Source organism: Primorskyibacter flagellatus (genome assembly GCF_048268605.1).
In the GTDB taxonomy this organism is placed as follows: Bacteria; Pseudomonadota; Alphaproteobacteria; order Rhodobacterales; family Rhodobacteraceae; genus Primorskyibacter; species Primorskyibacter flagellatus.
The window spans coordinates 1-223,208 of record NZ_JBLWVF010000004.1; the positions used below are offsets into that span (position 1 = coordinate 1).

The 223,208-nt window shown below is 61.4% G+C and carries 214 protein-coding genes, 2 tRNA genes, 4 pseudogenes and 3 riboswitches (1 of these 223 running past the window's edge); of the genes and pseudogenes, 119 read left to right on the forward strand and 101 right to left on the reverse strand.

Annotated features, from left to right (window positions below; all coding sequences use genetic code 11):
* Nucleotides 1-162: 162 nt before the first annotated feature.
* The 3 genes from ACN0WV_RS06335 to ACN0WV_RS06345 are packed head-to-tail and all read right to left on the reverse strand — an operon-like array spanning nt 163 to nt 3,457.
* Entirely contained in the window at nt 163-1,215 is a 1,053-nt protein-coding gene (locus tag ACN0WV_RS06335; protein ID WP_417604419.1) for a response regulator, read from the reverse strand.
* Nucleotides 1,212-2,984: a sensor histidine kinase gene (locus ACN0WV_RS06340; protein ID WP_417604421.1), complete on the reverse strand. Its 1,773-nt coding sequence runs from the start codon at nt 2,982-2,984 to the stop codon at nt 1,212-1,214. The genes ACN0WV_RS06335 and ACN0WV_RS06340 overlap by 4 nt, the downstream gene beginning before the upstream one ends.
* A complete protein-coding gene (locus ACN0WV_RS06345) occupies nt 2,981-3,457 on the reverse strand; it encodes a putative pterin-binding protein (protein WP_417604423.1) in 477 nt (158 codons plus the stop codon). Before ACN0WV_RS06345 ends, ACN0WV_RS06340 begins: the two co-directional genes overlap by 4 nt.
* Nucleotides 3,458-3,641: 184 nt before the next feature.
* On the opposite strand from ACN0WV_RS06345, the gene ACN0WV_RS06350 reads away from it, so the two are divergent.
* The 5 genes from ACN0WV_RS06350 to ACN0WV_RS06370 all read left to right on the forward strand — a co-directional run bounded on the left by ACN0WV_RS06350 (nt 3,642) and on the right by ACN0WV_RS06370 (nt 8,524).
* Nucleotides 3,642-4,010 carry a hypothetical protein gene (locus ACN0WV_RS06350; protein WP_417604425.1) on the forward strand — a complete coding sequence of 123 codons (369 nt, stop codon included), beginning with the start codon at nt 3,642-3,644 and terminating at the stop codon, nt 4,008-4,010.
* 59 nt (nt 4,011-4,069) lie between these two features.
* Complete coding sequence (locus tag ACN0WV_RS06355) at nt 4,070-5,026, forward strand: hypothetical protein (RefSeq protein WP_417604427.1); 957 nt, start codon at nt 4,070-4,072, stop codon at nt 5,024-5,026.
* A gap of 49 nt (nt 5,027-5,075) precedes the next feature.
* A complete protein-coding gene (locus ACN0WV_RS06360) occupies nt 5,076-6,182 on the forward strand; it encodes a hypothetical protein (RefSeq protein WP_417604429.1) in 1,107 nt (368 codons plus the stop codon).
* A 75-nt stretch (nt 6,183-6,257) separates the two neighbouring features.
* A complete protein-coding gene (locus ACN0WV_RS06365) occupies nt 6,258-7,751 on the forward strand; it encodes a VWA domain-containing protein (RefSeq protein WP_417604431.1) in 1,494 nt (497 codons plus the stop codon).
* Complete coding sequence (locus tag ACN0WV_RS06370; RefSeq protein WP_417604433.1) at nt 7,751-8,524, forward strand: SH3 domain-containing protein; 774 nt, start codon at nt 7,751-7,753, stop codon at nt 8,522-8,524. The genes ACN0WV_RS06365 and ACN0WV_RS06370 overlap by 1 nt, the downstream gene beginning before the upstream one ends.
* A 207-nt stretch (nt 8,525-8,731) precedes the next feature.
* Here the strand turns inward: ACN0WV_RS06370 and ACN0WV_RS06375 are convergent, their stop codons facing one another.
* Both ACN0WV_RS06375 and ACN0WV_RS06380 read right to left on the reverse strand, forming a co-directional pair.
* Nucleotides 8,732-9,457: an SH3 domain-containing protein gene (locus ACN0WV_RS06375; protein WP_417604435.1), complete on the reverse strand. Its 726-nt coding sequence runs from the start codon at nt 9,455-9,457 to the stop codon at nt 8,732-8,734.
* A gap of 91 nt (nt 9,458-9,548) precedes the next feature.
* The gene (locus ACN0WV_RS06380; RefSeq protein WP_417604437.1) at nt 9,549-10,529 is read right to left on the reverse strand and encodes a hypothetical protein; all 981 of its coding nucleotides are present in this window, start codon (nt 10,527-10,529) and stop codon (nt 9,549-9,551) included.
* A gap of 414 nt (nt 10,530-10,943) precedes the next feature.
* A riboswitch (TPP riboswitch) is annotated at nt 10,944-11,044 on the forward strand.
* A gap of 45 nt (nt 11,045-11,089) precedes the next feature.
* Between ACN0WV_RS06380 and ACN0WV_RS06385 the strand changes: the two genes are divergently transcribed.
* Genes ACN0WV_RS06385 through ACN0WV_RS06430 form a run of 10 tightly spaced genes read left to right on the forward strand, consistent with a single transcriptional unit; the run spans nt 11,090 to nt 17,696 of the window.
* On the forward strand, nt 11,090-11,473 hold the full coding sequence (locus ACN0WV_RS06385; protein WP_268876746.1) for a bifunctional hydroxymethylpyrimidine kinase/phosphomethylpyrimidine kinase: 384 nt from the start codon (nt 11,090-11,092) through the stop codon (nt 11,471-11,473).
* Complete coding sequence (locus ACN0WV_RS06390) at nt 11,470-12,447, forward strand: FAD-dependent oxidoreductase (protein ID WP_417604439.1); 978 nt, start codon at nt 11,470-11,472, stop codon at nt 12,445-12,447. Before ACN0WV_RS06385 ends, ACN0WV_RS06390 begins: the two co-directional genes overlap by 4 nt.
* Complete coding sequence (thiS, locus tag ACN0WV_RS06395) at nt 12,431-12,625, forward strand: sulfur carrier protein ThiS (protein WP_417604441.1); 195 nt, start codon at nt 12,431-12,433, stop codon at nt 12,623-12,625. Before ACN0WV_RS06390 ends, thiS begins: the two co-directional genes overlap by 17 nt.
* A gap of 1 nt (nt 12,626) precedes the next feature.
* Nucleotides 12,627-13,397, forward strand: coding sequence for a thiazole synthase (locus ACN0WV_RS06400; RefSeq protein ID WP_417604443.1), 771 nt, complete (start codon nt 12,627-12,629; stop codon nt 13,395-13,397).
* On the forward strand, nt 13,394-13,990 hold the full coding sequence (locus tag ACN0WV_RS06405; RefSeq protein WP_417604445.1) for a thiamine phosphate synthase: 597 nt from the start codon (nt 13,394-13,396) through the stop codon (nt 13,988-13,990). The genes ACN0WV_RS06400 and ACN0WV_RS06405 overlap by 4 nt, the downstream gene beginning before the upstream one ends.
* A complete protein-coding gene (locus tag ACN0WV_RS06410; RefSeq protein WP_417604447.1) occupies nt 13,987-14,970 on the forward strand; it encodes a HesA/MoeB/ThiF family protein in 984 nt (327 codons plus the stop codon). The genes ACN0WV_RS06405 and ACN0WV_RS06410 overlap by 4 nt, the downstream gene beginning before the upstream one ends.
* Nucleotides 14,967-15,902, forward strand: coding sequence for an ABC transporter substrate-binding protein (locus tag ACN0WV_RS06415; RefSeq protein WP_417604449.1), 936 nt, complete (start codon nt 14,967-14,969; stop codon nt 15,900-15,902). The genes ACN0WV_RS06410 and ACN0WV_RS06415 overlap by 4 nt, the downstream gene beginning before the upstream one ends.
* Entirely contained in the window at nt 15,899-16,246 is a 348-nt protein-coding gene (locus ACN0WV_RS06420; RefSeq protein ID WP_417604451.1) for a hypothetical protein, read from the forward strand. The genes ACN0WV_RS06415 and ACN0WV_RS06420 overlap by 4 nt, the downstream gene beginning before the upstream one ends.
* Nucleotides 16,243-16,968 (forward strand): ABC transporter ATP-binding protein, encoded by a 726-nt coding sequence (locus tag ACN0WV_RS06425; protein WP_417604453.1) that lies wholly within the window; start codon nt 16,243-16,245, stop codon nt 16,966-16,968. Before ACN0WV_RS06420 ends, ACN0WV_RS06425 begins: the two co-directional genes overlap by 4 nt.
* Nucleotides 16,965-17,696, forward strand: a complete 732-nt coding sequence (locus ACN0WV_RS06430; protein WP_417604455.1) for an ABC transporter permease — start codon at nt 16,965-16,967, stop codon at nt 17,694-17,696. Before ACN0WV_RS06425 ends, ACN0WV_RS06430 begins: the two co-directional genes overlap by 4 nt.
* Before the next feature lie 15 nt (nt 17,697-17,711).
* Here the strand turns inward: ACN0WV_RS06430 and ACN0WV_RS06435 are convergent.
* From ACN0WV_RS06435 to ACN0WV_RS06455, 5 genes and pseudogenes are all read right to left on the reverse strand, one after another.
* Nucleotides 17,712-17,831, reverse strand: a pseudogene (locus ACN0WV_RS06435) (pantoate--beta-alanine ligase); the annotation flags it as partial.
* 100 nt (nt 17,832-17,931) lie between these two features.
* A complete protein-coding gene (gene nadC, locus ACN0WV_RS06440; protein WP_417604456.1) occupies nt 17,932-18,780 on the reverse strand; it encodes a carboxylating nicotinate-nucleotide diphosphorylase in 849 nt (282 codons plus the stop codon).
* The gene (locus ACN0WV_RS06445; protein WP_417604458.1) at nt 18,777-20,342 is read right to left on the reverse strand and encodes an L-aspartate oxidase; all 1,566 of its coding nucleotides are present in this window, start codon (nt 20,340-20,342) and stop codon (nt 18,777-18,779) included. The genes nadC and ACN0WV_RS06445 overlap by 4 nt, the downstream gene beginning before the upstream one ends.
* A 4-nt stretch (nt 20,343-20,346) precedes the next feature.
* The gene (nadA, locus tag ACN0WV_RS06450) at nt 20,347-21,399 is read right to left on the reverse strand and encodes a quinolinate synthase NadA (RefSeq protein WP_417604460.1); all 1,053 of its coding nucleotides are present in this window, start codon (nt 21,397-21,399) and stop codon (nt 20,347-20,349) included.
* Between the two features lie 323 nt (nt 21,400-21,722).
* Nucleotides 21,723-26,234 (reverse strand): TIR domain-containing protein, encoded by a 4,512-nt coding sequence (locus ACN0WV_RS06455; RefSeq protein ID WP_417604461.1) that lies wholly within the window; start codon nt 26,232-26,234, stop codon nt 21,723-21,725.
* Nucleotides 26,235-26,575: 341 nt separating this feature from the next.
* On the opposite strand from ACN0WV_RS06455, the gene ACN0WV_RS06460 reads away from it, so the two are divergent.
* The 6 genes from ACN0WV_RS06460 (at nt 26,576) to ACN0WV_RS06485 (ending at nt 33,517) form a co-directional block, all read left to right on the forward strand.
* On the forward strand, nt 26,576-27,466 hold the full coding sequence (locus tag ACN0WV_RS06460) for a LysR family transcriptional regulator (RefSeq protein WP_417604463.1): 891 nt from the start codon (nt 26,576-26,578) through the stop codon (nt 27,464-27,466).
* 87 nt (nt 27,467-27,553) lie between these two features.
* A complete protein-coding gene (locus ACN0WV_RS06465; RefSeq protein ID WP_417604465.1) occupies nt 27,554-28,030 on the forward strand; it encodes a formate dehydrogenase subunit gamma in 477 nt (158 codons plus the stop codon).
* A complete protein-coding gene (locus ACN0WV_RS06470; protein WP_417604467.1) occupies nt 28,027-29,544 on the forward strand; it encodes a formate dehydrogenase beta subunit in 1,518 nt (505 codons plus the stop codon). Before ACN0WV_RS06465 ends, ACN0WV_RS06470 begins: the two co-directional genes overlap by 4 nt.
* On the forward strand, nt 29,541-32,480 hold the full coding sequence (fdhF, locus tag ACN0WV_RS06475; RefSeq protein WP_417604469.1) for a formate dehydrogenase subunit alpha: 2,940 nt from the start codon (nt 29,541-29,543) through the stop codon (nt 32,478-32,480). The genes ACN0WV_RS06470 and fdhF overlap by 4 nt, the downstream gene beginning before the upstream one ends.
* A gap of 4 nt (nt 32,481-32,484) precedes the next feature.
* Nucleotides 32,485-33,309, forward strand: a complete 825-nt coding sequence (fdhD, locus tag ACN0WV_RS06480; RefSeq protein WP_417604470.1) for a formate dehydrogenase accessory sulfurtransferase FdhD — start codon at nt 32,485-32,487, stop codon at nt 33,307-33,309.
* Complete coding sequence (locus ACN0WV_RS06485; protein WP_417604472.1) at nt 33,299-33,517, forward strand: formate dehydrogenase subunit delta; 219 nt, start codon at nt 33,299-33,301, stop codon at nt 33,515-33,517. The genes fdhD and ACN0WV_RS06485 overlap by 11 nt, the downstream gene beginning before the upstream one ends.
* Before the next feature lie 442 nt (nt 33,518-33,959).
* Here the strand turns inward: ACN0WV_RS06485 and ACN0WV_RS06490 are convergent, their stop codons facing one another.
* The 3 genes from ACN0WV_RS06490 to yghX all read right to left on the reverse strand — a co-directional run bounded on the left by ACN0WV_RS06490 (nt 33,960) and on the right by yghX (nt 36,081).
* The gene (locus ACN0WV_RS06490; protein WP_417604474.1) at nt 33,960-34,544 is read right to left on the reverse strand and encodes a ferric reductase-like transmembrane domain-containing protein; all 585 of its coding nucleotides are present in this window, start codon (nt 34,542-34,544) and stop codon (nt 33,960-33,962) included.
* The gene (locus tag ACN0WV_RS06495) at nt 34,544-35,044 is read right to left on the reverse strand and encodes a twin-arginine translocation pathway signal (protein ID WP_417604476.1); all 501 of its coding nucleotides are present in this window, start codon (nt 35,042-35,044) and stop codon (nt 34,544-34,546) included. The genes ACN0WV_RS06490 and ACN0WV_RS06495 overlap by 1 nt, the downstream gene beginning before the upstream one ends.
* A gap of 122 nt (nt 35,045-35,166) precedes the next feature.
* Entirely contained in the window at nt 35,167-36,081 is a 915-nt protein-coding gene (gene yghX / locus ACN0WV_RS06500) for a YghX family hydrolase (RefSeq protein WP_417604478.1), read from the reverse strand.
* A gap of 315 nt (nt 36,082-36,396) precedes the next feature.
* Here yghX and ACN0WV_RS06505 point away from each other — a divergent pair.
* From ACN0WV_RS06505 to ACN0WV_RS06545, 9 genes and pseudogenes are all read left to right on the forward strand, one after another.
* Nucleotides 36,397-36,564, forward strand: a pseudogene (locus ACN0WV_RS06505) (integrase); the annotation flags it as partial.
* Between the two features lie 46 nt (nt 36,565-36,610).
* Complete coding sequence (locus ACN0WV_RS06510) at nt 36,611-36,784, forward strand: hypothetical protein (RefSeq protein WP_417604480.1); 174 nt, start codon at nt 36,611-36,613, stop codon at nt 36,782-36,784.
* Between the two features lie 32 nt (nt 36,785-36,816).
* On the forward strand, nt 36,817-37,146 hold the full coding sequence (locus tag ACN0WV_RS06515) for an ArsR/SmtB family transcription factor (protein WP_417604481.1): 330 nt from the start codon (nt 36,817-36,819) through the stop codon (nt 37,144-37,146).
* 128 nt (nt 37,147-37,274) lie between these two features.
* Nucleotides 37,275-38,342 carry an ACR3 family arsenite efflux transporter gene (gene arsB, locus ACN0WV_RS06520; protein WP_417604483.1) on the forward strand — a complete coding sequence of 356 codons (1,068 nt, stop codon included), beginning with the start codon at nt 37,275-37,277 and terminating at the stop codon, nt 38,340-38,342.
* The gene (gene arsC / locus ACN0WV_RS06525) at nt 38,339-38,761 is read left to right on the forward strand and encodes an arsenate reductase (glutaredoxin) (RefSeq protein ID WP_084353881.1); all 423 of its coding nucleotides are present in this window, start codon (nt 38,339-38,341) and stop codon (nt 38,759-38,761) included. Before arsB ends, arsC begins: the two co-directional genes overlap by 4 nt.
* Nucleotides 38,754-39,464 (forward strand): arsenical resistance protein ArsH, encoded by a 711-nt coding sequence (gene arsH, locus ACN0WV_RS06530; RefSeq protein WP_084353882.1) that lies wholly within the window; start codon nt 38,754-38,756, stop codon nt 39,462-39,464. Before arsC ends, arsH begins: the two co-directional genes overlap by 8 nt.
* A 594-nt stretch (nt 39,465-40,058) precedes the next feature.
* The gene (locus ACN0WV_RS06535; RefSeq protein ID WP_417604486.1) at nt 40,059-40,433 is read left to right on the forward strand and encodes a hypothetical protein; all 375 of its coding nucleotides are present in this window, start codon (nt 40,059-40,061) and stop codon (nt 40,431-40,433) included.
* Nucleotides 40,430-41,287, forward strand: coding sequence for an alpha/beta fold hydrolase (locus ACN0WV_RS06540; protein WP_417604487.1), 858 nt, complete (start codon nt 40,430-40,432; stop codon nt 41,285-41,287). Before ACN0WV_RS06535 ends, ACN0WV_RS06540 begins: the two co-directional genes overlap by 4 nt.
* On the forward strand, nt 41,284-42,126 hold the full coding sequence (locus tag ACN0WV_RS06545; protein WP_417604489.1) for a 3-oxoadipate:acetyl-CoA acetyltransferase: 843 nt from the start codon (nt 41,284-41,286) through the stop codon (nt 42,124-42,126). Before ACN0WV_RS06540 ends, ACN0WV_RS06545 begins: the two co-directional genes overlap by 4 nt.
* A 49-nt stretch (nt 42,127-42,175) precedes the next feature.
* Here ACN0WV_RS06545 and ACN0WV_RS06550 read toward each other — a convergent pair whose 3' ends face one another.
* The 5 genes from ACN0WV_RS06550 to ACN0WV_RS06570 form a co-directional block, all read right to left on the reverse strand.
* The gene (locus ACN0WV_RS06550) at nt 42,176-43,078 is read right to left on the reverse strand and encodes a LysR family transcriptional regulator (protein WP_417604491.1); all 903 of its coding nucleotides are present in this window, start codon (nt 43,076-43,078) and stop codon (nt 42,176-42,178) included.
* A gap of 51 nt (nt 43,079-43,129) precedes the next feature.
* The gene (locus tag ACN0WV_RS06555) at nt 43,130-44,308 is read right to left on the reverse strand and encodes a muconate/chloromuconate family cycloisomerase (RefSeq protein WP_417604492.1); all 1,179 of its coding nucleotides are present in this window, start codon (nt 44,306-44,308) and stop codon (nt 43,130-43,132) included.
* Between the two features lie 63 nt (nt 44,309-44,371).
* Nucleotides 44,372-45,241, reverse strand: a complete 870-nt coding sequence (locus ACN0WV_RS06560; RefSeq protein ID WP_417604494.1) for a dioxygenase family protein — start codon at nt 45,239-45,241, stop codon at nt 44,372-44,374.
* Between the two features lie 32 nt (nt 45,242-45,273).
* On the reverse strand, nt 45,274-45,795 hold the full coding sequence (locus ACN0WV_RS06565; RefSeq protein ID WP_116599575.1) for a flavin reductase family protein: 522 nt from the start codon (nt 45,793-45,795) through the stop codon (nt 45,274-45,276).
* On the reverse strand, nt 45,792-46,358 hold the full coding sequence (locus ACN0WV_RS06570) for an FAD synthetase (protein ID WP_417604495.1): 567 nt from the start codon (nt 46,356-46,358) through the stop codon (nt 45,792-45,794). The genes ACN0WV_RS06565 and ACN0WV_RS06570 overlap by 4 nt, the downstream gene beginning before the upstream one ends.
* A 172-nt stretch (nt 46,359-46,530) precedes the next feature.
* On the opposite strand from ACN0WV_RS06570, the gene ACN0WV_RS06575 reads away from it, so the two are divergent.
* Complete coding sequence (locus ACN0WV_RS06575; RefSeq protein ID WP_417604497.1) at nt 46,531-48,099, forward strand: 4-hydroxyphenylacetate 3-hydroxylase N-terminal domain-containing protein; 1,569 nt, start codon at nt 46,531-46,533, stop codon at nt 48,097-48,099.
* A gap of 33 nt (nt 48,100-48,132) precedes the next feature.
* The gene (locus tag ACN0WV_RS06580; protein ID WP_417604499.1) at nt 48,133-48,333 is read left to right on the forward strand and encodes a hypothetical protein; all 201 of its coding nucleotides are present in this window, start codon (nt 48,133-48,135) and stop codon (nt 48,331-48,333) included.
* A gap of 343 nt (nt 48,334-48,676) precedes the next feature.
* Here ACN0WV_RS06580 and ACN0WV_RS06585 read toward each other — a convergent pair whose 3' ends face one another.
* Nucleotides 48,677-49,363, reverse strand: coding sequence for a winged helix-turn-helix transcriptional regulator (locus ACN0WV_RS06585; protein ID WP_417604501.1), 687 nt, complete (start codon nt 49,361-49,363; stop codon nt 48,677-48,679).
* A gap of 192 nt (nt 49,364-49,555) precedes the next feature.
* On the opposite strand from ACN0WV_RS06585, the gene ACN0WV_RS06590 reads away from it, so the two are divergent.
* From ACN0WV_RS06590 to ACN0WV_RS06605, 4 genes are read left to right on the forward strand one after another with little or no spacing between them, the layout of a single operon-like run.
* A complete protein-coding gene (locus tag ACN0WV_RS06590) occupies nt 49,556-49,909 on the forward strand; it encodes a DUF1428 domain-containing protein (RefSeq protein ID WP_417604503.1) in 354 nt (117 codons plus the stop codon).
* Between the two features lie 3 nt (nt 49,910-49,912).
* The gene (locus tag ACN0WV_RS06595; protein WP_417604504.1) at nt 49,913-50,572 is read left to right on the forward strand and encodes a glutathione S-transferase family protein; all 660 of its coding nucleotides are present in this window, start codon (nt 49,913-49,915) and stop codon (nt 50,570-50,572) included.
* A gap of 18 nt (nt 50,573-50,590) precedes the next feature.
* Nucleotides 50,591-50,758 carry an alpha/beta fold hydrolase gene (locus ACN0WV_RS06600; RefSeq protein WP_417604506.1) on the forward strand — a complete coding sequence of 56 codons (168 nt, stop codon included), beginning with the start codon at nt 50,591-50,593 and terminating at the stop codon, nt 50,756-50,758.
* A gap of 28 nt (nt 50,759-50,786) precedes the next feature.
* On the forward strand, nt 50,787-51,077 hold the full coding sequence (locus ACN0WV_RS06605) for a VOC family protein (protein WP_417604507.1): 291 nt from the start codon (nt 50,787-50,789) through the stop codon (nt 51,075-51,077).
* Between the two features lie 70 nt (nt 51,078-51,147).
* Here the strand turns inward: ACN0WV_RS06605 and ACN0WV_RS06610 are convergent, their stop codons facing one another.
* Together ACN0WV_RS06610 and ACN0WV_RS06615 are read right to left on the reverse strand one after the other, a co-directional pair.
* Nucleotides 51,148-51,486, reverse strand: a complete 339-nt coding sequence (locus ACN0WV_RS06610) for a hypothetical protein (RefSeq protein WP_116599582.1) — start codon at nt 51,484-51,486, stop codon at nt 51,148-51,150.
* Nucleotides 51,487-51,514: 28 nt separating this feature from the next.
* Nucleotides 51,515-51,961 (reverse strand): SRPBCC family protein, encoded by a 447-nt coding sequence (locus ACN0WV_RS06615; protein ID WP_417604509.1) that lies wholly within the window; start codon nt 51,959-51,961, stop codon nt 51,515-51,517.
* Nucleotides 51,962-52,009: 48 nt separating this feature from the next.
* Here ACN0WV_RS06615 and ACN0WV_RS06620 point away from each other — a divergent pair, with 48 nt between their 5' ends.
* Nucleotides 52,010-52,372: an ArsR/SmtB family transcription factor gene (locus ACN0WV_RS06620; RefSeq protein ID WP_084353898.1), complete on the forward strand. Its 363-nt coding sequence runs from the start codon at nt 52,010-52,012 to the stop codon at nt 52,370-52,372.
* A gap of 29 nt (nt 52,373-52,401) precedes the next feature.
* Here the strand turns inward: ACN0WV_RS06620 and ACN0WV_RS06625 are convergent, their stop codons facing one another.
* Nucleotides 52,402-52,554 (reverse strand): hypothetical protein, encoded by a 153-nt coding sequence (locus tag ACN0WV_RS06625; RefSeq protein WP_417604782.1) that lies wholly within the window; start codon nt 52,552-52,554, stop codon nt 52,402-52,404.
* A gap of 151 nt (nt 52,555-52,705) precedes the next feature.
* Here ACN0WV_RS06625 and ACN0WV_RS06630 point away from each other — a divergent pair.
* Together ACN0WV_RS06630 and ACN0WV_RS06635 are read left to right on the forward strand one after the other, a co-directional pair.
* Nucleotides 52,706-52,924 (forward strand): annotated as a pseudogene (locus tag ACN0WV_RS06630) (hypothetical protein); the annotation flags it as partial.
* 157 nt (nt 52,925-53,081) lie between these two features.
* Nucleotides 53,082-53,158, forward strand: a tRNA-Ile gene (locus tag ACN0WV_RS06635).
* Between the two features lie 184 nt (nt 53,159-53,342).
* Here ACN0WV_RS06635 and ACN0WV_RS06640 read toward each other — a convergent pair.
* Nucleotides 53,343-54,794, reverse strand: a complete 1,452-nt coding sequence (locus ACN0WV_RS06640; RefSeq protein WP_417604511.1) for a cobyric acid synthase — start codon at nt 54,792-54,794, stop codon at nt 53,343-53,345.
* Nucleotides 54,795-54,796: 2 nt separating this feature from the next.
* Nucleotides 54,797-55,408, reverse strand: coding sequence for a cob(I)yrinic acid a,c-diamide adenosyltransferase (gene cobO, locus ACN0WV_RS06645; protein ID WP_417604513.1), 612 nt, complete (start codon nt 55,406-55,408; stop codon nt 54,797-54,799).
* 37 nt (nt 55,409-55,445) lie between these two features.
* Nucleotides 55,446-55,654: riboswitch (cobalamin riboswitch) on the forward strand.
* Nucleotides 55,655-55,748: 94 nt separating this feature from the next.
* On the opposite strand from cobO, the gene ACN0WV_RS06650 reads away from it, so the two are divergent.
* The 7 genes from ACN0WV_RS06650 to cobJ are packed head-to-tail and all read left to right on the forward strand — an operon-like array spanning nt 55,749 to nt 63,774.
* On the forward strand, nt 55,749-56,168 hold the full coding sequence (locus tag ACN0WV_RS06650) for a DUF1636 family protein (protein WP_417604515.1): 420 nt from the start codon (nt 55,749-55,751) through the stop codon (nt 56,166-56,168).
* A complete protein-coding gene (gene cobW / locus ACN0WV_RS06655; RefSeq protein ID WP_417604517.1) occupies nt 56,161-57,219 on the forward strand; it encodes a cobalamin biosynthesis protein CobW in 1,059 nt (352 codons plus the stop codon). The genes ACN0WV_RS06650 and cobW overlap by 8 nt, the downstream gene beginning before the upstream one ends.
* Before the next feature lie 6 nt (nt 57,220-57,225).
* A complete protein-coding gene (gene cobN / locus ACN0WV_RS06660) occupies nt 57,226-60,543 on the forward strand; it encodes a cobaltochelatase subunit CobN (RefSeq protein WP_417604518.1) in 3,318 nt (1,105 codons plus the stop codon).
* A complete protein-coding gene (locus tag ACN0WV_RS06665; RefSeq protein ID WP_417604520.1) occupies nt 60,540-61,664 on the forward strand; it encodes a cobalamin biosynthesis protein CobG in 1,125 nt (374 codons plus the stop codon). The genes cobN and ACN0WV_RS06665 overlap by 4 nt, the downstream gene beginning before the upstream one ends.
* Before the next feature lie 6 nt (nt 61,665-61,670).
* A complete protein-coding gene (locus ACN0WV_RS06670) occupies nt 61,671-62,300 on the forward strand; it encodes a precorrin-8X methylmutase (RefSeq protein WP_417604521.1) in 630 nt (209 codons plus the stop codon).
* On the forward strand, nt 62,297-63,025 hold the full coding sequence (gene cobI, locus ACN0WV_RS06675) for a precorrin-2 C(20)-methyltransferase (protein ID WP_417604523.1): 729 nt from the start codon (nt 62,297-62,299) through the stop codon (nt 63,023-63,025). Before ACN0WV_RS06670 ends, cobI begins: the two co-directional genes overlap by 4 nt.
* Nucleotides 63,022-63,774 carry a precorrin-3B C(17)-methyltransferase gene (gene cobJ / locus ACN0WV_RS06680; protein WP_417604525.1) on the forward strand — a complete coding sequence of 251 codons (753 nt, stop codon included), beginning with the start codon at nt 63,022-63,024 and terminating at the stop codon, nt 63,772-63,774. Before cobI ends, cobJ begins: the two co-directional genes overlap by 4 nt.
* Here cobJ and ACN0WV_RS06685 read toward each other — a convergent pair.
* Complete coding sequence (locus ACN0WV_RS06685; protein ID WP_417604527.1) at nt 63,747-64,502, reverse strand: cobalt-precorrin-6A reductase; 756 nt, start codon at nt 64,500-64,502, stop codon at nt 63,747-63,749. The two genes, cobJ and ACN0WV_RS06685, sit on opposite strands and share 28 nt — an antisense overlap.
* Here ACN0WV_RS06685 and cbiT point away from each other — a divergent pair.
* The 11 genes from cbiT to ACN0WV_RS06740 all read left to right on the forward strand — a co-directional run bounded on the left by cbiT (nt 64,501) and on the right by ACN0WV_RS06740 (nt 73,492).
* On the forward strand, nt 64,501-65,700 hold the full coding sequence (gene cbiT, locus ACN0WV_RS06690) for a precorrin-6Y C5,15-methyltransferase (decarboxylating) subunit CbiT (RefSeq protein WP_417604529.1): 1,200 nt from the start codon (nt 64,501-64,503) through the stop codon (nt 65,698-65,700). The genes ACN0WV_RS06685 and cbiT overlap by 2 nt on opposite strands.
* The gene (locus ACN0WV_RS06695; protein ID WP_417604531.1) at nt 65,682-66,059 is read left to right on the forward strand and encodes a cobalamin biosynthesis protein; all 378 of its coding nucleotides are present in this window, start codon (nt 65,682-65,684) and stop codon (nt 66,057-66,059) included. Before cbiT ends, ACN0WV_RS06695 begins: the two co-directional genes overlap by 19 nt.
* Complete coding sequence (cobM, locus tag ACN0WV_RS06700) at nt 66,056-66,850, forward strand: precorrin-4 C(11)-methyltransferase (protein ID WP_417604533.1); 795 nt, start codon at nt 66,056-66,058, stop codon at nt 66,848-66,850. The genes ACN0WV_RS06695 and cobM overlap by 4 nt, the downstream gene beginning before the upstream one ends.
* Nucleotides 66,843-68,177, forward strand: a complete 1,335-nt coding sequence (locus tag ACN0WV_RS06705; protein WP_417604535.1) for a cobyrinate a,c-diamide synthase — start codon at nt 66,843-66,845, stop codon at nt 68,175-68,177. The genes cobM and ACN0WV_RS06705 overlap by 8 nt, the downstream gene beginning before the upstream one ends.
* The gene (cobA, locus tag ACN0WV_RS06710; RefSeq protein WP_417604537.1) at nt 68,174-68,899 is read left to right on the forward strand and encodes a uroporphyrinogen-III C-methyltransferase; all 726 of its coding nucleotides are present in this window, start codon (nt 68,174-68,176) and stop codon (nt 68,897-68,899) included. Before ACN0WV_RS06705 ends, cobA begins: the two co-directional genes overlap by 4 nt.
* Complete coding sequence (gene cobF, locus ACN0WV_RS06715) at nt 68,896-69,651, forward strand: precorrin-6A synthase (deacetylating) (protein WP_417604538.1); 756 nt, start codon at nt 68,896-68,898, stop codon at nt 69,649-69,651. The genes cobA and cobF overlap by 4 nt, the downstream gene beginning before the upstream one ends.
* 66 nt (nt 69,652-69,717) lie before the next feature.
* Nucleotides 69,718-69,917, forward strand: a riboswitch (cobalamin riboswitch).
* Nucleotides 69,918-70,064: 147 nt separating this feature from the next.
* A complete protein-coding gene (locus tag ACN0WV_RS06720) occupies nt 70,065-70,850 on the forward strand; it encodes a DUF4198 domain-containing protein (protein WP_417604539.1) in 786 nt (261 codons plus the stop codon).
* A gap of 7 nt (nt 70,851-70,857) precedes the next feature.
* A complete protein-coding gene (gene cbiM / locus ACN0WV_RS06725) occupies nt 70,858-71,469 on the forward strand; it encodes a cobalt transporter CbiM (protein WP_417604541.1) in 612 nt (203 codons plus the stop codon).
* Nucleotides 71,466-72,053, forward strand: a complete 588-nt coding sequence (locus ACN0WV_RS06730) for a cobalt ABC transporter permease (protein ID WP_417604543.1) — start codon at nt 71,466-71,468, stop codon at nt 72,051-72,053. The genes cbiM and ACN0WV_RS06730 overlap by 4 nt, the downstream gene beginning before the upstream one ends.
* Nucleotides 72,054-72,056: 3 nt before the next feature.
* The gene (cbiQ, locus tag ACN0WV_RS06735; RefSeq protein ID WP_084353917.1) at nt 72,057-72,845 is read left to right on the forward strand and encodes a cobalt ECF transporter T component CbiQ; all 789 of its coding nucleotides are present in this window, start codon (nt 72,057-72,059) and stop codon (nt 72,843-72,845) included.
* Nucleotides 72,836-73,492, forward strand: coding sequence for an energy-coupling factor ABC transporter ATP-binding protein (locus tag ACN0WV_RS06740; RefSeq protein ID WP_417604545.1), 657 nt, complete (start codon nt 72,836-72,838; stop codon nt 73,490-73,492). The genes cbiQ and ACN0WV_RS06740 overlap by 10 nt, the downstream gene beginning before the upstream one ends.
* Here the strand turns inward: ACN0WV_RS06740 and cobS are convergent.
* From cobS to cobU, 3 genes are read right to left on the reverse strand one after another with little or no spacing between them, the layout of a single operon-like run.
* Nucleotides 73,489-74,241 (reverse strand): adenosylcobinamide-GDP ribazoletransferase, encoded by a 753-nt coding sequence (gene cobS, locus ACN0WV_RS06745; RefSeq protein WP_084353919.1) that lies wholly within the window; start codon nt 74,239-74,241, stop codon nt 73,489-73,491. The genes ACN0WV_RS06740 and cobS overlap by 4 nt on opposite strands.
* A complete protein-coding gene (gene cobT / locus ACN0WV_RS06750) occupies nt 74,238-75,248 on the reverse strand; it encodes a nicotinate-nucleotide--dimethylbenzimidazole phosphoribosyltransferase (protein WP_417604547.1) in 1,011 nt (336 codons plus the stop codon). The genes cobS and cobT overlap by 4 nt, the downstream gene beginning before the upstream one ends.
* Nucleotides 75,232-75,756 (reverse strand): bifunctional adenosylcobinamide kinase/adenosylcobinamide-phosphate guanylyltransferase, encoded by a 525-nt coding sequence (gene cobU, locus ACN0WV_RS06755; RefSeq protein ID WP_417604549.1) that lies wholly within the window; start codon nt 75,754-75,756, stop codon nt 75,232-75,234. The genes cobT and cobU overlap by 17 nt, the downstream gene beginning before the upstream one ends.
* 52 nt (nt 75,757-75,808) lie before the next feature.
* Here cobU and ACN0WV_RS06760 point away from each other — a divergent pair, with 52 nt between their 5' ends.
* From ACN0WV_RS06760 to cobD, 4 genes are read left to right on the forward strand one after another with little or no spacing between them, the layout of a single operon-like run.
* Nucleotides 75,809-76,405, forward strand: coding sequence for a histidine phosphatase family protein (locus tag ACN0WV_RS06760; protein WP_417604551.1), 597 nt, complete (start codon nt 75,809-75,811; stop codon nt 76,403-76,405).
* Entirely contained in the window at nt 76,402-77,202 is an 801-nt protein-coding gene (locus ACN0WV_RS06765) for a hypothetical protein (protein ID WP_417604552.1), read from the forward strand. The genes ACN0WV_RS06760 and ACN0WV_RS06765 overlap by 4 nt, the downstream gene beginning before the upstream one ends.
* A complete protein-coding gene (gene cbiB, locus ACN0WV_RS06770; RefSeq protein ID WP_417604554.1) occupies nt 77,199-78,137 on the forward strand; it encodes an adenosylcobinamide-phosphate synthase CbiB in 939 nt (312 codons plus the stop codon). Before ACN0WV_RS06765 ends, cbiB begins: the two co-directional genes overlap by 4 nt.
* Before the next feature lie 7 nt (nt 78,138-78,144).
* A complete protein-coding gene (gene cobD / locus ACN0WV_RS06775) occupies nt 78,145-79,137 on the forward strand; it encodes a threonine-phosphate decarboxylase CobD (RefSeq protein ID WP_417604556.1) in 993 nt (330 codons plus the stop codon).
* Nucleotides 79,138-79,514: 377 nt separating this feature from the next.
* Here the strand turns inward: cobD and ACN0WV_RS06780 are convergent, their stop codons facing one another.
* The 6 genes from ACN0WV_RS06780 to ACN0WV_RS06805 all read right to left on the reverse strand — a co-directional run bounded on the left by ACN0WV_RS06780 (nt 79,515) and on the right by ACN0WV_RS06805 (nt 90,042).
* Complete coding sequence (locus ACN0WV_RS06780; RefSeq protein ID WP_417604557.1) at nt 79,515-80,855, reverse strand: Hint domain-containing protein; 1,341 nt, start codon at nt 80,853-80,855, stop codon at nt 79,515-79,517.
* A gap of 414 nt (nt 80,856-81,269) precedes the next feature.
* Entirely contained in the window at nt 81,270-82,103 is an 834-nt protein-coding gene (locus ACN0WV_RS06785; protein WP_084351186.1) for a DUF481 domain-containing protein, read from the reverse strand.
* A gap of 349 nt (nt 82,104-82,452) precedes the next feature.
* The gene (gene mtgA, locus ACN0WV_RS06790; protein ID WP_417604559.1) at nt 82,453-83,190 is read right to left on the reverse strand and encodes a monofunctional biosynthetic peptidoglycan transglycosylase; all 738 of its coding nucleotides are present in this window, start codon (nt 83,188-83,190) and stop codon (nt 82,453-82,455) included.
* 147 nt (nt 83,191-83,337) lie between these two features.
* Nucleotides 83,338-87,876, reverse strand: a complete 4,539-nt coding sequence (gene gltB, locus ACN0WV_RS06795) for a glutamate synthase large subunit (protein ID WP_417604561.1) — start codon at nt 87,874-87,876, stop codon at nt 83,338-83,340.
* Between the two features lie 151 nt (nt 87,877-88,027).
* Complete coding sequence (locus tag ACN0WV_RS06800; RefSeq protein ID WP_417604563.1) at nt 88,028-88,468, reverse strand: GFA family protein; 441 nt, start codon at nt 88,466-88,468, stop codon at nt 88,028-88,030.
* A gap of 140 nt (nt 88,469-88,608) precedes the next feature.
* Nucleotides 88,609-90,042, reverse strand: a complete 1,434-nt coding sequence (locus ACN0WV_RS06805) for an NAD(P)-dependent oxidoreductase (RefSeq protein WP_417604565.1) — start codon at nt 90,040-90,042, stop codon at nt 88,609-88,611.
* Nucleotides 90,043-90,256: 214 nt separating this feature from the next.
* Between ACN0WV_RS06805 and ACN0WV_RS06810 the strand changes: the two genes are divergently transcribed.
* Nucleotides 90,257-91,060, forward strand: a complete 804-nt coding sequence (locus tag ACN0WV_RS06810) for an undecaprenyl-diphosphate phosphatase (RefSeq protein WP_417604567.1) — start codon at nt 90,257-90,259, stop codon at nt 91,058-91,060.
* 117 nt (nt 91,061-91,177) lie between these two features.
* Here ACN0WV_RS06810 and rlmH read toward each other — a convergent pair whose 3' ends face one another.
* The 3 genes from rlmH to ACN0WV_RS06825 form a co-directional block, all read right to left on the reverse strand.
* Nucleotides 91,178-91,648: a 23S rRNA (pseudouridine(1915)-N(3))-methyltransferase RlmH gene (gene rlmH, locus ACN0WV_RS06815; RefSeq protein WP_417604569.1), complete on the reverse strand. Its 471-nt coding sequence runs from the start codon at nt 91,646-91,648 to the stop codon at nt 91,178-91,180.
* A 3-nt stretch (nt 91,649-91,651) separates the two neighbouring features.
* On the reverse strand, nt 91,652-91,999 hold the full coding sequence (gene rsfS / locus ACN0WV_RS06820) for a ribosome silencing factor (RefSeq protein ID WP_412780484.1): 348 nt from the start codon (nt 91,997-91,999) through the stop codon (nt 91,652-91,654).
* Nucleotides 92,000-92,323: 324 nt separating this feature from the next.
* The gene (locus tag ACN0WV_RS06825; RefSeq protein ID WP_417604773.1) at nt 92,324-93,685 is read right to left on the reverse strand and encodes a mechanosensitive ion channel family protein; all 1,362 of its coding nucleotides are present in this window, start codon (nt 93,683-93,685) and stop codon (nt 92,324-92,326) included.
* A 289-nt stretch (nt 93,686-93,974) separates the two neighbouring features.
* Between ACN0WV_RS06825 and leuC the strand changes: the two genes are divergently transcribed.
* From leuC to ACN0WV_RS06855, 6 genes are all read left to right on the forward strand, one after another.
* Entirely contained in the window at nt 93,975-95,393 is a 1,419-nt protein-coding gene (leuC, locus tag ACN0WV_RS06830) for a 3-isopropylmalate dehydratase large subunit (RefSeq protein ID WP_417604571.1), read from the forward strand.
* A 12-nt stretch (nt 95,394-95,405) separates the two neighbouring features.
* Nucleotides 95,406-96,011, forward strand: a complete 606-nt coding sequence (gene leuD / locus ACN0WV_RS06835; protein ID WP_417604573.1) for a 3-isopropylmalate dehydratase small subunit — start codon at nt 95,406-95,408, stop codon at nt 96,009-96,011.
* Nucleotides 96,012-96,423: 412 nt separating this feature from the next.
* Nucleotides 96,424-97,422, forward strand: coding sequence for an endonuclease/exonuclease/phosphatase family protein (locus tag ACN0WV_RS06840; protein ID WP_417604575.1), 999 nt, complete (start codon nt 96,424-96,426; stop codon nt 97,420-97,422).
* Nucleotides 97,423-97,616: 194 nt separating this feature from the next.
* Nucleotides 97,617-98,723: a 3-isopropylmalate dehydrogenase gene (leuB, locus tag ACN0WV_RS06845; RefSeq protein ID WP_084351204.1), complete on the forward strand. Its 1,107-nt coding sequence runs from the start codon at nt 97,617-97,619 to the stop codon at nt 98,721-98,723.
* A 94-nt stretch (nt 98,724-98,817) separates the two neighbouring features.
* On the forward strand, nt 98,818-99,765 hold the full coding sequence (locus tag ACN0WV_RS06850; protein ID WP_417604576.1) for a DMT family transporter: 948 nt from the start codon (nt 98,818-98,820) through the stop codon (nt 99,763-99,765).
* A 45-nt stretch (nt 99,766-99,810) separates the two neighbouring features.
* Nucleotides 99,811-99,887 (forward strand) — tRNA-Pro (locus ACN0WV_RS06855).
* A gap of 195 nt (nt 99,888-100,082) precedes the next feature.
* Here the strand turns inward: ACN0WV_RS06855 and ACN0WV_RS06860 are convergent.
* Entirely contained in the window at nt 100,083-101,021 is a 939-nt protein-coding gene (locus ACN0WV_RS06860) for a LysR substrate-binding domain-containing protein (RefSeq protein WP_417604578.1), read from the reverse strand.
* A 142-nt stretch (nt 101,022-101,163) separates the two neighbouring features.
* Between ACN0WV_RS06860 and ACN0WV_RS06865 the strand changes: the two genes are divergently transcribed.
* Entirely contained in the window at nt 101,164-102,345 is a 1,182-nt protein-coding gene (locus ACN0WV_RS06865; protein ID WP_417604580.1) for an MFS transporter, read from the forward strand.
* A 250-nt stretch (nt 102,346-102,595) separates the two neighbouring features.
* Here ACN0WV_RS06865 and ACN0WV_RS06870 read toward each other — a convergent pair whose 3' ends face one another.
* From ACN0WV_RS06870 to ACN0WV_RS06900, 7 genes are all read right to left on the reverse strand, one after another.
* Nucleotides 102,596-103,192 carry an ABC transporter ATP-binding protein gene (locus tag ACN0WV_RS06870; protein ID WP_417604582.1) on the reverse strand — a complete coding sequence of 199 codons (597 nt, stop codon included), beginning with the start codon at nt 103,190-103,192 and terminating at the stop codon, nt 102,596-102,598.
* Nucleotides 103,189-103,941 (reverse strand): ABC transporter permease, encoded by a 753-nt coding sequence (locus tag ACN0WV_RS06875; protein ID WP_084351212.1) that lies wholly within the window; start codon nt 103,939-103,941, stop codon nt 103,189-103,191. Before ACN0WV_RS06875 ends, ACN0WV_RS06870 begins: the two co-directional genes overlap by 4 nt.
* A 14-nt stretch (nt 103,942-103,955) precedes the next feature.
* Nucleotides 103,956-104,933 carry an ABC transporter substrate-binding protein gene (locus ACN0WV_RS06880; protein WP_417604584.1) on the reverse strand — a complete coding sequence of 326 codons (978 nt, stop codon included), beginning with the start codon at nt 104,931-104,933 and terminating at the stop codon, nt 103,956-103,958.
* Between the two features lie 98 nt (nt 104,934-105,031).
* Nucleotides 105,032-105,286 carry a PepSY domain-containing protein gene (locus tag ACN0WV_RS06885; RefSeq protein WP_417604586.1) on the reverse strand — a complete coding sequence of 85 codons (255 nt, stop codon included), beginning with the start codon at nt 105,284-105,286 and terminating at the stop codon, nt 105,032-105,034.
* Between the two features lie 20 nt (nt 105,287-105,306).
* Nucleotides 105,307-105,744, reverse strand: coding sequence for a cupredoxin domain-containing protein (locus ACN0WV_RS06890; RefSeq protein ID WP_116599618.1), 438 nt, complete (start codon nt 105,742-105,744; stop codon nt 105,307-105,309).
* An 11-nt stretch (nt 105,745-105,755) separates the two neighbouring features.
* Complete coding sequence (locus ACN0WV_RS06895; RefSeq protein ID WP_417604588.1) at nt 105,756-106,730, reverse strand: YVTN family beta-propeller repeat protein; 975 nt, start codon at nt 106,728-106,730, stop codon at nt 105,756-105,758.
* Between the two features lie 13 nt (nt 106,731-106,743).
* Complete coding sequence (locus ACN0WV_RS06900) at nt 106,744-107,931, reverse strand: ABC transporter substrate-binding protein (RefSeq protein ID WP_417604590.1); 1,188 nt, start codon at nt 107,929-107,931, stop codon at nt 106,744-106,746.
* Between the two features lie 156 nt (nt 107,932-108,087).
* On the opposite strand from ACN0WV_RS06900, the gene ACN0WV_RS06905 reads away from it, so the two are divergent.
* The 4 genes from ACN0WV_RS06905 to ACN0WV_RS06920 are packed head-to-tail and all read left to right on the forward strand — an operon-like array spanning nt 108,088 to nt 110,843.
* A complete protein-coding gene (locus tag ACN0WV_RS06905) occupies nt 108,088-108,579 on the forward strand; it encodes a DUF3280 domain-containing protein (protein ID WP_417604592.1) in 492 nt (163 codons plus the stop codon).
* A complete protein-coding gene (locus tag ACN0WV_RS06910) occupies nt 108,576-109,121 on the forward strand; it encodes an SRPBCC family protein (protein ID WP_084351226.1) in 546 nt (181 codons plus the stop codon). Before ACN0WV_RS06905 ends, ACN0WV_RS06910 begins: the two co-directional genes overlap by 4 nt.
* Complete coding sequence (locus ACN0WV_RS06915) at nt 109,084-110,043, forward strand: YVTN family beta-propeller repeat protein (RefSeq protein ID WP_417604594.1); 960 nt, start codon at nt 109,084-109,086, stop codon at nt 110,041-110,043. Before ACN0WV_RS06910 ends, ACN0WV_RS06915 begins: the two co-directional genes overlap by 38 nt.
* Nucleotides 110,040-110,843: a quinoprotein dehydrogenase-associated SoxYZ-like carrier gene (locus ACN0WV_RS06920; RefSeq protein ID WP_417604596.1), complete on the forward strand. Its 804-nt coding sequence runs from the start codon at nt 110,040-110,042 to the stop codon at nt 110,841-110,843. The genes ACN0WV_RS06915 and ACN0WV_RS06920 overlap by 4 nt, the downstream gene beginning before the upstream one ends.
* A 10-nt stretch (nt 110,844-110,853) precedes the next feature.
* On the opposite strand, the pseudogene ACN0WV_RS06925 reads toward ACN0WV_RS06920, so the two are convergent.
* A pseudogene (locus ACN0WV_RS06925) lies at nt 110,854-111,035 on the reverse strand (transposase); the annotation flags it as partial.
* Nucleotides 111,036-111,333: 298 nt separating this feature from the next.
* On the opposite strand from ACN0WV_RS06925, the gene fzlA reads away from it, so the two are divergent.
* From fzlA to msrA, 4 genes are all read left to right on the forward strand, one after another.
* The gene (fzlA, locus tag ACN0WV_RS06930) at nt 111,334-112,029 is read left to right on the forward strand and encodes an FtsZ-binding protein FzlA (RefSeq protein WP_417604598.1); all 696 of its coding nucleotides are present in this window, start codon (nt 111,334-111,336) and stop codon (nt 112,027-112,029) included.
* Nucleotides 112,030-112,107: 78 nt separating this feature from the next.
* Nucleotides 112,108-113,154: a tRNA epoxyqueuosine(34) reductase QueG gene (gene queG, locus ACN0WV_RS06935; protein WP_417604600.1), complete on the forward strand. Its 1,047-nt coding sequence runs from the start codon at nt 112,108-112,110 to the stop codon at nt 113,152-113,154.
* A 225-nt stretch (nt 113,155-113,379) separates the two neighbouring features.
* A complete protein-coding gene (msrB, locus tag ACN0WV_RS06940) occupies nt 113,380-113,829 on the forward strand; it encodes a peptide-methionine (R)-S-oxide reductase MsrB (protein WP_084351234.1) in 450 nt (149 codons plus the stop codon).
* A complete protein-coding gene (gene msrA, locus ACN0WV_RS06945) occupies nt 113,826-114,332 on the forward strand; it encodes a peptide-methionine (S)-S-oxide reductase MsrA (RefSeq protein ID WP_417604602.1) in 507 nt (168 codons plus the stop codon). The genes msrB and msrA overlap by 4 nt, the downstream gene beginning before the upstream one ends.
* A gap of 161 nt (nt 114,333-114,493) precedes the next feature.
* On the opposite strand, the gene ACN0WV_RS06950 is transcribed toward msrA, so the two are convergent.
* Nucleotides 114,494-116,515: an FAD-dependent oxidoreductase gene (locus tag ACN0WV_RS06950; protein WP_417604604.1), complete on the reverse strand. Its 2,022-nt coding sequence runs from the start codon at nt 116,513-116,515 to the stop codon at nt 114,494-114,496.
* Between the two features lie 191 nt (nt 116,516-116,706).
* Here ACN0WV_RS06950 and ACN0WV_RS06955 point away from each other — a divergent pair, with 191 nt between their 5' ends.
* Entirely contained in the window at nt 116,707-117,612 is a 906-nt protein-coding gene (locus ACN0WV_RS06955) for a LysR family transcriptional regulator (protein WP_417604606.1), read from the forward strand.
* A 192-nt stretch (nt 117,613-117,804) separates the two neighbouring features.
* On the opposite strand, the gene ACN0WV_RS06960 is transcribed toward ACN0WV_RS06955, so the two are convergent.
* Genes ACN0WV_RS06960 through ACN0WV_RS06975 form a run of 4 tightly spaced genes read right to left on the reverse strand, consistent with a single transcriptional unit; the run spans nt 117,805 to nt 120,786 of the window.
* Nucleotides 117,805-118,785 (reverse strand): OmpA family protein, encoded by a 981-nt coding sequence (locus ACN0WV_RS06960; protein WP_417604608.1) that lies wholly within the window; start codon nt 118,783-118,785, stop codon nt 117,805-117,807.
* Nucleotides 118,757-119,329, reverse strand: a complete 573-nt coding sequence (locus ACN0WV_RS06965) for a peroxidase-related enzyme (RefSeq protein WP_417604610.1) — start codon at nt 119,327-119,329, stop codon at nt 118,757-118,759. Before ACN0WV_RS06965 ends, ACN0WV_RS06960 begins: the two co-directional genes overlap by 29 nt.
* Nucleotides 119,330-119,332: 3 nt before the next feature.
* Nucleotides 119,333-120,067 carry a GNAT family N-acetyltransferase gene (locus ACN0WV_RS06970; RefSeq protein WP_417604612.1) on the reverse strand — a complete coding sequence of 245 codons (735 nt, stop codon included), beginning with the start codon at nt 120,065-120,067 and terminating at the stop codon, nt 119,333-119,335.
* Nucleotides 120,064-120,786 carry a competence/damage-inducible protein A gene (locus tag ACN0WV_RS06975; protein WP_084352146.1) on the reverse strand — a complete coding sequence of 241 codons (723 nt, stop codon included), beginning with the start codon at nt 120,784-120,786 and terminating at the stop codon, nt 120,064-120,066. Before ACN0WV_RS06975 ends, ACN0WV_RS06970 begins: the two co-directional genes overlap by 4 nt.
* A 306-nt stretch (nt 120,787-121,092) precedes the next feature.
* Here ACN0WV_RS06975 and ACN0WV_RS06980 point away from each other — a divergent pair, with 306 nt between their 5' ends.
* Both ACN0WV_RS06980 and map read left to right on the forward strand, forming a co-directional pair.
* Nucleotides 121,093-121,776, forward strand: a complete 684-nt coding sequence (locus ACN0WV_RS06980) for a GntR family transcriptional regulator (protein WP_084351248.1) — start codon at nt 121,093-121,095, stop codon at nt 121,774-121,776.
* 138 nt (nt 121,777-121,914) lie between these two features.
* On the forward strand, nt 121,915-122,727 hold the full coding sequence (map, locus tag ACN0WV_RS06985) for a type I methionyl aminopeptidase (protein WP_084351250.1): 813 nt from the start codon (nt 121,915-121,917) through the stop codon (nt 122,725-122,727).
* 17 nt (nt 122,728-122,744) lie between these two features.
* On the opposite strand, the gene ACN0WV_RS06990 is transcribed toward map, so the two are convergent.
* The 4 genes from ACN0WV_RS06990 to ACN0WV_RS07005 all read right to left on the reverse strand — a co-directional run bounded on the left by ACN0WV_RS06990 (nt 122,745) and on the right by ACN0WV_RS07005 (nt 126,722).
* A complete protein-coding gene (locus ACN0WV_RS06990) occupies nt 122,745-123,611 on the reverse strand; it encodes a DUF2189 domain-containing protein (protein ID WP_417604614.1) in 867 nt (288 codons plus the stop codon).
* 190 nt (nt 123,612-123,801) lie between these two features.
* Nucleotides 123,802-124,776 carry an MBL fold metallo-hydrolase gene (locus ACN0WV_RS06995; RefSeq protein ID WP_417604616.1) on the reverse strand — a complete coding sequence of 325 codons (975 nt, stop codon included), beginning with the start codon at nt 124,774-124,776 and terminating at the stop codon, nt 123,802-123,804.
* A 180-nt stretch (nt 124,777-124,956) separates the two neighbouring features.
* Nucleotides 124,957-125,517: a 16S rRNA (guanine(966)-N(2))-methyltransferase RsmD gene (gene rsmD, locus ACN0WV_RS07000; protein ID WP_417604618.1), complete on the reverse strand. Its 561-nt coding sequence runs from the start codon at nt 125,515-125,517 to the stop codon at nt 124,957-124,959.
* Complete coding sequence (locus ACN0WV_RS07005; RefSeq protein WP_417604620.1) at nt 125,514-126,722, reverse strand: NAD(P)/FAD-dependent oxidoreductase; 1,209 nt, start codon at nt 126,720-126,722, stop codon at nt 125,514-125,516. Before ACN0WV_RS07005 ends, rsmD begins: the two co-directional genes overlap by 4 nt.
* A gap of 89 nt (nt 126,723-126,811) precedes the next feature.
* On the opposite strand from ACN0WV_RS07005, the gene ACN0WV_RS07010 reads away from it, so the two are divergent.
* Nucleotides 126,812-127,300 (forward strand): peroxiredoxin, encoded by a 489-nt coding sequence (locus ACN0WV_RS07010; protein WP_417604622.1) that lies wholly within the window; start codon nt 126,812-126,814, stop codon nt 127,298-127,300.
* Between the two features lie 140 nt (nt 127,301-127,440).
* On the opposite strand, the gene ACN0WV_RS07015 is transcribed toward ACN0WV_RS07010, so the two are convergent.
* The 7 genes from ACN0WV_RS07015 to ACN0WV_RS07045 form a co-directional block, all read right to left on the reverse strand.
* Entirely contained in the window at nt 127,441-128,295 is an 855-nt protein-coding gene (locus ACN0WV_RS07015) for a mechanosensitive ion channel family protein (protein WP_084351262.1), read from the reverse strand.
* A 3-nt stretch (nt 128,296-128,298) separates the two neighbouring features.
* Nucleotides 128,299-128,595, reverse strand: coding sequence for a 4a-hydroxytetrahydrobiopterin dehydratase (locus tag ACN0WV_RS07020; RefSeq protein WP_084351265.1), 297 nt, complete (start codon nt 128,593-128,595; stop codon nt 128,299-128,301).
* Nucleotides 128,592-129,776, reverse strand: a complete 1,185-nt coding sequence (locus ACN0WV_RS07025; protein WP_417604624.1) for a GNAT family N-acetyltransferase — start codon at nt 129,774-129,776, stop codon at nt 128,592-128,594. Before ACN0WV_RS07025 ends, ACN0WV_RS07020 begins: the two co-directional genes overlap by 4 nt.
* A 45-nt stretch (nt 129,777-129,821) precedes the next feature.
* The gene (locus tag ACN0WV_RS07030; protein WP_417604775.1) at nt 129,822-130,583 is read right to left on the reverse strand and encodes a glycerophosphodiester phosphodiesterase family protein; all 762 of its coding nucleotides are present in this window, start codon (nt 130,581-130,583) and stop codon (nt 129,822-129,824) included.
* On the reverse strand, nt 130,580-131,044 hold the full coding sequence (locus tag ACN0WV_RS07035) for a RidA family protein (RefSeq protein WP_417604626.1): 465 nt from the start codon (nt 131,042-131,044) through the stop codon (nt 130,580-130,582). The genes ACN0WV_RS07030 and ACN0WV_RS07035 overlap by 4 nt, the downstream gene beginning before the upstream one ends.
* A 240-nt stretch (nt 131,045-131,284) precedes the next feature.
* A complete protein-coding gene (locus ACN0WV_RS07040) occupies nt 131,285-132,592 on the reverse strand; it encodes an HlyD family type I secretion periplasmic adaptor subunit (protein ID WP_084351272.1) in 1,308 nt (435 codons plus the stop codon).
* On the reverse strand, nt 132,593-134,326 hold the full coding sequence (locus tag ACN0WV_RS07045) for a type I secretion system permease/ATPase (RefSeq protein ID WP_084351274.1): 1,734 nt from the start codon (nt 134,324-134,326) through the stop codon (nt 132,593-132,595).
* A 185-nt stretch (nt 134,327-134,511) separates the two neighbouring features.
* On the opposite strand from ACN0WV_RS07045, the gene ACN0WV_RS07050 reads away from it, so the two are divergent.
* Nucleotides 134,512-135,276: an MlaA family lipoprotein gene (locus ACN0WV_RS07050; protein ID WP_417604628.1), complete on the forward strand. Its 765-nt coding sequence runs from the start codon at nt 134,512-134,514 to the stop codon at nt 135,274-135,276.
* A 4-nt stretch (nt 135,277-135,280) separates the two neighbouring features.
* Nucleotides 135,281-135,868, forward strand: coding sequence for an MlaC/ttg2D family ABC transporter substrate-binding protein (locus tag ACN0WV_RS07055; protein ID WP_417604630.1), 588 nt, complete (start codon nt 135,281-135,283; stop codon nt 135,866-135,868).
* A gap of 151 nt (nt 135,869-136,019) precedes the next feature.
* Here the strand turns inward: ACN0WV_RS07055 and ACN0WV_RS07060 are convergent, their stop codons facing one another.
* Nucleotides 136,020-138,188 (reverse strand): transglycosylase domain-containing protein, encoded by a 2,169-nt coding sequence (locus ACN0WV_RS07060; protein ID WP_417604632.1) that lies wholly within the window; start codon nt 138,186-138,188, stop codon nt 136,020-136,022.
* A gap of 255 nt (nt 138,189-138,443) precedes the next feature.
* Here ACN0WV_RS07060 and ACN0WV_RS07065 point away from each other — a divergent pair, with 255 nt between their 5' ends.
* The 7 genes from ACN0WV_RS07065 to lpdA all read left to right on the forward strand — a co-directional run bounded on the left by ACN0WV_RS07065 (nt 138,444) and on the right by lpdA (nt 149,397).
* Nucleotides 138,444-138,782: a P-II family nitrogen regulator gene (locus ACN0WV_RS07065; protein ID WP_084351282.1), complete on the forward strand. Its 339-nt coding sequence runs from the start codon at nt 138,444-138,446 to the stop codon at nt 138,780-138,782.
* A gap of 30 nt (nt 138,783-138,812) precedes the next feature.
* Complete coding sequence (locus ACN0WV_RS07070; RefSeq protein WP_417604634.1) at nt 138,813-140,147, forward strand: ammonium transporter; 1,335 nt, start codon at nt 138,813-138,815, stop codon at nt 140,145-140,147.
* Nucleotides 140,148-140,279: 132 nt separating this feature from the next.
* On the forward strand, nt 140,280-142,112 hold the full coding sequence (mutL, locus tag ACN0WV_RS07075) for a DNA mismatch repair endonuclease MutL (protein ID WP_417604636.1): 1,833 nt from the start codon (nt 140,280-140,282) through the stop codon (nt 142,110-142,112).
* Entirely contained in the window at nt 142,109-143,281 is a 1,173-nt protein-coding gene (locus tag ACN0WV_RS07080; RefSeq protein WP_084351290.1) for a DNA recombination protein RmuC, read from the forward strand. Before mutL ends, ACN0WV_RS07080 begins: the two co-directional genes overlap by 4 nt.
* Before the next feature lie 383 nt (nt 143,282-143,664).
* Nucleotides 143,665-146,322 (forward strand): pyruvate dehydrogenase (acetyl-transferring), homodimeric type, encoded by a 2,658-nt coding sequence (aceE, locus tag ACN0WV_RS07085; RefSeq protein ID WP_084351292.1) that lies wholly within the window; start codon nt 143,665-143,667, stop codon nt 146,320-146,322.
* 27 nt (nt 146,323-146,349) lie between these two features.
* Nucleotides 146,350-147,618 carry a dihydrolipoyllysine-residue acetyltransferase gene (gene aceF, locus ACN0WV_RS07090; RefSeq protein ID WP_417604639.1) on the forward strand — a complete coding sequence of 423 codons (1,269 nt, stop codon included), beginning with the start codon at nt 146,350-146,352 and terminating at the stop codon, nt 147,616-147,618.
* Between the two features lie 12 nt (nt 147,619-147,630).
* The gene (lpdA, locus tag ACN0WV_RS07095) at nt 147,631-149,397 is read left to right on the forward strand and encodes a dihydrolipoyl dehydrogenase (RefSeq protein ID WP_417604641.1); all 1,767 of its coding nucleotides are present in this window, start codon (nt 147,631-147,633) and stop codon (nt 149,395-149,397) included.
* 113 nt (nt 149,398-149,510) lie between these two features.
* Here lpdA and ACN0WV_RS07100 read toward each other — a convergent pair whose 3' ends face one another.
* Nucleotides 149,511-150,269 (reverse strand): sulfite exporter TauE/SafE family protein, encoded by a 759-nt coding sequence (locus ACN0WV_RS07100; protein ID WP_417604643.1) that lies wholly within the window; start codon nt 150,267-150,269, stop codon nt 149,511-149,513.
* Between the two features lie 177 nt (nt 150,270-150,446).
* Between ACN0WV_RS07100 and radC the strand changes: the two genes are divergently transcribed.
* Entirely contained in the window at nt 150,447-151,211 is a 765-nt protein-coding gene (radC, locus tag ACN0WV_RS07105; protein ID WP_417604645.1) for a RadC family protein, read from the forward strand.
* Between the two features lie 25 nt (nt 151,212-151,236).
* On the opposite strand, the gene secA is transcribed toward radC, so the two are convergent.
* Nucleotides 151,237-153,966 (reverse strand): preprotein translocase subunit SecA, encoded by a 2,730-nt coding sequence (gene secA / locus ACN0WV_RS07110; RefSeq protein WP_417604647.1) that lies wholly within the window; start codon nt 153,964-153,966, stop codon nt 151,237-151,239.
* A gap of 177 nt (nt 153,967-154,143) precedes the next feature.
* On the opposite strand from secA, the gene ACN0WV_RS07115 reads away from it, so the two are divergent.
* The 3 genes from ACN0WV_RS07115 to ACN0WV_RS07125 all read left to right on the forward strand — a co-directional run bounded on the left by ACN0WV_RS07115 (nt 154,144) and on the right by ACN0WV_RS07125 (nt 156,700).
* Entirely contained in the window at nt 154,144-154,995 is an 852-nt protein-coding gene (locus tag ACN0WV_RS07115; protein ID WP_084351302.1) for a peptidylprolyl isomerase, read from the forward strand.
* Nucleotides 154,996-154,998: 3 nt separating this feature from the next.
* Entirely contained in the window at nt 154,999-156,228 is a 1,230-nt protein-coding gene (argJ, locus tag ACN0WV_RS07120; protein WP_084351304.1) for a bifunctional glutamate N-acetyltransferase/amino-acid acetyltransferase ArgJ, read from the forward strand.
* Between the two features lie 73 nt (nt 156,229-156,301).
* Nucleotides 156,302-156,700, forward strand: a complete 399-nt coding sequence (locus ACN0WV_RS07125; RefSeq protein ID WP_084351307.1) for a (deoxy)nucleoside triphosphate pyrophosphohydrolase — start codon at nt 156,302-156,304, stop codon at nt 156,698-156,700.
* Between the two features lie 374 nt (nt 156,701-157,074).
* Here the strand turns inward: ACN0WV_RS07125 and infB are convergent, their stop codons facing one another.
* The 4 genes from infB to rimP are packed head-to-tail and all read right to left on the reverse strand — an operon-like array spanning nt 157,075 to nt 162,434.
* Entirely contained in the window at nt 157,075-159,561 is a 2,487-nt protein-coding gene (gene infB / locus ACN0WV_RS07130) for a translation initiation factor IF-2 (protein ID WP_417604649.1), read from the reverse strand.
* 9 nt (nt 159,562-159,570) lie between these two features.
* Nucleotides 159,571-160,206 carry an RNA-binding protein gene (locus tag ACN0WV_RS07135; RefSeq protein WP_417604651.1) on the reverse strand — a complete coding sequence of 212 codons (636 nt, stop codon included), beginning with the start codon at nt 160,204-160,206 and terminating at the stop codon, nt 159,571-159,573.
* A gap of 23 nt (nt 160,207-160,229) precedes the next feature.
* Nucleotides 160,230-161,861: a transcription termination factor NusA gene (nusA, locus tag ACN0WV_RS07140; RefSeq protein ID WP_417604653.1), complete on the reverse strand. Its 1,632-nt coding sequence runs from the start codon at nt 161,859-161,861 to the stop codon at nt 160,230-160,232.
* Nucleotides 161,862-161,864: 3 nt separating this feature from the next.
* A complete protein-coding gene (gene rimP, locus ACN0WV_RS07145) occupies nt 161,865-162,434 on the reverse strand; it encodes a ribosome maturation factor RimP (protein WP_084351315.1) in 570 nt (189 codons plus the stop codon).
* Nucleotides 162,435-162,775: 341 nt separating this feature from the next.
* Here rimP and ACN0WV_RS07150 point away from each other — a divergent pair, with 341 nt between their 5' ends.
* On the forward strand, nt 162,776-164,002 hold the full coding sequence (locus ACN0WV_RS07150; RefSeq protein WP_417604656.1) for an acyl-CoA dehydrogenase: 1,227 nt from the start codon (nt 162,776-162,778) through the stop codon (nt 164,000-164,002).
* 221 nt (nt 164,003-164,223) lie between these two features.
* Entirely contained in the window at nt 164,224-166,746 is a 2,523-nt protein-coding gene (locus tag ACN0WV_RS07155) for a cation:proton antiporter (RefSeq protein WP_417604658.1), read from the forward strand.
* 25 nt (nt 166,747-166,771) lie between these two features.
* Here ACN0WV_RS07155 and ACN0WV_RS07160 read toward each other — a convergent pair whose 3' ends face one another.
* Genes ACN0WV_RS07160 through ACN0WV_RS07175 form a run of 4 tightly spaced genes read right to left on the reverse strand, consistent with a single transcriptional unit; the run spans nt 166,772 to nt 170,981 of the window.
* Nucleotides 166,772-167,425: an ATP-binding cassette domain-containing protein gene (locus tag ACN0WV_RS07160; protein WP_417604659.1), complete on the reverse strand. Its 654-nt coding sequence runs from the start codon at nt 167,423-167,425 to the stop codon at nt 166,772-166,774.
* On the reverse strand, nt 167,422-169,128 hold the full coding sequence (locus ACN0WV_RS07165) for an ABC transporter permease (RefSeq protein WP_417604661.1): 1,707 nt from the start codon (nt 169,126-169,128) through the stop codon (nt 167,422-167,424). The genes ACN0WV_RS07160 and ACN0WV_RS07165 overlap by 4 nt, the downstream gene beginning before the upstream one ends.
* Nucleotides 169,125-170,315 carry an ABC transporter substrate-binding protein gene (locus ACN0WV_RS07170; RefSeq protein ID WP_417604663.1) on the reverse strand — a complete coding sequence of 397 codons (1,191 nt, stop codon included), beginning with the start codon at nt 170,313-170,315 and terminating at the stop codon, nt 169,125-169,127. The genes ACN0WV_RS07165 and ACN0WV_RS07170 overlap by 4 nt, the downstream gene beginning before the upstream one ends.
* Before the next feature lie 48 nt (nt 170,316-170,363).
* Nucleotides 170,364-170,981, reverse strand: a complete 618-nt coding sequence (locus tag ACN0WV_RS07175) for a CDP-alcohol phosphatidyltransferase family protein (RefSeq protein ID WP_417604665.1) — start codon at nt 170,979-170,981, stop codon at nt 170,364-170,366.
* A 474-nt stretch (nt 170,982-171,455) separates the two neighbouring features.
* Between ACN0WV_RS07175 and idi the strand changes: the two genes are divergently transcribed.
* Entirely contained in the window at nt 171,456-171,974 is a 519-nt protein-coding gene (gene idi, locus ACN0WV_RS07180; RefSeq protein WP_417604667.1) for an isopentenyl-diphosphate delta-isomerase, read from the forward strand.
* Nucleotides 171,975-172,013: 39 nt separating this feature from the next.
* On the opposite strand, the gene ACN0WV_RS07185 is transcribed toward idi, so the two are convergent.
* The gene (locus tag ACN0WV_RS07185; protein ID WP_417604777.1) at nt 172,014-172,526 is read right to left on the reverse strand and encodes a DUF2478 domain-containing protein; all 513 of its coding nucleotides are present in this window, start codon (nt 172,524-172,526) and stop codon (nt 172,014-172,016) included.
* Between the two features lie 64 nt (nt 172,527-172,590).
* Here ACN0WV_RS07185 and ACN0WV_RS07190 point away from each other — a divergent pair, with 64 nt between their 5' ends.
* From ACN0WV_RS07190 to ACN0WV_RS07205, 4 genes are read left to right on the forward strand one after another with little or no spacing between them, the layout of a single operon-like run.
* On the forward strand, nt 172,591-173,463 hold the full coding sequence (locus tag ACN0WV_RS07190; RefSeq protein ID WP_417604668.1) for a formate dehydrogenase accessory sulfurtransferase FdhD: 873 nt from the start codon (nt 172,591-172,593) through the stop codon (nt 173,461-173,463).
* Nucleotides 173,460-174,089, forward strand: a complete 630-nt coding sequence (mobA, locus tag ACN0WV_RS07195; protein ID WP_417604670.1) for a molybdenum cofactor guanylyltransferase MobA — start codon at nt 173,460-173,462, stop codon at nt 174,087-174,089. Before ACN0WV_RS07190 ends, mobA begins: the two co-directional genes overlap by 4 nt.
* Nucleotides 174,086-174,580 (forward strand): molybdopterin-guanine dinucleotide biosynthesis protein B, encoded by a 495-nt coding sequence (mobB, locus tag ACN0WV_RS07200; protein WP_417604672.1) that lies wholly within the window; start codon nt 174,086-174,088, stop codon nt 174,578-174,580. Before mobA ends, mobB begins: the two co-directional genes overlap by 4 nt.
* Nucleotides 174,577-176,718, forward strand: a complete 2,142-nt coding sequence (locus ACN0WV_RS07205; protein WP_417604674.1) for a molybdopterin-binding protein — start codon at nt 174,577-174,579, stop codon at nt 176,716-176,718. Before mobB ends, ACN0WV_RS07205 begins: the two co-directional genes overlap by 4 nt.
* A gap of 4 nt (nt 176,719-176,722) precedes the next feature.
* Here ACN0WV_RS07205 and ACN0WV_RS07210 read toward each other — a convergent pair whose 3' ends face one another.
* The 6 genes from ACN0WV_RS07210 to ACN0WV_RS07235 all read right to left on the reverse strand — a co-directional run bounded on the left by ACN0WV_RS07210 (nt 176,723) and on the right by ACN0WV_RS07235 (nt 182,011).
* Nucleotides 176,723-176,950, reverse strand: a complete 228-nt coding sequence (locus ACN0WV_RS07210; protein ID WP_417604676.1) for a sulfurtransferase TusA family protein — start codon at nt 176,948-176,950, stop codon at nt 176,723-176,725.
* A gap of 342 nt (nt 176,951-177,292) precedes the next feature.
* Nucleotides 177,293-179,287: a sensor histidine kinase gene (locus ACN0WV_RS07215; RefSeq protein ID WP_417604678.1), complete on the reverse strand. Its 1,995-nt coding sequence runs from the start codon at nt 179,285-179,287 to the stop codon at nt 177,293-177,295.
* Nucleotides 179,288-179,567: 280 nt separating this feature from the next.
* A complete protein-coding gene (locus ACN0WV_RS07220) occupies nt 179,568-180,047 on the reverse strand; it encodes a DUF6505 family protein (protein ID WP_417604680.1) in 480 nt (159 codons plus the stop codon).
* On the reverse strand, nt 180,044-180,754 hold the full coding sequence (locus ACN0WV_RS07225) for a biotin/lipoate--protein ligase family protein (RefSeq protein ID WP_417604682.1): 711 nt from the start codon (nt 180,752-180,754) through the stop codon (nt 180,044-180,046). The genes ACN0WV_RS07220 and ACN0WV_RS07225 overlap by 4 nt, the downstream gene beginning before the upstream one ends.
* Entirely contained in the window at nt 180,751-181,815 is a 1,065-nt protein-coding gene (locus ACN0WV_RS07230) for an Mrp/NBP35 family ATP-binding protein (protein WP_417604684.1), read from the reverse strand. Before ACN0WV_RS07230 ends, ACN0WV_RS07225 begins: the two co-directional genes overlap by 4 nt.
* Nucleotides 181,816-181,819: 4 nt before the next feature.
* Nucleotides 181,820-182,011: a DUF6494 family protein gene (locus tag ACN0WV_RS07235; RefSeq protein WP_417604686.1), complete on the reverse strand. Its 192-nt coding sequence runs from the start codon at nt 182,009-182,011 to the stop codon at nt 181,820-181,822.
* 59 nt (nt 182,012-182,070) lie between these two features.
* On the opposite strand from ACN0WV_RS07235, the gene ACN0WV_RS07240 reads away from it, so the two are divergent.
* Complete coding sequence (locus ACN0WV_RS07240) at nt 182,071-182,814, forward strand: hypothetical protein (protein ID WP_417604687.1); 744 nt, start codon at nt 182,071-182,073, stop codon at nt 182,812-182,814.
* Here ACN0WV_RS07240 and ACN0WV_RS07245 read toward each other — a convergent pair.
* Entirely contained in the window at nt 182,808-184,757 is a 1,950-nt protein-coding gene (locus ACN0WV_RS07245) for a 4Fe-4S binding protein (RefSeq protein ID WP_417604689.1), read from the reverse strand. The two genes, ACN0WV_RS07240 and ACN0WV_RS07245, sit on opposite strands and share 7 nt — an antisense overlap.
* A 371-nt stretch (nt 184,758-185,128) precedes the next feature.
* Between ACN0WV_RS07245 and ACN0WV_RS07250 the strand changes: the two genes are divergently transcribed.
* The 10 genes from ACN0WV_RS07250 to ACN0WV_RS07295 all read left to right on the forward strand — a co-directional run bounded on the left by ACN0WV_RS07250 (nt 185,129) and on the right by ACN0WV_RS07295 (nt 195,218).
* On the forward strand, nt 185,129-185,662 hold the full coding sequence (locus ACN0WV_RS07250) for a DUF3305 domain-containing protein (RefSeq protein WP_417604778.1): 534 nt from the start codon (nt 185,129-185,131) through the stop codon (nt 185,660-185,662).
* Nucleotides 185,659-186,306 (forward strand): DUF3306 domain-containing protein, encoded by a 648-nt coding sequence (locus ACN0WV_RS07255; protein ID WP_417604691.1) that lies wholly within the window; start codon nt 185,659-185,661, stop codon nt 186,304-186,306. The genes ACN0WV_RS07250 and ACN0WV_RS07255 overlap by 4 nt, the downstream gene beginning before the upstream one ends.
* Nucleotides 186,303-186,911 (forward strand): TorD/DmsD family molecular chaperone, encoded by a 609-nt coding sequence (locus ACN0WV_RS07260; protein WP_417604693.1) that lies wholly within the window; start codon nt 186,303-186,305, stop codon nt 186,909-186,911. The genes ACN0WV_RS07255 and ACN0WV_RS07260 overlap by 4 nt, the downstream gene beginning before the upstream one ends.
* An 85-nt stretch (nt 186,912-186,996) precedes the next feature.
* A complete protein-coding gene (locus ACN0WV_RS07265) occupies nt 186,997-187,188 on the forward strand; it encodes a twin-arginine translocation signal domain-containing protein (RefSeq protein WP_417604695.1) in 192 nt (63 codons plus the stop codon).
* A 104-nt stretch (nt 187,189-187,292) separates the two neighbouring features.
* Nucleotides 187,293-190,340: a formate dehydrogenase subunit alpha gene (locus tag ACN0WV_RS07270; RefSeq protein ID WP_417604697.1), complete on the forward strand. Its 3,048-nt coding sequence runs from the start codon at nt 187,293-187,295 to the stop codon at nt 190,338-190,340.
* 13 nt (nt 190,341-190,353) lie between these two features.
* Complete coding sequence (fdh3B, locus tag ACN0WV_RS07275) at nt 190,354-190,947, forward strand: formate dehydrogenase FDH3 subunit beta (protein WP_084351364.1); 594 nt, start codon at nt 190,354-190,356, stop codon at nt 190,945-190,947.
* A 234-nt stretch (nt 190,948-191,181) separates the two neighbouring features.
* Complete coding sequence (locus ACN0WV_RS07280) at nt 191,182-192,381, forward strand: formate dehydrogenase subunit gamma (RefSeq protein ID WP_417604699.1); 1,200 nt, start codon at nt 191,182-191,184, stop codon at nt 192,379-192,381.
* Between the two features lie 4 nt (nt 192,382-192,385).
* On the forward strand, nt 192,386-193,705 hold the full coding sequence (locus ACN0WV_RS07285) for a c-type cytochrome (RefSeq protein WP_417604701.1): 1,320 nt from the start codon (nt 192,386-192,388) through the stop codon (nt 193,703-193,705).
* A 6-nt stretch (nt 193,706-193,711) separates the two neighbouring features.
* Nucleotides 193,712-193,837, forward strand: coding sequence for a hypothetical protein (locus ACN0WV_RS07290; protein ID WP_268876729.1), 126 nt, complete (start codon nt 193,712-193,714; stop codon nt 193,835-193,837).
* A gap of 34 nt (nt 193,838-193,871) precedes the next feature.
* A complete protein-coding gene (locus ACN0WV_RS07295; protein ID WP_417604703.1) occupies nt 193,872-195,218 on the forward strand; it encodes a sigma-54-dependent transcriptional regulator in 1,347 nt (448 codons plus the stop codon).
* A 2-nt stretch (nt 195,219-195,220) separates the two neighbouring features.
* Here ACN0WV_RS07295 and ACN0WV_RS07300 read toward each other — a convergent pair whose 3' ends face one another.
* Nucleotides 195,221-196,231 carry an SDR family NAD(P)-dependent oxidoreductase gene (locus ACN0WV_RS07300; RefSeq protein WP_417604705.1) on the reverse strand — a complete coding sequence of 337 codons (1,011 nt, stop codon included), beginning with the start codon at nt 196,229-196,231 and terminating at the stop codon, nt 195,221-195,223.
* Nucleotides 196,232-196,446: 215 nt separating this feature from the next.
* On the opposite strand from ACN0WV_RS07300, the gene ACN0WV_RS07305 reads away from it, so the two are divergent.
* Entirely contained in the window at nt 196,447-197,328 is an 882-nt protein-coding gene (locus tag ACN0WV_RS07305) for an HpcH/HpaI aldolase/citrate lyase family protein (RefSeq protein WP_417604707.1), read from the forward strand.
* On the opposite strand, the gene ACN0WV_RS07310 is transcribed toward ACN0WV_RS07305, so the two are convergent.
* The 11 genes from ACN0WV_RS07310 to ACN0WV_RS07360 form a co-directional block, all read right to left on the reverse strand.
* Nucleotides 197,329-197,793 carry a MaoC family dehydratase gene (locus ACN0WV_RS07310; RefSeq protein ID WP_084351380.1) on the reverse strand — a complete coding sequence of 155 codons (465 nt, stop codon included), beginning with the start codon at nt 197,791-197,793 and terminating at the stop codon, nt 197,329-197,331.
* A 135-nt stretch (nt 197,794-197,928) separates the two neighbouring features.
* Nucleotides 197,929-198,981 carry a fatty acid desaturase gene (locus ACN0WV_RS07315; protein ID WP_417604709.1) on the reverse strand — a complete coding sequence of 351 codons (1,053 nt, stop codon included), beginning with the start codon at nt 198,979-198,981 and terminating at the stop codon, nt 197,929-197,931.
* A 214-nt stretch (nt 198,982-199,195) separates the two neighbouring features.
* Nucleotides 199,196-200,239 carry a threonine aldolase family protein gene (locus tag ACN0WV_RS07320; protein ID WP_417604710.1) on the reverse strand — a complete coding sequence of 348 codons (1,044 nt, stop codon included), beginning with the start codon at nt 200,237-200,239 and terminating at the stop codon, nt 199,196-199,198.
* A gap of 3 nt (nt 200,240-200,242) precedes the next feature.
* Complete coding sequence (locus ACN0WV_RS07325) at nt 200,243-200,722, reverse strand: YcgN family cysteine cluster protein (RefSeq protein WP_417604712.1); 480 nt, start codon at nt 200,720-200,722, stop codon at nt 200,243-200,245.
* A complete protein-coding gene (locus tag ACN0WV_RS07330) occupies nt 200,719-201,651 on the reverse strand; it encodes a bifunctional riboflavin kinase/FAD synthetase (RefSeq protein WP_417604714.1) in 933 nt (310 codons plus the stop codon). The genes ACN0WV_RS07325 and ACN0WV_RS07330 overlap by 4 nt, the downstream gene beginning before the upstream one ends.
* A gap of 120 nt (nt 201,652-201,771) precedes the next feature.
* Complete coding sequence (locus ACN0WV_RS07335; protein ID WP_084351392.1) at nt 201,772-202,215, reverse strand: MaoC family dehydratase; 444 nt, start codon at nt 202,213-202,215, stop codon at nt 201,772-201,774.
* A 102-nt stretch (nt 202,216-202,317) separates the two neighbouring features.
* Nucleotides 202,318-203,190 carry a TIGR01459 family HAD-type hydrolase gene (locus tag ACN0WV_RS07340; protein ID WP_084351395.1) on the reverse strand — a complete coding sequence of 291 codons (873 nt, stop codon included), beginning with the start codon at nt 203,188-203,190 and terminating at the stop codon, nt 202,318-202,320.
* Nucleotides 203,191-203,409: 219 nt separating this feature from the next.
* Nucleotides 203,410-204,330: a manganese-dependent inorganic pyrophosphatase gene (locus tag ACN0WV_RS07345; protein WP_417604716.1), complete on the reverse strand. Its 921-nt coding sequence runs from the start codon at nt 204,328-204,330 to the stop codon at nt 203,410-203,412.
* Between the two features lie 188 nt (nt 204,331-204,518).
* The gene (locus tag ACN0WV_RS07350; RefSeq protein ID WP_417604717.1) at nt 204,519-206,012 is read right to left on the reverse strand and encodes a phosphomannomutase/phosphoglucomutase; all 1,494 of its coding nucleotides are present in this window, start codon (nt 206,010-206,012) and stop codon (nt 204,519-204,521) included.
* Between the two features lie 48 nt (nt 206,013-206,060).
* Nucleotides 206,061-207,665 carry a KpsE/RkpR family capsule polysaccharide export protein gene (locus tag ACN0WV_RS07355; protein ID WP_417604719.1) on the reverse strand — a complete coding sequence of 535 codons (1,605 nt, stop codon included), beginning with the start codon at nt 207,663-207,665 and terminating at the stop codon, nt 206,061-206,063.
* A complete protein-coding gene (locus ACN0WV_RS07360; protein WP_417604780.1) occupies nt 207,643-208,302 on the reverse strand; it encodes an ABC transporter ATP-binding protein in 660 nt (219 codons plus the stop codon). The genes ACN0WV_RS07355 and ACN0WV_RS07360 overlap by 23 nt, the downstream gene beginning before the upstream one ends.
* A 277-nt stretch (nt 208,303-208,579) precedes the next feature.
* On the opposite strand from ACN0WV_RS07360, the gene ACN0WV_RS07365 reads away from it, so the two are divergent.
* Both ACN0WV_RS07365 and ACN0WV_RS07370 read left to right on the forward strand, forming a co-directional pair.
* Nucleotides 208,580-209,173, forward strand: coding sequence for a uracil-DNA glycosylase family protein (locus ACN0WV_RS07365; RefSeq protein ID WP_417604721.1), 594 nt, complete (start codon nt 208,580-208,582; stop codon nt 209,171-209,173).
* A gap of 187 nt (nt 209,174-209,360) precedes the next feature.
* Nucleotides 209,361-210,161 carry an SseB family protein gene (locus tag ACN0WV_RS07370; protein WP_417604723.1) on the forward strand — a complete coding sequence of 267 codons (801 nt, stop codon included), beginning with the start codon at nt 209,361-209,363 and terminating at the stop codon, nt 210,159-210,161.
* A 160-nt stretch (nt 210,162-210,321) separates the two neighbouring features.
* Here the strand turns inward: ACN0WV_RS07370 and ACN0WV_RS07375 are convergent, their stop codons facing one another.
* The 6 genes from ACN0WV_RS07375 to ACN0WV_RS07400 form a co-directional block, all read right to left on the reverse strand.
* Nucleotides 210,322-211,320, reverse strand: coding sequence for a P1 family peptidase (locus tag ACN0WV_RS07375; RefSeq protein ID WP_417604725.1), 999 nt, complete (start codon nt 211,318-211,320; stop codon nt 210,322-210,324).
* A gap of 79 nt (nt 211,321-211,399) precedes the next feature.
* Entirely contained in the window at nt 211,400-212,140 is a 741-nt protein-coding gene (locus tag ACN0WV_RS07380) for an SDR family oxidoreductase (protein WP_417604726.1), read from the reverse strand.
* 284 nt (nt 212,141-212,424) lie between these two features.
* A complete protein-coding gene (locus tag ACN0WV_RS07385; RefSeq protein WP_417604728.1) occupies nt 212,425-214,062 on the reverse strand; it encodes an ABC transporter ATP-binding protein in 1,638 nt (545 codons plus the stop codon).
* The gene (locus ACN0WV_RS07390) at nt 214,059-214,886 is read right to left on the reverse strand and encodes an ABC transporter permease (RefSeq protein WP_417604729.1); all 828 of its coding nucleotides are present in this window, start codon (nt 214,884-214,886) and stop codon (nt 214,059-214,061) included. The genes ACN0WV_RS07385 and ACN0WV_RS07390 overlap by 4 nt, the downstream gene beginning before the upstream one ends.
* Nucleotides 214,883-215,827, reverse strand: a complete 945-nt coding sequence (locus tag ACN0WV_RS07395; protein ID WP_417604731.1) for an ABC transporter permease — start codon at nt 215,825-215,827, stop codon at nt 214,883-214,885. Before ACN0WV_RS07395 ends, ACN0WV_RS07390 begins: the two co-directional genes overlap by 4 nt.
* Nucleotides 215,828-215,968: 141 nt before the next feature.
* Entirely contained in the window at nt 215,969-217,447 is a 1,479-nt protein-coding gene (locus ACN0WV_RS07400; RefSeq protein ID WP_417604733.1) for an ABC transporter substrate-binding protein, read from the reverse strand.
* 160 nt (nt 217,448-217,607) lie between these two features.
* Between ACN0WV_RS07400 and panB the strand changes: the two genes are divergently transcribed.
* Together panB and panC are read left to right on the forward strand one after the other, a co-directional pair.
* Nucleotides 217,608-218,447: a 3-methyl-2-oxobutanoate hydroxymethyltransferase gene (gene panB, locus ACN0WV_RS07405; protein WP_084351431.1), complete on the forward strand. Its 840-nt coding sequence runs from the start codon at nt 217,608-217,610 to the stop codon at nt 218,445-218,447.
* The gene (gene panC / locus ACN0WV_RS07410) at nt 218,444-219,304 is read left to right on the forward strand and encodes a pantoate--beta-alanine ligase (RefSeq protein ID WP_417604735.1); all 861 of its coding nucleotides are present in this window, start codon (nt 218,444-218,446) and stop codon (nt 219,302-219,304) included. The genes panB and panC overlap by 4 nt, the downstream gene beginning before the upstream one ends.
* Nucleotides 219,305-219,433: 129 nt before the next feature.
* On the opposite strand, the gene ACN0WV_RS07415 is transcribed toward panC, so the two are convergent.
* On the reverse strand, nt 219,434-220,735 hold the full coding sequence (locus ACN0WV_RS07415) for an acetylornithine deacetylase/succinyl-diaminopimelate desuccinylase family protein (protein ID WP_417604737.1): 1,302 nt from the start codon (nt 220,733-220,735) through the stop codon (nt 219,434-219,436).
* A 494-nt stretch (nt 220,736-221,229) separates the two neighbouring features.
* A complete protein-coding gene (locus ACN0WV_RS07420; protein ID WP_417604739.1) occupies nt 221,230-222,204 on the reverse strand; it encodes a DUF2125 domain-containing protein in 975 nt (324 codons plus the stop codon).
* A 66-nt stretch (nt 222,205-222,270) separates the two neighbouring features.
* Here ACN0WV_RS07420 and ACN0WV_RS07425 point away from each other — a divergent pair, with 66 nt between their 5' ends.
* Nucleotides 222,271-222,798 (forward strand): gamma-glutamylcyclotransferase, encoded by a 528-nt coding sequence (locus tag ACN0WV_RS07425; RefSeq protein ID WP_417604740.1) that lies wholly within the window; start codon nt 222,271-222,273, stop codon nt 222,796-222,798.
* Between the two features lie 77 nt (nt 222,799-222,875).
* A protein-coding gene (locus ACN0WV_RS07430; protein WP_417604742.1) for a biopolymer transporter ExbB crosses the window boundary here: on the forward strand, nt 222,876-223,208 show its 5' portion. The gene runs 900 nt beyond the window's last position; 333 of the gene's 1,233 nt are visible here — the first part of the coding sequence; it begins with the start codon at nt 222,876-222,878; the stop codon falls past the right edge of the window.

Below are 223,208 nucleotides of genomic sequence, written 5' to 3' on the forward strand. Positions count from 1 at the left end.
CTCGTTCGCTTCATTGTCCGTCCTCAGGTTGGGTCGGACTCTAATCGACGGTGGAGGAAAAATCCCATGGCAGGTCAGACATCACGTCCGTCCGACTTTGGGTGCGCTTTTTGTCAACATGACCTAGGTTTGATGGGGCAGTGACCCGGCACAGTAAATACCCTACTCTGATCGGATCATCATCGGACCAGCAAGGATCAACGCAATCAGGTCGGCCTGGCGATTTGTGCCGGTTTTTTGAAAAAGGTTTCGCAGGTGGAACGACAAGGTCGTTTGCGTCACGCCCAATTCCTTTGCTACATCGGAAGAGCGGTTTCCGCGGGCTAAAGACCCGGCGACTCGCGCTTCGGTTGGTGTCAGATCGAAAATCTCCATGAGCAATGCTTCTGGAATCCGCCTTTTCTGATCTGGCGTAGAAATGAACAGCGCAACATGCGGGCTGCCTTTGTTGGCCTTGCCGGATTGGGGCAGGCTGCACACGACGACCGAAATCACGCCGGTTTCCCCTGATTGCTGCAAATTAATGCCAACAACATTCTCTTTTCCGCTTTTTGCCAACCCCACAGCATCACCAATAGCGCGCTTCAAGTCTCTGTTTGATAGCGGATCAGTCGAAAAAAATCCGTCTTGATCGAGCTCGATGGTATCGGTGGTGGCAACCATGCGCTTGGCGGCGTGATTGCAGTGGACGGGTTTCGCGGTCCCGTCCAGCAACACTGCTCCGAGGGCGATAAGGTTGAGGGCCGCCTCCGCACCGGTGCTGGACAGGCTGGCAAGTGCTTCACGCAAGGCGGTAATTTCGCTCTCGTGTTGATTTCGAATACGATCAACCTGACGCACCCGCGCGGCGATGGTCGCCAGCATCAGGTCATAGTCGACGGGCTTGACCAGATAATCGTCGGCACCCAGAAGCTTTCCTCTGATCATCTCAGAGGGTTCCGACATCGCGGTCAGGAAGACGAAAGGCACTGCGAACAATTCTGGCCGCATGCTCCGGATTTCGTGCAGCACACCGTAGCCGTCCAGACCCGGCATCGTTATATCGCAAAGCAACAGATCAGGTGAAGCACTTGCCAGCAGATCCAATGCTTCGTCGCCCGAGCACGCGGCGAGGGTGCGATATCCGGCTTCCTGCAATTCCTCGACTATGTCATTTCGCAATGCCCTTTCGTCTTCGACGACAAGGATCAGCGCCTGGTCTGCCGTGCGGCTCATGTCTCGCCTTTCTTGAAGCGGAGCAGTGTCATGCGAAACGTCACGCCGGCGACATCGGGTTGCAAAGTGACATCGCCCCCCTGCAATCGTGCCAATGCGCGTGCCATGAACAGACCAATCCCGGTACCAACGACACCGACGCTATTCGCGCCGCGATAGTTGCGATCAAAAATCTGGGTCCGCTCATTTTCGGGAATAGTATGGCCGGTATTGGACACATCACAAAACAGCCACTGCGCATCTGCGTGCAGAACAACGGATACAGAGGTTTCCGACGCTGCATACTTGATGCCGTTCGACAGAAGGTTTTCCAAGATGTGTTCGGCATGGGCCGGATCGCAGAACGCCGCAACCGATCCTGATACATCGAACCGCAGGTCAATCTTGGACGTGGGCGTCGTTTCACGCTGTCGAGCGCAGACCGTCCGGATGATTTCGCCAAGGTCACATTCTACCCGGCGCGCGCCCATTTGGCCTGCATCAAGACGTGCTGCATCCAGTGTGCTTTCCACCAACCGCGTGAGACCGGCAATGGCGTTTCTCGCGCGGCCCGCGCGTTCGACCACCTCATCCGGTTTCGCATGTGGGCCCCTGCGAATGAGACGTTGCAAGGCGGAATCCGCGACTGCGAGAGGCGTGCGGAATTGATGCGAGATCATGGCGGCAAAGTTCCGGTAAATTTCACCAGCCGACCGTTCCCGAAGCAACGCGTCGTCCAATTCACGGGTGCGCTCGGCCACTAGGTACTCCAATCGATCACGGTCTTGCGCATCTTTCTGGTGAACAGCATATCGATCAGAGGCATCATTAATGAACAGGATCGCTCCGAGGATATCTTCTTCGTTACGCATTGGGAAAAACCGCAGATCCACATAGAGCGGCTCGTCTGCATCCTTGCGAAAAAGCGGCTGAAGCATATGCCGCGAGGTTTCACCTTGCAGCGCGCTCTTGATCCCCTCGCGCACCGGCGTTGTGTCGAAAAAGCCGGCGATCCTGTCTAACGGCTGGTTGACAGCGTCTTCACCGCTCGTTTCCAGCAATTGTGTCATCGCGCTATTCCACATGGTACATCGCGTGGATTGATCTACGGCCAAGATGCCTTCGCCGCTGGACGAAACAAGTAGTGCCGAAAAATCCCTTTCGCGCCGCAACATCCGGTTGCGCTGGCGCGTTTGGCGCAGCGCCAAAACAAGTATCACCGCCAAAATGCCGCCAGCCATCATAATCCCGATCAGCGAGGCAATAATCTGGCGCAACTGGTCGCGATAGGTCTCTAGCCGCCCGCCCAACTCGTCCCATTCAGCTATCATCGCAGCATTTGCTGCCCGCCCGAAAAGGCGTGGAAACGGTGCCAATTCTACGCGCAGCGGCGCACCGTCACCGGGCGCAAACTCCGCGATCATTGGTGCAATTGAAGCAAGAGTCCCGGACAGGTGATCCAGATCGTCGCTAAAGCCGGTATGTTCAAGAAACCGGCGCTGTGGCCCGTCATTGAGCAAGGCAAACCGGCTGACGAGAAGATCGAAACGCAGGGAAAGATCGTCGCGCGTGGCTTCTCCCAGATCTGCCAGTGCCACGGTCTCGGATAGGCGAAGTGCGGCGACTTCGCTTTGGTGCAGCACCCATAGCATGTTCTGCTCTGCGTCCACGCGCATGTCCTTCTCGATCTCGAACATCCGGATCAAGGAAAAGGTCAACAGCATCGCAAAAACCACAAAGGCCGCGAGTGGCAGGATCAGTCTGAGTGTGGGATTTTGAGAATACGTCATTGCACGTCGAGTTGATAGAGCTGCCAGACCCAGCGATAATCAAAGCGAATATCCTGCAAGGCACGGTGGTCATCGCGCGGATAAACAATCCAGAACGGCCCTTTATCGGCGCGGCGTAGTGCCTTTCCGTCCATGTGCGTGGCGACGATCACGTCGTAGTCGTAGAAATCATTCATCGGGATCTCCACTGAGTAATCGTTCAGCGCGACTGCAGTGACGCTGGTACCTGTTGCGCCCAGGTGGTCCAGAAGATCGCGCATCAGGAACCCGGTGAAGCTGTGCGTGCCGTCGGTGATGACCGTCGATGTCTTGATCGTGACCGCCGAAAGGTCGTCCAGGGCTGCGCGATCCAAGGTAACGGGTGCTTTGGCGAACTGTCCTGTCACGTGCAAGGATAGCGCGGGTTGATCCGCGGATGTGGCAATACTGGCCAGCATCAAGCCACAGGCCAAAGCGGCGACTTTGATGAACATTGTGGCATTCTCCCATTGTCCGGTTGCTTGATCAGTGGTCTTCGCGTGCCGGTGCAAGCATTTTACGATAGAATTTATTTGTCGTCCCCCTCTGAACGAACGGGGCACGACCCGGACAGACCGTGCAAGATTAAAGTGAAACCTTGCAACTTGCGAGCGCACCAAACATGGCCGGAGTAGACCTATGCTGAACATCGTCCCACATTTCAGGATTGTTGGAGTCGCTGGGTTTGTTTTGCTGTCGAGTTGCGGCACACCAGAATACCGAGCTGAAAAAAGTCATTGTGAAGCGGAGTGGATGCTTAAGATTCCGCCGGTCTATCGACAAGAGATTGTCACCAAATACCGCAACGAAGAACGACCGACCGGCGAAACGGTCTGCGAAACAACCGGGACAACTACCAATTGCAAGCCGGTCTTGAAAACGGTTTCGGTTCCCTACACGGCGGTGGAAACCGTCGATATCAAGAAAGCGCAACGCGGCCCGCAGATATCATCCTGCACCGCGCGGGCGTGCGTGGCAAAATACGGCAATAGCAAGTGCGAGGGGTAATCTCAGCGCATGAAACAGTTTTTTTAGGCAGGCAATGTAGCTTTAAGCGGGAGAGGGAAATGTGGGATTTTAGTATTGGTGGTGCGCTCGGAATGATGGTGCGCACGATGCCGTTTATCCTGTTGCGCATGGCGGTCTATTTCGGGATCTCGCTGGGCTATATTCTGATAACCGGCGTCGGTGCCGGTGTCGGCTGGGGTGTCGGTGGGTTTGGCGACGAAGAGTTTCGCGCCACGACAACAATGTGGGGCGGTTTTGCGGGCTTTGGAATTTTTGGCGTCTTTATGTATTGGGCGCGCGAATATATTCTTTACATCGTCAAGGCCGGACACATTGCTGTTTTGATTGAATTGATCGACGGCAAGCCGATGCCAGATGGCCGCAGTCAGATCAACCATGCAACAGCCGTGGTCAAAGAGCGGTTTCCGCAGGCCAGCGTGTTGTTCGCCGTCGATCAATTGATCAAAGGCGTTGTGCGCGCCATTTCGGGATTGGTGCGCGGCATCTTGACCATTCTGCCGATCCCCGGCGCGCAACAGATTGGTGGCCTTATATCCGCGTTCTTGCGTGTCGCTGTCGGGTTCGTTGACGAAGTGATCCTTGCCTATGCCATCCGCACGAATTCGACAAATGCATGGGGGTCCGCGAAAGTGGCGCTCGTGCTCTATGCGCAGAACTACAAACCGATGCTTAAAAATGCGGCATGGCTGGCAATTATCGTCTACGGCCTGAGCTTTATCGTGTTCCTTCTCATGCTCGCGCCAGCGGCGCTGGTGGTCTACCTGATGCCCGGCGCATGGGCGGCAGGCGGCGTGGTATTCGCGCTGCTGTTCGCATGGAGCGTGAAAGCGGCACTGCTAGAACCTTTTGCCATCACCTGTATGATGCAGGTCTATTTCCAGACAATTGAAGGTCAGCAGCCGAACCCTGAATGGGAAGCCAAGCTGGAGCAGATGTCAGGTAAATTCCGCAAGCTGAAGGATCGCGCGTTTGGCGTAGATGCAGCGGCAACATGATAAATATCACAGGATTTGACGTCCATAAAGTTGCTAAGGGAGGTGCGGAATGAATAATTCCACACGGATATCACTGGCGCTCGCATTTGTTGCGATGTTACCGCAGGCAGCCGTGGCGAACATTGTTTGCGAGGGCACCTATGAATTCTTCAACGGCAAGGACACGATTAACGCAATTCCCGGTGAAGCCCCAGAAAATGGTGTGCGGGCGGCAGAGCTTTACAACGCCAACCGCGGTGCCTGGCTGGGTCACTTCATGGGCAAACCCAAAAGCGAAGGCCTGCACGAGGTCGAGGTCAGCCAGTGCGGCCGCCAGTTCCTCCTGACCCAAGGGTCGAAAAAGATGCTGTTCCTGCAATCGATCCTGGATGAAACGCTGTATGTGGCGCAGGATATCGGCACGAACGAGGCGGAATTGACGCTGCGGGTCGTCGATCATCGGATCATGGTCGGTTCAGTCAAGGGGAAATCCCACGGCTTTGCCTTCAACATGCCCGTGGCGATGGAGCCGCGCGATGTCACCGTGCCTGATATGAAGGGCTGTTTTGACGACCCGGTGCCCGAGGGCAAAGAGGTGGTCGGCGACCGGTTGATCGTGGACCCCGCCATGCGTGACGAAGTGATCGACATTGTCGCGGCAGAACTGGGCGTGCCACGCGCGCAGGCCGAGCGATATATCTCGGCCCCTCGCTTTGAGAAGAAAACCCGCCAATCCGATACTGGCGTGACCGAAATCCTGCCGGGCGAACCGAACTGCCCGATCGAACTGGCCGGGGTGAAAAACTGTTATGTCCACCCATCTGACACAACGAACACCGTGAATGCCTTCGTGTTGCTTGATGAGGACGGGCGCCTGTTGCCCGTCACGATGGAAGGGGCGACATCGAACCGGCCGCGTGTTTATGATCCGGGCGTCGATGATCTCTGCGCGCCGAAAGCGACCGTGCCACCGGCGGATCAATTCTTGCAGTTCATGTTCATGCCGTACGAGGACACTGGCCACAACGACGTTCAGGCCATTCTAGGAGATGCAAGGACAGGTCTTTACAAAAAAACGCATCGATCTGACGGCAAATCCAAGGGGCGACGCGGGCGGGAGGAAGCCGCCGATGAGGCCTATCAGGCCGTCGGCGCGCCGGTCACGGGATTGCATTAGTCACGTCGCGTTCGACACAAAGCCCGGCACGAAACCACGCAATACAAAAGAGTACCTTCAGCAAGGAATGAGCGCATGAAACAGATCGTATCGAGAATTGCGGCGATGGCGATGACGGCCTGCGTTGCCGCGGCCGCCGGTCCCGCGATGGCGCAAGAGGACGTGGTGATCGTCTATGATGCATCCGGGTCGATGTGGGGTCAGATCGACGGTACCAGCAAGATCGAGATCGCGCGGGATGTCCTGGGCGATCTGGTGACGGATTGGGATGACAACACCAATCTGGGTCTTGTTGCTTATGGTCACCGCGCGGAAGGCGACTGCACTGATATCGAAACAATGGTCGCCCCGGGCCCGCTTGACCGCGCAGCCTTTATCGCCAAGGTCAACGCAATTAATCCCGTAGGTAAAACGCCGATTTCCGCCTCTGTCAGCCATGCCGCCGACCTTTTGTCCTACCGTGACAATCCGGCGACGGTGGTCCTGATTTCTGACGGGGTGGAAACCTGCAACGCCGATCCCTGCGCATTGTCCGCGCAGCTTGCAAAGCAAGGCGTCGCGTTTACCGTTCATGTGGTGGGCTTTGATCTGGATGACGCGGCCAACGCCAGTCTGTCCTGCATTGCCGAAAATACCGGCGGCGTTTTTCTGCCCGCCAGCAATGCAGCCGAATTGACCGACGCCTTGGCGCAAGTCCAAAGCGCCATGGTCCTGAAGCCGGTGACACCCGAACCCGTCGCAGAGGAACCCGCGCTGCCTGAAGTCACGCTAACCGGTCCGCAACAGGTCACGACCGGAGCGGTGTTTGACGTTGCGTGGAGCAAAACCATCAACGCGCGCGACTATATCACCATTGTGCCGATGGGGTCGGATCCGGGCACCTCTACGGACTACATCCGCGCGAAAACCGACACTGCGGGCAAACTGACCGCGCCGGCGGAAACGGGCCTTTACGAGCTGCGTTACGTTCTTGACACCGGTGCCGTCACACTGGCCAGCGCCCCGATCGAAGTCGTCGAGGCAGAGGTCGGTATTTCCGGCCCAGGGGTAGTGCGTGCGGGGACTGAAATTGACGTTACCTGGTCAAGCAACGTCAACGCGCGTGATTTCATCACCATCGTGCCGATGGGGGCGGATGAAGGCAGCTACGCTGATTATATTCGCGTGAATTCGGTAACGCAGGGCAAATTGACAGCACCTGACACCACCGGTTTGTATGAATTGCGCTATGTGCTTGATAAGGGCGCGCGCACTTTGGCAAGCGCGCCATTGGAAGTCGTCGGTGCCGACGCGCCATTAGACGATGGGGCTGGGCTGAGTGTGCCAGCGACTGCCGCGCCGGGTGAAACGATCACGGTGACATGGGCTCTGCAAAGCGACAGCGCCGATCAGCGCATTGCACTTGCACGCAAGGACCAGCCTGACTTCAGTTGGATTTCGGTGCAATCAATCGGTGACGTGGCTTCCATGCAGATCACACTGCCCGAAGAAACCGGTCTCTATGAAGTCCGGTTTCTGGATGTCGCGGGTGGCGCGCTTTTGGGCCGGTCCGTTGTGGAGGTAAAATGATGTTCTGCAAAATTTTGAGCAGTGTCACTCTAGTGTTGGGTTTTGCAGCCACTGCGGCATTTTCGCAGATCGACGGCCACGGACCGGGCCGTTGGAAAGTGACCGGCGTAGCCGCAGATGACGTGTTGAATGCCCGCATGGGACCGGGAACCATGTATCCGGTAATCGAGACGTTCGCACCCGATACGCGCGAGTTGGAACAGATCACCTGCGTGCCTTATTACACATTGCGCCATTATAGTGCGATGACCGAGGCACAAATCAGCGCATTACCGCAGCGCTGGTGCCTGATGCGCGACAGCGAGATGAGGCGCGCAGGCTGGGTCGCCGGACGGTTTATCAAGCCAGACGGCGAGGATACGACCATTCCACCGTTGGACATGATGAAACAAACCGGCGACCCGCTGCTAGATCAGGCACAGGCGCTGGTGCGCGAGTTGTATATCGTTTTTGAAATGGGCGGAGAGCCGGGCGACAATCCGTTCTTTCCACCGACAGCCGCGCGATACTTCTTTGCTGACATGGTGCCTGACCTTTCGGGGCACGGCAGTGACGTGCTCTATGATGCGCAGGACTTTCAGGGGCAGGTGACGCGGATCGCACCCGATGATGAACAACCAATGTTTCGGGGTGTGATCACGATCAATGTCGATTTCACCAATTTCGGACAGCAAGGCCGCGCGGTGTTCAGTTTGCGTGCGGATACATCCCAACCCGGCGCACCGTTCCGGATTTTCCGGGTGGAGCATGGGGATTGGAGCTTTCCACAATGACATTTTTAAAGACCGGATGTGCAGCCAGTGACGCAAAGTCAGATGGTAACCGGGGACGTCCGGAATCTGAACTATGCTATCCGGCAGCATAAGGCCATTTCAGCGGTGTTCCGGATGATAGTCACGCAAAGCCTATAGCGGACCAGGCCCGAACCGGGCGGCTATTGGTAAGTCCGCTGTACAGTGCTTATTCAACAGCTGGATCTGCTAATCCCTCACACAAGAAAAGCTCACGAGATGGGCGGAGACGATCTTGTCTCTTTCCGACTGCACCGGAAAGTTCACATGCACCGATTGTCCCAGTCGGTCGTTATGCGCAATGCTGTGCCTCTCAAACGCGAGAAGGCGTTGTGAACCATGTCCCTTGTCCGTGCGGTAGGAAATCGCCCCGCGACAGGCAATGAAGACGTGGTCACTGCGGTTCGGATCAAACTCTTGCTGCGACAGTCGCACACGAACGCTGGCGACACATTTTCTTATGCCGCTGTTACCGAACAGCGCCGGGCGGCAGTCGAAATCCAGCTTGCTGACCCGCAGCGGCGCACCGGGCCGATGGGTCTGGTTTTGGTGCTCCGGTCTGGTTCGATGGTGACCCCGAAATATCGGGCGTTTTCTTTCGGTGCCAGTCCTTGCACCTTGCCCTAGAAAACGCGCCGCGACCCAACCATCCGCAGCATGCCCGTCAGCGCCTTGAACGAACACTCTCGCCCAGCCGTCGCGACGGTCAAGGATGCTGACAGACGTTCCATAGGGCAGGGCGCGCAGTACGGAAGACCTCGTATCCGGAGCGGTTCGCAGATTCAGCGCGTCGGCCTGAACATGGGCGTAGCTGCCGACCTCTTGCGCAGAGGCTACGCCAGCGCCAAAGCTCAGACATGTCAGTAGCGCGAGCAATGCGAAGAAGGCTCTTCCCGTAATAAATTTGCCTGTCATTTTCGCGCCCCCATTATCTGATCCGACCTTCCGGCGCTTGGCGTTAACTGTGTCCAATCTGGCAAGCTCACAAGTGATCGGGCACATATCCTCATATCGACACCGAAGCAGTCGGCATCTCGTCTGTGTCCAGATCAAGGTATCCTTCAAGGCCCGCGCGCATTTCGGGTGCCAGATCTTCGGGATGCATGATGCGGGTATAGAACAGTGTGAAATAGACAACCTTGATCGCGGTCACGACACGCGCGAACAACGTGTGCAGCAGGACACTGACAGAGACTACAACAAAGACCGGCAGCCAGTTAAAGACGGTGTCCGGACCGATCGGGCCCAGTTGCGGCATGTTGCGAGAAATTTCGGAAAGCGCCCCGGCCGAAAAGGCATCCGGCATACCGCCGCCAAAGAAAAGGCCAAGAGCAACCCCTGCAAGGCCACCGAAGACATAGAGCGGCTTCATCAGCGAGCCGATCACGCCGCCCATAATGTCGATTCCGAACACACCAGCCAGGGTTTCGGGCACATGATCCTTCAATCGTTTCATTTTGATAACCCCGTCGCCCAGGCTCAGCCGGTCGATCGCGAAAGCCGGTAGCAGGAAGTGGTTTACCAGATCCCATACTTCGACGATGCCGCCCAGTAACATCGCCATCAGGCCGCCTTCCTTGTTTTTGCGGCTGGCCACCCAGACGGCGGCCATGTCCAGCAGGCCAAGGGTGCGGACCTGAGAGCCGAGGCCGGTAATTTCGCGTCGTGCTTCACGCCGGGTGGGCGTGCCACCGGTGGCGGTGCCATATGTCAGGCGGCTGAGCGTCAGTTCGGCGCGGTTGTAAAAAAAGAACTTGTAGATTAACATCACAGCCCCTCCGAGCAGGAACCATGTGCTGTTGCCGTTCTCGTAAACAGCAAGAACAAGCCCGGCGAAGAACAGGCCGGTCATCACCACAGCATAGACCCACATGACAATCAGCGGCCCCAACAACGCGCGATTTCGCCCGACAATGGTGAAAGTGTGCCGGACGAGAAAGCCCAGTTGTGCAAAGCGGGCCTTGAGGTCTGGTTTCGTGAAATCCATGGTTTTCTATCCCCTAATTCTGCTGTTCTAGTCGCCCGCCGATGCAGGAACGGGTTCAACGCGCCTTACCGTCACTCAGCCGGCCGACCGTAACGTCGTCTTCGACCCAAGGTTGTCAAAGTCGGGCTGGTTACGCCCCGTCTGTTCGCAGGGGAAAAGGAAAATATCTTAAATTTAAAAGGGCTGCCCATTAGTTGCGGGCTCGATTGTCTCAAATCCCAGAAAGCGTTGCGTCATGGGTGCCGGGCAGGAGAATACGCGGAGCCACACTTGACGGTGAGATTTCTCGCGTCGGCTCTATGAAGTTGCGCGGTGCTGTTGCGCGCCCCTCCGCGCAGGCGGTCGTTCCGGCGTCCGGGGAAATGTCCACCCACGCGCGGCTTGAACCTCGGCACGGCGACTGCTACCTCATAGGCGAATCCGTTGGGGTGTTCCGTGAGGGACTGAGAGGCGCGAGCCAACCCATCGAACCTGATCCGGACAATACCGGCGGAGGGAACGGAGCACGAGCAGGCTGCGGGGCAACCTCCGCCCGCCTTTTCTCCCTCCTCCCGTCGTCGGTGGAGGAAGAAATGACACCACAGGTCATCAAGATCGGCATGCTTTTCTCGCCCGAGATCGTTGCCGTCCCTGCCGAAGCGGACGCTGATTACAGCGGTCCCGTGATGCGCGATCCGGTGCTGGTCGCAAAGTCGGTCGATGCGCTGCTCGCCGCTTCCGGCACCATCGCGTTGGAGCAGTCAAGGGTCACCACCTGGAATACCCATGACACCGGATGCAGCCTATCCTCGGCCATTACCGCCGAACTGGCAAAAGGCGCGCCGTTGGAAGGCCCGGCCGGGCGTGCGCAGGTCTGGCTGCACGGCGCGATCTGCGCGGCTGATGACCGGGCTATTGGCGGCGGCCACGGCCCGGTCCACCATTTTCACGGATACTGGCCATGACGCGGGCCACCGTCATCGGCGCTGGCGTCGCAGGGCTCTGCGTGGCCACCGAACTGGTCGCCCGAGGCTGCGCGGTCACTGTCTTCGATCCTGTGTTGCAGCCCGGACCACACCATTGTTCATGGTGGGCGGGCGGCATGCTTGCGCCATTCTGCGAAGGCGAAACGGCAGAAGAGCCGGTGGTTCGGCTGGGTCAGCAGGCGGCTCGCTGGTGGGAACGGCAGGGCGTGGGTGTCACGCAGCGCGGCACCGTCGTCGTGGCCCTTAATCGCGACCGTCGCGAACTCGACCGTTTCGCCCGCCGCATTGAGGGCCACACCCTGCTTGACGGTTCCGCCCTTGCAGCACTGGAGCCGGACCTCTCAGACCGCTTCGACCGGGCGCTGCACGTCACCGCCGAGGCTCACCTTGACCCGCGCGCCGCCCTGCGCCACCTTCGAACGCGGCTTGAGCGCGACGGTGTCACCTTCATCGCAGAGCCGGGCCGTGCCGATGGCCTGACCTTCGACTGCCGTGGGCACGCGGCGCGTGACGCGCTTCCCGATCTGCGCGGCGTTAAAGGCGAAATGGTTGTGCTGCGTGCGCCCGACATCCGCCTGACCCGCCCGGTTCGTCTGCTCCACCCGCGCTTTCCGCTTTATGTTGTGCCCCGTGCCGATGGTCATTTCATGCTGGGCGCGACACAGATCGAAAGCGACGATCGCCGCCGGCGCGTTCGGTCTGTGCTGGAACTGCTCTCGGCCGCCTACGCGCTGCATCCCGCCTTTGGCGAGGCCGAACTGATCGAGATCGGTGCCGATGCACGTCCGGCCTTTCCCGATAACCTGCCGCGCCTTGTCCGGCGCGGCGAGACGATCCATGTCAATGGCCTGTTCCGGCACGGTTTTCTGCTCGCGCCTGCGCTTGCACGGATGGCGACTGAACTGGCCTTCGACCAAAGCAAACCGGAGTTTTACTATGCAGATCACGGTTAACGGCACCGCAACCGAGGTGCAGGCGCAAACCCTCGCCGGTGCGCTGGACGAACTGGGCTATCGCGACGCCAAGGTCGCCACCGCCGTCAACGAAAGTTTCGTTCCGGCGACGGCGCGCGACGCCCCCCTTTCCCCTGGCGACCGGATCGAGATCGTCGCCCCGCGGCAGGGAGGCTGAGATGCTGCTTTACGGTACCGAGATCAATTCGCGTCTGATGCTGGGTACGGCGCAATACCCGTCGCCGGCGGTTCTGGCCGAGGCCTTCCGCCGCTCCGGTGCCGGTATCGCCACCGTCTCTGTGCGACGTGAGGCGGGCGGCGATCGCGCCGGCGCGGCATTCTGGGATTTGATCCGCGACCTCGGTGTGACACTCCTGCCCAACACCGCAGGCTGCCATTCGGTCCGCGAGGCGGTGACCACGGCGCAGATGGCCCGCGAGCTGTTCGACACGCCCTGGATCAAACTCGAGGTGATCGGCCATGCGGATACCCTTCAGCCCGACCCCTTCGGACTGGTGGAGGCCGCGCGCATTCTGACCGATGAGGGTTTCAAGGTTTTTCCCTATACCACCGAGGACGTGGTTCTTGCCGACCGGCTGCTACAGGCGGGTTGCGAGGTGCTCATGCCATGGGGCGCACCCATCGGCACCGGGCTGGGGCTGACCAACATCTATGGCCTGCGCACCTTGCGCGCCCAGTTTCCCGACGTGCCCATGGTGGTGGATGCGGGCCTCGGTCTGCCGAGCCAGGCCGCCACGGCGATGGAGTTGGGCTATGACGCGGTGCTGCTCAACACCGCCGTCGCCAAAGCGGGCGACCCGGCGAGGATGGCGGAAGGTTTCGCCCGCGCGGTCGAGGCCGGGCGGCTCGCCTACGAGGCCGACCCGATGGAGCCACGCGACATGGCGGCCCCTTCGACCCCCGTCATCGGCAGGGCGTTCCTGACATGAGCCTACACCGCTTTTATCCGATCTTTGACAACGCCGGCTGGCTGCACCGCACGCTTCCGCTGGGCGTGAAGCTGGTGCAGCTTCGTATCAAGGATATGGACTTGGCCGACCTTTGGAACGCCATCACCCAAGCGAAATCGCTCTGCCGCGCGCATTCCGCGTCGCTGGTGATCAACGACCATTGGCAGATCGCCATCGACGCAGGCTGCGAGTGGGTGCATCTCGGGCAGGAAGATCTCGATACTGCGGATCTTCCGGCCATTCGCCGTGCTGGCCTCAGGCTGGGCATCAGCACCCACGACCACGCCGAACTTGACCGCGCCCTGTCAATGTCGCCTGACTATGTTGCACTGGGCCCGGTCTATCCGACGATCCTGAAAAAGATGAAATGGCACCAGCAGGGCCTTGAGCGTGTCACCGAATGGAAGCGCGCCATTGGCGACCTGCCCCTTGTCGCCATCGGCGGCATGCGCGTCGAGCGGGCAGCGGGCGTCTTTGCCGCCGGTGCCGATGTCGTGTCAGTGGTCACCGATATCACCCTCAGTGAGGACCCGGAGGCCCGCGTTAGTGCCTGGATCGAGGCGACGCGATGAGCCGCTATGCCCGCCAGATCGCAGTGCCCGAACTTGGGCCTTTGGGCCACGCCCGTCTGCGCCGGGCGCATGTGCTGGTCATCGGCGCGGGCGGGCTTGCTGCCCCGGTGCTGCAATACCTCGGCGGGGCTGGCGTAGGCCGCATTCGGTTGGTGGATCCGGACCGGGTTGAGGCGACGAACCTGCATCGCCAGACGTTGTTCCGCGAGTCTGATATCGGCGTCGCAAAGTCCAAGGCCGCCGCTGCGGCGATCACCGCGCTCAACCCCGATTGCAGGGTCGAGGCGGTCGTGGCCGCGCTTGATCCTGCCAATGTCGGCGCGCTCTGCGACAGTACCGATCTTGTGCTCGATTGCGCCGACAGCTTCGCGGCAAGTTACATCCTGTCCGACGCCTGCCATGCTGCGGACCGCCCGCTGGCCAGCGCCTCGGTGGTTGGACTCGACGGTTATGCCGGGGCCTTCTGCGGCGGCGCGCCCAGCTTGCGCGCCGTGTTTCCCGACCTGCCGCAAAGGCTCGGCTCATGCGCCGAGGATGGCGTTCTGGGGCCGGTCGTGGGTGTGATCGGCGCGCTTCAGGCGCAGATGGCTCTCGCACTACTCGCAGGGCTCGATCCTTCGCCCCTCGGGCAGCTTGTCACCTTCGACGGGCGCAGCCTTAGATCGGGCAAGTTTCGCTTTGCCGATACGCCCGAACCCGAGCGCGGCCCCCGTTTCCTCGCGCCTTCCGCGATTACTGCCGCTGACTTTCTCGTCGACCTGCGGGCCGAGGACGAGGCCCCCCTGATGCGGCCCTTCGCCCGCCGTCTTCCCGCCACCGCTTTCGGCCCCGGAGGCCCCATTCCCGCCACCGGACAACGCGCCGTGCTCTGTTGTCGCTCGGGCCAGCGCGCATGGACGGCCGCTGAAAGGCTTGGGGCGGTCTGGGACGGAAACATATTTCTCGTCGCCCTCGGCGACCCAACCGGAGACATCCCATGAAACCCATGCTGACAGCCCTCGCCCTTGTTCTGGCGACACCCGCCGCCGCTCAGGACGAGATGACCGTTATGCTCGACTGGTTCGTGAACCCCGATCACGGGCCGATCATCATTGCGCAGGAGATGGGTTATTTCGCTGAAGCAGACCTGGCGGTCGAAGTGATCGCCCCGGCCGACCCTTCCGATCCGCCCAAGATGGCTGCCGCAGGTGCGGTCGACCTTGCAATTTCCTACCAGCCGCAACTGCACCTTCAGGTGGCAGAAGGCATGCCGCTGATCCGCGTCGGCACGCTGGTCGCCACACCGCTCAACTGCCTGCTCGTGCTGGATGACGGACCTGTCGCGCAGATCGCGGATCTCGAAGGCCGCAAGGTGGGTTTCTCTGTCGCCGGCGTCGAGGAGGCGCTGCTTTCGGCCATGCTGGGCGAGGCCGGGCTTGGCACCGGCGATATCGAGTTGGTCAACGTCAACTGGTCGCTGTCGCCCGCGCTGATGTCGGGGCAGGTCGATGCGGTGATCGGGGCTTTTCGCAACTTTGAGCTGAACCAGATGGAGATCGAGGACGTCGCCGGCCGGTGCTTCTACCCCGAGGAACACGGCGTGCCGACCTATGACGAACTGATCTACATCGCCAACCCCCAGACGATGGATGCGGGAATGATCCGGCGTTTCCTCGGGGCAATGGAAAAGGCCACGCAGTACATAGTGAACCACCCGCGGGAGAGCTGGGAGGTGTTCGCGGCCACCTCAACCGAGCTTCAGGACGAACTGAACAAGAAGGCATGGGCCGATACGATCCCGCGCTTTGCGTTGCGTCCCGAGGCACTGGACGCCGGCCGCTACGCGCGGTTCGAGAACTTTCTGCATCAGGCCGGGCTGATCGAGGGCACGCGTCCTGTCACTGCGCTGGCCGTCGACCTGGGGGCAGAATGAGCTACGGCACGGCATTGCGTCTTTGGCACGACGCCGCCGGTACAGCGTGGAACGATCATACCCACCACGCCTTGGCTGGACAGATGGCCGATGGTCCGCTGCGACGCGCGGCATACCTGTTTCTTGTCCATTTCCCTTGTGCCTGGACCCTGGCGGTGACCAAGGCCAAGACGCTGGATGAGATGCACGCCTGCCGCGAGGGTGGCGCGTTGATCGACTTGACGGTCGCGCGCAGCCTCGGCCACACAACGGAAACCAGCCCGCGCTGGCCCCGGCTATGCGCGCGCTTCCAGACCGCCACACGGCTGCAAGCCGATTTCTGGGCCAGGGGGCTTTCGGGATGAGCGGCGCGCCTGCGCTTCGATTGACCGGGCGTGTCACGATCGGTGGCACCGCGATCTTCGGCCCCCTGTCGCTGGAGGTTCCGGCGGGGCGGTGGACCTGTCTGCTGGGTCCCTCCGGTGTGGGCAAGTCCACGCTTTTGCGCCTGTTTGCGAGCCTTGGGGACAAGGTCGACTTTGAGGGCACCGTTGGCGCAAGCGATGGTGCGCCGCTGGCAGGTCGCGTGGCGTTGATGGCGCAGAGCGACCTGTTGATGCCATGGCTTGACGTGACCGCGAATGTCACCCTCGGCGCACGGTTGCGAGGCACGCAGCAGCCGCGTGAAAGGGCGCTCGACATATTGGCGCGCGTTGGCCTTGCGGATCACGGCACCAAACGCCCTGACGCCCTTTCCGGCGGACAGCGGCAGCGGGTGGCGCTTGCCCGGACCCTGATGGAAGACCGGCCTGTCATATTGCTGGATGAACCCTTTTCGGCGCTTGATGCGCAGACACGCGCCCGGATGCAGGACCTTTCGGCCGAACTGCTGGCCGGTCGCACCGTGTTGCATGTGACCCATGACGCCGCCGAGGCCGCCCGGCTGGGTGAGACGGTTTTGCTGATGACACGCGAGGGGATCACCCCGGTCGCATCACCGCCCGCACGCGTGCCGCGCCCCTATGATGCGGTTGAGACCCTTGCCTTTCAGGGCCGATTGCTGCGGCAACTTATGGAGGCAGTGTGAAAAAGGTCCTGCACTTCGCCAGCGTCGCGCTTCTGGGTCTGTTGGCGTGGCAGGCCGTGGTCACGTTTGCCGATCTGCCGCGCTTCATTCTGCCCGGACCCATGTTGGTCTTTTCCACGCTCTGGACCAGCCGGATGCTGATCGCCGAACATGCGGTCGTGACCATCACAGAAGTGCTGATTGGTCTTGGCCTCGGGGCGACCTTGGGTTTTGCCTCGGCGATCCTTCTTGCCGCTTCGTCTTTTGCGCGCAATCTGCTCCGCCCGATGCTGGTCTTCAGCCAGGCCATCCCCGTGTTCGCACTGGCACCGATCCTGACGCTGTGGCTGGGTTACGGGCTATGGTCGAAGGTCGCGATGGCGCTGCTGATCATCTATTTTCCCGTGACATCGGCCTTTTTCGACGCGCTGATGCGCACACCCGTCGCCTGGGTGGAACTTGCCCGCGTCATGAACGCCCCACCCGCGCGCATCCTGTGGTGCGTCCGCGTTCCGGCGGCCATGCCCGGCTTTGCCTCGGGGCTTCGGCTGGCGGCGGTTTATGCGCCTATCGGTGCCATCATAGGCGAATGGGTCGGGGCGTCTCGGGGGCTTGGCTACTTGATGCTGCTGGCGAACGGCCGCGCGAAGATCGACCTGATGTTCGCCGCGCTGATTGTCCTGGCCGTGCTGACGCTGGTTCTTCACGCGTTGGTCGATGCGGTCTGTCGACGGATATGGGGAGGGTGATTTTTCGGTGACTTCGGCCAGACGGTGAACCACCAGAATTTTCTGGAGGTGCTTTTCGCAAAAGAAGGCTTGGACCGCATCAGCTTGCAGCAGTAGCTTGGTCACCACGGTCGCCACGCCGTCGAAATGGCCGGGCGCATCGCGCCGCGAAGACCATCACCAACGCCGGTCAGTATTTGCGCGTGCATCGCAATTTATTACGATTTGCGGCGCAACATAGTAATTTCCCACCCTCTCAGAAGTCCAACCCCAGATCCAGCGTCTGCGCCGAATGCGTCAGCGCCCCGGAAGAGATGTAGTCGACACCCGTCGCTGCGACCTCGGCGATCCGGTCCAGCCTCATGTTGCCCGAGGCCTCCAGAACCACGCGCCCGGCCGCCAGCGCAACCGCCTTGCGCAGGGTCGGGGTGTCCATGTTGTCCAGCAGTACGACGTCGGCTCCGCCCTCGTCCAGCACCTCGGCCAGCTGGTCCAGCCGGTCGACCTCGATCTCGCAGCGGATCATGTGCGAGGCCTGCGCCTTGACCGCGCGCAGAACCGGCCGGATGCCGCCCGCCGCTGCGATGTGATTGTCCTTGATCAGGATCGCATCCGACAATGAGAAACGGTGGTTGAACCCGCCGCCATGCAGCACCGCCTGCTTCTCGACCAGCCGCAGGCCGGGCGTCGTCTTTCGGGTGCAGGTCACACGCGTCTCGGTCCCCGAGGTCTGCGCTACGAAGGCCGCCGTCATCGTCGCGATGCCAGACAGTCGCCCGGCAAAGTTCAGCGCGACCCGTTCACCCGAGAGGATTGACGCCGCCGCTCCCTCGATCTCCATCAGCAGGTCACCGGGCCGGATCTCGTCCCCGTCCCCCTTGTGCGCCGTGACAGCCAGCGCCGGGTCGACCAGCCGGAAGGCCAGCGCTGCCACCTGAAGCCCCGAGACGACCCCCGCCTCGCGCGCGTTCATCCGTGCGGTGTAGCGCGTCGTTGCCGGGATGACCGTGCGGGTCGTGATGTCGCCATAGGTGCCCAGATCCTCAAGCAATGCGGCGCGGACCAGGGGTTCCAGGATCAGGTCGGGCAAGGGGGCGGCAGTCATGCGGGTTCCTTTCGGGCCTGGGCGCGGATCTCCTGCGCCTGCGCGAGGGTGAAGAAGGATCTCTCGCCGGTCGCGCCCTGCACATCGGGATGGTCCGAGCGGAAATGCGCGCCCCGGCTCTCTTTCCGGGCCAGCGCGGCGGCGGCGATCAGCGTGGCGGTTGCGGTCATGTTCAGCAGGGCGTCACAGTCGGGCTGCGCCGCCGCGATCGTGGCGATCGTGTCCAGCGTGCGTCGCAAGCCCGCGCCGGTGCGGATCACGCCCGCCCCGTCGGTCATCGCTTGCCGCAGCCGGGCGACCAGCGCCGGATCGGGTGCTTGGGCCGGGGCAAGATCGGGCAGCTCGACCGGCGCGGCATCACCCGCGCCCAGCCCCTTGGCAATCGCATCCGCACAGCGCCGCCCGTAGACCAGCGCCTCGAGCAGCCCGTTCGAGGCCAGCCGGTTCGCGCCATGCAGCCCGGTCGAGGCAACCTCGCCGCAGGCCCAGAGGCCGGGCAGGGTGCTCGCCCCCCCGGCATCCGTCGCGATGCCGCCCATGTGGTAATGCGCGGCGGCGGCGACCGGGATCGGCTGCGCCACCGGATCGAGGCCCGAGGCCCGGCAGGCTGCGGCCACGGCCGGAAACTCGGTCAGGATCCGCGCGCCAAGGGCCGCCCGCGTGTCCAGCGCCGGGGCAAGACCGGCCTGCGTCTGGGCAAAGACCGCGCGGGCAACGATGTCGCGCGGTGCCAGCTCGGCATCCGGATGTGCCGCCAGCATGAACCGTTCGCCCCGGCTGTTGATCAGCGTCGCGCCTTCGCCGCGCAGCGCCTCGGTCGCCAGCGGCGCTGGGTCCAAGCCATTGGCGATGGCCGTTGGATGGAACTGCACAAACTCCGCATCGGAGATGACCGCCCCGGCCCGCGCCGCCATGCCCAGCACCTGACCGCAGATGCGCGGCGGATTGGTCGTCTGCGAAAACAGACTGCCCGACCCGCCGCCCGCCAGCAGCACCGCCGCACCGCGCAGAGCGACCGATTGCGTCAGGCCGTCGGCGCAGCGCGCGACCCGGGCCCCGCACACGCGGCCGCCCTCGATCACCAACCCGGTGGCCATCACGCCTTCCAGCACCTGCACATGCGGCGCGGCGCGGACCTGCGCGGTCAGTGCCTGCATGATCTCGGACCCCGCCTGATCGCCGCGCACGCGCACGACACGGGCAAAGCTGTGCGCCGCCTCGCGCGACAGGACGTAGCCGCCGTCCGCGGTCCGGTCAAAGGGTGTGCCCAGCCCGGTCAGGTCGAGGATATGCGCCCGCGCCTCGGCCGTGACGGCCTCTGCAACCTGCACGTCCACGGTCCCCGCCCCTGCTCGCACGGTATCGCGGGCATGCGCCTCGGCGCTGTCGGAGGGGTCCATCGCCGCCGCAACGCCGCCCTGCGCCCAGGCCGACGACGCCCCGGAGCCGAGGGGTTCGGGCGAAATCATCAGGACCGGATGCGGGGCCAGCCGCAGCGCAGCATATTGCGCCGCCAGCCCGGCCCCGACGATGATGGCGCGGGGCGTGTCGATCACTGCCATGGGCCTAACCGTTCAGGCGCGCCGATAGGTCGATCATCCGCTGCACGGCGACACGGGCCTTGACGGCCACCGCGGGGTCGACCTCGACCGCGCCTTCCATCGTGTGCAGCGACCAGAGCACCTTCTCAAGCGTGATCTTCTTCATGTAGGGGCACATGTTGCAGGGCCCGACGAAATCGACATCCGGCAGCGCGTCCGAGATATTCGAGGCCATCGAGCATTCCGTCACGAGCATCGCCTTCTCGGGCCGCTCGGTCGTGACATAGTCGATGATCCCGCTGGTCGAGCCCGAGAAATCGGCCTCGGCGACCACGTCGGGCGGGCATTCGGGGTGGGCGATGATGCGGGTGCCGGGGTTCCAGTCGCGGAACTCGCGCAGGTCCTTCGCGGTGTACTGCTCATGCACGATGCACGATCCTTCCCACCAGACGATCTGCTTCTCCGGCACTTGGCTTGCGATGTTCTGCGCCAGATACTTGTCCGGGGTCATGATGACCGTGTCGCTCTCCATTGCGCGGACGATCTGGACGGCATTGGACGAGGTACAGCAGATGTCAGAGGCCGCCTTCACCTCGGCCGTGGTGTTCACATAGGTGACCACTGGCGCGCCGGGATATTTCGCGCGCATCTCGGCGATCCCCGCGGCGGTGATGCTTTCGGCCAGTGAACAGCCTGCGGCCATGTCGGGGATCAGCACGGTCTTGGCCGGGTTCAGCATCTTTGAGGTCTCGGCCATGAAATGCACGCCGCACTGGACGATCACATCCGCTTCGACCTTGGTGGCCTCGATCGCCAGTTGCAGGCTGTCGCCCACCACGTCCGCGATCCCGTGATAGATTTCGGGCGTCATGTAGTTGTGGGCCAGGATCACCGCGTTCCGCTCGGCCTTCAGCTTCCTGATCGCAGCGACATAGGGCGCGAAGATCGCCCAGTCGGGCGGAGACATGACGCGCTCCATGCGGGCATAGATCCCGGACATCTCGGCGGCGAGGTCCGGGGAGGGGGCGAGATCATAATGATCGGCGAGTTCGGCGCGCAGCGCGATCTGGTCGAGCAAGGTGAGGATTCCTCAGGTTATTGCGTGTCGCCGGAGAGGGCGTGGCCGCACGCGGAAGGCGCGGGCTGAGGGCTATCTACGGGTCACATGACGCAAGGGCAAGTTGACGCTGGCGTAATATTGCGATGACATGCGCTAACATGTGTCCAAAACTGTTTTCGGGTGGTCGCGGCCTCATGCTTCTTCTCGCGGGTGAAGGAGAGTTGGATCCAACTGGCCACGACGGGGGGGCGCAGTTTTCGGCTGCGGCGGAAGAGATGGGTGTTTCCCGTAGTTCTGCTTGGGAGTTTTATCGACGATTAAAGCAAAGCACCTCGTTGAAATTATCGGCCGCTCCGGCGAATAGTTGACTGCCAAGCGCCATTGCTCTTCTTCAGCGTCCATCCGGCTTTGAACTTGCTGTCAAGATAGGCATAGAAAAGCGTTGAATCGTCGATTATCGCGGCAACAAGGGCACCTTCAGCCCCCCATGTCGTTTTGCTCTCGCCGATCCAGATATGTTCCCCCATGAACGGCCAGTCCGATCCCTGTTCGGTTTGGCGGGTCCGGGCGACGACCTGACCGATCTCAGCGAACGGGTGGTCCGGGTCCGCGTTCGTCCAAAGCTGCAAACCTTTTTCGTCCACCATAATTTCCAGCTTGGGCTTTCCGGCGTCGTTCAGCCAGACCCCTGCGATGTCGCGTCCAACCGCGTCGTTGTTCCCGCCGACGGCTCTCAGCCGTGCCAGCGCCAGCCCAGCCTTGGCAGACACCGGATGCCGAGAATATGCCTCGCGAAATTCCGCGAGGGCCTCGCGGTCCTGTTCGGCGATCAGACGGTCTAAAACCTCGCCCGGCGAGTCCAAGAGCGTTTCGTCCAAGGCCACTGGATAGTTGAAACGCTGCGCCGCATCGCGCAGGGCTACCAAGGCCAAACGGGCGGCATCGGCATCTTCAGGGTCATCTCGGACGATAGCGGAACAGGCGTCCAAGCCGATATCGACCAGAGCAACCACGTCCTGTCTGGGGGCCGACGCCTCGCTAGCGAACCGCAGCCCTTGCTGCACGACCTCGCAGGCGAAACGGTTCCTGTCGGCATCCTGCTTCAGCTTGTCGGCGAACTCTTCCAGCTTGGAATAGGGTGCGCCGTCGGACAGCGCGGCGAGGAGCGCGCGGGTTTCCGACAGCGCCTCCGAAGATCGCCCGAGTTCATAGAGCGCTCGGGCCCGGTATTCCCTGTCGCGCAAGCTTGGCGTGCCAATCTGCGCGAGCTCCTGGTAGGCTGTTTCCGCCTCCGCCCAGCGTTCCAGATGCGACAGGGCGTAGGCCCTGAACGCCTTGGGCTCGTTGATCATTCCGGCGTGCAGCCCTCTGATCATGTCGGCGAATTGTTCCCAGCCGCCCAGCGACGCCCTGCCGGCCTCGATTGTCGGAAGCCCAGTCTGGATCCGGGACGCGATTTCAAAATCCGCCAGCGCCGCCTCGTAGGTGCCCCTGAAGAAGCGCAGCTTTCCGCGTTGAAGATGCGCCAGCGGCTGAAGGGGCACGGCATCGATGGCGCTGGAAAAGGCGGTGTCGGCGGCATCGCAATCGCCGCGTCCGGTCGGCGGGTGACACGACCAGTTGCCGATGTTGAGCCAAGGTATAGAGACATGCGGAAGGAGTTCCGTGGCGCGCCTACTCGCTTCAATCGCCCCTGCGGTATCGCCGCTGTTTCGCAGCGCCGACGCCTCGACCAGAAGCCTGTCGTATTCGGCCTCGCGCGCCATCAATTGCAGCCGACCGGTTGCGACTTCGCGCAAGGCCTGCGGACGGAACGAACGGTCGATGACCGTACCTGAATCAAGCCCGACGTGAAAGCTGCCGTCCGGCGCGCTCCAAGCCATGATGGGAGTGGTCGCCGACGAGCCGTCCATCGGAACCGCAAACTGGGTCAGCTGCCGGAAGTTGTCGGTCTCGACGATCTGAAGCACAGTGCCCGGCGTGGCTCCACTACCGCGTTGCAGAACCAAACCGATGGCGCCCGCCACCACGTCGGTTGCAGCGACAACCCGGCGGTCTTCGAGGCCCAGCCCGTCCATGCGGATCTCATGCACAGGTGACACCTCGAACGTTTCCGGGTCGATGCGGAAGATCCGCGACCCGCGCTGTTGCGACCCGGTGCTTGCGAATTGCTGCGCGCTGACGATGGCAAGGAATGATCTGTTCGCAGCATCCCAGCGCAACGATACGAGCTGAGAGCGGAAGAGCGCAGAGACCTGTGCGGCAAGCGCTGCGTCCTGGATGGCGCTTGCGTCATAGCTTGCACCGCGCAGCGTTAACGGTTTGGTGCGACCGATCAATGCTCCCGTTTCGTCGTGAAAGCTCAGGGTCAGATTGCCGTCGGCAAGCGCGAAGGCGGCAAATTCGCGTGCCTCCTGGGGCAATTGCAGGGCGGTTGCTCCGGGCCCGACCTGGTCTTCCCGAAGCGTCCGTGCTTTCCGCGCGTCCTCGCCTGCACCGGATACGAGCGGCCAAAGCGTCGTGCCTGTCGCACCCGTTCCCAGCAAGGTTTGACCGTCCGCGGAAAAGGCAAGGCTTTCCGCCGCAAAACCTGCTGACCAGAGGGTTTGCCCCGTGACCGTCATGACCGTGACGCGGCCATTGGCCGAGAACGCGAAATGGGTCCCGTCAGGTGAAAGCGCGGCAGAAAGAGGCATGTCGCGGTCCACGTCCATCGCGTGCCGATAAAGGCTGGTATACGCGACGTCCTCATGATCGAAGATCTCGACATGCGCGGTGGGCCCCCAGTTGCCATAGAGGGCCAGCAGACGTTCGCCGCCATCGGTGGCTTGCATTTCGACGACGGTTTCGAATGCATCGTAAAGACGGCTGCCCAGATCCGCGACATCCGCAAGGTCCCAGCGCCTGATGTCACTGCCCTGAATCGTCGCACTCATCAGGATGGCACAATCGGGGGTGAACGCGAGCGCCGCAACAGGCCCGGTCCCATGACGGAGCCGGGCAGTGACGCGAACGCCGTCGGACTGGAAGACGTGGATCGACCCCGCACCGTCGCCGACTGCCAGCAGGTTCCCGTGCCGACAAGCCGTGGCGGCTGTCACGCCGGATGCGACGGCGACCGGCCTGACTTTGCCAAAGGTTCCTGCGCCATCGAAGATCGTCGACGGCACAAATTCCGGCGGTCCGTCCTGATCGCATACGAGAAAGGCGTCTGTCCGGCCTGCCTCGGATCTCGTCGTCGGAATGACGCAGGACACCCCGTCGCCCGGTTCCCAGCCGACAAGGCCAACCTCGAGACGGCTGTCGCCAAGCGCGGCCGTCACGGATCTTGCGACACCCTCCTCCGACCGCGGTGTGCGTCCAACACGCTCGGGCACCAGAAGTTGTCGCGTATCGACCGTATCGCCGAATGCGACCGCAACCGTGTAAGACCAATCATTGCCTTCCCGCGCAATATCAGTGACGGCGCGGCCGGACCCCTCAAGAACCCGGCGATGGCTGAAATCGGCGGTATCAACCAGATAGAGGTTGCCCTGCGAGTCCCCCGCCAGAATGGTGCCCTGCGCATCGAGCGGGAGAACCGCCATGATCGGATGGGGGTGGTCCGTCAGCGCCTGCCCCATGAGCCGACCATCGGAATCGAAGAGGCTCACCCCGATCCCAAGAGCCTTACGGTCGGCACCCTGAAGGCTGCCGCTGCCGACCACAACCAAGTCCTCCTTCGCGCGCTTTATCCAGCGGGCGTCGTTGGCGAAGGCGACACCAGAGGGGCCGTTCGCATTCAGCGGCGGTGCAAGCGGCCGACCGTCGAAATCCGTCATGAGGACCATCTCGGTCATGACGATCAACAGCCGGTCTTCTCCGTCCGGATCGGGATGCAGTTTTACGACGTTGGCATATTGACCGTCGAACTGGCCACGAAGACGCGGCATCTCACGTGCCGCATCCGCAACCGACGGCAGCACCGAGCGGATCTCTGCCGGTGGTGGATCGGGGGCATAGATGGCCTCCGCGCGTGCACTGACATCGACGGCAAGCGCCAAACCTGCGGCGGGATCCTGCGTAGCAGCAAATTGCGCGCGGCTGGCATCGCGCTGCAACTTCGCGATCTCGGTCTGCTCGTCGGCGCGCGATCTGGCAAGTTGCAGGGAAAGCGAGAGGATGATCGCCGCCGCGCCGATCACCCCGGCTACCGTCGCGAAGACCGTAAGTCGTCGGGTCGATGCGCGGCGGCTTTCAAGAATGTAGTCAAGGGTTTCCGCCGTCGGTGCCACATCTTGGCCTCCTGCGGCATCACGCCAGGCTTCGGCCGCGCGAAGGGATGTTCCCCGCAGCAGAACGGCGGAAGACCTGTTTCGTTGCCGCCATTCCTTCGCCCTGTCCTGCAACCGCGTGAGTTCCTTCAACCAGGCCTGGTTGGCCCGCAGCGCGGCAAGCAGAGTTTCGCCATGCGAACTGAGCGAAAACCGGCCCTCTGCGGGCAGAACGTGAAACTCACCAATGGAGGGGGGCATGCCCTCCGGCGGGACTTCGACTATCCGCACAGGCAAAAGCCGCTTGCCGCGGCGCTCTGCTTCGCCAAGTTCCCGCAGACACCATTTCGATTCTATGGAGGCCGCGCTTACCAGCCAGACCACCGTGTCGCAGGCATGGATCATCTCGGCGATTTCGCCCCACCATTTTTCGCCGTAGGGCAGGTCGCGACGGTCTATTCGGACGTCGAAGTCATGGGATTCAAGGTATGCGACGATGTCGTCGGCGATCTTCGTTTCGACCCGCGCATAGCAAACGAAGACGTTGAGCCGCCTTTCGGGCTGCTTGTCGGAAATGTCTGCTTTAAATGCTCGGAACATCAGGCCCCCGATATTAGGAGTCGTGGCCGGAAAAACCTGTTGAGTTTACCATGAATAGCTCTGCGCACCAAGTTTCTGTCGTTCCACCCCACTGGCCCCCCACGTATCGCAAAGCCGTCTGTGATGATGGGACCGCACCCCCGACGGGCATTATCCAGTTTTTGGTGCCGGCCAAAATGTCCGTTTGGGCCGATCAACTTTACGGTTGTCAGTCTGTCGGACCACAGGGATAAAGGCGGGCACCATTCCCAGTGTGGCCCAGCCTGGGGCGTCGAGGGGCTTTTGCAGTCCGCCCCATGCCGATGGTGCCGAGTCCGCCCCAGTCCTGAAAAGAGTGCTCCATGCTCGATAAGCTCGAAATGTTCATTGCTCTTGCCAAGGCGAAGCATTTTGGCAAGGCCGCCGACGAACTTGGCATCACGCAGCCAACCTTGTCCACGGGGATCAAGAATCTAGAGGATCGGCTTGGAGTCAAACTTGTCTTTCGTGGCTCGAAATTCGGCGGGCTGACGCCCGAGGGGCACAGCGCGCTGGAATGGGCGCGACGGATCGTCAGCGATGCGCGCCAGCTGCGCGAGGAGATGCGATTCACCAGGAATGGCCTGTCGGGCCAGTTGCGCGTCGCGGTCATCCCGACGGCCCTCACCTGGGCCGCGCAGCTCTCGGCGCGGTTCAGCGAGAAAAACCCTAATGTGCGGCTCACGCTTTTGTCGCGCACATCCATTGAAATCCTGTCCATGATCGAGAATTTGGATGTCGATGCGGGCATCACCTATCTGGACAATGAGCCGACGGGCAGGCTGAGTACCGAGCCGCTGTATCGCGAGCGCTATATGCTTGTCTGTAATGAGGCATCGCAATGGTACGGCCGAGAGTCGGTCGGTTGGAAGGAATTGGAGGGCGAGAGACTGGCGCTCTTGACGCCTGAAAACCAGAACCGGCGCATCATCAACGGCCATTTCCGTGATGCGGGCGTGACGCCCGATGCCTGGATCGAGTCCGATTCGGCGGTCGTGCTGGTCGCCAATGTCGAGCGCGGCGACTGGCTGACCATCCTGCCCGCCGATATCGCCACCTTCCTCGCGGCAGGCAAGGCACTGAAACTGGTGCCGCTATCGGGCAATATCCGGCATCCTTCGGTTGGCTTGGTCGCCCCATATCGAGAGCCGCACACCCCTACGCTGCAAGCGCTTCTGAAGGAAGCGGCACAACTGGCGGAGCAGCGTGATTGAAGTTATCGATCACTTGACGGGATATCCATATTGATTCCGTGATAATGCGGCATTTACCCTTGAGGCAACATAGCCAAAAGGTCAGCCATGCCACAGACTACGTCCATCCCGACCGATGCCGAAATCGACGCGATCCTCGCCGAGCACACACACCGCGAGGGGCCGCTTCTGCCAATGCTGCACGCGCTTCAGGCGGAATTCGGTTACATCCCCACCGCCGCGATCGCGCGGATCGCACATCTGCTGAACATGACAAAAGCCGAGGTGCATGGGGTCGTCTCGTTTTACCACGATTTCCGTGAACGGCCCGCCGGGCACCATGTCGTCAAGATCTGCCGTGCCGAGGCGTGTCAGGCCGTCGGCGGCGATGCGCTGGCCGAAGAGACTTTGGCCAAGCTGGGCCTCGACTGGCACGCGACTACGCCGAACGGCGCCTTGACGGTCGAGCCGGTCTATTGCCTCGGCATGTGCGCCTGCGGCCCCGCCGCGATGGTCGATGACAAGGTCGTGGGCCGGCTGGATGCTGCCCGGATGGCGCGGATCCTGACGGAGGCGGGTGCATGAGGTTCTATATCCCAATGGACAGTGCGGCCAAGGCGCTCGGCGCGGATGACGTGGCCGAAGCCGTTCGCAGCGAGGCGGAGGCGCGCGATCTGGATGTCACGATCATCCGCACCGGTACGCGCGGCATGATCTGGCTGGAGCCGCTGGTGGAGATCGACCGCGGCAACGGTCGCGAGGCGTTCGGCCCTGTAACGCCCAAAGATGTGACAGCGCTGCTGGACGGAACGCTCGACGGGCATGGTCCGGTCGAAAATATCCCCTTCTTCGCGCGCCAGACGCGCCTGACCTTTGCCCGCTGCGGCGTGATCGATCCGCTTGACCTGGCCGATTACGAGAAGCATGGCGGCCTGGCCGGCCTGCGCCGCGCGATTGATCTGAGCAGTGCCGAGATCGTCGCCGAAGTCACCGACAGCGGGCTGCGCGGGCGGGGGGGTGCGGGCTTTCCCACCGGGATCAAGTGGAAAACGGTGATGGAGGCTGAGGCACCGCAGAAATACATCGTTTGCAACGCCGACGAGGGCGACAGCGGCACCTTTGCCGACCGCATGATCATGGAGGGCGATCCCTTCACCCTGATCGAGGGCATGGTGATCGCGGGTCTCGGCGTCGGCGCGACCAAGGGCTATGTCTATCTGCGTTCGGAATATCCCGATGCGATTGCCGTGATGAACGAGGCGATCCGGATCGCGCGCGCCAAGGGCGCGCTGGGCGAGGATATTCTCGGCTCAAACCGCAGCTTTGACATGGAGGTGCGCGTGGGTGCCGGTGCCTATGTCTGCGGCGAGGAAACATCCTTGCTCAACTCGCTCGAAGGCAAGCGCGGCGTCGTGCGGGCCAAGCCGCCCCTGCCTGCGCTCGAAGGTTTCCTTGGTCGGCCCACGGTGGTCAACAACGTCATCAGCCTCGCAACTATACCGGTGATCTTCGAGCGGGGCGCGCAGCATTACGCCGATTTCGGCATGGGCCGCTCACGCGGGACTGTGACCTTGCAGATTGCGGGCAACGTGGCGCGTGGCGGGCTGTTCGAGACCGCCTTCGGCATCACGCTGGGCGAGGTCGTCAACGATCTGGGCGGCGGCACACGCTCGGGCCAGCCGGTCAAGGCAGTGCAGGTGGGCGGCCCCCTGGGTGCCTATATCCCCGTCGCCAATTTCGATGCACCCCTCGGCTACGAAGAACTGGACGCCAAGGGCGGGCTGCTGGGCCATGCCGGTCTGACCGTCTTTGACGACAGCGTTGACATGTTGAAGATGGCGCGCTTTGCGATGGAATTCTGCGCGGTGGAGTCTTGCGGTAAATGCACGCCTTGCCGCATCGGATCGGTGCGGGGAGTCGAGACGATCGACCGCATCGCGCGCGGCGATGCTGACGCGATCCCGCTCCTGACCGATCTGTGTGAGACGATGACCGACGGATCGCTCTGTGCGCTAGGGGGATTTACGCCCTTCCCGGTCATGTCGGCGCTTAATCATTTTCCGGACGACTTCGCGACCCAGAAGGAGGCAGCGGAATGAAAGACTTCATCATCCCCACATCCATCCACGATGACCGTGACATGGGCACCAAGGCCAAGCAGGGCGCGCCCGTCACACTGACCATCGACGGGTTTGAGGTGACGGTGCCAGAGGGCACATCCGTCATGCGCGCGGCTGCCGAGGTGGGCATTCAGGTGCCCAAGCTCTGCGCGTCGGACAATCTGGAGGCTTGGGGCTCCTGCCGCCTCTGCGTGGTCGAGATCGAAGGTCGCCGCGGCACGCCCGCGTCCTGCACGACGCCGGTGGCCGAGGGCATGGCCGTCACGACGCAAGGTGCCAAGGCCAAGAAGATCCGCAAGGGCGTGATGGAGCTTTATATCTCGGATCATCCGCTGGATTGCCTGACCTGTAGCGCCAATGGCGACTGCGAATTGCAGGATATGGCTGGCGCTGTGGGCCTGCGCGATCAGCGGTTTGAGTCGGGGCGCAATCACTACGACCCCTTGGGCATCGGCACGCTGGCGGCTGGCGACATTCGCGCGCGCGCGCGTCCCGGCGCTGGCGATTTGGGGAACCCCGAATACATCCCCAAGGACCAATCCAATCCTTATTTCACCTATGATCCCAGCAAATGCATCGTCTGCTCGCGCTGCGTGCGCGCCTGCGAGGAAGTGCAGGGGACCTTCGCGCTGACCATCGAGGGACGCGGATTCGAAAGCCGGGTTTCGGCGGGTATGACCGGCGATGATTTCATGGCTTCCGATTGCGTCAGCTGCGGCGCCTGCGTGCAGGCTTGCCCCACCGCATCACTGCAAGAAAACTCGATCATCGAGCTGGGCACGCCTGAACGTTCGGTCATCACGACCTGCGCATATTGCGGCGTCGGCTGTTCGTTCAAGGCCGAACTGAATGGCGACGAGCTGGTGCGCATGGTCCCCTACAGGCACGGCAAGGCCAATCGCGGGCATAGCTGCGTCAAGGGCCGCTTTGCCTATGGCTATGCCAACCACAAGGACCGCATCCTGAACCCGATGATCCGCGACTCGATTGAAGAGCCGTGGCAGGAGGTCAGTTGGGACGAGGCGCTGACCTTCGCGGCGCAGCGGATGCGCGGGCTTCAGGACAAGTACGGCAAGAAATCCATCGGCGTCATCACCTCCAGCCGCTGCACCAACGAGGAAACCTATCTGGTGCAGAAACTGACCCGCGCGGTATTTGGCAACAACAACACCGATACCTGCGCGCGCGTGTGCCATTCGCCCACGGGCTATGGCCTTGGCCAGACCTTTGGAACCTCTGCGGGCACGCAGGATTTCGACTCGGTCGAGGATACGGACATCATCATCCTGATCGGGGCCAACCCGACCGACGCGCATCCAGTCTTTGCCAGTCGGATGAAAAAGCGTCTGCGCGAAGGTGCCAAGATCATCGTGATCGACCCGCGCAAGATTGATCTGGTCCGCTCTGCGCATATCGAGGCATCGCACCACCTGCCATTGCGCCCCGGCACCAACGTTGCCGTCGTCTCGGCCATCGCCCATGTGATCGTGACCGAAGGGCTGATGGATGAGTCGTTCATACGCGAGCGCTGCGACTGGGAGGAGTTCAGCGAATATGCCGAATTCATCAGCGACACGCGCCACAGTCCCGAAGCGACCGAATTGCTCACCGGCGTGCCTGCCGCCGACCTGCGCGCCGCTGCGCGCCTCTTTGCCACCGGCGGCAATGGCGCGATCTATTACGGGCTAGGCGTGACCGAACACAGCCAAGGGTCGACCACGGTGATCGGCATCGCCAATCTTGCCATGCTGACCGGCAATGTCGGGCGCCGCGGCGTGGGCGTGAACCCGCTGCGCGGTCAGAACAACGTGCAAGGGTCCTGCGACATGGGATCTTTCCCGCATGAGCTGCCCGGTTATCGCCATGTCAAGAATGACGATGTGCGCGATATCTACCAAGAAGTCTGGGGCGTTCAGATCGACAACGAGCCGGGCCTGCGCATCCCCAACATGCTGGATGCCGCCGTGGAGGGCACGTTCAAGGGGCTTTACTGCCAGGGCGAGGATATCCTGCAATCCGACCCGGATACCAAGCATGTCGCCGCCGGCCTTGCTGCGATGGAATGCGTCATCGTGCATGACCTTTTCCTCAATGAGACGGCAAATTATGCGCATGTCTTTCTACCGGGCTCGACCTTCCTGGAAAAGGACGGCACCTTCACGAATGCCGAACGGCGCATCAACCGCGTGCGCGAGGTGATGAAGCCGCTCAATGGCTATGCCGATTGGGAGGTGACGCAGCTCTTGGCCAATGCCATGGGCGGGGGCTGGCACTATACCCATCCCAGCCAGATCATGGACGAGATCGCGCTGACCACCCCCAGCTTCGCCGGCGTGTCCTATGACGTGCTGGAAGAGAAGGGATCGGTCCAGTGGCCCTGCAACGAGGCGCACCCGGATGGCACGCCGCTGATGCATGTCGATGGCTTCATGCGCGGCAAGGGGCGGTTCATCGTCACCGAATATGTCGCGACCGAGGAAAAATCCGGCCCGCGCTTCCCCCTCTTGCTGACCACGGGGCGCATCCTGTCGCAGTATAACGTGGGCGCGCAGACGCGGCGCACCGCCAATAGCGAATGGCATCACGAAGATCTGCTGGAGATTCATCCGCACGACGCCGAAGTCAGGGGCATCAAGGACGGGCAATGGATCAAGCTCGCGTCCCGCTCGGGCGAGACAACGCTGCGGGCGCAGATCTCGGAGCGGATGTCGCCGGGGGTGGTGTACACGACCTTCCACCATCCCGACACGCAGGCCAACGTCATCACCACCGATTACTCGGACTGGGCCACCAACTGCCCCGAATACAAGGTGACGGCGGTGCAGGTCTCGAATTCCAACGGGCCGACCGACTGGCAGGAGGCGTATAACGCGCAGGCGACAAAATCGCGCCGTATCCTGCCCGCGGCGGAATAGCGCCATGAACGCGCCGCGCCTCACCTATAGCGTGCCGGGCGTCAACGTCCGGCACGACGGGCTGCACGATATACGGCGCAGCCTGCCCGAAGAGACGCCCGTCGCGCTGGTCTTTGACGGGACCACTGCGGCGGTGATGATGGCCAGCCCCGATAATATTCAGGATTTCGCCATGGGATTTGCTCTCACCGAGGGGTTCATCGGCGGCCTCGCGGATGTGACCGACTTCGAAATCGTTGCACATGAGTTGGGCATCGAGGCGCGGTTCTGGCTGGCGTCCGAGCGCGCCGAGGCGGTACGCCGGCGCCGACGCAGCATGCTCGGGCCGGTGGGCTGCGGTCTGTGCGGGATCGACAGTCTCGAGCAGGCCATCCGCCCCCTTCCTGTCCTTCCTGCCGGGAGAACGCGTCTCTGTCAGGCGGCCATCGCCGGTGCCAGCGAGGCACTGCGCGCGCATCAGCCGCTGCATGATCAGACCCGCGCGGTCCATGCGGCAGGCTTTGTCGGGCCGGAGGGCGATATCGTGCTGATGCGCGAGGATGTCGGGCGGCACAATGCGCTGGACAAACTCATCGGTGCGCTATCGCGCGGCGGGATCGACCCCGCGAGCGGGGCCATCGTGCTGACCTCGCGCGTGTCGGTCGAGATGGTACAAAAAACCGTCATCGCCGGGTGCCCCGTGCTGATCGCCGTATCGGCACCTACTGCCCATGCATTGCGGCTGGCCGAAGGAGCGGGGCTGACGCTGGTCGCCTTCGCGCGCGGCGGCAGTTTCGACATTTACGCGCATCCCGAGCGTATCCAGACAGGAGCCTGCCATGCAGCCTGACAAACTCGTCACGATGGTCAACCAGATCGCCACCTATTTCAAGACCCAGCCCGGCACCGATCAGGCCGAATGTGTCGCCGCCCATATCAATGATTTCTGGGAGCCGCGAATGCGAACGACGCTATCAAAGTATTACGCGGACGGCGGCGCCGGCCTGTCAGACCTTGCGAAAGAAGCGATGGCGTTCCTACGAGTACCCGCGGACTGAACCTGCGAGCCCGCCGGATCTGTCCAGATGCATTTCAGTGAAAAAAACGCGCACCGCAACATCTTGTGTTTAGCGGGCCAGAGTGTTCCCAAACCTCTGTGATTTCAGGCAAACGCAGGGCTTTGGGGGGCAATGGCTGGGGACTGCGCCAGCCTCATCTCGGAACCATTTTGGCAAGATGTCTTAGGACGGTGAACAGCAATTCGATCTTCTTGCGCCCTTGTCGGCTCTCGTCATATTGCCAAGTGTGGCGGGTGTCGCGGCACGGCTCCGCGAGGATGATCCGGTCACGAAGCCGATCCTTGGTGCGGCCCCCGATTCCGAAGAATCCCCTTGATGTCGTGCAGATGACCGCACACCTGCCGATGTGATGAGCCCGAGGCATCGCGGAAATGCCACCTATCGAGCGGCTCGATTGCCTCGCGACCGACCGCTGGATCGGCTAGCGGAGCATTCGCCATACCCGCCGCCGCCGCAGGGTCCATGCTCCTGCCCCCAGGACGAGCAGGCAGAGTGCCCCTTTCGTCACGTCTTCCATCGTTCCTTGGATAAGCCAGGCGTGTACGACTGTTCCTGTGACGATTACGATCGCTGCCGCGCTGTGCCCGAGACGCCAGATGCGAAGTCCCAGCCGTTTTCTCGCGGCCGCAAGGATGGCTGTTGCGAAGAGGGCCCACATCGCGACAGCACCCCAGATGGAAAAGGGCGTCGGTGAGCGGAAAAGCAGAACATCCACCACGTCGGGCGGACTGGTGATCCAAAGGCCCGCCACATGGACAACAACCGCTAAAACCAACCCCGCTCCGGTCCAGATATGCACGCGCCGGGCCGGCCCTCCCGAAAGCAGGCCGGTGACCAGCAGGGGCTGGACAAGCAGAAGGGCCAGCCCGACGATCCCGGAAAAGCCGGCAATGATGTAGACCGGCTCCCGCCATTGCAGAAGCGGACTTTGCGCCGCCGCGACCAATGCTGCCGCGATTGCCAAGGCCAGAGCCGCCCATAAGAGAGCGCGGCGCAACAAAGTCATCAGACCGGGCGCAACACGAACTCTACATGCAGGCTCGTGTCCGATGCCCGCGCCATCACCGGCCGCAGGAAAACCGTCTCGAAGCCGCCGTCATCGTAATCGGTATCGTAGGCGAGGTGCCCGTGGGGCTGACCGAAGGCAGGCACGATCTGTGGCATCTCGATGCGGAACACGCCGTCCGCGTCCGTGAGCACCGCGCCATGCGAACGTGCGTCCCGTTCGTGACCTTCGGTCGTATGGGCCCAGACCTGAATGCGGCGACCGGCAAGCGGTGCCCCGTCGCTCGCGCGTCGCACGGTGCCAGTGGTCCAGAAGCCGCCACCCCCGATCCTCTCCACGACCGGGGCACCCGGACGGTAATTGTTGGCTCCGCCCCGCATTGTCGGGGTGGGTGCAAGGGATTGCGCGCGGGCCGGTATGGTCAGGCCGGACGCACCAATGAGAAGCGCTGCCCCTGCAGTGGAAACGACGGTTCGGCGCGTCGGGTTCGGGGTCGTCATGTCGATGTCTCCCAACTGCGGTTTCAAAAATGGACTTCTTCGATCACCTATATTTATTTCAAAAAAGAGCCCATTCAACCACAGCACACGGGGAATTCACCGCATGTCGGGCGCGATTTGGCTCAGCCGGCGAGGTATGTACGGAACCAGGCCACCATGCGCTCTTCGGCAAGGCGGGCGGCCTGTTCGTCATAGCGCGGCGTGGTATCGTTGTGGAAACCGTGGTTCACGCCGGGGTAGATATGCGCCTCGTACCGCTTGTCGCCTTCTTCCAGTGCTTTCTGGTAGTCCGGCCACATGGCGTTGATACGCTGATCGAGTGCGGCAAGCTGGATCATCAGCGGGGCCTCGATCCGGGCCACTTGGCCGCTGTCGGGGGCTGCGCCGTAGAAGGGAACGCCTGCCGCCATCTCGGGATAGGCGACCGCCAGCTTGTTCACGACACCGCCCCCGTAGCAGAAGCCGGTCGCGCCCACCTTGCCGTTTGTGCCGTCAAGCGCCTGAAGATACTCGAAACCCGCGAAGAAATCGTTCAGGAGCGCGTCCTGATCGAGGCTTCGCTGCATATCGCGGCCTTCATCGTCGTTGCCCGGGTAGCCGCCAAGCGAGGAAAGCCCATCGGGGCCCATGGCAACGAACCCCGCCTTTGCGAGGCGGCGCACCACATCGCGGATATAGGGGTTCAGACCGCGGTTTTCGTGGACGACCAGAACGGTGGCTGGCGGGCGGTCGGGGTCGATTTCCGTTGGTCGGACCAGATAGGCCGTGATCTCGCCCGTTCCGTTCGGGCTGGGATAGGTGATGTCTTCGCCGTGGATGCCGGGGTCATCTTCGGCCACCTGCTGGGCCAGCGCGTAATTGGGCGCAAGCGTGCCAAGGATCGCGGCCGCCGTCAGGCCACCGACGGCCCATTTGCCGGCACGGTCGAGAAACTCCCGTTTCGAAATTTTGCCGTGCGCATAGTAATCGTAAAGGTCCAGCAGCTCCTGGTCGAAATCGGCTGCGGTTAGGCGGGGCTGAGGCGTTTGGTCATTCATTGCAATAACTTCCCTGATGAGTGAAATTGAGATGTGACACGCGCATGTGCCAGTCGGGCCGTTCAAGCGGTGCGGAACGCATCTGCAAAAGAGCCCGAAGCCATACAGGATAGCCTAAAGCGACCACCATGACCGCACAAGCTGCCAATCTTGACTGTCTCAGCATTCAACATTCTGGGCTCAGGGCGGTCCCATGCATCTGCGGCGATACTCGAACGACAGGCCGTCGGACATCAGCCATTCAAACAACCAGTATACTGAAGTGTCAGCGCGGCGCTGATGTCTGGGCTCGGAGGGTGGATTGCAGGGCAAACAATGCCCCGACTCCAACTTCCCGCAGTCGCGCCGAAACGCAAAGCCTGGAACAAGGGCCGGATCATCGGTCGGAAACGTCCATTCTTGCCGAAACAGGTCTGGGCGATCCGTCCGCGGCTCGAACCGGCACGCAGCCTGCACGATCTTGTACTGTTTAACCTTGGCATGAAATGACCGAAATTCGACAGCGAAAGACCGAATGGGACAGTGCCCTATGAAAGCGCCATCCTCGCAAATCCTGATCGTCGTTGATGCGCGCGACATCGGCGAACCGCTTGGCCAGTATCTGGGCAAGCCGATGATGGAGGCGACACCGCGTGCCCGCCTCGACCACCGATGCCAGTCAGCGCAGAAGAAGCCATGCCAGTTTGCGACGAAAGACACTTGAATTGCGATTTATATATCTATACTACATGATATATGGATAAGAATTGCGCACTCGACGCCTTTGCCGCCCTCAGCCAGTCCACCCGGCTCGACGTGTTCCGCCTGCTGATCAAGGCCGGAGGCGCGGGCATGTCGGCGGGCGAGATCGGCGAGACCCTCGGGGTACGCCAGAACACGATGTCGGCCAACTTGGGCGTTCTTGCCCGATCCGGTCTGATCCGTAGCGCGCGGGAAGGACGCAGTATCCGCTATTTCGCCGACATGGAGGGAATGCGCGGCCTGCTGGCGTTCCTGATGGAGGATTGCTGCGGCGGACGTCCCGAACTGTGTCAGCCGGTCATCAACGAACTCGCCTGCTGCTAGGAGATTTTCATGGCCACCGAGCCCTATAACGTTCTGTTTGCCTGCACCCACAATACCGCCCGGTCGATCATCGCGGAAGCGATCATGAACCCGATGGCCGGTTGATTCCGAAATCCTGAGAGTTTGACATGACCGATACTTCGCTTCCCGCTGCGGCGGGTCTTGGAACCTTCGAGCGTTGGCTGTCCGTCTGGGTGGCGCTTGCCATCGGGGCGGGACTGCTGCTGGGCAACCTTTTTCCGGGCCTCTTCGGTGCTCTGGCCGCACTGGAGGTCGCTTCGGTCAATCTGCCCGTCGCGGTCCTGATCTGGGCGATGGTCTATCCGATGATGGTCGGCGTGGACTTCGGCTCGCTCGCCCGCGTCGGGGACAGGCCGAAAGGGCTGGTTGTCACGCTGGTGGTGAACTGGCTGATCAAACCCTTCACTATGGCGGCGCTTGGCGTGCTGTTCTTCGAGCACGTCTTCGCCGGGCTGATCCCGCCGGACGATGCGCAAGCCTATCTTGCGGGCGTGATCCTGTTGGGGGCCGCGCCCTGCACGGCGATGGTGTTCGTCTGGTCGAACCTGACGCGCGGCGACGCGACCTATACGCTTGTGCAGGTCAGTGTGAACGACGTGGTAATGGTGTTCGCCTTCGCCCCCATCGTGGCCTTTCTTCTGGGAGTGACGGATATTGTCGTGCCTTGGGACACGCTGCTTCTGTCGGTCGGCCTCTACGTCATGCTTCCGCTGCTGGCGGGGTACTTGACCCGCCGGAACCTGGTTGCCAAGGGGGGCGAGGCGGCGGTGGATGCGTTCAAGGCCCGTGTGCAGCCTTTCTCGATCATCGGGTTGCTGGTAACGGTCGTGTTGCTTTTCGGCTTCCAGGGTGAGGTGATCCTCGACCGCCCGCTTGTCATCTTTCTGATCGCCATCCCGCTGCTTATCCAGTCCTACGGCATCTTTTTTGTCGCTTACGGTGCAGCACGGGCCTGGGGCATCCCGTTCAACGTGGCCGCGCCCTGCGCGCTGATCGGAACGTCCAACTTCTTTGAACTGGCTGTCGCCGTCGCCATCAGCCTGTTCGGTCTTGGCTCCGGGGCAGCACTGGCCACGGTGGTCGGCGTGCTGGTGGAAGTGCCGGTGATGCTGTCTCTCGTCGCCTTGGCCAACCGGACGAAACACTGGTTTCCTGCGGAAGAGGGCGCGTCGTGAGCATCGTCATCCATCACAACCCCGAATGCGGCACCTCGCGCAACGTGCTGACGATCATCGAGGCGTCGGGCGCAACGCCGGTGGTGATCCCCTATCTTGAAACCGGCTGGACCCGCCCCCAGCTTCTGGCGCTTTTCGCGGCCGCTGGCCTGACACCCCGCACCGCGCTGCGGACAACAAAATCCCCGGCGGAAGAGTTGGGGCTGCTCGATCCGTCGGTCAGCGACGACGCGATCCTCGCCGCGATGCTGGCACACCCCGTTCTGGTCAACCGTCCCATCGTCTGTTCGCCCAAGGGCGTGCGCCTGTGCCGTCCGAGCGAGACGGTACTCGACCTGCTGGGCAACCTGCCGCCGGGTCCAATGGCGAAAGAGGATGGTACGCCACTGATTGACGCGGAAGGAAATCGCCTTGCCTGACACACCGAACCTAGACGAAAGCCATTTCGCGCCAATCGACGCGAAGCGTTTGCTGCCAACGGAACGAGCAACACACGCCCCGCGCATCCTGCTGCTTTACGGCTCCCTGCGGGAGCGTTCCTTCAGTCGACTGATGACGGAAGAGGCCGCGCGCGTCCTGAGGCGGTTCGGGGCTGAAACACGCACCTATCGGCCCTCCGGTCTGCCCTTGCCGGACGACGCGGACGCCGATCATCCGAAGGTGCAGGAGCTGCGGGATCTGGTCGCCTGGTCCGAAGGCATGGTCTGGTGCTCGCCGGAACGACACGGCGCGATGACCGGCATCATGAAAACCCAGATCGACTGGATACCGCTTTCTCTCGGCGGCGTGCGTCCGACGCAAGGGAAGACGCTGGCTGTCATGCAGGTCAGCGGCGGATCGCAGAGCTTCAACGCCGTGAACCAACTCCGCATCCTCGGCCGCTGGATGCGTCTGCTGACCATTCCGAACCAATCCTCCACCCCGAAGGCGTTTCTGGAGTTCGATGACGCGGGCCGCATGAGACCCTCGCCGTTCTACGACCGGATGGTCGATGTCATGGAGGAGCTGATGAAGTTCACGCTTCTGACACGCGACAACAAGGACTTCCTGCTCGACCGCTACAGCGAACGAAAGGAAAGCGTTGCGGACCTGTCAAGGCGGGTGAACCAGAAAGCGATCTGACTGCATTTCAATGCGCGGCAGAGGCAGAGCTTCTCTTCAGGCGTGCCGCTCCTCGCCATCGCCCATCCGCTGCCCCGGTGCCGATGTATTCGAGGCCGGTGGCGTATGCCTTGGGGGGGAGCAACGGTGAAGGCCTGAACAGATCATCCGGGCCTCGCGCTGACGCCGGCGGTGCGTAACACGCACCTGATTGTCATGTAGAAACTGCATGTAAGTTCAGAGGCCGCATCGAACGGGATCGCGCCCCTTGCCTTGGTGCAGGCACTTGCCGAGATGTTTCCATGACAGTGAAAGGCTCTGGCGTCGGTGTTTCCTCCCCTGGACGCCGCCTCGGCCCATCGACCTTACGATATGGATTGGTGCAGTGCTGGCCGTCGTTGTCGGCACCAAGAATTGCAGATGATCGATGCCACCGGCACCAGCCGGTCGAGGTTCAGTCGGTCACATTGCGGGTTTTCGAGGCGCTCAGCCTTTCGCGCCGTGTGCTTTCTCTGAACAAGAACGATCGCAGCGGTATCGCGCAATACCAGGCGCGGCATTGTGGCGGCGGGGGGCAAAGGCGATCATGTCGTCGGACTGATCAAGGAGATTGATGTGCTCGAAAGAATTAAAGCGATGCAACAGGCGCTGGCCCGGACGCCGCATCTTGTCAGGCTGGGGCGGCTGTTTTCCGAAACGGTGCTACTCCAGGTGGATGAGGCGGAATACTATCTTCACTTCGACAAGGGCGAGCTTGTCGCCATAGAGCCCGGCCCCAGCCGCAAGATTGCCTGGTGCTTTGCCATCCGGACCGACGCCGCGGCGCTGCGGGCCTATTGGACGGCGCGGCCAACGCCCGGTTTCCACGACCTGTTCGGTCTGGTCAAGATCGACCGGGCAAGGATCGACGGTGACATTCTGTGCTTGGTCAAGAACCTGCGCTTCTTCAAGGAATTTCTCTCCCTCGGACGCGAGGAGATGCCGGCATGAGCATTGAACCCATCACCGGACGCTATGCGACCGTCGAGATCGAGGGCCGCGCCCAGCGGATCTATTTCGAAGAGGCCGGTTCGGGCCGTCCCGTGTTGTGCCTGCACACGGCAGGTGCGGACACCCGGCAATGGCGGCACCTGATGAACGATGCCGCGGTGACCCGCGACCATCGGCTGATTGCTTTTGACATGCCTTGGCATGGCAAGTCGCTGCCTCCCCAGGGTTTCGAGCGCGAAGAATACCTGCTGACCACCGAGACCTACATCGCCACGGTGCTCGCGGTCTGCGAGGCGCTTGAACTTGAGCGCCCCGTTCTTGCGGGCTGCTCCATGGGGGGAAGGATCGCCCTTCAACTCGCGGCCCTGCATCCCGAACGGTTTGCCGGGTTCATCGCCATAGAGGCATCGGATTTCCAGCCCGCCTGGTATGACATCGACTGGTTCGACCGGCCCGACGCGCATGGCGGACAGATGGGGGCGGCGCTGGTATCCGCCAATATTTCTCCCTATGCCCCCGACGCCGAGCGCTGGAATACGCTCTGGATGTTCATGGCCAGCGGGCCGGGCGTGTTTCGCGGCGACCTGAGCTTTTACACCCGTGACGACAGCCTGATCGGACGGCTGGCGCGGATCGACACCAGCCAGACCCCGGTGCATCTGCTGGTCGGTGCCTATGACCTGACCTGTACCCCGGAGGACGCGGAACGCACCGCTGCGGCGATCCACGGCGCGACCTGCACGGTCATGGACGAACTCGGCCATTTCCCGATGAGCGAACATCCCGAGGGGTTTCGGCCCTTCTTCATCGACGCCCTCGCGCGGATGACGGCAGGCAAGGAGGTCGCGGCATGAGCAATCCTTGCATCATCTGTGTGGCCATCACGGGGTCATTGCCGCAGAAATCTGACAATCCGGCGGTGCCTGTCTCGATCGAGGAGCAAGTGGAAAGCACGCAGGCGGCGCATGAGGCAGGGGCGAGCATCGTTCATGCCCATGTGCGCAATCCTGACGGCACCCCAAGTTCCGACCCAGAGCGTTTCGCGCGCCTGCTGGAGGGTTTGCGCAAGCATTGCCCGGAAATCTTGGTCCAGTTCTCTACCGGCGGCCGGTCGGGCGCTGGCCACGAGCGCGGCGGGATGTTGCGGCTGAAGCCGGACATGGCCTCGCTTTCGGTCGGATCGAACAACTTCCCGACCAGGGTCTACGAGAACCCGCCTCAGTTGGTCGACTGGCTGGCGGCGGAGATGGCCGCACATGGGGTGCGGCCCGAGATAGAGGCTTTCGACCTGTCGCATATCCTGATGGCTCATCGCATGTGGCAGGACGGCCGCCTGCGCGACCGTCCTTATGTGCAGTTCGTGATGGGCGTGCAGAACGCCATGCCCGCCGACCAAGAGGTCTTCGACTACTATGTGCGGACGATGCACCGCCTGTTCGGCACGGATGCGCCGTGGTGCGCCGCCGGCATCGGACGGCACCAGATCGAGTTGAACGACTGGGCGATCCGGGCTGGGGGCCATGTCCGCACCGGACTGGAGGACAATGTCAGGCTGGACCGGCATACCTTGGCACCATCCAATGCGGCGCTGGTGGCCAAGGCGGTGACGCTCTGTGAGCGATACGAACGCCCGGTCGCCAGCGCTTACGAAACCCGCGCTATTCTCGGCTTGCACCAGCCGGTCGTGGCTTGAGAGTGGTTTCCACTCGGCGCGCTGCCACCGGCGCGCCTTTTCCCGGTGATTACCGGCCGTCCTTCTGGATCTTGCGGGCAAAGCTCTTGGCAAGAGTGGCGAAATTTTGGGTATGTATGCCTTGGTTGTCTTGCCGCACGGCGAGGGAAATCGTCGTCCCCGGATTGTGCCCCTCGTAGTCGCGGTAGACCACCCCATGTCGCGGCGACAACGAAACCGAGCGCGGCACCAGCGCAATCCCGACCCCGACCGAGACCAGCGAGATCGCGGTCTGGAAGTCTTGGGCCAGGACTTCCTTGGCGGGGATGAAGCCTTCCTTCTTGCACACGTCGAGGATCTGATCGGCAAAGCTGGGCCGGGGACGACGCGGATAGAGCACGAAAGTCTCGCGTTTCAAATCGGACAGGCGCGGCACCTCGGCGCGGGCCAGATCGGATTCGGCCGGAACGGCCAAGATCAGCGGTTCTTCGTGGAACGGGAAACACCGGATCTCGTCGTCGACCAGTGCCGGGCGGGCAAAGGCCACATCGATCTGGCGCGCGATCAGGGCGGTCTTCAGCTCGGCATTGTTCATCGCCGACAACGCCAGTTCGATGTCGGGATAGGCATTGCGAAACTCGCGGATCAGCTCTGGCAGGACGCCGTGGCTGGCGGTGCCGACAAAGGCGATGCGCAACCGGCCCGCCGCGCCTTCACCGATGCGCCGGACCTCACGTTCGGCGCGCTCGACCTGATCCATGATGTCACGCCCACGCTTGAGCAGGGCATCTCCGGCCTGGGTCCGGCGGATCTGGCTGCGGGAGCGGTCGAAAAGCAACACGCCCAGGTCGGACTCGAGCTGCGCGATCTGGCGGCTGAGAGGTGGCTGCGCGATGCCAAGGCGCGTCGCGGCGCGGCCGAAATGCAGTTCTTCGGCCACTGCCACGAAATAACTCAATCGCCTGAAATCCATAGCCGTCCTCCCCTCGGCCATCATCCGACACCCATCCGCATGGAACAAGCCCTACGAGGGTCGCAGGGCATCGCGCAGGCGGTCTTCGTCGAGATGCACGCCAAGGCCCGGCCCCTGCGGCACGCGGAGGTGGAAATCCTCGATCACCAGCGGGTCACGCACGATTTCCGAGACATGCAGGCGCGGGCCGAAATGCTCGCATCCCCAAGGCAGACGTGGCAGCGTGGCGAAGACCGCCAGATGCGCCGCGGCCCCGATCGAACCTTCCAGCAAGCAGCCGCCGTAAAGCTCCATGCCGCTGCTTTCCGCGACCCTTGCCGCCTGGGACAGCGCCATAAGCCCGCCGCTCTTGACCAGTTTCAGCGAATAAACGCTGCCGCAGCCCATGGTGCCGGCGCGGGTAATCTCGCGGTGGGAAAAGGCGGCTTCGTCGACCATCAGGGGGATCGGGCTCTGCGCGGCCACCCGTGCCATGCCCTCGAAATCGTCGCCGGGCAACGGTTGTTCGATCAGGTCGACCTGCAATTCCTTCAAGATAGGCAGGTAGCGGCGGCAGTCGGCTTCGCTCCACGCCTGATTCACGTCGACGATCAGGCGGCGCATCTCCGGCACCTCGTCGCGCAATTTTTGCAGGCGGCGCAAGTCGGCCTCGGGGCTGGCAAAGCCGAGCTTGATCTTGAAGTCACGGTGTTCACGGGTGGCCAGCTTGGCGCGGGCCTCCTCGACCTCCTGGTCGGCATCACCCGAGGCCAGCGCCCAGAGCACCGGCACGCTCTCGCGCAATGCCCCGCCGAGGAGAGTCGTCACGGACACGTCGAGAGACCGCGCGAGGGCATCGAAGGTCGCCGTCTCGATGGCCCCCTTGGCGGAATTGTTGCGAAAGGCGGCCCGGGACATGCGCGCTGCCACCTCGGCGGGCCGTGCGGCGGGACAGCCAATCAGCGCGGGTGACAAATAGCGCGTCACCACCGCCTGGATCGATTCCACCGATTCTTCGGCCCAGCGGGGCCCGCCAAGTACCGCCGCCTCGCCGATGCCTTCGATTCCGTTGGCCAGCCGCACCCGGACCAGCACAAACTCGCGCTTGCTGAACTCGGTGTTGGACAGCCGATGCGCACGAATGCTGGGCAGGGTAACGATCTGGGCCCGGATCTCGCGGATGGCGGTCCGGCTGATGAAGTCCTGGTCCTGCGTCACGGTATCGACGACCTCGGCGGTGGAATACGCCATTGGGTTCTCCTTGGGATAAAGAAGCGGACGCCCCGAAGGACGCCCGCGAGGCGAGATTACAGGTTACTCGGCGGCCACCGCCTGGGCCTCGGCATCGCGCTTGAGGCGGAAATCGAAGCGCATCACCAGATCGGTGTCGGCCCCGTCAGGCGCTGGTTTCATGTCACCGATCAGGCTCTCTTTGACGGCAAAGACAGAATCGTTGTCGAGATACTCGGTCTCGCTGTCGTAGATCTGGCTGATCAAGGGCTTGTAGCCTGGCTTCGAGATCATGAAGTGAATGTGGCCGGGGCGCATCGGGTGGTGGCCCATGTAGTTCAGCAGTTCGCCGGCCGCCCCATCATAGGGGATCGGATAGGGCTCGGGGCGCAGGCCGACGAAATCATAAGAGCCATCGGCCTCGGTCAGGAAGCGGCCGCGCAGGTTGTAATCGGGCTGCTCAGGGTCCTGCTGTTCGTAAAGCCCGTTCGGCGCATCCTCCCAGACGTCGATTTGCACGCCTTCGATGGGGTCGCCCTTGGTATCCACGATACGACCCGAGACGCGCACGGTTTTCTGACCTTCGAAGTCCTTTTGCACGATGCTGGCGCCCTTGGGCAGGACTGGCGGGTTCTCGCGGTAGAACGGGCCCAGCACGGTGCTTTCGCTTTCGCCGTCGGTGACCTGGTTGTCGAGCATGTCGACCAGAACCTCGACCCCGAGGATATCGCAGATCAGGATGAATTCGTTGCGCGCCTCGCTTGAAATATCGCCCGCGCGGCGCATCCATTCGCAGCCCTCCAGCCATTCGCCGTGGGTCAGGTTCACCTCCTTTACGAAAGCGTGGAAATGCTTCAGCGCCGAGGTCATGATCTCGCGGTTGCGTTCTGGAATATCGGGTTTCATCGCGCCGGTGACGGCCTCGGTGATGTTGTCCAGGGTGATGTTTCGCATGGGTTTCTCCTCCTTTGCGTATGTCGTGGGCGTTACCAGATCGCCTCGGCGATGGGATCGCAGAGTTCCGGTGCTGGGGCCTGTCCGCCGATGACGCCGAAGCGGCCCTTGTAGAAGATCAGCGGTCGCGCACCGGGATCGGTGAGCAGTCGGCTGACATGGCCGATGAAGATCGTGTGATCGCCGGCCTGCACCTCGTTGACGATGTCGCAGGCATAGGCCGCCAGCGCACCTCGGATCACCGGCAGGCGGTCGAGATCGTCGAACGGATTGGCAAGGCCTTCGACGGGCCGTCCCGCGAAGTGCCAGGCCAACCGCTCGGAGCCTTCGGCGAGCGTACTGACCGAGAAGCGGCCGGTCTGTCGCAGATGTGGCAGGATTTTCGCGCGCTCCCCGATGGAGATCGAGATCAGCGGCGGGTCAAGCGAGATCGACATGAAGGCATTGGCGGTCATGCCGTGGTCGCCATCGGCATGGCGCGTGGCGATGACGTTGACGCCGGTGCCAAACAGGCCGCAGGCATCGCGAAGCTGGCGGGGATCAAGTTGGGTCATGCGGAGGTCTCCGGGTTGAGGCCGGGACGCAGCAGCGTCGCCGCGGCGGCAGTCAGTCCTTGTTCCAGCAGGCCGCGGATGCGGGTCGAGGACACCACCTCGCCGGCGGCGCAGCGCACCGGGGGTTGGACATGAACGTCGAACCGGCGGGCCAGCAGGGATATGTCGCCTTCCTGTTTCGCGCCGAAACGAAAGTCGCCACCGACTCGAATCTCGCGGGGTCCCAGCAGGGCCAGCCGGGCCATGAATGCGGCGGGAGAGAGCGCGCGGAGCGCCTCGTCGAAGGAAAACACCACCACATGGTCGGGACCCAGCGGCGAGATGCGGGCCAGTTTCGCCGCCAGCGGGCAAAGCTGCGTGGCGCGGCCGAAGAAAACCTTGGGCGGCGGATCGAAGGTGCAGACCACGGAGGGCACGCCCAGAGCGCGCGCCCGTTTCACGGTGCCGGAAATCAGCGTCTGGTGGCCGGAATGCACACCGTCAAACGCCCCCAGCGTGACGACGCTGGCACCAAGCGTTGGCACGTCGCGGTGAAAGTGGGTCAGGTCGGGTTGGTCAAACATGGCGGCCTCCTCTGCCGGTTAGGATGACATTAGCGGCACCGGGCCCGAGGAGGCGATACCCGGAACGGTATGCTGTCATACCTAGCGGCACGGGCCGTGTCGGACGCAGGGTAAGGGCATATCGTCGGGCGGCACTCAGGCCGTTCCGTCGCTTCATCGGAGGAGAAAGACCATGCCCAAAGACGCCACACCCGGTTCCAAGACCGAGGCTTTCACCGGACAGGAGTTTCTGGAAAGCATTCAGGACAGCCGCGAGATCTATATCTATGGTGAACGCGTGAAGGATGTGACCAAGCACCCCGCCTTCCGCAATTCCGCCCGCATGGTGGCGCGCTGGTACGACAAGTTCCACGAGCGCAAGGACGTAATCGGGGTTGAGGCCGACAATGGCTCGGGCAATATCACGCATCCGTTTTTCCTGGGCTCGAAGACCAGCGAGGACCTGATCAAGAGCCGCGACGCGGTGGCCGACCTGCAAAAAGTCTCTTACGGGTGGATGGGCCGGTCGCCCGACTACAAGGCCGCCTTCCTCGGCACGCTGGGTGCCAATAGCGGGTTCTACGGCGAGTATGCCGGCAATGCGCTGAACTGGTACAAGAAGACCCAGAATCGGCTGGACTACTGGAACCACGCAATCGTCAACCCGCCGATCGACCGCGACCGTGCGATCGAGGAGGTCCGCGACGTCTTCATGCATGTCGAGAAGGAAACCGACGCCGGGCTGATTGTCTCGGGTGCCAAGGTGGTGGCGACCGGATCGGCACTGACCCACTACAATTTCATCGCCCATTACGGCATCCCGGTAAAGGACAAGGAATTCGCCCTGATCTTTACCGCGCCGATGGACGCCGAAGGTGTCAAGCTGATCGCCCGGTCGTCCTATGAGTTCAACGCCGCCGCCACCGGATCGCCGTTCGACTATCCGCTGTCCTCGCGAATGGACGAAAACGATTCCATCCTCGTCTTCGACAAGGTGCTGGTGCCCTGGGAGAACATCTTTGTTTACGGCGACACCGACAAGATCAACCAGTTTTTCCCGGCCTCTGGCTTCGTGCCCCGCTTTACCCTGCACGGGCTGACCCGGTTGTCGGTCAAGCTGGATTTCATCGCCGGTCTGTTCTCGATGGCAGTCGAGGCGACGGGGTCCAAGGATTTCCGCGGCGTGCAGACCGCGGTGGGAGAAGTTCTGGCCTGGCGCAACCTTTTCCATGGCCTGTCCGACGCCATGGTGAAATCGCCGGTCCCATGGGATGGCACGGACGGCTACAACCTGCCCAACACCAATGTCGGCCTCGCCTACCGGGTCTTCGCGCCCATGGCCTATGGCCGGATCAAGGAGTTGATCGAGCGCCATGTTGCATCCGGGCTGATCTATCTGCCCTCCTCGGCGGCCGATTTCGAAAGCGAAGCGATCCGGCCCTATCTCGACCGCTTCGTGCGCGGCTCGAACGGCTATGCGGCCATCGACCGCGTCAAGCTGCTCAAGCTGCTCTGGGATGCCATCGGCACCGAGTTCGGCGGCCGGCATGAGCTCTACGAGCGCAATTACGCGGGCAACTACGAAAACACCCGCATCGAGACCCTGTTGAATGCCACTGCCAATGGCGACCTCGCCAACCTGCAAGGCTTCGTGTCCCAGTGCATGGGCGAATACGACCTGTCCGGCTGGACCGGCAAGGACCTGATCAATCCCGACGACATCAACCTCGTCGGACGCGGGATGCTTCAGAGCTTCGGCTGAATATCAGATATCGGGGGCCGTCTCACACCGGAGATGGCCCCTTTTTCCATCCGCAAGAGTGATGTGATCCCCGAACATGTCCTCGACGATCGCTGGAGGCTTTCCCTAGATTTTCCTGAACTGGGAGAGGACCGGAAACCCAAGAAAGCGTTCATCCTCAAACAAGGCGAAGAGTTGGCGCTCGATAGAGAGATGCTGCCGGACGTGTTTCGCCATCGTTCATATCTGATGTAGAATTTTTGCAAGAAGGGCCTGCCACAGGCCTTTGCCACGCAGGCCGCGAGTGGCCGTTTCGGAATGCACCGCCCTCCGCTGCAAGCGCGCCGACGTCCGTTTCTGACGATGCTATGCCAACCGATTTATTGGGCGTCCATCTCCACATTTAGGAAAGGTTCGGGGCTGTCCTCCGCCTCAAGCTTCTTGCCTTTGATCCATCAATACGGATTTCCGCCCTTGCGCAGAAAGCTGCGATCCTGGCTACAGCAAGGTGATCAATGAATATGACGTCGTACCGCTCGAGGTGCCGCACAACCCTGTTGATCACCTTTTGCCTGAGGGCTTTGATCCTGATGCGGTGCTATGTCGTGTATTGCGCGGGCAGTTCGAAAAGATCGATGAACCAGCGGCACAGGTCCGCATCGCCAATCATCTCAACGCCAACCGTTTCGGGGGCCTCGTTGCCATAAAACACTGCCGCCAAAGGCGGTGCCGCAGGGGCAATGATACGCAGATCGGTCCCATCCACCTCGCCCCGCGTGACAGGCAAGACGCTGTTTTCAAGGCGGGCCGTAAATTGCGCGGTGCCAATGGTCAATTGAACCACGGCCGTCCTCCCCTGCGCGGCCTCGGCTTTGAACATCGTTCTCAGCGACAGCATGAAGGACACTGGCGAGAGGGGCAATGTCGGGTCATGCAATGGCGAAGCTGCGGCCCAGCGACCGAGTTCCTGGATGATCGGTTCAGCCGCATAGCCCCAGTCCGTCAGGCCGTAGAGCTGCGCCGGCACCGGTTCGGGCGCTGTTGAACGCAAGATCACGCCATGGCCCTCAAGCCCCGCGAGCCGTTCGGTCAGCACCTTGGCACTGAGGCCCGGCAGGCTGGCGCGAATGTCGCTGAAACGGCGCGGCCCGAACATCAACTCGCGCACGATCAGTAAGGACCAGCGTTCGCCCAGTAACTCAAGTCCGAAAGCGGTGCCGCAGGCATCATCGTACCAGCGCCCGTGGGGGGATTTTGCTCGACTGGTAGTATTTTGTAACTTCATAGTTGCTTTTTGTAACTCATATATTTTAGCCTGTCCAGATCGACCATGCGAGTCGGCAAATCTGTCATGCCACCCACATGCACAAGCCCAAGTTCACAAGAGGCGCTGCATGGGGCCCGTGATCAGAGCCAAGCGGTCACCCTGTCATGGTCAATGATTGGCGTATGCCAAAAAGCAAAGAGGAGAGACACCATGACCTATGTTGCCGGATTCCTGACCCCCGTCCCGAATGAAAACAAAGAAGCCTATATCGCAAGTGCCCAAAAGGCCTGGCCATTGTTCAAGGACTACGGTGCCTTGCAGATCGTAGAGGCTTGGGGCGATGATGTTCCTGAAGGCGAACATACCGATTTTAAACGCGCGGTGGCATTGAAGGATGGTGAAACCGTCTGTTTTTCCTGGATCATCTGGCCCGACAAGGAAACGCATGACAAGTGCGGTGCCAGCATGCAGACCGATCCGCGTTGGCAAGACATGGATATGCCCTTCGATGGCAAGCGGATGATGTGGGGCGGCTTCACGCCCTTGGTTGAGGAAAAGGCTTAAACCATGGGGAGCGCCAATTCGTCAGTACCTACCATCTGGACCTTTGACTGGGTGCCCGATGGTCCGCGCGGCTTTGTGCGGGATCTGCGGTTGCGATGGGCTTGCGAGGAGGCGGGGTTGGACTATCAGGTCCGCTCGGTCCCTTTCGAGGATCGCGGGGCGGATCACCTTGCCCATCAGCCTTTCAGGCAGGTGCCGTTCTTGACGGATGGCGACCTGCGCCTCTTTGAAAGCGGTGCGTGCCTGTTGCACCTTGCCGAGAAAAGCGAGGTCCTGATGCCGCAGGACGCAGCGGAGAAAGCGGACACGCTGACTTGGGTCATCGCGGCATTGAACTCGGTCGAGATGGTCAGCCTGCCGTGGTGGTTTGTCGGATTGTCGAACCCGCCCGAGAACCCGCTTGAAGACTGGCTACGTTCACGTCTCGACGTGCTGGAGGGTGTGTTTGCCGCGCGTGACTGGCTGGCCGCCGGGCGTTTCACCGCCGCCGATCTGATCATGGCGGATGTTCTGCGCCTGCCTTGGGTCCGCGGCCTTGGCAGCTATCCGGCAACGGATGCCTATGTGGCGCGAATCTGTGCGCGACCCGCCTTTGAAAAGGCTCACGCTGACCAAATGGCCCATTTCGCAGCAGCGGACGTGGCCCGCGACGGTGAAACGTAAAACCCCTCGGAAAGAAGCTTGCTGAGTGATACCGATTTTATACCTGTCGAGCACGCCGCGCAGATGGCCAGGAAGATCGGCGCTCAACTTGCCGTTCTCCCCGACACAACGCATATGTCGATCATGTCCCGCCCCGATTGGCTGGCACCTTTGATCGCGAACCGGATCGAACCGGCGCAAGAGTGATGGCGCAAAGCCGATACTGGACGAAGATGTGACAGAGATCATCGGTAGCCCCGATTGCGGCAATTCACCGAAGAACAAATTCGTGCAGGACATCGCGATTGTGCTGGAATACGGCGCAGGAAAGGCCGAGCAGTTTGGCGATACGGAAAGCTATCTTGCAGGTAACAAACTGGCCAGCACCTACGATCGCCTGACGGTGAGCGGTGTCAGCTTCTCCCAGGCCCCGGTAGATGCGGGCGCGGTTCGCATGGCGGTGCTTGATGACACATGCGGCAACCTGATCCAGCTTGTGCAGATCAAGGATGCGCAAACCAAGTGACGCGCGCTTGCGGTCCAATCCGAACGCCACCACCCGGCAAACAACCGGGTGGTGGCTTTAATTTAACCACTCACCCCATCTGTTCGCGGCGCAGCAGGATCACTGTTCCGGCCGGGTCTGATGTCCAATGGCCAGTGACATTGGTCAGCGGTTCCAGCTCGTCGCGGCAGGGGCTGCCCAGGTGCGACAGTGCGGCGTCCGGATCGTCGTCGAACAGCTCGATCCAGACATCCGTCTGGCTCTGGTGGGGCACCCGGTCGATCCACAGGGTTAAGCTGCCGAAATTGAAGCCCGTGCTGTTGTCCAACTCGCGGGTGACCGTCAGGCCCACTTTGTCACGGTAGAAGGCCACGGTCTCTTCCCAGCGGTGCATCGGCACTTTGATGGCGATGTTCTTTCCCGGTTCCATGTGATGTAATTCCTCTTTCAACGTTGATTTACTTGTAGAAACCGTCACGCAGGTTGATCCCGTGCTCCAGCCAGGCCTTCATTGCGCAGAGCATTGCCGTCCAGCCTTCACAGTTACCAAAACATGAGGTCAGCCCGGCCTCGGTTTCGGGCCAGCCGTATTCGCTGATCCGCAACAGGGTGCGCCCGTCATCCAGCGGGCTGAACTCCATGGTCACGGTCGTCCATGTGGAGGTTTTTTGGTCCGCCTCCCACTGCAAGACAATTTTCTTGTTGGGGATTACTTCCAGCACCATGACCGGGAAGGCTCCGGGAAAATCGTGGAAATCCCACGTCACCTCGACACCGCTTTCCAGCCGCCCCCGCGCCCCGCCGGTGGTGAAGTATTGCGACAGAAGGTCAGGCGAGACCACGGCTTCGAAGACCTCCTCGACCGGCTTGGCGATACGCCCGGCCACTGTAAATTTCAGTTCCACGATACGAATCCTCTTTGCTTCGCTTTTATAATGTTATAAAATTATAACATGTCAATCGAAGATCAATATGATGCCCTGTTCAAAGCGCTCGGGCACCGCGTGCGGCGGCGAATCCTGGACCTGATCAAGGACGGCCCGAAGACGACCGGCGCGCTGTGTAAGACGCTGACGGAGCTTGACCGATGCACGGTGATGCAGCATCTGTCAGTAATGGAGAAAGCCGGGCTGGTGGTGGTCGAACGGCGCGGGCGTGAACGCTGGAACCATCTGGACGCCTTGCCGATCCATGATCTGCAAACCAGGTGGATCGGACCTTACGCCGCGCACGCGATCACGATGCTCGATGATATAAGTAGGCTGGCCGGAACCGATGCGCCGACCGCCGACATTGCTGACAAGAGTAACGCCTGAGACGCTTGAGCAGGTCGCTTGTCCGCTCCTCACTTGTAAGAACAGACCACAGCGAGTGGGCAGTTTGAAAATCGTTCCTCCGCTTGGCTTTCAATGACCGGTGTGACGACAGCAGATTGCATCGCAGCAAAAGATTTGCCGCCGCGAAGTTCGGCAATCGCCCCATCGACGATCAGCCCCAAGATTGCCAGCCATCTCTCTCGATCCGCCAATGGTGCAGGATCGTGCCTTTTTCGAACCGCGACAGACGGTGCCTCCGTGTGCCGCTGGGCTCGGATGCTCAGGTCAGGTTGGGGGTTCACCCTTAGAATCCAGCGCGATGGTTGGGAGACAAGAGCTGGCTCTTACGACCGCCGGAGCCGCGTTCAGACGAAACCTCTCATCATTTGCAAGCAAACCACTGCCGGTCAGCGGATGCACCGCTTGAAACTGCTGAGCCAACGGCTGAGGGCAGGGCGACCAGACCGCCAGGTCACCGAACTTCACGGTCGTGTTGTCGGAATGAACGGCTTTACCGCGCTCGGCATACGCGTCACAGAAGCCGTCGGATAAGTGTGGCTGGAGAAAAGAGACGGCATGGCCGCCACCCGAGTTGCGCAAAAGACTTGCAAATGTCCAAGCTTAGCGTTGACGAAACGAATGGCATCTCATTCTGGCCTCTCGCATGCTTGACGCCGCCGCGAACTGTAATTAGGCAATGCGCTATGGCGGGCCTGTAGCTCAATTGGTTAGAGCAGAGCGCTCATAACGCTTTGGTTGCGGGTTCAAGTCCTGCCGGGCCTACCAGATGCCGCAATAATTAGTTTTATTGCAGGACTGCGTCTTGTTTGGATGAACTTTACGGGACGGTTCAGCCCGTACAGCTCGGAAGGCCAGCCTGATCCCACCATTTACGCATATCATCGCCCAAGCAATTTTCAGGGCAAGGCTTTCCGTCGCGCGTCTCTAGGAAGATACCCGAAGGGAACGTTCAGGTCTGCGCGATAGCCAGAAGACCCTCGACGTTCAGATGAGTCTCGAGATGCGCCGCCAACGCATCCAGTGTTTCCTCGACCACGCCATTGTAGGATTGCGGGCCTGCGCTTACGCCAAGTGCGGCAAGCCAGGCGCGGCGAAACGCATCATCGGCGAACATCCCGTGCAGATAGCTGCCGCTGATCCGGCCATCGGGCGACACCGCACCTTCGAGAGCGTCCGCCACATGGGCAAAGGGCCGCATCCTGTCGGGGCCGTCGCTGGTGCCGATGTGGATTTCATAGCCGCTGAAGGGCAGGCCCGTGGCCACATGACGGGCCGTCACCTCCGTCAGGTGTTTGTCGCCCCCCATTACCGTCGTGGTGTCGAGCAGACCCAGACCGGGCGTGACGCCCGGCGGACCCTCCAGCCCATCGGGGTCGGCAACGCTTTGCCCCAGCATCTGATAGCCGCCGCATATCCCCAGAATGCGGCCGCCGCGTCGGTGATGTGCGATCAGGTCGATGTCCCAGCCCTGCGCGCGCAAGAACGCCAGATCGCCCCGTGTCGATTTCGATCCGGGCAGGATCACCACATCGGCATCCGCCGGCAGAGGTTGCCCGGCCGGCAGCATCGTTATCCGCACTTCCGGTTCCGCCAGAAGCGGATCGAGATCGTCGAAATTGGCAATGCGTGAGAATTGCAGGCAGACAATATGCAGACGTCCTTTGGACGGTGCCTGCCGGATATCCAGCGCATCCTCGGCAGGTAGGCGCCAGGCATCGGCGAACCACGGTGCGACACCAAAGCCGCGCCAGCCCGTGCGCGCCTCGATCATGGCATAGCCATCGTCGAAAAGACGCGGATCCCCGCGGAACTTGTTGATGATAAAGCCGCATACACGGGCGGCATCGGTTGGATCCAGCACCGCTTGCGTACCGACGATCTGTGCGATGACGCCGCCGCGGTCGATATCGCCGCAGAGGATAACGGGCACTCCGGCGGCTTCGGCAAAGCCCATATTGGCGATATCGCCCTTGCGCAGATTGATTTCCGCCGGGCTGCCAGCGCCCTCGACGATCACCAGATCATGCGCGCGGCCCAGCCGGCCGAAACTGTCCAGAACCGAAGCCATCAGGGTGGACTTGATTTTGAAATAATCGCGGGCCTTGGTGGTCGTCAGCCGCTGGCCCTGCACGATGACTTGCGCGCCCGTGTCGGTTTCCGGCTTCAGCAGGACCGGGTTCATGTCGGTATGCGCGCGCAGCCCGCAGGCCTGTGCCTGAAGCGCCTGCGCGCGACCGATCTCGCCGCCATCGGATGTGACGGCAGCGTTATTCGACATGTTCTGCGGTTTGAACGGGGCCACCGACAACCCGCGATTGCGGGCGGCGCGGCACAGTCCTGCAACCAGCATGGATTTGCCGACATTGGACCCGGTGCCCTGAATCATCAGCGCCCGCGCCATGCCTACATCTCCACGCCGTTTTGCGCCTTGATGCCATCGCGGAACGGATGCTTGACCAGCGTCATTTCGGTAACAAGGTCCGCCGCCTCGATCAGTTCGGGTTTCGCGTTGCGCCCGGTCAGGCAAACATGGGTCATGGGCGGTTTCTGGTGCAGCAGAAAATCGACGACCTCGTCGATATCCAGATAGTCATACCGCAGGGCGATATTGATTTCATCAAGCAGGACAAAGCGAATATCAGGGTCGAGGATCTGCTCTTTGGCGATCTTCCAGCCGTTTTGCGCTGCCGCTATATCGCGTTCGCGGTCCTGTGTTTCCCATGTGAACCCTTCGCCCGAGACGAGAAAGCGGCATTCATCGGCAAAGCGTTCGCGCAGGAACAGCTTTTCACCGGTCACCCAATCGCCCTTGATGAACTGGACCACAGCGCAGGGCATGCCGTGCGCGATGCAGCGCATGATCATTCCGAACCCCGATGACGATTTGCCCTTGCCCGCGCCGGTATGCACGATGAGCAGACCTTTTTCCTCGGTCTTGGTCTGCATCATCTTGTCACGGGCCTGCTTGATCTTGCGCATTTTATCCGTATGGCGCGCATTTATGTCGTCGGTCATTGTTCATCCCCGTTCTTGACAATCCAATTGGTTTGGGAGCATCTGCACCTGTGTTGGTGCCTGTGTAAACAGGTGAAAAGGGAATGTGCGCCCGGAGGTTTTCCGGTTAAGCACAGCCGCCCCCGCGACCGTGAACGGAAAAAGGTGGATCACCGCCACTGGCCAAAGGCTGGGAAGGCAGATCCACCGCAGGGCACCGCCCCTAAATCCGTGAGCCGGGAGACCTGCCAACATACGTTGCCACGACCGGACGGGGTGTTCCGGTGTCGGGGATTGCTCTGCTGGTCAGTGCTGCCTCGCCATCAGACCCGCGTCCCATTTCTAAATGGGACCGAAGACCATGACAGACAAACGAAACCCTACAAGTCGGGACGGGCCGCCGACGCAGCTTTTGGTCTGCGTCAAATGCCGACGGGGCCAAGACATGCCGCAGGATGCGCGCCGCCCCGGAGAGGCGCTTTATGATGCGATCACCGCGCTGGAGATGCCGGCGGGGGTCAGTATTGCGCCGGTCGAATGTTTGCAGAACTGCGATTACGGCTGCACCGTCGCGCTGCGCGGTGGAGATGACAAATGGACCTATGTCTTCGCCAATGTTGACGAGGTCGATCACGCCCAGATGATCCTGGACGGTGCCGCGCGCTATCACACCACAATTGACGGCTTGATCCCCTGGCGCGAGCGTCCCGAGCATTTCAAGCGCAATTGCGTGGCTCGTATCCCCCCAATGACCCAGCCTCAGGAGGCCCTGAATGACTGATCTTGCGAAACTTCCTGTCACCGTGATCACCGGGTTTCTCGGCTCTGGCAAGACCACCCTGATCCGGGGCCTGATGCAGAACCCCGGCGGCAAGCGTCTGGCCGTGATCGTCAACGAATTCGGCGATGTTGGCGTCGACGGCGAAATCCTGAAAAGCTGTGCGATCCCCGATTGCCCGGCCGAGAATATCCTTGAACTGGCCAATGGCTGTATCTGCTGCACCGTGGCTGATGATTTCATCCCCACGATAGAGGCGCTGATGGCGCTGGAGCCGCGCCCCGATCACATCCTGATCGAAACGTCGGGGCTGGCGCTGCCAAAGCCGCTGCTCAAGGCGTTCGATTGGCCCGATATCCGGTCGAAAATCACCGTGGACGGGGTGATTGCCCTTGCCGATGCCGAGGCGGTCGCGGCAGGCCGGTTCGCGCCCAACGTGGCGGCGGTTGATGCGCAACGTGCGGCCGACGACAGCATTGACCACGAAACACCCTTGTCGGAGGTGTTCGAAGATCAGATCGCCTGCGCCGACATCATCCTGCTGACCAAGCCCGATCTGGCCGGTCCCGAAGGCGTCGCCAAGGCCAAGGCGCTGATCGAGGCCGAGGTGCCGCGCCCCTTGCCGGTGGTCGAGGTTGCCGAGGGCGCGATTGATGCCCGTATCATTCTGGGGCTTGAGGCTGCTGCAGAGGATGACATGGAGGCCCGGCCCAGCCATCACGACGACCACGACGATCATGAACATGACGATTTTGAATCCATCGTCGTGGACATTCCTGATCAGGCCGACCCCGCCATGCTGGTCGCCTCGATCGAGGCACTGGCGCGCGATCACAACATCCTCCGCATCAAGGGGTATGCTGCGGTGACGGGCAAACCGATGCGCCTTCTGGTGCAGGCGGTGGGCGCGCGCGTGCGCCACCAGTATGACCGCCCGTGGCGCGATGACGAGGCGCGGCAAGGCAGGCTGGTGGTGATTGCCGAGCATGACGACATCAATACCGACGTGATCCGCGCCGCCCTTGGTGTGGCCTCGGACCGCGCGGCAGAGTAACTGGCGATGCATGTCGTCTTTCGCGAAAGTCACGGGCTTGAAGAGACCGAGACACCAACCGATCTGGGGCAGGATGCCGCGGATCTGGTAGTGTTGTCGCTGTCTGATTCCGACCTCGGGGCCTTCGCGGAAGGCTGGCACCGGGGTGGCGGGGCCGAGGGGCGTCTGCCCTCGCTCAGGCTGGCGAATATTGCCGCGCTGAAGCATCCTCTGTCGGTTGATACTTATGTCGAGAATACGCTTTCCGGCGCGAAGGGCATCCTGATCCGGTTGATCGGTGGCGTGCCCTATTGGCCGTATGGTCTGCAACATATTCAGGCATTGGCACGCACGCACGGGATTGCGCTTGCGGTCCTGCCCGGCGACGGACGGCCCGACAGCCGGTTGGACGAGATGTCCACCTTGCCGCTTTCTACCCTGCGCAGGTTGGCGCATCTTTGCGATACCGGCGGGACAGTTGCCGCGCAGGCGGCCTTGGCACAAATGGCGTTGGCGGCGGGGCTGTATGCGGGTCCGGTGCAGGGGGCCAAGGGCTTGCCCCCGGTCGGGGCGTGGACCCCGGAGGCGGGGCCGGCCTGCCCGGTATCGGCATTGGGCCAGCCAGAGGCGCTGGCGGGGCAGCGCCGCATCGTCCTCGTTTTTTATCGGTCCTATCTGGTCGCCGCCGATCTGGCACCGATCAAGGCGCTTTTCTCCGCGCTTCGCGGGCACGGCTGCGATGTCTTGGCGTTGTTCGTGCCATCGCTCAAGACACCGGAAGTGGCGGGCTGGCTGCGTCGCCAGATCACGCATCTGCGCCCCGATGCCATCGTCAACGCCACCGCCTTTTCCGGCAAGGCCGACGATGGCCGCTCGCCGCTGGATGCGGCCGGGGTGCCGGTGTTCCAGGTGGTGCTTGCCACCGCGACCCGAGACGCCTGGGCCAAGGCCGAACGTGGTCTGTCGCCCGCCGATCTGGCCATGCATGTCGTCTTGCCAGAGGTGGACGGGCGCATTCTGGCCGGGGTCGCCTCGTTCAAGCAAGCAGGCCCGCGCGACAGTCATTTGCAGTTTTCCCGTTTGGCCCATCAGGCCGAGGAAGAGCGTGTCGGCGCGATCGCCAGCCGCGTCATGGGGTGGCTGGACCTCGCCCAAAAGACACCAATGGATCGGCGGGTTGCACTGGTGCTGTCGACCTATCCCGGCAAGGACTGGAATATGGGCCACGCGGTTGGCCTTGATGCGCCGCAATCCGCGCGCACGATCATCGAGGATCTTGCCGCTGCCGGATATGACACCGGGGCAGAGGCCCCACTCACCGGAGAGGCGCTTCAGGATATGTTTGCCGCGCGTCAGATGCGTTGGCCTCTGACTGACTACAAAACCGCGCTGGCAAGGATGCCACGCGTCATGCGGGACGATCTTCAAAACGCCTGGGGTGTGCCCGAGGATGACCCCGATGCTCATGACGGCGCGTTTCACTTTGCCGTCACGGCCTGCGGCAAGCTCTGGGTCGCACTGCAACCCGAACGTGGGCTGCAAGACGGGCGCGAAGACAGCTATCACGATCTGTCGCGCGTGCCGCGTCACGCCTATGTCGCCTTCTATCTCTGGCTGCAACAGCACAGCGATGCGCTGGTCCATATCGGCGCACATGGCACTCTGGAATGGCTGCCGGGCAAATCGGTCGCCCTTTCCGGCACCTGCTGGCCCGAGGCGCTGACCGGTGCCTTGCCGGTGATCTATCCCTTCATCGTCAACGATCCAGGCGAGGCTGCGCAGGCCAAGCGCCGGATCGGGGCCGTCACCCTTGGCCACATCCCGCCACCGCTACGCGAAAGTGGCACGCCGGACCGGCTGGCCCGGCTGGAGGCGCTGCTGGACGAGTTTTCCAACGCTGACGGGCTTGACCCGCGCCGCCGGGACCGGCTTCAGGGCGACATCCGGGCGGAGGCGCAGGCGCAAGGGGTCGAGCGCGATCTTGGGCTGGACGGGGCCTCATGCAGCGCCGAGGCGATCACCCGCATCGATCGCTTCGTCTGCGACATCAAGGAAAGCCAGTTCGGCGAAGGGCTGCATATCTGGGCGCGCGCCCCACGCGGCAAGACGCCTTTTGCCACCGCCGGGTCGGTCGAGGGCGAACGGCAATCGCTGCTGGATGCGCTGGACGGGCGGCGCATTGCGCCCGGACCATCGGGATCGCCCTATCGCGGACGGCGCGACGTGCTGCCCACCGGGCGCAATCTGTTCACCACCGATCCGCGCGCGGTTCCGACACGCGCCGCCTTTGCCCAGGGCGTGCGGCTGGCCGAAGAACTGATCCGCCGCCATCTTCAGGACGAAGGTGATTGGCCGCGCGGCCTGATCGTCGATCTTTGGGGATCGGCCACGATGCGCACGGCGGGTGAGGATTTCGCCATGGCGCTGGATCTTTTGGGCGTCCGCCCCGTCTGGGATGCCGGGTCCGAACGTGTTTCAGGCATCGAAGTGGTGCCGCTGACCGAAATGAATCGCCCGCGCATTGATGTGACCTTGCGGGTGTCGGGCCTGTTTCGGGACGTGTTCCCGACGCTCTCGGCGCTTTTTTCGCAGGCTGTCCGCGCCCTCGCTGCGCGCGAGGAGGCGGCGGATTGGAACCCCTATGTCGGGCACGCTGATCTGGCGCGTGTCTATGGTCCCGCACCGGGCGAGTTCGGCCTGGCAATGGGCGCGGCACTGGATGATTACACCGAAGCAGGGCGGCGCAAGGCGGGCGAGGCTTGGCTGAAGGCCAGCAATTGGGCGCTGGACGGCGAAGCGGCCTTGCCGGACGCGGCAGGTATCCGGAACCGGGTGGCGCAGGCCGACAGTTTCGTGCATGCGCAGGACCTGCCCGAGACCGATCTCTTGCTGGCCAGCGATTACGCCGCCCACGAAGCGGGGTTCGCCGCTGCGCAACAGATCGCGGGCGGGCGGGCAGCCCTTTATCATCTGGACAATACCGACCCTGCGCGCCCACGAGCGCGTGCATTGTCCGAAGAGATTGCCCGCGTGGTTCATGCGCGCGCCGCCCATCCCGGCTGGATCGCGGGGATGAAACAACACGGCTTTCGCGGTGCGTCCGAGATCGCTGCAACGCTGGATCATATGGCCAGCTTCGCGCATCTGGCCGGTGCGGTCGCACCGCATCTGTTCGATCTTTATCACGACGCCACGCTGGGAGATCCGGAAACCGATGGCTTTTTGCGCGACGCCAACCCGCAAGCTCATGCTGCGATGCAGGCGCGTTTTGCCGACCTGCTGCGGGCGGGCCTGTGGCAAACCCGGCGCAATTCCGTTGTCGCCGCTCTGGAGGGGCTGCAATGACAACGCCCCCCACGGTCAAAGGCTGGTGTCCCGGTGCTTACCGTCCGATGCTGTCGGCGGATGGGTTGGTGGTGCGTGTACGGCCAAGGCTGGCACGATTGACACCGGACCAGGGCGCAGGGCTGTGCGACATCGCCCTGCGCTACGGGTCGGGATCTATCGACCTGACCAATCGCGCCAATCTACAGATACGCGGCGTGGCGGAGGCGGATCACGATACCGTTCTGGCAGGGCTGGGCGCATTGGACCTGCTGGATGAGGACCCAAGGATAGAGGAGCGCCGCAACATTCTGGTTGCGCCTTTCTGGACCGAGGGCGATCTGACGGCCCGGCTCGCGCGCGCGTTGCTGGACTGTCTTGCTGATCTGCCCGAGTTGCCTGCAAAGGTCGGTTTTGCGGTCGATTGCGATCCGGCGGGGCCGCAACTGGCGCGCTGTTCTGCCGATATCAGGATCGAACAGGGTCAGTCGGGCTTGATCCTGCGCGCAGATGGTGCCGCTTGCGGACGCGCCGTGACGGTCGCAACGGTGATACCCGCGCTGATCGAGATGGCAGTATGGCTGGCCGATCATGTCACGCCGCAGGCGCGCCGAATGGCGTTGGTATCGGCCCGCGACATCCTGCCCGAAGACTGGTCAAACGCGCCACCGCGCGCAACTGCCGCCCAAGCGGAAATCGGCCTGCATCCCCTTGGGGCACTGGTCGGTGCGCCCTTCGGGCAGATCGACGCGCGTGCCTTGAAGAGTGTCCTGAAGGGCGCGACGGGACTAAGACTGACGCCGTGGCGGACGTTCCTGCTGGAAGGGGCGGGTCTGCCCGATTCGACTGCCTTCATCACGGCACCTGACGATCCGCTGATGCGCGTCGATGCCTGCCCCGGCGCGCCGGGGTGCCCATCGGCCAGTGTCGAAACGCGTGATCTGGCGCGGGCACTGGCACCACGGATGCAGGGCAGCCTGCATGTGTCGGGCTGTTCCAAGGGCTGTGCGCGGGCGCGACCCGCCGATGTGACGCTGATCGGGCGGAACGGCGCATTCGATCTGGTGCGCGCGGGCTGCGCAGAAGATTTACCTTTCACAACCGGGCTACATCCCGACGACCTGATGACTGAAGGATTCTGACATACGATGCCGTATACCTATGAAACCAATGGTGCGGAGATCTACCGCCAATCCTTTGCCATGATCCGGGCCGAGGCCGATCTGGACCGCTTCTCGGCCTCAGAAGAACCGATTGTAGTGCGCATGATCCATGCAGCCGGGCTGGTCGGTCTGGAACGGGACGTATGGCTGTCGCCGGGATTTGCCGATGCCGCGCGCGCAGCACTTGAAGGCGGCGCGCCGATCCTATGCGATGCGCGCATGGTATCCGAAGGCGTCACTCGGGCGCGTCTGCCGGCGGACAATCCGGTGATGTGCACCTTGCATGACGCGCGTGTGCGCGACCTTGCGGCGCAGATGGGCAATACCCGGTCCGCTGCTGCGCTGGAGTTGTGGCGCCCGCATCTGGGCGGTGCGGTGGTCGCAATCGGCAACGCGCCCACCGCGTTGTTCCACCTGCTGAACATGCTCGAAGACCCGGAATGTCCGCGCCCCGCCGCGATCATCGGCTGCCCTGTCGGCTTTGTCGGCGCGCGCGAAAGCAAGGATGCGCTTTGGGCGGATCAACCGGTGCCGTGCTGCATCGTGGAGGGGCGTCTGGGCGGCAGCGCCATCACCGTCGCCGCAATCAACGCCATCGCGAGCCGCGCGGAATGAACGTCGGAACGATCCACGGCGTTGGCCTTGGCCCCGGCGACCCAGACTTGATGAGTCTGCGCGCCCACAGGCTGCTGACCGGGGCGCGCCATATCGCCTATTTTCGCAAAGCCGGCCGTACCGGACAGGCTCGCGCGATAATCGACGGGCTAGTGCACCCGGATGCTATTGAATTTGCAATGGAATACCCGGTCACAACCGAAATTCCCGTGACCGATCCGCGTTACAACGAAATTCTGTCACGGTTTTACGCCGAGTGCGCCGCGCATTTGCGTGCCCTGGTGACAAGGGGCGAGGATGTGATTGTCCTAAGCGAGGGCGATCCGTTTTTTTATGGGTCGTTCATGCATCTTTACACGCGGCTGAAAGATGACGTTCCGGTGCAGGTCGTGCCGGCGATCACCGGTATGTCGGCGGCATGGACCGCCACGGGCAGTCCGGTCACTTGGGGCGACGATGTCCTGACCGTGCTGATGGGGACGCTAAGCGCGGCTGACCTGACGGAGCGGATGAAGACCACCGATGCACTGGTCGTAATGAAGATCGGACGCAATATCGAAAAGGTTCGCGCGGCATTGGAGGCGGCGGGAAAATACGAAGACGCCTGGCTGATCGAATATGCCAGCATGCCGGGCCAGACCGTCCAGCGACTGTCAGACGCCGAAGGCCGGATCACGCCCTATTTCTCGATCATTGTCGTGCATGGGCAGGGGCGCAGGCCATGACGGGCTGGGTGAAAATCGCAGGACTTGGCCCCGGATCAGATGATCTGGTCACGCCGCAGGTGTCTGATGCGCTTGACGCGGCCAGCGACGTGATCGGCTACATTCCCTATGTTGCCAGAATAGCGCCGCGCGCAGGTTTGACACTGCATCCCAGCGACAACCGGGTCGAGCTTGACCGGGCGCGCCATGCCCTGTCGCTCGCCGCCCGAGGTCACAAGGTGGCGGTGGTTTCCTCCGGCGATCCCGGCGTCTTTGCGATGGCTTCGGCCCTGTTCGAGGCGCTGGAAGACGGGCCGGCAATATGGCGCGAGCTGGACATAGAGGTTCTGCCGGGAATTACCGCCATGCTGGCCGCTGCCGCCCGGATCGGTGCGCCGCTGGGGCATGATTTTTGCGCCATCAATCTGAGCGATAATCTGAAACCCTGGGCCTTGATCGAAAAACGCCTGCGCCTCGCCGTCGAAGGCGATTTCGCAATGGTATTCTACAACCCCCGCTCGAAATCCCGACCCGAAGGTTTCGCGCGCGCGCTGCACCTTTTGCAAAAGGCCTGCGGTGATGCGCGCCCGGTGATCTTTGCGCGGGCCGTGTCCACGCCCGCGGAGGAGATCCGTGTCATACCCCTGAATGACGCGCTCCCCGAGATGGCGGATATGCGCACAGTGGTCATCGTAGGGGCCTCGAATACTCGGGTGATCGAGGGCGCGCCCCGCCCGATCGTCTACACGCCCAGATCGGTCCTGCCATGACCCAGCCAGTCCAGAACCGCTGCCACGTCATGCGCTTCGAGGCGCGGGGGCAAGGCAGGCCGATCAATCATCACGACCGGAATCCCAAGTGCGCGCGCCGCCAGCAGCTTGGCCTGGGCACCGGTGCCGCCCGAATTCTTGCAGACCACAAGGTCGATCCGGTGTGCCTGCATCAGGGCAAGATCGGCTTTGGTCGTGAACGGGCCGCGATCCTGTACGACACGGCAATCGGGAAAGGGCAGCGCCGCCTCCGGCGCGTCGATCAGGCGCAGCAGGTAGAAATGCTGCGGGTTCGGGGCAAATTCGGCCAGATGCATCCGTCCGACGGCCAGCATCACGCGGGCGGCGGGGCGGTTCAGCGCCGCGACGGCACCCGCAATATCCGGCACATGTGCCCAATTGTCGTCCGGCCCGGCAGACCAGGGCGCGCGGCCAAGCGCGATCAGGGGCACCTGTGCCTCTGCGCAGGCGCGGACCGCATTGGCGCTTATTTGTGCGGCGAAGGGGTGCGTTGCGTCGATGACATGGCTGATGCGGTGATCTGCCAAGTATCGCTCCAGCCCCGCGATGCCTCCAAAGCCGCCGACGCGCTGGGGCAGGGGCTGCCGCACGGGGCGCATCACGCGGCCCGCAAAGGATATGGTGCCGCCTATGCCAGCCGCGCTGAGCGCGAGGCAAAGCGCCGTTGCCTCGGTTGTGCCACCAAGGATGAGGGGGTTTTTGTCCATGTATGAGGCTCCGTGGCTGACCATCATCGGGATTGGCGAAGATGCGCCGGATGGCCTGTCTCGTGCAAGCCTCGACGCGCTTGGATCTGCGGAAATCGTCATGGGGGCGCAGCGTCAGCTGGCGCTTTCGCCGCCTCATGGGGCCGAGCTTGTGACATGGCCGGTGCCTTTCGCGGACGGGGTGGACATCTTGTTGAAATATCGTGGTCGGCGCGTTGTGATGCTGGCCTCGGGCGATCCGTTCTGGTTCGGAGCGGGAACCAGCATGATGGGTCATCTCGCGCCGGGGGAATGGCGCGCCTTGCCCGGTGTCTCGACCTTTTCGCTTGCGGCCAATGTCATGGGTTGGGCTTTGGAAACAACGCGGTGTTTCGGGCTGCACGCAGCGCCGTTGACGCGGCTGCGACCGGCGCTTGCGGCGGGCGTGCGGCTGATCGTGCTGCTGCGCGATGGGGCGGCGGTGGCGACGCTGGCGCAGTATTTGACAGCACAGGGCTGGGGCGCGTCGCGGATCAGCGTACTTGAATCGCTGGGTGGGCCGCAGGCGCGGCGCAGCGATATACGCGCCGCCGACAGTGTCACCGACAACCATGCGCACCCGGTCTGCGCGGCAATAGAGGTTGCGGGCACCGGCGTGGCGCTGCCGCTGGCCAGCGGCCGGCCGGATGCTTTTTTCGACAGCGACGGCACGATGACGAAACGGCCGGTCCGGGCGCTGACCCTGTCCGCGCTGGCCCCGCGCCCGTTCGAGCATCTTTGGGACATCGGCGGCGGCTCGGGGTCGATCGCGATCGAATGGCTTCTTGGCGATCCCAGCCTGAGTGCCACCACGATCGAGCGCAACCCCGCGCGCGCGGCGCGCATCGCGGCGAACGCGGCAGCGCTGGGGGTGGATCGGTTGCAGGTCATCGAAGGCGAGGCCCCCACCGCGCTTGAAGAGTTGCAGACGCCCGATTGCGTCTTTATCGGCGGGGGGCTGTCCGATGATCTTCTGAACTGGCTTGAGGCGACTTTACCGGCCGGAACGCGGCTGGTGGCCAATGCCGTGACGCTGGAAAGCGAGGCCTTGCTGACGCAGACACAGGCACGGCGGGGTGGTGATCTGCTTCGGATCGAGCTGGCCCGCGCCGCGCCGCTGGGGTCGGGGCGGGGCTGGAAAGCCAACTATCCCATCGTACAATGGAGCGTGACGCTATGATTGTCGCCGGTTTCGGATTTCGCAGCAGGGCGGATGTGGGCAGTCTGCGCAGCGCTCTTGAATTGCACGGCGTTGCGCCTGACAGCTTGGCCACCGCATCGGCCAAGGCGAAGGCCGCGCCATTCATCGACCTTGCGCAGGCGCTTGGTCTGCCCGTTGTGGCGGTGCCTGCGGATGAACTCGTCATACAGCCGGTTCAGACCCACTCGGTCGCATCGCACGACCACTATGGCACCGCCAGTGTTGCCGAAGCGGCAGCACTGGCCGCAGCGGGGCCGGGCGCGCGCCTGCTCGCCGCAAGGCTGATTTCACCGGACAGGCTGGCAACCTGCGCAATCGCGATAGGAGACGCGACATGACCGTTCATTTTATCGGAGCCGGACCCGGCGCACCGGACCTTCTGACCCTGCGGGGCAGGGACATCATCGCGGCGTGTCCGGTCTGCCTCTATGCCGGATCTTTGGTGCCCGAGGCAATACTGGCCCATTGCCCAGCGGGGGCGAACATCATCAACACAGCGGCCTTGGATCTGGATGCCATCATATCGCATATGCAGGCGGCCCACGCGGCAGGTCAGGATGTCGCGCGGCTGCATTCGGGGGATCTTTCGGTCTGGTCCGCCATGGGCGAGCAGATGCGCCGCCTGCGGGTGCTGGACATCCCCGTGTCGGTCACGCCGGGGGTGCCGTCCTTTGCCGCTGCCGCCGCCGCGCTCGGAAGCGAGCTGACCTTGCCCGGACTGGCGCAATCGGTTGTTCTGACGCGGACGCCTGGACGCGCCTCCAGCATGCCAACGGGCGAGACGCTGACCAACTTCGCGGCCACGGGGGCGACTCTGGCCATCCACCTGTCGGTGCAGAACATTGCCGCCGTCACCGCTGATCTGACCCCGGCCTACGGGGCTGACTGCCCCGTTGCCGTCGTTTATCGCGCAAGCTGGCCGGATGAGCGGATCATTCGCGGCACGCTGGCCGACATTGCCGGACGATTGGACGCCGAGATCACCCGTACTGCTCTGATCCTTGTCGGGCCGGCGCTGGCCGGAGAGGGGTTTGACGAAAGCTGCCTCTATTCGTTGGATTATGACCGGCGCTATCGACCGCAAAGCGCGGAAAGTCCCTGGGCGGGTTGGAGCCACGGCGATGGTTGATCCGGCCTCCGTTCCGCCCGGCCTGATGATTTCGGCCCCGTCTTCAGGGACCGGCAAGACCACGGTCATGCTGGGCTTGCTGCGGGCGTTGGCAGAAGAGGGGCTGACCGTGCAGCCCTATAAATCCGGCCCCGATTACATTGATCCCGCGTTTCACCGCGCGGCTTGCGGGCGGGCCTCGTTCAACCTTGATACCTGGGCGATGGGGGCGGATCTTCTTGGCACAGTCACCGCCCAGTCGCAGGGCGCGGATATCTGTATCGCCGAAGGGTCGATGGGTCTTTACGATGGCGTCGCCACACGCGGCCAAAGCGGTTTTGGCAGCTCTGCCGAAACGGCGCGGCACATGGGGTGGCCTGTGGTTCTGGTGGTCGATGTCAGTGGGCAGGCGCAATCCGCCGCTGCGACGGCGCTTGGGTTTCAGGCCTACCAACCCGATCTGCCCTTTGCCGGTGTGATCCTGAACCGCGTGGCCTCGCCGCGCCACGAGCGGCTGGCGCGGCTGGGTATGGAAAAGGCCGGCGTGACCGTGCTGGGTGCCTTGCCCCGGCGCGGCGATCTCGTCTTGCCCGAACGGCACTTGGGTCTGATTCAGGCAGCCGAGCATCCTGATCTGGAGGCCGCGATTGCCGCCTATGCCGATTTCCTGCGCGCCCATGTCGATCTGGACACGCTGCGCAACGCCGCCCGAGGCCAGCGCGGTCAAGACGGCGCGCGACCTTGGCCATCGGCACCGGCGGGACGGATTGCACTGGCGCAGGACGCGGCGTTTTCCTTTACCTATCCGCACCAGCTGGAGGGCTGGCGCGCGGCAGGTGCGGAAATCCTTCCCTTCTCGCCACTGGCAGACGAGGCACCCGACGCCGGTGCCGATCTCGTCTGGCTGCCGGGAGGGTATCCTGAACTGCACGCAGGGCGGCTGGCAGCGGCGAGCCGCTTTCGCGCAGGTCTGATCCGGCACGCGCGCTCGCGCCCTGTTCACGGCGAATGCGGCGGCTATATGGCGCTTGGCGCGGCGCTGATCGACAAGGAGGGAACCGCGCATGAAATGGCCGGTCTGCTGGGCCTTGTGACCAGCTATGAGAAACGCAAGTTCCACCTGGGCTATCGACGTGTCGATCTGCTGTCCCCGATGCCGGGGCACGCTGCGGGCACGCAGCTTTTGGGGCATGAATTCCACTATTCCACGATCCTTGAACAGCCCGACGCACCGCTGGCGCGGGTGGCGGATGCCGATGGGGCGCCGGTGCCCGAGACCGGGTCATGCCGGGGCCATGTCACCGGCACGTTCTTTCATCTGATCACCGCGCAAGAGGCCCCACGATGACCGGTTTTGTCAGTTTCGTGGGCTCCGGCCCCGGTGATCCCGAATTGCTGACGCTCAAGGCGGTGGACCGATTGAAGCGCGCCGATGCGGTGTTGTTCGATGATCTCAGCGCGGGTCCGATCCTCGCCCATGCGCGTAGCGGTGCGGATCTGATAGGGGTCGGCAAACGCGCCGGGCGCGCATCTCCGCAGCAGGACCATGTCAGTCGCCTGCTGGTGGATTACGCGAAGATCGACCAGCGCGTTGTCCGGCTGAAATCCGGCGATGGCGGCCTTTTCGGCCGCCTGGAGGAAGAGTTGGTCGCCCTGCGCGCTGCGGGTATCGCCTATGAGATCATTCCCGGCGTGCCCTCTGCCGTGGCCGCGGCGGCGGCGGCGGGTATACCTCTGACCCGCCGTCTGACAGCGCGCCGGGTGCAATTTGTCACCGGCCATGACGTGACCGGAAAGCTACCTGACGACATCAGCCTGACCGCGCTGGCCGATCCGACAGCCTCGACGGTGATATTCATGGGCAAGCGGACCTTTCCGGGCCTTCTGGCGCGCCTGCTGGCACATGGCCTGCCGCCCGACACGCCCGCCATTCTGGCCGAGGATGTCAGCCGGCCTGAACAGCACATCACCCGATCGGATGTTACAACTCTGGCCGCACGGCTGTCACAGGAGGTTGGCGACAGCGCGGCGCTGATCCTTTATGGCCCCTTGGCCGAGCCACCGGCATGACCGCCGCATCCTTCGATCTTTGGCTGATCGGCATTGGTACCGGCAGCCCGGCGCATGTCACCGGCGAGGGAATGCAGGCCCTGCGCGATGCGGCAGTGGTGCTGGTGCCTGACAAGGGCGCGGGCAAGGGCGACCTGGCGGCGTTGCGATACCACATCCTGAAAGCCAGCGGCACGCAGGCGCGGGTTGTCACCTTTGACTACCCGGTGCGCGACCCCGCCTTGCCTTATCGCGAAAGAGTCGCGCGTTGGCATGACGAGATCGCCCGCCGCTGGCAGAGCGCGCTGGCCGGGGCAGGGCAGAACGGGCCGGTGGCGCTGCTGGTCTGGGGCGATCCTTCGCTATACGACAGCACGCTGCGCATTGCCCGGCGGCTGACCCCCGTGCCGCGCCTGCGGGTGGTGCCGGGTATCACCGCCATTCAGGCCCTGACGGCAGCGCATGCGCTGACGCTGAACACGCTCAACGGGCCGGTAACGATCACAACAGGGCGGCGGCTGCGCGATCATGGCTGGCCCGAGGACGCAGAGACGTTGGTCGTGATGCTGGATGGCGATTGCACCTTTCAGACCCTGCCTCCCGATACGCGTATCTGGTGGGGGGCCTTTCTGGGAATGCCGGAACAGATACTGGAGCATGGCCGGATCGGCGATGTCGCGCAACGGATTATCCGAATCCGAGCAGAGACGCGGGCGCGGCATGGCTGGATCATGGACACCTATCTGTTGCGCGCGCAAACCGCCGAGTCTTAGGGCCGTTGCACAGAACTGGTGGCCTGCGGCACGTATTATGGATTGACGCCAGGCATCCTGGTCTGTCAATTAAGCGCCATGACCGGTCCCGTTGCTTTTCGGGCGAAAGAGGGAATGTAGTGCGGTGCCGTTTCGCGCCAAGTCTACAGCTGCCCCCGCAACTGTCAGCGGCGAGCAGGGCCAATATGCCACTGGAGCAATCCGGGAAGGCTGGCCCAACGCATTGACCCGCAAGCCAGGAGACCTGCCGGACATGTGCCCCATGGTAAACGGGGCGCATCCACCGGACGCCGGGGTGTGCGTTTGGCCGTGGCATCCGCGCGCCGATCTCTGGTGCACCGTCCCGGTCTGATCTTTCCCCGCCGTTCACATGAAAAAGGTGCCGGGTGTGGCACCATAAACGGGACGGATTGATGAAGAAGACCCTTATTGCCAGCGCTGTTGCGCTGACCCTGCCTGCGATGGCCTCGGGACATTTCCTGCTGGAATATACCACAGACACGATGATCGAACGCCCCGGCGATGTGCCGGTAAAGCTGATCTTCTGGCATCCCATGGACAACGGTCATGTGATGGACCTGGATCTGCCACAAGACTTCTACATGATCCATAATGGCGAAAAGACTGACCTGAAGGACACGCTGGAGCCCGTACAATTCACCGGCGGCGAAAACAGCGGTGCCGCCTTCAAGGGAAGCGTGCCGGTCAAACGCTCGGGCGATTACATTCTGGTCACGGTGCCGGTCCCTTATTACGAGGAATCCGAGGATATCTATATCCAGCAGATCACCAAGGCGTTCCTGAACCGCAGCGAATTGCCAACCGACTGGATGAACCCGGTCGGCTTGCCCACGGAAATCGTGCCGCTCAACAAGCCTTACAACATCTTGGCCGGGTCGAGCTTTACCGGGCAGGTCCTGGCCGAGGGCCAGCCGGTTGCCGGTGCCGAGATCGAAATCGAATACATGGCGGCCGAGCCCGACATGGAAAATGCTGCGTCAAGCGCGCCGGTCGTGGGCGCGCTGCCGGGTGGAACCATTGTCGCCGTTTCCGATACCAACGGATATTTCACTTTCGGAGTCCCCAAGGCCGGATATTGGGGCTTTGCCGCGCTCGGCTCTGGCCCTGCGACCGAGCATGAAGGCAAGGAACTGAGCCAGGACGCGGTGATCTGGATCCGCGCCTGGGACATGGAGTGATCCGGCCATGCACATCGTAGATGGCGCGCTGTCCAATCCGGTGGTGATCGCCGGGGCGGTTGCGGCAGTGGGCGGCATCGCGCTTGGCCTGCGCAGCCTGACATTGGAACGCATCCCCGCTGCGGGGGTGCTGTCGGCCAGCTTCTTTGTCGCCTCGCTGATCCATGTGCCCATCGGGCCATCCTCGGTACATCTGATTCTGAACGGTCTGGCCGGGCTTTTGCTTGGCTTCGCCGCTTTTCCGGCGCTGTTTGTCGGCCTGTTGTTGCAGGCGGTGTTCTTCGGCTTTGGCGGGTTGACGGTGCTTGGGGTCAATACGGTGAATATCGCGCTGCCCGCCGTGCTGGCCTGGATGGTGTTCGGGCGGCTGATCGGGCGCGGCTCGCCGGTTCAGGGTGCCATCTGGGGCGGTGTTGGCGGGGCCTTTGCCATTGCCGCAACGACGGGGATGGTGGCCGTTTCTCTGGCCATGTCGGGCGATGAATTCCTGCCCGCCGCGAAACTGGTCTTCTTTGCCCATGTTCCGGTCATGGCCATCGAGGCCGTGCTGACTGGCTTTGCCATATTGCTTGCCCGCAAGGTCAAACCCGAGCTGTTCGTCAAAGGACTCCCCGCATGAAACATCTGATCCTTGCTCTGATGCTGATCGTGGCCCCCCTGCCTGCGCTGGCACATAAGGTCATCGCGGGGGTGTTCCCCGCCGGTGAAGCCATCGAAGGCGAAATCGGGTTTTCAAACGGTGACATGGCCACAAATGCAGAGGTCGTCGTGACCGGTCCGGATGGTGCCGAACTGGGCCGTGCGATCACCGATGGGGACGGGTTCTTTATCTTCGTCCCCTCTTTGCCCGTGGCGCATATGTTCAGCGTCAATCTGGGGGCAGGCCATGTCGCCGAGGTAACGATGCCTGCCGATCAGGTGGCCGAGATTCTTGGCGAAGCGGCACCGGAAAGCGCGAGTTCCGCCATGGCCGAAATACCTCAAGCGACCGCGACGGGCGGCGTCACAGTCGCGACGCTGACCGGAACAGAGCGGCAGGCCATCGCCGAGGCGGTGCGCGACGAAATCCGCCCCCTCCGCCGTGAGATCGCGGCCTATAAGGAGCATAACGGCTTTCAGACCATCCTTGGCGGCATCGGCTATATCGTGGGGCTGTTCGGGCTGGGCTTTTACCTCGCGGCGCGCCGCAAGCTGGAGGCCTAGGACATGGCACATGCGCTTGGACAGAATGAAAAGACGCTGACCGAAACCGGCGCGCTGCGTGTGTCGGGACGGATCGGCAGCGTCGATCCACGGGTGCGTATTCTTGCCGCGATCAGCTTCGGCATCGTGGTGGTGGGGCTGTCGTCGCTGATGACGCTGAGCGTCGCTTTGGGTCTGTCGATGGGCCTTCTGTTCCTGTCACGCCTGCCTTTGCGCCCGACCCTGAAACGCATGGCGATGATGGACAGCTTTATCATTTTCATGTTGCTGCTGTTGCCCTTCACCGTGCCGGGCGATCCCATTTTCACGCTTTGGGGCGCGACCGCCAGCTGGCAAGGGCTGTGGCGCGGCGTGGAAATCGCTCTGACGGCCAATGCGGTTATTCTGGCGTTGATGACACTGGTCGGCACGATGGAGCCCGTGACACTGGGCCACGCGCTGCACAAGCTGCGGATGCCTGAAACTCTTGTGCATCTGCTGATGTTCACGATCCGCTATATCGAGGTTCTGCGCGAGGAATACCTGCGGCTGCGCGCCGCCATGAAGGTGCGCGGTTTTCGGCCCGGCACCAACTGGCATACCTATCGCAGCTTCGGGTATCTGGTGGGGATGATGCTCGTGCGCGCAATCGAACGATCTGAAAGGATATTGCAAGCAATGAAATGTCGTGGCTTTTCCGGGCGCATCCATCTGTTGCAGGATTTTGCTCTGACGGTGGTGGACCGGCGGTTTGCCGTCTTGTTCGGTGGCGCGGTGTTACTGTTGATCTGTCTGGAAATCGCATGGCGTTGATCGAACTGGAAGACATCCATATCAGCTATCCCGGTCAGGCTGCCATCCTGGCGGGTGCGGCGTTGCAATTGCTGCCGGGTCAGCGGTTGTCCCTGACCGGCCCGAACGGGTCGGGCAAATCCACGCTGCTGCGGGTGATCCTTGGTCTTCAGGCACCGCAGCGCGGCACGATCCGCGCCTTTGGCCAGCCCCGCACGCAAGAGACCGATTTTCACGAGGTCCGCCGCCGGATCGGCCTGGTGTTTCAGGATGCTGACGATCAACTGTTCTGCCCCACCGTCGCCGAGGATATCGCCTTCGGACCGCTGAACCTTGGCAAATCGAAATCCGAGGCGTTGGAGATCGTAGACCGGCTGCTGTCGGATCTGCGGCTTGCCCATCTGCGCGACCGCATCACCCACAAGCTGTCGGGGGGTGAAAAACGTCTGGTGACGCTGGCAACCGTTCTGGCGATGGAGCCGGAAGTCCTGTTGCTGGACGAGCCGACAAATGCGCTGGATGTGAAAAACGAGGCGCGGTTGATCGAAATCCTGCAAGGTTTGCCGCAAGCGATCCTTCTGGTCAGCCACTCTGCCGCGTTCCGGGCGCAGATCACCAGCGCAGAGGTGGAAATCCGCGAGGGACTTGTCCGCCCGGTCGGACCCTAGTTGCTCAATATGGCAAGCGTTGCCCAGGCAGCGGTTTCCGCAAGGAATTGAACCGCGCCCAGAACATCGCCTGTCTGCCCGCCGACACGCTGTTGCGCGGTCCTTGCAATGACAAAAGTCACAGCCGCGACCACCAGCATCACAATCAGGCCATCCAGGCCAAGCACAATGACCGCCGCTAACGCCAGAAACGCCGACACCGTCAGGTTTGCGCGCGTATCGCGCCCGGCCTGCGCGCCAAGCCCATCGTGTCGGGCGGGTGGCATTGTTGCAAGGCAGACGGTCATTGCGACGCGGCTCAGCACACCGATGGCAAGGAACGCAGCCAAATCCGCAGAGCCGGCCAGCTGCGCCACCGATGCGCTCCAGATCGCGCAACACAGTCCGAGCGCCAGAACACCGTAACTGCCGATCCTGCTGTCGCGCATGATCTCCAGCCGGCGCGCCGTGTTGTGGCCACCCCACATCCCATCCGCAAAATCGGCCAGACCATCCTGATGCAATGCCCCGGTGGACAGGATCATGGCGGAAAGGGACAGGATAGCCGCAAGCGCCGGGCTGGCCCCAAGGCCTGTCGCCGCGCCGTGACAGATCCCGGCGATCAGCCCGACGATCAAACCGACAAGCGGATAGGCCCATTGCGCGTCCGAAAGCTTTGGCGCGGGATCTTTCAACTGGCCTGCGGGAAGGCGTGTCAGCAGCATGACCGCGAGTTGCAGTTCTGCAATCCGGGCCGTCGCGGGTTTCATCCGTCCGACACTCCGGCCTCGGCAAAAGTGGCCATGCCGTTGTGACATTCCAGCGCGGCGCGCAACACGCCAAGCGCCAGCGCCGCGCCCGATCCTTCGCCAAGGGCCATCTGCATTGAAAGGATCGGAGGTTTGCTCATTGCTTCCAGCAGGTGAAGGTGGCCCGGTTCCGCACTGGCATGGCCGACAAGGCAATGATCCAGCAGCCTTGGGGCGGTATCGAACAGCGGGGCGACCGAGGCGGTGCAGATATAGCCATCCAGTATGACCGGCATCAACCGCGCGCGCGCTTCCAGAACCGCGCCGCAGATGGCCGCCTGTTCCCGCCCGCCAAGCGCCGCGAGCATCGCCATGCCCCGCGCCGCCTGATGACGGGCAACGCCTGCTTCGACGACTCGCGCCTTGTGCGCCTGCCCGTCAGTGTCTGACCCGGTTCCCCGCCCGACCCATCCGGTCGCGGCACCACCAAAGGCCGCACAGGCCAGTGCAGCCGCAACAGTCGAATTGCCGATCCCCATTTCGCCAAGGACAAGGACCGATGCGTCGGGATCGACGGCGGCCGCACCACGCTGCATTGCCTCGATCGTCTCGGCAGGATCCATCGCGGGGCCTTGCGTGAAATCCCGCGTCGGGCGTTCCAGTTCCAGTGCGACAACAGACAGATCGGCACCGCTGGCGCGACACAACTGGTTGATTGCGGCACCGCCGGCCTGAAAATTGGCCACCATCTGCGCCGTCACCTCTTGGGGAAAAGGGTTTACGCCCTGATCACAAATTCCGTGGTTCCCCGCAAAGACAAGCGCCTGGGCGCGGGCAATCTGGGGCCGTTCGCGGCCCTGCCAGCCCGCCATGAAAATCGCCAGCTCTTCAAGACGGCCAAGCGATCCGGGCGGTTTGGTCAGGCTGTCCTGACGCGCTTTGGCAGCGGCGGCCGCCGCGTGATCGCATTCGGGCAGATGCAGCGCCGCGATATCGTCCAGAGAATGCAGATCAGAGAGAATGGTCATTGGATTTCACTTTCATGGGGTAGCCCGCCACGCAGAACACGACCTCGTCGCAAGCGTGCGCGATGGTCTGGTTGACCCAGCCTGCCGCATCGCGAAAGTCGCGGGCCAAGCGGTTTTCGGGAACGATGCCGGCGCCAACCTCGTTCGTGACAAAGATCACCGGTGCCGTCTGGTCGGCAAGCGCGTCGAGCAGAGTGGCGGTTTCGGCGCGCCAGTCGCCGTCCGACAGGATCAGATTGCTAAGCCACAGCGTCAGGCAATCTACCAGTCGCGGGTGTCCGCCATCCGACTGCCGCAGCTTATCAGCCAGCGCGAAAGGGGCGTGGATATGCGACCATTCCGGGCCGCGCCTGGCCTGATGGGCGGCAATGCGCGCAGCCATTTCGTCGTCATGCGCGTCGGCGGTGGAAATATAGATGGCGCGGCCGGTCGCGGCCACGGCGTAACGCTCTGCCAGCGCAGACTTTCCCGACCTTGCACCGCCCGTTATCAGCATCGACTTTTTCATGGGTTTATGGAAAAGCAGGTTTCGAAGTGAAAGGGAACATGCAGGCGTCATCATGGCCGGAAAAAATGCGCCTTTGGCGTCACTTATCCTGATCCGTCACGCGCCGATTGCCGAACAGGGCCGCCTGTTCGGGCGCACCGATGCGCCGGCATGTCTGGATGCGGCTGACATCCCGGGTTTGCGACGGTGCCTTGGCGGCGTCGCGCAGGTGATCAGCAGCCCCGCACGCAGGTGCCGCCAAACGGCTGCTGCGATCTGGGACGATGGCCGCGACATACCAGCGGATGCAAGGCTGTGGGAGCAGAGTTTCGGCGACCACGAAGGGCTGGCTTATGCGGAATTGCCCGACCTTGGCCCGCTGGGGGGGGCAGATCTGGCTGCTTACACGCCACCCAAAGGCGAAAGTTTCAATGCGGTTTGCGCCCGCGCATGGCCTGCCTTGCAGGAACTGGCCGAACGCGCCCATGCCATAGACGGCCCGATTGCGCTTGTTGTTCACGCGGGGATCGTCAGGGCGGCGATTGCTCAGGTTATCGAAGTCCCCAGCGCCGCGCTTTCATTCGAGGTCGCACCGCTTTCGCTGAGCAGGTTCAGGGTTGGCCCGGCAGGGCTTGTCGCTATTTCCAGCGTGAACGAGACGGCCCGATGATCCACGCGCCGCGCAGGGTCTACGGGCATTTTGGTGAATGGATGCAAGGTCGTCTGATGCCGGATGGCGAGGTTGCGTTGATCACCCTGCCGTGTCGCGCCTTGTGGGTGCAGATAGAAACCGACGGGACCGCGAATGCAGACAGTGCGATGTTCCCGCCCGACCAGCTTGCGCGGTTCCGCCATGCTCTGCGTCTTGGCGCTGCGCCATGGCCGCGACTGTCGTCAAACATACCGCCCGGATGCGGTGCCGGGGCATCCTCTGCCACCCTGACGGCACTTGCTTATGGCGCGGGCTTTTCCGGTCCGCCGATGGATCTTGCACAGGCCTGTCTTGACATAGAGGGCGCGACAGATCCTTTGATGTGGCCTGCGCCCGATGCGATGATCTGGGCATCGCGCAGCGGCCGCATCGTAGATACGGTCCCGCCGCCGCCGCCCTGCGTGATTGTCGGTGGCTATTGGGGCGCGCCCGAGCGCACCGATGCTTTCGACACGGAGTTCCCCGATATTTCCGACCTGCTCACGCCTTGGTGCGCCGCGGCACGTTCCGGGGATCTGCCAAGCCTTGGGCGACTGGCCAGCATATCGGCCAGCCGTTGCACCGCCTTGCGCGGCCCGCGCGACCCCATGGCGGAGCTTGCCGAAGATCTGGGTGCTCTCGGCGTCGTGCGGGCGCATACGGGATCGGCCCGAGGTCTGATATTTCGGCCTGATTCTGTTCCGGAAGGTTCGACGGCGGCGCTGGAAAAAGCCGGACTGAACGGCGTTTTCCAGTTTGCAACGGGGCTGGCATGAGTTTTGCTTTGATGATCCTGACCGGCACGTTGATCGACATTTGCCTCGGCTGGCCGACGGCCTTGTATGCGCGCATCGGCCATCCCGTTGGCTGGATTGGAAAGGTAATTTCAAGATGTGATGAAAGGCTGAACCATGGTGGTCGCAACCGGCGCATGTTGGGCGGTCTGTTGACGGTCGCGGTCTGTTTGGCGGTTGCCGTTCTGCCGGCCCTGGCGCTGCAAATGGTTTTGCCCGATGGCGTTCTGGGTCTGTGTCTGGGGGGCCTTCTGGCATGGCCGCTGATCGCGCTGCGGTCTATGCACGATCATGTCCATGCCGTCGCCCGCCCGCTTGTCGCAGGTGATCTTGTCGGCGCGCGTCGGGCGGTGTCGATGATTGTCGGGCGAGATCCAACCCAGCTTGACCAGCACGGGGTTGCGCGTGCCGCCATCGAAAGCCTGGCTGAAAACACCAGCGACGGCATCGTTGCACCGGTGTTCTGGGGCGTGGTTGCGGGCCTGCCGGGAATCGTCGCGTATAAAGTTATCAATACGCTGGATTCGATGATCGGTCATAGATCCGAGCGATACGAGGCCTTCGGCAAGGTCGCGGCGCGGCTGGATGATGTGGCCAACTGGATTCCGGCGCGCCTGACGGCCGGTATTTTTGCGCTCGCCGCCGGGCGCAACTGGCGCGCCGCGATGCAGGTTGTCCGCCGCGACGCCCACGCGCATAGATCGCCAAATGCCGGCTGGCCCGAAGGTGCCGTTGCAGGTGCCTTGAGCATACGTCTGTCCGGCCCGCGCAGCTATGACAATACCACCGTCAGCGAACCATGGCTGAATGCGGGCGCACCGGACCCCACGGCAACGGACCTGATGCGCGCGCTTCATCTTTATCGCAGGGCGATGGCGGGAATGGTTCTTGCGCTTCTGGCAATTGCGGTGTCTTGAGACCATCATGGCATCGACAGACCAGAAAACACCCCGCGATCACGGCGGCAATCTTGATGCAGCCATCCGGCACTATGGCGGGAGGGTCGATCAATGGATCGACCTTTCCACCGGCATCAATCCGATTTCCTATCCGGTGCCGCAGATCTCGCCATCTGCTTGGGAAAACCTTCCCCGCCGCAGCGATATGCAGCGCCTTTTGCGCACGGCACAAGGGGCCTTTGGGACCAAAGCTGCCCTGACCGCGCTTGCCGGCGCCCAGGGTGCCATACAGATCATGGGCCGGTTACGCACCGCCAGTGAAGCGCGCATTCTGTCTCCGACCTATAACGAGCATGGGGCCGCTTTGCGCGCGGCCGGCTGGCAAGTGACCCAGATATCATCCCTTGCCGCGTTGCGGGGTGCCGATCTGGCCGTTGTCGTGAATCCCAACAATCCTGACGGCAAATGTCACGATCCGGCAAGCCTGCGTGATCTGGCACGCACAGTAGGGATGCTGATCGTCGATGAAAGCTTTGTCGACGTGCAGCCCGAGCTGTCGCTCGCGCCGGTTCTTCACGAGATCGACAATGTTCTGGTCCTGCGGTCCTTCGGAAAGTTTTTTGGGTTGGCGGGGATGCGTCTTGGCTTTGCCTTGGGTCCAGAGCCATGGATCGCACAATTGTCAGACCTTGCTGGTCCATGGCCTGTTTCCGGGCCAGCCATCGAGATCGCGATAGATGCTTATGACAACAGCGCCTGGCAGATCCGGACGACGGAAAGGCTGCCCCTTGACGCGCTCCGCCTTGATGCGCTGGCGTCGAAAAGTAGCCTGCCACTTGTCGGAGGAACGCCCCTGTTTCGTACATATGCCGCGCCAGATGCCGCAGCCTTGCAACGCGCACTGGCCCGGCACCACATATGGACCCGCATCTTTCCCTATGACCCGAACTGGATCAGGCTTGGTCTGCCCGGAACGGAAGCAGGCTGGAAGAGGCTGGAGCGCGCCTTTGGTCATTGAGCGGTGGCCGAGAGCATCCCGTGCCTGGGCAGAGCCTATGAACTATGCTCAAGATTTCGTTTCGGCCAGCCAGTCACCGCGTCAATTGAATGGAAACAAGGCCTGCATGGGCGGCGTATGCCGTCTGTCAGTGGGTGTCCCATGGAATGGCGCATTCCATGGCTTTTCCCGGTCCATCTATCGCCCGCAAAGATCCGCCAAGCCGATGACAATCCGAATGGCCCCATATACCAAGCGGAAATACTGAACCGGCTACCCAGCCCAAAATAATCGCAACCGTAATGACGATCATCTTTTTCAGCATGGCGGTCTCAGAAACCCGTGTTAGCGCGAGGGTTTGAATAACGGACCTCTGAATCGTCCGGCAAAAGATCAGGCTATTGCATATATAGCGGCTTGCGGTTTTTTGAGTGCCGCATAGCCAGTCGCCGTCCTTCTCGTCCGGATGGAAAATAACGCGCTCTCACCGGTCTGAATTCATCTTCCAGAAGTTTTGGAAATAACATTTTCATTTCGGCTAACGCAGCTGGCCCTACTGCTTGAAGCGCCATCGGTCCTAAATACAGTGTTTCCGCGAAGGCCCCATTCGCCAACACCACCTCGTGCCTGTCCAATAGGATATGCACATAAGTCACGTCGGTCAGACTTTCCTCAATGTCCACCCCATCAAGATGTAATAGCTGTTTTGCGGCCACTAAAACTTCGGGGATCCCGAACATCCTTTCAGCAATAATGGAGCGAACCAGAACTCTATGCTGAGGGGAAACGACCAGATCTTCTATTGGTATGTTGTCACCCAGCGCGTTTGCCTTAATTCTAATGGGACGCAAGTTTTCATGCAGGCGCAGATCAATCATGTCGAGTTTACTTGCGCCGATCCAACGCAATGGCTGGGAACCATTGTCTCGTGTCAACACCAGATCTCCGGGCACCAAGCCCTCGATCGCACGCAATCCACCTGGAGTTGCGATCATGGTCCCGATGGTAAAGCAAGCCACATAAGGTGGCTCATCACTGTCGTCTCCGGGAAAAATAAATTTGTCTTGGCTTGCTAAAAGATACGCGTCTTTATCTGCTGAATATATGGCGTATTCTTCTGGCGACATCTTAATTCGAAAGTCGACTTGGTTAAGAGCCCCTCCATTTTTAAGGTGTAGATAACCATCTCGATAAGAGTTGTCGGGACTAAATATTCCAGATGTATCGTTTTCTCTAAGTTCATTCACACCAAGCAGACCACTGCCCGGAAAGGGGACGACGATTGCATCCCCGGGGTCCATTTCGTCTATTGTGATACTTGTGCTTGCCAAGATTCCTAATGTAGGAGGAACGTAGGTAAACGTACCATCCTCGGATCCTGAAAAAGCGACCGTTACGTTGCTGAGAAGGTTTGTTAAAAGGCCCGGTAAGCCAACATCCCCAGCTGACAAAGAAATATTGCTATCGCCATCAATCAATAGATTTGTTTGGGTTAGCACATTGAGATCCAGAAGACCGGCATCAATAGTGACGGTGCTGCCACCCGTTGCGACGATGTTGGCGCTATTCAGGGCATTCACGCCAAGAATGTCGGTAATGTCGACATTCCCACCACCATAGTAAACCACAGTATCGGCATCCAGAACACCCAGAGCCAGCAAACTTGCCTCGTCTTGTGAGACAGATGTATCAACATACACGACATTCGCGGCAGCCAATGCAATATCAATCAGCGGCATTTTCGTGACACCCGACTTCACCGTCTCATTGCACGTATCAACTATACACTCAATGGTTGTTTGGCCAGACAGAAAATCAATGTGAGTGGATGTTCACGGGCGTCTTTACATACTCCTCATTGTTCCTGCTGGAGGGTGCCCGATTTCTCCTGCCACAAACCCCGCTCAAAACCTAAGCGGTTGTTGAGGGTTTTTGCCGAGCCGGCGAAGGCTGCGATCCGCGTGAAAAATCGCCTGACGGCTTTTCCCCAATTCTGCGTCTGTCGGTATCGCAGAGGTCAAACCCATCTGACGTTCCGCAAAGGCCTGCAAAACGCGTTGGGGCGGCAACTTTCGTTGCCGCCCCAAGTCAACTCTCAGATGTCACACGAGGGATGAGGACCTCTGCTAGTGTTCCGGCCGAGGCCGAAAGCCTTAGTTGAAGGAGTAAACCAGCGACACACCAAAGGTGTTGTCGGTTTCGTCAAAGCCGTCTGCCGGATCAGAGTGGTACTCTGTCAGCAGACTTGTGCGCAGCGCCAGCTGGTTGGTCATTGCAACGCTCACCGCGAGGTCGTTGAAGACAACCGTGTCGGAATCCGACCACACCACATCGGTGTCGTTGGTCAGGTACACGGTGTCTGTCAGCTTGTGAGCATAGTCGGACGACACGCCAAAGGCACCTTCATCGATATCCGACAGGGATGCGTCGCTCAGATCAGCATAGCGGTAGCCAGGACCAGCCTGAACGGACCACTGACGGTTTGCATCGTTGAAGATCCGGTAACCGGCACCGAAGCTGACAAATGTGTCGTTGTCAAACGAAGAGAACTCGTCAACCGAGCCTTGGACCTTGGCGAAGCCAAAGACAACCGGGCTGAAGTCACGGGTGTATTCAAAGCCGTAGAACAGGCTCTCGTCGGTGGATGTGCCGTCTTCTTCGCCGTAGGTGTAGCTCAGCTGCAGTTCATAGCCGTTCGGGCCCTGAACGTAGTTCAGATCCGCGCCGATGCCGACGTCAACGCTGTCGGTGTTACCCGAGTTTGCAACGCCGCGCAGTGCGAAGCTGCCGGAGAAGCCCTGTGGGCGGCCTTCGTTGCCGAACCGGCGTACGTCGCGCTCGGCATCATCTTCGATGTCATCAATCAGGTCTTCGTTCATGTCCTGAGCGACAGTGGTACGTGAGAATGCGCCTTGCGCAGACGCGACCGATGCGAAGGCGGTTACAATGGCTGTTGCGCCGAGAAGGGCGCGGAGGGAGGTGTTCATGGTTTATATCCTTAATAAGCTGTGCTGCAGAACCCCGCTGCATATGGGGGAATTCTAACATCCTGCTGCAATGGCGCAGCAACAGCAGGTGAAACGACCTGTCGAGGCCCTTGGATTTTTGCAAATCAAACACATAAGCAAAAAGCTGCTTGGCGAAAAATGAACAAAAACAGATCCCTCAATCATGCAACCGTCGCGGCCAAAAAGAATTTCAGAGGTTTCCTTGACTTGAGGCCGGATCGACATGTGCGAAAACGGCTCTTTCCTCTCGTTTTCGTGATCGAATTTCAGACCGGGTGGCACCCCTGACGCAGCGAATCAGAGCAGCGTTTCGGTGCCTGATCGCGCTTCAATCCGGCTCGAAACAGGCCGCCCGGCCGTCCCGCGCGATTGTCGCCGCCCCGTCGCGGATGGAATTGGCACGGCGGCTGACCGCGGCCGTGGGCTTCGCGGCAGAGCGGTCCCGGGGCGCGGGCAGCACCGCCGCCAACCGCGCCGCCTGCGTGGCGCTCAGCGCATCGGCACCCACACCAAAATAGTGACGCGACGCGGCCTCGACCCCGAAGACTCCCTCATCGAATTCCGCGACGTTCAGATAGACCTCCAGGATACGGCGCTTGGACCAGACGGCTTCGACCGCCGGGGTCAGCAAGGCCTCCAGCGCCTTGCGCAGCCAGCTTCGACCGTGCCAGAGATAGACGTTCTTCACCACCTGCTGGCTGATCGTCGAAGCCCCCCGTCTGCCGCCGTTTTCCAGCGCCGCGCGGATGGCTTTCATGTCGAACCCCCAATGGGTGCAGAAATTGGCATCCTCCGCTGCCACGGCGGCGCGCAGCATCACCGGGGCCATCCGGTCGGCGCTGACCCATTGCCGGTCCACCGACTGACCCAGCCGCCGTCCCTCGGAGACCATATAAGGGGTCGTGGGCGGGTTCAGCACCGCGTAGCCCACCACCGCCAGAACCGCCAATCCAACCATCGCCACCACTGCCCATAAAAGTCGCCGCACCACCCAGCGCAGGGGCTGGGGCCGCGTCTTGCCACGCGGCGCGGTCTTGCGCGTTTTTCTACTGCTCTTGCCTGCCATGCCGTCAGCTATAGGCCGGGATCGGCGCTGCGAAAAGCCAGCACATGCACCCGGCCTGCGCATGGTGCCATTTTCCAACGGAAACCGGCCCGAAAGCAGCGCCTTCGGGCCGGTCAGCCGACACATTCAGACCTGTGAGGGACAGGACTACTCTGCCGGGACGGCCGTGCTTTGCACGCTTAGCGGATGGGCGATCTTGTTCAGCATCTCTTTCGGGCAGATCTGCACGAAATTCGCCAACTCGACATCCCAATGTTGCAGAATATCCAGCGCCCGGCGGCTTTGCGTCTCGTCCGCGTGGCGCTGCACCAGCAGTTTCAGCTCATCGACCCAGTGATCGACCGTCACGGGGCAGGTGACCAGCGTTTCGCGGTTCATCAGACGTTCGGCATCGCCATCCGGATCGTACAGATACGCCATGCCCCCGGTCATGCCCGCACCGAAATTGGCACCGATCGGCCCCAAGATCACAGCGACCCCGCCGGTCATGTATTCGCACCCGTTGGACCCGCAGCCTTCGACCACCACCGTCGCACCAGAGTTGCGCACGGCAAAGCGTTCGCCCGCGCGCCCGGCAGCAAACAGATAGCCATCCGTCGCGCCATACAGCACCGTGTTGCCGATGATCGTGTTCTCGGCGGCCACCAGCGGCGATTGCATCGGCGGACGCACCACGATGGTGCCCCCCGACAGCCCCTTGCCGACATAGTCGTTGGCATCGCCCGACACTTCCAGCTTCAGCCCCGGAGCGGCAAACGCGCCCAGCGATTGCCCGGCAGACCCGCTCAGCTTCACGGTCAGATGATCCGGCTGAAGCGCATTGCGCATCCCGAAATTCTGCACGATATGGCTGGATGTGCGCGTGCCCACGGTCCGGTCGGTGTTCTGCACCGCATAGGACAGCTGCATCTTTTCGCCATCCTTCAGGAACCGCGCCGCATCGCGCACGATTTCTGCATCCAGCGTGTCCAGCACCGCGTTGCGCGGCTTGTCGCGGTCATAGACATTGTCATCCGACCCATCGACCCGGATCAGCAACGGGTTGAGGTCCAGATCGTCCAGATGATCCGCACCACGGCTGACCTGGCTCAGCAGATCCGCCCGCCCGATCACCTCTTCCAGCGATTTCGCCCCGATGCTGGCCAAAATCTCGCGCACTTCCTGCGCGTAGAAGGTGATCAGGTTCACGACCTTGTCGGCATTGCCGGTGAACTTGGCGCGCAACTCTTCGTCCTGTGTACACACGCCCACGGGGCAGGTGTTGGACTGGCATTGACGCACCATGATACAGCCCATCGCGATCAGCGCGGCGGTGCCGATGCCGTATTCCTCGGCCCCCAGCATCGCGGCCATGACAATATCGCGCCCGGACCGCAAACCGCCATCGGTGCGCAGCGTGACCCGCGTGCGCAGGTTGTTCATCGACAACACCTGATGCGCTTCGGTCAGACCCATTTCCCACGGCAGACCCGCATATTTGATCGAGGTCGCGGGCGACGCACCGGTGCCGCCGTTATGGCCGGAAATCAGGATCACATCGGCCTTGGCCTTGGCCACACCCGCCGCAATCGTCCCAACCCCGCTGGAGGCAACCAGCTTGACCGTCACCTTGGCGCGCGGGTTGATCTGCTTGAGGTCATAGATAAGCTGCGCCAGATCCTCGATCGAGTAGATATCGTGATGCGGCGGCGGGCTGATAAGTGTCACGCCCTCGGTTGAATGGCGCAGACGCGCGATCAGCTTGGTCACTTTCATGCCGGGCAATTGCCCGCCCTCGCCGGGCTTGGCACCCTGCGCGACCTTGATCTCCAGCTCTTCGCACTGGTTGAGGTATTCCGCCGTCACGCCGAACCGGCCGGACGCCACCTGCTTGATCTTCGCAGACGGGTTGTCGCCATTGGGTTCGGGCACGAAATGCGCCGGATCCTCGCCGCCTTCGCCGCTGTCGGATTTCGCACCGATGCGGTTCATCGCGACGTTCAGCGTCTTATGCGCCTCGGGCGACAGCGCGCCCAGCGACATGCCCGGCGTCACGAACCGCTTGCGGATCGAGGTGATGCTTTCGACCTGCTCCAGCGGGATCGCGTCGCCAATCGGCTTGATCGCCAGAAGGTCGCGCAGATGGATCGGCGGATTGGCCTGCATCGCGTTGGTGTATTGCTTCCACAGCGCAAAGCTCGCCTTGTTGCACGCCGCTTGCAGCAGGTGCATGTTCTGCGCGCCCCAAGCATGGGTCTCGCCCGATTTGCGCGCCTTGTAGAAACCGCCAATGGGCAGAACGTCTTGACCGCCCCGGAACCCCAGCGCGTGGATTTCTTCGGCCTTGGTCTGGATGCCGCTGACGCCGATGCCGGAAATCCGGCTCAGCATTCCGGGGAAGTATTCCGCACACATGGCGCGGGACAGGCCCACGGCCTCGAAATTCAGGCCACCGCGATAGGACGAGATGACGCTGATGCCCATCTTCGCCATGATCTTCAGCAGCCCGGCGTCGATGGCCGCGCGATACCGCGCCATCGCCTCGGTCAGCGTGCCCTCGATCAGCCCCCGCTCGATCCGGTCGGCAATGGTGGATTGCGCCAGCCACGGGTTGACCACGGTGGCCCCCGCGCCAATCAGCACCGCAAAGTAATGCGGGTCGATGCATTCCGCACTGCGCACGTTCAGCGAACAGAAGGTCCGCAGCCCCTTGCGCGTCAGGTGGCTGTGCACCGCGCTGGTGGCCAGGATCATCGGCATCGCAACCTTGTCGGCATCCGCATGCTGATCGGTCAGCGTCAGATGGCCCGCCCCGGACCGCACGGCATCCTCGGCCTCAGCCCGGACCCGCGCCAACCCGTGGGCCAGGGCGTCACGCCCCTCCTCCGCCGGGAAAGTGCAGTCGATCTCGACCTGCGCTGCGTTGAAATGCCGCGACAGCGCCTCGAATTCCGCATCCGCGACAAACGGGCTGTCCAGCACCAGGATCTCGGTCTGCGCGCTGGATTCGTCCAGCACGTTCTTGAGGTTGCCGAACCGCGTCTTCAGGCTCATCACCCGGAATTCGCGCAGCGAGTCGATCGGCGGGTTCGTCACCTGGCTGAAGTTCTGCCGGAAGAAATGGCTGAGCGGACGGTATTTGCGCGACAGCACCGCCGCGGGCGTGTCATCGCCCATGCTGGCCAGCGTTTCCTTGCCGTCCTCGGCCATCGGGGCCAGGATCTGCTCGATCTCTTCGACCGTATAGCCCGCCGCGATCTGACGCCGCCGCAGATCCGCGCCACCGACCATCGGGTATTCCGTTTCCCCGGTCAGTTCGGCATCCAGATCGTTGATCTTGTCGGCCCATTCGCCAAACGGCTGACTGGCCGCCAGTTGATCCTTGATCTCCGTGTCGTGATACAGGCGCGCCTCTTTCATGTCGACGGCCAGCAACTGCCCCGGTCCCAGCGCACCCTTCTCGCGCACCGTGCCTTCGTCCACCACGACCATGCCCGCCTCGGACCCGGCGATCAGCAAACCGTCACCCGTCACGACATAGCGCATCGGGCGCAAGCCGTTGCGGTCCAGACCGGCGCAGACCCAGCGCCCATCGGTCATCGCCAAAGCGGCCGGGCCGTCCCACGGCTCCATGACCGAGTTGCAGTAGGAATACATGTCGCGCCAGGCATCGGGCAGTTCCACCGCCTGCTTGGACCAGGATTCCGGCACCAGCATCGTCTTGGCCATCGGCGCATTGCGGCCCGCACGCACCAGCACCTCGAACACCGCATCCAGCGCGGCCGAATCCGACGCGCCATTGGCGATGATCGGCTTGATGTCCTCGGCCATGTCCCCGAACGTGGTCGAGGCCATGCGGATCTCGTGGCTTTTCATCCAGTTGATGTTGCCCTTCAGCGTGTTGATCTCGCCGTTATGGGCCAACATGCGGAACGGCTGCGCCAACCACCATTGCGGGAAGGTGTTGGTCGAATAGCGCTGGTGATAGATCGCAAAGGCGCTCTCGAACCGCTCATCCTTGAGATCGGGATAGAATTCCGCGACCTGCTCGGCCAGCATCATGCCCTTGTAGATGATCGACCGGCAGGACAGCGACGCCAGATACAACTGGCCAATGCCCGCCGCAGCAGCCGCCTTTTCGATCCGGCGGCGGATGACATACAATTCACGCTCGAATGTTTCCTGATCCACACCCTTGGCGTTGGAAATCAGGATCTGCTCAATCTCGGGGCGGGTGGCGTTGGCCTTTTCGCCCAGTACCGACACATCCACCGGCACATGCCGCCAGCCATAGATATAATAGCCCATTCGCAGAACTTCGGTTTCCACGATGGTCCGGCAGGTTTCCTGCGCGCCGAAATTGGTGCGGGGCAGAAACACCTGACCCACGGCAATCAGCTCGTCCTGGCGCGGCTCGTGGCCGGTGCGGCGGATCTGATCGTAGAAAAACGGCACCGGGATCTGCACATGAATGCCCGCCCCGTCGCCGGTCATGCCATCGGCATCCACCGCGCCACGATGCCAGATCGCCTTCAGCGCGTTGATCCCCGCATCGACCACCCGCCGCGACGGCTTGCCATCCAGCGACACCACAAGGCCAACCCCGCAAGAGGAATGCTCGTCCGTTTCGGAATACAGGCCATTCTCGGCCATCCACTTGCGCTTGGCTTCTTCGGCGGCAACCCAGTCTGCGTCATACTTGGTCATGGTATTGATCCTCCATGAAAGGCCGGCCAGCGCCAGCGAATGTGCGAAAACCTAATGTCCGGCGTGCGGCCGGTTCCGGTTCCCAAATACCCAAGGCGGTGCGGGGGCTGCCCCCGTTTCCGCCTGATTCAATCTTCACGCGGCACTGCAATCAGGTGCCAGCCGCGTCCGCGCCAAACAGCGCCAGTGTTTCCTGCCGGGTCAAACGCCCGTGATCGCCGCGTATCGCCCAGAAATCCGGGCATTGGTCGGCGAAAATTTCCTGTTCCAGCGCCAGACCGCTTGCATCCTCCAGCAAGCCAATGGCGATCTCGAAATCGCCCGCGCCGTCTTTGCCTTCGTCAAAACGATACCACAGGGCCGATCCGCAAGTGCCGCACACGCTGCGGCTGGCCCAGTCTGACGACCGAAAGCTGCGGACAGCGTCCGTATCCTCGATCTCTACATCATCCTTGGCGGCGCTGATCGCGAAAAGGGCAGAGCCTGTCCAGCGACGGCATTGCTCGCAGTGGCAGACATGTACTTTGGTTGGGTCAACACGCGCGGAAAATCGGACCGCACCGCACATGCACTGGCCTTTACGCTTTTCCATGTCTTTACCCTTTCGTAACGATCCAGATCGAATAGGTCACCAAAGCTGACCTTTGCGGCTTTTGTAAGCTCACTGTGGTGGTCAGGGGCATTTGTACAAATAACGGGTACAAATGCCCCCAAAGGCCCCAAACCGTGGCGTCACTCGGCCGCGACGGCCACGCCGCCTGCAAGCTGTTCCAGCACCGCGCCGGCGCAATCGCGCCCGTCGCGGATGGCCCAGACCACAAGGCTTGCGCCGCGCACAATATCACCCACGGCAAAGACGCCGGGCAGGCTGGTCGCGCCAGAGGTGAACTCTGCCTTGACGGTGCCCCAACGTGTCACTTCCAGACCTTCGGTGCCCCAAAGCTGCGGCAGATCCTCCGGCTCAAAGCCCAGTGCCTTGATGACCAGATCGGCATCCTCGACATAGTCGGCACCCTCGATCACTTCGGGGGCCTGACGGCCGGTTGCATCGGGCACACCAAGGCGCATCTTCTGCACCATGACGCCCTCGACGGCATCGCCGCTAAAGCCCTTGGGCGCGGTCAGCCAGACAAATTCAACGCCTTCTTCTTCGGCGTTCTGCACTTCGCGCTGCGATCCCGGCATATTGAGTTTATCGCGCCGATACAGGCACTTGACGCTTTCCGCGCCCTGACGGATCGCGGTGCGCACACAGTCCATCGCGGTGTCGCCCCCACCGATAACGACGACCTTCTTGCCTTTGGCATTCAACTCGCCCGAATCGAATTCCGGCACGTCATCGCCAAAGCTCTTGCGGTTGGAGGCCGTCAGATAGTCGATCGCGCGCACGATCCCCTCAGCGCCCGACCCGGGTCCTTGCAGGTCGCGTGTCTTGTAAACACCGGTGGCGATGATCACCGCGTCATGCTTGCCGCGGATCGCGTCGAAGGAAATATCCTCACCGACATTGCAGTTCAGCACGAAGGTCACGCCGCCATCCTCAAGCTGCTTGTTGCGGCGCATGACGATGTCTTTTTCCAGCTTGAAACCGGGGATACCGTAGGTCAGCAACCCGCCGGAGCGGTCATAGCGGTCATATATCGTGACCTGCACACCGGCGCGGCGCAGCACATCCGCCGCTGCCAGCCCGCCGGGGCCCGCACCGATGATGCCAACGCTTTCCTCGCGCTCGGCCACCGGCGCGATCGGCTTGACCCAGCCCTTTTCCCAAGCGGTATCGGTGATGTATTTCTCGACAGCGCCAATGGTAACAGTGCCGTGGCCCGACTGTTCGATCACGCAATTGCCTTCGCATAACCGGTCCTGCGGGCAGATCCGTCCGCAAATCTCGGGGAAGGTATTGGTGGCTTGGCTGACCTCATAGGCCTCTTCCAGACGGCCCATCGCCGTCAGACGCAGCCAGTCGGGGATATTGTTGTGCAACGGGCAGTGGCTTTGACAATAGGGCACGCCGCATTGGCTGCACCGGCTCGACTGCTCCTTCGCCTTGGCGTCGGCATATTCGGCATAGATCTCGTCGAAGTCATGGTTGCGCGCCTCCGCGTCCCGCTTCTCCGGCATGACCCGGTCTATCTTCACGAATTTCAGCATCGGCTGCTCAGCCATATCACGCCCCCAGTTCACCTCCCCGCCCTTCTACGCAAGCTTTTCCTGCAAGAAAAGGCATAATTACTGACCTATATGCAAAAAAAATCTGTCTGGCTTGTTTTTTTTAAGATTTTTCCCGGCAAGTGGGTCACAACTCGGACCTAAATTCGTACTTTTCAAGGGAAAGCAAACCCTTATACGAGTCGTGTTATAACTTGTACGAGACACCTATATGCCCCTCTTTCACCTCATGCTCGTGGCACTGATCCAGGGCGTCACTGAATTTCTGCCGGTCTCAAGTTCCGGACACCTGATTCTGCTGCCCAGCCTAACCGGCATGCAGGATCAGGGGCAGGTTATCGACGTGGCGGTTCATGTCGGCACGCTTTTTGCCGTTGTTCTGTATTTCTGGCCGGATGTGCGCGACGCACTTTACGGAACCAGACGTTTACTGCGCGGGCGCATTGATACGCCTGGCGCGCGGTTGGCATTCTGCCTTGCGCTTGCGACACTGCCAGTCATCTTCGCCGGGCTGGTGATGAAACTGACCGGGCTGGACGATCTCCTGCGCTCGGTAAAGGTGATCGCCTGGACGATGCTGATTTTCGGGTTGGTTCTTTGGTGGGCTGACAAGACCGGCGCGGAACGCAAATCCACTGGCGACTGGACCCCAATGGAAGCCGTTAAACTGGGTCTGTGGCAGGCCGTTGCGCTGATCCCAGGCACCTCCCGCTCCGGGATAACCATCACAGGTGCCAGACGGATGGGCTATGCCCGTCTCGATGCTGCAAAGATCGCCATGCTGATGTCAATTCCCACGATCCTCGCGTCGGGAACGCTTCTGGGACTTGAGGTTGCCGTCACCGCTGACGTTGCCGCTGCCCGTGACGGCGTAATCGCTGCCGCAATGGCCTTCGTCGCCGCGCTGGCAGCACTTTGGCTGATGATGCGCCTCCTGCGATCCGTCAGCTTCACGCCTTATGTGATTTACCGGATCATCCTTGGCGTGCTTCTGCTGGTCTACGCCTATAGCTGAGCAAACTCGAAGACCATCCATGGATTCGACGCACAGGCCAACGGCCTTCTCTGCGGAAGGGGTCTTTAGGTCGCTGACAAAGAGAACCTTTGTGCGCGGGTTACCGCGCGCAAGACCTCAGACTCTGTGATATGGTGTTCCGGCAGCAATTGCCGCCGCCCGATAGATCTGCTCCGCAAGCATCACTCTTGCCAACATATGCGGCCATACCATTTTCCCCAAAGACAGAACCGCATCCGCTGATCCGCGCAATGTAGGATCAACGCCATCCGCGCCACCGATGACGAAGGCCACGTCCTGCGCGCCCTGATCACGCCAGTTGCACAGCGTATCGGAAAATGTCGGAGAGCTGACCATCTTGCCGCGCTCGTCCAACACGCACAACCGCGCGCCCGAGGGCACTGCACGCTTCAGCAGAGCTGCCTCGGCCGCCATGCCGCCACCCTTGCGATCTTCGACTTCGCAAACGGTGGCCGGACCAAGCCCAAGTCCTCGCCCTGTCCGATCAAACCGTTTCAGATAGTCGTCGATAAGGTCGCGTTCGGGACCGGCTCTTAGCCGACCCACTACGCATAATTGGACGCGCATGGTTCAGCTACGCGCGGTGTGACTGCCCTCAGGGCTTTGCCACATCTTCTCCAATTGATAGAATTCACGTACTTCTGGACGAAAAACGTGAACGATCACGTCGCCGGTATCAATCAGCACCCAGTCGCCAGCTTCCTTGCCTTCGGTACGGGACGACCGACCAAGGTCCTGTTTCAGCGTGTCTATCAACCGCTCCGCAATCGCGGCGACCTGCCGAGAAGAGCGGCCTGAGCAGATAATCATGTAGTCGCCAATGGCCGTCTTGCCGCGCAAATCAATCTGCGCGATCTCTTCGGCCTTGCTGTTTTCAAGCGACTCCAGAATGGCGGTGAGGAGTTCTTCACTCGTCACTGCCGAATGGCCGCCCGCAATGGGTGCCGCGTGATCGGCGGCATGTGCCGCGTCAGTACCAAGAGACAGGACATCGTCCTCCTTGCTGTCTGTACACCGCCTTACCCCGGTGCCGGGTTCTCTTCATAGATAGCACCGCACATGCAAAATCTCAATGACACGGCCCTTGATGAATCTCCGTCAGCGAAAGTTTTCTGAGAACAGACGCAACGCATCGCGAAACCAATCCCTGCCAGCAGTGCGGCGTTGCCTCCGGACAAGCGGGCAACGCCTAGGAAGCGGTCTTCAGGCCACTGACGAGGCGAACGACCCGGCGCGCAAACGTCAATGCTTTTCCGATAACGCACCACCGCCCGCGTCCAACTCATCGTTGGCTTTGTCATCCTCCAGCATTCTGACTTCGCGTTGTGGAAAGGGTATCGACACACCGTTTTCATTAAAGGCGTCCCACAATGCCAAGTAGACGTCACCGCGAATGTTGGTCAGACCCATCCTTGGATCACGAATCCAAAATCGTAGAATGTAATCGACCGAACTGTCGCCGAACCCCACGATGTGGCAAACCGGCTGCTTGCTGCTCAATACGCGTTGAACCGAAATCGCCGCAGCAATCGCCAGTTTTCGAACTTTGTGTGGATCGTCGCCATAGGCAGTGCCGAAAAATATGTCCAGACGCACGAAGTCATTGGTGTGGGACCAGTTGACCACCTGTCCGGTGATCAGGTCTTCGTTCGGGATCAGGTATTCCTTTCCGTCCCGCGTCACCACGCTGACATAGCGCGCACCCAATGAATTGATCCATCCGAACGTCTCGCCAAGGCTGATCACGTCACCTGGCTTGATAGACTTGTCGAGCAGGATGATTATTCCCGATACAAGGTTCGACACGACCTTTTGCAGACCAAAGCCAAGACCCACGCCGATCGCGCCGGACAGAACCGCAAGGCCGGTCAGATCGACCCCGACCAGCCGCAACCCTATGAAGAATGCGGCCCCGAACAGCATGACCTGAAGGAATTTGACCGCCAGCACCTGCATGGACGGCGAAATTTCCTCGTTCGCCCTGATGCGCGCGGTAATGGTAGCCGCGGCAAACCGCGCCAACGTGATCAGCACGCCAAGCATGACCACGGCCTGCACCAGCAACCAAAGCGACAGGCGCGTCTCTCCGACGTTCACAGATGCGCCTTCCATTACCTGCTGTGCCTCGTCGGTCAGGCCGAGAATGCTTAGCGTCACCCATGTCCAGGCACCATACCTCACCACCGAGCGCAGAAGCGGGTTGCCGATAAGCCGCGTCGCGAAAACAATAAACAGCCACGCGGCTGACAGGTTGGCAATGATGCTCAGGAGATAAGATCGCGATGGCCATGTGACCTCGCTCATCACGACAACCACAAGCGAGATTGCGGCAACGAAGATTATCATGCGCAATCGTCGATGGGCGATGACCAGCAGTCGCATGCGCCATTTCGGCCAGCCTTCTCGCGCCCGCATCCAATCGTGAAGCCGGGGCCGCGCGATCCGCGCAGCCAGGGTCGCCAGAAGAAACAGCCCCACCGCAATCGCCAACTGGTAGACATTCCAGGGCAGCAGAAGTTTGTATAAAAGCGCTTCGGTACGGGACAGCAATGTCTGCCCCGGTGCCACCAGGTCAGACGTGTTGGTCGGGATTTCTGGCTCCATCACGTTCCTTGAATACATGTAAAGAGTAGGTCAGCCTGCCACTCCGGGCGCAGGCACGCAAGGTTTTCCCGGCAATGTCCTCTTGATAGACTCGGTTTGCGCCTGTATCTCCCGGCTTATGAAACTGGTATTTGACATCTGCGACCGTGCCCGCCTGCGCGAACGGTTCTTCGGTGCCACACATACGGTGCTGGCCCGGCTATAGGTCTGTATGACCGATGAGTCCGTGGCCACTGCCACGGCACCCGAATTCGACCCGACATTCCGCCTGACAATACGGAGAGGACCAATGTCCCCCAAGACCCTCTATGACAAGATCTGGGATGCCCATCTCGCCCACGAGGCCGAGGACGGTACCTGCCTTTTGTATATCGACCGCCACCTTGTACACGAGGTGACCAGCCCGCAGGCCTTTGAAGGGCTGCGCATGGCCAACCGCAAGGTCCGCGCGCCGGACAAGACCATCGCCGTACCGGATCATAACGTGCCCACGACTGCGGGCCGCGAAGACCCTGCCAACATGACCGAAGACAGCGCCATCCAGGTCGCGGCACTCGACAAGAACGCGCGGGATTTCGGCATTCACTACTATCCTGTCTCGGACGTCCGCCAGGGCATCGTGCATATCGTCGGCCCCGAACAGGGCTGGACCCTGCCCGGCATGACGGTGGTTTGCGGCGACAGCCATACAGCGACGCATGGCGCCTTTGGTGCGCTGGCCCACGGTATCGGCACATCCGAGGTTGAGCATGTTCTGGCCACGCAGACGCTGATCCAGCGCAAAGGCAAGAACATGAAGGTCGAAATCACCGGCAAGCTGAATCCGGGCGTGACCGCCAAGGACATCACCCTTGCCGTGATCGGCGAGACCGGAACGGCCGGGGGCACCGGCTACGTGATCGAATATTGCGGCGAAGCGATCCGCAACCTGTCGATGGAAGGCCGCATGACCGTCTGCAACATGGCCATCGAAGGCGGTGCGCGCGCCGGCCTGATCGCCCCGGACGAGACCACCTATGCCTATGTCAAGGGCCGCCCCCACGCCCCCAAGGGAGCCCAGTTCGAGGCCGCCATGACCTGGTGGAAGACGCTCTATTCCGACGATGATGCGCATTGGGACAAGGTCGTGACCCTCAGGGGTGAAGATATCGAGCCGGTCGTGACCTGGGGCACCTCGCCCGAGGACGTGCTGCCGATTTCCGCCACCGTACCCTCTGCCGAGGACTTCAAAGGCGGCAAGGTCGAAGCGGCAAAACGCGCACTTGAATATATGGGCTTGACGCCCGGTCAGAAGCTGACCGACATCCAGATCGACACGGTTTTCATCGGCTCCTGCACCAACGGCCGGATCGAGGATCTGCGCGCCGCCGCCGCCATCCTGAAGGGCAAGAAGATCAAGGACGGTATGCGCGCCATGATCGTGCCCGGCTCTGGCCTCGTGCGGGCGCAGGCGGAAGAAGAAGGTCTTGCCGACATCTTCAAGCAGGCTGGTTTTGAATGGCGTCTTGCAGGCTGTTCGATGTGTCTTGCGATGAACCCCGACCAACTGTCCGAAGGCGAGCGCTGTGCCTCAACCTCGAACCGCAACTTTGAGGGACGCCAGGGCTATAAGGGCCGCACGCATCTTGTCTCGCCCGCCATGGCCGCCGCCGCCGCGATCACCGGTCATTTGACCGATGTGCGCGAAATGATGACCGACGAAGCATAAGGGACGCTGAAAATGGAAAAGTTTCTTAAAGTAACCGGCATCGCGGCGCCCATGCCGCTGGTCAATATCGACACCGACATGATCATCCCGAAGGTGTTCCTGAAGACGATCAAGCGGTCAGGTCTGGGTGTGAACCTGTTCGACGAGATGCGCTTTGATCGGCAAGGCAATGAAATCCCCGATTTCGTGCTGAACAAGCCGCAATATCGCGACGCAGAAATCCTTGTAACCGGCGACAATTTCGGGTGCGGGTCATCGCGCGAGCATGCCCCATGGGCGTTGAAGGATTTCGGCATCAAGTCGATCATCGCGACGTCTTTTGCCGACATCTTCTACAACAACTGCTTCAAGAATGGCATCTTGCCGATCGTATTGCCGCAAGAGGCGGTCGATGTGCTGATGAAAGATGCCGAGAAGGGGTCTAACGCGCGGATGACAGTCGATCTGGAAAACCAGACCGTCACCACCTCGGATGGCGAGAGCTTCTCGTTTGAAGTGGACAGTTTCAAGAAGCACTGCCTGATCGAAGGGCTGGACGATATTGGGCTGACCATGGAAAAAGCGGCCGCCATCGACACGTTTGAAGCAGCCGCATCTCAAGCGCGCCCTTGGGTCTGACCCTCACGCAGGTGCACGGCCTGCAATCGCCCTGACAATTCTGGCACCGCTATTTGTAAGCGGTGCCTTTTTCTGTGCGCTACCTATTTTCATTGTCATTGAAGGCAGCATTTTTCGGAACACCGTCGAAGCGTACGCCAGATTACGGAAATTAACCTGTTCTTAGCTTTCCTTCTGCCATTACTGATTTCGGTCGTTTTGTAAATCGACCCTCATAGCTTTCACGTTGGACGGCTCTGCCCGTCTGCACATCTTGACGAACGCACATCACATGGCTTTTGCCGTCTCGAAACCTGGTGCTTTAAGGCGCCGTTGTTTGACGCATCGGCAGGGCGATCAACGCCGAGCGTCAAAAGCGTTTCTTTCTGCGCCGCACCTCATACTGTGCATATGCCTTGCCCTTGGCTTCTGTATGGGCGTCCATGCCTCTGCCGAGCCGCTGCGACTGGCCACCTGGCACGCGCCGCTGTCCCGAAAAGGCCCCGGTCTGTTGCTTCGCGACATACTGAAAGGACAGGATACACGGATCGCCGCCGTGCTGGACGGCATCGTCGCCGCCAGACCCGACATTCTGGCGCTGACGGATTTCGACTATGACGCCGGGCATGCCGCCTTGGCAGCATTTCAGGCAAAGCTGGCTGCGGCAGGTCACGCCATGCCCCATAGCTTTGCCCTGCGCCCCAATTCCGGCACGGCAACGGGATTGGATCTGGACGGCGACCGGCGGCTCGGTGGCCCCCGAGATGCGCAAGGTTACGGTGAGTTCGCTGGTCAGGGCGGTATGGCGCTGCTGTCGCGTGTGCCGATACTGGACGGCGCTCTGGACCTGAGCGCGCTTCTGTGGCGTGACGTCCCGCACGCGCAGATCGTCGGTGCAGAGTTAGCGCAAGAGGCCGCCGCCATTCAGCGCCTCAGCTCCGTCGGTCACTGGGCCGTTCCGCTGGATGTTGTCGATGGCCCCTTATGGATTCTCATGTATCATGCCACGACACCGGTTTTCGACGGTCCAGAGGATCGCAACGGTCGGCGCAACCATGATGAAACCGCGCTTTGGCTCGCGTGGCTTGACGGATTGCTTTCCATCCCGCCACCAAAGGGAAGATTTGCCGTGATCGGCGATGCCAATACCGACCCTACAAAGGGCGCAGGCCGCAAGGATGCATTGCGCCGCCTTCTGGCCGACCCGCGCTTTCAGGACCCGCGCCCGGCGAACCAATCGCGTCAGGGCGACGCTGCGGCAGACACGGTCGATTGGCCCGAGCCGGACCCCGGCGACATGCGGGTCAGCTATGTGTTGCCGCCCTCTGATATGCAGATTATCGGCTCCGGCGTTGTTTGGCCGCCGCAGGGTTCAAAGGCAGCACCGATCCCGCACAAGCTGGTCTGGGTCGATGTTGATCCTTCCCGGTGAAACGGTCCTGGCCCACAGGGTCAAAATGCACGTTGTACACCGGGCCTGCACAAGTGGCACCTGTTCCGTGCGCCCGGTCGTCATGCAGAACCGGCAATTGCTAGATCCGGCGTCGCAATACGCCTTCATTTCTTGACCCTTCTCACGGCAATGGGTAGGGCGATGGGCAAAGCACAGACCAAAGGACAACGCTCATGAGCACCCCTTCGCTTCTTATCCTCGCCGGCGACGGCATCGGCCCCGAAGTCATGGCCGAGGTTCGCCGCATCATCGACTGGTACGGCGCAAAGCGCGACCTGCCTTTCGACGTCAGCGAAGGACTGGTTGGCGGATGTTCCTATGACGCGCATGGCACCCCGTTGACGGATGAAACCATGGCCCGCGCGCAGGAAGTGGACGCTGTCCTGCTGGGCGCTGTCGGCGGCCCAGCCTATGACAACCTCGATTTCAGCGTAAAGCCCGAACGTGGTCTGTTGCGCCTGCGCAAGGAAATGGATCTTTACGCCAACCTGCGACCGGCTCAGTGTTTCGACGCGCTTGCCGACTTCTCCTCGCTCAAGCGGGACGTGGTGGCGGGTCTCGACATCATGATCGTGCGCGAACTGACCAGCGGCATCTATTTCGGCGAACCCCGCGGTATCATCCAAGAGGGCAACGAGCGGGTCGGTATCAATACCCAACGCTACACCGAATCCGAGATTGAGCGTGTCGCGCGCTCCGCCTTCGAGCTGGCCCGGCGGCGCGGAAACAAGGTCTGCTCGATGGAGAAGGCCAATGTCATGGAATCCGGCGTGTTGTGGCGCGAGGTCGTCCAGAAGATCGGCGATACCGAGTATCCGGACGTGGAGCTTAGCCACATGTATGCCGATGCCGGTGCCATGCAGCTTTGCCGCTGGCCCAAGCAGTTCGACGTGATCGTCACCGACAACCTGTTCGGCGACCTGCTGTCAGATGCCGCCGCGATGCTGACCGGCAGCCTTGGCATGCTGCCCTCCGCCTCGCTTGGCGCACCGATGGAAAACGGCCGCCCAAAGGCCCTGTACGAACCCGTGCACGGGTCCGCGCCTGACATCACCGGCCAAGGCAAGGCCAACCCGATCGCATGTATCCTCAGTTTCGCGATGGCCCTGCGCTACAGCTTTGATAAGGGTAACGAAGCTGACCGGCTGGAGAAAGCCGTCGAAAAGGTTCTGGCCGATGGCCTTCGGACTGCCGATCTTTTGGGCGAAGACGGCGCGACACCGGTCACGACAAGTGAAATGGGCGATGCTATTCTGGCTGCATTGGATGCCAGCCTCTAGGCGTTGTTCGAAAAATAGATAGGTGGTGCCCGATTTCACGGACGGGTGCCGCCAAACTGCCCAGGTGGCAAACAGTTGCAGGAAAGCCGGTCCGATGAACTTGAAAGGTCTGCTCTACGCGCTGTTTGCCTTTGCGGTCTATGCCACCCATGACGTCGTCATCAAATACCTGGGTGCGACCTATTCCCCGTTCCAGATCATCTTTTTCTCGACGCTGATGTCATTTCCTTTGGTCAGCTTCATGCTGATCGGGGATCAAACCCACGGCAATCTGCGTCCGGTGCATCCTTGGTGGATCGCCCTGCGCACGGTCTGCACGGTCATCACCGGCATGTCGGCCTTTTATGCGTTTTCGGTGCTACCGCTGGCGCAGACCTATGCGATACTGTTTGCGTCGCCATTGCTGATCACGCTGATGTCCATACCGCTATTGGGTGAAAAGGTCGGACTGCATCGTGGCGCTGCCGTGATCGTCGGGCTTGCGGGTGTTTTCATCGTTTTGCGGCCCGGCACGACGGAACTGACGCTGGGCCATTTGGCGGGCATGTCTGCGGCTATGTTCAGTGCTCTGGCCTCTATCATTGTGCGCAAGATTGGACGCGAGGAACGCTCGGTCGTGCTGATGCTGTATCCGATGGCTGCAAACTTCATCGTGATGGCGGTCCTGCTGGCCTTCGTCTATCAGCCCATGCCGTTGCTGCACCTTGGGGGCATCGGGGTGATTTCTCTGTTCGGCTTTGTTGCCGGCCTGTGCCTGATCGCCGCCTACAAAAATGCAGAGGCGGCGATCGTCGCGCCCATGCAATACTCGCAGATCATCTGGGCAACCCTGTTTGGATACCTGCTGTTCGGCGAGTCGGTAGACCGCGCCACGATCATCGGGACGTCGGTCATTATCATCTCGGGGCTTTACATCGTATTCAGGGAAAGCCGCGGCGGCAAATCCGAGAACACCCCCGTGCTTCGCACACGTTCGCGCGGTGCCACAGCCGCGACGTTCCGGATTACCCATATGCTGCGCCGCGCGAAACAACGTGGGTAAACCCTTGCCAAACGCGTGGCGTTTCTTTAATCCGCGCCCTACGGACGGAGTGTAGCTCAGCCTGGTAGAGCACTGTCTTCGGGAGGCAGGGGCCGGAGGTTCGAATCCTCTCACTCCGACCAATATTCTCAGACACTTATCCCGTTTCTCGCGGGCCCTTTTTCGAGGTCGGTCCGGATTTGATACGGATTATGCGGCTTGCCGAAGAATCAGGGCAGGGACTCTGGTAAAGAACGCCAGTCGGTATGACGGGACGTCTACGGCGGGGGCCCGATTTTTACTGACATTCATTACAGTTTTCGCCGCACCGCTGGTCTTCACGTTTTCTTCGATGAGCCTTCGCGCTGGGATGGCAGGGCCTGCCGGGATAGCGACAACGAGTCAGAAACCGTCCAATTTTCTACAGCCCATGCCCAAACGGCATCAACGGTTTCGCGCAGGTGTGATGATCGCTTTCGAACAAGATAGAAATCGGAGCCGACTGAGAAGCCTGCGGGACAAATTTCGATCAGGCGTCCCGCATCAAGATCTGCCTGAACGAAAGCACGGCAAGATATTGCCACGCCCTGACCTGCCAAAGCCGCATCCAGGGCGAGTGTTGTCTGGTTGAATACCGCACCGGGTAGCGTCTCGACGATGCCAAAAAAACGTGGCCAATGATTGTACGAATCGTGCAACAGTGGCAGGCCGCCGATCTGTTCTCGCGTCAGCGGATGCTGATGTTGGCCCAACAAATGTGGGCTGCCCACCAAAACAAGATCGTGGCGGAAAAGCAGGTGAGCCTCTTGTGAAGCGCCGAAAGGCGGGCGGGTCTGGCGCACGGCAATATCGACCTGATCTCGATCAAAATCCGACACCGCCTCGGTCGCGATGGTGCGCAGCTCCACTCCCGGCAAGGCAGATTTCAGCAACGAAAGCTGTGGGATCAAGACTTTCGTCGCGAATGTCGGGGTCACGCTGAACGTCACCGCATCGGCCCGATTGTGAAGCCTAGCTGTTGCCTTGCAAAGCGTGTCAAAGGCACGGGTCATCTCCGAAAGGTAGCTCGCCCCCTGCGGTGTCAGCGCTACGCCGCGCGGCATTCGCTGGAATAACGGAATGCCCAGATGCTCTTCCAGCAACCGTATCTGCTGGGCCACAGCGCCTTGCGTGACACCTAACTCATCCGACGCCGCGCGGAAATTCAGCTGCCGTCCGGCAGCTTCAAACGCACGTAATGCGTTGAGAGGAGGCAAGTTGCGGCGCGATGTCAACATATCAATCCTGTAGATTTTCTACAGTGTACTAGAGTTGGTTCTGGCGCGAAAGCCTGCGTCGGATAGACCATTATGCTGATCAAACCCAATGGCCGCAGCCTACAGCATGGACCGCGCCCTCAAAACAAAGCCGAGCGTTCGAATGACCATACAAAAAACAACTTTGATGCCGACATCGTATTCGGTCATTCTGGCGGTGAGCGGATCCCATCTGATCAATGACCTGATCCAGTTTCTCTTACCCGCGCTCTATCCGGTTCTGAAATCCGAGTATTCGCTCAACTATTTTCAGTTGGGTCTTCTGACGCTGGCACAGCAGATCACAGCCTGCATATTGCAACCTGTCATGGGTCTCTACGGGGATCTGAAACCCAAACCTTACACGCTGGCGGTGTCCATGATGATCGTGGCCCTCGGTGTGGTGATGCTCGCGACGGCCGACTCGTTCATGCTATTGCTGGTTGCGGCGACCGTTCTGGGGGTCGGGTCGGCTCTGTTTCACCCCGAAGCATCACGCGTGTGTCGTATGGCATCCGGTGGCAAACGCGGATTTGCACAGTCCAGCTTTCAGGTCGGAGGCAATACTGGAACAGCTCTTGGACCTCTTGCCGCTGCCTTGTTCGTTCTCCCTTTGGGGCAGGTCAGTACCGTCTGGTTCGGACTTTTCGCTGTAATCGGAGTCATCATCCTGATCTGGGTCGCCCAGTGGTTCACGAACCATCAGCGGATTGTCAGAACCGCTGGCACACCCGAGATCTCGCTTCCACAACTCCCCCGAAAGCGTCTGATTATTTCCTTCGCGATCATCGGTGCCCTGCTGCTGAGCAAGTTCGTCTACGTCGAAACATACAAGAGCTACTATACTTTTTTCCTTATCGAAAAGTTCGGGCTTGAGATCAAATACGCACAGACCCTTCTGTTTGTCTTTCTCGGGGCGGTCGCTGTGGGCACCTTCGTTGGCGGTCCTGTCGGTGATCGCATCGGACGCAGAAAGGTAATCTGGGGTTCGATATTGGGGGCGCTGCCTTTCGCGCTGATGCTGCCGCACGCGAACCTGCTGGGAACAGTCGTGCTAAGCATTATTGTCGGGCTGGTTCTGGCCTCTGCCTTTTCGGCAATTGTCGTCTTTGCGCAGGAATTGCTGCCGCAGAAAGTCGGAATGGTTTCAGGATTCGTCTTCGGTTTCGCGTTCGGAATCGGCGCGCTTGGCGCTGCCTCACTCGGGGCGCTCGCGGACCAGATCGGCATGCAGCAGGTGTTCAGCTATCTCTCGGTACTCTTGTTCCTGGGATTGCTGACGTTCTATCTTCCTGACATTGACTAACGTCGTCGCCCGTCAGCCATATATCCGTCAGCTTTCTCGCTTAAGCAGAATATGCCACCGATGCTATCCAAAGCGTTGCCGCCCTGCCGCCCGGATGACGGCCTTTCAAACAACCACGCAGCGCGGTATCCGCGCGCCGCTTAGACACATCCGCCACTCGCACGGCCAGCGGTGTGTTGATCTTCGCGTTCTCAACTTCGCCGGAAGTGGCGTTTTTTTGGCGCTGTCATTTAATCGGCTGGGCCAGAGCTTAATGACGGAGCAGCCTCGCTGGCGTTCCGCTTAGCTCAAGGATCCGGGTTGCCAGACGGTCGGCTTCAGAGCGGGCGTGGGTGACAAAAAGGGTCGCCGGCTTTGCTTCGGCGATCAGCGCTTCGGTTAGGCTGAGCATCTGTTCCGCCGTTTCAGCGTCCAGAGACACGAAAGGTTCGTCCATCAGCAGGAATTCCGGTGATCCGGCAAAAGCGCGCGCCAGTGCCAGCCGCCGCTGCTGACCAAGCGAGAGCTGACCGGGGAAGGCATCCTCGCGCCCCGAAAGGGCAACGCGGTCCATGGCGGCGCGCGCGGCCTCGCGCCCCAGTGACGGACGGGGGATCAGCAGGTTGTCCAATGCGCTGCGCCAGGGCAGCAAGGTCGGCTCTTGAAACACGATCGCCATGTTGTCGGGGCGTGTGACGGTGCCTTCGAACTGTGTGTCGATACCCGCCATGATCCGAAGGATCGTAGACTTTCCGATGCCGGAAGGGCCGACCAGCGCAACGGTTTCACCCGGAGAAATCGCGAATTCAATTGAACCCAGCACCTGCTGTTTGCCAAAGAATTTCGATGTGATGTCAGCCCGGATCACGCGGTTCTCCATCGGCGGATTCGGCGCTCCCACGGTTGAAGCAGAAGCCACTCGACCGCAAGCATGACGGCGATGAAGGACAGGGCGTAGATCAGCACCATCGTCACATCAAACAATTGAAAATAAAGGTGTATCTGAAACCCGACCCCGTTGGAGCGGCCCAGGAATTCGACCACCAGCACGATCTTCCAGATGACCGCGATGCCGGATCTCGCGGCCGCTGTGATGAATGGAGCCAGTTGCGGCAAGGTGACATGTCGCATGCGTGCGGTCCAACTCATCCGGTAGACACGGGCCATCGCCTCCAGATCCGGGTTGAGCGCGCGTGCGCCTTCACGGATCACAGTCGCGACGTTGGGAATTTTGTTGAGTGTGACGGCAATGATCGCGGCCGTTTCGTTCAACCCGATCCAGAGATAGCACAGCACGATCAGAACAAGGGCAGGCAGGTTCAGAAAGATCACCAGCCACGGATCAAGCCAGCGGTTCAACTGGTTCGACCGGCCCATTGCCAAACCCAGCGCGATACCGATGCCCATCGCCAAGGCAAACGCCCAGATCACCCGCAGCAAGGTGGCGCCGAGATGATAGAGCAACTCTCCGGATCTGATCTGCTGCGCCGCCGGGCCGATCAGGGTCCATGGTTGCGGCAGGATCGTCGCATCCGCGGTGAGGGCCGCGCAAACAATCCAAAGCAGGAAAAGCCCGAGGATCGACAGGATTGACGTGGCCGCAGACGAGTCGTTCATCGGGCAATCTGTTTTTATTCGAGGTCTGCGAACAGGCCAGCGGGAACGGTGGTGGCCTCACCCACCAGATCGGCACCGCCAAGATCGTTCATCAGCGCCAGCAGCTTGTTTGCCCCATCAAGGTCAACCGGACCGCGCGCCGGCGTGCCTGCAAGCCAGTCTTTCTTCAACAGGTCGAACTGGGCGTCGGTCTGGGCGTTCATGTTGGGACGTACGGCCTCCCACGCGGCATCGTCACTGGCGAGCAAATCCTTTGCATCGCGGCTGGCATCGTACAGCGCCTGCGCGATCCCCGGATTATCCGCCAGATAGCTTTCTTTCATGTAGTAGCCAAGCAGCGGCGTGTCAGTGTTCAGACCCAGCGCCTTGCCGGCCTCTTCGACCGAGATCACCTCTTCCATTCCGGCGGCTTTCATCTTTGCCAGGAAATGCCAGAAATTGATCGCGCCCGAGACTTCCCCGCCCAGACCGGCCTTGAAGATCAGCGGCGGCGCGCCGAACACCTGCTCGGTTTCAGCCTTCAGGTCCATGCCATATTCCTGCTGCGCATAGGCACGCAGGATCAGCCAGGATTTATCAAGCGGGCCACCCGCGATGCCGACCTTCTTGCCAGCCAGATCCTTCAGGGAGGTCACATCGCTGTCCTTTGGCGCGACCAGCCCACCGACCGCCTTGGAATACGGCACGAAGACGTAGTCCTTCCCGGCGGCACGCTGGCGGGCCACCCAGATCCAATCCGCCACGGCGACATCGGCCTCTCCGCCTTCGACAGCGACGCGGGTGGCACCGTTATCGGCATAGGGGGCGACCTCCAGCTCAAAGCCATGGGCCTTGTCAAAGCCGTTTTCGGTGATGGTCGCCAGTTCCCAGTTGACCGTTCCGATCTTCAGGACCGCAGCGCGCACCTTGGGAAGGTCTTGTGCGAAGGCAGGGGCCGTCAGGCTGAGTGCAAGCAAAGCACATGCGCCCCTGCGGATGATGGATCGGATCATGACATTCTCCCAGATGGCATTTCGGTTATCAGACCGTTTAGCCTATCTTAATCGTTTCCGCGACCAAGACCATTGGGCCGTGGTCGCGGAAACGGCATTTATTCGGCGCGGCGCCCGACCTCGTTCAGATCTGCATCCAGTTCGATGTCGAACTGATTTCCGCCTTCGCAGATGACATCGTCCAGCTCATAGCCGTCATCTTCCATTTCAATGTCATCGGGGTCCATCTGACAGTTCATCTCGGTCAGCATGGCGGTGATCTTATCCACGGTTTCCTGCGGGATCTCGTGGCTTTCGGCAAGGGCTGATGTGCCGACGATGGCAGCAAGTGCAAGTGCGATGATACGGGTCATTGGTCGTTCCTTTCGTTAAATTACTGGATGCTGATGCGGATTTGTTGCGACTCGCCGGTCGATCCGGGGATGCGCAGGATATGGGTGCCGGGCTTGATGGCAATAAAGGACAGCTCGGCAGTTCCTTCGTCGTCAAACTCGATGGAATCGATCGCCATCGGGCGGATCTCGATCTTGTTGATGACGATCTCGTTCATCCAGATCGCGCGGAAAAACTCTGATCCCGTCAATGCCAGCTCGGCAGAGCCGTCGGCGGTGATGTTCATCTTGTAATACGCGCCGGATTGCAGGGTCACGTCTTCGCCCAAGGGTTGCCCGGATGCGAGCGTCAGCTCGATCGGCTCGCCACGGTTGCAAGAGGCAAGCAAACCGGCAAAACCCAGATCGTCACAAAGCGGTGCGGCAATGGCCGGTGCCGAAAGGCAGCAGGCTAAGGCGGCGGCAGACAGTAGTTTCATTTAGATCTCCTTCAGTTAGGGGTCACGACCACGCCCCAGGGCTGTTGGCCAACCTGCACCGATTTGATCGCCTTTTCAGCGGCCACATCGATGATGGTAATGTCATTGGAATTGCCGTTGGTGGTCAGCAGGAACGCCTCGTCCGGGGTGAAGGCCAGTTGCCAGACACGTTGGCCGACGATGATATAGTCCAGAACTTCCAGCGTTTCGCCGTCGATCACTGCAACACGGTTGGCCGGCCCGAGTGCCACGAAGATCCGACTGCCATCGCTGGTGACCTTGATCCCCACGGGTTGAAGCCATTCGGGCAGAACCCCCGGCACCTCAAAGCTGATCTTATCGACCAGTGTCGGGGTGCCGTCCGGTGCAATATCCATTACGGAAACTGTGCCGCCAATCTCTGCGGAGACGAACAGCCTTGTGCCGTCATCGGTGTATTGGGCGTAGCGCGGCCGTTGATCGACCAGCACGTTATGGTAGATCTTGTAATCCTCGGTCGAGATGAAATGCGCCATATTCGTCGTCTCTGACGTGTTCACCACCCATTTCGCATCGGGGCTGATTGCCATGCCTTCGGGTTCCACGCCCACGGGCACCTCTGCCAGAACGGTGCGCGTTTCGGTATCGGTCACGGTAACAAGGTTGTCATCTTCGTTGGCGATATAAAGATGCCGCCCGGTCGGATCGATGACGAACAGTTCCGGGTCCGGACCAGAGGGCAGGCTTTCCAACTCTCTGTAGGTTTCGGTGTCGAACACCCGCACGAGGTTATCATCTGACGCACAGACATACAGCTTGCTGCCATCCGGGCTAAGCGTGATGCCGCGTGGCCGGTTGCCGCCGTCAAATTCCTGAATGACTTCCCATGTATCCGTATCGACAACGGTGATGGTGTTGCCGCGTTCGTTCGAGACAAAGGCCTTGTTGGCCAATGACGGGGACGCCGCCAGAAGGGCAAGCAGTGAGGTCGCGATCAAGGTTTTCATGCGGAACTCCTGGTCAGTTGAACGAAGTGCACTCGGTTTCGGGACGATCAAGGCCCAGCGTATCCAGCGGTGAAACCTGATGCAGAAACCCCTCCTGCGGGCTGACGCTGACGGTGATCATGCCGTCGTAAAGAAGGATCGGTTGGCGCATCTGGCCGTTCCAGTCGCGGAACGTCACCTTTTGTCCCTTGAAAGCCGCCAGTTCGAACGCGTCGGACAGGGCGTAGTCCCGGATCGCTTGCGCATCCACGGTGCTGGCGCGCGTCACAGCCTCGCCGATGACGCGCAGGGCCAGCCAGACGTTGTAGTCCTCGGCATGGGCATAGCGACCTGCCAAAGCCTCGAAACGGGTTTGATATTGGGTCGTGCCCCATGCCTCATGCGCGGCATGAAAGGTCACCGGGCGCAATCCGGCGGACCCCATGACCGGGCGCGGCGAAGACAGATGATACGGCAGATACCGTGCAAAATAATCCGTGCCATCGGCGGCAATCAACACGTCATGCCGCTTGGCACCCTGCGTGAAGGTCGGCAATTGGCGCTGAACAAGCACATGGCCACTGTCAGTACGCCGCGAGCCGCCAGTATCGGCAAAAACCCGTTCTTCGACGATGTTCAACCCGAATTTGCGCGCCGCGCGCCGGTAGGCATCCGCCAAGGACGTGTCTGCGTAGTTGGAGCCGGAGACCAGAAACCATTCGTCCCACTTTTTCCAAACCGAAAATTGCGCGATTGCATCGGCCAGCATCAAGTTGGACGGCGCGATATGCAAAAGCGACGCCCGGCACTCTTCGGACCGCAGCGATGCCTCTGGGGTCGTCGCGTTCAGAACCAGCGCGTCATCCTGCGCGGCGCGGTCAGTCAGCCGCAGCAGATCACGGCCCTCGGCCATTACGACGATGAGGCGAATGCCGTCTGCAAGGATTTGCTCCAGCGCCGCGTCGGCCTCTTCCGGCGGGACGGCGATCTGCTGCGTCTCGTAGGTATGACCAAGAAAAGTGCCGGTTGTGCCGTTGTCCTCATCTGCCAGCATCGCCCCGGCGAAGCCCAGATCCTCTGGCCGCAGGTCATAGCGAGAAATTGGCAGCAAACGTGGATAATCGATGCGCAGAACGGCCGCTTTCACGTCCAATGCCGACGCGTGACCAGCCAGTCCGACATACAGCAACACCGCCAAAAGCGGAGCGATGATCTGTCTCACGATAACCTCCCTGCGCCCGTTCTGAATTGTCGGGTTTCTTGCCGTTACTCCAAGCAAAACAGACGCGAACTGCAACCGATACCTTTTGTCAGGTTGCAGTGAAGACGGTAACGACTGCACCATGTTCGGCGACTCTTATTTTCTAAGAAAGGCCACATGCGCCGCACATTTGCATTGTTGTTGATTGCCTTCGGTTTCCCCGCTTTCGCGGAGGATAGCGTGGCGTTTTTTGGCATCACGCTGCTGGACAATTCCTTGCAGACAGAGGCGCAGGGCCAAGACCCCGCAGAGCTGGCCCGTCTGAACAAAGTCGAGACGCTGATCACAGAGCGCTTTACCGAAGAAGGCTACCGGTTTCTTGATCTTGCCCCCGTGCAGGAAGAGCTGGACCGCATTGTGAACCCGGCCAAATGTTACGGTTGCGATGCGCGGATGGCGATGAAGCTGGGCGCTGATTTTGCGTTGGTGGGCGAGGTTCAGAAAATCTCCAACCTGATCCTTACGATGAACCTGCAACTGCGCGATCCGAAAACGGGCCAGACGGTCAAGGGGCGGGTTGTCGACATCCGTTCCAACACGGACGAATCCTGGCTGCGGGGGATGCGGTACATCCTCAAGACGGCTTTTTTCAACTCGGAGGAAAAATGAAACGACGCGAATTCATGGCGATGACTGCGGTGGCGCTGATGCTACCGGGGCTGGCTGCGGCCCATGGGCCAACCCGTCAAAAAGTGACACTGACCACCGAAGTTGCCGCCGATCCGGCAGAAGTATGGCAGGCCATTGGCAACTTTCAGGACATGAGCTGGCACCCGGCCGTGTTTTCGACCACGGGCGAAGGCGACAACCAGATTGATGCCACCCGCGTTCTGACGCTGGGCGAAGAAGGCGGGCCGACCATTTCGGAGATCCTGTATAAATACAGCGACGAGAAGATGAGCTATTCCTACCGGATCACGGATGTCGCGGTAGAGGTTCTTCCGGTCACCAATTATTCGTCGCACCTGACCGTGAAGCCGCTGGATGGCGGCGGGTCGGAGGTTGAATGGCGCGGTGCGTTTTATCGCGGTTATCCCAACAATGATCCGCCCGAAAACCTGAATGACGAAGCCGCGATTGCGGCGGTTTCCGGCGTCTATCAGGCCGGGCTGGATGCGCTGGTCGAGCGGTTTGGCGCGCCGGGTAGCTAAGGCATTCGCGGTGCTTGTCGTCGCGGGTTTGCCTGCGGCGGCAGACACCGCTTTTGTAACCTGCCAGAATGGCGATGCGCTCAGCGTGTTCGATCTGACAAGCGGTGCCGAGACCGCGCGCTGGTCGGTCCCCGGCAAGCCCGCAGGCGTTGCCGTTTCAAAGGACGGTAGAGTGTTTACCGTATCGCCCGACAGAAAAACGGTCCGTCGATACGACAGGGCAGGCACCGTTCAGGCCGAAGCTGCGCTGGATGGCGGCCCTATCGGGATCGCGCATGATATGGCGCGCGGCCGGGTATTTGTGTCCGACTGGTACAATGCGCGCATCTGGGTGCTGTCAGACGACACACTTGCCCCCATAGCAGAACTGACAACCGGCGCGGCCCCGGCGGGCCTGAGCCTGTCTGAGGACGGGCGCTTTCTGGCCTCGGCCGATCGCGATGCGGATCAGGTTTCGGTCTTCGATGCAGAGACGTTGACGCTGCTGCAACGGATTAAGGTCGGCACACGGCCCTTCGGGCTACGCTTTGCACCGGATGGGCGGTTGTTTGTCGGCAATGTCGGGTCGAATGACCTCAGCATTCTTGACCCTGCCACCGGGTTCATTCTGGCCACGGTGCCGGTGGGGGAACGGCCTTATGGTGTGGCCTTTGCTTCCGGGCGTGCCTTTGTCACAAACCAATACGAAGACACGGTCAGCGTGATCGACATGCAAAGCTTGCAGGAAGAGACCCGTATCAAGGTTGGCGAATATCCCGAAGGGATTGATGCCACGGCGGACGGGACGCGGATCGTGGTGGCGAACTGGTTCGATAACACCGCCACGTTGATCGACGCACAAACGCTTTCCGTGCTACAGGTATTGCACACATGCGACGGCCCCCGCGCCTTTGGTGTGTTTCTTCTGGGAGGAGAAGAATGAAACGTTTCGTATTGGGTGCTGCCCTGATCTGCGCCGCGCTGCCCGTTCTTGCGGGCGAAGGCTGGGAGGCCGTGAAGCACCAACTTTACGAGGGCCGGATACTGAACGACGGCAATCAGATGATCTCCATCGATGCGCCCTACCGCACGCCGGACGACGCCCGCACACAAATGGCGGCAATGGTCCACGCGCCGCAGAAGATGCTTCTGGGCAAGGTCACTCTGGTCCTGGACGAAAACCCCATGCCGGTCTCGGCCGTGTTCGATTTGGCTGTGCCGCAACCCAGCTTTTTCTTTGACCTGACGATGCGCGTCAACGGACCCACGCCTTTGCATGTCATTGTCGAGACGACCGATGGACAGCTTTGGGTCAAGGAAGGGTTCGTCAAGACCTCTGGTTCAGGTGCCTGCGCGGCCCCTCCCGGCACCGACCCCGACCTTGCCTTGGCAACGCTGGGCGAAATGGGGCTGGAGGTCACGCAAATGAGGGCCAGCACCTTCGATCTTGGCCGGACGACACAGCTCAGCAAGCTGGATGTGGATATCTCGCACCCCTCGCATTCGGGCATGCAGATGGATCAGATTTCGCTGCTTTATATCCCGATGCGCTATGTCGAGAATGTGGCAATCGCGCTGGATGGCGCGGACTATGTGAACATGACCGGGTCGATCTCACTGTCAGAGAACCCACGCGTCGGCCTGTCGGTTCCCAGCAACACCCGATCAGTGGACGTGACGATGACAGACACCAAGGCCACGGTCACCAGCGCACATAAAGATCTGTCCGGCAGTGGAACCTAGGGGGCTAGTCTCATAGCCAATAGATGACTGTTGCGGCAAAAGGGATGGCCGACAGGAAGACCTTTGAGCATCTATCGTAGCGTGTCGCCACCCGTCGCCCGTCCTTGAACCTACCGAACATGATCTCGATGCGGTTGCCTTCTTGTACCTGCGTTTGTCGTGTTTGACTGGCGTCTTGTGCCGCTTTCGACCGGTGAATCATGCCGCACAACGGAAACCAATAGGTCCTGACCCTAAGCCAGTATCATAACTTCTATGGCGTTCACAAAGGACCCTTTGTTGAACGCTCATCACGAGGTTTTAAGGTAAGAGAGTCGCGAGAAGGTCAAGTTTTGCGTCTCTGCCGATCTTGGCGCCGATCGCGGGGAAGGGGCGTTTGGGGCAGATATGCTTCGTTCGGGTCAATGGAGCGCCACGCGGCCCGGCAAGGAAGTGCCCGCGTGCGGCTTATCCAGTTGAAACGCGGCGCGCTTCGCGGCAAACAGGGGCTATGCACCCTCAACAGGATTGTCCCGACGTGACCGCTCGCCTTTATCATGTTCCGCTGTCGCCATTTTGCAGAAAAGTGCGGCTGAGCCTTGCCGAAAAGAAGATCGAGGTTGAACTGGTCGAAGAACGCTACTGGGAAAAAGCCCCCGATTTCCTGCGCCGTAACCCGGCTGCCAAGGTGCCGGTGCTGAAATTCGACGGGCGGATGATGGCGGAAAGCTCTGCCATTTGCGAATATATCGAAGAGGTCAGCCCCGAACCGCCGCTGATGCCGCGCTCTGCCGAGAATCGCTATGAGGTGCGCCGTCTGGTCAATTGGTTCGACGACAAGTTCCACAACGAGGTCACCTCGAAGCTGCTATATGAGCGGGTGAACAAGAAGGTGATGAAGCTGGGCTTTCCCGACAGCCGCAATGTCAAGGACGGGGCCAAGGCGATCAAGTACCATCTGGATTATCTGGCCTGGCTGCTGGAGCATCGGCGCTGGCTGGCCGGTGAGACGATGACGCTGGCCGATTTTGCCGCCGCCGCGCATCTGTCGTCGCTGGATTATATCTCGGATGTGGATTGGAACCGGTCGGACGTGGTCAAGGACTGGTATGCGAAGATCAAGTCGCGCCCGGCCTTTCGGTCCATTCTGGCCGATCAGGTGTCGGGTTTCCCACCGCCTGCGCATTATTCCAACCTTGATTTCTAAAGGTCTTTTGGGGGCGGGGGGCGTCCATGGCTTGGCCGTTCAGACAGCCCGAAACACCCATAAGGGGGCCGCGTTGCGATGCAGGATCTCAAGGACAGGCTGATCGCGCAGGCACTGGCCGACGGGTTTGACGCCTGCCGGATTTGCAGGCCGTGGGATGTGCCGCAGGTGGCCGGGCGTCTGGCCGCGTTTCTGGAATCGGGCGCGCATGGCCAGATGGGCTGGTTGGCCGAGCGGTCGCATTGGCGGGGCGATCCGGCAGCTTTGTGGCCCGAGGCGCGGTCGGTCATCATGCTGGCGGAAAATTACGGCCCTTCGCATGATCCGCTTGAGGTGCTGGACCAGCGCGACCGCGCGGCGATTTCGGTCTATGCGCAGAATCGTGACTACCACGATGTGGTCAAGAAACGGCTCAAGCGGGTCGGGCGCTGGTTGATTGACGCTGCGGCAAAGTCGTCTTCAGAGGCACCGGAAATAAAGGTCTTTGTCGATACCGCTCCGGTGCCGGAAAAGCCATTGGGCGCGGCGGCGGGGCTGGGCTGGCAGGGCAAGCACACCAATCTGGTCAGCCGCGACCTAGGCAGCTGGTTCTTTCTGGGGTCGATCTTCACGACGCTGGATCTGCCTGCCGACGCGGCAGAACGCGATCATTGCGGGTCTTGCCGGGCCTGTCTGGATGTCTGCCCCACCAATGCCTTTCCCGCGCCCTACCGGCTGGATGCGCGGCGCTGCATCTCCTATCTGACGATCGAACATCACGGCCCGGTGGACGAAGAATTGCGGCCGCTGCTGGGCAACCGGATCTATGGCTGCGACGATTGTCTGGCGGTCTGTCCGTGGAACAAGTTCGCGCAGACCGCCGCAGAGGTGAAATATCATCCTCGCGCCGAGCTTCTGTCGCCGAAATTGGCCGATCTGGCCGTTCTGGATGACGCGGCTTTCCGCGCGCTGTTCAGCGGCAGCCCGGTCAAGCGCATCGGGCGCGGGCGGTTCGTGCGCAATGTGCTGTATGCGATCGGCAATTCCGGTGATGCGGAATTGCGTGGCGTGGCGCAGGGGCTTTGCGACGACGCGGACGCCACGGTTGCCGATGCGGCGCGTTGGGCTGTCTCAAGACTGGATTAGGACGCTGGCCTGAAAGCGCCGACCGGAGTGATCCGGCCGACGCCCACAAGGTCGTGTCTTGGGTAACAGAGGGAAAATCTGTTACAACAAGTATGGGCGTAAACGGCTGATAATCAACCTGCCACGCGATTTCGTGATCGAGGTTGCAGCAGAGTTTGAATTTTCCGCGGATGCCCCATTTACCTGTTAGGAGCAATCCACAATGGACAGGCCAGGAGGAAAGTCATGGCGAAGTATGAAAAGAACCCCGACGTGATCGCAACGCTCGACCCCGAGCAGTACCGCGTGACCCAGCAGGATGGCACGGAACGGCCCGGCACCGGGGCCTATCTGTCCAACAAGGAACCGGGAATATATGTCGATATCGTCAGCGGAGAGCCGCTGTTTGCCAGTTCCGACAAGTATGAAAGCGGCTGCGGCTGGCCCAGCTTCACCAAGCCGATAGAGCCTGCGCATATCGGTGAGTTTCGGGATGTCTCGACGGGGATGGTCCGGACCGAGGTCCGCTCGGCCCATGGCGACAGCCATCTGGGACATGTCTTTCCGGACGGGCCGCAGGACCGGGGCGGCTTGCGCTATTGCATCAACTCGGCCTCGCTGCGCTTTGTCCACCGCAACGACATGGAGGCCGAAGGCTACGGCGAATATCTGGATCAGGTGGAGGATGTGGCATGACTGAACGCGCTGTACTGGCGGGCGGCTGCTTCTGGGGCATGCAGGATCTGATCCGCAAGCTGCCGGGGGTCGTGTCCACGCGTGTGGGCTATACCGGCGGGGACGTGCCCAACGCCACCTATCGCAACCACGGCACCCATGCCGAAGGGATCGAGATCACCTTTGATCCGGCGAAAACCAGCTATCGGCAATTGCTGGAGGTGTTTTTCCAGATCCACGATCCGACCACGCTGAACCAACAGGGTAATGATCGGGGGCTAAGCTACCGCTCGGCGATCTATTACTGCTCCGAGGAACAGCGCGCCGAGGCGCTGCGCACCATCGCCGATGTCGAGGCCTCGGGCCTGTGGCCGGGCCGCGTGGTGACCGAAGTGGAGCCGGTCGGCGACTTCTGGGAAGCCGAGCCCGAACATCAGGATTACCTTGAACGCATCCCCAACGGCTATACCTGCCACTTCCCCCGCCCCGACTGGGTTTTGCCGAAACGATCCGCGGCGGAATGAGTTTAGAGGAGCTTGTCCCCCACGAAATGTTTCGTGGGGGCAGGCCATAGGCTATCGCTTTGTACTCAGGGTTCAGAGCCTGCTTTGCATTTTTGCCAGAAAATTTTGCGCGATTGCGCCCATGAGCTGAAGCTCTGGAACCGAGGGCACTCTCGGTCAAGTCACAGGGCAGCGGCGATCCTTGTGCCTTGGTTGATGGCGCGTTTGGCGTCGAGTTCGGCGGCGACGTCGGCGCCTCCGATTACATGGCAGGGGATGCCTTCGGCCTCCAGCGCGTCGGCAAGGCTGCGGTCGGATAACTGGCCTGCGCAAAGAACGATGGTGTCGCAGGCGATCAGTTCGGGCCGTTCGCGCGCTTCGCCGTATGAGATGTGCAGACCGTCCGCGTCGATGCGCTCGTAATTCACGCCCGCCTTCATATCGACCGATTTCATTTGCAGCCCGGCGCGGTGAATCCAGCCGGTGGTCTTGCCCAGACGCTTGCCGGGGCGTTCGGATTTGCGTTGCAACAGCGTGACCTGACGCGCGGCGGGGTCGGGCTGCGGTCCTTCGGGGGCAAGGCCGGCACGGGCTTTTTCAGGGTCGGTGACGCCCCATTCGCGCATCCATTCGGGCAGGTCTGTGGTCGGGCTGTCCGTTGTCACGAGGAACTCGGCCACGTCAAAGCCGATGCCGCCCGCGCCGATCACGGCGACGCGCTTGCCCACGGGCGCGCCGTTCAGCACGTCGATATAGCTGAGCACATTGGGGCCGTCCTGACCGGGGATCTGCGGATCGCGGGGGACGACGCCGGAGGCAATGATGACCTCGTCGAAACCGGCCAGTGTGCCTGTGTCGGCCTCGGTTTCCAGCTGGACGGTGACGCCTGCCTCTGTCAGCATGGTGCGATACCAATCGACAAGACCCCAGAATTCCTCTTTGCCCGGCACCTGCTTGGCCATGTTGAGCTGACCGCCGATTTCCAAGGCGCGGTCGATCAGGGTAACATCATGGCCGCGCGTCGCTGCCGTGATCGCTGCGGACAGCCCCGCAGGACCAGCACCGACGACGGCCACGCTGCGCGGGCGTTGGGTGGGTGTAATCGTCAGTTCGGTTTCATAGCAGGCGCGCGGGTTGACCAGACAGGTCGAGATCTTGCCGTTGAATGTGTGATCCAGACAGGCCTGATTGCAGGCGATGCAGGGCGCGATTGTATCGGCACGGCCCTCGGCGGCCTTGCGCACGAAATCCGGGTCAGCGAGGAACGGCCGCGCCATGGAGACCATATCGGCGCAGCCTTCGGCCAGAACGGATTCCGCCACATCGGGCATGTTGATCCGGTTGGAGGTGATGACGGGAATGCCGACCTTGCCCATCAGCTTTTTCGTGACCCAGGCAAAGGCGGCGCGGGGGACAGAGGTGGCGATGGTGGGAATGCGCGCCTCGTGCCAGCCTATACCGGTGTTGAGGATCGTGGCACCCGCAGCCTCGATGGCCCTGGCGAGTTGCACGACCTCGGCATGGGTAGAGCCGTTGGGCACGAGGTCGATCATCGACAGGCGGTAGATCAGGATGAAATCCGGGCCGACAGCCTGCCGCACGCGGCGCACGACCTCGACCGGCAGGCGCATGCGGTTCTCGTAGGAGCCGCCCCAGCGGTCGTCGCGCTTGTTGGTGTGGGTGACAAGGAACTGGTTGAGGAAATACCCTTCGGACCCCATGACCTCGACCCCGTCATAGCCCGCTTCCTGAGCGCGGGTGGCAGAGGTCACGATGTCTGCGATCTGCTTTTCGATGCCGTCCTCGTCCAACTCCTTGGGCGGGAAGGGCGAGATGGGCGATTTCACCGCGCTGGGGGCCACGCAGTCGGGGCTGTAGGCATAGCGGCCCGCATGCAGGATCTGCATGGCGATCTTGCCGCCCGCATCATGGACCCGGTCGGTGAAGATGCGGTGGTTGGCGATGTCCTCGGGCGTGTAAAGCCCGGCGGCTCCGGGGAAAACGCCGCCTTCGGGGTTGGGGGCCATGCCGCCGGTGACCATCAGCGCCACACCGCCACGGGCGCGGGCGGCGTAGAATTCCGCGACCCGGTTCCAGTCCTTGGTTTCCTCCAGCCCGGTATGCATGGACCCCATCAGCACGCGGTTCTTCAGCGTGGTAAAGCCAAGATCGAGCGGTGACATCAGGTGCGGATATTCGGTCATACGGAGGCTCCCTTGTTGCGGCGCATCACACCCGATCGAGGCCGCGTTGTCACCGTCAAACGCTGCGTCACCGTCTGGGGCTTCGGCGTTTCCATGTCGCGAACAATACATGCAATCAACATGGCATTGGCGCATTTGCGCCTGATTTGTTCTGCAAGACCGTTCCTGTCAAACACATAAGGGAACATCGCATGGACCGATTGTCGGAAATGGAGGCTTTCGCCACGGTCGTGGATCAGGGCGGGTTCACCGATGCGGCGCGCAAGCTGGGCCTGTCAAAATCCGCGGTATCGAAACATGTGTCTTCGTTGGAGGCTCGGCTGGGTGCGCGCTTGCTGAACCGGACCACGCGGCGCGTCAGCCCGACAGAGATCGGCCTTGCCTACTACGACCGCGCCCGCCGCGTGCTGAATGACGCGGGCGAGGCCGATGCCCTGGTCACGTCGATGCAGTCGGCACCCTCGGGTCTGTTGCGGATCAGTGTGGCCACGGATTTCGGGGTCAATCGCCTGTCGCCCGTGCTGGGCGCGTTCCTGTCGGAATTTCCCGACATCACCGTCAATATGGTGCTGAACAACCGATATGCAGAGCTGATCTCGGAAGGGTTCGACATGGCGGTGCGGATCGGCGACCTAGAGGACAGCACCCTGCGCGCCCGCAAGCTGACGACGACTGCGCAAAGCATGATCGCCAGTCCGGACTATTTCCGAAAATACGGTCGGCCGCAAAAGATCGACGATCTGACCGAACACAAATTGCTGCACTATTCGAACCAGTCCGGGGGGAATGTCTGGAAGGTGACCGCACCCTCGGGCGAAAAGCGTCAGATACGCACCGCCGGGTGGTTAAGCGTCAATGACGGACAGTCACTGCTGAAGGCAGCGATATCCGGGCTGGGCATCGCTTATTTGCCTGCCTTCCTTTACGCAGATGCGATGGCGCGGGGGCTGGTCGAGGATGCGATCCCAGACCTGCCCGCCGAAACGCTGGACATATACGCGGTCTATCCGCCGGGTCGGTTCACCCAGCCCAAGGTGCGCGCCTTCATAGATTTCCTCGTGCATGAGTTCGGACAGAAAGGTCCGACGGATTGGTGACAAAACCATGCCTGGGAGCGAAGTTTTAACGAGTGGCATGTTTAATAGCAGGAGTGGTGAAGAGTGAATTGAGTGATGAGTGGAATGGTGACGAGTGACCTGTTTGCAAGGTTGAGGTGCCCCGGTTCTGCCTGGGCACTTTCTCGCGCGAATGCCGGATTTCAGGCCGTCTCTGAAGATGCGCGCGTAATATTATTTCGGCAGAAGCACGGCCTCGACGCGGCGGTTTGCTTCGCGCCCGCTATCGGTCAGGTTGCTGGCGATCGGCGCGAGGTATCCCATGCCTGCGGCATCCAGCCTGCTTGCGGAGATCTCATACGCGCTGACCAGCCGCTCCTTGACCGATGCGGCCCGCCTGCGGGACAGCGCAACATTGATCTCTAGTGACCCGGTGGCATCTGTGTGACCCACCAGCACGATCCGGCGGTCTGGATTGGCGCGAAGATATGCGGCCAGAGCTTCGAGAGAGGCGAAATTGCCAGTGCCAAGCGAGGCAGCGCCGGTGTCAAAGATCAGATCGGTCAGGATGACGTGACCATTGCTGTCCAGCGGGGTCGCGATGTTTCCGGGGGCGTCCGGCGGCGCGGTGACTGCGCCTGTCGTGGTCGGTTGCGCGGCAGACGTGCCGATCCGGGGCGCTGGGTCCGACCCCGGTGCCGTGACGCGAATGACCTGCACGAAACCGGCGGCGGCGCTGCGGCTGACAAGCAGGCTGAGATGTTCGGTCAGATCGGGTGCGGCGGCGGCAAGAAAGCGGTAATCGGTAAGGTCGACATACATGGCCGGGCCGGGCAGCACCTCTGTCCCGAAGCGGAAGTCGAACCCGCCACAGGCGGTTGCGGCGCATTCAAAGAGCACATCATAGCCCTGATCCGCGATTTGCTGCCGCAACGGGGCAAGGATTTGCAAGGTGGTAACGCCCACGCCGCCTACCCGGAATGCCTGCCGCGAGATTTGTCCTTCGAGCCGTTGCGCAGGCACGGTGGTTCCGTCCCACGGGGCGATCGGCAGGCGGTAACTGTCCAGCGTGATGACCGTTTCTGCGGTGTTCCGGCTGCCCGTGGGCAGGTCGAGGACAATCGCGGCGGTGCCGGGCATGGCAAGCACGCTGGCTGCTGCGAGGATCAGGAGTGGCCAAAGCGGCCTAGCGCGATTGCGCGTGATAGTCGTCATTTGGTCGCATATCTGTGGCGCTGGCCACGCGGTTGGTCATGTTGAAGAACCCGGTCACATTGGCGATGTCCCAGATGTCACGATCGGAAAAGCCGACATCGCGCAGCGCCTGCCGGTCGGGTTCCTCGATCTCGGCGCTGGCGGTTGTCGCCTTGGCGGCAAAATCCAGCATGGCGCGGGTGCGCGCATCCAGCGGGGCCACGCGGTAGTTCATCACCAGCATCTCGCCCAGCTTCGGATCGCCCGACAGGTCGCGGACGGCTTGCCCATGCGCCGTCAGGCAATAATAGCAGCGGTTGATGGAGGAGACGACCACGGCGATCATCTCGCGCTCCAGCTTGGTGAGGCCGCTATCCGCCAGCATCAGGTCGTTATAAAGCGTGGTAAAGGCGTTCAGCTTGTCGATGTCGAACGCGTGTGCGCGCAGCACATTCGGCACCATCCCCAGCTTTTCCTGGCAAATGTCGAAATATTTCTGCGTCGCCGCTGGCAGCGGGTCGACCATGGGCAGGTCGAGGGCGGTGGGGCTATCTGGGTTGGTCATGTATCAGGGCGTCCGGTCGTCAGGGTAAATGCGGTAATGGTACTGTCCCACAAGCGCGAAGCCCATGGAAATATATAATTGGTTGGCGGCATCGTTGGTCCGCACGCACAGGGCCGAAATCTGCTCGGCACCCTGCGCACGGGCCCAACGTGCAGCGTGGCGCATCAGCCAGCGGGCAGAGCCATGGCGGCGCTGGGCGGGACGCACATGCAGCGCGTGGACCATGGCCATGCCGTCATGCACCGCGACATAGCCGACGCCGGAGGGGTGATCATTGGCGCGCCCGAACAGGCCCGTCTTTGGGCATTTACAACGCTGCATCACCGCAATCCGGTCGGCGAAAACGTCGCCCTCGGCCCATATCTCGCGCATGATGGCGAGGGGTTCCCAGATGTTGAAGGTAGTGACAGGCGGGATCGGCCGGTCGTCAATCAGGCCGACCGGGGCCACATAGAGGTTCACCGGGTCGATGATCCGATAGCCGCGCGCGTCAAGCGCGTCATCCAGCGCGGTCTCACCCTGCCGGACCATGAACAGGCGCGGCTGGTTCAGCGCCCGCATGTCGGCCTCGGCGGTTTGAAAATCGGCACCGCTGAATGCGGCCTCGGCCGTGGTGGCGCAGACGCGCTTGCCGCCACCTGCGCCATCGCGGATCGTCCAGGGGCCACGGCACCAGTGACGCGCAGCGGGCCAGGTTGCCTCTGTCACCGCATGGATCCGCTGCGCCGCGTCGGTCATTCGGGGAACAGATCAGACAGCTTCGTCATGGCGGCATCGATCTGGGTGCCATCCGTGCCCCGGATCACGATGTTCGATCCGTGAGCACCGTCCTTCTGGAACGGATAAGAGCCGATCATCAGGTCGGGATACTCCTTCGCCAGTTCAAAGAGCGGCCCGGCAATCTCGCCTTCCCCCTGATTGATCCGCAAGGTCTGGCTGAGCAGCGGCGCACCCCCGGTCAGCGTGGGCAGTATGCTGGCCACCATCGACTCGAAAATCGACGGGACGCCTGCCATGACATGTACGTTTTCCAGCGTGAAGCCGGGCGCGACAGAGACAGGATTTTCGATCAGCGTGGCACCGTCGGGGATGCGGGCCATGCGCAGGCGCGCCTGATTCAACTCTGAGCCGGTGCGCTCGTAATGCGCGGCCAGAAGGGCGCGGGCGTCGTCGCGGACATCAATGCTGCGGTCGAACGCGGCGGCAATGCAATCGGCGGTAATGTCATCATGCGTGGGGCCGATGCCGCCCGAGGTGAAAATGTGGTCATACGCAGCCGACAGGTGCTTGACGGCCGCCACGATGGCCGCGTGATCGTCCGAGACCATGCGCGCCTCTTTCAAGTCAATGCCGTGTTTGGTCAGTTCGCCGGCCAGATAGTGCATGTTGCTGTCGCGGGTCCGCCCCGAGAGGATCTCGTCCCCGATGACAAGCATTGCGGCGGTTGGGTTTGCCATGCGCAGGACTCCTTGGCTGGTGTTCATGCAGGTATAGGCCGCGCCAGTTGGCTTTCAAACCCCGCAAGTGTGAATGCGTCAAAAGCATGCTGTCGAAGCAGGGCGCTGTGGTGTCTTTGGGCCTGGAGAGCGGCCGGGTGCCGTGATGGCAGGCTGGGTGAACTCCGGTTTTGTCGATAAACACGGTCCAGGTGCCAGATCGCGTCCGGCTTTGACGGCAAGGGGCCGGCACCCCCACGAGAGGTGTTGATGTCGCTGGCTTCAGGCAATATCAGCTTTTCAAACGTCCAGTCGGGGGATCTGTAGATGGCATCAATACGACAGGCCCGCGCCCGCGAAACCAGCGTCGATCTGGTTTTCAATCACCTTTACGAACAGATCCTGACGCTGGAGCTTTTGCCGGGTGACAAGATTTCCGAAGCCGAGATTGCATCGAAGTTCGGCGTGTCGCGTCAGCCGGTCAGGGATGCGTTCAACCGGCTTGTCAGCCTCGATCTTCTGGTGTCACGCCCGCAGCGCGCGACAGAAGTAAAGCGGATCTCACTGCGCGAGATTGCCAAATCGCGTTTTGTCCGGGCCGCGGTTGAGGCCAAGGTGCTGCGGCTGGCTGCATTGAATTGTGACAGCGAAGGTTCCAAGCTTTTGAAAACGCATATTGAAAAGCAGGTCAAGGCGGTTGAGACGTCCGATATTGCCGCCTTCGGTGTGCTTGATTACGGATTCCACGAAGTCCTGTGCGGTATCGCGAAGACGGATTTCGCTTTTGAGGTTATCGCGGAAGAAAAGGCCAAGGTTGACCGGCTGTGCCTGCTTGGCCTGACCACGGGCGACCGGATGCCGGAACTGCTGAACGACCACAAAACCATCGCGCTTGCAGTGGAACAGGGCGATGCCGATGCCGCGGTCGAAGCCGGAATGATACATCTGACGCGGCTGGACGAGACGATCAATTCGGTCTGCGAGACGCGTGCACGGTATTTCGATCTGTAGCACAAGCGCTTGCAAGCTGATCAAAGTTCCGAAAGGCAGTAATTGCAGACTGTGCAAGCAGGGCGTGCCTCTGGCATTGCCGATATATTATGCTATATTGCGACGGCAATTTAGAAATGACGGAGCAATGGCTTGAAAATGGACACACGCGGTCGGCTGACGCGGGACGGGATTCGCATTTATGATCACGGCGATTTCGCCGGGATGCACAAGGCCGGTGCCTTGGCTGCGCGTATTCTGGACGAGGTTGCCGATCTGGTGCAGCCCGGCGTGTCCACAGGGGCGTTGGATGCATTTATCGAAGAGCAGGTGAATGCCGCCGGGGCGATTTCCGCCACCATCGGCTACAAGGGGTACAAACACGCCAGCTGCATCAGCGTGAACCATGTTGTGTGTCATGGCATCCCCGGTGAAAAGCTGCTGAAGGATGGCGATATTCTGAACATCGACGTCACGGTGATTGTTGACGGTTGGTTTGGCGATACGAGCCGGATGTATGTCGCGGGCAAGCTGAGCCGCAAGTCAGAGCGGTTGATCCAAGTCACCCATGATGCCCTGATGAAGGGCATCGAGGCGGTCAAACCCGGCAATACGTTCGGCGACATAGGCCACGCGATTCAGGCCTATGTCGAGGCGCACCGGATGAGCGTCGTGCGCGATTTCTGCGGGCACGGGCTGGGCCGGGTGTTCCATGCGCCGCCGAACGTGCTGCATTACGGCCGTCCTGGCACGCGTGAGCAGCTGGAAGAAGGCATGATCTTCACGATCGAGCCGATGGTGAATCTGGGCCGTCCGGAAACCAAGGTTCTGTCAGACGAATGGACAGCCGTGACACGGGACAAATCGCTTACGGCGCAGTTCGAACATTCCGTGGGTGTGACCTCTGACGGGGTCGAGGTGTTTACCTTGTCACCCGGCGGGCTGTTCCATCCGACCTACGCGGCCAGCTGAACAGCCCTATAGGCGGATCACTCGGCTTCGTAGCTTACGGCGCGCCGGTACAGGTGCCACGTTGCGTGGCCCAGCACCGGCAATACGACGATCAGACCCAGAAAAAACGGGATGCTGCCAAGTGCCAGCAGGACCGCGACTGTCAGCCCCCAGCCTGCAACCGCAACCGGATTGCGGCGGCAGACAGCCACCGAGGTCATCACGGCGACGGGCAGGCCGATCTTTCGGTCAACGATCATCGGAAATGTTGTCAGGCTGACGACCAGAACGGCCAGCGCGAAGACAAAGCCCACAGCAAAGCCGAGAATGATCATCGTCCAGCCCGGCCCCGTGCGCAGCACGTCTGTCAGAAAAGCACGGGCAGAGACCGGGGCGGCCGGGCCAAGTGTTGCGTCATAGATGACCACGGCGGCGTACATCCACAGAATGAACAGGCCCAGCAGATACGCGCCCAGCGTCAGGACGCGCCCCATGATGTCCGAGCGGAACAGAGATAGGACGTTGTTCCAGCCTGCATCCTGCCCGGCCTCGCGGCGGCGGCTCAGTTCGTAAAGCCCGATACCGGCGACGGGACCAAGCAGCGCAAAGCCGGCGGCCATCGGAAAGATCATCGTCATCAGACCCCGATTGAAGGCCATATAGGCCAGCGCGATGCCGATCAGCGGATACAGCACGACCAGAAAAACCACATCGCTGCGGAAATGGGTGAAATCATCCATGCCGGATCGCAACGCCGCGCGGACATCACCCATGGTGATGTCGTTGACCACCGGGCGGGATTTGCTTTCGCCGCCGACGGATTCCGCCGCGTGGCCAAGGCTTTGGCCCGTGCCATGCAGAGCATTTGCGGCCCAGCTAAGGGGATTGCCGATTGTTTGCGCCATGATGTCCTCCTTCTTGCGGGAAAGAGCCTTTGGCGCGGTCCGGTCCGCTTGATTTCAAGCGGGCGTGGCCGCGTTGGCCCTGACCTTGTAGTCACGATAACAGAAAAACGCTGTCAAAGCAGTCACTTTCCGGGGAGGACGCAGGTCAGGCCATGCCGTGGCGATGCCGTCAGGCACCGCTTGGCGGGCCTCAGGGGGTAAACTGCCAGAGGGCGGGAACGAAACGGTGCGTTTCGCCGTCGCGCATGATGTGTCCGACACCGGGAAAGGGGAAGTGATAGCCCAGAACGGTGATACGGTCGGCGGCGGCCATGTCGGTCAGCCGCCTGCGGGTGGCTACGGTCGTCTCGCCGTCCATGTCAAAGGCGTTATACCAGTCGGGATGCGCGAAATTCATATAGGCATGGGTCATGGCATCGCCAAGCGCGATGAGTTGTTGGCCGCCGCTCTCGACCACTATGCTCATATGGCCGGGGGTGTGACCGGGCGTGTCGATGACGCGAATGCCCGGCGCGATCTGTTGGTCGTCCGAGGCGAGCGTCCATTCCAGCCCGTCTGCCGTGATCGAATTCACCGCGCCGAGAACAAATTGCTGCATCTCCGCCGGAACCTGATTTACCAGTTCGTCCTGCATCCAGTAGGCGTGTTCTGTTTCGCCAATGATGTATTCCGCATCCGGCAGGATCGGTTCGTCAAAATCGTCTCGGATTCCCCAGATGTGATCGGGATGGGCATGGGTGATGACGACATGGGTGATGGTGCCGGGGTCGATGCCGGCAGCCTCCATATTGGTCAGGAGCCTGCCTGCGGTGTCCATGAACCGGGACCCAGAGCCTGTATCCACAAGCACGCGGGCTTCGCCCAGTTCCACATAAAGATGGTTGGTGTGGGAATAGTTCTCTTCTTGGGAAAGGAAGTGTTGTTCCAGAAAGGTCTGTACCTCTGCCGGGTCGGCATTCACGCCCAGCCCGGTTGCGGGGGTGGTGAAGAACCCGTCTGACAGCACGGTGATGCGTGCCTCGCCCAGAGTAAAACTGAAATGACCGGGATTGGTTGTTTCCGGCGCGCCGAGTTGTGCCCGCGCCATCGCGGCAGGCAGGGCAAAAGCGGGCATCGCCGCGGCGAGTCGCAGCATGTCCCGGCGGGTGGGGCGGTGAAGCGTCATGGTATCCTCCCATTCATTTCATTGAATGCATCTTGGCATGGGAGGCGCGCAGGGCCAAGTGTGTCGATGCCCTGTCAGGGCGGAGGCCTTTTGGCTGGGTTTGGGAGTGAGGGGCCGGCCCCTCACACTCCCCGGAGTATTTTCGCCAATGAGAATGGGAAGAATCTTTATCGGATACCGTCAGGTGGGGGCGGTCAGCAGGGTGATGTGGCTGTCGCCGTAGGGCCGGGATTCGAGCAGGGCGAAATCCGCAGGGGGGCTTTGTGGCTTGTTTTCCTCCCATACGATCAGCGCGCCGGGGGCGAGCCAGCCCTGCGCCTGCGCAGATGCAAGGGCGGCTTCGCCCATCGCTTTGCCGTAGGGCGGGTCGAGAAAGACCAATGCTGCGGGATAAGGCGCGGGCGGCAGGCGGCGGGCGTCGCGGGCAATGAGCGTGGTTTGCGGCTCTGCCTTGAGAAGGGTGATGTTCTGGCGGATCAGCGTCTGCGCCTTGCGGCCACTATCGGCAAAGCTGACATGGGACGCGCCGCGCGACAGCGCCTCCAGCCCCAGAGCGCCCGTGCCGGCAAAGAGGTCGAGCACATGCGCGTCTGTGATCGGGTCGCCAAAGCGGCCGCCGGTCAGCATGCCGAACAGGCTTTCGCGGACGCGGTCGGTTGTGGGGCGCAGATGCGCGCCAGCGTCACCCTTGCCAACGCTGGCCAGGGCGCGGCCGCGGTGGATGCCCGCGACGATCCTCACGCTTTCAGCAGGGCCTTGAGGTCGGATGCAGGATCTGCGACCGTAGCGGCACCCGGCGATTTCCCCATCTCTATCAGGCGTTTGCCGACCATGTAGGCGCGGGCGTCATTCATCGCGTCAATGGCCAGAAGCCTGTCGCCTGCGTAGTACCAGAATGACATGCCATCGCCGGTCCCTTTACGGGTCACGATGCGGTCGTAGCCGCTGTTCAATCCGGCGATTTGCAGTTTGCAATCGTACTGATCGGACCAGAACCAGGGTTTCGCCTGATAGGGGCTATCCGCCCCCATGATGTTATCGGCCACGCATTCGGCCTGATCAATGGCATTGCCAACGCTTTCCAGCCGTACGCGGGCGCCATTATGAGGGAAGGACGCGCAATCGCCGGCGGCCCAGATCGCGGGATCGGAGGTGCGGCCCAGTGCGTCGGTGTGGATGCCGTTGTCGATGGTCAGTCCGGCAGCCTTGGCCAGTCCGGTCGCGGGGGTGATGCCGACGCCGACGATCACGAAATCCACGTCGGGATGGCTGCCATCTGTCAGCTCTGCGCCGGTGACTTTGCCTTCGCCCGTCAGGCGGGTCAGGCCGATGCCTTCGCGAATGTCGACACCGTGGCTGCGGTGCAGGTTGCGAAAAAAGTCGGAGGTTTCGGGGGCAGCGACGCGTTGCAGGATGCGGTCGGCCATTTCGACCAACGTGACGGTCAGTCCCAGTTTGGCAGCCACAGAGGCGGCCTCCAGCCCGATATAGCCGCCGCCTACGATCAGTACGCGGGCATTCTGGCGAAAGCGTGGTTCCATCGCGTCGACATCGGCCTTGGTGCGGACCACGCAGACACCGTCCAGGTCGCCACCTATGCTGGCAGGCAGCCGACGCGGTTCCGACCCGGTGCACAGGACAAGATGATCATAGGTCAGCGCGCCATCTTCAAGCTGTACCGTGCGGCTGGCCGCGTCGATGCCGGTGATGGTGGTGCCGGTGCGTAGGTCAATTGCGTTTTCGGCATAATACGCCTCGGGGCGCAGCAGCAGGCGGTCGGCGTCCATCTCGCCCATCAGATAGGCCTTGGAGAGCGGCGGCCGCTGATAGGGGGGCAAAGGCTCTGCGCCCAGCAGGGTGATTTTACCGTCGAACCCCTTGGTGCGCAGCCGTGCGACCAGGGATGATCCGGCCTGGCCCGCCCCGATGACTACCACATGCGACATGATCCGCCCTTTCAGAATGTGTTTGCTGCCTCAAGGGAGCAGCCTATAACGGCAGGGACCGATAACGCAATTCACGGAGACCACTCAAGATGGCAATTTCTCAAGGCGAAAACCTTCCCGATGCGAGTTTGCTGCGGATCGGCGCAGAAGGCCCAGAGCAGGTCGCGTTGGCAGAGCTGACAAAAGACCGCAAAGTTGTGCTATTCGCGGTGCCGGGTGCCTATACGCCGACCTGCCATTCCGCGCATGTGCCCAGCTTCACCCGCAATGCAGATGCGTTGAAGGCCAAGGGCGTGGACGAGATCATCTGCGTCAGCGTCAATGACCCGTTCGTGATGAAGGCCTGGGGCGAGGCGACGGGTGCCGAGGCGGCGGGTCTGACTTTGCTGGCGGATTCCGAAGGCAGTTTTACCAAGGCCATCGGCATGGATTTTGACGCGCCACCCGCAGGCTTGTTGGGGCGCAGCCAGCGCTACGCGATGCTGGTTGAGGATGGGGTGGTCACGGTGCTGCATCTTGAGGAATCGCCGGGCGTTTGTGAGGTTTCGGGCGGCGAGGCGATGCTGGCGGCGCTCTGACCCGGATCAACGAATAGTGAGACGGTCCGGCATCTCCTGCCGGGCCGCTTTCCCTCCGGGTGCCGGGCCGCGCTTTTGATCCTTGCGCGGCGGGTCAAGACGCATATGTCCACAGCAACGCCGAGCCTGTTATTTCGGCCCTATTCGGCGGCCTGTATCATGGTCCGCGTCGGGAAGGGGATAGAGACTCCGGCTTCGTCCAGCGCCTCTTTGACCTTGCGCTTCATGTCCGCCTGATACTGAAAATAATCGGCGGACGTGACCCAGACCCGCACCAGAAAATCGACCGAGAAATCGCCCAGATTGTTGACCTGAATGAAGGGTTCCGGGTCGGTCATGGACCGCGGGTCGGCCATGATCGTTTCGCGTATGACCGTCTCTGCCGTTTTCAGGTCAGACCCGTAGCTGACCCCGAAGACCCATTCCGAGCGCCGGGTATGGTAGATCGAATAGTTGGTGATGATGTTTCCCCAAACCTCGGAATTGGGAACGATGATCTGGGTGTTGGACAGGCCGGCCAGTTCGATCGTGTTCAGTGTGATGTCCTTGACGGTGCCCATGACGCCCGCCACTTCGACAAAATCGCCTAGTTTGATGGGGCGAAAGATGATGATCATCACCCCCGCCGCGACGTTGGACAGCGTGCCCTGCAAGGCCAGACCCACGGCCAGACCGGCCGCACCGATTGCCGCCACGATCGAGGTTGTCTGCACGCCGAACGTGTTCAGCACGAACAGTGCGGCGAACCCCAGAATGATGTAACGCGCAATGTTGCCAAGAAAGTGAAACAGGGTTTGGTCCAGGCGCGCATGCCGTTCTGACACTTTCACGATGCGCCGTTTGACCCAGCTGCCGATCAAAAGCCCGACAAACAGGATCAGAAAGGCGGCAAGGACGTTGCCGACGACGCTTGCAAGAAATTCCAGTGTCAGCAGGTCCGACAGCGATTTGCCACCGTAGATTTCGGTGTTCAATAACGAATTGAGCGAGTTCATGACTTATCCGGCCAGTTGATCCATCTTGCGGGCGAGCTTGGCATCCAGCGACGACAGCCCGTCCACGTCATGTGTTGTAAGCGTAACCTTGACCGTGTTGTAGGTATTTTGCCATTCCGGGTGATGGTTCCATTTTTCCGCCCAAATCGCGGCTTGCGTCATCCAGCCGAACGCACTGACAAAACTGTCAAATTTGTAGGTCTTGGAGATCGCGTCGCGGTCCTCGTCCAGGGTCCAGCCCGCTTCGGTGAGTGCGGGCAGCATGGTCTTGCGCCCGGTATCGCTGAGTTTCTCTGTCATTGCTGTTCCTCGATTTTGGCTTTTCTGAAGGGGCCATAGCTGGTCAGGATCTCGATATCTTCGCTGACGGCAGCCCTTTCGGCGTCCAGGTAACGCGCGATTGCATCGGCAAATCCACGGTCGCCCACCCAATGCAGAGAATGGGTTTCGACGGGCAGATAGCCACGCGCCAGTTTGTGTTCGCCCTGTGCTCCGGCCTCGACCCGGCTCAGGCCCATGGTGATGGCAAGGTCGATGGCCTGATAGTAGCACAATTCGAAATGCAGGCAGGGATGATGTTCCGTGCAGCCCCAGTATCGTCCGTAAAGCGTATCCCTACCGATGAAATTCAACGCCCCCGCGACGTCTTCGCCGTCACGGGTGGCGAAGACCAACGCAATATCGTCCCGCATGGTTGCATGTACGATCTCAAAAAATTCGCGGGTCAGGTAGGGGGTGCCCCATTTGCGCGCGCCGGTGTCCTGGTAGAAGGTCCAGAACGCGTCCCAATGATGTGGCTGGATGTCATCGCCGGTCAATGTGCGGATCTCGCCGCCAAACCCCTGCGCCTGTTTGCGCTCCTTGCGGATTGCCTTGCGTTTGCGACTGCTGAGACTGGCCAGAAAACCGTCGAAATCCGCGTAATCTGCGTTCAGCCAGTGAAACTGCTGCGACGTCCGGGACATCAAACCCATTTGCTGCCCGGCCTCGGCTTCTTCTTCGGTGCAAAAGGTGATGTGCAACGACGACAGGTCGTTATCCGCAGCGAGTTGCACCGCCCCTTGCACAAGCGCCGCCATCCCGGCCTCTGCATGGCCGGGCCGGGTCAGCAACCGCCGTCCCGTTGCAGGTGTGAAGGGCACCGCGATCTGGAGTTTGGGGTAGTAATGCCCCCCTGCGCGTTCATAGGCATGGGCCCAATTGTGATCGAAGATATACTCGCCCTGGCTGTGCGATTTTACATAAAGCGGGGCGGTGGCGATCACGGTGCCGTCGCTATTTACCGCAAGATAACGCTGCTCCCACCCTGTGCGCGGCCCGACAGAGCCGCTATCCTCCAGCGTCTTGAGAAAGCGATAGGTGGTAAACGGGTCGCGCGGACGCCCAGTGCTGGCCTCGGGGCAGGCGCAGGCGTCCCATGCGTCTTCGCCGATCTGCGCCAGCGATTCGACAACGTTGATCTCTATGGTCTGCCCGGTCATATCGTCCCCGTTTCAACCGCTTAGATGGGCTCGGGTCTCCGGCTGTCAAGCCAGATAGCCCTCGAAGGTGATGTTATGCGCTATTTCGCGGGCCGCGGCCTCTTGCCGAGCAGAACGGACGGTCCAGCACAGAATCGCGGCACCATCTTCAGCCAGTGCGGCGACGCGTGGGGCGGTCAGATCATTGCGGTCGTGGCTGACAAAGCAGCAATCGGCCCGGTCATAATCGACAATCAAACGCAATTCGGTGCGTCGGGCAGCGGGGACCAGTTTCCAATCCTCGGCATCAAAGGCGCAGGTCGTCAGCCCGCGTGGCCGCTGGGGGGCCAATTTGGCAAGTGCTATGATCGAATGCGGGTTGAAAGACATCAACGCAGCGGCACCTTGATACGCGTGCAAATCCTGCGCGACCGCAGCCTCAAGCGCGCCGATCTTCGGGCCAAGCGCGCCGTCCTGATCCTTCAACTCGATCAGCAGCGGAACCCGGCCAGCTACCCGCGTCAGCACCTGGGCCAGGGTCGGGATGCAGGCACCTTCGCCATCCTTCAACGCGATGCGCCCCAGTTCCGCAGCCGTGCGGGTGGCCAACGCGCCTTGCGCCCCGGTCAACCGGTCCAGCGCATAGTCGTGAAACACCATGGCCACACCATCGGCCGACAGTTGCAGGTCAAGTTCGATCCCGTAGCCCGCGCTGATCGCCGCTTCGAACGCACTCAGCGAGTTTTCGGGCTGCCCAGAAGACAACCCGTGCAACCCCCGATGCGCGATGGGGCGATCAAGGAAGGCGGATGGCAGCGGTCGCATCAGGCGATCTCGAAAATGCCTTCGATCTCAACGGCAACGCCCAATGGCAAAGAGGCCGCCGACACCGCCGAACGGGCGTGACGCCCGGTATCCCCCAACAACTCGACCATAAAATCAGAGCAGCCGTTGATCACCTTGGGCTGGTCGGTGAAATCAACGGTCGAGTTGACGAAGCCGGTCAGTTTGACCACCTGCTTCAGCCGCGTAAGGTCGCCATCACAGGCGGCGCGGACTTGCGCCAACAGCGACAAGGCACAGTGCCGCGCGGCGCGCGCGCCGTCCTCTGCTGTCATGCCATCCCCCAGCTTGCCCTTGATCAAGCCGTCCGGTCCGTTGGAAATCTGCCCGGAAACATACAATGTGTTGCCCTGCTTCACGAAAGGCACATAGTTCGCCGCCGGAGCAGCCGCATCGGGCAACGTGATCCCCATTTCATTCAAGCGGTCTTCGATAGCATTGGACATGGCGTGCTCCTGCATTGGGTTTCTGGCCGCACGCTAGGCTTGATCCCGCGGATTGAAAAGCCTTTACCGTCGGTTTTGCGATCCGGCCTCACGGTTGCGGTCCAGTTCCGAAGCTTTCCTTCCGCGCCGCAATTGCCACGGCAATTGAATGGGGCGTCAGCGCCATTTGTCGCGTGCCAACGCAAAATTGAACGGCGCGCCCGGCAAGGGCGCACATTCAGGTCAAGCTTGGGCCGCTGGTCAGCTTTCGCGGAAGGCTTTCGCAAAATAATCGGCAAACGGTTTCACCAGATAGGCCAGCGGGGTCCGGTCGTCTGTGCGGATGAACGCCTCAACCGGCATGCCCGGGATCAAAACGGTCCCTTTTGGCAGGCGGTTGATTTCGCCTTCGCTCAGCACGATTTCCGCACGGTAATAGCTGGCCCGCGAATTTTCATCGGTGAACGCGTCGGCGGAAATCTGCGTGACGCGGCCGAACAATTCCGGTGTTTCGCGCTGATCCAGCGCCGAAAAGCGCAGGGACACGTTCTGCTCGACGAACAGCTTGTCGATATGGATCGTTTCAACCTGCGCCGCGATCACCAATGGCCGATCCTGAGGCACAATATAAAGAACCGGGTCTGCGGCACGGATCACCGAACGTGGTGTGAAGACCTGCAAGCCGTAGATCACGCCGGACACGGGTGCCCGGATTTCCATCCGTGCCAGTTGTTCGACCAGCGCGCGTCGCTGCTCGGCCAACTCGCGTTCGCGGTACCCAAGATCCCGTAGAGTGGTGATCGCCTCTTCGCGGCGGCGCGTGGTAAGTTTCAGAATCTCGATCTCTGTTTCGGTAATCCGTCCGGCAGCCTGAGCTTTCTGAGCGGTCAGTTCTCCGACAGTGCCGGATAGTCGCGCGCGTTCACGTTGCAGCGACAGGACGCGGGTTGCCTGCGCCAGACCGCGGTCCAGCAGGGACTGCTGATCTGCCAGTTCCTTTTCGATCAGAGAGACCTGTTCGGTCAGCGCGTCCTGCTGCGCGTCAATGCCGATGATCTGGTCGCTGATCTGATCGCGGCGTTTGCCAAGCTGTTCAACCTCTCGGGCGATAGAGTCTCGCCGGGCGTCGAACAGTCTTTGCTGGCCCTGAACCAACTCATTGATTTCTTCGTCCTCGGCGGCGCGTGCCAGTAACTCTTCGGGAAAGTCCAATGTGTCGCTTTCATCCCGCTCGGCGTCCAAGCGTGCGCGCCGTGCCATGAGTTCGAAAAGCTGGCCCTCGATAATCGAGAGTTCCGATCTACGCAGGGTCGGGTCAAGGCGAATCAGAATGTCGCCCGCCGCGACCGTGTCGCCCTCGTCGACCAGAATTTCCTCGACCACACCACCATCGGGATGCTGGACGATCTGACGGTTCTGATCGACCTCGATTTGTCCCGGTGCGATGATCGCGCCGGAAATTTCTGTCGTGGCGGCCCAATAGCCGAAACCACCCACCAACACCACAAGTGCAAGGATACCAAGGAGCATGGGGCCTTTCAGCGGAAACTCATTCGAAGGTTTTTCCATTTAACGCACCCCTCCGGCGGTCCCGGCCTTCTGGATCTGTTGGTGGTTCTGCACCATGGCCTTCAAGACCTCCTCCTTGGGTCCAAAGGCCGCGCGGCTGCCGCCCTCCAGCATCAACAGCATATCGCATTCCTTGATGGCGGCTGGCCGGTGCGCCATGATCAGCACCGCCTTGCCCTGTTCCTTCATCTGGCGGATGGCGGAATTCAGCGCTTCAGAGCCTTCATTGTCGAGGTTGGAGTTGGGTTCGTCCAACACCAGAAGCACCGGGTTGCCATACATCGCACGGGCCAGACCGATGCGCTGGATCTGACCGCCTGACAGGCGACCGCCATTCGCGGAAACACGGGTGTCATAGCCATCGGGCAGTTTCAGGATCATCTCATGTGCGGCGGCTTTCTTGGCGGCCTCGACGACCTTTTCACTGTCAGGCTGCATCGACAGCCGCGCGATATTCTCTGCGATGGTGCCATCAAATAACGTCACGCGTTGTGGCAGATAGCCAATATGCTGCCCAAGAGTGTCGGCACCGTATTGATCCAGCGTCGCACCGTCGAGCCGGATCTTCCCGCCCGCTGGCCGCCACACGCCCGTCAGCGCGCGTGCCAGCGTGGATTTGCCGGCACCAGAGGGGCCGATGACGCCCACGGCCTGTCCAGGATTGACGTTGAAGCTGATCAGACGCAGTGACGCCTGTTGTTCACCCGGCGGCACGACGGTGATCTGCTGGATGTCCAGTTTCGCACGCGGCTGCGGCAATTGTGTGCGCGGCGCTTCGGCCGGGACTTCTGTCAGCAGTTGGGCGAGGTTGTCCCAGCCCTTGCGGGCGCGCTGCACAAGTTGCCATTGCCCGATGGCCATTTCGATGGGTGCCAGCGCCCGACCCATCAGGATCGACCCCGCGATCATCGCGCCCGGCGTCAATTCGCCTTTCAGCACCAGATAGGCACCAAGCCCCAGCATCGCCGACTGCAAGAACAGACGGAACGTCTTGGTCATCGAGCTGAACGTGCCCAACAGGTCGGCGGATTTGATCTGACCCTTGAGCGAGGCATCCCGCGCCACCTGCCAGCGCCGGAACGCCGCACCGCGCATGCCCATGGATTGGACCATCTCGGATTCGTTGCGGATCTGGTCAGAGATCGTCTCGGCCTGATGCACGGCGATGTTCGATTTCATCGTCGGATTGCGGGTGGTCATCTGGTTGACCACCGTGACAAGGATCAGAACCAGTCCGCCGCCGATGGCGAGATAGCCAAGCCACGGGTGGAAAATCATGATCCCCACCAGAAAGAACGGCGTCCAGGGAATATCGAAAACGGCCATCAGAACCGGAGAGGCCATCAGGCGCTGCACCGATTCCAGATCGCGCAGCCCGGTTGCGGCCAGCTCGTCCGGCATCACCGCAGAGCGCCGCACAACGGCGTCGAACACGCGCAGATCAAGCCGCGACTGGAACCGCGCGGCGACCCGGCCCATGATCCGACCCCGGGTGTAATCGAGAATCCCCATCATGCCGTAGAGAAACGCGACCAGCACCGACAGGGCGATCAGCGTCGCAACGGACCGGCTGCCCAGTACCCGGTCATAGGTCTGGAGCATGTAAATCGGCCCGGTCAGCATCAAAAGGTTCACAAAAAAGCTGAAAATCGCCACGAACCAATAGTAGATGCGGCTCTCGCGTCGGGCGGCCTTGAGCTCTTCCAGCCCTGAGTCATTTCGATTTCTTGTCATCTGCGAGTTTCCGCTCGTCCACAAATAGGTTAGGTGTTGGATACGACACAGGTCATTAAGTTATCGTCAATGTAGCCATTCTGCCACAAATGCCTGTGGTGAAATAGAATCGGTTGGGCAATGAGGTCAGCCTACATAAGTAAGGACCGCAAGACAGGTCATGAATTCCAGACTCGGGTTAACACATGAACATTCTTCGCATCTCACCGCTCTTCGCTCTTGGTTTTCTTGTCGCATGTTCCGTGCCGGGGCCGGGTGCCGCGCCAGACGGAATGCATGATCCGCATGAAGCGTCGAACCGACAGGTACATGAATTCAACCAGAACATCGATAAGCGGTTTTTCGGCGGCGGAAAAGAACGCGCCCCGGCCAAGCCCAACGCGTTCCGTGATGGTGTGCAAGACAACGTGACCAATTTTGCCGGGAATTTTGCGACGCCAGGTTATGTGGTCAATCAGGTCATGCAGGGCGATCTGGGGGGGGCGACGCGCAACACGTTCCGCTTTGCCGTGAACTCGACGCTGGGCTTTGCTGGGCTGATGGATATTGCGTCAGATCTTGGCGTCGCCGAGGACGAGACCGATTTCGGTGAAACATTGCATGTCTGGGGTGCGCCCGAGGGTGCCTATCAGGTGTTGCCCATCATCGGCCCGTCGACAGAGCGCGATACAGCAGGTCGGGTGGTCGATCTGTTCACCAACCCGCTGGGCTATGTTCTGGACAAGCCAGAACGATACTCAGGCACGGTTGCCAAGCTGGTCTCGCGGGCAGGCAAGCGTCGGCAATACGGCGCGACCGTGGATTCGGTGCTGCACGATAGCGCGGACAGCTACGCACAGACCCGAATCATCTACCTTCAGAACCGTCGATTTGAATTGGGTCAGGACGTGCCCGGTGGTGGCGTGGACCCCTATGTAGAGCTTTACGGGAGTGATGATGTTTCACAGTGAAAGGATGAATCGCCGCAATCTGTTGGGAGGCCTCGCGGCCGGGGTGATGCTGCTGCCTGTTCCGGCGCTGTCATTGACAGATGCAGGTGCGCGGCGACTGGTTGACAGTCTTGTGGGCGAAATCAACCGGGTCATCGGCTCTGGCCAATCCGAAAACGCGATGATCCGCGCATTTGAACGCATTTTTGATCGCTATGCCGATGTTCCGACGATCGCCCGCTATGCGCTGGGTTTCGATGCACGAAGCGCCAGCGCGGCGCAGATGCGCAGCTTTACCGATGCATTCAAAGGCTATATCGCGCGGAAATACGGCAAGCGGTTTCGGGAATTTGTCGGCGGCCGGATCGAGGTTGAAGGCGTGTTCGTCGAGAAAACCTATCACGTCGTCCGCTCGACGGCCTTTCTGCGCGGAGAGGCACCGTTCATCATCGATTTCATGGTTTCGGACCGGTCAGGACGCGACCTGTTCTTCAATATGAAGGTCGAGGGCGTGAACATGTTGTTGACCGAACGCACAGAGATCGGGGCGATGCTGGACCGCCGTCGCGGCGACATTGACGCCATGACCGCAGATCTGAAACGGGCCGGTTAAAGCAGCGCGCAATCGGGTTGAGGCGGCTGCCGCCCGTCCGACCCGACTGTTTCTGTCGGGCCGTCAGGCAGGCGGGACCGCTGCATCGGACAACCATCAGACTTTCCCGCCGGCGGCGTTGTGATTCCGAAAAATCCGCCAAGCTTCCGCTTTAGTTGCCGCCAAGCAGGTCCTGGAGCAACTGTTGCAACACGGTCGGTCGACGCTGTTGCTGCTGCGGCTGCGGGGCCGGTTGGGGCGCAGGTGCGGCGCGGGGTGGTTCCGGGATGATCATCGGCAGCGGGCGGGCGGGCAGGCCTGCATGGACACGCTCCATCGTTTCGCGCCAGATCTCGGCGGGCAGACCGCCACCGGTCACGCCGGTCAGGGGCGTGTTGTCGTCATAGCCCATCCAGACGCCGGCGACATAATCGGCGGTGAAACCCACAAACCACGCATCGCGCGCCGCCTGGGTTGTGCCGGTCTTGCCAGCAGCCTGCCGCCCCTCAAGACGGGCGCGCCGCCCAGAGCCTTCGCTGACGACCTTTTCCATCATGAAGATCAGCTGCTTGGCCGCATCCTCGCGGATCACACGCTCACCAATGCCGCCGCCGCTGTCCATCAGCGTCTCGGTCTCGCCTTGCAGGCGCAATTCAACCAAGCCGTACGGCGTCACCGACGATCCGCCGTTCAGGATGCCCGCATAGGCACCGGTCATTTCCAGCAAGGTGGATTCCGATGACCCAAGCGCCATGGCCGGAGTGTTGGCGATATTGTTGCCGAAACCAAAATCCTCGGCCACGCGGATCACCAGATCGCGCCCGACGCTTTCCGAGATCTTCACAGCGGGGATATTGAGCGAATTTTTCAGCGCTTCGATCAGTGTCACGCGGCCCTTGAAGGTTTTCGTGTAATTCTGCGGCGACCATTTGCCGGAGCCGGGAATATCAAGGGTCAAAGGCTCGTCCACGACCGTGTCGTATGGGCTATAGCCCAATTCCAGAGCGGTCGCATAGATGAAGGGTTTGAAGGCGGATCCGACCTGCCGCAGCGCCTGTGTTGCGCGGTTGAAGGCACCTGTGACACGGATCTTGCGGCCACCGACCATGGCACGCACCGCCCCGTCCGAGGACATGACCACGATCGCCGCCTGCGCCTTGGATCCTTCGCGCACCTTTTCGGAGAAAATAGCGACCATCGCATCCTCCGCGGCTTTTTGCAGGCGCTGGTCCAGCGTGGTGCGGATAATGACATCTTCGGACGTCTTGCGGGTAAAGAACTCCGGTCCGGAATCCATCACCCAGTCGGCAAAATAGCCACCGGCCTTGGCTTCTGCGGCTTCGGACAGGACCGCAGGGTTGGCGCGGGCGCGGTCCGCCTCTTCCGGGGTCAGGTAGCCTTGTTCCTGCATGAGGCCTAGCACGACGCCTGCGCGGTTTTGCGACCGTTCAAGGTTGTTTGTCGGCGACAGCGTGGTGGGGGCGGTCAAAAGACCCGCGATCATCGCTGCTTCGGACGCGTTCAGCGCCGAGGCGGGCTTGCCGAAATACCGCTGTGCGGCGGCTTCGGCCCCGTAGGCACCACCGCCCAGATAGGCACGGTTGAGGTAGATCGACAGGATCTCGTCCTTGGTGAACTTGACCTCCATCGCCAGCGCGTAGATTGCTTCCTTGAGCTTGCGCGTCAGCGATCCGCGACGGCAATCCTGCACATATTCGGCCTCGTCCTTCCATTGGGTGGAATCGTATTCGACGCCGAGACACAGCAATTTGGCGGTCTGCTGCGACAGGGTGGATCCGCCATGCCCGGAAAGCGGTCCACGACCCTCGCTCAGGTTGATGCGGACGGCACCGGCAATGCCGCGCGGGTCGATGCCCGGATGCCAGTAGAACCGCTTGTCCTCGGTCGCGACGACGGCATTCTTGAGATGCGGCGACACGCTGTCGGCGGTCACAACCCCGCCGAATTGGTCGCCGCGCCATGCAAAGACGTCCCCGTTGCGGTCCATCAAAGTGACAGAGCCCCGTGCCCGCCCATCCAGCAGCGCGTCGATGTCGGGCAGCTGCGTGTAGAAATAGCCTACGGACAGCGCCAGCAGAAGCACCACCACAATCCCGATGCGGAAGGTCAATCGCCAGAACAGACGCCATATCCAGGCGAATATGCCGATGACAAAAGCGACAATCGGATTGCGACGGCGGGTGGACGTCCGTTTTCTGACGGTCTTTTTCGATGCAGTCTTGCGGCGCACGGGTTTCTTGCCCGCCTTGGCGGGTGCCCGTGACTTTGAATAGCGGCGGTCCGCCACAAGACGTCCGCGTCCCTTGCCTGAATCACTCATTACTTGCTCTGCCCGGCATTGTTGTTTTCGGCCACATTACCCCTATCCGTCCGCAATGTTGACTGCAAACCCGACGCTCATCACATTTCAATGGCGCGCAAAAAGTAGGCATTTGAGGATATGCGCCTAAAAATTACGCATATATTGCGAAATTTAACGCGGCCATCACGGCACATTCTTTCAAATCCCATGCTCCATCCGCCCTTCTGCAAATGCAAAGACGGGGTTCTGCCCCGATAACCGAAAGGGAAACGGGTGAAACTCATCATTGCAACGATCAAGCCGTTCAAGCTGGAGGAGGTCCGCGAGGCGCTGACCTCTATCGGGGTGCGCGGCATGATGGTGAACGAAATCAAAGGCTTTGGCGCACAGTCGGGGCACACGGAAATCTATCGTGGGGCGGAATACGCGGTGAACTTCGTGCCCAAGATCAAGCTCGAAATCGTCGTCGCGGCGGCAATGGTCGATCAGGTGGTCGAGACCATCACCAGAACCGCACAGACCCGCAAGATCGGCGACGGCAAGATTTTCGTACTGGATGTGGAACAGGCCGTGCGCGTGCGTACCGGCGAAATGAACGAGGACGCCCTTTAAGGGCCGCCCGAGACAAAGGGAAACGAATACATGAAGCTTCTGAAAACACTTGCCCCGGCTGCCGCGCTGATTGCGCTGCCCAGTCTCGGCCTCGCGCAGGAAGCCGAGGCCGCCGCGCCCGGGTTCGACGAGATCGGCCCGTATATCATGACCACCCTGCTGTTCTGCATGGCAGGCTTTCTAGTGTTCTTCATGGCCGCTGGTTTTGCCATGCTTGAAGGTGGGCTAGTGCGTTCCAAGAACGTCACCATGCAGATGACCAAGAATATCGCGCTCTATTCCATCGCTGCGATCATGTACTGGCTGATCGGTTTCAACCTCATGTATCCGGGTGATGCGTGGATCATGCCCGGCTGGGTCGGGCCGCTCTTCGTGCCGACCACTCTGGACCCGGTCGGTGTGGCCGCCGCAGACGCTGCGTTGGACTATGCGTCGATCGGTTCGGATTTCTTCTTCCAGTTGGTATTCGTTGCGGCAACCGCGTCGATCGTATCGGGTGCCTTGGCCGAGCGTATCAAACTTTGGCCGTTTCTGGTGTTCGTCATTCTGCTGACCGGCGTCATGTACCCGATTTCCGGTTCCTGGCAGTGGGGCGGCGGCTGGTTGTCCGAGATGGGCTTCTCTGACTTTGCCGGTTCCACCGTTGTGCATTCTGTCGGCGGCTGGGCTGCTCTGGCAGGGGCCATCGTTCTTGGTCCCCGTATCGGCAAATATGCCAAGGATGGCCGGGTCACACCGCTTCCGGGTTCCAACCTTGCGCTGGCCACTCTGGGTACATTCATCCTGTGGCTGGGTTGGTTCGGCTTCAATGGCGGCTCGCAGCTGGCAATGGGCACCGTGGGTGACGTCTCTGATGTATCGCGCATTTTCGCCAACACCAACATGGCTGCTGCCGCCGGTGCAGTCACCACGCTGATCCTGACGCAAGTGCTGTACAAGAAGCCTGACCTCACCATGGTTCTGAACGGTGCCTTGGCGGGCCTGGTTTCCATCACTGCGGAACCGCTCGCGCCGTCCCTGTTCGGGGCGCTGTGGATCGGTGCAATTGGTGGTGTGATCGTGGTTTTCGCTGTGCCGATGCTCGACAAGTTCAAGATCGACGACGTGGTTGGTGCCGTGCCGGTCCACCTGTTCGCAGGTATCTGGGGCACGATCGCAGTCGTGTTCTACAACGGCGATGCGAATATCGTCACCCAGGTCGTCGGTATCGTCGCCTACGGGATATTCACCTTCGGGGCGTCGCTGATCGTGTGGATGATCCTGAAAGCTGCCTTGGGCATCCGTGTCAGCGAAGAAGACGAGATCAACGGGCTCGACATGGCCGAACTGGGGATGGAGGCCTATCCCGAATTCTCCAAGGGCTGATTTACTTCTCCCAATCAGTTCTGAAAGCTAAGTGTCCGGGCGTTCGCGCCCGGACTTTTGCTGTTTTGAGCCATACGATCGGGTGGTGATCCGCCGTTTCAGAATCACCGCGTGCATGCTAGGACTAGTGGCATGAATACGCACAACCCCAATATCCGCCCTGTTATTCGACAGTTAGACGAGTCTGCCATCAACCGTATCGCGGCGGGCGAGGTCGTGGAACGTCCCGCCTCTGCGGTCAAGGAACTGGTCGAAAACGCCATCGACGCGGGCGCGCGGCGCATTGACATCGCGCAGGCGGATGGCGGCAAGACCCTGATCCGTGTAGCGGATGACGGCTGCGGCATGACCGCTGCCGAATTGCCAGTGGCGCTGTCGCGTCACGCGACATCCAAAATCGACGGGTCGGACCTGCTGAACATCCATTCCTTCGGTTTTCGGGGTGAGGCGCTGCCATCGCTTGGCGCGGTCGGGCGTCTGACGATCACCAGCCGGGCCGAGGGCGCAGAAGCTGCCGAAATCTCTGTCGTTGGCGGTCAGGCGTCAGGTGTGAAGCCGGCCGCCCTGAACCGTGGCAGCGTCGTGGCGTTGCGGGATCTGTTCTATGCCACACCGGCACGGCTGAAGTTCATGCGCACCGACCGCGCCGAAGCGCAGGCCATCGGTGATGTGATCAAACGGCTGGCGATGGCCGAACCTTCGGTTGGCTTCACCTTGCGCGATGTGACCGGCGGTGGCGACCGCGTGACCTTCCGTGCCGATCCGCAGAGCGGCGATCTGTTCGACGCATTGCGCGGCCGTCTTGGTCAGGTGATGGGGCGCGAATTCATCGAAAACGCGCTGGCCGTGGATGCCGAACGCGAAGGGTTTCGCCTGACCGGCTATGCCGCGCTGCCAACCTATTCGCGCGGATCATCCGTAGCGCAGTATCTTTTCGTCAACGGCCGTCCCGTCCGTGACAAGCTGCTGATCGGGGCGTTGCGCGGGGCCTATCAGGATTTCCTCAGCCGCGACCGGCATCCGGCGGCGGCGCTGTTCATCGACTGCGACCCGCATAAGGTGGACGTCAACGTGCATCCCGCCAAGTCAGAGGTTCGGTTTCGCGATCCCGGTCTGGTGCGCGGGCTGATCGTGTCGGCGCTGCGCCACGCGCTGGCCGAGGCCGGACACCGTGCCTCTACGACCGTGGCCGGGGCAACGCTAGGCGCGATGCGCCCCGAACCGACGGCACCGCGTGTCTACCAAATGGATCGGCCCTCGGCGGGCGCACGGGCCGCAGCCTATCAGACGCAGGCACCGGGCTTTGCCGAATTGCGTGACAATTGGTCCGCGCGGGTTGAAACGGTGGAGGAACCCGAAGAAGCGTCTGTCCAGCAGACAGAGGCGCTGCCCCTTGGTGCGGCGCGCGGTCAGGTCCACGAAAACTACATCATCGCCCAGACCGCCGACGGCATGGTGATTGTTGACCAGCACGCCGCACATGAACGGCTTGTCTATGAAAGACTGAAGCGGCAGATGGCGGAAAACGGCGTCGCCGCCCAGGCCTTGCTGATCCCCGAAGTCGTGGATCTGTCGTCTGACGATGCCGGTCGCCTGCTGGCCGTGGCCGACGATCTAGGCCGCATGGGGCTGACCTTGGAACCGTTCGGCGGCGGTGCGGTGGCGGTGCGTGAAACCCCCGCGATCCTTGGCGACGTAAACGCGAAGGCGCTGGTGCTCGACATTTTGGACGAACTTTCCGATCAGGGGTCCAGCGGTTTGGTGCAGGAAAAGATCGAAGCGATTCTCAGCCGCGTCGCCTGTCATGGCTCGATCCGCTCTGGTCGCCGTATGCGCGGTGAAGAAATGAACGCGCTTCTGCGGGAAATGGAGACCACGCCGCATTCCGGACAATGCAACCATGGCCGTCCAACCTATGTCGAGTTGAAGCTGGCCGATATTGAACGGCTTTTCGGGCGCACATGATCACGCTGAACGGGCAAACCTATGGCCTGAACGATCCCGTGGTGCTGGCCGCATTGGCTGGCGCAGCGGTGGTGTCGCTGATCCTTTTCATGCTGGTCGTGACGATGCGGGCGGCGGGTCGGTCGGCGCAGATGGCGCAGCCGCTGGAAATGCAGCTAAGCCAGCTTGGCGGGCGTGTGCAGGCGCTGGGGGACGGGCAGGAACGACTGGCGGGCGGTTTGCATCATGTGTCCGAGGCGCAGGCGACTCAGCAGACCAAGATGCTGCAATTGATGGAGCAGCGGCTGGCCGACGTGCAGGAAAAGATGAACGAGAACCTGCACGGATCGGCCCGGCGGACGGCGCAAAGCCTGGGCGATCTGCAACAGCGGTTGACGGCCATCGACAAGGCGCAGGACAACATCACCAAACTGTCAGGCGATGTGCTGTCCTTGCAGGATATTCTGTCGAACAAGCAGACGCGCGGGGCGTTCGGCGAAATCCAGTTGAATGATATTGTCAGCAAAGCGCTGCCTTCCGACAGCTACAGCCTGCAATCGACCCTATCCAACGGGCGGCGCGTGGATTGTCTGATCCATCTGCCCAATCCGCCGGGGCCGATCTGCGTGGACAGCAAATTCCCGCTGGAGGCGTACGAGGCCCTGCGCCGGGCGGAGACGAAAGAACAACTTGCCCGTGCGGCGCAGTCCTTGCGGCTGTCCGTGCGCAAACACATCCGCGATATATCCGAACGTTACATCATCGAGGGCGAAACGGCCGACGGCGCACTGATGTTCCTGCCGTCAGAGGCTGTCTATGCGGAACTCCATTCCAATTTCCCGGAACTGGTGCGTGCCGGTTTCGACGCGCGGGTCTGGATTGTCTCGCCGACGACCTGCATGGCGACGCTGAACACGATGCGTGCGATCCTGAAAGATGCCCGGATGCGCGAACAGGCGGGCGCCATCCGAAAAGAACTGGGACTGCTTTTCGCGGATGTGGAACGGTTGGGAACGCGGGTTGAAAATCTCGACCGGCATTTCAATCAGGCATCCAAGGACGTCTCGGAGATCAAGATAAGCGCCGACAAGGCAAGCCGACGCGCCCGGCGGCTGGACAACTTCGATTTTGAGGAGTTGGCCGGCGATCCGGTCGAGCCATCCGAAATCGTACCCGTTTCCGCGGAATAGTCCAGTCAGGCCCATCGGGCCCCGATAAGCCGGCCTTCGGCTCAATGTGCAATGCGCTACGCGCAATCGATTGCGTACCCGCGATTTAATTCTCCGGTTGACGAATTGCCCATATCTGTCAACTTTCAAGACAGTGCATGGGAAACAGAATGAAATTTCTGGACGCAGTGAACGTGGCGGAAGGCAAATGTTTAGCTTTAAACATTAAGCTATGCGTCGCGTGCAAGGAGGATATGCGTCAGCCCATCTTTTTACGGACACCATGCCTGTGCTACCCGACGTGCAGTTTTTACCCAACAGGAAAAGTCGCTGTTGGAGAAAATGGTTTAATGCTAAACGAAAATATCGGCAACGTTGTTGCCGGGACCTAGGGAAGAGGATGCATGACCGAACATCAGAAAGATCTTGATCCGATCGAAAGCCAGGAATGGCAGGATGCCATAGAGGATGTGATACAGCGGGACGGTGCCGATCGTGCGCATTACCTGTTGGACAAGGCTGTAAGCCAGGCGCGTGCCGCAGGCGCGATGCTGCCGTTTTCCTCCACGACACCATATCAGAATACGATCGGTATGGACGACCAGCTCGAAATGCCGGGCGACCAGGAAATGGAGTGGCGGATCCGGACGATCAACCGCTGGAATGCCATGGCGACGGTTGTGCGCCGCAACAAGGAAAGCAGCGAATATGGCGGGCATATCGCCAGCTTTGCCTCTTCGGCCGCGATGTACGACATCGGGCTGAACCACTTCTGGCGGGCAAAATCGGCGATCCACGGCGGCGACCTGGTTTTCTTTCAGGGCCATGTGATTCCGGGCATCTACGCGCGCAGCTTCATGGAAGGCCGCATTACCGAAGAGCAGTTGGAAAACTTCCGCTCTGAGGTGAACGGCAAGGGCCTGTCGTCCTATCCGCACCCTTGGCTGATGCCGGATTACTGGCAGTTCCCGACTGTCAGCATGGGTCTTGGCCCGTTGATGGCGATCTATCAGGCCCGGTTCATGAAATACATGCACAACCGCGGCCATATCGACATGGCCGACCGCAAGGTCTGGTGTTTCCTCGGCGATGGCGAGATGGACGAGCCAGAATCGCTGGGTGCGATCAGCCTCGCTGCCCGCGAAGGGTTGGACAATCTGATCTTCGTGGTCAACTGCAACCTGCAACGCCTTGATGGCCCGGTACGCGGCAACGGCAAGATCGTGCAGGAGCTGGAGGGCAACTTCCGCGGGTCCGGTTGGAACGTCATCAAACTGCTCTGGGGCAAAGGCTGGGACGAGTTGCTGGAAAAAGACGTCTCCGGTCGTCTGCGTCAGTTGATGGACGAGACCGTGGATGGCGACTATCAGACCTTCAAATCGAAGGATGGTGCCTATATCCGCGAGCATTTCTTTGGCAAATACCCGGAAACTGCCGCGCTGGTCGAAGACTGGACCGACGAACAGATCTGGTCGCTGCGCCGTGGTGGTCACGACCCGCAGAAGGTCTACACGGCCTTCAAGCGCGCGACGGAAACCAAGGGGCAGCCAACCTGCCTGCTGGTCAAGACGATCAAGGGCTACGGTATGGGTACGGCCGGTGAGGGGCAAAACACCTCGCACCAGCAAAAGAAGATGGTCGAGGATCAGCTTCGCGCTTTCCGTGACCGCTTCAAGATCCCGGTATCGGACGAAGACTTGCCCAAGGCACCTTTTGTCAGCCTCAATAACGCGCAAAAGGCCTATCTGACCGAGCGTCGCACAGAGCTTGGCGGTGAATTCCCCAAACGTCACTGGCGCGATGTGCCAAGCCTTGAAATTCCCGGTCTCGACAAGTTCAAGGCGCAGCTGGAAAGCACGGGCGACCGCGAAATCTCGACCACGATGGCCTTCGTGCGCATCTTGACGACGCTTCTGCGCGACAAGAAGATCGGCAAACAGGTTGTGCCGATCGTACCGGATGAGTCGCGCACATTCGGCATGGAGGGGCTGTTCCGCAGCGCCGGGATCTACAACCCGCTGGGGCAGAACTATACGCCCCAGGACGCCGACCAGATGATGTATTACAAGGAATCCAAGGACGGCCAGGTGCTTCAGGAAGGCATCAACGAGGCCGGAGCCATGGCTGACTGGATCGCCGCCGCGACGGCCTACAGCAACCACGGCGTTCCGATGATTCCGTTCTACATCTACTACTCGATGTTCGGGTTCCAGCGGGTTGGTGATCTGGCTTGGGCGGCGGGCGACAGTCGCGCGCGCGGCTTCATGCTGGGCGGCACCGCCGGACGGACCACGCTGAACGGCGAGGGATTGCAACACCAGGATGGTCACAGCCATGTCCTTGCGAACACGATCCCCAACTGTATCAGCTATGACCCGACCTTCAGTTATGAGGTTGCCGTCATCGTCCAGCACGGGCTGAAGCGGATGTATCAGGATCAGGAAGATGTCTATTTCTACCTGACGCTGATGAACGAGAACTATCAACATCCCGAAATGCCGATGGGTGTCGAAGAGGGCATCATCAAGGGCCTCTACCGGATGAAGAAAACCGCGCGTCCGGGCAAGAAGCACGTCAACCTGCTCGGCTCCGGCACGATACTCGTGCAGGCGATGAAGGCGGCAGAGATGCTGAAGGAAGATTTCGGCGTGACCGCTGATCTGTGGTCGGCCACCAGCCTGAACGAACTGGCGCGTGATTGTCAGGACGTGGCGCGGTGGAACCGTCTGAACCCGCTGTCGGAGCCAAAGCAGGCTTATGCCGCCAAGGTTCTGGACGGGGTCAAGGGGCCGATCATTGCGGCCACTGACTATATGAAGAACTACGCCGAGCAGATCCGCGCCTGTGTGCCGGGCCGGTTCACCGTTCTGGGCACCGATGGCTTTGGCCGGTCGGACAGCCGGGTGAACCTGAGGCGCTTCTTCGAGGTGGATGCAAACCACATCGCCGCCGCTGCCATGGTGGATCTTTTCCGCGAGGGTGTTGTGTCCGAGAAAGACCTGAAATCCGCGCTGAGCAAATATGACATCGACGGCGAAAAGCCGAACCCGCGCCTTGTGTGACCAGCGGGACGAGAGGAGACAAGTAATATGACAACCGAAGTCAAAGTACCCGATATCGGCGATTTTAACGATGTCCCCGTGGTCACGGTTCTGGTCAGCGTTGGCGATACCATCGCCGAGGAAGACCCGATCGTGGAACTGGAATCTGACAAGGCGACGATGGAGGTTCCTTCCTCCGCCGCAGGCGTCGTCAAGGAGATCAAGATTGCCGAAGGCGACAAGGTTTCCAAAGGCGCGGTGATCCTGATCCTTGAAGGTGACGGTGCCGCCGATGCCCCCAAGGACGAGCCGAAAGCCGAAGCCCCTGCATCTGCTCCGGCTGCTGCGCCGGCATCTGCCCCAGCCGCCGCGCCTGCGGCTGCTCCGGTGACGGATGCAGGCTTTGGCAAGGTGCATGCCTCACCATCCGTGCGTGCGTTTGCGCGCAATGTCGAAGTCGATCTGACGAAGGTCAACGGATCAGGCCGCAAGGGTCGTATCCTGCGCGAAGACGTGATGAAGGCGCTGAAATCCACTGTTGCCCCTGCGGCAGCTGCGGCAGGTGGTGCGCAGGGCGGTATGGGTATCCCGCCGATCCCGGCTGTGGATTTCTCCAAGTTCGGACCTGTCGAAGACGTGGAAATGTCCCGGATCAAGAAGCTTTCTGGTCCTGCGCTGCACCGGTCCTGGCTGAACATCCCGCATGTGACGCATAATGACGAGGCCGACATCACCGAGCTGGACAAGTACCGCAAGGAGATGGACACGCAGGCCAAGGAAGACGGCTACCGCGTCACGCTTCTGTCCTTTGTCATCAAGGCAAGTGTCTCGGCGCTGAAACAGCATTGGGAATTCAACAGCTCGATCCATCCTGATGGGGACAAGCTGATCAAGAAGGACTTCTACAATATCGGTTTCGCGGCTGATACGCCCAATGGCCTGATGGTTCCGGTGATCAAGGATGCCGATCGCAAGGGCCTGGTGGACATCTCGAAAGAGCTGATGAGCCTCAGCAAAGCCGCCCGCGATGGCGAGTTGAAGTCCAAGGACATGCAGGGCGCCACCTTCACGATCTCGTCGCTTGGCGGCATTGGCGGTACATCCTTCACCCCAATCGTCAACGCGCCTGAAGTGGCGATTCTGGGCCTTGTTCGGTCCAAGATGGCACCGGTCTGGAATGGCGAGGAATTTGTGCCGCGTCTGATGCAGCCGCTGTCGCTGTCTTATGACCACCGCGCGGTCGATGGTGCCTTGGCTGCACGGTTCACCGTGACGCTCAAGACCCTGCTCGGCGATATGCGCAAGTTGATGTGGTAAGGAGATCGCAAGATGGACATTAAAGTTCCCGATATCGGCGATTTCACCGATGTGCCCGTGGTCAGCGTTCTGGTCTCGGTCGGTGACACTGTCGCCGCCGAGGATCCGCTGATCGAGATTGAAAGCGACAAGGCCACGATGGAGGTGCCTAGCCCCGCTGCCGGCACCGTCAAGGAGATCAAGGTCAGCGAAGGCGACAAGGTTTCCGAAGGCGCTGTGATCATGGTCTTCGAAGGGGCCGATGCCGGTGATGACGCAAAACCTGCCGACTCCCCGGAGAAGGCGGAGCAGCCGCAAGGTGCCGGATCAAGTCCGGCACCGGAATCGGTCGCTGCGACCGGCACTGCGTCCGGCAAGGGCGATCTGCATGCCGAGGTTGTCGTTCTGGGGTCTGGTCCCGGCGGCTACACGGCTGCGTTCCGCGCGGCGGATCTGGGCAAGAAGGTCATTCTGATCGAAAAATACCCCACGCTCGGCGGTGTTTGCCTGAACGTCGGCTGTATCCCGTCGAAGGCATTGTTGCATGTCGCCAAGGTCATCACCGAGGCCGAAGAGATGGGCGCGCATGGCATTTCCTTCACCAAGCCGAAGATCAATCTGGACGAATTGCGCGGATTCAAGGACAGCGTTGTCGGTCAGTTGACCGGCGGGCTGAAGGGTCTTTCCAAGGCCCGCAAAGTCGAGGTCGTGCAGGGTTACGGTCGGTTCACCGGGCCTAACATGATCGAGGTCACCGGCGATGACGGTGTGAAGAACGTCAGCTTCGATCAGTGCATCATTGCCGCCGGGTCCGAGCCTGTGAACCTGCCGTTCATTCCTCAGGATGATGATCGGGTGATCGATTCCACGGGCGCGCTGGAATTGAAAGACATCCCGAAACGGATGCTGGTTCTGGGCGGCGGGATCATCGGTCTGGAAATGGCCTGCGTCTATGACGCTTTAGGCACCAAGATTACCGTGGTCGAGCTGATGGACCAGATCATCCCCGGTGCCGACAAGGACATCGTCAAACCCCTGCACAAGCGCATCGAGGGGCGGTACGAGAACATCATGCTCAAAACCAAGGTGACGGACGTCAAGGCCCAGAAGAACGGGCTGAAAGTCACCTTCGAGGATGCCAAGGGCGAAGAGAGCGCTGGCATCTTTGACAAAGTTCTGGTCGCTGTGGGCCGCAAGCCCAACGGCAAGATGATCGACGCAGACAAGGCCGGTGTTGCCGTGGACGAACGCGGCTTTATCGCCGTGGACGGACAGCAACGTACCGGCGTGCCGCATATCTTTGCCATAGGCGACGTCGTGGGCCAGCCGATGCTGGCGCATAAGGCGGTGCATGAGGGCAAGGTTGCGGCAGAGGTCTGTGCCGGTCAGAACCGTCACTTTGATGCCCGCCTGATCCCGTCCGTTGCCTATACCGACCCAGAGGTCGCATGGGCTGGTGTCACCGAGACTGAGGCCAAGGCCAAGGGCATCAAGTACGAAAAGGGCGTGTTCCCCTGGGCCGCGTCGGGCAAGGCGCTGTCGAATGGTCGCTCCGAAGGCATGACCAAGCTGCTCTTTGATCCCGAGGACGACCGGATCATTGGCGGGCTGATCGTCGGCACCAACGCGGGCGACTTGATTGCCGAAGTGGCTTTGGCGATAGAGATGGGCGCGGATGCTGTCGATCTTGGCCATACAATCCACCCGCACCCGACCCTGTCGGAAACGGTGAACTTCGCGGCCGAGATGTTCGAGGGCACGATCACCGATCTGATGCCGCCGAAGAAGAAAAAGCACTAAGCCTAATTGGGATCGACCTTCAAAATGCGAAAAGGACCGGGCATTCCCCGGTCCTTTTTATGTGTCGGAAATCATCGCAGAAGCAGCTTTCCGCGATAAAAGCCGCGCTGCGATTACTGCCGCATGAAGAAAATGACGGTCATTATCAGGCCAACCATCACAATGCCTGCGCGCAACAGCGCCTTGTTGGTGATTCGTTGCGCGGCCCAGCCGCCAAAGAAACCACCCGCCGTGGTTGCCACCGCCATCACCAGCGCCTGTGGCCACCAGATCAGACCGGCCAGCGCCAGAACTCCCGCAGAAATTACCGAAATTACCGCCGACATCAGGTTCTTCAGCCCGTTCATTCCATCCAGATTGGTAAAGCCGATCAACCCCATCGTCGCGAGCAGGATGATCCCGAGACCCCCGTTGAAATAGCCGCCATAAGTGCTGACGACGCCGAAGGCAAAGATCGAAAGCGCCGGACCCGCCGCGCCAATCCCTGCCTTTTGCAGGCGTTTGACCAACCATGGGCCGACTGCGAACAGGACCGTCGCGACCAGCAGCAGCCACGGTACAAGGCCCGAGAACAGCTCTGCCGGGGTGATCATAAGCAGGACGGCACCCACGAGTCCGCCGGCCAGTGCGATCAACAGGATAGTACGGATCTTCAGAACGCCTTCTTTAGCAATGTTGCTACGATAGGCATAAGCGCTGGCGATGTAGCCGGGCAGGGCAGCCACGGTTGCCGTCGCATTGGCTGCGATCGGCGGAACCCCCGTAAAAACCAGCGCAGGGAAGGTAATGAACGTACCACCGCCGGCAACGGCGTTCAGCACGCCAGCGGCAAATCCGCTGACGACCAGCAGAATGATTGTTTCGAATGTCATGAGTCCGTCCCGTGTTCGCGTCAACCCGGTCTAGACTGACCGGAGGTGCAAGGGCAAGTGCAGCGCGAAATCACCAGTTTTCAACCTCGTGGCGGCGCGCTGTGACGGCATCAGACCGTGCTGCCCGCCTGTCGGTGGTTAACGGTTTGCTTACGGTCTTTCCGGCATGGTCCATCTATGACACATCGCCAGAACTTCTCTGAACCGCCGCTTCCGATCTTCTTTTCGGATGAGACCGAACCGGTTGCCATCCGCTCCGGAGGCAAGGTGCCATCCTATCTGGCTGACCATCGCAAGCGGCTGCGCGACAGGTTCATGGCAGGCGGTGCGGATGCGATGCCGGATTACGAACTGTTGGAACTGGTGTTGTTTCGCGCCATTCCACGACAGGATGTCAAACCTCTTGCGCGGCAGTTGATCGACGGTTTCGGCGATTTCAACCGGGTTGTTTCGGCACCCGCCGCGCGGCTGGAGGAGGTGAAAGGCGTAGGCCCCGCCGTAGTGCAGGAATTGAAGATCGTCGAGGCCGCAGCGCATCGCTTGTCACGGGCGCGTGTGATCCAGCGCCATGTCGTGTCAAGTTGGGATGCGCTTCTGGACTATTGCCACACAACGATGGCGCATCGCGAGACAGAACAGTTTCGGGTGCTTTTTCTGGATCGCAAGAACGTGCTGGTGGCGGACGAGGCGCAGGCGCAGGGCACAGTCGATCATGTGCCGGTCTACCCGCGCGAGGTGGTCAAGCGCGCACTAGAATTGAATGCCAGCGCGTTAATTCTTGTCCACAACCACCCGTCCGGGGATCCGACGCCGTCGCAATCGGATATCGACATGACAAGACAGATTCAGGCTGCCGCCGATGCATTGGGGCTGACGCTGCATGACCACTTGATCGTCGGAAAGTCACAAGAACTCAGCTTCCGGGCGGAGGGTCTGTTGTAGCTAAACCCGCCGCACCGCAAGCCTTTCAGGTCAGTTTTCCGTGGCAATGCTTGAACTTGCTTCCCGACCCGCAGGGGCAGGGATCGTTGCGGCCCGGATTGCCCCATGTTTCGGGGTTGGCCTCGTCGAACCCTGATATGGCGGCTGTGCCATCCTGCGCGTCAGGCGCGCTGTCAGGCTGCGGTGCGGATGCAGCGGCGGCAGCTTCGGCCTGACTCTGTATCATTGCCTGTTGCGCGGCGATCTGCTGGGCCATCGCCTTCTGCTCTTCCTCGGACATCGGGCGGACTTGGCCCAGCTTCTGCGTCACCTCGGCGCGCAGGCTATCAAGCATCGATTCGAAAAGCTGGAAGGCCTCGGTCTTGTATTCATTCAACGGGTCACGTTGCGCATAGCCGCGGAACCCCACGACCGAACGCAGATGTTCCAGCGTCAGAAGATGCTCGCGCCACTTGCCGTCGATGGTTTGCAACAGGATCTGCTTTTCGATCTGGCGCATGGTGTCTTCGCCAAAGGCCTCGGTCTTTTCGGCCATGCTCTTTTCAGCAGCTTCTTCCAGTCGCTCGCGGATCACCTCGTCGTCCACGCCTTCCTCTTCGCCCCAACCAATCACCGGCACATCGAGGTTAAGCTCTGCAATCACGGCAGCATAAAGCCCCTGCATGTCCCACTGATCGGCATAGGTCTTGGGCGGAATATATTGGGTCACGAGGTCGTCGATCACCTGTTCGCGCATGTCCTGCGTGATCTCCGACAGGTCTTCGGTTTCCATGATCTCGCGGCGCTGGCTGAAGATCACCTTGCGCTGGTCGTTCATCACATCGTCGAATTTCAGCAATTGTTTGCGAATATCAAAGTTGCGGCCTTCGACCTTGGCCTGTGCGCGTTCCAGCGATTTGTTCACCCAAGGATGCACGATCGCCTCGCCTTCTTTCATGCCAAGGGTGGACAGCACTTTTTCCAACCGTTCGGACCCGAAGATCCGCATCAGATCGTCCTCAAGCGACAGGAAGAACGAGGATCGTCCGGGATCGCCCTGACGGCCAGACCGACCGCGCAGCTGGTTATCAATGCGGCGGCTTTCGTGGCGTTCGGTTGCCAGAACGAAAAGTCCGCCGGCCTCCTTGACCGCAGGTTCATCGGCGGCGTGATCGGCCTCGATGCGGGCGCGTACCTCGTCGGGATTGGCGTCGGGATCAGCGGCGATGGCTTCCATCACCTTGAAATCGAGGTTTCCACCCAGCTTGATGTCGGTCCCGCGGCCCGCCATGTTCGTGGCGATGGTCACCGCGCCCAGCTTGCCTGCATCGGCGACGATCTGCGCCTCCTGCTCGTGCTGGCGTGCGTTCAACACGTTGTGCGTCAGGCCCGCCGTGGTCAGCAGTTGCGACAGCATCTCGGATTTTTCGATCGAGGTCGTGCCGACAAGCACCGGCTGGCCCTTTTCATGCGCCAGCTTGATCTCTTCGACGATGGCGTCGTATTTCTCGCGCGCGGTGCGGAAAACCTTGTCGTCTTCGTCAATCCGCGCAATCGGCTGGTTGGTCGGAACCTCGACCACGCCCAGCCCGTAGATTTCGGCAAATTCCTCGGCCTCGGTGGTCGCCGTCCCGGTCATGCCCGCAAGCTTGTTGTAAAGGCGGAAGTAGTTCTGGAAGGTCACGCTGGCCAACGTCACGTTCTCGGGCTGGATCTTGCAGCCTTCCTTGGCCTCGATTGCCTGATGCAGACCTTCTGACAGGCGGCGTCCGGACATCATACGCCCGGTGAACTCGTCGATCAGCACAACATCGCCGTCGCGAACGATATAATCCTTGTCCTTCTGGAACAGTTTATGCGCGCGCAGACCCTGGTTGACGTGATGCACGATGGTCGTGCTTTCCGGATCATACAGCGATTGCCCTTCGGGCAGGATACCGCGGGCCAGCAAATGCTTTTCGAGAAATTCGTTGCCCTCATCGGTGAAGGTCACGTTGCGGGTTTTCTCATCAATGGTGAAATGTTCGTCGGTCAGATCGGGAATCAGCCGGTCGATGCTGACGTAAAGCTCGGACCGGTCCTGTGCCGGACCCGAGATGATCAGCGGGGTGCGCGCCTCGTCGATCAGGATGCTGTCAACCTCGTCCACAATCGCGAAATTGTGTTCCTGCTGGTTCATCTGGCTAAGCTCTGACTTCATGTTGTCGCGCAGATAGTCGAAGCCAAGCTCGTTATTGGTGGCGTAGGTGATGTCGCAGGCATAGGCCGCGCGCTTTTCGTCCTCGGGCTGCTGGGGATAGACAACACCGGTGGTCATGCCGACGGCCGCATAGACCTTGCTCATCCAGTCGGCATCGCGCCGTGCAAGATAGTCGTTCACGGTGACGATATGCACGCCCTTGCCCGACAGCGCGTTCAGATAGGCCGGGAAGGTCGCAACCAACGTCTTGCCCTCGCCGGTTTTCATTTCCGCGATATTGCCTTGATGCAGGAAAATACCGCCCATCAACTGAACGTCAAAGGCCCGCAGGCCCAAGGCACGCCTGGCACCTTCGCGGCAGTTGGCAAAGGCTTCCGGCAGCAGATCGTCCAGCTTGGCACCGTCCGCCAGCCGTTTACGCAGCTCTGCGGTTTTCTCGATCAGGCCCTCGTCGGACAGTTTTTCGAAATCCGGCTCCAGCGCAGTGATCTTTTCGACAAGCGGGCGTGTCGCCTTGATCTGGCGGTCATTCGGCGTTCCGAACACCTTCCGCGCGAGTTTTCCGAATCCGAGCATGGTCTCTCCGTCGCTTTCTGACGCCATCGTGTGTGGCATCCTGCTTGCCCGCCTCGCACACACCCCATATGAGTCGGGTGAATGACCGGTCTGGCAATAGCCCCTCGGCGATGTAAGGGTCGGTCGGAAAAGTGTCAACGCCGCCCAAGGGCGCATACGCCCAGGAAGGACGAATCAATGCCAAAACACCTCACCAAATTGTCGACTATTGCGCTGATCTGCATGATGGGGATGCCTTTGCAGGCCCAGGACACCCCCAGCGCCGATACGGTCGTCGCCACGGTGAATGGCACCGAGATCACGCTTGGCCACATGATCATGGTCCGTGCCACGCTGCCCGAACAGTATCAGCAGATGCCTGCGGATGCACTGTTCGACGGCATTCTCGAACAATTGGTGCAGCAGGAAACGCTTGCCCAATCAGATGACGCCACGGAAACCCGGCGCGTGAAAATTGCGCTTGATAATGAACGCCGCACCCTTCTGGCCAGCGAAGTGATCGAGATGGCCGCAACGGATGCGGTGACAGATGAGGCGTTGCAATCCGCATATGACGCCAAATATGTCGGTGCCGAAATGGGCGACGAGTTCAACGCGGCGCATATTCTGGTCGAAACCGAAGAAGAAGCCGCAGCCCTTGTGGAAGAGCTGAATGGCGGTGCCGATTTTGCAGAGCTTGCCCGCGAAAACTCCACCGGACCTTCAGGCCCGAATGGTGGTGAGCTTGGCTGGTTCAGCGCAGGGATGATGGTTGAACCTTTCCAAGCGGCAGTTGAGGGTATGGAAAACGGGACAATCTCCGATCCGGTTCAAACCCAATTCGGCTGGCATGTCATCAAGCTGATCGAGACCCGCACAAAAAGCGCTCCTGAACTGGATGCCGTGCGCGAAGAGCTGTCGGGCACGATCCAGCGCGCTGCTGTCGAGGCAAAGATTGCTGAACTGGTCGACGCGGCAGAGATCACCCGCACCGACAAGGCAGAACTCGACACAGAGGCACTCAACGACCTCTCCCTGCTAGAGGACTGATTCATGGCGAAGACGCTCGCGGTTTCCCCGCTCGCACCGGCGGCATTTCCTCAACTTCCGGTGATCGGCGGCGTGGAATTCGCCGTCGCAGAGGCCGGCGTTCGTTACGCTGGCCGGACGGATGTGATGCTGGCGCGGCTTGTGCCGGGCAGTACGGTCGCGGGCGTCTTCACCCGGTCAGCCACCCGGTCGGCCCCGGTCCTGGATTGTCAGGACAAGCTGGGCGGGGATCAGTCGCCCGGCGCGGCGATCATCGTGAACTCTGGCAATTCCAACGCCTTCACCGGTCGCAACGGCGTCGAGGCAACGCAAGCCGTGACCTCTGCGGTGGCCGATGTGCTGGACTTGCCGGATGCCCGCGTGTTCAGTTCATCCACCGGGGTGATCGGCGAACCGTTGCGCCACGACCGTATCACCGCCAAACTTGATGAGCTGACGGCCTCCCTGTCTCCGGATGGCATCGCAGACGCGGCGCGCGCCATCATGACGACGGACACGTTTCCCAAAGGCAGCGCCGCTTCGGTTGATTTGCCGGGCGGGCGCGTACAGATCGCGGGCATCGCCAAAGGCTCCGGCATGATCGCGCCGGATATGGCGACGATGCTGGTCTATATCTTCACCGATGCACAGATCGGTTTCGACGCCCTGCAACAGATGGTATCCGAGATCAGCGATGCCACGTTCAACTGCATCACCGTCGACAGCGACACGTCGACCTCCGACACGCTGCTGATGGCCGCGACCGGCGCATCGGGCGTGCAGGTAGAGCCCGGCGATGACGCATTCCGCGCCGCGCTGCACAAGGTCATGCTGGACCTTGCGCATCAGGTTGTGCGCGACGGCGAGGGTGCCACGAAATTCGTCGAGATCAACGTGACAGGGGCCGAATCGGATGCCGATGCGCGCACCCATGCATTGGCAATCGCCAATTCGCCGCTGGTGAAAACCGCCATTGCCGGCGAAGATCCCAACTGGGGCCGCATTGTCATGGCCATCGGAAAATCCGGTGCCGCGGCCGATCGCGACCTGCTGACCATTCGATTCGGCGATGTTCTGGTGGCGGAAAACGGTTGGGTTTCGCCCGATTACCGCGAAGACCAAGGCGCGGCGATTATGAAACAGTCCGAAATCTCGATCAATGTCGGACTGGGACTCGGCCAAGGCGCGGCGACAGTCTGGACCTGCGATCTGACCCACGGCTATATCTCGATCAACGCGGATTATCGCTCTTAAGCTTCTTCTTGGCGAAAATACTCCGGGGTTCCAGGGGCTGGCCCCTGGCCCTGCCTTCACCACAAGGACGTCGATGAAAACCATTCTTGTCTCCGCCGTCGCATTGATTGACCCGGACGGGCGCGTCCTGCTGGCACAACGGCCCGAAGGCAAGCCGATGGCAGGTCTTTGGGAGTTTCCCGGCGGCAAGGTCGAACCCGGAGAGACCCCCGAAGCGGCATTGATTCGCGAGCTTCAGGAAGAGTTGGGGATCGACACTTGGGAAAGCTGCCTTGCGCCGCTGACCTTCGCCAGCCACAGCTATGATGATTTTCACCTTCTCATGCCGCTGTTTGCTTGCCGAAAATGGCAGGGCATTGCGCGTGCGCAGGAGGGTCAGACCCTCAAATGGGTGCGGCCGATAGAGATGCGCGACTATCCGATGCCTCCGGCAGATATCCCGTTGATCGCTATGCTGCGCGACTTTTTATAGGCGATTATCTGCCGTTCGGTCAGCTTGCTCCCGAAAATCTGGACAGGGCTGTTCAAATACCTTCAAATCGCTAAAACTTGTTTCTAGTTCATTAACCATTGCTTCGTACTTTCTATATGTCGTTGAAATCGGGAAGGAACTGACATGTTAAGAACGATTGTCGTTGGAAGCTGCGTCTCGGTACAGGGCACAGTCGAAAACACATTGCCTGACGGACGCATCGCTGTGCGGGTCGGCGATCAGGTATTCACAGGAATTCCTGTATAATACGCAGCCCGAATTGTCGGCACCACTCGGCTGACAGATGACTTGGCTTATACAAAAAAGGGGAGGCAATCTGCCTCCCCTTTTCCAATTTCCTATCCGGTCCGAAGTCAGTCGAGCTTGCGCTCGACCTCTTCGCGCTCGAAAATCTCGATGACATCGTCAGGACGAATATCGTCGTAGTTTTCGAAGGCCATACCGCATTCCTGACCGGAAATCACTTCGGCGACTTCGTCCTTGAAGCGCTTGAGCGTCTTCAGCGTGCCTTCGTGGATCACCACGTCGTCGCGCAGCAGGCGCACACCGGCAGAGCGGCGAGCGATGCCTTCGGTGACCAGACAGCCTGCAACTTTGCCGACGCCGGTAACCTTGAAGACTTCCTTGATCTTGGCATAGCCGATAAAGCGTTCGCGGATCTCGTTGGACAGCAGACCAGAGGCCGCCGCTTTCACGTCATCCACAAGATCGTAGATCACCGAATAGTAACGGATCTCCACACCCTTCTGGTTGGCGGTGTTGCGGGCAGTGGCATTGGCACGCACGTTGAAGCCCATGATCGGGGCCCCGGATGCTTCGGCCAGCCCGACATCGGTTTCTGTGATCGCGCCGACACCGTAATGCAGCACGCGTACGCGCACTTCGTCATTGCCGATCTTTTCCATCGCCTGAAAGATCGCTTCGGCAGAGCCTTGCACGTCAGCCTTGAGCAGAATCGGTAGCTCGCTGACATTCTCGTCGTCCTTGGCCTTGGCCATCAGCTGTTCCAGCGTCGTCGCGGCACCGGCTGCGGCGCGCTTTTCCTTCGCGGCACTTGCACGATACTCGGCGATTTCGCGGGCCTGCGCCTCGGTCGAGGTGACGTTCAGCACGTCGCCTGCCTCGGGTGTGCCGTTGAGGCCAAGAACCTCGACCGGAACCGAAGGGCCGGCTTCGGTAACGCGTTCGCCCTTGTCGTTGATCAGCGCACGAACCTTGCCGTATTGCTCGCCCACGACGAAGATATCGCCCTGGCGCAATGTGCCGTTCTGAATGAGGACGGTGGCAACCGGGCCGCGACCCACATCCAGCTGGGCCTCGATCACGGCACCTTGGGCGGCGCGATCGGGGTTGGCCTTGATGTCGAGGATCTCGGACTGAAGCGCGATGGCCTCCAGCAATTCGTCCAGACCCTTGCCCGTCTTGGCCGAAACCTCGACGTCCTGCACGTCACCGGACATCTTCTCGACGACGACCTCATGCTGAAGCAGGTCCGTCCGGACCTTGTTCGGATCTGCGGCAGGCTTGTCGATCTTGTTGATCGCAACGATCATCGGCACGTTTGCCGCCTTGGCATGGTTGATGGCCTCGATTGTCTGCGGCATCACCGCATCATCGGCAGCCACAACCAGCACCACAATATCCGTGACCTGCGCACCACGCGACCGCATGGATGTAAATGCGGCGTGGCCCGGCGTGTCGAGGAAGCTGAGCACAGTGCCGCTATCCGTCGTCACCTGGTAGGCACCGATATGCTGCGTAATGCCGCCAGCCTCGCCCGCGACAACCTTGGCGTCACGGATTGCGTCCAGCAGAGAGGTCTTGCCGTGGTCGACATGGCCCATGATAGTGATGACCGGGGGACGCGGTTTGAGATCTTCGGGCTTGTCGTCGACCTGTTCGATGACCTGCTCGACATCGGAATCGGACACGCGGGTTACCTTGTGGCCGAATTCTTCGATGATCAGTTCCGCGGTATCGGCATCAATGCTTTGATTCTGGGTCGCCATGATGCCGTTCTGCATCAGCGCCTTGACCACATCAGCCGTCCGTTCGGCCATGCGGTTGGCCAATTCGCCGACCGAGATTGCCTCGGGCAGATTGACATTGCGCACGATCTTTTCGCGCACGACCGGACCGCCCATTGCCTTCTGGCGGGCACGTTCCTGCTTGCGCTTCATCGCGGCCATGGATTTTTGCCGACCGCCTTCGCCAGACAGGGCCTGGTTCAGCGTCAGCTTGCCAGACCGGCGGCCATCATCGCGGTTCTTGTTGCGATTGGAACGATCGTCGTCTTCACGACCTTTCTTGCGGGCAGGCGAGGGGGCTGCCGGGCCACCTGTGGGCCGCGGTGTGCGTGCGCCAGCGTCGGCCTTCGGCGCGGCGGGTTCCTCGGCGGCCTTGGAAGCGGCTGCGGCGGCGTCGCGGGCGCGACGCTCTTCGTCCTCCGCCTTCTGGCGGGCCTTTTCCTCGGCTTCGCGCTGTTCGCGCTCTTTCTGTTCTTTTTCGGCGCGCATGCGCTCGCGCTCTTCGGCGCGGGCCTTCTCATCAGCCTCGCGCTTCGCGGCCTCTTCAACCTCGCGCGCCCGTGCGGCCTGAACGGCTTTCAGGCGGCGATCCATTTCCGCATCGGAAATCCCGGCGGGGCGTGGGCCCTTGTTGCCTGACGTGGCACCGCCGCCCGCGGGCTTGGACGCACCGGGCTTGGGGACCACAACGCGCTTGCGCTTGGTCTCAACCACGACGTTCTTGGTCCGCCCATGGCTGAAGCTCTGCTTCACATTCCCGGACCGGGGACCACCGCGCAAACCCAAAGTCTTTTTACCGTCGCTATCGCTCATGAAGTTCTCTTATCCTTTCCGACGGCCCCTGCCGCCGCGATCTGCATCGGATGCGCCGATGCGCATGCCCTTCAGTCGTTGGGCTTCCTCTACAACACGTTTGGTGAGTCCACCAGCGCCAAGCGCGCCATGTATCACAGTTTGTCGCCCAAAGGCCAAGCCCAACTCTTCAGAGGTGAGCCAACCGATAAAATTGCCATAGTGCGGCGTGCTGAGCTTGGACTTTCCGCGCTCGGACCCGTCGCTGGCCTGAATAAGGACTTCGGCCTCTTCTTTTGACAGCCAGTCCTTCACCTTTTCATACCCGGTGACAGCGTCTCCGGACTTTCGCGCGAGGCTGATAAGATCAACGACCCGCCGCGCCAGTAATTTGTCGACCAGTTCGGCCAGATCTTCGGGCACCTGAACCGGCTGCTTTGCGGCACGCGAAAACAACCCCTTGGCCGCAGCCTTCTTGATCGCCGCCATGTCCGCGGACACATAGATACCGCGACCCGGAAGGCGCCCCAGAATGTCGGGGACCACCTGATTATCCGGTCCGATCACGAAACGTATCAGCCCCGACGCGGGCTGTGCTTCGCCCGTGACGATACATTTACGTTCCGGACCATCGTCATGGTCCTTTTGGCGTCCGCCGCGAGTCATGCCCGGCCCCAGTTCCCGGCGCCTTAAGCGCCAGTTTCCTCAGTAGCGTCCGTGTCGTCCTCGGCAGCTTCGTCCTCATCGACTTTCGGGTCCAATTCCGACGGATCGACCCAGCCAAGCAGAACACGGGCTGTCATCACGAGGGTCTGCGCCTCTTCCAGCGACATATCGAAGGGTTCCAGAAGGCCGTCATCCTTGACGCGTTCGCCATTGTCGGTGGTCCAGCCGCCTGCCAGTTCCCAATCGGCGCAGGTTGCAAAGTCTTCCAGCGTCTTCACGCCGTCCTTCGCCAATGCCTCTACCATTTGGGGTGTGAGGCCCTCAAAGTCAATAAGGCTGTCCTCGGCGCCCAGTTCGCGTGCTGTTTCCAGCGCCTTGCGGGCCTGCGCTTCGAGGTTTTCACGGGCGCGGGTCTGAAGTTCCAGCGCGGTGTCGGCATCGACCCCGTCGATGACCAGCAGCTCATCCTGTTCGACATAGGCCACTTCTTCGAGGTTGGTGAAGCCTTCGGCGACCAGCAGTTGGGCAAAGAATTCGTCCAGGTCCAGCGCGTCCATGAACAGCTTTGTGCGTTCCTCGAACTCTTTCTGGCGGCGCGCGGATTCCTCTTCCTCGGTCATGATGTCGATATCAAGACCGGTCAGCTGGCTGGCAAGGCGCACGTTCTGGCCGCGACGGCCGATGGCCAGCGACAGCTGTTCGTCAGGCACGACAACCTCGATGCGCTCTGCATCCTCGTCGAACACGACCTTGGACACTTCGGCGGGTTGCAGCGCGTTCACCAGGAAGGTCGGGATGTCCTCGTTCCACGGGATGATGTCGATCTTTTCGCCCTGAAGCTCGTTCACGACGGCTTGCACGCGGCTGCCGCGCATACCAACGCAGGCACCGACTGGGTCGATCGAGCCGTCATAGCTGATCACGGCGATCTTGGCGCGCGAACCGGGGTCACGGGCCACGGCCTTGATCTCGATGATGCCGTCGTAGATTTCCGGCACTTCCATCTTGAACAGCTCCGCCATGAATTGCGGGTCGGTGCGCGACAGGAAGATCTGCGGTCCACGGACTTCGCGGCGCACATCCTTGATGTAGCAGCGGATGCGGTCGTTCGGGCGATAGCTTTCGCGGCCGATCTTTTCATTGCGGCGCAGGATTGCTTCGCCACGACCCACATCGACAATGACGTTGCCGTATTCCTCACGCTTGACCTGACCGTTGATGATCGTGCCTGCGCGGTCCTTGAATTCTTCGTATTGGCGGTCACGCTCTGCTTCGCGGACCTTTTGAAGGATCACCTGCTTGGCCGATTGCGCGGCGATCCGGCCCATTTCCACCGGCGGGACTTCCTCGACGAAGGTGTCGCCGATGGCAGGGTCCGCCATATATTGCTTGGCCTGATCGACAGTCATCTCTGCCTGATAGTTTTCCAGCTCTTCTTCCTCGACCACGGTTCGGACGCGGGTGAATTGCGCACGCCCGGTCTTGCGGTCGATATGGACGCGGATGTCCATTTCGGCACCGTAGCGGCTCTTGGCGGCACGGGCGAGGGATTCTTCCATCGCCTCGACGACCAGACCGGGGTCGATCATCTTTTCGCGTGCGACCGCTTCGGCGGTTTGCAAAAGCTCAAGCTGGTTGGCAGAGGTGATTGCCATTTATTATGTCTCCTCTTCGGGCGTTTCCGCCTCGATAGTGTCAAACTCGTCTTCGTTCACGGCCGACGCCTTGCGGGCTTTCAGCATTTCCTTGATCAGATCATCCGTCAGCACCAGCTTGGCTTCCGACAACCAGTCGAATTGCAGCCCCACAGTACCCTCGGCGATATTGATCAACACTTCCGATCCCTCGACGCCTGCCAGCTCTCCCTTGAAGCGGCGGCGTCCGTCGATCAGCTCGGTGGTCTCGATCTTGGCTTCGTAGCCCTCATATGTGTCGAAATCCTTGATCCGGGTCAGCGGCCGGTCGATGCCGGGGCTGGAAACTTCCAGCGTGTAGCCATCAAGGATCGGGTCCTCCACATCCAGTATTGCGCTGACTGCGGTGGAAATATCCGCGCATTCGTTGACTTCAATGCCGCCCGCGGGACGTTCGGCCATGATTTGCAACGTGGGCGTGTTGCCGCCCATCAGACGGATACGCACCAACTCGAATCCCATGTCCTCGATGACAGGGGTCACGATTTCGGCCAGGCGTTTGTCCATGGCGGCTTTGGCGATCAGATCAGACATGCGTATCGGCGTTCCAGACACAAAAAAACGGGCGCGCGGCCCGTTCGGAAATCCCGGTGGTGCTTTCGGATCAGGACCCGAACGCGCCGCTGTTGAGGGGCATATACGCCGCTCGCCCCGAGTCTGCAAGGGCTTTGCGCAATCCGCGTGTCATTAGAAGTTCTCGACAAGGTCATCCGCCTCGGCTGCACGCCAAGGTCATGGTCGTCGCTTATTTCGAGGCCCCGCCCTTGCGGAGTTGCCCGTCCGCTGGACCGCCGGTGCAAAGGATGATGAAATAGTGCGACTCGACGACTTTGGGTTGATAGACACCGCAGCAGACAAATTGGGGAGGGGCCCAGATGCCCGACGACGCAAATCAGATGCCAGCAGGCGCGAAAAAGGCCGATGGCCAGTCCTTTGTCTGGGCGGATCCGTTCCTGCTCGACGATCAACTGACCGAGGACGAGCGGATGATCCGCGAGGCCGCCGCAGCCTTCGCCGCCGACAAGCTGGCGCCGCGTGTGACGGATGCGTACCTGAATGAGGTCGCCGATCCCGACATCTTCCGCGATATGGGCGCGGCGGGGCTTTTGGGCATTACCGTGCCGGAGGAATATGGCGGTCTGGGTGCGGGCTATGTCAGCTACGGCGTCGTCGCGCGGGAAATCGAGCGGGTGGATTCCGGCTACCGCTCGATGATGTCGGTGCAGTCGTCGTTGGTGATGTACCCGATCCATGCCTATGGCAGCGAGGAACAGCGCAAGAAGTATCTGCCCAAGCTGGCCTCTGGCGAATGGATCGGTTGTTTCGGGCTGACGGAACCCGATGCCGGGTCGGACCCCGGCGGTATGAAGACACGGGCCAAGAAGACCGATGGCGGCTATGTGCTGAACGGATCCAAGATGTGGATCTCGAACGCGCCGATGGCGGATGTCTTCGTGGTCTGGGCGAAGTCCGACGCGCATGATGGCAAGGTGCGGGGATTCGTGCTGGACAAGGGCATGAAGGGGCTGAGCGCGCCCAAGATCGGCGGCAAGCTGTCGCTGCGCGCCTCTGTCACCGGCGAGATCGTCATGGACGGTGTCGAGGTGCCCGAGGATGCGATCCTGCCAAACACCCAAGGCATGAGCGGGCCGTTTGGCTGCCTCAACCGGGCGCGCTATGGCATCAGCTGGGGCGTGATGGGCGCGGCCGAAGATTGCTGGCATCGGTCGCTGCAATACGGGCTGGACCGCAAGCAGTTCAAGCGCCCGCTGGCTGCGACACAGCTTTACCAGAAAAAGCTGGCCGATATGCAGACCGAGATCAGTCTTGGCCTGCAAGCCTCGCTCCGGGTCGGACGATTGATGGAAGAAGGTCGCCACGCGCCCGAGATGATCTCGATCGTCAAGCGCAACAATTGCGGCAAGGCGCTGGACATTGCGCGCATGGCCCGCGACATGCATGGCGGCAATGGTATCCAGATCGAATATCAGGTGATGCGCCACGCCCAGAACCTTGAAACGGTGAACACCTACGAGGGTACGCATGACGTTCACGCGCTGATCCTTGGCCGGGCGCAAACCGGCATACAGGCGTTTTTCTGACCGCTCGCACACGTCCGGACGACCTGCCCGGTCGATCCGGGCTTGATGCGCGCGCCATCGGTGAAGGAAACACAACCGGTCTGGCGCGCAAAACTTGTGCAATGGACGCCGGATTCGGCACAAAAGCCTGCTCTGCCTGCTTGCACAAACCTCTGTGATTTCGCAATTTAGCTTGCGCCTGTTTCGTCTTAATTCATCCGAAAGGTAGTTTATCCGGCCACATGGATATCGTCATCGTCACCACGATCATCGCGTCGTTATTTATCATTATCGGGGTGGCAGAGCCGTTGGCAGCGCGTCTGCGTTTGCCCTACACCGTGATTCTCGCCGTGCTGGGCATGATGATCGGTGCGGGCGCGATCTTTTTCCTTCGCACAGATATAATTGACGCGCTGAACCCGGTATCCGCCGCGATCCTGAACCTGCCGATCCGGTCCAACGTGTTCCTTTATGTGTTCCTGCCCACCCTGTTGTTTCAGGCCACGCTGGGCATGAACCTGCGCCGGATGCTGGACGACTGGGTGCCGATACTCGTGCTCGCTGTGGTGGCCGTGGTCGTGGCGACACTGTCGGTGGGATATGCGCTGGCCTGGGTCAGCTCTATCCCGCTGGTGGCGTGTCTGTTGATCGGTGCCATCGTGTCAACCACAGACCCCTCGGCGGTGGTCAGCATCTTCCGGTCGATCTCGGCACCACGTCGGCTGGCCCGTATCATCGAGGGCGAAAGCCTGCTGAACGATGCCGCGGCCATTGCGCTGTTCGGCCTGTTCATGGGGTTCGTCATGTTGGGTGTGCCGAACCCGACGCTGTCTGCTGCATTGGGGCAATTCCCGATGCTGATCTTTGGCGGGGCGCTGACCGGCTGGGTGGTGGCGCAGATCGCGGTATGGGTCATGTCGATGTTCGCCCGCTACGAACTGGCGCAGATTTCGATCTCGGTCGCGTTGCCCTATCTGGCCTATATCGGGGCAGAACAAAGCGTTGGCGCATCTGGCGTGATTGCCGTGGTCGCGGCTGGGTTGACGCTGAATCTGACCGGCCCCGGTCGGCTGCCGCCCGAATCCTGGGTCAACCTGCGCGAAGTCTGGGATCTTCTGGCGCATTGGGCCGGGGCATTGATCTTTATCCTCGCCGCCCTGTTGATCCCGCGCATGCTGGAAGAGGTCCGCGTGTCGGATTTCGCGCTTCTGGGCGTGGTGATCCTGGCGGCGATCGCGGCGCGCGCGGCAATCATTTTCGCGCTTATGCCGTTGCTGACCGCGCTGCGCATATCACCGAATGTCGAGCGTCCCTACCGCGCCGCGATCCTTTGGGGCGGCTTGCGCGGGGCCGTGACCCTGGCGCTGGCGCTCGCCGTCACTGAAAGCTTCCGTGTCCCCGGCGAGGTCAAACGCGTCGTGGCGATCCTTGCCACCGGTTTTACCCTCTTCACATTGTTGGTGCAGGGTACGACGCTGCGCATGGTGATCCGCTGGCTGGGCCTTGACCGGTTGTCGCCTCTGGATCAGGCTCTGTCCCGGCAGGTCGTCGCCGTTGCCTTGCAGACCGTCCGCGAGGATGTGTCCCGCACAACAGAAAATTACGAGCTGACGCATGACATCATTCGGTCCGAGGCCAAGATCTTTGGCGAAAGGCTCGACGATGCGGTGAAATCGGCCGAGGAAAGCGGTGAAATTCTGGATCGGGACCGCATCACGCTGGGCCTGATTGCGCTGGCGGGCGCAGAGCGTGACACAATCCTTGAAAGCATGCGCGAACGTACGATTTCGACCCGGATGAGCGAACAGGTCCTGTCCCACGCCGACCGGGTGATCGAAGGTGCGCGAACCGGCGGGCGCAACGGGTATCGGCGCGCCGCCAATCGTACCTTGACCTATGGTCCCATGTTCCGCGCGACCGTTCTTTTGCACAATCGGTTCTGGCTCTCGGGGCCGCTTGGCGCTCTGACAGCTGACCGGTTCGAACTGCTGCTGTCACAAAGGCTGATCCTGCGCGATCTGGGGGGCTTTATTGACGGGCGCATCCGCCGCATCCATGGTCGCCGGGTCGCGGAACTGCTGCACGAGCTGCTCAGCCGCCGGATCGAAAACGTCGAGGCCGCTCTGGAGGGCCTTCGGCTGCAATATCCCGGCTATGCCGAAGAACTGGAGCGCCGGTTCATCCGCCGCACCGCGCTGCGTCTGGAGGAACGCGAATATACCTTGATGCGTGAGGACGCCCTGATCGGGGCAGAGGTTTACACCTCGTTGATGCAGGATGTCGCCGCGCGCCGGGCCAAGGCCGAAGAACGACCCCGGCTTGATATCGCGCTTCAACGGTCGGAGCTGGTGCAGCAATTCCCGCTGTTCGAGGATCTGGACAAGGCCGCGCTGAAACGGTTGGGACGGGCACTTCGGACCCATTATGCCAATGCGGGCGACATTGTCGTGACCAAGGACAGCCCGGCCAAAAGCGTGTTTTTCATTTCGTCCGGCGCGGTAGAACTGGAAAGCGCCGGCCAGACCTGGCGTTTGGGGCGTGGCGAGATGTTCGGGCAGATGGCGGTTCTGATGCAGCGGCCGCGCCGCGTCGAGGTTCGGGTAATGGCACCCTCGACCATCCTTGCGCTGGACGAAACCCGGTTTCGGCGACTTTTGAAACGCAGCAAGGCCTTGCAGGATGCCGTGCGCGCCAGCGCTGAGAAGCGCGGAATTGATGCCGCGATTCTGGCACCGGAACTGGCCCAAGCCACACCTAAACACTGAAGGGCCGGGGCTGGTACGCAGCGGATTAGCGCGACGTTTCCGCCTCGCTCAGTGTGATGATCGGGCCATTCGTGGCTTCGGCATCCTCGGGATCATGGGTGACCATCAGTGTCGGGATCTCGCGCTTGCGGATATGGGTGAAGGTAAAACCGCGCATCTCGTCGCGCAGTCCTGCGTCCAGCTTCGAGAACGGCTCGTCCAGGAGCAGGGCCGCAGGGTCTGCCAGTAGCGTGCGCATCAGTGCCGCTCGGGATCTTTGGCCGCCAGACAGGCTGGCGGGATCACGGTCATACATGCCAGGCAGGCCCGCGTCAGCCAGCGCCTCCTGCACAGTGTCACGCCGCACCCGCCGCCCTTTGACGGTCCGGGACAAGCCGAAGGCCAGGTTGTCGCCGACGCTGAGATGCGGAAACAGCACTGCATCCTGAAACATCAATCCGATGCGCCGCGCCTCGGCGGGCAGGGGGCTGATGTCCATGCCGTTCAAGGTGATCTGTCCCGACAGGATGAACGTGGGTGATAGCAGCCCCGCTACCGCGTCCAGCAACGTCGATTTGCCCACCCCGGAGGGCCCCATCACCGTGGCAACCTCGCCCGGTTCGATACACAGGGTCAGCGCCGGGAAAAGCGGCGGCGTTTTTTTCAGGCGCACCGTCAGGTCGGTCAGACACAGGCTCATGCCGAGGCTCCTTTCATGGCTGCACGGTTACGGTGCAAAAGCGCGGGGATCAGGAATGCGGCGGCATAGGCGGCCAGCGGCAATCCGGCTTGCAGGCTGGCATAGACGCCCGTCACGCGCCGGTCCGACCCCGAGGACAAGGTGACGGCCTCTGTCGTCAGGGTCGCCACCCGGCCTGCCCCCATGAAGAGCGTTGGCAGATATTGCGCGACGGACACGGCCGTGCCGATGGCGGCCGCCGTCAGGATCGGCATCGCCAGCACCGGCAGTTTCACTGCGAATAGTCGCCGCCACGGCCCCGCGCCAAGCGATGCGGCAGCGCGGGTCAGCCGCGGATCCAACGCGCGCCACGGGTCGGACAGGGTGATCATCACATAGGGAAAGACAAACAGCGCCTGCGCCCAGATCACCGCGATGTGGCCGCCGCTGATTCCCAACCGCAGAAACAGGATGTTCAGCCCGTAGAGAAAGGCAATCTGCGGCACCAGAAGCGGCAGGTAGATCAGCGCCTCGGCCCAGGCGGCGCGGCCACGCCGGGCGCGGTCCTCGCCCTCCAGCCATGCGATGGCGAGGGTCAGCGAAATGGCGGTGGTCGCAGCGGCCAGAAGCAGCGTGTTGCCAAGCGCATGCGCCCAGCCAGCGCCGGGGCTGCCCCAGGCCTTCAGCGACCAGCTTTGTGGCAGGGCGGCAGGCCAGGACCAGCGCCAGGCCAGCGACCAGATCACCAGCGACAGCATCGCCAGCGTGCCGGTTGCGAACAGTGCCATGACCAGCGCGGTGGCCGCCCGAAGCAGCGGTTCGGCAGAGCTGCCCCGCCCACCGCCGCGCACCCACCACAGGCCCAGCCGACGCATGGTCCGCTCGCCCAGCCACAGCAGGGCGAACGCCGCAGCGACCAGCAGCCCCTGCATCAGCGCCCCGGCAGAGGCGGGCAGGATGCGCGCAATCTCCGGATCGGAAAACAGCCGTGTCAGCAGCACCGCCAGCACCGGCGGGTTGGACGGCCCAAGGATCAGCCCCATATCGACGGTCGACAGCGCATAAGCCAACACGACCATCACCGGCAGGCGAATGAGGGGCCAGACCTGCGGGGCGATAATTTTCATCCACACCAGCCCGCGCCCGTAGCCCAGCATCCGCCCCGCAGCCATATTCTGCCGTAACGGGATCTGGGTCAGCGCCGACAGCATCACGAGCAGTAGAAACGGCACCTCCTTGACCATCAGGCCAAGGATCAGCGCGATGCCCCACGGGTCGTTCACAATGGCCAGATCCGGCGGGCTGTCCCATCCCGTAAGGGGCGCCAGCAGACGTGCGATCCAGCCAGAGGGCGACAGGACGAAGGCCAGCCCGATGGCCATCGCGGCATGCGGTGCCGCCAGAAACGGTGTCAGCCAGCGCGCGGCGGCAGAGTTGGACATGCGCTCGTGTGCGACGGCGCAGAAGCCCACGGCCAGCATCAGTGACAGCAATGTTGCCGCCAGCCCGGTCCACAGCGTCAGTTTCACCGAGGTCCACAGGCCCGGAATGGCAGACAAGTCGCGCCACGGCCCCAGACCCGGATCAACCGCGCCAAGCACCGGCATCACGCCAAAGGCGGCACGGCCCGTTTGTCCCAGCCCCGCCGCAATCGGCCCCAGAAGGCCGAGCACAAGCACCGCCAGAACGGCGACGCGCAGCCCTCTGCCGTCGCGGGGTCTCACCGTGTGTAGCGCTTCGCCCAGTCGGCGGTCAGACGGTCCATCCAACTGGCATGGGGTTCCAGAAGGGTTGGTCCCAGCGAGGCCAGATCGGGCAAGGCAGGTGCCGTCGGCAGGGCATCAAATTTGGCTTGTGCGTCGTCGTTCAGCTTGGCCGGGTCGAGGACGGCGTAAGAGCCCAGAACCTCGATATTCTGCATATGCGCCTGCGTTTCGGGGTCCAGCAGGAAGTTGGCGACGACCATCGCACCTTCGCGGTTGGCCGCATTATAGGGGATGGCGACAAAGCTGACATTGCCGATCGTTCCGCCTTCGGGCACGAAAACGCGGGCGGTTTCTGGCAGCAGCCCTTCGGCAATGGCACCGGCGGTCGAGGAGGGGTCAAAGGACATCGCCATGTCGATCTCGCCGTCATTCATCAACTGTTGCTGGATGGACTGGTTTTCCGGGAATGCCGCGCCCTTGCGCCAAAGGTTGGGCCGCAACGCGTCATACCACTCCCACAGCGGCGCCGTGGCCGCGTCGTAATTGGCATCCGTCGCGGGCTGTTGCAGCACCGAGGCGTCGGGCGTCAGTTCGATCAGCGCCTGCTTGAGAAACGTGCCGCCCATGAAATTCGACGGATCGGGATGGGTGAACCGGCCGGGATGGTCCGCCGCCCAATCGACAAATGCCGCCATGCTCGCGGGCGGCGTATCAACCCGCGCGCTATCATAGTTGAACACGAATTTAGCCAACCGCCACGGGCTTTCCATGCCATCGACGGGCGTGGTGAAATCGACCGAATTGGCCGACGTGGGCGACAGGTCAAGGTATTGCGCATTCGGCAGGTCGGCCACGAAAGGCCCGTGCAGCAAGCCTTGTTCCTTCATCGCCAGAAAATTCGGCCCGTTTATCCAGATCATGTCGACCGATCCGCCCTGATCCTGCCCGGCCGCCTTTTCCGAGATCACGCGGGTGACGGCCTCTGCCGTATCGGTCAGCTTGACCTGCCGGACAGAGACGCCTTGACGCGCCGATGTCTGCTCGCCCACCCAGGCGATAAAGGCGTTGGTCCGCTCATCCCCGCCCCAGGCGTTCCAATAGACGGTCTGGCCACGGGCGGCGTCCAGCGTGTCTTGCCAAGTGTCGGCAACAACCGGAGTGGCGAGCAGGGCAGCGACAAGGGTCGCTGTCAGGGATGGGCGCATATGCAAAATCCTTTGTCGTGGTCGTCTATGTCAAAAAAGTGCCCTGCGTCATGCGGGCGGTTGGGCAAAAGCCTGCCATCCCTGCCACCAGCGTGTCAGGGTCGTGATCGCGCAGGCCGCAGCGAACATCAATGCCAGCACAGGGAACAGGTCCGGAAACAGGCACATGGCAACAAACAGACCGATGGTTTCCGCGCCTTCGGTCAGCCCGCCAAGGTAATAGATCCCCTTGGTGGGATAGGCCTCTGGCCGCAGCCCGCGTTGACCTGCGATGACCGCAAAGGCCAGAAAGGATGACCCGGTGCCGACAAACGCCGCGATCAACACGGCGGCAGGCAGGGCGTTCTGCGCCGGATCGGCCAGCGCAAATCCCAGCGGCACCAATGCGTAGAAGGCGAAGTCCAGCGCGATATCCAGGAAAGCGCCGCGATCGGTGGGGCTGGTCAGGCGCGCGACCGCACCGTCCAGCCCGTCGAAAAGTCGGTTCAGAGCGATCAGCGTCAAAGCAACGCCGTAAGATCCAAACGCCAGTGAGGGTATGGCCAAAAGACCGATCCCGAAACCCGCCAGTGTCAGATGGTCGGCACTGATACCGCGGGCGGCAATGGCCTTGGCGAGCGGCTCAAGTAGGCGTCTTTGCAGAGGCAAAAGGGCTGCGTCGATCATCGGAAACCTACCTTGCGGGGCAAACCTGCACGGTTGGCGCGACGAAGCGCGGCACCGCCGAACTTGACCGCCACCGAGAAACCGCGCGAGTTCGGCACCGGTTTGCGGCGTCTCACAGCCCGGCGCATCGGCGGTGCGCGCCCAATCAAAGGCAGGGCGCATGGCTCCGTGGTTATCATCGCAACGCGTCTCAGGCTTTCGGTTCCTTTTTTCGTCATGCCCGCATTGGGCGTCCTGTGTTATCGTGTCTTGTCGAAACGACGGGTCTTTCCGCGCCGGACCGGACAATTCCGCACATTGGCATGATCGGAGCCGTGCAATCCAGCGGCTTCACGACATGGTGTTCCGTGCGGAGCATCGGTGATCCCTGTCAGCAAGCCATATGGACCCGGTTTGCCATGTCGTGCTAATTCGATGGACCGGTACAGCAGGGCGGCCCCGCGAGGGCCGTCGGACAAGGAAAACGGCAGCCAAATGGAAACGATGATCCCCGCATGGGTGGACGGCACGCTGTGCCCTGTCGAAAAGCTGGAGGTGCATCGCCGCGGCCTGCGCCACAAGGCGGTGTCGGTTTTCGTGATGTGCGGAGCGCAGACGCTGATCCAGCGTCGCGCGCTGACGAAATACCATACGCCGGGGCTTTGGGCGAATGCCTGCTGCACGCATCCTTACTGGGACGAGGCGGCAGAGGACTGCGCAACGCGACGGTTGCAGCAGGAACTGGGCATCGAGGGCCTGCCGATCCGCCATCGCGGGCAGGTGCATTATCGCGCCGATGTGGGCGGCGGACTGACCGAGGATGAGGTCGTCGAGATATTCACCGCCGAGGCGTCGGACGACACTGAGTGCGTTCTGAACCCTGACGAGGTGGCAGAGGTCGCGTGGATCGACCTTGACGCGTTGGTCGCGGACACCACCCGCAGACCAGAGCGCTATACACCGTGGCTGCGGATCTATCTGCGGGACCATATCAACGATATCTTTGCGATCTGAAATATTCCGCAGAACGACGTCCGAAACGGATCAGAATTTTCAAACGTGGTCTGAGGCCCTTTGCCGCAGGCACCAGGCGGCGACCGTCGAGACATCCGGTTCCAGCGGCTCTGCCAGGTCCTCGGCATAGGTCAGAAACGCGTCCAGCGATCCGGGATTGACCGCAACCAGCACCGGAATATCGCGCGACAGCGCCTCGGCGATTACCGGTCGAAAGCCGCGCCCGTCCATTTCCTGCTTGCCGAATTTGTTCACCACCAACAGGTCTGCGCCATCGTCAAGCCCTGCGGTGACCAGCCCGACTGCGCGTTCCAGCCCGTCTGGATCCAGTCGGCAGCCCTGTGAATGCGTGCCAAGATCCTGACTGATCCGCACCACCTCTGTTCCGGACAGGATATGCAGATCCATGTGGCATTTATGCGCCGGTTTGCCTTCCGGATTGACCTGCACCGCACCTGTCAGGCGTAGCCCTTTGTCACGCAGCCGCGCGGCCACGTCCCGGATCAACCGATCCGCCGCTCCGCGCCCGTCAGCCACCACATAGCCCAGCATGTTACGTCCCTTGCAACTCTGCCGACCCGCATACATGATGCCCGCCGAACAGGAAAGTGACCGCATGATACAGCCGCCTGATTATCCCGTGCTGCCCAATCCCGGCGACCCTCGACTGACGCGCCGGATCACCGGGACGGACCATACCGGCGCGGCCACGGAAATTGCCGTGGTCGAAGAGCGCCCCCTGACCATGTATCTCAACCGGCAAGAGATCGTGACGGCGATGACCATCGGCGATCACCCGGAATATCTGGCGCTGGGTTTCCTGCGCAATCAGGGCATGCTGCGCGCCGATGACGTGGTCACTGGCGTCGATTACGACGACGAGATCGAGACCGTGGTGGTGCGCACTGCGCGCGAGACGACCTACGAGGAAAAGCTGCAAAAGAAGACCCGCACCAGCGGTTGCGCGGTCGGCACGGTCTTTGGCGATATGATGGAGGGGCTGGAGGGGCTGACACTGCCCGCCGCCCGGATCCGGACAAGCTGGCTTTATGCGCTGGCGCGGCAGATCAATACCACGCCGTCGCTGTATCTTGAGGCGGGTGCTATTCATGGCACGGTGCTGTGTCAGCAGGATCGCCCGCTGGTCTATATGGAGGATGTCGGTCGACACAACGCCGTCGACAAGATCGCAGGCTTCATGTTTCGCCATGACGTGTCAGCAGACGACAAGATCCTTTATACGACCGGACGGCTGACATCGGAGATGGTCATCAAGACCGCGCTGATGGGCATCCCCGCGCTGGCCTCTCGGTCGGGTTTCACCGCCTGGGGTGTAGAAATCGCGCAGCAGGTCGGACTGACCTTGATAGGCCGGATGCGCGGGCAGCGGTTTGTCTGCCTCAGCGGCGAGGATCGGCTGGTGCGCGATACTGACCCCGCCAGCGTGCCTGAGGAAAGCGCGCGTTCGCGGCGCAAGTCGGCCACATGAAACAACCTTACGGGATCATTCTGGCAGGCGGGCAGGCGACCCGTATGGGCGGTGGCGACAAGGCGCTGCTGGATCTTGCCGGCGCGCCGCTTTTATCGCATGTCATCGACCGGTTGGCGCCGCAGGTGGCCGGGCTGGCCTTGAACGCGAATGGCGATCCCGCGCGCTTTGCGGATTTTGACCTGCCGGTTGTGCCGGATAGCCTTCAGGGGTTTCTTGGCCCACTGGCAGGGGTGCTTGCAGGGTTGGACTGGGCAGCAGAACAAGGGGCAGATGCCTTGATCTCCGTCGCCGCTGACACGCCGTTTTTTCCGTGCGATCTGGTGCCGCAGCTTCTGCTGGCCTCCGAAGGGCAGGCGCATCCGCTGGTACTGGCCGCAACCAAGGGCGATGCGCAGACCAAGTCAAAATCGCGCTCGGGCCTGATCCGGCATCCGACCTTTGGCCTTTGGCCGGTTGCGCTGCGCGATGACCTGCGGGACGCGTTGCGGGACGGGTTGAAGAAAGTCGTTCTGTGGACCGACCGGCACGGTGGCCGCGAGGCGCTGTTCCCTTCGGACGGGCTTGATCCGTTCTTCAACGTCAACACGCCAGAGGATCTGGCCCGCGCGCAGGCGATGCTATGAAAGTATATGGCGTCACAGGCTGGAAGAATGCCGGAAAGACCGGGTTGATGGAGCGTCTGGTCGCTGAAATCTGTGGTCGTGGGCTGACGGTCTCGACCGTGAAACACGCGCATCACGATACGGATGTGGATCAGCCCGGTCGTGACAGCTTTCGCCACCGCGCGGCGGGCGCGCGCGAGGTGCTGTTGGCTTCGCCACATCGCTGGGCCTTGATGCATGAGTTGCGCGACGCGCCGGAGCCTGCGCTTTCCGATTTGCTGGCGCGGCTGTCTCCCGTCGATCTGGTGTTGATCGAGGGCTACAAGCGCGAGCCGTATCCCAAGATCGAAGCCTTCCGCACACAAAACGGCAAGCCGCCACTGGCGGATCGGAATGACACGATCCGCGCCGTCGCGTCGGACGTTCCGCATCCCGATCTGTCATTGCCCTGCATGGATCTGGACGACACTGCCGCGATTGCGGATTTCATCCTGCGCGAGGTCGGGCTGTGAAGGTGGACCGCGTCGCAATTCTGGATTGGTCCACCGCTGGCAAACCCCGGCTGGGCAAGGATTCCATCTGGCTGGGCATTGTGGACAGCGCCGGTGTCACCGCCGAAAATCTGCCAACGCGCACCGAGGCCGAAGCACGGCTGGAAACCCTGATTGCAGAGACATTGGCGGGGGGGCAGCGCCTGTTGCTCGGGGTGGATTTCAATCTGGGCCATCCCGCTGGCTTTGCGCGGCATCTGACTGGCGAAGCGCGCGCACAGGCGGTCTGGGCATGGCTGGCGGCCCGTGTGGTGGACGGGCCGGACAATGCACATAACCTGCTGCATGTCGCGGCCGAGGCCAACGCAGCCTTTCCAGGACAGGGGCCGTTCTGGGGCAACGCGCGCAAGGCTGACATACCGGGCTTACCGCGCACCAGGCCCGACTTGCCCGAGGGACTGGCCGCAGCGCGCAAGGCGGAAACATCGGCCACCGGACCGGGCGCACGGCCGAAATCCGTCTGGCAACTGTCGGGCGCTGGTGCGGTCGGCGCGCAAGGCCTGATGGGTATGGCGATGGTGCATCGCCTGCGGGCGCGGTTTGCCGGGCAACTGGCGGTCTGGCCGTTTGAGCCGACCGATGCGGCTGTAACGGTGGCAGAGGTTTACCCCTCGATGCTGTCGGCCGAATGCAAGGCGCTGTGTGCCGCCAATCCCGCGATGGCAATGGACGAAGCGCAGGTCCGGCTTCTGGCTCAGGCGCTTTATACGCAATCTGTGAGAGGTGATCTGACAGCCCTCATGGACCCGTCCCAAGACGCGGATCTCATCGCCGAAGAGGGCTGGATTCTGGGGGCAGGGCATCAAATGGCGTTGCGCCGGGCTGTGCCTGCGACGCAAGAACCACCCCGCTTGCGGGATGATTGCTTTGCCATGCCGCAGGGTGTGGATTGGGTGCCGGTGGATGACGCATTGGACCGATTGCGCGCGGCGTTGAAGCCGATAACGATGCAGGAAACCTGCCCGACGACACAGGCCGCCGGGCGGGTTCTCGCTGCCGAGTGCCTGGCGCGGCGATCCAATCCGCCCCGGCCGAACTCTGCCGTGGATGGCTACGGTTTTGCCCATGCGGCAACAGGGGAGGGGCCACAGCGCCTGCCGCTGGTCGAGGGGCGCGCCGCCGCTGGCCAGCCGTTTGAAGGGACAGTGCCGCAAGGGGCCGCCATCCGCATTCTGACGGGCGCGATCCTGCCCGATGGCGTGGATACGGTGGTGCTGGAAGAAGACACTGCCAATGATGGTGCGGCGGTCGTCTTTGACGGGCCGGTGAAGCCGCGTGCCAATACGCGCAAAGCGGGCGAAGACGTGGTGCAGGGAGCGCTTGCCTTGCCTGCAGGCCACCGTTTGCGCGCGCCTGATCTGGCGCTGCTGTCAGCGCTCGGCGTGCCCGAGGTTCAGGTCTTCCGGCCTCTGCGCGTCGGAGTGCTGTCCACGGGGGACGAGATCATCGCCGCGCCGGACTTGCCTGCATTGCCGCATCAGATCTGGGATGCCAACCGCCCGATGCTGCTGACACTGGCGCAGAACTGGGGGTATCAGGCGGTCGATCTTGGCCATGCGCGCGACGACCCCGAAGCGATTGCCGCCCGGCTGAACGACGGGGCTGCGCGGGCCGACGTGATCCTGACCTCGGGCGGCGCATCGGCAGGGGATGAGGATCACGTCTCGGCCTTGCTGCGCGCGCGTGGGGCGCTGTCCAGCTGGCGCATCGCGTTGAAACCGGGGCGACCTCTGGCGCTGGCACTCTGGGGCGGGACGCCGGTATTCGGTTTGCCGGGCAACCCGGTGGCGGCGCTGGTCTGCGCACTGATTTTCGCCCGCCCCGCGTTTTCGCTGATGGCGGGGGCCGGGTGGCTGGTGCCGCAAGGCTTCACCGTTCCGGCGGCTTTCACGAAGTTCAAGAAACCGGGCCGCCGGGAATACCTGCGGGCCCGGCTGAACACGGATGGGGCGGCCGAGGTCTTTGCATCTGAGGGGTCGGGCCGAATCGGTGGGCTTTCCTGGGCGGACGGATTGGTGGAACTGCCTGATGAGGCGATGGATGTTGCGCCTGGCACGCCAGTCAAGTACCTGCCATATTCGAGCCTTGGCGTGGTCTGAACGCTCAGCCGCGTCGGATCAGGTATACCTGCGCATCGATTTCTTCTTCCATGCTGATCAATTCATGCCCTGATTCCGCGCAGAAATGCGGCACGTCCACCACCGCAGCAGGATCGGTGGCAAGCATCCGCAGCACCTGCCCTTGGGCCATGTCCTGTAGGCGTTTGCGCGCTTTCAATACGGGCAGCGGGCAAAGCAATCCGCTGGCGTCGAGTTCGTTATCCCATTCCATGTGCACAGACATATGACCGTCGGATGGCGCTGTCCATCACTGCCATAAAGAGATGAGAATCTTCTCGGGACGAGGATTCCTACACCAAGGGCAAGCTACCAGTCCCGTCGGTTAAGAACGACTGACCGAACAGGGGCTCAGAGGTGCATGAGAAAAACCGAAAAAGTCTGGTAAGCCGACAACGATATTCGACCTCAAGCAAATCACGCCGTTGCCCACCCCATGAATAGGATGAGGGTTGAGCAGTTCGGATGACTGCTGCGTGCAGGATGTCCGCCGTGATCGCAGCCCGCCCCGGGCTTGACCCGGGGCCTCGCGGTCGGCCAGCCCAAAGGCCCCGGGTCAAGCCCGGGGCGGGTCCGGTCCATCGTCGACCGTTTCCTCATCTGGATCCGCCGCCGGCAGCCACACGGTGAACTCGGCACCGCCAGTGGATCGGTTGCGCGCACTGATGCGGCCGCCCGCGCGTTGCACCAGCGTTTGAGAGATGGACAAGCCCAAGCCGGTGCCCAGCCCGCGCTTTGTCGTGAAAAATGGATCGAACACCGAAGACAGGATATCTTCGGGCATGCCTGGCCCGGTGTCGCGGACGATCAGGTAAGCTCCGGCGGTGCCATCGCGATGTTGTTGTCCAAGCTCCAGCTCCAGCCGCCCGTGTCGGTTCATCGCCTGTACGGCGTTGACGATCAGATTAATGATGACCTGCTGCATCTCACCCGCGTCGACGCAGACCAGCGGGGCGGGATGAAACGTCGTGTGGACCGCGATTTCACCCTTTGAAATCGCGTGTTTGACCAGCACCAGACAGTCATTCACCACGGGTTTCAGATCATTCACCTCGGCTTGGTCGCCGCCTTCGCCGGGACCGGCGAAATGCAGCAACTTGCCGACGATCACCGCAATCCGGGTGACCTGGTCATCTATCAGGTTCAGCTCTGTTTGCACCTTCGCGCTGCCGTCGCCCAAAGTCTCGCGGATCACATCTACGTTGCCCTGAATGACGGCGACGGGATTGTTGATCTCATGCGCGACGCCGGCGGTGATCACGCCGATCGAGGCCAGCTTCTCGCTGACCACAAGCTGACGGTAGGTGTCCTCCAGCCTGTCATTCGCGTCGCGCAGCTGCGCGGTGCGTTCATCGACGCGTTGGTTCAGGTCATCCGCCCAGGCCCGCAACCGACGGTCGCGATCCTGTACCTGATCCAGCAGATCGTCGAGATGTCCGGCGACCGCGCCAATCTCGCCTCTGGCATTTACCTGTCCGATGCGGGCGGACAGGTCGCCTTCGCCCACGCGGCCCATCGTTTGGGTCATGCGTTCCAACGGTGCGAAAATACCCTTGGCCATCCATAGAAACACCGGTGCGGAGACGGCCAGAACTGCCGCAAACGCCCCCAGCATCCACAAGATGGCCCCGCGTTTGGCTGCGGCGAAGGGGGCCTCCAGAAAGCCTACATAAAGCATGCCGACACGTTCCCCGAAACTGTCGGTCAGGGGCATGTAGCCGGAAATATACCAGTCGTTTACCACGAAGGCGCTGTCCAGCCAGGTGCGCCCCTCGCCCAGCACGGTGCCGCGCACGGCGGCAGAAACGCGGGTGCCAAGTGCCCGCACGTTTTCGAACAGACGCACATTGGTCGAGATCCGCACATCCTCCAGAAACAGGGTCGCCGTGCCTTGCCTGTCGCCGCCGGTCACGGCGTTGAGGTAGACCAAGTCGTTGATCGCATCTATGAAATCCAGGTTGCGGTTCAGAAGGCTGCCGCCCACCAGCACGCCTTCCTGGCCGGTCAGCCGCACCGGGCTTGCCGAATGCACCACCATGCCGCGATCTTCGGCCGTGCGATCGGTGGGGACGGCGGCCTCGGTGTCGATCAGGTCGATCCGGGCGCGACGGGTAAGATCACCGGGCAGGGCTGCCAGCGCTTCGGCGTCAAAGATGTCGATGCTTGTCTTGGCCCTGCCAGCAAGCGCTTCGGCGATGACCGGCCAGCGGGTCGCCGCGTTCCGGGCGCTGTCGCGTGGCAAGTAGGACAGGAAATCCAAACCAAGCTCTGCGCGCTTTTGTGCAAGGAAGGTTTTCTGTGCAGATGGTCCTGCCGCCAATTTGCGCGCAAATTCGACAGAGCCCGCGATTCCCAATAATTCGTCGCCCGTTTTTTCGGTAAGCTGCGCGAGGTATTGCTCGGCGATGCGCAGGTCGCTTTCGACATTCGCGATCAAAAGCTTGTCGTAATCCGCCGTCCAGCGCGTCATGCCGATCACAAGCAGAAAGGGCATCAACAGAACCAGCGGGGCAAGCGCCAGAAAAAGCAGACGCAGGCGAACTGAGGTCATGTGGGGAACTCTCCTCGGGCCACCAAAGCCTACGCGTTACCGCAACCCGGTGCAAACCTGCGCTGGTGCCCTAAGATCGGAGCGGTCCGGGGCCGTTGAACCTGTCTTGTTCAATCAAAACACTTATCTCAAACTGGATGACCACGCGCAGAATGCGGCAAATGTGGGGTACGTTTGACAGTGCCTGCGCGTTGATCAAGGGATGCACGAGCGATGGTGAGACGCCGTTTTCGTCTCCCGCTGGGGCCGTCAGAAGCTTTTCAATGTGACCCCAAACTGGTCAGCCTTCGACATCGCCATGGATGGCGAACTGGTCCAGCCCGGCATCCTGAGCCTCGATCACCCGGAACGCCTCGCGCACGCCTGCCTCGGTCAATTCGCGGGCGACGGTCAGCAGCGTGTTGGGCGCGTGATCTTCGCACAGGTCGGTCATCTGCGCGATTTCTTCGGCAGCAACAGGCCGCGCGGCCTCGGGCGAGGGGGCACCGTAATAGGTCACGAAATGCTGTGCCAGAAGGCCGGTCAGTGTCTCGACCTCGGACGGTTCAACCGCCGTGACCGCGACAAAGGTCACGCGCCCGCCGGTTTCCAGCCCCAGCCAGCCGTTGGCGAAGGCCTGGCGCGCTTTGCCGGACAGGTCGGCCTCGGTCCAGTTGGAAAACTCGAACCCGCCGGAAATGCACCATTCGCCGGTCCGCGCCGGGCTGGCAAAGACACGCTGATCGCTTTCGTCGAAATGGATGGCGCGGGCGAGTTTCATGGCGGGCTCTCCAATAGCGTCGTAAGCGGGATAAGGCGGGTGGCGGTCCCGGTGCGCAGCAACATTCCGAAATCTTCGTCAATGCCCAGAAAAGTGCCGCTCTGGCCCTCGGGGGCGGCGGGTTCGCCGATGCCGAATGCAAGCCCGCGCCACTCGGCATGCAGAGGTTGCGGACCTTCGGTTTCCCATCGGTTGATCCAGTTCAGCGTATGGCGCGACCAGCTTTCGATCAACGCGGGCGGGGCAATATCGGCACAGCCTTCGGCGTAAAGCGCGGTCCGGTCCGGGGTTGCGCCTGCATCGTCTTCCGGCAGCAGAGGCAGAGCAAAACCCACGACCAGCCAGTCCACCATGGCCGCCGGATCGACATCCGAGGCCATGACCCGAAACCGGCCACAGCCCGCGCCATTGACGCGAATGCCGCCTTCCCATCCAAGGTGCACGGCGACCTCGGGCGGGGCCAGCGCGCCAAGCGCGTTCTGTAACCCCACACCGCAGAGCGGCAGCATCGCCATGGCTTTGGCAAGCGGGACTTCGGGCGCGAAGACCAGCGCCGCCTCGACCTGAAGGGGCCCAAGCACATAGGCCACCAGACCCGCGTCGCAGCCCATCGTCGCGCGCATGCAGGCGTGATCGAACGCGTTGCCCTGCGCGGGTTCGCCCCACATCAGCGGCGGAAATGTCGGCGCGTCGTGGTCTGGCGTCATGCCACGCCCTTTGCCACCAGCGCGGCGGCGATATCGTGAAAGGCACGGGCCTGTTTGCCGTCGGGCTGGCTGACGGTGATCGGCGCGCCGCCATCGGCGGCGAGCCGGATTTGCAGATCCAGCGGCACTTCGGCCAGCAGCGGAACGCCCAGCTTTGCCGCCTCTGTCGTAACGCCGCCATGGCCGAAAACGTGTTCCTCATGGCCGCAAGCGGAACAGATATGCGTGCTCATATTCTCGATCATGCCAAGGATGGGCACGTTCAACTGGTTGAACATGTCGATCCCCTTGCGCGCATCCAGCAGCGCGATGTCCTGCGGCGTGGACACGATGATCGCGCCGTCGACCTTTGCCTTCTGGCTCAGCGTCATCTGCACGTCCCCGGTGCCCGGCGGCAGATCGACCAGCAGCACATCCAGCGCGCCCCACTGCACCTGCATCATCATCTGCTGAAGCGCGCCCATCAGCATCGGTCCGCGCCAGACCACAGCCTGATCCTCGTTGGTCATCAACCCGATCGACATCATGGTGACGCCGTGGTTGCGCATCGGCAGGATGATCTTGCCATCCGGACTGGCCGGGCGTCCCGATATGCCCAACATGCGCGGCTGTGACGGCCCGTAGACATCGGCATCCAGCAAACCCACGCGGCGGCCCTGCTGGGCCAGCGCGCAGGCGATGTTGGCCGCCACGGTGGATTTGCCCACACCGCCCTTGCCCGAGGCGATGGCAATGATGTGGTCCACCCCCGGTATCCGCTCTGGCCCTTTGGGTTCGGCAGGGCGTTGCGGGCGCAGATCGGGCGGTGCCTTTTCGGTATGCCCGGTCATCACGACAGAGACCTGAGACACCCCGTCAAGCGCCACCAGCGCCGCCTCTGCCTGCGCTTTGATCTGCGTATAGGCATCGGCGTGGCTTGGTGCGATCTCCATCACGAAGCGAACGGTGCCTGCATCCACATTCAACGCACGCACCACGCCGCTTGCCACGATATCGCCGCCTGCGACAGGGTCGTCGAAAGCCTTGAGGGCTGCCAGAACGGCCTCTCTGCTGGCGGTCATGGGATCAGTCCTGATTGGTGATCTTGCCGGTGACCTCGTGGGTCATGTCCAGCTCTTCGATGGTGACAACGGCCTTGACGGCATAGGACTTGCCCGGCGCTCCCTTGTCGCGCATCGCCTCTTCGATGGCCTGCTGCGAGGTCACGCCAACCTGTTTAAGAAACTTCCGCATCGACATGTTGAAATCTTCGCTCATATCCTGATCTCCTTTGCTGGTGATTGACGCGCGCCACAATGCAGGCCTAACCTGCCCTCATGCCGTGGCGCATCCTGATAGCTGCTCTGGTCCTTGGTATGACGCCAATGACAGGCCGGGCGCAAGACAAGCTGGTGCAGCTTTACGCTCCGCCCGCATTGGTCGAAACCGGCCTGCTGCGTCACATCCTGCCGCGTTTTTCGCTCAAGACGCAAGTCAAGGTCGCCTTGCTGGAGGGTGCCGAGGGCGCGGACATCGTTCTGGGCGATGAGGGCCGGGCGCTGTTTCATGGCGCGGGCCGGACATGGCACATGGGGGTGGGCCGCCCGGATCATCCCGGCACAAAACGGTTGGCCGATTGGCTGACGTCGCAGGTGGGTCAACGCACGATCATCGGTTTTGCGCCTGAAGGCACGCCGTTGTTCGCGCCGCCGAAAGTGGCCGCGCCGCAGGTTGCCCGCGTGGAATTGGCCGGGGATCCGGCACTGGGTCAGGCGGTCTCGCGTCGGGAATGCGGGCGTTGTCACGTCGTGGATGCGGCGGCGCGTGGCGGCATCGGGTCCACCCCCAGCTTTGCGGTGCTGCGCAGCCTGCCGGACTGGGAAGAGCGGTTCATGGGTTTTTACGTCCTCAATCCGCATCCGGCCTTCACCCTGATTGATGGCGTTACCCCCGATTTCCCGATCGACAGACCGTCGCCCATCGTACCCGTCACCCTGACACTGGACGAGGTCGAGGCGGTGCTGGCCTTCGTCGCCACGATGGCGGCGGCCGATCTTGGGGCCCCTTTGCAACATCAGTGATCGCGACGCTTCGACAGGTAATCCTCGGTGGTGCGCACGCGCGGGCGTTCCTTGCCGGCAAACGGATTGTCGGTGGAATGAAACTGTGCGTTCACCCGGCAATTGTCACACATCTGGATCATCCTGAGCTTGTCGCCACCCGCGAACATCGCGTGATCTTGCAGCTTTTCGGTGATCCGGTCGATGGTGGATTTCACCCCGAAAAGCGCGCCGCACTCGATACAGGCAAAGGGCTCTTCTTCGTTGAGGACTTGCTGCGTCAATGCGGCATCCGTCAGGTCCAGCCGGGGAACAAGGCGCAGCGCATCCTCGGGGCAGACGGTGACGCACAACCCGCATTGCAGGCAGGCATCCTCCTGGAACCGCAGTTGCGGCAGGTCCGGGTTGTCGGCAAGCGCCCCGGACGGGCAAAGCGACACGCAGGACAGGCAAAGCGTGCAGGCGTCGGTATCCACCAGGACCGCGCCATAAGGTGCACCCTCGGGCAACGGCAGGGTTTGCGCGTGCGGATGCAGCGCGCGGGCGGCCTGCCGGGTGATCTGGCGACGGGTTCCCATCGGGCGGACGGGCTGGTCCAGCGCGGCGGGCGCGGCCTCGGCATAAAGCGCATCTGACAGCGCATCCGGGTCGGTCAAATCAAGGATCTTCGTCCGGTCCTGACCGGCAATCGCCGTCGCAAGCGCGATCTGTGCTGCCAAGGCGTCCATCTCGGCCCCCGGTCCGGGCAGCAGGCTGACTGAGGCGAAACCGGCGGCAAGGCCCGCGACTGCTTCGGCATGGCCGAAAGCGCCAATCGCGGGCAATTCGAGGGGAACCACATCGGCAGGCAGGCCGCGGCCATGCCGGGCCGACAGGCGGATCATCTCGGCCCCGTGGGCGTCATGCACCAGAAGGCGCGGCGCGGTTCCGCCCGCCGCCAGATAGGCCTGCGCCAGGGTCTGTACGCGGCGGAACGTCTCTGCCACCGGCGGCGCGTCATAGCTGACAGCGCCCGAGGGGCAGACCGCCGAACAGGCACCGCAGCCCGCGCAGATCATCGGGTCGATGCTGACATGGTCGCCATCCGGTGAAATCGCACCTGTCGGGCAAATGTCGAGGCATCGCGTACAGCCGGTCTGTTCGGCCCTTGAATGCGCGCAAAGCAGCGGCTCTGTCATCACATAGAGCGGCTTTTCGAATGTGCCCACCAGATGCGAGGCTGCGAGGACCGCCGAAGCGACGCCGGGGGCATGGTCGGGATCGGCGCGCAGATAGCCTTCGCGCTTTTCATGGGCTGGAAACAGGGGCGTCCCACCCGTCAGATCAAGGATCACGTCGCATTGCGATACACTGCCATCGCGCGGCTCGGTGAGGGAAAACGCGCCGCGTCCCCCCGGTTCAATCTGTTGCAGCGCGTCGATCTCAACCTCGAATTGGCCAAGCGCGCCTTTTGCCTTGCGCAACCGGCCGGCAATCACGTCAAAACTGCGGGTGTCGGGGATCTCTGCCGCGCTGTCCAGCAGGACGGTGACGCCAAGATGCGTACAAAGCTGATCGGCTGCCTGTAGCGCGACGTCCGTTGGCCCAAGGATCAGGCAAAGCCCCTCGGAGACGACATCGACGGTTTTCTCCGGTGTCGCTGGCAAAAGCGCCTCGGCGATCAGCGCGGACATTTTGGGCAGGGTAGAGCCCTTGTCGGCGGTCCATCCGGCACGGTCGCGCAGGTCCAGAAATGCAGGAGGCTCGGTGCCCAGTTCCGCCGCCAGCGTCTCGAATACTCGCGCCTCCTGGGTGCAGCAGAAAATCGTATCGTCGTGGGTCAGAGCGGCGGCGGCGCGGTCTATCTGCTGTGTACAAAGCGCCGAACAGGGTGCCCGGACGTCCTGCCCTGTTGCCGCACTCAGGGCCTTGTGGTCGATGGCCTGACTGCCCAGACAATCGCATGTTATCAATGTTTTGGCCAAGTTAGTGCCTCCCTTGCGCGGTGGCGTATTCCTCGTTTCGCCATGCCTCGCGCGTCCAAAGCCTAGACCTCTTTGGCGGCGCGCGACAACCGCTATTCTATCCTTGCTCATTGTGTCGTCAGGAAATCGCCGCGCCACGGGAATGTCTTGAGTCGGTTGGGCGGAGCTTCCAGAAACCAGAGGGAAATACTCGGATTGGACAAATCGTCCCTTGGTCTGCCGTGTGCGGGTCAGGCCGCCCCTTTTTGTCCAAAGCAAGCCCAAAGCGCGCATGTGCATGAAAAAAGCGTTTTGTCGGCGCGTCTTGTTGGCGCATGGTAGGCGTGGGGAGGCCAAGCGACTTGATGCACAATCCGAATAAGTATCGGACCATGCCGTTAGGAGTTGTTCTGCGCAAAGCGCCGGGCATTACGCGCTGGGTGCCCTGGTGCTGGACGGCGACGGCAGTATTGCCTGGCGCGGGGCCAGCGCGATGGCACGAGTTGCGCCGCGAAGGTGACGCCGTGGAATATCATGCCGCAACCGTGGTGCTGGAGCTTCACGGTTCTGATACCGAAGCGTATCTGCACGGGCTGACCGCAGCGATCCCCAGTGTCTATGTCGTGATGCGCGAGGGCGCGGACGATATGCCGTTGGATGTGGTGCTGGTCACGGCCTCACCTTACGAGGCGCAGGATTACACGGATAGTGGCGAAGAGATCGTCGAAAAAGTTCCGATGCCGCACGGGCTGGTGGCATGGGTGCGCGACTTCATTGAAGAGTTTCATCACGATGAGATTTTCGTCAAGCGCAAGCGTGACAAATTGCGGGTGGATCTGGTGCAGGACGGCGTTGGCGATCCCCGCATCGACAAGGAGGCGGATATTTACGCCTCGCCAACGCTGAAGCGGAGGCGTTTGCAATGAGTGACTTCTGGACCCGCCGAAAATCCGCCGTTCAAGCAGAGGAACGCGCCCAAGAGGCCGCACTGGCAGAGGCCGACGCGCAGGCCCGCGAGACGGAGTTGGCCGAACGCCGGGATGAGGAATTACTGGCAGAGGCTGGGATGCCGGACCCGGATATGCTCGCGGACGGGGAACAGGTGCGGGCTTTCATGCAATCGGCTCTGCCGGACCGGCTCAAAACTCGGGCATTGCGGCGCCTTTGGCGACTTGATCCTGTGCTGGCGAATGTCGATGGCTTGGTGGATTATGGCGGTGATTTTACCGATGCGGCCAATGTCGTGGAGAATCTCCAGACGACCTATCAGGTCGGCAAGGGCATGCTGAGGGCCATTCAGGCGCGCGCAGCGGAGGCTGAGCAGGAGCGCGAGGAGGAGGGAGAGGTCGCGGCGGCGGAGGTCCCGGATCAAGTCCGGGACGGGTTGGCTGTGTTGCCCGCGTCCGACGACGAAGCGCAACCCGTTGTTTCGGCCGACCCCGCCCCGGCCTCTGAGCCGGGGCCTTGCATCGACATCGCCGGATCATACGACACCGAGCAGGCCGCACCGACAGCGCGGCGCATGGTATTTTCTTTCAAGGAAAACGCCACATCACCGAGGAAGCAATGACCGCCACGCCCGACATCATCGCCATCAATGAAGAGGACCGCCTGCGCGCGGACCTGTACAATTTTCTTGGGCTGCTCCTGTCGCGCCCACCAGATGAGGGCCTATTGATTCAGACTGCCGGATTGTCAGGCGATGACAGTGATTTGGGTCAGGCGATCTCGACCCTTGCGAAGTTGGCAAAGCTGACGCGGACCGCAACGGTAGAAAGCGAATACAACCGCCTGTTCATCGGATTGGCGCGGGGCGAGTTGCTGCCCTATGCCAGTTACTACCTGACAGGTTTCCTGAACGAGAAGCCCCTTGCTACGCTGCGGCAGGACATGTCGGCGCGTGGGCTGGCGCGGGCCGAAAACGTGTTCGAGCCAGAGGACAATATCGCCAGCCTGATGGAGATGATGGGTGCGATGATTGTTGGCCGGTTCGGCGTGGCGGCGGATCTGGCAGCGCAAAAGAGCTTTTTCAACAAGCATATCGCGCCATGGGCGGGGCATTTCTTTTCCGATCTGGAGGCGGCGAAGAACTCTGTCTTCTATGCGCCTGTCGGTACGGTCGGCCGCATCTTTATCGGGATCGAGGCCGAAGCCTTTCGGATGAGCAAGGGATAACCCCTTCGACATCACATGTCTGCGGCGATTGGCTGTGGGCTCAGAGTGGCGGGAAACCGTCAGAACCAGTGAGGAGGTACTCACGATGACACGGAAAACCGACGAGGCCACAAGCCGCCGCGATTTCCTGAAACTCGCCGGAACCACGGCGCCGCTTGCGGCGGTGGCGATTGCGACCGGCGCGACGGAAGCAGAGGCCGCAGCGCCTGACCTGACATCAGAAAAGATGCAGGACACCGCGCATACCCGCGCTTACTACACCAGCGCCCGGTTCTGAACCGGATGCAGGATTTGGCCTGAGGACGACTGGTTGCGTGACGCCCGACTGTTCCGGCCTTCTTGTAAACCAAGCGCGCAAGAGGCGCGTGAAGGGAGGAAACCATGCTTAGGAAAAAGACCAACGGGGTTGCGCGACGCTCCCAACGGACAAGTATCCTGTCGGATGTGGCACAAACATCCGTTGACCGGCGCGCATTTCTGCGCGGGTCCGGTCTTGCGATCGGGGGCCTTGCGGCGATTGCCGCCACAGGCGGAACGGTCACACAGGCCAGCGCTCAATCTGCCGTAAGCGGTGCAGTAGAGCTGCGCACATCCGTCTGCACGCATTGTTCGGTCGGCTGTACCGTTCAGGCCGAGGTGTCGAACGGTGTCTGGATCGGGCAGGAGCCCGGCTGGGACAGCCCGTTCAACCTGGGCGCGCATTGCGCCAAGGGGGCCTCGGTGCGCGAACATGCGCATGGCGAACGCCGTCTGAAATACCCGATGAAAAAAGAGGGTGGTGAGTGGAAGCGCATCAGCTGGGAACAGGCGATCAACGAGATCGGCGACGGCATGATGCAGATCCGCGAGCAATCCGGCCCGGACAGCGTTTATTGGCTCGGCAGCGCCAAGCATAGCAACGAACAGGCCTATCTGTTCCGCAAATTCGCGAGCTACTGGGGCACGAATAACGTGGATCACCAGGCGCGGATCTGCCATTCGACCACGGTTGCGGGTGTTGCGAACACATGGGGCTACGGTGCCATGACCAACAGCTATAACGACATACATAATTCCAAGGCGATGTTCCTGATCGGGTCCAATCCGGCAGAGGCGCATCCGGTGTCGTTGCTGCATCTGCTGAAGGCGAAGGAAGAGAACAACGCGCCGCTGATCGTATGCGATCCGCGCTTCACCCGCACTGCGGCCCATGCCGACGAATATGTCCGTTTCCGTCCCGGCACCGATGTGGCGCTGATCTGGGGCATCCTGTGGCACATCTTCGAAAACGGGTGGGAGGACAAGGAGTTCATCCGCACCCGTGTCTGGGGCATGGATCAGATCCGCGAAGAGGTTGCCAAGTGGAACCCCGATGAGGTTGAGCGCGTGACCGGCACCCCCGGCAGCCAGCTGGGCCGCGTCGCCCGGACATTGGCCAACAACCGTCCCGGCACGCTGATCTGGTGCATGGGGGGAACCCAGCATTCGACGGGCAACAACAACACGCGCGCTTACTGCGTGCTGCAACTTGCGCTGGGCAATATCGGAACACGGGGCGGCGGTGCCAACATTTTCCGCGGCCATGACAATGTGCAGGGGGCCACGGATCTGGGTGTTCTGTCGCATACGCTACCCGGATATTACGGGCTTGCAAAAGGTGCCTGGCAGCATTGGGCACGGGTCTGGGAGGAGGACTTTGACTGGTTGAACGGTCAGTTCCAGACCGTCAAGGGCGCAGACAGCAAGGACAAGAACCTGATGTACGAGACCGGGATACCGGTGTCGCGCTGGATCGACGGGGTGCTGGAGGATGCCGAAAACATCGACCAGCCCCACAATCTGCGGGCGATGGTTCTGTGGGGGCATGCGCCGAATTCGCAAACCCGCATGGCCGAGATGAAGACCGCGATGGAAAAGCTGGACATGCTGGTCGTGGTTGACCCGTATCCTACAGTCTCGGCCGTGCTGCATGACCGGACCGATGGCGTCTATCTGCTGCCGGCCGCAACACAGTTCGAGACCTACGGATCGGTCACCGCGTCCAACCGGTCGCTGCAATGGCGCGAGAAGGTGTTCGACCCGTTGTTTGAATCCAAGCCGGATCAGGAGATCATCGGGTTGTTCGCCAAGAAGTTCGGCTTTCACGACCGCATGTTCCGCAACATCGCGATCGAGGAGGACGGCGTAACGCCCAATGTCGAGGATACGCTGCGCGAGCTCAATCGTGGCATGTGGACGGTGGGCTATACCGGGCAAAGCCCCGAGCGGCTGAAACTGCATATGGCCAACCAACACACGTTCGACCGCACCACGCTTCAGGCGATTGGCGGTCCGGCGGATGGCGATTATTACGGTCTGCCATGGCCTTGCTGGGGCACGCCCGAGATGAACCATCCCGGTACGCCGAATCTGTATGACATGTCCAAGCCTGTTGCAGAGGGTGGTTTGTGCTTCCGCGCCCGCTTCGGCGTCGAACGGGACGGTGACAATCTGTTGGCTGAAGGCGTGTTCAATCCCGGTTCGGAAATTCAGGATGGCTATCCGGAGTTCACCTATCAGATGCTTGTGGATCTGGGCTGGGATGGCGATCTGACGGATGCCGAGAAACGCTCTATCGCGGGTGTCGCAGGTGTCCAGATCGACGGTGGCGTTGGTGAAAGCGACGACGGCGACGATGGTGCAACTTCGGGACTGACCTCTGCCGATGGAACGCAAGGTGCCGCCGAAGAGGTGGGCGAACAGTCCATGTCGCCCTTCCCGTCGGATTTCAACGCCAAGGCAAAGGGCGTCAACTGGAAGACCGACCTTTCGGGTGGCATCCAGCGGGTCGCGATCAAGCATGGCTGTGCCCCTTTCGGCAATGCCAAGGCCCGTACCGTGGTGTGGACCTTCCCCGATCCCGTACCTGTCCACCGCGAGCCGCTTTATTCGCCGCGACGCGATCTGGTGGCCGATTATCCGACCTATGAGGACCGCAAGTTCTATCGCTTGCCGACCATGTATGCCTCGATCCAGAAGCAGGATTTCAGCAAGGATTATCCGATCATCCTGACCTCTGGTCGTCTGGTCGAATATGAGGGCGGGGGCGAAGAGACACGTTCCAACCCGTGGCTGGCGGAACTGCAACAGGATATGTTCGTCGAGATCAACCCGCGAGACGCCAACAATCTGGGCGTGCGTGACGGGGCGCAGGTCTGGGTCGAAGGTGCCGAAGGGTCGAAGGTCAAGGTCATGGCGATGGTGACACGACGGGTGGGCGAGGGCGTGGCCTTCATGCCCTTCCACTTCGGCGGCCATTTTCAGGGCGAGGATCTGCGGTCCAAATATCCCGACGGGGCCGACCCCTATGTGCTGGGGGAAAGTTCCAACACCGCCCAGACCTATGGCTATGACAGCGTGACCCAGATGCAGGAGACCAAGTGTACTCTCTGCAAGATCATGCCAGCGTAAGGAGGAAAACAGAATGGCCAGAGCTAAATTCCTGTGTGATGCCGAGCGCTGCATCGAGTGCAACGCTTGCGTCACCGCGTGCAAGAACGAGCACGAAGTGCCGTGGGGCATCAACCGACGACGGGTCGTGACCATCCAGGATGGTGACCCCGGCGAAAGGTCGATCTCGGTCGCGTGCATGCATTGCTCAGACGCACCCTGCATGGCGGTCTGTCCGGTGGATTGCTTCTACCAGACCGAAGACGGCGTCGTGCTGCATTCCAAGGATCTGTGCATCGGCTGCGGCTATTGCTTCTACGCGTGCCCGTTCGGTGCGCCGCAATACCCGCAGGCGGGCAATTTCGGATCGCGCGGCAAGATGGACAAATGCACCTTCTGTGCCGGCGGTCCCGAGGAGAACAACTCCGCGGCGGAGTTCACCAAATACGGGCGCAACAGGATTGCAGAAGGCAAACTGCCGATCTGTGCCGAGATGTGTTCTACCAAGGCGCTGCTGGCAGGGGATGGCGATATCGTGTCGGCCATCTACCGCGAGCGCGTCGTGGCCCGTGGTTTCGGCTCTGGTGCCTGGGGCTGGGGCACGGCCTACGATCAGAAGGGCGGGTGATCCTTGCGACAGGCTGGCGGGGCGGGACCCTCGCCGGAACTGGCCTGGTGTCTGTCCGACAGTGGTGGCGGTTTTGCGACTGGTGCATGATCGCTCTGGTGTCGGCACAGCGTGAAAATGACGGAAGCGAGGGGCCAGCCCCTCGCGCTCCCCGGAGTATTTTTGCCAAGAAGAAGGGGTGGGGTCATTGACGGCTCTGCGGCCTGTTTCCTTTGGAGTCTGGAGAAGTGGACAATGTTGCGTCATTTGATGACCGTTCTCATGCTGGTTTTTCTGACGTTGCCCGCTGCGGTGCGTTCGCAGGAAGCTGAAGCACTTCCGATTGATAGATCCGCCACGGGCGGGGCGCAGACATTGGAAGATATTCTACGGCGCCAGAACGGCGAGCCGGTGGATGACAGGTTTCGCCGCGAAGCGATTGGTGGGGGTGCGGTGAGTGCGCCTGGTCTGGGCCCGTTGGGTGGCGCGTCCGATCCGGAGCTTTGGCGGGCTTTGCGCTATAACGAAGCGGACGTCACCACCTCGACGCGCGGTGATCTGGGCAAGGTGCTGGTGCAGGATGGCGGCATGCGGTGGTACGAGTTTCGTCGCGGGCCGCTGGTTACCTATGGCGGCTGGTTGCTGCTTGGCACGATTGCTGTTCTGGTTGTGTTTTTCCTTCTGCGCGGGCGCGTCCGTATCGAGGGCGAGAAAACCGGCAGGACGGTCACGCGGTTTCAGGCGTTCGAGCGGTTCTCGCACTGGCTGGTCGCCGGGTCATTCGTGCTGTTGGGATTGACGGGTCTGGTCACCCTGATGGGCCGGATGTTCATTGCGCCCTATCTGGGGCTAGAGGCGAACGCGACCCTGCTGACGATTTCCAAGCTGATCCACAATAACGTGGCCTGGGCCTTCATGCTGGGGCTGATCCTCGTATTCGTCCTGTGGGTCTGGCACAATATTCCCAATCGGCTTGACCTGGTCTGGATTTCGCAGGCGGGCGGCATCATCGGCAAGAAGCATCCGCCGGCGAAGAAATTCAACGCGGGACAAAAGTTGGTGTTCTGGTCGGTGATCATCCTGGGGGTGTCCCTGTCGGTTTCGGGGTTGTCCCTGTTGTTCCCGTTCGAAATGCCGCTATTTGCCAAGACGTTTGGCATCCTCAACGATATGGGCGCGCCCGGTTGGTTCGGTATGGACCCCTTGCCCGCGTCGCTGGCCCCGCAAGAGGAAATGCAACTGGCGCAGCTATGGCACGCCATCGTTGCCTTCGTGATGATGGCGATCATTCTTGGGCATATCTATATCGGGACTTTGGGAATGGAGGGCGCGTTTGACGCCATGGGCTCTGGCGAGGTGGATGAAGCCTGGGCGCATCAGCATCATTCGATCTGGCTGGAGGAGGTGAAAGCCGAAGAAAAGGCACCGGCCAGCGACGCCACGCCAGCGGAGTAGGCGGGTGCAACGCGCGCTTATCCTCGCCATCTGGCTCTGTGCGACCTCTGCGGGCGCGCAGGATTTCACCACGCTGAAAGGGCATGGCGGCCCGATCATGGATATTGCCGTGGATGGTGACGGGCGCGTTGCAACCGCCAGTTTCGACAATTCGGTGGGCCTTTGGGAAGGGGGCGCACCTGTCTGGCTGGAAGGGCACGCGGCTGCGGTCGGCGTGGTGACATTCCACGGCGACGGGATGCTGGTGTCAGGCGGCGATGATTTCAGCGTGCGTCTTTGGCCCGAAGATGGCGTGAGCCGCGTGCTGGGGCAGCACCGGGGCAAGGTCACGGATCTCGCCGTCTCGACCGAAGCGGGGCTGGTGGCGAGTGCATCCTGGGACGGGACCATCGGGCTGATGCCGTTGGATGCAGACTGGGCCAGCGCGCTTTATCCGCCGCTTGAAGAGCCTGAACCACGGTTTCTGGAAGCGCCGGGAGCGGTAAATGCGGTGGCATTTTCCGGTCCAGATACGCTCTATGCCGGGACATCTACGGGCGAGTTGATGCGCTTTGACCTTGCGAAGGGTGCGATGCTGCCGATTATCCGTCACGGGTTCGGGATCAACGAGGTGATCGTGACGGATGACTGGATCGCCTATGGCGCGGTAGATGGCGGCACCCGCATCATTGATCATGAAGGTGCCGAGATTTCCGATTTCACGCTTGACCGTCGCCCGATCCTGTCGATGGCCCATCATGCCGGGACCCATCAGCTCGCCGTCGGGGACGGGCATGGCTATATCATGATGCTGGACACCGAAGATTGGCGGATCACGCGCGACTTCCGGGCCACACGCGAAGGCCCGGTCTGGGCGCTTGCCTTTTCGCCTGACGGGACGACGATCTGGGCGGGCGGGCTGGATGACGTGGCCTTTGGCTGGCCCGTTGCCGCACTGGATGCATTTGAGCCTGGGATTTCCGGCGCGCGCAGTTTCCTGCGCCCCGCCGAGGACATGAGCAATGGTGAGCGGCAGTTCATGCGCAAATGTTCGATCTGCCACGCGCTTGGGGCGGAAGCGTCCCGCAAGGCCGGGCCGAGCCTGCACGGTCTGTTCGGTCGGCGTGCCGGGACAGTGCCGGGCTACAATTATTCCGCGACACTGACCGGATCGACAATCCTCTGGGATGAGACAACCGTGGACGCTCTGTTCGACGAAGGCCCGGACCACTATGTTCCGGGAACAAAGATGCCGATGCAGGTGATCGCAGCGCAGCAGGATCGTGCCGATCTGATAGAGTTCCTGAAACAGGCCACGCGCGCACCGGTGGAACAAGAGGAGTAGGGCAAAATGAAATCTATGTTGATCGCCTTTGTCGCCATCGCCGTGATCGGTGTGGGCGCGCATTACGCGCTGCAAGAGGTGGGGTTCTCGGCGCAAGAGGTCTCTTCCGGGCCGTCCGTCCGGCTTGACTGACCTTTACAGGCGTTGCGACGGGGGTATCTTTGCGATGAAGGGTCCAATCAACGCGTCTGACGAATATAGCGCGCCATTGTCCGGGGCGTCGATTCTGGTGATCGACGACGAACCCGGAATGCGCAATTTCCTGAAGAAGATTCTGGAACCGCGCGTCAAACGCGTTGAACTGGCAGCGAGTGCGAATGAGGCGTCGCGCAGGCTGGATGAGACGCATTTCGATCTGGTCATCGTGGATAACATCATGCCCGGAATGTCCGGGCTGGACTGGGTGACCGAGCAGCAGCGGCTGGGGTTTTTCGCGGACACGATCCTGATGACCGCCTATGCCGATCTGGAAACCGCGATTGCCGCCCTGCGCGCCGGGGTCAGCGATTTTGTGTTGAAACCGTTTCGCGCCAATCAGATCCTTGGTGCCGTGGCCCGCACGCTGGATCGCAAATACCTGCGCCGGGACAACACGCTTCTGCGCCGGGAATTGTTGTCGGATGTTGGTTACGGGCAGTTGCTGGGCAAGTCCGAGGCGTTGAGTGCCGTCCGCGCGCTGCTGCACAAGCTGGCACCTTTACCGACACCGGTGTTGTTCACGGGTGCCAGCGGCACCGGCAAGGAATTGGCGGCGCGGCATCTGCACAAGCTGTCGGACCGCGCCGAAAAGCCGTTTGTCACCGTCAATTGCGCGGCGATTTCCCTGGATCGGATTGCCGCGGAACTGTTTGGTGTGGTCGAAGAGAACGACCGGCTGCGCCCCGGTCTGTTGCTCCTGGCTGATGGCGGGACGCTGTTTCTGGACGAGGTCGCGCAGATGCCCGAGCAGCTTCAGGTCGCGCTCTTGCGGGTGCTGGAGGATCAGCGCGTCCGCCCTGTCGGCGCTGAACGCGAGTTGATGCTGAACCTGCGCTTCCTGTTTGCCACCAATGCCGATCTGGAACAGGCCGTGGCGGATGGCAGGTTTCGCGCCGATCTTTACCACCGCATCAACGTGTTCGAGATTTCCATGCCGCCGCTTCGGGACCGGTCAGAGGATATTGTCGAATTGGCGGCGTTGTTCATGGACCAGTTTGCCGTGACGCTGGGCATGCCGGGGCTGGATCTTGATGCGGAAACGCTGTTGAAGATGCGGCGCTACGACTGGCCCGGCAATGTGCGAGAGTTGAAGAACCTGATCGAAAGGTCAGTGATCCTTGGCGCTTTCCCAGAGGGGTTTTCGGGCGGCGCATCCATCTCTGGCGCGCAGGCCATCGAGAACCTTGAACTGGTCACCCAGCGCCACATCCTGCATGTGCTGGACCTGTGCAAGGGCAACCGGGCCGAGGCCGCGCGCCGTCTGGGCGTATCGCGCAAGACCATCGACCGCAAGGTTGCCAGCTGGGAAGCCTGACCTCAGACGTTGTAGTAGTCGCGATACCAGCGCGCGAACCGGTCGATCCCCTCGCGAAAACCCGTTTGTGGGCGATAGCCGGTCAGCTTGTGCAGCAATGAGGCTTCGGCCCATGTGGCAGGCACGTCGCCTTTCTGCATCTCCATGTAGTTGCGCTTTGCCTTGACGCTCAGGCTGTCTTCGATCGCCTCGATGAAATCCAGCAGCCGCACCTTGTCGGAATTGCCGATATTGACGACGCGGTAGGGGGCAACCGGCGACAGGCTGTCGCCCTCGGGCACGACGCCATCTTCGGGCCGCACGGGTGCGGCGTCTATCAGCAGGCGAATGGCGCGGACCAGATCCTCGACATAGGTGAAGTCGCGATACATGTCGCCCTGATTGTAGATGTCGATCGGGTCGCCCTTCAGCATCGCATTGGCAAATTTGAAATAGGCCATGTCGGGCCGTCCCCATGGGCCGTAAACAGTAAAGAACCGGAACATGGTCGTGGGCAGGTTCCACAGATGCGCATAGGAATGGCCCATCGCCTCTGTTGCCTTCTTGGTGGCGGCATAGATCGTCATTGGCGTGTCGGCCTTGTCGGTCTCGCGGAATGGCATTTCGGTATTTGCGCCGTAGACCGAACTGGTGGAAGCCATCAGCAGGTGATCGACCTCGTGCCGGCGCGCGGCCTCCATCACGTTGAACGTGCCGGTGACATTGGCATCGACATAGGCGCGCGGGTTTTCAAGGCTGTAGCGCACCCCCGCCTGTGCGGCCAGATGCACGATCACGTCGGGGCGGAAATCGTCGGCCGCCTTGTCGAAGGCGGCAACATCTTCCAGCATCGCCTCTGTCATCGAAAACCTGTCCGATTGCAGCAGCATCGCGTTGCGGCGCTGTTTCAGGGTGACGTCGTAATAATCCGTCATCCCGTCATACCCGTGTACCGCGTAACCTTCGGCCAGCAGAAGCTGCGCAAGGTGAAAGCCGATGAACCCTGCGGTTCCGGTGATCAGGATGCGGCGCATATCAGGTCTCCACGGTCTGTTTCTTCTGGGTACATAAATGATGCAGGCCTGACGCGTATCTGCCAGAGGATCGGGCCGGTGTCGACGTCAGACTGTCCATGTTGCTCGGTTTGCACATGGTACGTTCGCAAAACCCAAACGCACGCCGCATCTTCCAACCGTCAAGGCACCGCGTTAGGCTTTGTCTGCCGGCATCTCGACAAAGGACCCCTTGGATGAAACCGATCCGCTCATTTCTGTTCGTACCAGCCAATAAGGAACGGATGATCGACAAGGCCGCGGATGCGGGTGCCGATGCGATCATCCTCGATCTCGAAGACAGCGTGCCGCCGGACGAAAAGGCACAGGCCCGTGCGCTGGTCGCAGGCAAGATTGAAGGTTTGGCGGCAAAGGGGCAGCGCGTCTGGGTCCGGGTCAACAAGTCGGCGCATCTTTATGACTACGACGATCTGATGGCCGTGGTGCAGCCGGGACTGGAAGGCATCGTCGTTTCCAAACCCTGGGGGCCGGAGGATGTGCATACCGCGGCCTGTATGGTCGCCGAGGCCGAGAGCCGCAACAATCTGGAGATCGGCTCTGTCAGGCTGATCCCGATCCTTGAAACCGCCCGGTCGATGCAGTTGTGTTTCGAGATTGCAGAGCATCCGCGCGTTGCCGGGATTGTCGGATGTACGGCAAAAAATGCCGATGTGGCCCGCGCGCTGGGGTTCATCTGGACCGTGGAAGGGCGCGAAACCGATTACCTCAAATCGCGTGTGGTCATGGCCGCCCGCGCCGCCGGAAAGCTGCCGATTGGAGGGCTATGGCAGCAGGTCAAGGATCTTGACGGACTGGAGAGCTTCACGAAATACGACCGCCAGTTGGGCATGGCGGGGGATTTGATCCTGCACCCCTCGAATGTCGAGGTCGTGAACCGCGTTTTCACCCCCACGCTCGAGGAGGTCGCCTATTACAGGGGCATGGTCGATGCGCTGGACGCGGCGCAGGCGGCCGGGCGGGCGTCGGTCATGTATGATGGCGAGCATATCGACATCGCCCATGTAAAGACCGCCCGCGACATCATTGCGTTGGCTGAAGGCTTCGCATCGGGCGACTGATCAGCCCGAGGCCGCCGGAGATTTCAGTTGCAGCCCACTGCGTTTGCACTGCGCGACCAACACGTCGTTCTGATTGTAGGCACGGTGGATGAAGGTGACGATTCCGGCATTGGGGCGCGATTTGCTGTCGCGCAGTTCTGCCACCTCGGTTTCTATCCGCAATGTATCGCCGTGAAACACCGGCGCGGGAAAGCGCACCTCGTCCCAGCCCAGATTGGCAATGGCCGTACCCAGCGTCGTGTCGCCGACAGAAATGCCAACCATCAGCCCCAGCGTGAAGCCGCTATTGACCATGCGTTGGCCGAATTCGGTTTCTTCCTGGCAGTATTTTTCGTCCAGATGCAGCCGCGCGGGATTATGTGTCATTGCGCAAAACATCACGTTATCCGTCTCGGTGACGGTGCGGTGCAGCGCATGTTTGAAAACCTGCCCGACCTCCAGCTCATCGAAATATAGACCTGCCATCTGTTGCCCCTTATTTACGGTGCCGGTCGCGCGGATCACGCGGCCAGCTTGGTAAATCAGACATTAGCAAGCGTCGCGCCGGTTGTCTTGTGGTGCGAAGGGCGTCATGCGCGGCGCGCGTGGCGAGGCCCCGGTTCAGATGACCGGGGCAGGTTGCGCAAACTTTGCGCGGGCTTGGCGAAACGTCAGCAGGCGGCGCGTTTCTTCATCCCACAGATGCATTCGGGCGTTGCGAAAGCTCTCGCGGATGGTCAAGCGGTTGCCATCGGCCAGTTCGGAATGATCGCGCAGGACTTCCGGCAGTCGGTAGAACGGGATGCGGCTATAAAGATGGTGCACATGGTGGATGCCGATATTGGCGCTCAGCCATTGCAGGACAGCAGGCATGACATAATGCGAGCTTCCGTGCAGCGCCGCGTCATGCAGTTGCCAGTTTTCGTCCGTGTCCCAGTGAGCCGTTTCAAACTGGTGCTGGACGTAGAAAAGCCAAACGCCCGTGGTGGCCGCCAGCAGGGTCGAGGGCAGAAATATCAACAGAATCGGCATCACGCCGCCGAAATACAGGATCAGGCCCAACCCGATCAGCACTGCCGCATTGTTGCACATCGCGCTGACCCAAAACCGCGCACGCCCCATCAGCCCAAGTGGCACGCGGTTCTGCACCAGAAAGATATATCCCGGCCCCAAGCCGAACAGGATGACGGGGTGTCGGTACAACCGGTACATCAGCCGGTGGAATGGCGTCAGTGCGCGGTATTCTGCAACTGTCATGGTGTGGATGTCGCCCATGCCTCGCCGCCCCAGATTGCCAGAGCTGCTGTGGTGGACGGAATGGGTGTGTCGCCAGACGCCGTAGGGGGTCAGGGTCAGCACGCCGATCACCCGGCCCAGCCAGTCGCTCATCGAGCGGTTCTTGAAATAGGCACCATGCCCACAATCATGTTGAATGGCGAAAAGACGCAACAGGAATGCGGCATTGACCACCGAGATCGCCAGAGTCAGCCAATAGCTGATCCCAAGTGACCACCAGGCCAGCGCCCATAGCAGGACGAAGGGGCCAAGCGTCACGCCAAGCTCAAAAAGGCTGCGGGATGTGTCAGGCTCACGGTATCCTGAAAGGATCTTGATCCATTCTCTTGCAGGTCGGTTGGCGGCCTGAAGCCGGGTCTGGTCAGTTTGATCGAACATGTGCCTGCTTTTTTATCGTTGTCACCCGATCTCATAGACCAATACACCGCAGTCGGAAACTGCGCATTTTGGACATGATCGCAGAATCGCGCGCGTTGATGCCATATTTATTGCCGTCTCCGGGCATACATCGACATCTGGTTGAGTCCGCTGTCTGCAATACGCGTCAGGGGGCAGTCAACGCCATGCATTGTGTCCTTTGAGGATATTGCAACTAGCCCTTCAGGACGGTCAAAAATCTTGTGACATCTTGCTCTGGCAGGGACCAGTCACATACCAGCCTGCCGGTCAGGAATTCGTCGGGGTCGTTACCTTCCTGCGTGCCGTCCCACAGGTGATAGATCGCACCGGCGTCTTGCAGGCGTTTATGCGTCGCGCGGGTCAGCTGTGCAAAGACCATGTTCGCGGCAGGTTCAAAGGCAAAGTCCACGCCGCAGTCGCGCAGCCCCTGGGCCAACTGTGCCGCCCGCTCGTTGGCCAAGCGCGCGAGGCGCAGCCACAGATCGTCCGTCAGATAGGCTGCCATCTGCGCTGAAAGATATCTGTGTTTGGAAAACAGATGACCGCCGCGCTTGCGCCGATATTCGAATTCCTGCGCGCGATCCGGATCAAACAGGACAACTGCCTCGGCACCCATCAGGCCGTTTTTGGTGCCACCGAAGGACAGCACGTCGACGCCCGCCTTCCATGTCATCTCTGCCGGTGAACAGTCCAGCGCCACCAGGGCATTGGCAAACCGCGCGCCATCCAGATGCATGGGCAAGCCGTAGTCCTTGGCGACGGCAGAGATCGCGTGCAATTCCTCCAGCCCGTAGACAGTGCCGCATTCGGTGACCGAGGTGAGCGAGACACAGCCCCGCTGTGGTCCGTGGACGCCGCGATTGCCCTCTGCCTCGATCGCCGCGCGCAGGGTTTCCGGTGTCATCCGGTCCGCGTTGCCCACCAGAGTCAGCTTTGCACCGCCGGTATAGAACTCCGGCGCATTGCATTCGTCCTGATGGATATGCGCCACCGGGGTGCAAAAGATCGTCTGCCAAGGCTGCGTGACTGTCGCCAGACCCAATACATTGGCCGCGGTCCCGGTTGCGACAAGATAGACCGCCGCATCGGGTGCCTCAAAAACATCTCTGATGCGGGCCTGCACCTCTGCGTTCAGCGGATCGTCGCCATAGCCCATCGCAAAGCCGGTATTGGCCTGCGCCAATGCGTCCAGCACCTCTTGCGCCACCGGGCCGGAATTGTCTGAGGCGAAATACATCTTCTAGATCGGCTCCTCGATGATGTGGTCTTCCCAGTCGTCCTCGTCGATCTCGAACTCGGGAACGGTGCGATGTTGCATGGACACGCCTGCGGCATGGACCGTCTCGGGATCACCCGAAATCAACGGATGCCAATCGTAAAGCGGTTTTCCCTCCCATAGCAGCCGGTAGGCACAGGTGCGCGGCATCCAATAGGCGTGACTGTCAATATTTTCGGGTTTAAGCACGATGCATTCAGGTACAAACTGGTGGCGGATCTCGTATTTTGCGCAACGGCAGGTGGTGTCGTCAAACAGCCGGCAAGCAACGCGGGTCAGCTCTACATGGCCGGTATCCTCGTCCTCCAGCTTGTTCAGGCAGCACTTGCCGCACCCGTCGCAGAGCGCCTCCCACTCCGCGACCGTCATCTGCCGCAAGCCTTTGGTCTCCCAGAAGCGTGGAGCCAAACCAGTCCGGTCGATGGGGTCCTTGGCCGGCTTCATGCCTGAACCAGAATTTTGCGTGCCCGGACGCAGTCCTCGTCCATCTGCGCGATCAAAGCGTCCAGGCTTTCGAATTTCTCTTCGCCGCGCAGGAATTCCACCAGCCCGACGGACAGCGTTGCGCCGTATAGATCGCCTGAAAAATCGAACAGGAAGGTTTCAAGATTGGGTTTTTCGCCGTTGAACATCGGCCTGATCCCGATAGATGCAGCGCCGTGATACTGCCCCACATGAGGACCGTCCAATACGTCTACCAGCACTGCGTAGACGCCGAATTTTGGCCGGTGCAGCCCGTCGATAGACATATTGGCCGTTGGATAGCCCAGAACCCGGCCACGTTGTTCGCCGCCGATGACGCGGCCTTCGATTCGGTGCCAGTGGCCCAGTTGCGCCGCCGCATCACGCGGGCGGCCCTCTGACAAAGCCGTGCGAATCGCGGTCGAGGAGACCTGCCCGCCTGAGCCTTCCAGCAGTTTAGCTACCGTCACGCCGAAGCCCATTTGCCGCCCGAATTCTTGTAGATCGCTGACATTGCCCGACCTGCCTTTGCCAAAGCAGAAATCCGCGCCAACCACGACATGCCGAAGGCCAAGCCCCGTATGGATCACGCGGCGGGCAAATTCATCAGGCGTCAAAGAGGCGAGAGCGGCGTTGAAATTCAGCTCATACAGCCGTTCAACCCCCAGTTTTTCCAGACGCGAGGTGCGCGCCGTGCGACGCATCAACCGGAAAGGCGGGCTTTCGGGGGCGAAATATTCACGCGGATGCGGCTCGAAGGTCAATACGCCCAAGGGCGCATCCGGCGCGGCCTCCTGTGCCATCCGGATCACCGCTTGGTGCCCAAGATGCACGCCGTCGAAATTTCCGATAGCGACGCTGGCGCCGCGATCTTCAGGGGCTACATACTGATAGTCGCGGATGATCCTCATCCGATTGGCCTATCCGCCCCGCGCGCCGTGTTCAAGCGAGAGATGTGTCGTCGCGGCCAACTATGGGCGTCTGTGACGGGCCAGCTGCCATGTGTCATGCCGCAAAAGCTGTACCTTCGGTCAGTCGAACTTGCGTGACGGCGCCAAAACGACAGCCTCACCGATCAGGACCTTCTTGCCATCGACCGCGCAGTGACACTCCAGCGTCACACGACGCTTGCCATGATCTATCCCGGCCACTTTGACCTCTGCATAAACCATGTCGCCGGGACGCACAGGTGCGAGAAATTTCAGCGTCTGACCCATATAGACAGTACCATGTCCGGGCAATTGTTCGCCGATCACCGCAGAGATCAACCCGGCGGTCAGCATGCCATGTGCAATTCGGCCCTCGAAGATCGTATCCTGCGCATAGTCATCATCCAGATGCACAGGGTTCCGGTCGGTGGAGACCTCGGCGAACAGCTCGATATCGCGATCGGTCACCTGTTTGCGCAGGTGGCGTGTCATCCCCATCTCGATATCTTCGATGCAGATGGTTCCGCGAGGCAAATTGTCGAACATCCGGCCCTCCATGGCAAACTGCCCTGTAATATTCAGACGATAAGTCGCCCTTCTGGGAAACTTTATTACTTCGCAGTCGCAGAAAAGCAAGTCTTTTTAAGGTCAGCGAAGCTGTCCAATAGTATAGGTTGGAGAAACCTGTTCCTTTTCGAGATAGGTTTTCAGCGCCGATTCGTCGGGCTGATGAGAGGTTTTGGTCTCTTCTGCCGCAAGCCCACCGGAAATGAACAGCGAATCGATATCTTCGCCCATGGCACCCTGAATGTCGGTCAACACGCCGTCCCCGACCGCCAGAATGCGAGAATCGGCCACATCCTTGCCAAGTTCCGCCAATCTGCGCCGCGCCAGATCATAGATCGGCGGGTAGGGCTTGCCGAAATAGAGGCTCTCGCCACCCATTTCAGTATAAAGTTTGGCAAGTGCCCCTGCGCACCATTCGCGCTGGTCCCCGCGGTCAACAATGATGTCGGGATTGGCGCAAAGAAGCGGCAGTCCCTTGGTCTTGGCCATCAGGAACTCGGGTCGCATGACCTCGGGATCGGCGAGGGGGTCCTCGGGGCCGCAGCAAACGATGCCTTCGGCCTCATCCAGTTCCACCCGGACAATCTCGACCGGATCTTCCACCAGATGCAGCGGGTCGAAAAAGCTCAGGTCATGGGGCTGGCCGATGAACCAGACCTTGCGGCCGACGGCACCGCGAAACATCGCAGCCCGACCGGAATCGCCCGACGTGGCGATTGTGTCATAGGCATCTGTCGGCACACCAAATTTCTCAAGCTGCTTTGCAACCTCGTTGCGGGCTCTTGGGGCGTTGGTCAGCAAAACCACCGCGCCACCACGCTGCCGGTAAGCCTGCAATGCCGCGACCGCGTCCGGCAGGGCCTTTATGCCATCATGCACGCATCCCCAAAGGTCCACGAACATCGCGTCATAGGTATCGGAAATCTCGGAAAGCGCAGAGATGATCTGGGTCATGGCAGGGGCCTTTCGGTGAAAGCATCATATTCACCGATCTATGCCGTAGCCCGCGCGGTTTGACCACACCATTGCAAAACTCCGCGCACAAGGTGTTTTGTCTGAAACGCGCGCGAACCGTTCAGAAGTCCTCAGAGCGGAGCGGGTGGCTGCATTGACGTGCTGAAAACGAACAGGGCACCCGCGGGCACCCTGATGCAATTCTGAAATCCTGGTGGTTCAGACCTTGAGGTTCGGAATGATCTGCTTTTTGCGGCTCATTACGCCGGGCAGCACGACTGTGTCACCGTTGACTGACGCGTCAAAGCTCTTTTCGGCCACGGCCTTCACCAGATCGTTCGCAACAAGCAGCGTCGCCTCTTCGTTCAGGATGTCCACGACGAACAACAGCACCTGATCGACGCCGTCTTCCTTGGCCACGTCGGTCATTGCTGCCATCAGGCTGTCCTTGCGCGACAGAACCTGCGCCGGCGCGGTGGTTTCCAGAACCGAGACCCGGAATTTTGTGGCGCCGACACCGTATTCCTTGGAATCCATGCGCAGAAGCTCGGCATCGGAAAATTCGCTGACGTCTGATTTGGCCGCAAACATTTCGGCGGCATATTCGGGGATATTTATGCCCAGTTGCTCGGCCAGGGTCTCGGCCACGGCGCGGTCATGGTCGGTTGTGGTGGGCGAGCGGAATTCCAGCGTGTCCGACAGGATGCAGCTGAGCGCGGCACCTTTGATGGCGTCGGGCATCTTTGCGGCGTCTTTGCCCATCAGATCGACCATGATCGTGGCGGTGCAAGCCAGCGGGCGCACGGTGATGTCGATCGGGCCCTTGGTTTCCAGGCCGCCGACCAGCTTGTGGTGGTCGATGATGCCCACGATATCCGCCGCATTGATGCCTTCGGGCAGTTCGGCGGGATTATTGGTGTCGACGATGATCACAGGAGCGCCTTCGGCCACGTCCGAGATGATTTCGGGTTTGTCGAGGTTCCAGCGTTCCAGCATGAAGGCGGCTTCGGTATTGGGTTCGCCCAGAAGCTTGGGCGCCGCAGCCTCGCCCTTCACCTCATTGAGATACCAGGCCCAGATGATCGGCGAACCGGTCGAGTCGGTGTCGGGAGATTTGTGGCCAAAAACCTGCGTGGTCATGTCATGCGTCCTCTTGATGTCCCAAGGCAATTTGCGCGCCTTATAGGCAAGCGCTGGAGGCTTGTCACCCGTCGCTGCCGGGGTGCGACATTGCAGTCGGTTAGGTTTGTGATTGCGCACGGGGCGGAGCGAGGGGCCAGCCCCTCGCGCTCCCCGGAGTATTTTTGCCAAGAAGAAGAGGGGCGGTGTCAGAAGGTTTGGTCATAGGCGCCGACGTCCGGTTCTGTTCGGATAATTGCGTCGATATCTTCGAAGATTGCGCGCAGATCCGCCTCGCTTCTGGTGCTTTCGCAGACGACCACGAGATTCGGAGTATTGGAGCTGGCGCGGACCAGCGCCCAGCTGCCGTCTTCCAGCAATACGCGCGCGCCGTTCACGGTGACGATACCGGAGATTGGCCGCCCGCCCAAGGTGCCGCCTGTTTCTGTCATCTCTTCCAGTCGGTTGACGATGCGGGCGAGGATGTCGCGCTTTTGCGTATCGGCGGCGAAGGGCGACAGTGTCGGGGTCGTCCATGTCTGCGGCAGAGCGCGGCGCAGATCCGAGATTTTCTTGTCGGGGTTGCGGTCCATCAGCTTGCAGATCTCAACGGCGACGCGGAGCCCGCAATCATAGCCGCGGCCCAAGGGTTCGGCCAGAAAGTAGTGGCCCGATTTTTCAAAACCGGCCAGCGCGCCCAGCTCTTTCACGCGTCGTTTCATGTGGCTGTGGCCGGTTTTCCAATAATCGGACCGCGCGCCATTCTTCTGGAGCACGGGGTCAGAGGCGAAGAGGCCGGTGGATTTCACATCTGCCACGAACATGGCACCCGGATACAGCCCTGACAGATCGCGCGCCATGATCACGCCCATCTTGTCGGCGAAAATTTCTTCTCCTTCGTCATCCACGACACCACAACGATCACCGTCGCCATCGAAACCCAGCGCCAGGTCAGCGTTGCTGTCGCGCAGGCAGGTTGCCATGTCATGCAGCATCTCCAACGCTTCGGGATTGGGGTTGTAATGGGGGAAAGTATAGTCGAGCGTGCAGTGCCTTTCGATCACGTCGGCACCGATACGGCGGAGCAAGTCGGGTGCGAAGGCACCTGCAGTGCCATTGCCGGTGGCGCAAACCACGCGCAGCGGCCGACTGAGACGGAAGTCGCCAGCAAGATCGTCGAGATAGGCCTCGCGCAGGCCTTCAACCACCTCCCATGAGCCACCCGGAGCTGCGACGCCGCGGCCTTCCAGCACGATATCGCGCAGCTCTGCCATTTCTTCGGGACCATGGGTCAGGGGGCGTTCAAACCCCATTTTCACTCCAGTCCAGCCGTTCGGATTATGTGACGCGGTGACCATCGCCACCGCAGGCACATCCAGATGAAACTGTGCGAAATAGGCCATCGGAGACACGGCCACACCAATGTCCAGCACCTTGATACCGGCCTGCATCAGCCCCAGAATCAGGGCGTTCTTCACTTCTTGCGAATAGGCCCGGTAGTCGTTCCCCACGGCGATCACCGGAGCGATCCCGCGCGCGTGCATCTGAGTGCCCAACCCCAGGCCGAGCGCCGTCATGCCGGGCAGATTGATCTCTGACGGGTATTTCCACCGCGCGTCATATTCGCGAAAGCCGGTCGGTGCGACCATCGGCTGGCTGAGAAACGCCCAACAGTTGGGCGTCACGGTTTCCAATGGCTTCATGGGATCACTTTCTGGATGTCGGGTGCCGCATCGGGACCGCAGGTTCGGTTAAGAGGAAATCTGTTCGCGCAGGATCGACGCGGTAAGAGAGATCATGAGGTAAATCCCGCCAAAGATCAGGAATGCCAACACGGTGTTTTCGAATTTGCGCGGATAGCTGGGGTCTTCGGAGGCGACCGGCACAACGCTGGTTGTCAGGTAGCGTGCCTGACTGCTGGCGTCGCGCCGTGACGTTTCCAGCGTGACCAATGCCGATTGCAGCACTTCGTTGGCGGCGGCCAGATCTGCCTGCGCCAGTTGAATTTGCACGGCCAGCTCCGCCAGTGAATTTTCGCCCGAAACCGTTGCCGTCATTTGCGATCTGAGGTCCGCCAGCAATGCTTCGAGCCGCCGCACATCGGCGCGCGATCCCTCGACCCGGCTGCTGTTGGGGCGCGCATTGTCCAGAAGCGCCTGAAGTTCCAGCTGCTTTTCCTGCAACAGCACCTCGATATTGTTGATCTGCCCGCGCAGAGCCGCAATGCGCCCCTCGGGATCAAGGATCTGCCCTTCGTTCTGCATTCGAACCAGCCGTTCCTGGGCGTTGCGCCGTTCGGCTTGCGCCTTTTCCAGGGCCTGCTCAGCATCCTGCACGGCATTGGACCGCTTGCGCAAAGACAGGTTATCGACCCTTTCCTCGGCATAGGCGATCAGGGCGCGGCTGAATTCAGCGCCAAGGACCGGGTCTGCGGCCACCACCTCCATCCGGATCACGCCTTCTGTGGGATCATAGCCGATCTCGATGTTGCGCTTGTAGACCTTGTAGGCCTGTTCGTTGGACGGATCACTTTCCAGCCTCTGGATCGGGTCTATTGCCGGATCGCTGTAATGCGCCTTGAACCCTTCATCCTCATTCAGCCGCAGCATGGCGTCCTTGGATTGCAGATAGGACTGAACCGCGATCGCGTCCTGGTTGGTCGCGAATTGTGTGCCGCTGAAAAAGCTTGACCCGCCACCGCCACCGCCATCGGATTTCAGGATCAGAAATTCGGATTTCGTCGAGTACATGGGCGTGGCGATATTGTAGAAATAGTAGCCCACCAGAATCGTCGGCAGCAGCACGAAGAAAGCCAGCCGCGTCAACAACAGGGCGGTCCGCCGCCGTCGTCGTTTTGCGATGTCGCGCTGAACCTTCATGATCTCGCGAGAGCGGCGTTCGGCCGGGCTGATCTCGGTCGAGGGCAGGGTATTGCCTTTTTCGGGCACGGTTTGAGGCAGTTGCACGCGGTCGTCCGGCGATATTTTTCCGGATGGTCGCTGACCTGCCCCGCCATCGCCCTCTGCATCTGGGGCGCGGCCCGCCATCACCAGCTCCAGCGTGTTGACGCGGGAAAACGGATCAATCCCCTTGATGCGGAGCAGCCGCACGGCATCGTGGTCCGTGGGCGGCGCAAGCCCGTGTTTCTGCGCAAGTCGGCGCGCCATGCGCAACTGTCGGCCGGTCAGCCCTTCTTTGTGGATCTCTTCCAGATCGGTCGAGCCCAGCGGGTTTTCTGTTTCCTGCTCTGTCGGCGCAGGGGCTGCGTCTTCGGCAACAGCATTTGGATCCGGCGCATCGCCGGGCACAGGCCGCTGCGGAATGCGAAATTTTCTAGCCTTGGGTTTCGTAGTCATAAAGCTGCTTCGCCTCTTCCAAGGTTTCAAACATATGTAGCTGGCCATCCATCAAGACGGCAGCCTTCCGGGCGAATTTCTCCAGCACCTTGGCCTGGTGCGAGACGATGATGATCGTGGTTGTGCGCAATCTTTCCGCCAGAAGATCGCCTGCCTTGCGATTGAACGCCACATCCGTCGAATTCGGCATGCCCTCGTCGATCAGGTAGATGTCAAAATCCAGTGCCAGCATCAATGCAAGGGTGAACCGCGACCGCATGCCCGCTGAATATGTCCCCAGAGGCTGGTCGAAATACTCCTCCAGCCCACAGAGCCAACGACAGAAGGCTTCGACATAGTCGGGGTCCAGCCCATAAAGCCGCGCGATGTAGCGCGAATTTTCCATCGCCGAGTGTTTGCCCACCACGCCGCCCATGAAACCAAGCGGAAACGACACCCGGCAGCTGCGGCGAATTTCCCCCTCATCGGGTTTTTCCAGCCCTGCCATCATCTTGATCAACGTCGTCTTGCCGGTGCCATTCGGCGCAAGAATGCCCAGGCTTTCGCCCAAGGGAACCTGGAACGAGACCTTATCGAGGATCACCTTGCGTTGTGTGCCGGTCCAGAAGGACTTGCTCACATTGTCGAATTCCAGCATCGAATGCTCCGGCGCAAATGCGCTTTGCCTGTATGGTGCCTGACCATATTGCACGAACCAGGCGTGTATACGGCCCATATTATGACGGTTTGGTTGATCAATTGGCAACATCCTGACGAATTGTTTCGATTGCAGACGTACAAAACGCGGCGAAGGCGACGTTGGCACGGTGTTCTTTCTTGCCTGACATTGAAAAAACCAGTCGGCGCGATACGATTCAGGTCAAGAAAATCCAACGATGATCTGAAAATGCACCGCACAACGCCAAGCCGCCCATATGGCCACTAACCCGCCCTTGACCGAGCAGATCCGCAATTGCTCAATCTGCAAAGAGCGTTTTCTTGCCACTGCCACGCGCCACACGCCACGTCCCGTTGCCTGGTTCCAGCCGGGCGTTCGCATACTTGTTGCTGGACAGGCACCCGGCAAGCGAGTGCACGAAACCGGCTTGCCGTTTTTTGACCGTTCAGGTGACCGGTTGCGTGACTGGATGGGGATCGACAAAGACACGTTCTATGACACTGACCGGATCGGCGTGCTGCCGACAGCGTTTTGCTTTCCCGGCTATGATGCCAAGGGCGCGGATCTGCCGCCACCGCCGATCTGTTGGGAAACATGGCACGACCGCGCCCTGCAAGAAATCGGTAAGGTCAGTCTGACCCTGATTGTCGGGGCCTACGCAATCCGGCGACATCTCGGTTCAACCGCGCCGATGACGCAAGTGGTGGCCGGATGGCGCAGCCACGCCCCGGCCACGTTCCCTCTGCCGCACCCATCGTGGCGCAATAACGCCTGGATAAAGCGCAACCCGTGGTTTGAGACCGAACTTCTTCCGGAATTGCAGGCTGCGGTGAAAAATGTCCTGACTTAGGCGATCAGACAACACTCGCGACTTGGATGTGCCTATGGATTTCAGGCGACCCTCAGGGTTCCTGACGCGACGAAGTGCCAGACAGGTTCCTCTTGTTGCAAAGCCAAGGGCGGACTACATCGTCGCGAAGTAGTGTGCCGGTTCCACCCCCTTGTCGGATCCGTGCCAAAGCAGAATGAGGTTCGGGATGACTGAGACCACTCCGCTCGACGTCGCCCACGAGCGCATGCAGGCCGCGCCGCAGGACGACACCTTGCGTCTAAGCTTCTTCGAGACGCTCGCCTCGACAGAACTGTTCCTGATGCTGACTGAAGAGGCACAGGGCGACTCGCTTTCGCCAGAGATCTTCGAGATTTCAGACAACTCCTTCGTTCTCATCTTTGATCGCGAAGATCGGCTTGCGGGGTTTGTCGGCCGGGCCGTACCCTACGCAGCCCTGCCGGGCCGGGCCATTGCCGGACTTCTGGCGGGCCGAAATCTCGGGCTGGGCTTGAACCTCGAAACCGCGCCGTCATCCATGTTGCTTCCTCCTCAGGCGGTGGACTGGCTGGCGCAAACCCTTGCCCACGCACCGCAGACCGCGCAAGGCAGACCGCGCCAATTCCACGCCGCCACGGATGTGCCCGAGGCGCTGAACACGGCGCTTGATACCAAGCTGGCCAGCGCGGCGGGGTTGGCGCAGGCCGCCTATCTGGTCGGCGTCACCTATGATGACAGCCGCAAAACTCACCTTCTGGCATTCGCGGGGGCAGAGCAGGGAGCCGAGCACGCGCTCGCTGGCGCGGTCAATCAAGCGCTCACCTTTTCTGGGGTCGAAGCCGGCGCACTTGATGTCGTCTTTCTGGCGCAGGATGACCCGATGCTTGGGCGTCTGATACCGCTCGCCCGCCCGTTTGACCTGCCCGCACCACAACCTGCGCAGTCTCGCCGTCAAGATGCTCCGACAGCGCCGGGTTCGGACCCTGAAAAACCGCCAATCCTGCGGTAACCCATCGCACGCGGGCTCCCAGAATCTCGGATCATGCTGTCAAAATTGCAAAAACGCGGTTCCAGCCAGGCTCATCAGTCTCCTTCTTCTTGGCAAAAATACTCCGGGGAGTGCGAGGGGCTGGCCCCTCGCTTCGGCGGCCATTCCTGGGGCCTGTTCTTTATCTGCGATAGCACGGCAGCGCGTCGCCCTGCTTCGGCTCGGCTTCGTAGACACCCCGTGCAATGGCCCGCGACAGGCAAAGCGCGGCGGCGTGTCCAATCTCGGCCAGCCCCCCTACCGGGTCTTCGAGCGGCCGGGCTGCAGTGGATGCGGCGAATACCAAGTCGCCATCCACCGGCGCATGGGCCGGCACGATGGCGCGACCTATTCCGTCGTGTGCGGCCACGGCCATGCGTTTGGCCTGTGTCTTGGTCAGGGCGGCATCGGTGGCAACAATGGCGATGGTCGTGTTCGCCCCCTGGACGCCTCCGATCAACGCCATCTTCCGGCTGTCGGTCTTTCGCCCCAACCCGCTACGCAGGTCCGGGCCCAGCCCGCCGAACTCTGTCCCAATCTCGAACGGGGCGGCCCAGAAATGCTGCTCTCCATCCGTGGTGACGGACCCCATCGGGTTGACGGCCACCAGCGCGCCCACCGTCACGCCACTGTCCAGCACCAGCGAGGCTGATCCCAGCCCGCCCTTGTGCATCGCGGTCAGCGCGCCGGTTCCGGCACCAAAACTGCCCAGTTCGAACATCTCATCCCTTGCCGCGTAGGCTTGTGCCCCTAAAGCGGGGTACGGGTTTTCTGTCCAATCCTTGCGCCCGCCATTCACCAGATCAAAGATGATCGCGGCAGGCACCAGGGGCACGCGCGCAGGCCCAACCGCAAAGCCACGCCCCTCAGTCCGCAGCGCCTCCATCACGCCGGTCGCGGCGGCAAGGCCGAAAGCCGAGCCGCCCGACAACACCAGCGCATCGGCGGCAGGGGCGGTCTTGTCTGGTTCCAGAAGGTCCGTCTCGTGGCTGCCGGGTGCACCGCCCATGACGGCATAGGAGGTCACGAAAGGCGCATCGGCCGTCAGCACCGTGGTGCCGGATTTCAGGCCCTCGTCCTGCGCGTTTCCGACCCGCAGGCCGGTGACATCGGTGATCAGGTTTCGCGGTCCGGGGGTCATGGAACAGCTCCGTGATAGGCGGGCGATGGCCCGCTGAACAAAAGGCACCGCGTCAAGCGCGGTGCGGGTGTGTCGTCGTTCAGATGCAGCGCCCGCCATCGACTTCCATGCAGACGCCGGTGATCAGCCCGGCTTCGTCAGAGCAAAGGAAGGCCGCCGCATTGCCCATGTCTTCGGGCGTGGAAAAGCGACCCATCGGGATCGTCGACAGGAACTTCGCGCGCATCTCGGGCGTGTCCTCGCCCATAAAGCTGGCCAAAAGCGGCGTCTCGCCCGCCACAGGGTTCAGCGCATTGACGCGGAGGCCCCTGGGTGCCAACTCTACGGCCATCGCCTTGGTTGCCGTGTTCACCCAGCCTTTGGACGCGTTGTACCAGTTCAGCCGGGGGCGCGGCGACAGGCCTGCGGTGGAAGAGATATTGAGGATCACACCCCTTCCCTGCGCCTTCATCAGTGGCACCGATGCACGGGCGGTCAGGTAGATCGCCTTGCAGTTAACGGCAAAGACGCGGTCGAAATCCTCTTCCGTGACATCCTCCATATCCGCAGGCAAATGTGTGACGCCGGCATTGTTCACCAGAATGTCGATGTGGCCGAAACTGGCCTGAGCCGCAGCGATCATCGCATTGACGCTCACACCGTCGGTCACATCAACAGTGCGCGCCTTGCCACCGATGTCCTCGGCAATTTTTGCGGCCGCATCCGTATTGATGTCGGCCACCATGACGCGGGCACCCTCGGCGGCAAATTTCCGCGCGATCCCGGTGCCGAAGCCGGATCCGGCACCGGTGACGATGGCAGTCTTGTCGCGAAGCCGCATGGAAGCCTCCTTTGGTCAGGACAGGTCAGACGCAGGGTGACCCAGCCGATCAACGCCAAGATGTTCCAAGCAAGGGCGAGGTTCAAGAGCGGGGAAAACGGTTGCTTGCGGGTCTTGTGTTGAAACATCGTCTGCGCGGCGGACAGCGCGGCGTCGATCTTTGCGGCACCCCGGCATGTACCGTCGCATAGAATGCTGTCGTCCGAAGGGGGCTATTGGCAAGGCTCCCAACGACCGGACTGCCGGAGTCTTCGATCAGCACAGGCGCGAGACCGTACGGCAAGTCAGGCAGGGACATGGAGCATTTTCGGGGTGATGTCCGGCAGGCGGGGGGCGGCGTCCAGCAATTGCCGTGTATAGGGATGCTGCGGGTTCGTGTAGACCTGTCCGGTCGGACCGTCCTCGACAATCTCGCCGTTCTGCATGACCAGAACGCGGTCGGTGATCGTGCGGACCACGGACAGGTCGTGACTGATGAACAGATAGCTGAGCCGGTATTGCCGCGACAGATCGGCCATCAGGTCGAGTATCTGCGCACGGACCCGGACATCCAGCGCCGAGACCGCCTCGTCGAAGATGATCAGTTCAGGCCGGATGATTAGCGCGCGCGCAATGGCGATGCGCTGCCTCTGTCCGCCGGAGAAGGCATGGATGTATTTATCGGCGTCGTCGGGCGACAGGCCTACTGCGGATAACGTCTGGGCGATGCGGTCTCTACGCTCGGATGTATCCGGCTTGGTGGGTAGCAGGTGAAATGGCTCGGAGATCAGCTTGCCGACCTTGTGACGCGGGTTGAAGCTGCCATAAGGATCCTGAAAGACGACCTGCATCTTGCGGCGGACCTCTGGATTGGGTCGGCCGTGCGAGAAGACCGGCGCGCCGTCCAGCGCGATCTGTCCTTCCTGCACCGGCTCCAAGCCCAGTATGGCGCGGGTCAGCGTGGACTTTCCGCATCCGCTTTCGCCGACAAGACCGACGCGGTCCCCCTGCCGCATGGTGAAGCTGACGTTATCGACGGCGCGAAACGTCTTGCGCGGTGCAAACGGAATGCGGCGCGGCAAAGGATAATCGCGCGATACCGAGTGCACCTCCAGCAGAGGTCGGGCGGCGGATGGCTGCGGCGGTAGCGACACGCGGTGGCCGGAAGCTGCAAATAGTTGCCTTGTATAGGGGTGTTCCATACGCGCGAAAAGCTGGCGTGTCGGCCCGGTTTCGACCACTTTGCCGTGTTGCATGACCGCAATCCGGTCTGCCATGTCGCTGACCACGGCCAGATCATGGGTGATCATCAGCAGCGCCATGCCTTCCTCGCGCACGAGACTCTTCAGCAGGTCAAGGATCTGCGCCTGCGTCGTGACATCCAGCGCGGTCGTCGGCTCGTCCGCGATCAGTAGCTTGGGGCGCAAGGCGATGGCCATTGCAATAACGACACGCTGGCGCTGCCCGCCGGACAGTTCATGCGGATAGCGGCCAAGCGGAAAGCGGTCCTGCGGCAGGCCGACACGCGCCAACACCTCTGCCGCGCGGGTGCGCGCGGCCCGGCGGTCAGCCGCCGAATGGATCAAGATTGTCTCGGCCACCTGATCACCGATGGTCTGCACCGGGTTCAGTGCTGTCATCGGTTCCTGAAAAACCATGCCGATGTCATTGCCGCGAATCCGACACATCTGCGCTTCGGTCCTGGACAGAAGGTCTGCACCATCCAGTCGAAGGGTGCCGGTCGCCCGCATCCGTCCGGGCAACAGCCCCATGACTGCAAGGGCGGTCATCGACTTGCCGGATCCGCTCTCGCCGGTGAGCGCCAAAATTTCCTTCCGCCGGAGGGTCAGTGAAACGTCTTTCAGGATCGTCTTGCCAAAGATCGCCACATTCACCCCATCAAGCGCAAGCAAGGGCGGCGTGGAAACTGCGGAACCGGTCATGTCCGTGCTACCCGGATGCGCGGATCAAGCGCGTCGCGCAGCCCGTCGCCCATCAGGTTCAGCCCCAGCACGGTCAGCACGATGGCAAGGCCGGGGACCAGCGCCAGATGCGGCGCAAAGCTGACCATGGTTTGCGCCTCTGCCAGCATGCGTCCCCAACTGGGGGTCGGCGGCTGCGCGCCAAGGCCCACATAGCTCAGCCCCGCCTCGGCGAGGATGCCAAGGCTGAACTGGATGGTGCCCTGCACGATCAGCAGGTTTGCGACGTTGGGCAGGATGTGTTCCACGCTGATCCGGGTCCGGGACTTGCCGCAGACGCGGGCGGCGAGGATGAATTCGCGCTCCCACAGGCTGAGCGCGGCACCGCGGGTCAGGCGGGCGAACACGGGGATGTTGAAGATGCCTATGGCGATGATCGCGTTGATGGCCCCCGGCCCGGCGATGGCGGTGATAAGGATGGCGATGACAAGGCTGGGAAAGGCGAAGATCAGGTCATTGCCGCGCATGATGACCTCGTCCAGCCAGCCACCTTTGCGTGCCGCGGCGGTCAATCCCAGCGGGACGCCCACCCCCATGCCGATGCCCACCGCGACGAGCGCCACGGCGATGGATGTCCGCGCGCCCACCATGATCATCGAAAACACATCGCGGCCAAAATGATCCGTCCCCAGCCAATAACTCGCGCCCGGTGGCTTCAGCTTTGCGGCGATGTTCAGGCTTTCGACGTCAAAAGGCGTCCAGACGAAGGAAATCAGCGCCAGCGCCGCGAAGAAAATGCTGAGCGTGCCGCCGAGCAGCAGGTTGCGGCTGTACCATAGGGTCATGTCCGCGCTCTCAGCCTTGGATCGACGGCGGCGTAGGCCAGATCAACCGCGAAATTCACCACGATCACCGCAAAGACCAGCAGCATGACCACGGATTCCACCACGATCAGATCGCGTTGGGTGATGGCCTGAAAAACCAGCCGACCAAGACCGGGCAGAAAGAACACCTGCTCGATGATGATGGCACCCGCCAGCAGGAACGAGAATTGCAGCCCGATGATGGTCAGCACCGGGATTAAGGCGTTGCGCAATCCATGCCGCCAGATCGCCTGACGCGCGCTTAACCCCTTGGCGCGGGCGGTGCGCATGAAATCCTCGCCCAGAATATCCAGCAGGGCAGAGCGCATCACCCGCGTCAGAATGGCGGCTTGCGGCAGGGCAAGCGCGATGGCGGGCAAGGTCAGCGCCTTCAGCGCCAAGAGCGGATCGTCCCAGCCCGGAAAGCCGCCAGCTGAAAACCAGCGCAGGTTGATGGCGAAGACGAGCACCAGCATCATCGCGAACCAGAAATTCGGGATCGCGACACCCAGTTGCGTGGCCCCCATAACGCCCATGTCGCCTGCACTGCCGCGACGAGCGGCCGCGAACAGCCCGGCAGGAAACGCGATCAGCGTCGAGAGCGCCAGCGCCATCAGCGCCAGCGGCATCGAGACCCAGAACCGGTCGGCAATCATCTGCGCCACCGGCGTCCGGTAGGTGTAGGACATGCCGAAATCGCCCGAGATCATGCCGGATAGCCAAGCGAAATACCGTGCGTATCTTGGCACGTCCAGCCCAAGCTCGGTGCGCAGCGCCGCGACGGTATCGGGCTGAGCATTCAGCCCCAGCATGAAGGACGCCGGATCGCCGGGGGCCACCTCGACCACCAGAAAGATCACCAGACTGGCGACCAGCAGCGAGATTACCAAAGAGGTCAGGCGCTTGAGCAGGTAGGTCAGCATCGTGTCATGCGACGCCGGACCGAAGCGCCACGAGGTTTTTCAGCGCGGTGCATGGATCAGGTTGCGCTGAATTTGCGAATAGGCCGCATCCGCGCGCAACTACACGCGAATGGGGGAAGTATCGGGTGGAAACCATGAGGGTCATTCCGTCCAGCGCACCCCGGTCAGGTCTGTGGCTTGTGTCGGCTGGTTCTTCCAAAGCCCCTCGATCTTGGCATTGGCGATGGTCGGAAAGGCCAGCTGGAACAGGTAGCCGTTGACGTGATCTTCGGCAATCATGCGCTGCGCGTCTTTCAGCAGGGCAGAACGGGCGTCCGGATCGGTTTCGGCGTTGAGCGCGTCCATGATCGCCACGAATTCCGGTTTGCCATACTGGAAATAATAGTCCGGCCGGGCATAGATGCCGATATCCATTGGTTCGGTATGGCTGACGATGCTCAATCCGAAATTCTTGCCGCGAAACACCTCTTCGAGCCATTGCGCCCATTCCAGGTTGGTAATCTCGGTCTGGATGCCGACCTCACGCAGTTGCGCCGCGATGATTTCTCCGCCGCGCCGCGCATAAGAGGGCGGCGGCAGCTTCAGCGTCGTGGTGAAGCCATCGGCCATCCCGGTCTCTGCCAGCAGCTGCCGGGATTTTTCAGGGTCATAATTCGACAGATCAATCAGATCGACATAATCCGGATTGTGCGGGGCGAAATGCGTGCCAATGGGTGTGCCCAGGCCAAACATCGCCCCGTCGATGATCGCCTGACGATCGATGGCATGGGCCACGGCCTCGCGCACCAGCGGGTTGTCGAAGGGCGGTTGCTTGTTGTTCATCGCCAGAATGGTTTCGCCCTCGGTGGATCCGACGATGACCTGAAAACGCGGGTCAGCCTCGAATTGCGGCAGGTTTTCGGGCGCAGGGAAGCCGACGAAAGCGTCCACATCCTCGGCCATGACGCTGGCAAAGGCGGCTGTCGGGTCCGAGATGAAACGGAATGTGGCCGTTTCCAGCGCAGGCGCGTCACCCCAGTAGTCGGTATTGCGTTCCATCTCGATCCGGTCGCCCTGCACCCAGTTGACGAATTTGAACGCGCCTGTGCCGATGGGACGGGATTTGATCTCGTCGATGCTTTCGGGCGCTACGATCACCGCGTCGCCCCATGCCAGATTGAACAATAGCGCGCCGGTGGGTTGGCTGAGCGTGACGCGCATGGTCAGCGGATCCACGACCTCGACCGAATCTATGGATTCGAACAGGGCTTTCTGGGCATTCGTGCTGTCCTCGGCGCGGGCGCGATCAAGGCTGAACTTGACGTCGCTCGCCTCGAACTCTGTGCCGTCGTGGAAGGTCACGCCCTCTTGCAGATGGAAGGTGTAGGTCAGCCCGTCTTCGGAAATCTCCCAGTCACTGGCCAGTCCGGGAATGACGGCCCCATCTGCGTCGAACCGTGTCAGGCCTTCGAAGACGTTGGAATACAGGACCGAGTCGATAGCGCCAGCGGCCGCGCTGGTCGGATCAAGATGCGGAGGCTCCAGTTGCATGGCAACGGTGATGTCGGTCTGGGCCGCGTGAACCGCCGCGCCTGCACAGATTGAAATGGCCGCAAGGGCCCCGAGGTTCAGTCGCTTCATCGTCGCTCACTCCGCTGTCTTGGGCCGTAAGGTCCCCTGTCAACAATGAGTGTTGACGCGAATCGCAGCATGATCAAGCGGATGCTGCATTTGTGCAGTAGCAAGATGGTGCAGGATTTGTTATTTCGCACATGCAGCATCTCAGGCGGAGGAAACCAGGATGAGCGCCACAGCAGCCAAGAACAGACCGTTGCCCGTTGATATCCGGGCGCGCAAGGGCGGCGTTCCACTGGTCAGCCTGACCGCCTACACCACCCCGATGGCGCAGGTCATGGACGCGCATTGCGACTTTGTTCTGGTGGGCGACAGCGTCGGTATGGTGCTGCACGGGCTGCCCTCGACACTGGGCGTGACCATGGAGATGATGATCCTGCACGGGCAGGCGGTGGAGCGGGGATTGGAACGGGCGATGATGGTGATCGACATGCCCTTCGGATCCTACGAGGAAGGCCCGGCACAGGCATTCCGCAATGCAGCGCGGCTGATGGCCGAGACCGGCGCAGGCGCGGTAAAACTGGAAGGCGGGCAGGCCATGGCCGACACCATCGGCTTTCTTGTCGCGCGCGGCATTCCGGTGATGGCGCATATCGGGCTGACCCCGCAATCGGTGAACACGCTGGGCGGTTACCGTGTGCAGGGGCGCGACGCGGAAGGCGAGGCCGTGATGGCGGATGCGCGCGCCGTCGCGGAGGCCGGTGCCTTCGCAGTGGTGCTGGAAAAGGTGCCGCAGGGGCTGGCGGACCGGATCACGGCGGACATTCCGATCCCGACGATTGGCATTGGGGCATCGGCGGGCTGTGACGGCCAGATCCTTGTCGTCGATGACATGCTGGGGCTGTTCACGGCCTTCAAGGCGAAATTCGTGAAACGCTATGCCACGCTGGGAGAGGATGCAGAAGCTGCCGTTGCTGCCTATGCCGAAGAGGTCCGCGCACGGGATTTCCCTGCGCCAGAGCATGTATTTGCCGACACGACGCCCGTGAAAGCACCCAATACATGAGCGGCGTGCCGATCCTGCGCAGCCGCACGGATTTGCAGACGGCTGTGCTGGGCTGGAAGGCCGCCGGAGAGGTTGTCGGGGTGGTGCCAACGATGGGCGCGCTGCATCAGGGGCATCTCAGCCTCGTGCGGGCGGCGAAGGAAGTGTGCGACCGGGTCGTGGTGACGCTGTTCGTCAATCCCAAGCAGTTCAACAACCCCGAGGATCTGGAGAATTACCCCCGGACTGAAGAGGGTGATGCCGCGAAATTGGCACCGTTCAAGGTGGACGTGTTGTACGTTCCTGATGGCGCGCAGATGTATCCCGATGGCTTTGCCACGACTGTGTCGGTCGAAGGGCTGACGAATGTGCTGTGCGGGGCGCATCGGCCCGGACATTTCGACGGTGTGGCGACAGTCGTCACCAAGCTGTTTTTGCAATCCGGGGCCGACAAGGCGTTTTTCGGTGAAAAGGATTACCAGCAATTGCAGGTCGTCACACGTCTGGCGCGCGATCTGGATATTCCGGTCGAGGTTGTGGGCTGCCCGACGATCCGCGAGGAGGACGGGCTGGCCATGTCCTCGCGCAACCTGTTGCTGTCCGACCGCGCGCGGATCCCTGCGCCGATGCTGCACGAGGTGATGCAGGATGTGGCCGAAGGCTTGTCGCGGGGAAAGCCCTTCGGTGAGTTGAAGGCCGCCGCAGAGGCCCGGATTCTACGCGCGGGATTTACCGAAGTGGATTACTTCGATCTGCGCGCCTGTGACGATCTTTCGGTTCTGGATACGCCCGTCCGTCCGGCACGCCTGCTGGCGGCGGCGTGGCTGGCCGGAGTTCGGTTGATCGACAATATCGCGGTCCCGCCACGTCTCGACTGACGGCAAATGTGGAAAGTCCGGGAGCGAGGGGCCAGCCCCTCGCGCTCCCCGGAGTATTTTGGCCAATGAGAATTGAGGGGCAGGTCCCCTATCGGGGTGCCTGATTAGATCGTGGCGGCCGCGCGGGGGTCAGGGCGCGAGCAAGGTGCGGAGGCTATGGGCCATCACCTTGGCGCTGTCGAGCATGTCATCGACGCCGATCCATTCATCGGGTTTATGGGCGAGTTCCAGCACGCCGGGGCCATAGGCGATGCAATTCTTCAGCTTGCCGATCCGGTCGATATGTTTCTGGTCATAGCTGCCGGGAGAGGCGACATAGGTCGGGTCTTTGCCCATCACCGCGCGGATTGCGGCCCCTACCGTGGTGACGACGGGTGCCGCACGATCGGTCATGGACGGGATCACGCGGTTGATCTCACGCAGGGCGTAATCAAAGTCGGGGCGCGTGGCTTTCAGCCCCTCGAGAAGCTCGGTGATCTCTGTCCGCACGGAGTCTACGTTTTCCTCGATCAGGAAGCGGCGGTCGATCACGATGCGGCAACTGTCAGGGACACAATGAGCGGGCAAGCCGTTGTAATCGGACGATTGTTCGGGTTGGCCGCCATGGACCGAGTTGATATTCATGGTGGATTGCCTGGCCCCATCCGGAACCACGGGCATTTCAGTGTATCGCGCGGCCATGGCAGGGAAAAGTGTCTCCTCGAAGGCGTCGAGGACCGCACCCATATGGCGGATCGCGCAATCGCCGAGAAATGGCATGGAGCCATGTGCGATCTCGCCTTTGGTCTCGATCTCGGCCCACCAGCCGCCCCGATGCCCTAGACAGATCCGGTCCTTGTTGAGCGGTTCGGGGATGATGACGTGCTGCACACGCGACGGAGCGAAAAACCCCTGTTCAGCGAGATAGGCCACACCGCCATATCCGCCGGATTCTTCATCCGCCGTGCCCGAAATCTCGATGGCACCGGCGAAATCCGGGCATTCGGCAATGAACGCCTCGGCCGCTATGATGGAGGTGGCAAGCCCGCCCTTCATGTCGCAGGCCCCGCGACCGTAGATGCGCCCGTCGCGCAGTTCGCCGCCGAACGGATCGCAGGTCCAGCCCTGGCCGACCTCGACCACATCGGTGTGGCTGTTGAAATGCACGCAATCCCCGGCCCGCGCACCTTCGCGACGGGCCACGATGTTCCAGCGCGGAAAGCGGTCGCTGTCTCCGGGCGCACCGGTGGCACGGATCAGCTGCGTTTCAAAGCCGGACGCCTTCAGGCGCCGATCCAGATAGTCACAGATTGCAGCGTAGTTCTCGCCCGGCGGATTCAGCGTGGGAATGCGGATCAGATCCTGAGCAAGGGCGATCAACGCGTCCCGCATGCCGTCGATCCGGCCAGAAAGGTGCACGCCCAGATCAATGTCAGTGCTGATATCCGCCATGAATTGCCTCCCGAACGTTGGGGTGTGTTGTCCAGTGTCTCTGCCTTTCGTGCAAGGTTCAAGAGAGACGTGTCTGGGATTGGTTTGCCGGGAGGGATTGCGTTGGCAGCTTGCGGTTCGCCATCGCCCCGGACTTGATCCGGGGCCTTGCGGACGGCGTTGCGAGTGTCGCGATCGAGCTTCAAGAAGAACCTCGTTCGGTCGTCCCAAAGGCTGGGAGTGCCGAGCCGCCAATTTACAGGCCGGATTAACGCGGGTGGAGGGACCTGCAAAGCCAGGGTAGCCCGGCAGTCTTTGCAATTGGATGGGGTCACAATCACCCGACAGATATCCGCGAGTTCGGTTTGGTCTGGCGACAAACTTATGTCGATCTGCTTTGGGGCGAGGGGCCGGCCCCTCGCGCTCCCCGGAGTATTTTTGCCGATGAGAAACAGGCAGGGGCGTTGGGCATTATTGCAGCGCGACAGGGTTGCTTGACAGCGATGGCGCTTGACTTAACGAAGCCTTGGAGCCGAACCGAGGGGGATCATTCCGAGCCAGGTCCGTCCGCGCTTGAAATCAAGCGTAAGATCCAATGTGTTTTTGTTGCCCGAAAGGTTCGAGGCCAGATCCAAGGCCTGTTCCAGCATTCCGGCAACCCCCTGCGGTAGAGTTCCCGATATCGACGAAAGGTGCATCATCTCGCGCCAGTTGACGGCGCGCACCGTCATCTGGCCATCAAGGTGGCCCGATGCGGTGACGTCGGCCGCGCCTGCCAGTTTCAGCTCCAGCCCACCCCAGATCGCCTCGGCGAGACGCAGGTCCAGACGGGTGGGGCGAGGCGGGCTGGCTTCAAGCGTCGTCAGGCCCAGCGGAGCGTTCAACGCAACGGTCAGGTCTGCACGCAGCGCCGACAGGTTGTCGGGTAGGGGCAGGTCTGCGGGAAGCGGGCCGCCGGGGGCATAGCCCGTCGCCGAGGCGGTGACCCGGTAAAGCTCGGGGCCGGTATCTGCCAGTGCGATGTTCAGCGCGGCCATAGCCGCCGCACCTTGGTCGGAAGTGAGGTTCAGCACCTCCGCCTCGAAATTGGCACGGGACAGGCTTTGGGTGGCGTCGCCTTCCAAAATGACGCTGGCGCGCATTCTGTCGCTGTCTATGGTCCAGTCGGTTCCCGAGAGCGTGAGCGTCTGGCTGTGCGGCCAGACCAGAATGGCATGGTCGGGTTTGTAGCTGAGCATCAGGATCTGGAACAGCGGCGCGCGCCAGACCGTGCCGTTTTCGGGATTGGCCAAAACAAGCTCGGTGAAGGTGGCATCCAGCCGGTTGGGGAAGCCGCGGACCTGAAGGCTTTGATACTCGGCGGCCCAGCCATCGGCGCGGCGGGCTTCAAACCAGTCTTCCAGCGCGGCCTTGTGTTGATGGGCGGCGTAGAACCACCATCCCGACCATGCCAGCCCGGCAACGAGTACCGCGATCACCAAGCGTTTCATTGCCGTCCCCTTTTCAGCCCGTCCGGAATGGTGTTTACAGCGGTCATGCGACAAGGACCAGACGACATGACACTATGGGTTTTTGCCTACGGATCGCTGCTTTGGAACCCCGGTTTCGAAGTTCTGCGCCAGGAACCTGCAACGTTGCCAGGCTATTCGCGCAGCTTTTGCATGCGTTCAATCCACCACCGCGGCACCGAGGAGGACCCCGGTCTGGTGCTGGCGCTGGACGAGACGACGGGCGCGGCCTGTTCGGGTGTTGCCTTGCAAGCGGGCGGCGACCATGACGCAGTTTTGGCCTATTTGCGGGAGCGGGAGTTGGTGTCTTCCGCCTATCTGGAAAAGGTTCTGGACGTTCAACTTCCCGGCGGTCAGCAGGTGACGGCAGTGACTTATGTGATCGACCCCGATCATGTGCAATATTGCGGCGCGCTGCCGCTGGAAGAACAGGCGCAGATCATCGCGCGCGCGGTCGGCGGGCGGGGACCCAACAGCGAATATCTGTACAACACGGCCCGCCATCTGGACGAGATCGGCATTCGCGATGCAGAACTGCAATGGCTGTCGGATCGCGTCAGGGTGCTATGTGGATAACCGCTTGGCTTGCAGGGGCATCCGCACTACGGTCTGGCCGATAAAAGCGTTGTAGAACAATGGCAGGAAACGCCCAGATGGAGCAGCCGGACCTGGAGGCACAGGCACATTTCTCGCAGCCCGTCCGGCAGGTGATCCTGATGCTTGTGGTGCTGGGCCTGACAGGCGCGGGGGCGTTCGTTGCGCTGCCGCGGGTTCTGCCGGTGTTCCAGTCGAACCTCTATCTGAACGGTTTTATCCTGTTTGTCTTTGGCCTTGGCGTGCTGGCATGTTTCTGGCAGGTCGGACAGCTTATCAACTCGGTCCGGTGGATCGAGGAATTCGTCACCGAGCGCGAGTCCCGCAAGGCACCGCTGCTTCTGGCACCGCTGGCCACGCTGCTGCGCATGCGCGGGCGCCGGATGCAGATC

What these genes read in the sequence shown, in the direction of transcription:
- ACN0WV_RS06335 (WP_417604419.1), bottom strand. Translation starts at nt 1,215, where the DNA reads ATGAGCCGCACGGCAGACCAGGCGCTGATCCTTGTCGTCGAAGACGAA.
- ACN0WV_RS06340 (WP_417604421.1), bottom strand. Translation starts at nt 2,984, where the DNA reads ATGACGTATTCTCAAAATCCCACACTCAGACTGATCCTGCCACTCGCG.
- ACN0WV_RS06345 (WP_417604423.1), bottom strand. Translation starts at nt 3,457, where the DNA reads ATGTTCATCAAAGTCGCCGCTTTGGCCTGTGGCTTGATGCTGGCCAGT.
- ACN0WV_RS06350 (WP_417604425.1), top strand. Translation starts at nt 3,642, where the DNA reads ATGCTGAACATCGTCCCACATTTCAGGATTGTTGGAGTCGCTGGGTTT.
- ACN0WV_RS06355 (WP_417604427.1), top strand. Translation starts at nt 4,070, where the DNA reads ATGTGGGATTTTAGTATTGGTGGTGCGCTCGGAATGATGGTGCGCACG.
- ACN0WV_RS06360 (WP_417604429.1), top strand. Translation starts at nt 5,076, where the DNA reads ATGAATAATTCCACACGGATATCACTGGCGCTCGCATTTGTTGCGATG.
- ACN0WV_RS06365 (WP_417604431.1), top strand. Translation starts at nt 6,258, where the DNA reads ATGAAACAGATCGTATCGAGAATTGCGGCGATGGCGATGACGGCCTGC.
- ACN0WV_RS06370 (WP_417604433.1), top strand. Translation starts at nt 7,751, where the DNA reads ATGTTCTGCAAAATTTTGAGCAGTGTCACTCTAGTGTTGGGTTTTGCA.
- ACN0WV_RS06375 (WP_417604435.1), bottom strand. Translation starts at nt 9,457, where the DNA reads ATGACAGGCAAATTTATTACGGGAAGAGCCTTCTTCGCATTGCTCGCG.
- ACN0WV_RS06380 (WP_417604437.1), bottom strand. Translation starts at nt 10,529, where the DNA reads ATGGATTTCACGAAACCAGACCTCAAGGCCCGCTTTGCACAACTGGGC.
- ACN0WV_RS06390 (WP_417604439.1), top strand. Translation starts at nt 11,470, where the DNA reads ATGACGCGGGCCACCGTCATCGGCGCTGGCGTCGCAGGGCTCTGCGTG.
- thiS (WP_417604441.1), top strand. Translation starts at nt 12,431, where the DNA reads ATGCAGATCACGGTTAACGGCACCGCAACCGAGGTGCAGGCGCAAACC.
- ACN0WV_RS06400 (WP_417604443.1), top strand. Translation starts at nt 12,627, where the DNA reads ATGCTGCTTTACGGTACCGAGATCAATTCGCGTCTGATGCTGGGTACG.
- ACN0WV_RS06405 (WP_417604445.1), top strand. Translation starts at nt 13,394, where the DNA reads ATGAGCCTACACCGCTTTTATCCGATCTTTGACAACGCCGGCTGGCTG.
- ACN0WV_RS06410 (WP_417604447.1), top strand. Translation starts at nt 13,987, where the DNA reads ATGAGCCGCTATGCCCGCCAGATCGCAGTGCCCGAACTTGGGCCTTTG.
- ACN0WV_RS06415 (WP_417604449.1), top strand. Translation starts at nt 14,967, where the DNA reads ATGAAACCCATGCTGACAGCCCTCGCCCTTGTTCTGGCGACACCCGCC.
- ACN0WV_RS06420 (WP_417604451.1), top strand. Translation starts at nt 15,899, where the DNA reads ATGAGCTACGGCACGGCATTGCGTCTTTGGCACGACGCCGCCGGTACA.
- ACN0WV_RS06425 (WP_417604453.1), top strand. Translation starts at nt 16,243, where the DNA reads ATGAGCGGCGCGCCTGCGCTTCGATTGACCGGGCGTGTCACGATCGGT.
- nadC (WP_417604456.1), bottom strand. Translation starts at nt 18,780, where the DNA reads ATGACTGCCGCCCCCTTGCCCGACCTGATCCTGGAACCCCTGGTCCGC.
- ACN0WV_RS06445 (WP_417604458.1), bottom strand. Translation starts at nt 20,342, where the DNA reads ATGGCAGTGATCGACACGCCCCGCGCCATCATCGTCGGGGCCGGGCTG.
- ACN0WV_RS06455 (WP_417604461.1), bottom strand. Translation starts at nt 26,234, where the DNA reads ATGTTCCGAGCATTTAAAGCAGACATTTCCGACAAGCAGCCCGAAAGG.
- ACN0WV_RS06460 (WP_417604463.1), top strand. Translation starts at nt 26,576, where the DNA reads ATGCTCGATAAGCTCGAAATGTTCATTGCTCTTGCCAAGGCGAAGCAT.
- ACN0WV_RS06465 (WP_417604465.1), top strand. Translation starts at nt 27,554, where the DNA reads ATGCCACAGACTACGTCCATCCCGACCGATGCCGAAATCGACGCGATC.
- ACN0WV_RS06470 (WP_417604467.1), top strand. Translation starts at nt 28,027, where the DNA reads ATGAGGTTCTATATCCCAATGGACAGTGCGGCCAAGGCGCTCGGCGCG.
- fdhF (WP_417604469.1), top strand. Translation starts at nt 29,541, where the DNA reads ATGAAAGACTTCATCATCCCCACATCCATCCACGATGACCGTGACATG.
- fdhD (WP_417604470.1), top strand. Translation starts at nt 32,485, where the DNA reads ATGAACGCGCCGCGCCTCACCTATAGCGTGCCGGGCGTCAACGTCCGG.
- ACN0WV_RS06485 (WP_417604472.1), top strand. Translation starts at nt 33,299, where the DNA reads ATGCAGCCTGACAAACTCGTCACGATGGTCAACCAGATCGCCACCTAT.
- ACN0WV_RS06490 (WP_417604474.1), bottom strand. Translation starts at nt 34,544, where the DNA reads ATGACTTTGTTGCGCCGCGCTCTCTTATGGGCGGCTCTGGCCTTGGCA.
- ACN0WV_RS06495 (WP_417604476.1), bottom strand. Translation starts at nt 35,044, where the DNA reads ATGACGACCCCGAACCCGACGCGCCGAACCGTCGTTTCCACTGCAGGG.
- yghX (WP_417604478.1), bottom strand. Translation starts at nt 36,081, where the DNA reads ATGAATGACCAAACGCCTCAGCCCCGCCTAACCGCAGCCGATTTCGAC.
- ACN0WV_RS06510 (WP_417604480.1), top strand. Translation starts at nt 36,611, where the DNA reads ATGAAAGCGCCATCCTCGCAAATCCTGATCGTCGTTGATGCGCGCGAC.
- ACN0WV_RS06515 (WP_417604481.1), top strand. Translation starts at nt 36,817, where the DNA reads ATGGATAAGAATTGCGCACTCGACGCCTTTGCCGCCCTCAGCCAGTCC.
- arsB (WP_417604483.1), top strand. Translation starts at nt 37,275, where the DNA reads ATGACCGATACTTCGCTTCCCGCTGCGGCGGGTCTTGGAACCTTCGAG.
- ACN0WV_RS06540 (WP_417604487.1), top strand. Translation starts at nt 40,430, where the DNA reads ATGAGCATTGAACCCATCACCGGACGCTATGCGACCGTCGAGATCGAG.
- ACN0WV_RS06545 (WP_417604489.1), top strand. Translation starts at nt 41,284, where the DNA reads ATGAGCAATCCTTGCATCATCTGTGTGGCCATCACGGGGTCATTGCCG.
- ACN0WV_RS06550 (WP_417604491.1), bottom strand. Translation starts at nt 43,078, where the DNA reads ATGGATTTCAGGCGATTGAGTTATTTCGTGGCAGTGGCCGAAGAACTG.
- ACN0WV_RS06555 (WP_417604492.1), bottom strand. Translation starts at nt 44,308, where the DNA reads ATGGCGTATTCCACCGCCGAGGTCGTCGATACCGTGACGCAGGACCAG.
- ACN0WV_RS06560 (WP_417604494.1), bottom strand. Translation starts at nt 45,241, where the DNA reads ATGCGAAACATCACCCTGGACAACATCACCGAGGCCGTCACCGGCGCG.
- ACN0WV_RS06565 (WP_116599575.1), bottom strand. Translation starts at nt 45,795, where the DNA reads ATGACCCAACTTGATCCCCGCCAGCTTCGCGATGCCTGCGGCCTGTTT.
- ACN0WV_RS06570 (WP_417604495.1), bottom strand. Translation starts at nt 46,358, where the DNA reads ATGTTTGACCAACCCGACCTGACCCACTTTCACCGCGACGTGCCAACG.
- ACN0WV_RS06575 (WP_417604497.1), top strand. Translation starts at nt 46,531, where the DNA reads ATGCCCAAAGACGCCACACCCGGTTCCAAGACCGAGGCTTTCACCGGA.
- ACN0WV_RS06580 (WP_417604499.1), top strand. Translation starts at nt 48,133, where the DNA reads ATGGCCCCTTTTTCCATCCGCAAGAGTGATGTGATCCCCGAACATGTC.
- ACN0WV_RS06585 (WP_417604501.1), bottom strand. Translation starts at nt 49,363, where the DNA reads ATGAAGTTACAAAATACTACCAGTCGAGCAAAATCCCCCCACGGGCGC.
- ACN0WV_RS06590 (WP_417604503.1), top strand. Translation starts at nt 49,556, where the DNA reads ATGACCTATGTTGCCGGATTCCTGACCCCCGTCCCGAATGAAAACAAA.
- ACN0WV_RS06595 (WP_417604504.1), top strand. Translation starts at nt 49,913, where the DNA reads ATGGGGAGCGCCAATTCGTCAGTACCTACCATCTGGACCTTTGACTGG.
- ACN0WV_RS06610 (WP_116599582.1), bottom strand. Translation starts at nt 51,486, where the DNA reads ATGGAACCGGGAAAGAACATCGCCATCAAAGTGCCGATGCACCGCTGG.
- ACN0WV_RS06620 (WP_084353898.1), top strand. Translation starts at nt 52,010, where the DNA reads ATGTCAATCGAAGATCAATATGATGCCCTGTTCAAAGCGCTCGGGCAC.
- ACN0WV_RS06640 (WP_417604511.1), bottom strand. Translation starts at nt 54,794, where the DNA reads ATGGCGCGGGCGCTGATGATTCAGGGCACCGGGTCCAATGTCGGCAAA.
- cobO (WP_417604513.1), bottom strand. Translation starts at nt 55,408, where the DNA reads ATGACCGACGACATAAATGCGCGCCATACGGATAAAATGCGCAAGATC.
- ACN0WV_RS06650 (WP_417604515.1), top strand. Translation starts at nt 55,749, where the DNA reads ATGACAGACAAACGAAACCCTACAAGTCGGGACGGGCCGCCGACGCAG.
- cobW (WP_417604517.1), top strand. Translation starts at nt 56,161, where the DNA reads ATGACTGATCTTGCGAAACTTCCTGTCACCGTGATCACCGGGTTTCTC.
- cobN (WP_417604518.1), top strand. Translation starts at nt 57,226, where the DNA reads ATGCATGTCGTCTTTCGCGAAAGTCACGGGCTTGAAGAGACCGAGACA.
- ACN0WV_RS06665 (WP_417604520.1), top strand. Translation starts at nt 60,540, where the DNA reads ATGACAACGCCCCCCACGGTCAAAGGCTGGTGTCCCGGTGCTTACCGT.
- ACN0WV_RS06670 (WP_417604521.1), top strand. Translation starts at nt 61,671, where the DNA reads ATGCCGTATACCTATGAAACCAATGGTGCGGAGATCTACCGCCAATCC.
- cobI (WP_417604523.1), top strand. Translation starts at nt 62,297, where the DNA reads ATGAACGTCGGAACGATCCACGGCGTTGGCCTTGGCCCCGGCGACCCA.
- cobJ (WP_417604525.1), top strand. Translation starts at nt 63,022, where the DNA reads ATGACGGGCTGGGTGAAAATCGCAGGACTTGGCCCCGGATCAGATGAT.
- cbiT (WP_417604529.1), top strand. Translation starts at nt 64,501, where the DNA reads ATGTATGAGGCTCCGTGGCTGACCATCATCGGGATTGGCGAAGATGCG.
- ACN0WV_RS06685 (WP_417604527.1), bottom strand. Translation starts at nt 64,502, where the DNA reads ATGGACAAAAACCCCCTCATCCTTGGTGGCACAACCGAGGCAACGGCG.
- ACN0WV_RS06695 (WP_417604531.1), top strand. Translation starts at nt 65,682, where the DNA reads ATGGAGCGTGACGCTATGATTGTCGCCGGTTTCGGATTTCGCAGCAGG.
- cobM (WP_417604533.1), top strand. Translation starts at nt 66,056, where the DNA reads ATGACCGTTCATTTTATCGGAGCCGGACCCGGCGCACCGGACCTTCTG.
- ACN0WV_RS06705 (WP_417604535.1), top strand. Translation starts at nt 66,843, where the DNA reads ATGGTTGATCCGGCCTCCGTTCCGCCCGGCCTGATGATTTCGGCCCCG.
- cobA (WP_417604537.1), top strand. Translation starts at nt 68,174, where the DNA reads ATGACCGGTTTTGTCAGTTTCGTGGGCTCCGGCCCCGGTGATCCCGAA.
- cobF (WP_417604538.1), top strand. Translation starts at nt 68,896, where the DNA reads ATGACCGCCGCATCCTTCGATCTTTGGCTGATCGGCATTGGTACCGGC.
- ACN0WV_RS06720 (WP_417604539.1), top strand. Translation starts at nt 70,065, where the DNA reads ATGAAGAAGACCCTTATTGCCAGCGCTGTTGCGCTGACCCTGCCTGCG.
- cbiM (WP_417604541.1), top strand. Translation starts at nt 70,858, where the DNA reads ATGCACATCGTAGATGGCGCGCTGTCCAATCCGGTGGTGATCGCCGGG.
- ACN0WV_RS06730 (WP_417604543.1), top strand. Translation starts at nt 71,466, where the DNA reads ATGAAACATCTGATCCTTGCTCTGATGCTGATCGTGGCCCCCCTGCCT.
- cbiQ (WP_084353917.1), top strand. Translation starts at nt 72,057, where the DNA reads ATGGCACATGCGCTTGGACAGAATGAAAAGACGCTGACCGAAACCGGC.
- ACN0WV_RS06740 (WP_417604545.1), top strand. Translation starts at nt 72,836, where the DNA reads ATGGCGTTGATCGAACTGGAAGACATCCATATCAGCTATCCCGGTCAG.
- cobS (WP_084353919.1), bottom strand. Translation starts at nt 74,241, where the DNA reads ATGAAACCCGCGACGGCCCGGATTGCAGAACTGCAACTCGCGGTCATG.
- cobT (WP_417604547.1), bottom strand. Translation starts at nt 75,248, where the DNA reads ATGACCATTCTCTCTGATCTGCATTCTCTGGACGATATCGCGGCGCTG.
- cobU (WP_417604549.1), bottom strand. Translation starts at nt 75,756, where the DNA reads ATGAAAAAGTCGATGCTGATAACGGGCGGTGCAAGGTCGGGAAAGTCT.
- ACN0WV_RS06760 (WP_417604551.1), top strand. Translation starts at nt 75,809, where the DNA reads ATGGCCGGAAAAAATGCGCCTTTGGCGTCACTTATCCTGATCCGTCAC.
- ACN0WV_RS06765 (WP_417604552.1), top strand. Translation starts at nt 76,402, where the DNA reads ATGATCCACGCGCCGCGCAGGGTCTACGGGCATTTTGGTGAATGGATG.
- cbiB (WP_417604554.1), top strand. Translation starts at nt 77,199, where the DNA reads ATGAGTTTTGCTTTGATGATCCTGACCGGCACGTTGATCGACATTTGC.
- cobD (WP_417604556.1), top strand. Translation starts at nt 78,145, where the DNA reads ATGGCATCGACAGACCAGAAAACACCCCGCGATCACGGCGGCAATCTT.
- ACN0WV_RS06780 (WP_417604557.1), bottom strand. Translation starts at nt 80,855, where the DNA reads ATGCCGCTGATTGATATTGCATTGGCTGCCGCGAATGTCGTGTATGTT.
- ACN0WV_RS06785 (WP_084351186.1), bottom strand. Translation starts at nt 82,103, where the DNA reads ATGAACACCTCCCTCCGCGCCCTTCTCGGCGCAACAGCCATTGTAACC.
- mtgA (WP_417604559.1), bottom strand. Translation starts at nt 83,190, where the DNA reads ATGGCAGGCAAGAGCAGTAGAAAAACGCGCAAGACCGCGCCGCGTGGC.
- gltB (WP_417604561.1), bottom strand. Translation starts at nt 87,876, where the DNA reads ATGACCAAGTATGACGCAGACTGGGTTGCCGCCGAAGAAGCCAAGCGC.
- ACN0WV_RS06800 (WP_417604563.1), bottom strand. Translation starts at nt 88,468, where the DNA reads ATGGAAAAGCGTAAAGGCCAGTGCATGTGCGGTGCGGTCCGATTTTCC.
- ACN0WV_RS06805 (WP_417604565.1), bottom strand. Translation starts at nt 90,042, where the DNA reads ATGGCTGAGCAGCCGATGCTGAAATTCGTGAAGATAGACCGGGTCATG.
- ACN0WV_RS06810 (WP_417604567.1), top strand. Translation starts at nt 90,257, where the DNA reads ATGCCCCTCTTTCACCTCATGCTCGTGGCACTGATCCAGGGCGTCACT.
- rlmH (WP_417604569.1), bottom strand. Translation starts at nt 91,648, where the DNA reads ATGCGCGTCCAATTATGCGTAGTGGGTCGGCTAAGAGCCGGTCCCGAA.
- ACN0WV_RS06825 (WP_417604773.1), bottom strand. Translation starts at nt 93,685, where the DNA reads ATGGAGCCAGAAATCCCGACCAACACGTCTGACCTGGTGGCACCGGGG.
- leuC (WP_417604571.1), top strand. Translation starts at nt 93,975, where the DNA reads ATGTCCCCCAAGACCCTCTATGACAAGATCTGGGATGCCCATCTCGCC.
- leuD (WP_417604573.1), top strand. Translation starts at nt 95,406, where the DNA reads ATGGAAAAGTTTCTTAAAGTAACCGGCATCGCGGCGCCCATGCCGCTG.
- ACN0WV_RS06840 (WP_417604575.1), top strand. Translation starts at nt 96,424, where the DNA reads ATGGGCGTCCATGCCTCTGCCGAGCCGCTGCGACTGGCCACCTGGCAC.
- leuB (WP_084351204.1), top strand. Translation starts at nt 97,617, where the DNA reads ATGAGCACCCCTTCGCTTCTTATCCTCGCCGGCGACGGCATCGGCCCC.
- ACN0WV_RS06850 (WP_417604576.1), top strand. Translation starts at nt 98,818, where the DNA reads ATGAACTTGAAAGGTCTGCTCTACGCGCTGTTTGCCTTTGCGGTCTAT.
- ACN0WV_RS06860 (WP_417604578.1), bottom strand. Translation starts at nt 101,021, where the DNA reads ATGTTGACATCGCGCCGCAACTTGCCTCCTCTCAACGCATTACGTGCG.
- ACN0WV_RS06865 (WP_417604580.1), top strand. Translation starts at nt 101,164, where the DNA reads ATGACCATACAAAAAACAACTTTGATGCCGACATCGTATTCGGTCATT.
- ACN0WV_RS06875 (WP_084351212.1), bottom strand. Translation starts at nt 103,941, where the DNA reads ATGAACGACTCGTCTGCGGCCACGTCAATCCTGTCGATCCTCGGGCTT.
- ACN0WV_RS06880 (WP_417604584.1), bottom strand. Translation starts at nt 104,933, where the DNA reads ATGATCCGATCCATCATCCGCAGGGGCGCATGTGCTTTGCTTGCACTC.
- ACN0WV_RS06885 (WP_417604586.1), bottom strand. Translation starts at nt 105,286, where the DNA reads ATGACCCGTATCATCGCACTTGCACTTGCTGCCATCGTCGGCACATCA.
- ACN0WV_RS06890 (WP_116599618.1), bottom strand. Translation starts at nt 105,744, where the DNA reads ATGAAACTACTGTCTGCCGCCGCCTTAGCCTGCTGCCTTTCGGCACCG.
- ACN0WV_RS06895 (WP_417604588.1), bottom strand. Translation starts at nt 106,730, where the DNA reads ATGAAAACCTTGATCGCGACCTCACTGCTTGCCCTTCTGGCGGCGTCC.
- ACN0WV_RS06905 (WP_417604592.1), top strand. Translation starts at nt 108,088, where the DNA reads ATGCGCCGCACATTTGCATTGTTGTTGATTGCCTTCGGTTTCCCCGCT.
- ACN0WV_RS06910 (WP_084351226.1), top strand. Translation starts at nt 108,576, where the DNA reads ATGAAACGACGCGAATTCATGGCGATGACTGCGGTGGCGCTGATGCTA.
- ACN0WV_RS06915 (WP_417604594.1), top strand. Translation starts at nt 109,084, where the DNA reads ATGCGCTGGTCGAGCGGTTTGGCGCGCCGGGTAGCTAAGGCATTCGCG.
- ACN0WV_RS06920 (WP_417604596.1), top strand. Translation starts at nt 110,040, where the DNA reads ATGAAACGTTTCGTATTGGGTGCTGCCCTGATCTGCGCCGCGCTGCCC.
- fzlA (WP_417604598.1), top strand. Translation starts at nt 111,334, where the DNA reads ATGCACCCTCAACAGGATTGTCCCGACGTGACCGCTCGCCTTTATCAT.
- queG (WP_417604600.1), top strand. Translation starts at nt 112,108, where the DNA reads ATGCAGGATCTCAAGGACAGGCTGATCGCGCAGGCACTGGCCGACGGG.
- msrB (WP_084351234.1), top strand. Translation starts at nt 113,380, where the DNA reads ATGGCGAAGTATGAAAAGAACCCCGACGTGATCGCAACGCTCGACCCC.
- msrA (WP_417604602.1), top strand. Translation starts at nt 113,826, where the DNA reads ATGACTGAACGCGCTGTACTGGCGGGCGGCTGCTTCTGGGGCATGCAG.
- ACN0WV_RS06950 (WP_417604604.1), bottom strand. Translation starts at nt 116,515, where the DNA reads ATGACCGAATATCCGCACCTGATGTCACCGCTCGATCTTGGCTTTACC.
- ACN0WV_RS06955 (WP_417604606.1), top strand. Translation starts at nt 116,707, where the DNA reads ATGGACCGATTGTCGGAAATGGAGGCTTTCGCCACGGTCGTGGATCAG.
- ACN0WV_RS06960 (WP_417604608.1), bottom strand. Translation starts at nt 118,785, where the DNA reads ATGACGACTATCACGCGCAATCGCGCTAGGCCGCTTTGGCCACTCCTG.
- ACN0WV_RS06965 (WP_417604610.1), bottom strand. Translation starts at nt 119,329, where the DNA reads ATGACCAACCCAGATAGCCCCACCGCCCTCGACCTGCCCATGGTCGAC.
- ACN0WV_RS06970 (WP_417604612.1), bottom strand. Translation starts at nt 120,067, where the DNA reads ATGACCGACGCGGCGCAGCGGATCCATGCGGTGACAGAGGCAACCTGG.
- ACN0WV_RS06975 (WP_084352146.1), bottom strand. Translation starts at nt 120,786, where the DNA reads ATGGCAAACCCAACCGCCGCAATGCTTGTCATCGGGGACGAGATCCTC.
- ACN0WV_RS06980 (WP_084351248.1), top strand. Translation starts at nt 121,093, where the DNA reads ATGGCATCAATACGACAGGCCCGCGCCCGCGAAACCAGCGTCGATCTG.
- map (WP_084351250.1), top strand. Translation starts at nt 121,915, where the DNA reads ATGGACACACGCGGTCGGCTGACGCGGGACGGGATTCGCATTTATGAT.
- ACN0WV_RS06990 (WP_417604614.1), bottom strand. Translation starts at nt 123,611, where the DNA reads ATGGCGCAAACAATCGGCAATCCCCTTAGCTGGGCCGCAAATGCTCTG.
- ACN0WV_RS06995 (WP_417604616.1), bottom strand. Translation starts at nt 124,776, where the DNA reads ATGACGCTTCACCGCCCCACCCGCCGGGACATGCTGCGACTCGCCGCG.
- ACN0WV_RS07005 (WP_417604620.1), bottom strand. Translation starts at nt 126,722, where the DNA reads ATGTCGCATGTGGTAGTCATCGGGGCGGGCCAGGCCGGATCATCCCTG.
- ACN0WV_RS07010 (WP_417604622.1), top strand. Translation starts at nt 126,812, where the DNA reads ATGGCAATTTCTCAAGGCGAAAACCTTCCCGATGCGAGTTTGCTGCGG.
- ACN0WV_RS07015 (WP_084351262.1), bottom strand. Translation starts at nt 128,295, where the DNA reads ATGAACTCGCTCAATTCGTTATTGAACACCGAAATCTACGGTGGCAAA.
- ACN0WV_RS07020 (WP_084351265.1), bottom strand. Translation starts at nt 128,595, where the DNA reads ATGACAGAGAAACTCAGCGATACCGGGCGCAAGACCATGCTGCCCGCA.
- ACN0WV_RS07025 (WP_417604624.1), bottom strand. Translation starts at nt 129,776, where the DNA reads ATGACCGGGCAGACCATAGAGATCAACGTTGTCGAATCGCTGGCGCAG.
- ACN0WV_RS07035 (WP_417604626.1), bottom strand. Translation starts at nt 131,044, where the DNA reads ATGTCCAATGCTATCGAAGACCGCTTGAATGAAATGGGGATCACGTTG.
- ACN0WV_RS07040 (WP_084351272.1), bottom strand. Translation starts at nt 132,592, where the DNA reads ATGGAAAAACCTTCGAATGAGTTTCCGCTGAAAGGCCCCATGCTCCTT.
- ACN0WV_RS07045 (WP_084351274.1), bottom strand. Translation starts at nt 134,326, where the DNA reads ATGACAAGAAATCGAAATGACTCAGGGCTGGAAGAGCTCAAGGCCGCC.
- ACN0WV_RS07050 (WP_417604628.1), top strand. Translation starts at nt 134,512, where the DNA reads ATGAACATTCTTCGCATCTCACCGCTCTTCGCTCTTGGTTTTCTTGTC.
- ACN0WV_RS07055 (WP_417604630.1), top strand. Translation starts at nt 135,281, where the DNA reads ATGAATCGCCGCAATCTGTTGGGAGGCCTCGCGGCCGGGGTGATGCTG.
- ACN0WV_RS07060 (WP_417604632.1), bottom strand. Translation starts at nt 138,188, where the DNA reads ATGAGTGATTCAGGCAAGGGACGCGGACGTCTTGTGGCGGACCGCCGC.
- ACN0WV_RS07070 (WP_417604634.1), top strand. Translation starts at nt 138,813, where the DNA reads ATGAAGCTTCTGAAAACACTTGCCCCGGCTGCCGCGCTGATTGCGCTG.
- mutL (WP_417604636.1), top strand. Translation starts at nt 140,280, where the DNA reads ATGAATACGCACAACCCCAATATCCGCCCTGTTATTCGACAGTTAGAC.
- ACN0WV_RS07080 (WP_084351290.1), top strand. Translation starts at nt 142,109, where the DNA reads ATGATCACGCTGAACGGGCAAACCTATGGCCTGAACGATCCCGTGGTG.
- aceE (WP_084351292.1), top strand. Translation starts at nt 143,665, where the DNA reads ATGACCGAACATCAGAAAGATCTTGATCCGATCGAAAGCCAGGAATGG.
- aceF (WP_417604639.1), top strand. Translation starts at nt 146,350, where the DNA reads ATGACAACCGAAGTCAAAGTACCCGATATCGGCGATTTTAACGATGTC.
- lpdA (WP_417604641.1), top strand. Translation starts at nt 147,631, where the DNA reads ATGGACATTAAAGTTCCCGATATCGGCGATTTCACCGATGTGCCCGTG.
- ACN0WV_RS07100 (WP_417604643.1), bottom strand. Translation starts at nt 150,269, where the DNA reads ATGACATTCGAAACAATCATTCTGCTGGTCGTCAGCGGATTTGCCGCT.
- radC (WP_417604645.1), top strand. Translation starts at nt 150,447, where the DNA reads ATGACACATCGCCAGAACTTCTCTGAACCGCCGCTTCCGATCTTCTTT.
- secA (WP_417604647.1), bottom strand. Translation starts at nt 153,966, where the DNA reads ATGCTCGGATTCGGAAAACTCGCGCGGAAGGTGTTCGGAACGCCGAAT.
- ACN0WV_RS07115 (WP_084351302.1), top strand. Translation starts at nt 154,144, where the DNA reads ATGCCAAAACACCTCACCAAATTGTCGACTATTGCGCTGATCTGCATG.
- argJ (WP_084351304.1), top strand. Translation starts at nt 154,999, where the DNA reads ATGGCGAAGACGCTCGCGGTTTCCCCGCTCGCACCGGCGGCATTTCCT.
- ACN0WV_RS07125 (WP_084351307.1), top strand. Translation starts at nt 156,302, where the DNA reads ATGAAAACCATTCTTGTCTCCGCCGTCGCATTGATTGACCCGGACGGG.
- infB (WP_417604649.1), bottom strand. Translation starts at nt 159,561, where the DNA reads ATGAGCGATAGCGACGGTAAAAAGACTTTGGGTTTGCGCGGTGGTCCC.
- ACN0WV_RS07135 (WP_417604651.1), bottom strand. Translation starts at nt 160,206, where the DNA reads ATGACTCGCGGCGGACGCCAAAAGGACCATGACGATGGTCCGGAACGT.
- nusA (WP_417604653.1), bottom strand. Translation starts at nt 161,861, where the DNA reads ATGGCAATCACCTCTGCCAACCAGCTTGAGCTTTTGCAAACCGCCGAA.
- rimP (WP_084351315.1), bottom strand. Translation starts at nt 162,434, where the DNA reads ATGTCTGATCTGATCGCCAAAGCCGCCATGGACAAACGCCTGGCCGAA.
- ACN0WV_RS07150 (WP_417604656.1), top strand. Translation starts at nt 162,776, where the DNA reads ATGCCCGACGACGCAAATCAGATGCCAGCAGGCGCGAAAAAGGCCGAT.
- ACN0WV_RS07155 (WP_417604658.1), top strand. Translation starts at nt 164,224, where the DNA reads ATGGATATCGTCATCGTCACCACGATCATCGCGTCGTTATTTATCATT.
- ACN0WV_RS07160 (WP_417604659.1), bottom strand. Translation starts at nt 167,425, where the DNA reads ATGAGCCTGTGTCTGACCGACCTGACGGTGCGCCTGAAAAAAACGCCG.
- ACN0WV_RS07170 (WP_417604663.1), bottom strand. Translation starts at nt 170,315, where the DNA reads ATGCGCCCATCCCTGACAGCGACCCTTGTCGCTGCCCTGCTCGCCACT.
- ACN0WV_RS07175 (WP_417604665.1), bottom strand. Translation starts at nt 170,981, where the DNA reads ATGATCGACGCAGCCCTTTTGCCTCTGCAAAGACGCCTACTTGAGCCG.
- idi (WP_417604667.1), top strand. Translation starts at nt 171,456, where the DNA reads ATGGAAACGATGATCCCCGCATGGGTGGACGGCACGCTGTGCCCTGTC.
- ACN0WV_RS07185 (WP_417604777.1), bottom strand. Translation starts at nt 172,526, where the DNA reads ATGCTGGGCTATGTGGTGGCTGACGGGCGCGGAGCGGCGGATCGGTTG.
- ACN0WV_RS07190 (WP_417604668.1), top strand. Translation starts at nt 172,591, where the DNA reads ATGATACAGCCGCCTGATTATCCCGTGCTGCCCAATCCCGGCGACCCT.
- mobA (WP_417604670.1), top strand. Translation starts at nt 173,460, where the DNA reads ATGAAACAACCTTACGGGATCATTCTGGCAGGCGGGCAGGCGACCCGT.
- mobB (WP_417604672.1), top strand. Translation starts at nt 174,086, where the DNA reads ATGAAAGTATATGGCGTCACAGGCTGGAAGAATGCCGGAAAGACCGGG.
- ACN0WV_RS07210 (WP_417604676.1), bottom strand. Translation starts at nt 176,950, where the DNA reads ATGGAATGGGATAACGAACTCGACGCCAGCGGATTGCTTTGCCCGCTG.
- ACN0WV_RS07215 (WP_417604678.1), bottom strand. Translation starts at nt 179,287, where the DNA reads ATGACCTCAGTTCGCCTGCGTCTGCTTTTTCTGGCGCTTGCCCCGCTG.
- ACN0WV_RS07220 (WP_417604680.1), bottom strand. Translation starts at nt 180,047, where the DNA reads ATGAAACTCGCCCGCGCCATCCATTTCGACGAAAGCGATCAGCGTGTC.
- ACN0WV_RS07225 (WP_417604682.1), bottom strand. Translation starts at nt 180,754, where the DNA reads ATGACGCCAGACCACGACGCGCCGACATTTCCGCCGCTGATGTGGGGC.
- ACN0WV_RS07230 (WP_417604684.1), bottom strand. Translation starts at nt 181,815, where the DNA reads ATGACCGCCAGCAGAGAGGCCGTTCTGGCAGCCCTCAAGGCTTTCGAC.
- ACN0WV_RS07235 (WP_417604686.1), bottom strand. Translation starts at nt 182,011, where the DNA reads ATGAGCGAAGATTTCAACATGTCGATGCGGAAGTTTCTTAAACAGGTT.
- ACN0WV_RS07240 (WP_417604687.1), top strand. Translation starts at nt 182,071, where the DNA reads ATGCCGTGGCGCATCCTGATAGCTGCTCTGGTCCTTGGTATGACGCCA.
- ACN0WV_RS07250 (WP_417604778.1), top strand. Translation starts at nt 185,129, where the DNA reads ATGCCGTTAGGAGTTGTTCTGCGCAAAGCGCCGGGCATTACGCGCTGG.
- ACN0WV_RS07255 (WP_417604691.1), top strand. Translation starts at nt 185,659, where the DNA reads ATGAGTGACTTCTGGACCCGCCGAAAATCCGCCGTTCAAGCAGAGGAA.
- ACN0WV_RS07260 (WP_417604693.1), top strand. Translation starts at nt 186,303, where the DNA reads ATGACCGCCACGCCCGACATCATCGCCATCAATGAAGAGGACCGCCTG.
- ACN0WV_RS07265 (WP_417604695.1), top strand. Translation starts at nt 186,997, where the DNA reads ATGACACGGAAAACCGACGAGGCCACAAGCCGCCGCGATTTCCTGAAA.
- ACN0WV_RS07270 (WP_417604697.1), top strand. Translation starts at nt 187,293, where the DNA reads ATGCTTAGGAAAAAGACCAACGGGGTTGCGCGACGCTCCCAACGGACA.
- fdh3B (WP_084351364.1), top strand. Translation starts at nt 190,354, where the DNA reads ATGGCCAGAGCTAAATTCCTGTGTGATGCCGAGCGCTGCATCGAGTGC.
- ACN0WV_RS07280 (WP_417604699.1), top strand. Translation starts at nt 191,182, where the DNA reads ATGTTGCGTCATTTGATGACCGTTCTCATGCTGGTTTTTCTGACGTTG.
- ACN0WV_RS07290 (WP_268876729.1), top strand. Translation starts at nt 193,712, where the DNA reads ATGAAATCTATGTTGATCGCCTTTGTCGCCATCGCCGTGATCGGTGTG.
- ACN0WV_RS07295 (WP_417604703.1), top strand. Translation starts at nt 193,872, where the DNA reads ATGAAGGGTCCAATCAACGCGTCTGACGAATATAGCGCGCCATTGTCC.
- ACN0WV_RS07300 (WP_417604705.1), bottom strand. Translation starts at nt 196,231, where the DNA reads ATGCGCCGCATCCTGATCACCGGAACCGCAGGGTTCATCGGCTTTCAC.
- ACN0WV_RS07305 (WP_417604707.1), top strand. Translation starts at nt 196,447, where the DNA reads ATGAAACCGATCCGCTCATTTCTGTTCGTACCAGCCAATAAGGAACGG.
- ACN0WV_RS07310 (WP_084351380.1), bottom strand. Translation starts at nt 197,793, where the DNA reads ATGGCAGGTCTATATTTCGATGAGCTGGAGGTCGGGCAGGTTTTCAAA.
- ACN0WV_RS07315 (WP_417604709.1), bottom strand. Translation starts at nt 198,981, where the DNA reads ATGTTCGATCAAACTGACCAGACCCGGCTTCAGGCCGCCAACCGACCT.
- ACN0WV_RS07320 (WP_417604710.1), bottom strand. Translation starts at nt 200,239, where the DNA reads ATGTATTTCGCCTCAGACAATTCCGGCCCGGTGGCGCAAGAGGTGCTG.
- ACN0WV_RS07325 (WP_417604712.1), bottom strand. Translation starts at nt 200,722, where the DNA reads ATGAAGCCGGCCAAGGACCCCATCGACCGGACTGGTTTGGCTCCACGC.
- ACN0WV_RS07330 (WP_417604714.1), bottom strand. Translation starts at nt 201,651, where the DNA reads ATGAGGATCATCCGCGACTATCAGTATGTAGCCCCTGAAGATCGCGGC.
- ACN0WV_RS07335 (WP_084351392.1), bottom strand. Translation starts at nt 202,215, where the DNA reads ATGTTCGACAATTTGCCTCGCGGAACCATCTGCATCGAAGATATCGAG.
- ACN0WV_RS07340 (WP_084351395.1), bottom strand. Translation starts at nt 203,190, where the DNA reads ATGACCCAGATCATCTCTGCGCTTTCCGAGATTTCCGATACCTATGAC.
- ACN0WV_RS07345 (WP_417604716.1), bottom strand. Translation starts at nt 204,330, where the DNA reads ATGACCACGCAGGTTTTTGGCCACAAATCTCCCGACACCGACTCGACC.
- ACN0WV_RS07350 (WP_417604717.1), bottom strand. Translation starts at nt 206,012, where the DNA reads ATGAAGCCATTGGAAACCGTGACGCCCAACTGTTGGGCGTTTCTCAGC.
- ACN0WV_RS07355 (WP_417604719.1), bottom strand. Translation starts at nt 207,665, where the DNA reads ATGACTACGAAACCCAAGGCTAGAAAATTTCGCATTCCGCAGCGGCCT.
- ACN0WV_RS07360 (WP_417604780.1), bottom strand. Translation starts at nt 208,302, where the DNA reads ATGCTGGAATTCGACAATGTGAGCAAGTCCTTCTGGACCGGCACACAA.
- ACN0WV_RS07365 (WP_417604721.1), top strand. Translation starts at nt 208,580, where the DNA reads ATGGCCACTAACCCGCCCTTGACCGAGCAGATCCGCAATTGCTCAATC.
- ACN0WV_RS07370 (WP_417604723.1), top strand. Translation starts at nt 209,361, where the DNA reads ATGACTGAGACCACTCCGCTCGACGTCGCCCACGAGCGCATGCAGGCC.
- ACN0WV_RS07375 (WP_417604725.1), bottom strand. Translation starts at nt 211,320, where the DNA reads ATGACCCCCGGACCGCGAAACCTGATCACCGATGTCACCGGCCTGCGG.
- ACN0WV_RS07380 (WP_417604726.1), bottom strand. Translation starts at nt 212,140, where the DNA reads ATGCGGCTTCGCGACAAGACTGCCATCGTCACCGGTGCCGGATCCGGC.
- ACN0WV_RS07385 (WP_417604728.1), bottom strand. Translation starts at nt 214,062, where the DNA reads ATGACCGGTTCCGCAGTTTCCACGCCGCCCTTGCTTGCGCTTGATGGG.
- ACN0WV_RS07390 (WP_417604729.1), bottom strand. Translation starts at nt 214,886, where the DNA reads ATGACCCTATGGTACAGCCGCAACCTGCTGCTCGGCGGCACGCTCAGC.
- ACN0WV_RS07395 (WP_417604731.1), bottom strand. Translation starts at nt 215,827, where the DNA reads ATGCTGACCTACCTGCTCAAGCGCCTGACCTCTTTGGTAATCTCGCTG.
- ACN0WV_RS07400 (WP_417604733.1), bottom strand. Translation starts at nt 217,447, where the DNA reads ATGAAGCGACTGAACCTCGGGGCCCTTGCGGCCATTTCAATCTGTGCA.
- panB (WP_084351431.1), top strand. Translation starts at nt 217,608, where the DNA reads ATGAGCGCCACAGCAGCCAAGAACAGACCGTTGCCCGTTGATATCCGG.
- panC (WP_417604735.1), top strand. Translation starts at nt 218,444, where the DNA reads ATGAGCGGCGTGCCGATCCTGCGCAGCCGCACGGATTTGCAGACGGCT.
- ACN0WV_RS07415 (WP_417604737.1), bottom strand. Translation starts at nt 220,735, where the DNA reads ATGGCGGATATCAGCACTGACATTGATCTGGGCGTGCACCTTTCTGGC.
- ACN0WV_RS07420 (WP_417604739.1), bottom strand. Translation starts at nt 222,204, where the DNA reads ATGAAACGCTTGGTGATCGCGGTACTCGTTGCCGGGCTGGCATGGTCG.
- ACN0WV_RS07425 (WP_417604740.1), top strand. Translation starts at nt 222,271, where the DNA reads ATGACACTATGGGTTTTTGCCTACGGATCGCTGCTTTGGAACCCCGGT.